The sequence below is a fragment of the Bacteroides sp. AF25-38AC genome (assembly GCF_003602995.1).
In the GTDB taxonomy this organism is placed as follows: Bacteria; Bacteroidota; Bacteroidia; order Bacteroidales; family Bacteroidaceae; genus Bacteroides; species Bacteroides uniformis.
The window spans coordinates 1-178,092 of record NZ_QTMD01000007.1 but is presented as its reverse complement, the minus strand read 5'-3'; the positions used below and the strand labels follow the sequence as shown (position 1 = coordinate 178,092).

The window sequence follows — 178,092 nt, the reverse complement described above, 5'->3', positions numbered from 1 at the left end:
ATATTGCATTGGCAATCAATTCGTTATAAAGTTTTATTCTTTTTACGACAGTCCCTATTCTAAAACCTTCAATGTGGACAGTGAGGACGTCAATCTTATTTTTGCTCCCTTTTCCGTTTTGATTGTGCCTCGGGCATCTGCTGTTCTGTGTTTATTTTATCAGAGGATAGAGTATCTTGTTTTATTTCTTGTTCCTTTCTCAGCCGGTTGAGTTTCCATCTGTTCCAGAAAAGGAGCTCACTCCATTTGTTGAAATCCTTTTTGAAGATAATGCCAATACCTTGTGTTGTCAGATTTGTCCGGGTGTAGTAGCGGTCGTTCGTTTCGTTGTACGCTTTCAGGCGGATGTCTCCGGAACGGTTGACGAGCCATTCTGCTTCAAAGTCTCCCACAAAATTGGTATTTGCCATCGGATTGTCACGATAGCCAAAATTACCATTGATAAGTAGTCGGTTATTCAATAATTGCCCCGAAAGCATGGTCTCGAACTCCATGTCTGTCCAGCCTCTTTCACCGGTACTGAAATTGGTGCCGAAGTTCCAGTTATTAACATCGAGAATGTTCGATAAAGCGTTATTCAACTGTCCGGAAAGGGTGGATGAAACAACACTGGACATCATATTCGAATTCTGGGTGGCTCCCAAGTTTTCCGGGGTATAGAACTTGCCGATAGCCAACAGATAGAGTATCTGCATGTTCATTTGCTCGTCAGTAGGAATATAGTTACGGACAATGGCCTGCACTTCATCGCGTTCGTTGGGCAGCTCGATGTCGAATTTTACATCGGGTGAAGTCAATTGTCCGGTAAGGTCCATCATACAGTTCACTTTTACATTTGTCTGGCTGATGTAGCCGGAGGTTGCCTCGTTGGGCATCAGGTCATTTAAGGATGCTGAGTTGACCGTATAGCCTGCTTTTATGTCCAGAGTGGCATCCAGCGGCGAACCGTTGAATGTAATGGTACTTCCATCCCTGATAATAAAGTCCTTTCGGATAACCTCTTGCAGACTGAATTTATAGACTCCCTGGTTTATCCGGTAACTGCCGAACATTTTTACATCTCCTTTATTGAAGAACTCAGTACGGATATTTCCGGTTCCCCGTCCACTGATATAGTCGCCTGCGATAGGGTCCATGATAATCTTCATGGTAGCGTCGGGGGTGGCGTCTACCAAGAGATTCAGCCGGATGTCAGTGTCGCTCTCTTTCTCTTCCTCGATTTCCTTTTGGGCAATCTCGTAGTCGGAAAGGCGAACAGAGTCTTGTACGGCACGGCGTGGCGTCTTGTCCACAAACTTGATGAACTGGTTGCTGACTGCTGTAGATACGTTATCCTTTATATAGGTAAAGGTGGTGTTACGATTGGTAGTCATTGCAACGTCAATGTTAACGCCATCTTGGGCATTACCGGCAATAGTGGCATTCCCCGTACCGTAGACGGTGCCGTAGAAGGGATAGTCCGGTGATTCTTTGGTATTCATCACCAGCATGTCGTTGACATTGAAATTGAAACGGTACTCCAGGTTCTTGAAATGCTGATATTGCAGATAGCCGCTCATGCTGCCTTGATGCCCTTGCGTGTCGAAAATGCGGTTGTTGCGGAAGGTCAACCCGCCGGGCTCGATGTAGATGCTGTCTTTGACGGAGAAAGTGGTGTTGAGCACGTCTACCTTCATGGAAGCATCGCCGAATACACGCCCTTCCATGGTGAGAGCCTTGAATTTGCCATAGAAATGTACATGGCCGGTGGCACGTCCGTTGAATTCGGGCGTGATGCTGCTCATATAATGATGTATAAACTTCAAGTTGGTACCGCCCGCTTCAATTTGGAGATCCAATGAACTGGTGGGCTTCAAGGGATAGACATAGCCATACACATGGCTTTTGGCGATATCTTTCTCCCGGATATGGGCATCCAGATAGATGCCCTTCACGTCGTGGTGCCATTCTCCGTGTATGTTGGCATCACCCAGCAAGCCTTCGTTCAATCCGAGATTGCGGATAAACAAGTCGGTGCTCATGACGGGGGTTTCCAGTACTCCGCTGGCGAAAGCCGGACCGGTGGCTTCTCCTTTGAAATTGACTCCGAGGTCTGCAATGTCGAACACATAACCGATGTTGATTTCCTTCAAATCCAGACGTACTGTATCTTCGGGTTGTGGTGAAACGATACCATTGATACGCAAGTGCCGGTCTTTATGGCTGAAGTAGAAATCATTGACATACACTTTGCCGGAGTCGAGTACCACTTGGGAGGGATGTATATCCCATAGCGTATCGTTCAGTATCACGTTGGTGGGCTGGACATCAATGACGGTTTTTAAGGGGGGAAGTTTCCTCTTGTTTTCATTCGCTTCTTTCTGTTCACGGATGAAGTGGGCGACGGCGGCGAGTTTCCCGCTGTAGGTTACAGTGCTGCTGTTACCCCAGTTCAGCGTGGTCTGTATGCTGTTGTTCTGGGCTTGCGCTTCTAAAGCTATATTGACAGCGCCGCTTGATTTGCGGTTGCTGAAGCGTAGGCGTGTATGGAACTGGTCACCGGGATTCTCGCAAAGGAACATTCCGGATTCGATGAATTTGTTTTCATAGCGGAGACGGGGAAAATAGCCTTCTACACGGAGTCGCTGTGCCTTGTCATTGAAGTATCCTTTAATGGTGGAATGGGTATATACTTTTACCGGAATCTGAAAGACGGTGGAGAGTAGTTCCGTATTGTAAATGTGCATGTCGAAATGGAAATTGTTCTCCGTCTCTATGGGTTTCTTGTCTGGCAGAATCAAGGCGGGGATATAACGACGCATGATATTCAGTACACTGGCAGGCAGGGTACGATAAGAATAATCGCCTTCTATGCGACCTTGGAGAAAGTTGGATTGGATGGTCAGCCGTTTCTGGTCTTCGCTTTCTCTGATGGCGGATATCTTCAGATTGTCCAGGAAGTATTGTGTTTCCGGAGCTGCGAACAGTAAGCTGTCAACGTTGATTTCACCGTTCATCTCGTCAATGGAACCGCCGGTGAAGTCAGCCTTGACTTTGACTGATATTTCCGTATCTTCATAGTTGGGTGTCAGATGTAGGGCATGAGGACGAAATTTGTCGATGCTTGCCTGAAAGTTGAAAGTCGGTACCCGACTGGCGGTATTGATGGTACCGTTCAAAATAACAGAACCATTGGTGTCATCCAAGGCGACTTTTCCCGTGAAGCCTCCCTGCTTGTATTCTCCATCCAGGGTGATATTTTCGTAATTGTAGTCGCTGTAATCAATGGAGGCAACCAGCCCTTTCAGCAGTACGGATGGGTATTGGTTTTCGTAATGGCTGCTGTTGACATCCAGATTGAAAGTTACTTTACCCAGTTTTTTGTTACCCAGCATCTTGCCCAGCTCAAACTCTTTGGTTTTCACTGCACCGGAATAGGCAAAATAACCTTTATCTTTGTTAGAACTTAGTTTTACGTCAGTTTGGATGGTTCCGATGTCAGTGCGTACTTGTCCGTAAGTTACGAGGTCTGTGAAGTAGCCCGATACTTCTCCACGGAAGGAAACCGTTCCTAAGTGTTGCAGGACGGGAGGTACTCCATTATAGTTCTTGCTGAAATTCCGGACAAAGAAGGCAATTCCTTCCGGGTCTGCGTACAAATTGGACAAATTGCCGAATATATAAGCATTTTCCGGATGGGAAAGGTCTTGTAGTGATACGTCTCCCCTCAGATAAAAATGATTTCCGACAGAGACGGAAAGGTGCGGGCAATTCAGTTGATTGACAGTGCCGTCCGTCTGTACCTCTACTTGCAATTTTTCCTTGAAAGAACCAAAAGCCGGAACAAAAGCCGATAAATCCTGCAAGGCGATTTGAGAGGGCAGCAAATGGAATGAGAAACGGACATCTTGGGCAAGATTGTCAAATGCCCCCAGACTGTCATAATCCATGTGTATAGTATCCATTGCCAAAGAGGTGTTGGGGAGGTCGATGGCGAAATTTTCGATTTTCATCCGTTGGTCATTGCCGATAACCTTTAGGCTTAGTTTCTTCAATTCAAATCCGGAATGTTCTTCTTCGATGCTCAGACGCTTGATGGCAGCATTGATAGAATCATTTTGCAATGCTTTTAGGGAGATGTTTGCAATAATGTTACGCAAGCGGAGATGCTGTGGATTGAACTTTCCCGGAGTCTCTTTCTCGGACAGCACATCATATGAAACCTTTCCGCGGCGTATCAGTAAGGAATTGATACGGAGATCCAGGTTGTTTTTCTTTTGAACCGTATCTTTGGATGCGAATGCGTCGAGTACAAACTGAAAATTAGGTTTATCCTTGGGAGTCTGCTTGTTCAGATTGATGTTAAAGCCGAACAATTGTATGTTACTGATGGATATTTTGCCGCTGAATAGGGGGAGAATATCGAATTTGGCAGAAAGACGGGTCACCTTCAGCATTTCCTTGCTAGACTGGTCGTCCAGGAGCAGGTCGTCGATGATGATGCGGTTCAGCAATCCTATGTTTATTCGCCCAATGGAAATCTTGCTGTCCAGTATGGAAGCCAGTTCATTGGCAACAAATACAGACATTTGTCGCTGAACGGATGGAATGTTCAGCAACAATATGGTACCGATATACAATCCCAATACAATACCGAGTACCCAGCGTACTGTTTTTTTTAGCTTTCTGATAGGCGGTTAATTTTTATAATCAGCCAACAAAAATATGAAATAATACGTTATGAATCGTACTTTTATCACTACTTTTGCAGCGTTTAAACGTAAATAAACATTATGAGTACAATAATCTTGGGAATAGAATCTTCTTGTGATGACACTTCTGCAGCTGTCATCAAAGATGGTTATCTGCTTTCGAATGTGGTGGCCAGCCAAGCTGTGCATGAAGCATACGGCGGGGTAGTGCCTGAACTGGCTTCCCGCGCGCACCAACAAAATATAGTTCCGGTAGTGCATGAGGCATTGAAACGCGCCGGAGTAACTAAAGAGGAATTGAGTGCTGTGGCTTTTACACGTGGACCGGGATTGATGGGGTCATTGTTGGTGGGGGTATCTTTCGCCAAAGGGTTCGCCCGTTCATTAGGCATTCCCATGATTGATGTTAATCATTTGACTGGCCATGTTTTAGCTCATTTCATTAAAGCAGAAGGTGAAGATAATGTGCAGCCGGAATTTCCTTTCCTCTGCTTGCTGGTTTCCGGTGGAAACTCACAGATTATCTTGGTGAAAGCCTATAACGATATGGAAATTTTGGGGCAGACCATTGATGATGCCGCCGGTGAAGCCATTGACAAATGCTCGAAGGTAATGGGATTGGGATATCCAGGTGGTCCGATTATTGACAAACTGGCTCGGCAAGGTAATCCTAAAGCCTTCTCGTTCAGCAAACCGCATATTCCAGGGTTGGATTATAGTTTCAGCGGACTTAAGACCTCGTTTCTTTACTCTCTGCGCGACTGGATGAAGGACGACCCCGATTTCATCGAACATCACAAGATGGATTTGGCGGCATCACTGGAAGCTACCGTTGTAGATATCTTGATGGATAAGTTGCGCAAAGCTGCCAAACAATATAAAATAAAGGAAGTGGCTGTTGCAGGAGGCGTTTCTGCCAATAATGGATTGCGTAATGCTTTCCGTGAGCATGCCGGGAAGTATGGTTGGAAAATATTTATTCCGAAGTTCAGCTACACAACGGATAACGCTGCCATGATTGCCATTACCGGATACTTCAAGTATATGGATAAGGATTTTTGTCCGATGGAAGCACCTGCTTATTCACGCGTAACTTTAGGATAATATATAATAAGGTATGAAGCTGGAAGAAAAGGTAGGAGAGCTGCTGAAAGCAAAGAAATTGTCCCTTTCCACCGCAGAAAGTTGTACGGGTGGAGGGATTGCCGCTCTGATAACTTCCGTTCCCGGCAGTTCGGAATACTTTAATGGTAGTATAGTGGCGTATTCCAATGAAATAAAGATGTCTTTGCTGCATGTATCTGCCGAAACTTTGGAAAAACATGGAGCAGTAAGCCGCGAAACTGTTACGGAAATGGTGAAAGGTGCGATGAAAACGCTGAAAACAGATTGTGCAGTGGCTACTTCCGGTATTGCAGGTCCTGGAGGTGGGACTCCGGAAAAACCGGTGGGTACGGTGTGGATAGCCGCTGCCTATAAAAATGAAATCGTTACCATGAAGCAGGAGGGAGACGAGGGAAGAAAGGGAAATGTGGAAAAAGCAATTCAAAATGCCCTTTTGTTGCTTTGTGAGAAGCTGAAATGAGGAAAAAATGCTATCATACAGTGAATTATTTTAAGAAAAACTTGTTTGGTAACGATAAAAGTGCTTACTTTGCGCTCTGTTTGAAATAGGCAAAAAAGAAAACTATAAAATTAAGATAGAAATGTCAAAGATTTGTCAAATTACCGGAAAGAAGGCCATGATTGGCAACAATGTTTCACACTCAAAGAGAAGAACAAAGAGAACCTTTGATTTGAACTTGTTTAACAAGAAGTTCTACTATGTAGAGCAGGATTGCTGGATCAGCCTTAGCATTTGCGCTAATGGTTTGCGCATTATTAATAAGAAAGGACTGGACGCTGCTTTGAAAGATGCGGTAGCTAAAGGTTATTGTGATTGGAAAAGCATTAAAGTTATTGGCTAAAGTAGAGGAGAATACTGATTATGGCAAAGAAAGCAAAAGGTAACAGAGTACAGGTGATTCTGGAATGCACAGAACACAAGGATAGCGGTATGCCGGGTACTTCTCGTTATATTACGACGAAGAACAGAAAGAATACCACAGAGAGATTGGAGTTGAAGAAATACAACCCGATTCTGAAGAGAGTGACAGTACATAAAGAAATTAAATAATAAATCTATAACTTATGGCAAAGAAAGCGGTAGCAACCTTGCACGAAGGAAGCAAAGAAGGACGTTCTTATACAAAGGTTATCAAAATGGTGAAGTCTCCTAAGACTGGTGCTTACATCTTTGATGAACAGATGGTCCGTAATGAAGATGTTCAGAACTTCTTTAAGAAATAAGATAAATACAGTGGCTGTAAAGCGCTGATGACTTATAAAGATCCCCTTGTCGGTATTTCCGGTAAGGGGATTTCTTTTTAAAAAGAGGACGAAGTTTTTAATATTCGTCAGTTTTGTTATATCTTTGCTGAAAATGCGAAGATAGGCTGCACCTCGGCATAAAAAATGAACGGGTTCATTTTATTCTGCATCCGGTTTGCACTATCTTTGCAGGGAATGCGAAAACAGGTTGCATAAAAATAATTAGTGTATGGGATTTTTTAGTTTTTTCTCCAAGGAAAAAAAGGAAACATTAGATAAAGGATTATCTAAGACCAAAGAAAGTGTGTTTGGCAAGATTGCGCGTGCCGTGGCAGGAAAGTCAAAAGTTGATGATGAAGTATTGGATAATCTGGAAGAGGTGTTGATAACTTCGGATGTGGGCGTGGAAACGACACTGAAAATTATTGAACGTATCGAAAAGCGTGCAGCAGCCGACAAATATATGAATGCCACTGAGCTGAATCATATTTTACGTGATGAAATCGCAGCGTTGCTTACAGAGAATAATTCGGAGGATGTGGATGACTTTGAAGCACCGATTGCGAAGAAACCATACGTCATTATGGTAGTGGGCGTCAATGGTGTAGGGAAGACTACTACGATTGGCAAACTGGCTTATCAATTCAAGAAAGCCGGAAAGTCTGTTTATCTGGGTGCTGCCGATACTTTCCGTGCTGCTGCTGTGGAGCAGTTGGTGATATGGGGTGAACGGGTAGGTGTACCTGTTGTAAAGCAGAAAATGGGTGCTGACCCGGCTTCTGTCGCTTTTGACACACTGAGTTCCGCAACTGCCAATAATGCCGATGTGGTAATTATAGATACAGCAGGACGCCTTCATAATAAAGTCGGTTTGATGAATGAACTGACGAAAATCAAGAATGTGATGAAGAAGGTTGTTCCTGATGCTCCGAATGAGGTGTTGCTTGTGTTGGATGGCTCAACCGGACAGAATGCATTCGAACAAGCCAAGCAGTTCACTCTGGCAACGGAGGTTACGGCAATGGCTGTTACAAAGTTGGACGGAACAGCCAAGGGTGGCGTAGTCATCGGCATTTCAGACCAGTTTAAAATTCCGGTTAAATATATTGGATTGGGTGAAGGAATGGAAGATTTGCAGGTGTTCCGTAAAAAGGAATTTGTTGATTCACTGTTCGGGGAGAATGCATGAAACGGAAGACTATAGATATCATCACTTTAGGATGTTCTAAAAACCTGGTGGATTCGGAACATTTGATGCGTCAGTTGGAGGAAGTGGGATTCCATGTGACACATGATGCGGAAAGACCGAAGGGACAGATTGCCGTAATCAATACTTGCGGTTTCATCGGTGACGCCAAGGAGGAATCCATTAATATGATTCTGGAATTTGCGCAGGCCAAGGAGGAAGGAAACTTGGAGAAGCTTTATGTAATGGGTTGCCTTTCGGAACGTTATCTGAAGGAATTGGCCGTTGAAATTCCCCAGGTGGATAAATTCTATGGTAAATTCAATTGGAGAGAGTTGTTGCAGGATTTGGGAAAGGCCTATCATGACGAGCTGCACATAGAGCGCACATTGACCACTCCCAAGCATTATGCCTATTTGAAGATATCCGAAGGATGTGACCGTAAATGTTCTTATTGCGCTATTCCCATCATTACGGGACGGCATGTGTCGCGCCCGATGGAGGAGATACTTGACGAGGTGAAGTATTTGGTTGCACGGGGTGTAAAGGAATTCCAGGTTATAGCCCAGGAGTTGACCTATTACGGAGTAGATTTATATAAGAAGCAAATGTTGCCCGAGCTTGTTGAGCGGATTTCGGATATTCCCGGAGTGGAGTGGATACGCTTGCATTATGCCTATCCGGCACATTTTCCGGCTGATTTATTCCGTGTGATGCGCGAGCGTGACAATGTATGCAAATATATGGATATTGCCCTGCAACATATCAGTGACAATATGCTGCAAAAGATGCGTCGCCATGTGACGAAGGATGAGACGTATAAGCTGATAGAACAATTCCGTGAGGAGGTTCCCGGTATTCATCTCCGTACTACACTGATGGTGGGGCATCCAGGAGAAACTGAAGCCGATTTTGAGGAGCTGAAAGAGTTTGTCCGTAAAGTGCGTTTCGATAGAATGGGGGCTTTTGCGTATTCGGAAGAAGAAGGGACGTATGCCGCTGCTGAATATGAGGATTCTATTCCCCAGGAAGTGAAACAAGCGCGCTTGGATGAGTTAATGTCTATTCAACAAGGCATTTCAGGGGAGTTGAGTGCGGAGAAAGTAGGCAGGCAGATGAAAGTAATCATTGACCGGCTGGAAGGCGAATATTATATTGGACGTACAGAATTTGATTCTCCCGAAGTGGATCCTGAGGTTTTGATTGAGCGTGGAGACAGGGCGTTGCATATAGGTAACTTTTACCACGTAGAGATAGTAAATTCCGATGATTTCGACCTTTTTGGACGAATAATTTAAAGATTTTTCCTTATCTTCTTGCATATGTGAAGAAGATTTGCTAATATAGCACCGTAGTTCAATTTAAAGGCTTACATTTTGAATAACAAAGAGTTTACTTCTGAATTGTCGCGGAGGTTAGGGTACACATTGAAAGATACTTCTGAGCTGGTTGCTTCATTGCTGGCAGATATGACACGGCAGTTGGAGGAGGGGAATATTATCTCTATACAAGGGTTCGGTACATTCGAAGTGAAAAAGAAGGCAGAGCGTATATCTGTGAATCCGACTACAAAGCAACGTATGCTGGTGCCTCCCAAATTGGTGTTGACCTATAAGCCGAGTACATTGTTAAAGGATAAGTTTAAGTAACCGGCTTTTAAAAAATCTCCCGTATTATGAACGAGAAACTGAACATACAAGACCTGATTGACACGCTGGCTGAAAGGCATGGCATGAGCAAGAAGAATGCGGATAGTTTTGTGAAAGAATTCTTCCAGCTGATTGAGGAGTCTTTGGAGAAGGACAAATATGTGAAGATACGAGGTTTGGGGACTTTCAAGCTGATAGATGTCGGGAGTCGTGAAAGCGTTAATGTGAATACGGGGGAAAGGTTTGAGATACAAGGGCATACAAAAGTGTCGTTTACACCGGAACCGGCTTTGAAAGATATTATCAATAGACCATTTTCGCATTTTGAAACTGTAGTTTTGAATGACGCTACGGTGCTTGAGGACACCCTGCAGGAAAATGACAGTGAAGATGATGAAGATACTGAAATCAAAACTCCGGAACAAGAGGTGGAGGAGAAGGTTGCCTTAGTGGAAGAAGCCACGATAGAAGAACCTTTGGTGGAAACTGTAGTCGAAGAGCCGTTAGTTGAGCCCGAACCGGAAGTTGAAGAGGAGAAACCGGAAAAAACTGAACCTGAAGCAATGCCTGAAAATATAGTTGCTGTTGAACCGGAACCGTCTGAGCCAGTGATAAAAGATACGGCAGATTCTTCGACTATGAAATATTTTATAGGCATCGTTGTATTTGTAGTGTTGTTGTGTGGTGGTGCCGTAGCTTTCATGTATTATCCGGACTTGCTTGACAAACTTACTGCAAAGCCTCTTGTAGAAGAGGTTGCAGACTCGGATGTGAAGGAATCTGTTACTGAAAAGGTGGATGTCCCTGCCGGTCAAGACAATATTGCCTTGACAGACAGCATTGTTTCAAAAGATGTTGTAGTTCCTGCCCGGACAGATACTGTGGCAGAAACTGTTGCTACAACAACTCCTGCGCTTACAACAACTCCAAAGGAAAATGTACAGGCACAGTCTCCCGCTCCTAAAAAAGAGCAGAAAAAGACAGTTGCACCGTTTGAGCCGGATTCTGTGGGGTATACGATTGTGGGAACAGAAACCACTTATACCATCAAGGAAGGGGAAACGCTGACTAGGGTAGCGCTTCGTTTTTATGGGACAAAAGCTCTTTGGCCTTATATCGTGAAGCATAATCCCGGCGTAATCAAGAATCCGGATAATGTACCTTATGGTACCACTATCAAGATACCGAAATTAGCCAAGAAGCAGTAAAAAATTACTGCTTCTTTTTTGTTAAATACTAAACTCTATGAAAGTAGTTTAATCTAAAAGGTTTCGCATAGTTTTTTAATAAAAATTAGTTGGTATGGTTAATTTATTCCCGTACTTTTGGGAGCGAAAAAAATAATTGCCGGTTCAAAACCGGATAAATGAAGAAATTAAACATTAAAAAATAGATTGATTTATGGCTGAAACAATTGACATCCGCGAACTGAATGAGCGGATTGAAAGACAAAGTGCTTTCGTTACCAATCTTACCACAGGTATGGACCAGGTCATTGTAGGACAAAAGCATCTGGTAGAGTCGTTGTTAATTGGTTTGTTGTCCGATGGACATGTGTTGTTGGAAGGTGTGCCCGGTTTGGCAAAGACTTTAGCTATCAAGACGCTTGCTTCGTTGATTGATGCGCAATACAGCCGCATTCAGTTTACGCCTGACTTGTTGCCTGCCGACGTAATAGGTACAATGGTTTACAGCCAGAAGGATGAAACGTTCCAAGTAAAAAAAGGTCCGGTCTTCGCAAACTTTGTTTTGGCTGATGAAATCAACCGTGCTCCGGCCAAAGTACAGAGTGCTTTGCTGGAAGCCATGCAGGAACGTCAAGTTACTATCGGCAATGAAACTTTCGGGTTGCCCAAACCATTCCTGGTGCTTGCCACACAGAATCCTATCGAGCAGGAAGGTACTTATCCGCTGCCCGAAGCGCAAGTGGACCGTTTCATGCTGAAAGTCGTAATAGACTATCCGAAGCTGGAAGAGGAGAAACTGATTATCCGTCAGAATATCAATGGTGATAAATTTGAAGTGAAGCCCATTTTGAAGGCAGACGAAATTATTGAAGCTCGTAAAGTGGTTCGCCAGGTGTATCTGGATGAGAAAATAGAAAAATATATTGTTGATATTGTATTTGCTACCCGTTATCCGGAAAAATATGATTTAAAAGAACTGAAAGACATGATTGGTTTCGGCGGTTCGCCCCGTGCTTCCATCAACTTGGCCTTGGCTGCCCGTAGCTACGCGTTCATCAAGCGTCGCGGTTATGTCATTCCGGAGGATGTGCGCGCTGTGGCACACGACGTACTTCGCCACCGTATCGGCTTGACTTACGAGGCGGAAGCCAGCAATATGACATCTGATGAAATCGTCAGCAAGATACTGAACAAGGTTGAAGTGCCCTAACGCATAATAGAGGTTTTCGTAAACTTGAGGTTTACAATCCTATACCTGAGGTTTAGCGTCGTAAACCTTAGGGTTGAGTACCGAAAACCTCACCCCTTTTCATAGGGAAGTTTCTGTTATAAACTAAATTGCGCTTGTGTGCTTAAATGAGATTATTAAAATAAATCAATGGAAACAACAGAACTTTTGAAGAAAGTCCGTCAGATTGAGATAAAGACGCGCGGATTGTCCAACAATATCTTTGCCGGGCAGTATCACTCTGCCTTCAAGGGTAGAGGTATGGCATTCTCCGAGGTGCGCGAGTATCAGTTTGGCGACGACATACGCGACATTGACTGGAATGTGACCGCCCGCTTCAACAAGCCTTACGTCAAGGTGTTTGAGGAGGAGCGCGAATTGACAGTGATGTTGTTGGTAGATGTTTCCGGTAGTTTGGAGTTCGGTACGGTAAAGCAGATGAAGAAGGATATGGTGACGGAAATTGCCGCTACACTGGCATTCTCTGCCATTCAGAATAATGACAAGATTGGTGTCATCTTCTTTTCGGACCGGATTGAGAAGTTTATTCCGCCCAAGAAGGGACGTAAGCATATACTTTACATCATCCGCGAACTGATAGATTTTCATGCGGAAAGCCGGAGGACGAACATCCGTTTGGGATTGGAATATCTGACGAATGTGATGAAACGCCGTTGCACGGCATTTGTCTTGTCCGACTTCATCGACCAGGAAAGTTTCAAGAACGCCATGACCATTGCCAATCGTAAGCATGACCTGGTTGCCGTTCAGGTGTACGACCGTCGTGTGGAAGAATTGCCACCCGTAGGACTGATGAAGATTAGGGATGCCGAGACGGGACATGAGCAGTGGATTGACACCTCCTCGCGTGCCGTGCGCCGTGCCCATCATGATTGGTGGGTGAACAAGCAGGCGGAATTGAATGAAACGTTTACCAAGAGTAATGTCGACAATGTGTCGGTACGTACCGACCAGGATTATGTCAAGGCATTGATGAATTTGTTTGCGAAACGAAATTAATCGGAAAATGAAAAGATATTTATTTCTGATAGCGTTATTGATAGCATGGTCGGGAAGGGTAGTAGCCCAGTCGGTAACGGTAGATGCTACGATTGACTCTTTGCAGATTCTTATTGGAGAGCAGGCAAAGATAAAGCTTCAAGTATCTCTGGATGCCGATAAGCGTGCCATATTCCCGGTATATACCGATACGCTGGTGAATGGGGTTGAAATTATTGATGTGGCCAAGCCGGATACGCAACTGCTGAATGATGGCCGGCGTGCATTGATAACTCAAGAGTATACAGTTACCTCTTTCGACTCGGCTCTTTATTATCTGCCGCCTATGGAAGTGACAGTGGATAATGAGAAGTATCGCTCCAAAGCGTTGGCCTTGAAAGTATATTCGGTGAATGTCCCGTTAGACCCGGAGAATCCGGAACAGTTCTTCGGTCCCAAAACAGTGATGCAAGCGCCTTTTGCCTGGGAAGACTGGTATGGTCTTATGGCTTGTGGTGCGCTGATTATCCCGATAGGGATATTACTTGTCTATCTGATAATGCGCTTCTTCGACAATAAGCCTATTATCCGTAAGGTGAAGGTAGAACCTAAGCTGCCTCCCCATCAGTTGGCTATGCAGGAGATAGAACGTATCAAGAATGAGAAGGTATGGCAGAAAGGGGAACCGAAGGAATATTATACGGAATTGACTGATGCTCTTCGTACATATATAAAAGACCGTTTTGGTTTCAATGCTTTGGAAATGACTTCTACGGAAATCATAGACAAGTTGCTGGAAATGAAAGATAAGGAAGCAATATCGGATTTGCGTGAATTGTTCCAGACTGCTGATTTGGTGAAATTTGCCAAGCATAATCCATTGATGAACGAAAATGACGCTAACCTGATTAATGCCATTGACTTTATTAATGAAACCAAGGAGAAAGAAGAGGAGAATGCCAAGCCGCAGCCTACGGAGATTACCATTATCGAGAAACGTTCTTTGCGTACCAAGGTTTTGCTGGGAACGGGTATTGTAGTGTTGGCTGTAGCCCTTGTCAGTTCATTGATATATATCGGATTGGAGTTGTATAATTATTTTGCTTAATACAGGAAAAGTGACTTCAATCGGATATACATGAGTGAAAAGTGAGGGATGTTTGGAGCGAAGCTGAATTGTAAATCGTTAAATCGTACATAAATATGGTTTTTGCCAATATTGAATATTTATTTTTGCTGCTGTTGCTTATACCTTATATAGTATGGTATATTATGAAGCGGAAGAATAGTGAAGCTACGCTTCAGATTTCGGATGCCCGTGTGTATGCCCATACCCCTAAAAGCTATAAGAACTATTTGTTGCATGTACCGTTTGTATTGCGGATAATTGCCTTGATACTGATTATTCTTGTTTTGGCACGTCCGCAAACCACCGATAGCTGGCAGAACAGTGAGATTGAGGGTATTGATATCATGCTTGCTATGGACGTTTCTACCAGTATGCTGGCCGAAGACCTGAAACCTAACCGGTTGGAAGCGGCGAAGGATGTGGCGGCAGAGTTTATTAACGGACGTCCGAATGACAATATAGGTATAACTTTGTTTGCTGGAGAAAGCTTTACGCAATGTCCGTTGACAGTAGACCATGCCGTATTGTTGAACTTGCTTAAAGATATGAAGTGCGGGCTGATTGAAGACGGAACGGCAATCGGTATGGGTATTGCCAATGCCGTTACCCGTTTGAAGGATAGCAAGGCAAAGTCGAAAGTCATTATTCTGCTGACGGACGGTGTCAATAATAAAGGTGATATTTCTCCTTTGACGGCTGCTGAAATAGCCAAGAGTTTTGGCATTCGCGTTTATACTATTGGGGTAGGAACCAATGGTATGGCTCCTTATCCTTATCCGGTAGGCGGAACAGTGCAATATGTCAATATGCCCGTCGAAATTGATGAAAAGACTTTGACACAGATTGCCGGAACAACGGAAGGTAACTATTTCCGTGCCACCAGCAACTCGAAGTTGAAGGAAGTGTACGAGGAGATAGACAAGCTGGAGAAAACAAAATTGAATGTAAAAGAATACAGCAAGCGCCAGGAAGAGTACCGCTGGTTTGCGTTGGCTGCTTTCTTGTGCGTATTACTGGAGGTACTGTTACGCAACTCTATATTGAAGAAGATACCGTAAAAACGGAGAATGTCTTTTAGTGTATCAGTCATTGCGTAGCCAAATTGTAAATTGTAAATTGCTAAATTGTAAATAAAAAGATGTTTCGATTTGAAGAACCTGCATATTTGTACTTGTTGCTGCTGCTGCCTTTATTGGCGGCCTTCTACTTGTACTCCAATTATCGGAGGAGGAAAGCCATTCGTAAATTTGGTGACCCTATACTGATGGCACAGCTAATGCCGGATGTTTCCAAATACCGTCCGGATGTGAAGTTTTGGTTGGTTTTTGCGGCTATCGGGTTGTTCACGGTACTGCTGGCACGTCCGCAGTTTGGTTCCAAACTGGAGACGGTAAAACGCCAGGGAGTGGAAGTGATGATTGCGTTGGATATATCCAATTCCATGCTGGCACAAGACGTACAGCCAAGCCGCTTGCAGAAGGCAAAACGGCTGGTGGCGCAGTTGGTAGATAAGATGCAGAATGACAAGGTCGGTATGATTGTTTTTGCAGGTGACGCATTTACCCAGTTGCCTATTACGAGTGATTATATTTCTGCCAAGATGTTTTTGGAGTCCATCGACCCTTCGCTGATTTCCAAGCAAGGTACGGCAATTGGAGCTGCAATAAATCTGGCTGCCCGGAGTTTTACACCTCAAGAAGGAGTGGGACGTACTGTTATTGTCATCACCGACGGTGAAAACCATGAAGGTGGTGCCGTAGAAGCAGCTAAGGCTGCTGCAGAGAAAGGTATCCAGGTCAATGTATTAGGGGTAGGTATGCCTGAGGGTGCCCCTATTCCAATAGAGGGTACTAATGATTATCGTCGTGACCGTGAAGGTAATGTAATCGTTACTCGCTTGAATGAGCAGATGTGTCAGGAAATTGCTCAGGCAGGAAATGGTATTTATGTGCGCGTAGACAATACCAACGGTGCACAGAAAGCGATTAGTCAGGAAATCAACAAGATGGCAAAGGCAGATGTGGAAACACAGGTGTACACGGAATTCAATGAACAGTTTCAGGCAGTGGCATGGATTATTCTGCTGTTGTTACTGGCTGAGATGTTGATATTGGAGCGCAAGAATCCTCTGTTCCGCAACATTCATTTATTCTCTAATAAGAAATGATGCGTATGTTACAGAAAAAATATATTGGAATAGTTTTGCTGCTGTTAGTGGCAGTTTCAGCTTCTGCACAGAAGGCGGAACGCGATTATATCCGTAAGGGAAACCGTTTTTTTAAGGATAGCGTATATGTGGATGCAGAAGTGAACTATCGGAAGGCTTTGGAGGTAAACCCGAAGTCAACGGTTTCCATGTTCAACCTGGGAAATACATTGACCCAGCAGAACAAGCTGCAGGAAGCGATGGAGCAATATGTGGGAGCTACCAAGATAGAAAAGGACAAATCGAACTTAGCACAGATTTATCATAATATGGGAGTCATCTTTCATTCTCAGAAGGATTATGCAAAGGCGGTAGAAGCCTATAAGGAGTCGTTACGCAATAATCCGAAAGATGATGAAACGCGCTATAACCTTGCTTTGGCACAGAAACAGTTGCAAGACCAGCAGCAGAACCAGGATCAGAATCAAGATCAGGATAAACAGGACCAACAGAAGGAGCAGGATAAACAGCAGGATCAGCAGAAAGACCAGCAACAGAATCAAGACCAGCAACAACAACCTTCTCAGCCGGAAAAAAAAGATAATGAGATGTCTAAGGAAAATGCAGAACAGCTATTGAACTCTGTCATGCAAGACGAGAAGGATGTGCAGGATAAAGTGAAAAAGCAGCAGGTACTTCAAGGAGGTCGTCTGGAAAAAGATTGGTAACAAACATAATAGGAAATAATATATGAGAAAAATAGTTTTCTTATGGATAGCACTGATTGCAGTCGGTATGAATGTCTTTGCCGATGGCAAGGTATCGTTTACTGCGTCTGCTCCTGACGCTGTGGCGGTAGGAGACCAGTTCAGACTGTCGTATACGGTGACTACACAAAAGGTAAGGGATTTTCGTGCTCCTTCTATGAAGGGATTTGATGTGTTGATGGGGCCCAGCCGCTCGCAACAGAGTAGCGTGCAGATGATTAATGGGCAGACGACTTCAACCAGCAGTATTACATTCACTTATATTTTAATGGCGACTGCAGAAGGTGATTTTACCATTCCAGGAGCCACTATCACTGCTGATGGTAACCAAATGGTTTCGAATTCTGTACAAGTAAGGGTTCTTCCGGCAGATCAGGCTGCTAATGGAGCTTCTGGAAATGGTGGCAAACAGAGTGAGGGCACTGCCAGCCGCGCTTCTTCCGGGACATCTGTATCGAATAGTGATTTGTTTATTACAGCTACTGCCAGTAAGATGACGGTGTATGAACAAGAGGCTTTTCTGCTGACATACAAGATATATACCTTGGTGGACTTACGTATGTTTGATAATGTGAAATTGCCTGACTTCAAAGGATTCCATTCTCAGGAAGTAGAATTGCCTAATGACAGAAGATGGGGATTGGAGCATTATAAAGGTAGAAATTATCAGTCTACAATCTATCGTCAGTTTGTGTTGTTCCCGCAACAAGCCGGTAAGCTGACAATTGATGCTGCACGCTTTGATGCTTCCATTGCAAAGGCTACACAAGTTGCTGATCCGTTCGAGGCATTTTTCAATGGAGGAAGCAATTACGTAGAAGTTAAAAAGACAATTTTGACTCCGCAACTGACAATTGACGTAAAGCCCTTGCCGGCAGGTAAGCCAGCCGATTTTTCGGGAGGAGTGGGAGAGTTCAATATAACTTCTTCTATCAATAGTACAAATGTCAAGACCAATGATGCTGTTACTGTCAAACTTGTCATTTCTGGTACCGGTAATCTGAAATTGCTTTCTAATCCGGAAGTTAAATTCCCCGAGGATTTTGAAGTATATGATCCGAAGGTGGACAATAAATTCCGTCTGACAAATTCGGGCCTCTCCGGTAGTAAGGTCATTGAGTATCTGGCAATTCCTCGTAATGCTGGAACTTATAAGATTCCTGCCGTAAAGTTCAGTTATTTTGATATTAATTCCCGTTCGTATAAGACGTTGACTACGGAGGAGTATGAATTGCATGTGGAAAAGGGAGTAGGTAATGCTGCTCAGACTATTGCAAACTTTACAAGCAAGGAAGAGTTGAAAGTATTGAACGAGGATATTCGTTTTATCAAGCAGAATAACGTAACTCTGTCTCCCAAAGGTGATTTCTTCTTCGGTTCGTTGACGTATTGGTTGCTTTATTTGATACCGGGTATTGCATTCATTACATTCTTTGTCATCTATCGTAAGCAAATAGCAGCCAATGCAAATGTAGCAAAGATGCGTACCAAGAAAGCCAATAAAGTGGCGGTGAAACGTATGAAACAAGCTGGTAAATTATTGGCTGAGAATAAGAAAGATGCGTTTTATGATGAGGTTTTGAAAGCTCTTTGGGGGTATATCAGTGATAAACTGAACATTCCGGTATCCCGTTTGTCTAAGGATAATATCGAAGAGGAACTTCGTAATTATGGTGTGAATGATGCGTTGATAAAGGAATTCCTCGATGCATTGAATAACTGTGAGTTTGCCCGCTTTGCTCCGGGTGATGATAACCAGGCTATGGATAAGGTATATTCAGCTTCTTTGGAAGTTATCAGTAAAATGGAAAACTCGATAAAACATTAATCAGGAGGAAATGGTAATGAATAAAATATTGTTTTTTACTCTTAGTCTAGTGATGGCAATTACTGCCTATGGGCAGAATTCTGCATCTGTAGATACATTACAGACTGCTAGTGACTCTACATCCGTCGGTTCACATGCGGAATTCTCTGCTGCAAGGCAAGAAAGCAATGTGACAAAGGCTGAAGGTGACAGCGCTTATATACGGAATGATTATGCTTCTGCCATTCAAATATATGAGAATCTGTTAAAGAAGGGAGAGGCTGCAGAGGTCTATTATAATCTTGGCAACAGTTATTATAAGGCAGATGATATAGCAAGAGCTATATTGAATTATGAGCGTGCCTTGTTGTTGGAACCTGGTAATGCTGATATTCGTGCAAATTTGGAGATAGCACGTTCTAAGACAATCGATAAGGTAATCCCAGTTCCTGAGGTTTTCTTTGTATCTTGGACTAAATCGTTGATTAATTGTCTTAGCGTAGACGCATGGGCTAAGTTGGGGATTGTGTTCTTTGTACTATTACTCGTTTCGTTCTATCTCTTTTTCTTTTCAAAACAGATTACGGGAAAGAAAGTGGGATTTATTGCAGGAATAGTATTCCTGGTTCTTGTTATATTGAGTAATGTGTTTGCTGCTCAGCAAAAAGGCGAACTGATGGAACGTAACGAAGCTATAGTGTTGGCACCTAGTGTCACAGTGCGTAGTACTCCCAGTGAAAGTGGTACAAGTCTGTTCATTCTTCATGAGGGACGTAAAGTTGAGATAAAAGACAACTCTATGCGTGAATGGAAAGAAATTCGTTTGGAAGATGGTAAAGTAGGGTGGGTTCCAGCTTCTGCCATAGAAGGTATTTAAATTTTCCCTGTATTCTAAAAACAGCTCGTATAAACCCGATAATTCTGCTTTATACGAGCTGTTTCTGTCTATTTTTAGGAGCTTTTTCTCTGTACTTATAATTCTGCATACTTGAAAATGATTATTTTTTGGAGAGGCAATATTCTTTTTGAAAAAAGATAAAGAAATAGTTTGTTTTATCCTTTTTTTTCCTTAAGTTTATAGCGTGATAATAAAAAGTACAGAGTATTAACCATTAAATTTATGAATATGAGAACAATAACATTTAATGAATTACGTAAGATTAAAGACTCATTGCCTAGTGGTAGTATGCATAGAATAGCCGATGAACTTGGACTGAATGTTGACACTGTAAGAAATTTTTTCGGTGGACACAATTTTAAGGAGGGGAAAAGTGTTGGGATTCACTTGGAACCTGGACCAGATGGTGGATTGGTTATGATTGATGATACTACTGTTTTAGAGCGAGCTTTAAAAATTTTAGATGAAATGGCAGGTAAGACTGAAGAAGCTGTTCGAGCTTAAGAAGAGAAAGTTAGATAGAATCCCAATTGCTGACAACAATTGGGATTTCTTGTTTGTTTTAATCTCAAAATCAATGATATATGGAAGATAAATTAGTTACTTTGGCAATCTTAACGTACGCGAAAGCTCAAATATTGAAAAATGTTCTTGAAAATGAAGGTATTGAGACTTATATTCACAATGTAAACCAGATACAACCGGTTGTTTCTTCTGGCGTACGTGTACGTATTAAGGAGAGTGACTTACCTCATGCTCTGAAAATTACTGAAAGCTCTGCGTGGTTATCTGAAGAGGTAGTGGGGGGGAAGTCACCTAAACTGGAGAAGGTTAGTAATAAAGTGCTGATTCCAGTGGATTTTTCCAATTATTCTTTGAAGGCTTGCGAGTTCGGTTTCAATTTCGCTCAGAATATAGGTGCAGAAGTTGTTTTGCTACATGTTTATTTTACTCCTATATATGCAACTTCTTTGCCATACGGAGACGTATTTAACTATCAGCTAAGTGATGAGGAGAATGTAAGGAGTATCTTACAAAAAGTTCATGCTGATTTGAATGCATTATCTGATAAAGTAAAAGAGAAGGTAGCTTCCGGCGAGTTTCCAGATATTAAATATACTTGTGTTTTGCGTGAAGGTATTCCTGAAGAAGAGGTACTCCGCTATACCAAGGAATATCGGCCACGCATTATCATAATGGGAACTCGTGGTAAAAGTCAGAAGGATATTGATTTGATCGGCAGTGTAACGGCTGAAGTGATTGAACGTAGCCGTGTACCGGTATTGGCCATTCCTGAAAATACTCCATTCAAGCAATTTTCTGAAGCTAAGCGTATTGCATTCATTACTAATTTTGATCAACGTGATTTAATAGCTTTTGATTCGCTAATAAATAATCTGAAATCATTTAAGTTTTCAGTGTCTCTGATACATCTTTCAGATGTTCAGAATACATGGAATGAAATAAAACTGGCTGGTATTAAGGAATATTTTCAAAAACAATATCCACAATTGGAAATATACTATGATGTGGTAAAGAACGATAATCTGCTTAGTAGTTTAGACAGTTATATCAAAAGTAATCATATTGATATTATAACATTAACTTCTTATAAAAGAAATATATTTTCGCGCTTATTTAACCCTGGCATTGCCAGAAAGATGATTTTCCATTCTGATACACCATTGTTGGTAATTTACGGAAGACCGAATTAGGTGTTGAATATAGGTATATATGGTTTCTATCCAATATCAGCATTATGTTTAATATGGCGCTGGAATAATTTAATCTAATTTTAATTTCTTCTCTCCCTCACTTAAGAAATAACATTCTTTACTTAATGATATAACAATAATAAAAGCCTAATTAATAATTTAATTAGGCTTTTATTATTATGAAAGTATTACATCAACTTTTCAATTTCTTCGAATTCAGGGCCCATTTGCAAATTATAATACACTCTATATAGACCATTTAACCACAAATCTTTTTGATCAGGTTTCAGTTCTCTTGCCTTTTCATAATAAGGTTTTGCCTTTTCATAGAAAGTCTTCAGAGTAGCCTGGTCTTCTTTATACTTCGGATCATTAATATCTGTAGTTGCTTTTTCTGAGAAATCTTGTGCTTGTAAGCAGTAAATCAAGCCTAAATTAGAGTATGCTTCTGCATAATTAGGATCTACTTCTATAGTTTTTTTATAGAATTCAATAGCTTTATCATAGTCCTTCATATTGTGATAAAGGTAGCCTTTTACATACAAATAGAATGTATTGTTAGGATCTTTAGCCAACATATCATCAGCAAACTGCATAGCTTCGTCATATTTGTTGTTATTGCTATAATAATCAATCAAGTGACCGAAGAAGAATGAATGTTCAGGATATTTCTGGATACCTTCTTTTAAAGAAGCAATCCATTTAACAGTATCACCTTCAGCTTTCAATGCAGTAGAGATAAATTCCATTGCGTATTTCCCAACTTCTTTATCATCTTGCGCATAAGGAGCATACTTCAAAATACTAGGATAATCTTCCATCTTAGCAGCTGCTAAACTTGCATAATATGCTATTTGGGGTAATACAGTATCTGTTTGTAATAGATTTTCCTTTTCAAACATCGGGTTGATAGCAATATCAATGTATGTTGCAAAGAAATCTAATGCTTTTTTATTGTCTTCATTGGCTGCATCGCCTTCTTTCTGTGAGGCCAAATTAAAGAATTGGATACCGCCATTGATCAGATTACCGCGTTCTGCTAAAATTGTAGCAGAATTAGATTTTCTATATTTATTCTTGATTTTGCCCTTTTCATTGGGAATTTGTGCCAATTCGTCACATTTGAAGTAGAATTTACACATGTTCAATGCGCTATTATATACCTGAAGAGTGTCATAAGGTTTTCTCAGATAGGCATTTTCCATTTCTTTCTCACTTCTTTTTCTTTGGATAAGACCTGCTACATCCCACGTTTCGGCATTGTCCTTTGTTTCGGGATTGGTTAAAGCCTGATTTATCAGTTCCTCTGCTTTGGCAAAGTCAGGATTTACTCCGTTAGCAATACTTTTAGCCTCTTTTACGTTCTTTTCTTGGGCGAAAGTAAAGCTTGCGACAAGTAGTAAAACCATTGAAAATAATACTCTTTTCATGATTGTAGAAAATTTAAATTAATATTATGTCTATTCTTCATTTTCATTGTTTACCTCGTTCTGAGGGCTTTCAAGGGTATTTTCTTCCCCCTCCTCTATAAGTTCCTCTTCATTTTCTGAAGTGACTTTACATACAGAGCCGATTTCGTCATTACGTTTCTCAAGGTTGATTAGACGCACACCTTGTGTAGCACGTCCCATGATACGAACATCGGCGACTTTCAGACGGATGGTAATACCGGATTTATTAATAATCATCAAGTCATTTTCATCTGTAACAGACTTGATAGTTACTAATTTACCCGTTTTATCGGTGATATTCATTGTTTTCACACCTTTACCTCCACGATTGGTCTTGCGATAATCTTCAATATCCGAACGTTTGCCATATCCTTGTTCCGATACAACCATAATTGTTTCCGCTTCAGGATCTTTGATGCATATCATACCTACTACTTCGTCTTGACCGTCTTCATCCAATGTCATACCACGTACACCGGTGGCAGTACGTCCCATAACGCGCACAGCACTTTCATGGAAACGAATGGCACGTCCGTTACGGTTGGCAATGATGATTTCATTGTCGCCGTTTGTCATACGCACTTCGATTACACGGTCGTCTTCACGGATAGTGATAGCATTTACACCATTTTGGCGAGGACGTGAATACTGCTCAAGCAATGTTTTCTTAATGACACCATTCTTAGTACAGAACAATACATAATGGCTGTTGATAAATTCTTGGTCGTTCAGGTTCTTCACGCGCAAATAGGCGTTTACAGCATCGTCAGAGTCGATATTCAACAAATTCTGGATGGCACGACCTTTCGAATTCTTAGTACCTTCGGGGATTTCGTATACCTTCAGCCAGTAACACTTACCTTTCTGTGTAAAGAACATCATGGTATTATGCATGGTTGCAGGATAAATATGCTCTACAAAGTCTGCATCGCGGGTTTCGGTACCTTTGGAGCCTACCCCACCACGGTTTTGCGCACGGAATTCGCTCAGCGGTGTGCGTTTGATGTATCCCATGTGCGAGATGGTGATAATCATTTCATCATCTGCATAGAAGTCTTCCGGATTGAATTCTTCTGATGAATAGACAATTTCCGAGCGACGTTCGTCACCATACTTCTCTTTTACTTCAATCAGTTCATCTTTAATGACTTTGCGGCAGAGTTCGTCATTGACAAGGATTTCTTCCAAATAAGCAATCTGCTTCTGAATTTCCTCATATTCGGCGTGCAGCTGGTCTTGCATCAATCCTGTGAGCTGACGCAAACGCATTTCAACAATGGCACGTGACTGAATTTCACTGAGTTGGAATCGCTCCATCAAACCTGATATAGCATCATTCGGGGTTTTAGCAGCACGGATAATCTTGATTACTTCGTCGATATTATCAGATGCAATGATTAATCCTTCCAGAATATGTGCACGTTCTTTGGCCTTGCGCAAATCATACTGAGTACGGCGGATGACTACGTCGTGTCTGTGCTCAACGAAGTGTTTTATCAAATCTTTCAGATTCAACAGACGTGGACGGCCATGTACCAATGCAACATTGTTCACACCAAAAGATGTCTGCAGCATTGTCATCTTGTAGAGCTTGTTGAGTACAATGCTGGCATTTGCATCACGTTTTACATCAATAACGATACGCATACCTTCACGGTCGGATTCGTCATTAGCATTGGCAATACCTTCAATTTTCTTTTCGTTGGCCAGATCGGCTATATTCTTAATCAATTCAGCTTTGTTGACACCATAGGGAATTTCTGTCACAACGATTTTATCGTGCGTCGAACCAGTCTCAATTTCGGCTCTAGCACGCATTATGACACGTCCGCGTCCCGTGAGATAGGCTTCGCGAACACCGCTCATACCGTATATATAGCCTCCGGTCGGGAAATCAGGAGCTTTGACATACGTCATCAGCTCTTCTATATCGATGTCATTGTTTTCAATGTATGCAATACAAGCGTCAATAACCTCAGATAGATTATGGGTCGGCATATTGGTAGCCATACCTACGGCAATACCAGATGCACCATTTACCAAAAGATTCGGAATACGGGCCGGCATGACGGTAGGCTCTTGCAAAGAGTCATCGAAATTGTTCTGCATGTCAACAGTCTCTTTCTCAAGGTCTGTCATCATGTCTTCACCAATTTTTCGCAAACGACACTCTGTATAACGCATGGCAGCAGCACTGTCACCGTCTACTGAACCGTAGTTACCTTGTCCATCTACCAACATGTAACGCATTGCCCAAGGCTGAGCCATACGTACAAGAGCTCCGTAAACGGACGAGTCGCCATGAGGGTGATATTTACCTAATACTTCACCTACAACTCTGGCTGATTTTTTATAAGGTTTGTCGGAGGTATTTCCTAATCCCATCATTCCGAAAAGAATTCTTCGGTGAACGGGTTTAAAACCATCTCTAACATCCGGAAGGGCACGTGAAACAATGACCGACATAGAGTAGTCAATGTACGATGACTTCATTTCCTCCTCGATGTTAATCTTTATAATTCTGTCTTGTTCAAGCATTTAAAAAGATTATTAATTATACATTTTCGGGTTCGTGAAAAACCACGCTAAAGTACTGCTTTTTTACGATATACAAAAGTTTTCCTCCATAAACTTTGTTGCCTGCAACATAAATATGGAAGTACTCCCTCCCTTCCTCACCAAATTGCTATTAATATATAAGGTATAAAGTGGAAAAACAGATTTGAAATTTATGGCACGGGATTTGTATACTATTAAATCAGTTAAATATGATACGCTGAATTAATAAATGCGTATCTTTGTCGTGGATAACCTTTTTAATTGAGGAGAATTATAAAATATGAACAATCAATTTTCACAAAGAGTTTCAGACATAATTACTTATAGCAAGGAAGAAGCCAATCGATTGAGAAATCGCTATATTGGTCCGGAACACCTTCTGCTCGGCATGCTGCGTGATGGCGGAGGAAAAGCTATTGAAATATTGTTGAAACTTGATATAGATTTAAAACGAGTAAAAAGTCGTCTGGAGGGTTTCCTAAAGGATGCCGAGGACGATACTCTCTTGCCGGACGCTGAAGTGCCCTTGTCCCCGATGACGGCTAAGATATTGAAGATGTGTATGCTTGAAGCGCGTTTGCTGAAAAGTGCAACTGCCGATACGGAACATGTATTGCTGGCTATCTTGAAAGATGGCGACAATCTTGCTGCAACTGTTTTGGAAGAACACCGGGTGGATTATCAGGCTGTATTTGAACAGCTTTCGATGAAATCGACCAATCCGAATGCGGGAATGGGATTCACCGAGGATGATGAAGAGGATGAAGAAGATATGAATATGTCCCGCTCCTCCCGTACTGGGGGAGCTGGTTCGGCTTCGGCTGCACAGGCTGCATCCAGAAAGCCGTCCAATGATACTCCTGTGCTGGACAATTTCGGCGTAGACATGACGCGGGCTGCCGAAGAAGGCAAGCTGGACCCGGTTGTGGGTCGCGAACGCGAGATTGAACGTCTGGCGCAAATCTTGAGCCGCCGTAAGAAGAACAATCCGGTGCTTATCGGTGAACCTGGAGTCGGAAAATCTGCCATCGTAGAGGGTTTGGCATTGCGTATTGTGCAAAAGAAAGTTTCGCGCATTTTGTTTGAAAAGCGCGTGGTGATGCTTGATATGGCCTCTGTGGTGGCGGGAACAAAATACCGTGGTCAGTTTGAGGAACGTATCCGCTCTATCATCAACGAGTTGCAGAAAAATCCGAATGTCATCCTTTTCATCGATGAAATCCATACGATTGTAGGTGCCGGTGCTGCTGCCGGTTCCATGGATGCTGCCAATATGCTGAAACCAGCTTTAGCGCGTGGTGAAATACAGTGTATTGGAGCTACCACTCTCGATGAATACAGAAAGAATATCGAGAAAGACGGTGCTTTGGAACGTCGTTTCCAAAAGGTGATTGTAGAGCCTACCACAGCTGAAGAAACGCTTCAGATATTGAAGAATATCAAGGAGAAGTATGAAGACCATCATAACGTGAGCTACACGGATGAAGCCTTGGAAGCATGTGTCAAGTTGTCAGCACGCTATATAACCGACCGCAACTTCCCGGATAAAGCTATTGATGCTTTGGACGAGGCGGGTTCGCGTGTGCATTTGACGAATATTAATGTTCCGAAAGAAATTGAGGAACAGGAAAAGCTGATTGAAGAGGCACGTAGCCTGAAGGCTGAAGCTGTAAAGTCACAGAATTTTGAGCTGGCTGCCAGCTACCGCGACCGTGAGAAGGAACTTTCTGTCCGCTTGGAGGAGATGAAGGTTGAGTGGGAAGCCCGTTTGAAGGATGACCGCCAAACGGTAGGTGAAGAGGAAATAGCCAATGTTATTTCAATGATGTCCGGTGTACCCGTACAGCGCATGGCGCAGGCAGAAGGACTTAAACTGGCCGGAATGAAGGAAGAACTACAGGCGAAGGTGATAGCTCAAGATGCTGCGATAGAGAAACTTACCAAAGCAATCTTGCGTAGCCGTGTAGGGTTGAAAGACCCGAACCATCCCATCGGAACTTTTATGTTCCTTGGCCCTACTGGTGTGGGTAAGACGCATTTGGCAAAGCAATTGGCAAAATATATGTTTGGCTCTGCCGATGCCTTGATACGTATCGATATGAGCGAGTATATGGAGAAATACACCGTATCTCGTATGATTGGTGCCGCTCCGGGATATGTGGGCTATGAGGAAGGCGGCCAGTTGACTGAAAAGGTGCGTCGCAAGCCGTATTCCATTGTCTTGCTGGATGAGATTGAGAAAGCCCATCCGGACGTGTTCAACATCTTGCTCCAGGTACTGGATGAAGGTCGTTTGACTGACAATTATGGCAGAACCATCGATTTCAAGAATACGGTTATCATTATGACCTCCAATATCGGTACGCGGCAGTTGAAGGAGTTTGGCCGTGGCGTAGGTTTTGCGGCGCAAAACCGCACGGATGACAATGAACATTCGCGCAGTGTGATACAAAAGGCTCTGAACAAGACTTTTGCTCCCGAATTTTTGAATCGTTTGGATGAAATCATTACTTTCGACCAGCTCTCCTTGGAGGCTATCACAAAGATTGTGGACATTGAGCTGAAAGGCTTGTACGAACGGGTTGAAGCAATTGGTTACAAGCTGGTTGTGGAGGATGATGCAAAGACATTCCTTGCTTCGAAAGGGTACGATGTACAGTTTGGTGCGCGCCCATTGAAGCGTGCCATTCAGAACCACTTGGAGGATGGACTTTCCGAGCTGATAGTGGCGGCAGAGTTACAGCCGGGTGATACGGTAAATGTATCAGTAGACAAAGAAAAAGATGAGCTGAGCATCAAGAAGGCATAAGCAGTTCTTTATAAAAACCGTCAAAATGTCAGTCCTTATGGGCTGGCATTTTTTTTGTGCTATATCTGCCGGAATAATTAAAAATATAAATCTAAAAAATATAAATGTAGTATGCAAAAAGGTAATATTGGGGTAACTACTGAGAATATCTTCCCCGTCATTAAAAAGTTCTTGTATAGTGATCATGAAATTTTTCTCCGTGAGTTGGTTTCTAACGCGGTTGATGCTACACAGAAGCTGAAAACACTCTCCTCTATCGGTGAGTTCAAGGGTGAAGTTGGCGATTTAACCGTACATGTCTCGCTGGGAAAAGATACCATTACGGTGTCCGACCATGGTATAGGTCTTACGGCTGAAGAAATAGACAAGTATATTAACCAGATAGCTTTCTCTGGCGCCAATGACTTCCTTGAGAAATATAAAAACGATGCCAACGCCATCATCGGCCATTTTGGATTGGGTTTCTATTCGGCTTTTATGGTTGCCAAGAAAGTCGAAATCATCACTAAATCCTATCGGGAAGGCGCCCAGGCTGTAAAGTGGACATGCGATGGCAGTCCGGAGTTTACGATTGAAGACACTGATAAGGCAGAACGTGGTACGGATATCGTTCTTTACATAGACGATGACTGCAAGGAATTCCTTGAAGAAGCGCGCATTTCCTCTTTGTTGAAGAAGTATTGCAGCTTCCTCCCTATCCCGGTTGCATTCGGCAAGAAGAAAGAATGGAAAGACGGCAAGCAGGTTGAAACTGCCGAGGATAATATCATCAATGATTCCAACCCGTTGTGGACGCTGAAACCCAGCGAATTGAAAGATGAAGATTATAAGAAGTTCTACCGTGACCTTTATCCTATGTCCGACGAACCTTTATTCTGGATTCATCTGAATGTGGATTATCCGTTCCACCTTACCGGTATTCTGTACTTCCCCAAAGTGAAGAGCAACATCGAGTTGAACAAGAATAAGATTCAGCTCTATTGCAACCAGGTATATGTGACGGATTCGGTGGAAGGTATTGTTCCCGACTTCTTGACCCTGCTGCATGGTGTGCTCGATTCACCGGACATTCCATTGAACGTTTCCCGTTCTTATTTGCAGAGCGATGCCAACGTGAAGAAGATTTCTACATATATCACGAAGAAGGTGTCAGACCGTTTGCAGTCTATCTTCAAGAATGACCGTAAACAGTTTGAGGAAAAGTGGAATGACTTGAAAATCTTCATCAACTACGGAATGCTTACGCAGGAAGATTTCTATGATAGAGCCAAGGATTTTGCCCTTTTCACCGATACAGACAGCAAATATTATACTTTCGAAGAGTATAAGACGTTGATTAAAGATAACCAGACGGATAAGGATGGAAATCTGATTTATCTGTATGCCAACAATAAAGATGAACAATACAGCTACATAGAGGCCGCTACGAATAAAGGATACAATGTGCTGTTGATGGATGGACAGCTGGACATTGCGGTGGTGAGCATGTTGGAACAGAAGTTCGAAAAGGTTCGCTTCACTCGTGTAGACAGCGATATTATTGATAATCTGATTGTCAAGGAAGACAAGAAGAACGAAGCGTTGGAAGCCGGCAAGCAGGAAGTTCTTTCTTCCATCTTCAAGAGCCAGTTGCCCAAGATGGATAAGACGGAGTTCAACATCACGGCGCAGGCTTTGGGCGAAAATGCCACTCCTATCATGATAACTCAGAGCGAGTACATGCGCCGTATGAAGGAAATGGCGAATATCCAGGCTGGAATGAGCTTCTATGGCGAAATGCCGGATATGTTTAACCTGGTATTGAATTCAGACCATAAGCTGGTAAAAGAAGTTCTGGCAGATGAAGATAAGGAATGTGCTGCTGCCGTTGCTCCGGTTCAGGCAGAGATGGATGAAGTGAACAAGCAGCGTACTGACCTGAAAAAGAAGCAGGAAGGCAAGAAAGATGAGGATATACCGACTGCCGAAAAGGATAAAGTGAATGAGCTGGATAAGAAGTGGGACGAACTGAAAACACAGAAAGAAGGCATCTTCGCCGATTATGCTGCCAAGAATAAGGTTGTCCGTCAACTGATAGATTTGGCACTGCTGCAGAATGGTATGTTGAAAGGTGAAGCTTTGAACAACTTTGTCAAGAGAAGCATTGACCTGATAAAATAAGCCCCTTTAAATTTGCATTTAATATATGCAAGGGTATTGTGATTCTTCGGAGTCGCAATACCCTTTTTTTATTCATTTTCACCAATTAGGGTGTGATTTTCTTCGTTGAATACGGCATTTTTAGAAACTATTGTTTATATTTGGGGCAATGAACATTTATCTTACTCGGAATAGCATAGTTATGAAAAGAGTTTTATTGTTTTTTTCGTTTCTTCTATGTGGCTTTATTTTACAAGCTCAGAAAGTGGGGCTTGTACTGAGTGGCGGTGGAGCAAAAGGCATGACTCATATAGGCATTATCCGGGCTTTGGAAGAGAATAATATCCCCATTGATTATATAACCGGAACCTCTATGGGAGCTATCATCGGTTCTCTGTATGCTATGGGGTATTCCCCGGACGATATGGAGGCGCTGTTGCGCTCTCCCGACTTTAAGCGTTGGTATTCGGGCAAAGTGGAGCCTAAATACGAGTATTATTTTAAGAAGAATCGTCCTTCACCGGAATTTTTTAATATCCGTTTTGCTTTTAGGGACTCGCTGCATATAAAGCCCCAGATACTTCCCACAAGCATGGTCAACCCCATACAGATGAACCTGGTATTTGTGGAATTGTTTGCACGTGCTACGGCTGCATGTGGCGGTAATTTCAACAAACTGTTTGTTCCTTTTCGCTGTATAGCATCCGATGTGTACAATAAAAAGCCATTGGTATTGAGTAAAGGGGATTTGGGAGATGCGGTACGTGCTTCCATGAGCTTTCCATTTGTCTTCAAACCGATAGAAATAGACAGTACGCTTGCTTATGATGGCGGCATTTACAATAATTTCCCTACGGATGTGATGCGGGAGGATTTTCATCCGGATGTCATCATTGGCAGTGTGGTGGCGGCAAATCCCGGTAAGCCGAAGGAGAATGACCTGATGAGCCAATTGGAGAATATGATTATGCAGAAGACCGATTATTCCATTCCGGACTCATTGGGCATAGTCATGACCTTCAAGTACGATGATGTCAACCTGCTGGATTTTGACCGTCTGCAGGAATTGCACGATATAGGCTACAACCGTACTCTTAATATGATGGATTCCATCAAAAGCCGTGTTCACCGTAGGGTGAATGCTGATAATGTGCGTTTGAGGCGCCTTGTCTTCCGGAGTAACCTGCCTCAATTCCGTTTTCGGGATATTATTATTGAAGGGGCGAATGCCCAACAGCAAGCCTACATCAAAAAAGAGTTCCATGATGAAGAGCATGAAGTCTTTACTTATGAAGACTTGAAGCGCGGGTATTTTCGTTTGCTGGCAGATAATATGATTTCGGAAATAGTTCCTCATGCTGTGTATGATTCGGAATCCGATTTGTATGAGCTGCATTTGAAGGTGAAGATGGAGGATAATTTTTCCGTGCGTCTGGGGGGCAGTGTCTCTACCACGAGCTCAAATCAAATCTATTTGGGAATAGGATATCAGAACTTGAATTATTATTCCAAGGAAATCACTTTTGACGGTCAGTTGGGTAAGATTTATAATAATGCCCAGTTGATGGGTAAGATTGATTTGCCTACCCACATATCTACGTCCTTTCGTTTTATTGCTTCAATCAGTACCTTCGATTACTACAAGAAGGACAAGCTGTTTTCCAGGAATGACAAACCTTCATTCAATTCAAAGGACGAACGTTTTGTGAAGTTGATGGTTGCCTTGCCGTTTTTGGCCAATAAGCGTGCGGAGTTCAGTCTGGGATATGGCCAACTGGAAGATAACTACTTTCAATCCAGCGTAATAGATTTCGATAAGGACCGTTCGGACAGAAGTACCTACAAACTTTTGGGAGGTTCCATCGGTTTCTATGGGAGTACCCTGAATACGCGGCAATACGCGACAAAAGGCTATCTGGAGAAACTGATAGCCCAGGTATTTACCGGGAGGGAAAGATTTGAACCGGGGAATCCGCAAGAAGGGTACAGTCCTTCTCCGCAAGAACGGCAATCATGGTTGCAAATTTCTTATATGAAAGAGGCATATCACACAATGGGGCCGAAGTTCACCCTGGGATGGATGGCAGAAGCACTGTATTCGTCGAAAAATTTCTCTGAGAATTATACGGCAACCATGATGCAGGCAGGAGAATTTGCACCGACTCCGCATAGTAAACTGATGTACAATGAAGCTTTTCGTGCCAACCAGTATGTGGCTGCCGGTATCAAACCCATATATGTTTTGAACGACATGTTCCAGTTCCGGACAGAATTTTATGGCTTTACACCGATTTTTCCGATAAAAAAGAATGCATTGAATAAAGCATATTATGGAAAAGCATTCTCCCGCTTTGAGTATATGGGAGAAGTTTCTGTTATTTGTCATTTGCCCTTCGGAGCCATCTCTGCTTATGTAAATCATTATAGCTCACCGAGAAGGGAGTGGAATGTGGGGATGACCATCGGCTGGCAGTTGTTTAATTATCGCTTTGTCGAATAAATTTCTTCAAAAAAAGTTTGTATATCGTTTGCTAATTCGGAAAAAGTACGTATCTTTGCACCCGTTAAACAAAGAGGCCGCGTAGCTCAACTGAATAGAGTAGCTGACTACGGATCAGCCGGTTACAGGTTTGAATCCTGTCGCGGTCACAAGTTTTCATAATTTTTTTAAGGGTCGCGTAGCTCAACTGAATAGAGTAGCTGACTACGGATCAGCCGGTTACAGGTTTGAATCCTGTCGCGATCACAAAGAACCTCCGCAAGAAAACTTGCGGAGGTTCTTTGTTTTTACAGCAATGGCATATAGTTGATGTTCTCCCCTTGTATGGCACTGGCGCGTGTTCTCTATAATGAAACAAACTGTTTCCCTTAACTAAACACTTTGTTTCATTATGGAGAACACTTTGTTTCCCTTGACAGAACACTTTGTTCCATCATATAAAAACAAAGTGTTTTTCTCTGCTGAAACAAAGTGTTCAGTGTTGTGAACTAATAGATTAGCTGAAATAATAGTCTTGTCTTGATTGAGCTAGAGATGTCTTTTTCTCGATTTAACTAGATGTCTTTTTGCTTTATAACGTAATCAGTAGACTGTTTTGGGATTATTGTACTGATAAATATAGTCACATAGGAAAAAAAGAAGGAGTTAATTCCGTGTTTCCACAAAATTAACTCCTTGCATATCTGATATTAATATGTTGTATACTGGAAATTAATATCCTATAGGGGCGGTATAAGACCTTAGCATTTGATGTTCAATTCATCCAGAATCTTGCGCATGGCTTCGAAAGTAGTGATTCTGGTCGGCACCAATGGCAGGCGGAGCTTGTTCTCAATCATTCCCATTACATTCAGCATGGCTTTTACTCCGGCAGGGTTGCCGTCTACAAACAGAAGCTTGAATAATTCGGCAAATTTGTGGTGAATGGTCAATGCATTGGCATAGTCCCCTTGCAGTGCCAGACGTACCATACGGCTGAACTCACGTGGGAACGCGTTTCCGATGACCGAGATAATGCCGACGGCCCCCAGGGTAATCAGAGGGAAGGTGATGCCGTCATCGCCCGAAATAACGTCGAAATTGGCCGGTTTGTTTTTGATGATGTCATCCATCTGCGTGATGTCGCCCGAAGCTTCTTTGACGGCTATCACATTCTTGAAATCACGTGCAATGCGCAGGGTTGTTTCTGCCTTCATGTTCACGCCGGTACGACCGGGGACATTATAAAGCACAATCGGCAAATCCGTTGCTTCAGAAATGGCCTTATAATGCTGATATATACCTTCTTGTGAGGGCTTGTTATAATATGGAACAACGGAGAGAATGGCATCTACTCCGGTGAAATCGTCATTTTTCAGTGTTTCCACTATGGCCCGGGTGTTGTTTCCGCCTACGCCCAGCAGGATAGGAATTCTTCCGTTCACCCGCTCGATGACCATTTTCTTGATTTTCTTTTTCTCTTCTTCAGTCAGAGTCGGAGTTTCTGCCGTGGTGCCGAGCACACATAAAAAGTCGGTATTGTTTTGAAGTTGATAGTCTACCAAACGCATCAACGCATCGTAATCAACGCTTTCATCCTCTTTAAATGGAGTAATCAGCGCTACCCCCATTCCTTTCAATCTTGTCTGTATCATGAGTATTATAAAGTAATCTCTAATTAAATGACTCGCAAAAGTACGAATTTTTTCGATTTACCCTACAAATATAAGCCATAAAAAAGCTTTTTGTGGAAATTTGTTAGGATAGCAATGCCAAAAACTCATCTTCGCTCATAATCTTTACTCCCAGTTTCTGCGCTTTCTCCAGTTTGGCAGGTCCCATATTTTCTCCGGCCAGGATAAAGCTGGTTTTGGAGGAGATACTGCCGACGTTTTTCCCACCGTTCTTTTCAATCATCTCTTTGTATTCGTCCCGTGAGTGGTGGGTGAATACGCCGCTGATGACAATGGACTGGCCCGCCAGTTTGTCGGTGTATCCGCTGAGGTCTTCTTCCGTCCGGTGGAGTTGCAGACCGTTCGATTTCAGCCGTTCCACCAGCTCTCTGTTGGCAGGATTGGAGAAGTAGGTTATAATGCTCTGCGCTATTTTTTCACCGATTTCATCGATGTTTTTCAGCTTTTCGAGGTCTGCGTTTTCCAGTTCTTCGATGTCCGTAAAGGACTTGGCTATCTTCTTGGCAACCGTTTCTCCCACGAAGCGTATGCCCAGTGCAAAGAGCACTCTTTCGAATGGCACTTCTTTACTTGCCGCAATACCGTTGACTATGTTTTCTGCCGATTTTTCGCCCATCCGTTCCAGGTTCTTGATGTCATCGGTTTTGAGCTGGTATAAATCTGCAGTATCCTTTATCAGCCCCAATCGGTAGAACATATCTACTGTTTCAGGTCCCAGTCCGTCTATATTCATGGCTTTGCGGCTGATGAAATGCTCTATTTTCCCTTTAATCTGCGGAGGACAAGCGGTTTCATTGGGGCAATAGTGGGCTGCTTCTCCTTCAAAACGTATCAGTTTGCTGCCGCATTCGGGACAATGGGTGATGAACTTCACTTTTTCACCGATAAGCATACTGCGGGCATCCTTATCGACACCGGTTATTTTGGGGATGATTTCACCGCCTTTTTCCACATACACCATGTCGCCTATATGCAGGTCCAGCCCCTCGATAATATCTGCATTGTGCAGGGAGGCACGTTTCACAATGGTGCCGGACAGTTGTACGGGGTCCAGATTGGCAACCGGAGTGACTGCGCCGGTACGTCCTACTTGGTAGGTAACCCTATTCAAGCGTGTCAGTGCACGTTCTGCCTGGAATTTGTATGCGATGGCCCACCGGGGGGACTTGGCTGTGAATCCCAAATTCTTTTGTTGTCTCAAGCTGTTGACTTTTAGTACAATACCATCAGTAGCTACCGGAAGGTTCTTACGCTCCGTGTCCCAATAATTGATGTATTCGAAGACTTCTTCCAGGCTGTGGGCTTTTCTGGTGTGCTCTGATGTTTTAAATCCCCAGCTGGCGGCGGCTTGCAGATTCTCGTAATGGCCGTCGCAGGGCAATTCCTCTCCCAATAGATAGTAGAGATAAGCATCCAGCTTTCTGGATGCTACGATGGCGGAATTCTGCAACTTCAAGGTACCGGAAGCAGCGTTGCGCGGATTGGCGAAAAGCGGTTCCTCACGTGCTTCCTTTTCCCGGTTCAGTTCTTCGAAAACCACCCAGGGCATCAGGATTTCCCCTCTGATTTCGAATGATTTAGGATAATTCCCATGGAGGACCAGTGGAATCGTTCGGATTGTCTTTACATTGTCCGTCACGTCATCGCCCTTTTCGCCATCGCCACGGGTGACGGCACGCACCAGTTTGCCATCCTCGTAAGTCAGCGAGATGGAAGTACCGTCATACTTCAGCTCGCAGCAGATTTCAAAATCCTCATTCAACGCTTTCTTTACCCGTTCGTAAAAGTCGGTCACTTCGTTTTCGGAATAGGTGTTTCCCAATGAAAGCATGGGATATTTGTGTGCCACTTGTGTGAAGTTCTTATTCAAATCACTCCCTACACGCATCGTGGGCGAATTATCATCTTGGTATTCAGGATGTTCTTTCTCTAAGTCTTGTAGCTCGCGCATCAGGTCGTCAAACTCCTTGTCGGATATTTCAGGAGCATTCAGCACATAATAATTGTAGTTGTGCTGGTGTAATTCCGCACGGAGCTGGTCTATTTTTTCTTTTACAGTCATAGGGTTTTCGGATTGTTTGAACGCAAAAATACGGGTTTCTCCCCGAATATTTGTACTTTTGCAGCTTGAAATAGCTAAAATAAAGTTATATGCGCATTGACATTATCACAGTTTTGCCAGAGATGATTGAGGGATTCTTTAACTGCTCCATCATGAAACGTGCTCAAAATAAAGGGCTTGCAGAGATACATATCCATAATCTTCGTGATTATACGGAAGATAAGTACCGTCGTGTAGACGATTATCCGTTTGGCGGCTTTGCCGGAATGGTCATGAAGATAGAGCCGATAGAGCGGTGTATCAACGCCTTGAAGGCCGAGCGGGATTATGACGAGGTTATCTTTACGACCCCCGATGGTGAGCAGTTCAATCAGCCGATGGCAAATACTCTTTCCCTTGCCCAGAATCTCATCATTCTCTGCGGGCATTTCAAAGGGATAGATTACCGGATTCGCGAGCATCTCATCACCAAGGAAATCAGTATCGGCGACTATGTGTTGACTGGCGGAGAACTGGCGGCGGCTGTCATGGCAGATGCCATCATCCGTATCATTCCGGGAGTGATTTCCGATGAGCAGTCTGCACTTTCAGATTCTTTTCAGGACAATCTGCTGGCCGCACCGGTCTATACACGTCCCGCTGATTACAATGGATGGAAGGTTCCGGATATTTTACTTTCCGGACATGAGGCCAAGATTAAGGAATGGGAGCTGCAACAGTCGTTGGAAAGGACCCGTAGATTGCGTCCGGATTTGTTGGGAGAGTAAGTTTACTGATGTAAATAAAAAGAAAAAGGACATTCGTCAATGAATGTCCTTTTTTATGAATATATATTGCGAATGGCGATCTCTAGTTATTCTTTATACCTCGAGTGCACCGATAATATCCTTTACAGACTGATAACCGTGTCTGTTAAGATAGTCATTTATTCCTTCTACCACTTTCACTGTAACCGCCGGATCAATGAAGTTTGCCGTACCAATCTGGATGGCAGAGGCACCTGCAAGCATGAATTCCACAGCATCTTTCCAGTTCATGATACCTCCCAAGCCTATGACGGGGATTTTTACCGCTTTGGCTACTTGCCATACCATACGTAAGGCAATGGGTTTCACGGCCGCACCGGACATGCCACCGGTTACAGTGGAGAGTATCGGACGCCTGCGTTCCGCGTCTATAGCCATTCCCAGCAGGGTATTGATGAGGGAAACACTGTCTGCACCGCCATTTTCGGCTGCGCGGGCTATTTCAGTGATGTCGGTAACGTTCGGGGAGAGCTTTACGATAAGTGTCTTTTTGTAAACTGAGCGCACGGCTTTCACCACTTCTTCGGCGCCCTTGGCGGTAACACCGAATGCCATTCCTCCTTGCTTCACGTTGGGGCAAGAGATGTTCAATTCTATGGCAGGAATTTTGTCAAGTTCATTAATGATTGCGGCTGTTTCGGCATAGTCTTCGATGGCAGAACCCGAAACATTCACAATCATGTTGGTCTGAATGTCCTTGATGCGGGGATAGATGTGTTCAACAAAGTAATGAACACCCTTATTTTGCAGTCCCACAGCGTTTAACATACCCGAAGGAGTCTCTGCCATGCGCGGATATGGATTGCCTTCACGTTTGTGAAGAGTGGTTCCCTTTACAATAATACCGCCTATTCGCGATAGTTCGATGAAATCGGCGAATTCTTCACCATATCCGAATGTTCCGGATGCAGTCATCACCGGATTATTCATTTGTAATTCACCAATATTTACACTTAAATCTGCCATAATAGTTTGTTTATATTAAAAACCGGACCTTCTTTACATACGCACAAATGACCTTCCGTGGTATTTTCTACACAGCATAGACAAGCGCCTATGCCGCACGCCATCATATTTTCCAAAGATACTTCGCAACTGATGCCTTTACTTTTGGCATACTTTGCTACTGCCATCATCATCGGTTTGGGGCCGCAAGTATATATCTGCTCAAAGCACACCTTATTTAATATGGAGTGTTGTGTTACGTATCCCTTCTCTCCGTGGCTGCCATCTTCGGTGGTGGTATACACCTCGCCATAGGCGGCAAATTGTTCCAATTGAAGCAAATCTTTGTCACTTCTGGCACCCAGCAGGAATGTTGGCTTGCAACCTTTCTTGGCGAGCTGTTCGCCTAAATATAACATAGGAGCTGTACCTACACCTCCACCTACCAATAAGAGCTTGTCTGAGGGCTTTTCAGGCATTGTGAAGCAGTTTCCCAACGGAAGCACTACATTGATTATATCGCCTGCTTTTGCTTCTCCTAATCGCTTGGTTCCGTCGCCTACAAGTTGGATTAAGAACCAGACCTCGTTCCGTTGTCTATCTACATAATTGATGGAGATGGGGCGGCGCAAAAAAGTGGTAGGCGAGCCGTCCACGCGAATCTCTGCAAATTGTCCCGGAAGCATTTCCGGAAGTGGGGATGGAGAAGTCAGCTTCAACAACACGTAGTTGGCATGCAAGCGGAGGTTCTCTGTCACTGTCAGATCTAAAATATACTTTTTCATATCTATAAAGAGGGATGTTTTTCTTTCGGGTGCAAAGATAGTGTAAACCGAGTGCAGAATAAAATGAACCCGTTTCTTTTTTATGCCGGGGCGTTAGTCTATTTCCATTCTCATTCCTTAATTTTCCGGTTTGAAAGTCTCGTAGGTATTGTCATCAAAGAAAATTCTTATTTCTGTGATTTTTCTGGGAGGTCTTTCTTTGTAGATAATCTCTTGTTTTACAATCTCTTTAGGCGATTTTAGGGCTGTCTCTAATGCAATTTCCTTGCGATTTTTAGATTCTTCCGGCCCGTTGGACAGATTTTCCGGATTCTCGGCGAATAAAGGATAGTCGAATCCATCGTTTTCGGGTGAATCCGGATTATTACTCATATTACCTTTTCCGGTAAGCAGCCACTCCAAGTTTATGTCGTTGTATCGTTGATGCAATCGGAGAATGACTTCCGTACTTGGATATTTGTTACGCGGACCCAAGATGTGAGAAATGGTGGCTTGGGCCACGCCGATACTCTCGGCAAAAGCTCCTGCTGTCAGTTTCTCCCGGTCCATAACCATTTTGAACCTGTCTTTTATACTCATGGTTTATGTGTTATTACAATTGTACATGTTATTTATTGGATTACAAAAGTAAAAAAACGACATCACAAAAGCAAATTAAAAATGTGATATTTTAAAGTTTACAGATGAAATGTTATTATTACAATATTCATCATTACAAATGCTATAATACAAATTACGAGTAAAATAGGTGTTTATCGTAAGTTTAATAAAATAATATATTTGTCTAATTATTAGCATATTATATAGTTATTTTTTGATGGTAAATGCTGTATTACATTTGTTTGTCGCTCATTTTATATAATATATAATTTAATGATTTGATTAATTATCGTATATAATTGATATATACATATTTATCGATTATAATTACATGGGTTAACCCCTACTCTATTATTTTTGTAAACCATCAGTTTGCGATATTAAATATTACTTATTACATTTGTGTTTTCAAATATAATATCACATATGTTATAGTACACCCGTCATATAGATATTTATGTAATGTATTAAATTCACAATAGTCAATTATCCTAGTTGTGTATTACAACTATTGTACTCTTGAAAAGTGTAACAGATTTCATATATGACGATTTAAAGCTGAATTGCTCCATCTCTTCTTTTTACTAAAGGAGAAAAGATGTGACATAAATAAGAAAATAAGATGCTTTATTTATTTTCTAGTCTTCAAGACTTAAATCCTTGCTTTATTTCTGTATAATTGGTCGATTCGTTATAAAAACACGATTCTCAGAGCTTATAAATGAACGTAATTTGCTGTAAATATGATTATTATCTCCTATTTTACTGTCTATGCTAAGGGCCGAAATAGAAAAAAGGGGGATAAATCCCCCTAAAAATGACATAATGATATCAAATCAGTCTGTTTTATGCTTTTCCCTTTTTATGGAAAAGTATGCTGTATGGAAGTTAATGTAGAATCTTAAAGACCAATTCCCGGAGGATATCTCCATCGCTTAGGGAGGAATTTCCTACTCCTTTGGATTTGGCATCTGCATATCGAATTTCTCCGATTATCTGCATGGTCTTTACTCCGCTGTAACGGCGCATGGCACTTAGGTATTCGCGCGACTGCCAGGGAGTCTTTAATCCTATGAAACTGGCAATACCCTGCTCCGTCTTTTCGGGTGCATAATAAGCCAACATCAAGTTGGAGAAGAAGCCGAAAAGTAAAGATAAAGTCATCTGGATAGGGTTTGTTTTCGGATTTTCTTCAAAATATTTTATTATTTTATTGGCCTTTAGTATGTCTTTTTCTACAATGGCACTGCGAAGTTCAAAGTTATTATAATCCTTACTGATTCCGATGTTACGTTCTATCTGTTCGGGGGTGACGCGTGTCTGACCTTTTGGAAGAGTTATAATCAGTTTTTCCAGTTCTCCTGTAAGGCGGCTGAGGTCCGTACCTACGAAATCGGCAAGCATGGAGGTGGCTTTAGGATCCAAGTCTACACCTTTGCGCTTCATGTATGAGGTGATGAATGCCGGTAACTGGGCATCCTTCACCTTCTTGGATTCGAATAGAACTCCCACCTTCTCTATTTCGGCCGCCAGCTTCTTTCTTCTGTCCAGCACCCCATGTTTGTGGCATAGAACAAGAATGGTGGAGTTCAACGGTTTTTGCAGGTAGTATGAAAGCTCCTCCATGTTGCGGATGGCCTGCGCTTCCTTTACGACTACGACCTGGCGTTCGGACATCATCGGATAGCGCTTGGCCGCATTGATGACAGTGGCTATATCGACATCTGCACCATAGACTACGGTCAGGTTGAATTCCTTTTCGGTGTCAGTGAGAACGTTGTCTACAATATAGTCGGAGATGAGGTCTATGTAATACGATTCCTCGCCCATGAGATAGTAGACGGGGCGGTATTGCTTGGCTCTCAACTCTTTTAGAATATCATCACAGGTTGTTTCTTGTTTTGCCATATAATAAAGTAAGTGCTATACGAGGGATGTCCCGTAACGGATTACCAGTCGAACTTCAAGTGTTTTACGGTTTTCTTTTCATCAATAATCATGCGCAAGGATGCGATGCCGATTTCAACATGCTCCTTTACATAATTCTGGGTCACCAGATTGTCGCTTTTATCGGTTTTTACACCTTCCGGAATCATCGGTTGGTCTGAAACCAGCAGAAGAGCTCCCGTGGGAATATGATTGGCAAAACCGCAGCTGAATAGGGTTGCCGTTTCCATATCGACAGCCATGGCACGGGTTTTCTTCAGATATTCTTTGAATTCCTCGTCATGTTCCCAAATGCGGCGGTTGGTGGTGTATACGGTACCGGTCCAGTAGTCACGGGCATAATCGCGGATGGCAGAAGAAACGGCACGTTGCAGCATAAATGCCGGGAGTGACGGGACTTCAGGTGGGAAGTAGTCGTTGGAGGTACCCTCGCCACGGATGGCGGCAATGGGAAGGATGAGGTCCCCTATTCTATTTTTCTTGTCTATACCGCCGCACTTACCCAGAAACAGACATGCCTTGGGCTTGATAGCACTCAGCAAGTCCATGATAATGGCGGCATTAGGACTTCCCATACCAAAATTAATGATGGTCATTCCTTCTGCACTGGCAGATATCATGTTGGCATCTTTACCGAGAATGGGAACATTGAACTTTTCTGCGAAAATCTCTACGTACTTGTTGAAGTTGGTCAACAGAATGTACTCTCCAAAATCCTCCAGGTTACGCTTTGTGTAACGGGGCAGCCAATTGGCTACGATTTCTTCTTTTGTTTTCATAAGATTTCATTAAATTTGTGTTCCCAAAAGACGGGAACCATTATTTAACTTACAAATGTAGTAAATGTTATCGTTAAACCTACCAGCATTCGATGCTAAAATTGCCGCAAGGAACGGAAAAAATGTTATTTTCGATGTAATCCGTCGTCGTTATGTCGCCTTGACCCCTGAAGAATGGGTGCGGCAGCACTTCGTCCACTTTCTTCTTGCTCACAAGGGGTATCCGCAGGCGCTTATGGCAAATGAGGTGCAGGTACAGCTGAACGGTACAAAGAAACGCTGTGATACAGTGCTCTATCGACGCGACCTTACCGCCCGGATGATTGTGGAATACAAGGCGCCTGAAATAGAAATCACCCAAAAGGTTTTCGACCAGATTACCCGCTACAACATGGTGCTGAAAGTGGATTATCTGATTGTCAGCAACGGGCTTCAGCATTATTGTTGCCGCATAGATTACGAGCACAACAGCTATACTTTTCTGCAGGATATACCCGAGTATCAAAACTTATAGGAGGAGCTACCAATAGCCCCCTTGCCTCTCTCATCTCATCGCATCATATACCATGCGTGATATGCGGGCGATGATGTTCGCATTGTCCTCATCCGTCTCGTATGAGTCCATGACGAAGGCGGCAATGTAGTATTTCCGGCCGTCGGGAAGGATAACGAGGCCGGCATCATTATCTGCAGTTTTCATACCGTCGGCATTGCGGTCGGAAGAGCCGGTCTTGTGTCCTACCACGGTTTTGGCTGGCAACATACCTTTCAGTTTGTTGGCACCGGTTTCAGTATCTATCATGGTCTGCCACAAGAAGTCTTTCAGCTCCTTGTTGGAGAACAACTCTTTTTCATCAGCCGTTCTCAGTAGTCGGACCATAGCGGAAGGAGTACTCCAGTTGCGGTATACAGCCTCGAAGCTGGAGTGCATGCCGTCTTCTGTTTCCGAGAGGTTGAAGGAGTCGATACTCAACCGGCAGATATAGTCATTGATATGTTTGATGCCTCCTGCATATTCTATCAAGATGTCGCAGGCATTGTTGTCGCTTTGGGAAATGCTGTATTGCATCAGTTCCCTAAGCGTAATCGTGAAATCCTGGTCGGGAAACTTCTTCCGCAGGGGGCTGTAGGTATTGGGCAGCATTTGGGATGCCTTTATGGAAACAATGCTGTCCAGGCTGATGCTTTGCTTATCCATCTTGTCCAGTACGGCCAGTGCCACATGGAATTTGAATACACTGAGCAAGGGGAAGTGTACATGGTCGTTATACCGGAGCATGTCTCCTTTGTCTGTCCATACGGCTATACCAACGGTGGCTTTCTTGCCATTGAGCAGACTGTCAATCCGGTTTTCAAGTTCAGACATTTGCTGCGCCCGGACGACGGTAGCTATACAAGTGAATAAGGTAAGTATGGCGATGAAATATGCTTTCATAACTTCAATTTCTTTAAGAGGCAATTCGCACGCAAAGATACAACTTTTAGCAGCAAGTTGCTAAAATGAGTTATGGATTATGGGCTATAAGTGTGATAGCTTATAACCCATAATCCATAACTTGTAGCTCATCCTCCCTATTGTTTCTTACTGAACTTCTCCTGCAACTTCTGCATCAATTCGTAGAAATTAGGAATATAGACCGTGGCAAGCAAGGTATTCAGTGCCATACCGAACACTACGGCGGCTCCCAGTGCAATACGGCTTCCCGCCCCTGCTCCGGTTGCAAAAAGCAGCGGCATAACCCCGAATACGAATGCAAGCGATGTCATCAGAATAGGTCGCAGGCGGATATGTCCGGCCTGGAATGCCGCATCGCGGATTGAATTGCCTTGTGCACGAAAGTCACGTGCAAACTCCACAATCAGAATACCGTTTTTGGCAGACAAGGCGACAAGCAGAATGATTCCAATTTGTGTGTAGATGCTGACCGGAGTCCCCATGACATAGCATCCCAGCATGGCACCGAGCAGTGCAACCGGAAGTCCCATTACGGCAGCTACCGGACTGGTCCAGCTTTCGTATTGTGCGGCGAGTACAAGGAAGGCAACCAGCAGTGCCATGACGAATACGACAGTCGTCGTGGTTCCCGCCTGCGTCTCCTGATAGGCTACCGAAGTCCATTCATAGCCGAACTCGTCTCCGAGATGCTCTTTGATTAGACTTTCCATTTGCCGGATACCCTCTCCCGAACTACTGCCCGGAGCCACATTGCAGGTCACGGCTGCTGTGGAGTACATGTTATATCTGTTTATCTGGTCCATGCCTAACTGCTCTTCCACCCGGGTGAAGGAAGAGAAAGGTACCATTTCTCCCGATGCATTGGGAACGCTCAATTTCAGAACATCGTCGATGACACGCTGGGCACGGTCGCCCGCCCCCAATTTCACTTGGTAGATGTGTCCGAACTGTACATAGTCGTTGACGTAGGCCTCCCCCATATAGTAACCCAAGGCGGTGAATACACTGTTCAGCGGGATACCCATCAACTGTACCTTGTCGCGGTCTATATTCAAAAAATATTGCGGTACATTGGCTTGGTACTGGCTGCTGACCGATGCCAGTGCCGGATAATTGCGGTAATGCTCCATCAAGGTCTCTACAGCACGCTGCATCTCGGTGGCGCCGAGGTTGTGGCGGTCTTCCAATTGGAGTTGCAGGCCTCCGGTAGCTCCCAGTCCGGGGATGGCAGGCGGGACCATGGCAAATATCTCTGCTTCCTGGATGCCATATACTTCCATATTGAAGCGCTGTACTACGGCTTCAGCCGTATGTTCCTTTCCCTTGCGTTCATTCCAGTTTTTCAGTACGATGAAGTAAGTGGCCGCATTGCTTTGCTCTCCACCTCCCATCACGGAGAAGCCGGATATGCCGATGTAGTCCTTTATTTCGGGGTAAGAATCGAGAATCTTATTTATCTGCTTTCCTACGGCTTGGGTGCGCTCCAGGCTCGATGCAGGGGGAAGTTGTACCACTGCGAGGAAATAGCCGTCATCTTCTTCCGGAACAAATGTGGACGGCCATTTGACAAACAGCAGGACAGCAATCAATGTGAAAACCGCATATGAAACGATGGAAGCGACAGGGCGTTGGAGCAGGTACTCCACTATCCGGTCGTAGACTCCTTGTGTCTTGTCGTACAGATGGTTGAACCCCCGATATAGGGGATTTTTGGAAGGCCGGGTAGGTTGCAGCATCAAGGCACAGAGTGCCGGAGTAAGGGTCAGTGAGTTGAATCCGCTAAGTACGGTGCTGGCTGCAATGGTCAAGGCAAACTGTTTATACAGTTGTCCTGATATGCCGCTGACGAGTGTTGTCGGGATAAATACGGCAAGCAGCACCAGCACTACCCCGACAATGGGTCCGGTAATCTCTCCCATCGCTTCGGTCACAGCCTGGCGGGAGGTGTAGCGCCCCGTGTCCAGCAGACGCGTGGAGTTCTCCACCACCACAATGGCATCATCCACCACGATGGCCACGGCAAGTATCAGTCCGAATAGTGTCAGCGTATTGATGGAGAAGCCGAACAAGGACATGACGGCCAGTGTGCCGATGAGTGATACCGGAATAGTGATGCAGGGAATGACGACCGCCCGCCAGTTCTGCAGGAACAGGAAGATGACGAGAACTACCAGCAGGGTTGTTTCAAGGAACGTCACCATCACTTCGTCTATGGAAGCATGAATGACATCCGTAGTGTCCAGGGTTACATTGTATTGTATGCCTGCAGGGAAATTTTGCGAGAGTTCCTGCATTTTTGCCTTTACTCCTTTGGAAACGTCCAGCGAGTTGCTGCCAGGTTGCTGATAGATAGCGATGGCAGCGGTGGGTTTCCCGTCCAGTTGGGATACTACGCTGTAAGAGGCCGAGCCCAGGTCGATATGCGCCACGTCGCGCAGACGGAGTATCTTCCCTCCGGTTTCGGTACGCAGGATAATGTTGCCGAACTCTTCGGGTGAGGTAAGGCGCCCTTTTACGGTCAGGCTGTATTGATAGGCATTTTTATTGTCTGTGCCGATGGGTTGCCCTACGTTACCTGCGCTGACCTCCACATTCTGTGATTGGATAGCTTGGTATACATCGGCCGGCGAAAGATAGCGGATGCGCATGGCGGCAGGGTCGAGCCAGATACGCATGGAGTAGTCCCCTGCTCCCATCACATTGACGGCGCCTACACCGGGCACGCGTGTTAACTGGTCTACGAGATTCAGCTTGGCATAGTTGCTGAGGTAAAGTCCGTCGTAGTCTTTGCTGTCCGACGTCATCGTGAGGAACATCACGATGTTCGATGACTGTTTCTGTACAGTGACGCCTTGCACCACAACGGGAGTAGGTAGTGACGACTGGGCCACGCTTACCCGGTTCTGGACCTGCACGGTAGCCATATCAATGTCTGTGCCTACGGCAAAAGTAATGGTAAGAGAGTAAGCGCCCGATGAGCTGGAGTTGGAGGACATGTAAAGCATTCCGTCCACTCCGTTGACTTGCTGCTCGATGGGGATGCCGACGGTTTGTGCCACCGTCTGCGCATTGGCTCCGGGATATACGGCACTGACCTGCACGGTGGGTGGTGTGATGTCCGGATATTGGGCAATGGGCAGGATGCCCAGTGTGACCAGTCCTGCTACGACGATGAGCAGCGCCAATACGGTAGCAAAGATAGGACGGTCTATGAAGAATTTTGAAAACATAGGCTTTGGTATTAATCAATTCATATTAGTTGTCAATGGGATGTACTTTCATTCCATCCCTTACCTTCATCAGTGCTTTGGTGACGTAGCGCTCCCGGGGAGTGATGCCTGCCCTTATCTGGCGCAGGCTGTCTCCTATCAGTTGTCCGGTTTCTATATGGCGGTAGCGCACTATATTCGAATCGTTGACTACGTATATGTATTTCCCCAACTGGTCGGTACCGATGGAGGCGTCTGGCAGCAGGATAGCCTGCTGTTGCTCTCCGTAGGGCAAGGTGATGCTGACGTAGAGGCCGCTTTTCAACAGTCCTTTAGGGTTGTCGAGACGGGCGCGGATGTTCAAAGTTCCGGTGTTCAAGTCTACGTTGGGCGAAAGATAGTCCAGCTGTGCGGGATAAGTGAGGAGTTCGTCTTTACCCAGGCTGACACTCACTTGCCGGGGGATACTGTCTCCCTGCTGCATCAGCATGGAGAGCCATTGGTTGTCTGCCACATTGAAGTAGGTGTACAAATGGTCGTCTTTGTAGATGGTTGCCAATGTGACGGGCTGCACGCTGCCGCCTACATAGCCTCCGGCATCCACCAGGTTACGGCTTACGGTGCCGTCGAAGGGAGCACGGACGGTGCAGTAGCTCAGATTGGTGCGTGCTGTGTTCAGGGCTGCTTCCGCATTGCTCACTGCAGCCTGCGAAGTTGCCACGTTGGATTGTGCTTGTAGCACTTGTATACGGCTTACAGCATCGCTTTTCACGGCTTCCTGCATACGTGTGTAGTTGTTTTGGGCGTATTCCAGGTTGGCGCGGGCAGTGTTGAGTTCTGCTTCTGCCTGCCGCACATTGTCTTGATAGACTGTCGGTTCGATGACAAAAAGTACTTGTCCCTGGCGTACCCGGCTGCCGGGAGCGTAAGCGATGGTCTGTAAGGTTCCGCTGACTCTGCCTACCAGGTCTACGGTCTTTTCAGAAGTCAGGTAGCCCGGATATTCTTTCGTCAGCGTAATGTTCTGCACTGTCGGACGGGCCACGCTTATCTCGGGAACGGGCATCGTTTGTGCCGTTTCTTTCCTTCCCCCGCATCCCGTTGCCAGCAATGGCAGGATGAGCAGGGTGATGTACATTTGATTTTTCATATACGGTTCGGTTTAGTTTATATTCTTATTTCTGATTCATTTCATATCCACCTCCCAATGCCTGGTATAAGGCTATCAGATGCAGCAAGGAGCTGCCTTGTGCCTGCACCAGCTGATTTTCGTATGTCAGGAGTGAGCGTAGTGCGTCCAGTACGTTCTGGAAGGGAGTAAGTCCTTGTTTGTACAAATCGAGGGAGAGTTTCAGAGTTTCTTCTCCCTGGTTGCATACTTCGCGCATGGCAACAATCTGTTGGATGGAGTTGCGATAGGAGTTCATGGCATTATCCGTTTCCTGCACGGCGGTAAGCACTGTCTGGTTGAACTGGTGAATGGATTCATCGAGCTGGGCACGTGCCAGACGGGTGGCATTCACCAGTTTGGTACCGCTGAATAAGGTCCAGCTGATGCTTGGAGCAATTTCAAACGTCATACTGTTCCGTTTAGTCAAGTCCTTCAAGTCATGGGAGGAATAGCCGATGGAACCTTTTAGGAACACTTGCGGCAGCCAGTCACTTTGAGATGCGCCGAGTGTTGCCGCCTGCGCGTTGACTTGGCGTTCGGCTTGCCGTATATCGGGGCGGCGGAGCAGCAGGTCGGCAGGAACACCGATGCCTATGGGTTCCATATAGTCGGGCAGTTTGCTGGGCTTCTCCAATATGGGGCGGATATGCTGGGGGTAAGTACCGAGTAAGATTGCGAGCGTCGTGATGTATTGGTTGATGCCTGCCTCCAGTTGTGGGATGGAGGCTTTGGTACTGTAATATACGGATTTGGCTTGTGAAACGTCCAGTTTGGACACCAGTCCGGTTTTGTAGCGTACTTCGGTAATGTTAAGTACGGCTGCCTGGGTATGGCAATTGTGGGTCACTACACTTAGCTCTTGCTGCAGTTCGCGGAGTCCGATGTAGGCAGAAGCTATCTGGGCACAGAGGGATACCATGACAGAGGTATATTCCTCCTTGCTTGCCATGAAGGTTTCCCGCTGTGCCTTTACCCGTTGGCGGATACTTCCGAATACGTCCAGCTCCCAACTGGCGTTGAGCGAGGCGCTGTATGCACCGGTAATGGATTGCGGAAGTGCGTTGACATTGCCGCTGCTTTGCTGCCGTGCCCATCCTCCGTCCAATGAGATGGAAGGGAAAAAGCTGCCGCGTTCTATCCGCAGATTGGATTTAGCCATATCCATACGGTCCATGGCAGAAAGTACGGAATAGTTTTGAGTGGAGGCTACCGTAATCAATGAATCCAGCATCGGGTCATCGAAGGCTTTCCACCACTTGTCGTCAATGGGTGGTATTTGTCCGCTGAACAGATTGTCATCTCCGGGAATGGCATGGGAGGCGTCCTTTCCCCAGCCTTGTGGGAGTGGTTTCTCAAGATAGCGGTTGGCTTTCTGTGCCATAGCCGCAGGACATAGGCATAATATGAGCAACGCAGTGCTCCAAACTTTTATATTCATAAATAAAGGTTTAGGTGGTTATCTTTTTATGGGATTGATAACAACCTAAACCTTTATTTGTTTATGAGTATTTACTCGGTATACCCGAGTATCTTAGAAGGCATACCCGAAACCCACATTCAAGTAGATGGGATACATGGCAAAGGTAATTGTATTGAAATCTTTCTTGAAAATATCATTCAATCCCCATGTAAGGTCGGCAAATACACTCAGATGTTTGAAGGCACGCCAGTCTACACCAGCTTGCACGCCCCAGGCAAACTTGCGCAAATCATCCGAAAAGTCGTAAGTGGCAATGGCACCGTCGGAGAAGTTGACTTTCTTTCCGGTAGGATTACCTTCACGCAGATAACCTTCATATACATATCCGGAGAATTCCTCATCCATCAGGTAGGATACATATGCACCTGCTTTGGCTCGCAATCGTGAGTTGACTTTATATGCTCCAAGTACGGGGACAGTAATGTAGGCATTGCGTACTTTGGTTTTTACTCCTCCCGTCCAGTTACCTTTCAAGCGGTTACCGTCATTTCCTATGATTTCCATGCCATAGTTCTTTACTGTCGCTTTGGTAATCATATTTTTGGTTTCCAGTCTTACCCCGGTTATTACTCCCCATTTTTTAGTTTTTCCTAACCACTTGATGGCATTTCCTTCCAGCATAAGAGCTAAAGTAGGATTGTAGGCATCGATACTCCGTATTTCTACGGGCAATGGAAGCGGGGAAGTACCACCGATGCTGACACCGGCCCTTATCTCATATTCCCATCCGTGCAGGGCAGCGTTTATAAGCGTACGATTCTGATTCTCTTGAGCGTATAGGGCGGTTTGCATGTAAACTGCCAATGCGATAAATGCTACTATTTTCTTTATCATGTTGTATTCCAATTCTACAGGGTTCTTATTCGAAAATCAGTTCCACATCATCCACTAAAAGGGTACTTCCGGGCGCACCCTCGAAAGTTGCACCGTTCTTGCTGGATGCAAAAATGATACTTAGTTTATATTTTCCTTTTGCCAGTTTGGTTTCATCTATTTCTTTTCCATATCTCTGATAGTCAAAAGGAATGTCGAAAGCTTCCCAATCATCGGTTTCGTGGGGATTGGATATTAGAGCTAAAGCTACCATACTGGGATGTTCATAGTTCTGGTTTGGCAGATTTCCATCCAATATTACTTCCGTAACTTCTCCTGCTTCGTTGTAACTTTCGCCTTCATAAAAGATTGCATAGATGTTCATCACATCTTTACGGTCGGTGTATCCACCGTTTTCATAAAAACGTTCACCGGCTTTGTACTTGTACCAACCTTTTAGACGTGAGGGCTTATAACAGAAAGGAGTGCCGAAATGTGTGGCTTTCAATGGGCTGGTGAGAGCATTCGTCATATCAAACTCACCGATAAACAAATTTCCAGCAGCTATCGGCATACCTACCATTGCTCCCAGAGAGCCGGTAAGCCGAGTTTCTAATTTGGCACACTTTCCGTTTTTACCATTGTCATATTGTGACGTAGGGTAATTTTCAGTAGCTGATGAACTGGCTGCCCAGTTGAATCCTTCATTTCCACTGGCCCATGTCAGTTCCAATCCGTCTTGTTCTTCATAGAACTCCTGATATTTGTATTTGGGGTTAATTCCATTGATAAGTCGTATGTCTTCAAAATGGAATTCATTTGGGATGTCTGATACCGATTGTTCGCGTACACCGATGGAATATACTCGCTGCCAAGCCTTGTTCTCGGAAGTTACGGTATACTTTACCCTTTTTCCGTCAGAGAAATCGTGTTCACTACCACTTTCCGGACTAATGGTAGCGCCCGGCGTCAACTCAAACAGGGGGGATAGTTTGTTTAAAGGAGTGCCCTCTTTTACTTTTACTAATATGGGGTAGGCCTGCAGATTATCATTGTAAGACGGATTTAAATTGAAACGAGCGCTTGCCAGTACATCTTCTTCAAAAGAGATGCCTGTTATATCAGCTTCAGCATTGGGTGCTTCATCTTTTATGCACGATGCCATCAATATTCCGAAAAGTGAATAGAGTATGAATAATTTGTTTAGTCTCATGCTTTTTAATTTAATTCTATTAATTTTTCAAGCAACAAAACTACTTCTTTTTTCTCTAATAGCAGGTTTTTATGAGCTTATTTAACAAAAAAACGGCAATAGGTGCTTTACTATTGCCGTTTTATATATAGAAAATGTTCTATTTTTAATTATCTGAGCCGATATGTACGATTTTTCTTTTGGCTCTTACTGGCTTTTCCTTTACAACTTCCACTTTCTGTTCGGGAGTTATACCTGCTAATTCCGGGTCAATCATGATACGGCCACAATATTCGCAAACGATAATTTTCTTGCGTGAGCGGATGTCCAATTGTCTCTGGGGCGGAATCTTGTTGAAGCAACCACCGCAAGCATCACGCTGTACGTATACAATACCCAGTCCATTGCGTGAATTCTTACGGATACGTTTGAAGGACTGAAGCAGACGGGGTTCAATCTTTGTTTCCAGTTCTTTGGCTTTGTCTCTCAGCTTCTCTTCCTCTTGTTTGGTCTCGGAGATGATTTCGTCCAGTTCGCTCTTCTTTACGTCGAGGTCCTTTTGTCTTTCTTCCAGAGCAGCAGTGCTTTCTGCTACTTCTTGAGATTTTTCTTCCTCTTGTGCGGCAAATTCCTTGATACGCTTTTCGCAGAGTTCGATTTCCAATGTCTGGAATTCGATTTCCTTGCTTAAGAAGTCATATTCGCGGTTGTTGCGTACGTTGTCCTGCTGGTCTTTATATTTAGCTACAGAAGCCTTTGCGGTTTCAATTTCAACTTTCTTTCCTGCAATGGAGGATTTCAACTCGGCAACTTCTGCCTTGATTCTGTCTATACGGGTACTCAGACCGGCTATTTCGTCTTCCAAGTCCTGTACTTCCAGTGGAAGTTCACCTCTCAACGTCTTGATTTCATCGATTTTGGACAGCATTGTCTGCAATTGGAACAAAGCTTTCAACTTCTGTTCTACGGTTAATTCCTGAGGATCTTTTTTTGCTTCTTTAGCCATTTTACTTACATGTATTTTATGGGGTTTGTATTCACTTTGGTCATCTGAACCTCAAAATGAGGAAACAAATCCCGGATTATTGTATAAAATATTTCTTTCGTATATTGCTCACTTTCATAATGCCCTATTTCAGCCAATAATATATCGGTATCATGTCCGAAATAGTCATGGTATTTTATCTCGCCGGTGATAAAGACATCTGCACGGTTGCGGATGGCAAGCGGCATTAGGAAAGCGCCGGCGCCGCCACATAATGCAACAGTCTGTATTTCCCGCCCGAGGAGTTTGTTATGTCTGAGACACCCTACTTCGAAGGTTTTCTTTATCCGTTTCAGGAATTCAAGTTCTGTCTCCGGTACTTCCAATTCGCCAATGACACCGGCTCCGGCTTGTGGCCATGAGTTTTGCAAGGGATAAATATCATAGACCGGTTCTTCATATGGATGTGCCGCAAGCAGTGCCTTGACAGTTGCCGCTTTTTTGTAGGCGGGTATGATTGTCTCAATACGTACTTCACGTTCGGTATGCAGCTCCCCTATTGCTCCACAGTATGGGGTGGCACCTTCCCGGGCTCGGAATGTCCCCTCGCCTTCCATGTTATAACTGCACAAATCATAGTTGCCGATATTGCCGCATCCAGCGTCGAACAAGGCTTTCCTCACGTCTTCCGCTTGGGCGGTCGGTACAAATGTGGTCAGCTTTACCAGCGCATTTTCCTTGGCTTCCAGGATACGGACATTCTTCAAACCGATTTTCTCGGCAATCTTGAAGTTCACTCCTCCCGGTGCATTATCCAGGTTAGTGTGCGCAGCATAAACAACGATGTCATTCTTGATGGCTTTCAAGATACAACGTTCCACATAATCCCTGCCCGTGATGGATTTATACCCTTTGAAAATGAGGGGGTGATGTGATATAACCACATTATATCCCAATGCAATGGCTTCATCCAGTACAGCTTCAGTAACGTCAAGACACAACAAAGCCCCTGTTGCTTCCGCATCTGTCAATCCGATTTGCAGGCCGGCATTATCAAATCCGTCTTGCAATGGCAGAGGCGCGAACCGTTCAAGGGCGCTTACTAATTCCTTAATTTTCATTGTGAACAGAAAATTTGGTTGCAAATATAGTAAAAAGCAATGGATTGAGAATGTTTTTTATTCTTTTTATAAAATATCAGTAACAAATTTGAGTAATAGACGGTTTTCTTCCAACAAAAACTCTTATCGAAAAATGTTTTATCACGAAAAAGACTATCTTTGCGAGCGATTATTATAAAACTAAATCTATGAAAACTAAAAAACTATTCGGAATTTTATCGCTCTTGATTATAATTGGTGTGACCTCTTGTAACAGTGATACTCCACAAGACAATGTAGAAAACATTAAAATGAAGGTCTCTTCCGAGATTGGCACTTACCAGCCTTGGGGAAGTGATCATTTCATTGATTGTATGTTGGTAAAGGAGGAAGGTAAAAATGAATATGAAGCGTTGGACTTTTTAGGAATTGCCGGGTTTGATTATAGCAAGGGGTATGAATACACCTTATTGGTGAAAAAAACAACTTTGCTCAACCCTCCCGCCGATGCCAGTAATATTGCATACGAACTGGTCGAGGTGTTATCAAAAGTCGGAGTAGAATATGAATATACAATAGAGGTTGATGGACCCAATCCTTTTATTCTTTCTCCTGATGGAGGAAAATATGAGATTCCTTTTGCATGCAAAAGAAAAAAATATGTAGCAGGCGAGTTTACTGAAGAAGAATATGCTCCTTTAAAAGGATTGAGATATAATATGGGGACCAATTATGGAACCTATACAAGCATTATAAAAGATGGTGATACAGTTGGATTATATAAGTTTGTAATCGAGGGTATTGAGCCTTATAATATGGAAGGAACTCCCTGGTGGTATTATGGTATTTATCCTGCTGATGCAGATTTTTTCTCTGAAACAGAGCCGGAACCTATCTACAAACAATTGTTTGAACAACCGCAAACGGAAGGTGAAGAACATTTTATATATCCGATAATATATGCTTCATCGGGTACGTTTGATTAGTTGGACACATTAATCTCCTTTATTATGAAAACATTACTTGTTTTGTTTCTTTTCCTTTTATCGTTATTGTCTTGTCAGGATACGAACCGTTCCGGTAAAGATGTATCTGAGGATATGGAGGAGCCGGTAGATACTACTCCCAAGGCTACGGCTATCTTTTGGGTAGACAAGGATAAAGATTATCAGGCTAAGAAAAAAGACGGTCCTCTTTCTCTACGCACCGTCAAGGCAAGGGTAGAGATTGATTCGCTGGGAAAAGTTAATCTGCTGGCATATACCAAGCCGCAAAGTCAACGCATCAAAAGTTACCTGCAGTATAGGCTTGAAGAATTCCGTGTAAAGAAAGTGATGTTGGACAGCGGCTTTGTGAAACCGGGCGTACAATATGTGCAGCTACGCTATCTCCCCGGAAAACTGGATGCCCACCACCGTTGAAGTTATTTATGCTCCTTTTTTCCCTTCTTCTCTACCATCACCGGCAGTAGCTTGCCGTAGGCATCGAACGACTTGCGGGAAGCCAGAGAGATTGTAATCATCAGTGACAGCATGGAGGCGGTAAAGGTGATGACCATAATCATCATCTGATATTTGATGGCCACATTCGGGCTGCTGCCACCCAATATCTGGCCAATCATGGTTCCCGGAAAAGCAACCAGCCCCATCACGGATATATTGGCAATCAGCGGACTGAAGGATTTGATGATGGCTTGGCGGATGAAAGGTGCCTGTGCTTCCGCTTTTGTAGCACCATTGCCGAGAAGATACCGGTAAAGCTGTTGTTCCCGTTTCAGTCCACTATAATAGGTGTTGAGGGCTATGACGTTACTGGATAGCATGTTGCCCATCAGTATGCCGAAAATAGGGATGAAATACCGGGCGCTGAATACGTTTTCCACTCTCAGTACTATTCCGATAAAGTACAAGCCTACACATACTACACTGCATAAGAAACCTGCGGATATGGGCAGGAGCAGAATCTTCCTCTTCAATTGTGTTCGTGCCAATGCCGTCTGCGATGCTACAAATATCATGACAATTACCCATAGAAAGTTTATCCACGGGTTATCCCATAAAAAGAGGTAGTTCAAGTATATGCCGATGAAGAACAACTGGACAATCATGCGTGCCGTACCTATCACAGTAGCGCGCAACAGTCCGGTCTTGAACTTCCAGATGTAAAACAGCGGTATTAATAATAGCAATAATCCGATGCCCAGGCTGAGGTATGATATATCTATGGTTCCCAATAGTGTGTATGTTATTTCATGATTATATGTCGGTCACATCCGTTGGCGAATCTTTTGTCATGGGATACGGTCAGTATGGCACTTCCATTTTCTGTCTGCCTGCGGAAGAAAGAGAGTACTTTTTCCGCGGAACCGGAGTCGAGAGCGGAAGTCGGTTCATCGACAATGGTCAGTGGTTTGCCAATCATTGAGGCTACGGCTATCATCATCCGTTGGCGTTGGCCTCCGGATATTTCGTTCACCCGTTTGTAATATAACTCTTGTTCCAGACCCAAATCCTCGAAACATGCAAATAAACGGGTTTCAGAAAAGGGTGTACCCCGGTTTGCCTTTAAACCGAAGGGCAATTGTACCATGTCCTTTACCCATTCCAGCGGCAATGCCAGTTCTTGTGGAATCCATGCAGTCTGCTTACGGACAACGTCGACGTTTCCTTTATCCAGCAGAATGCCGTTCAAGACGATGCGTCCTTCTTTTAACGGAGTAAATCCAAGTATGGCATTCAGCAGTGACGACTTTCCGCATCCCGAAGGGCCGGAGATACTGGCTATCTCTCCCCTTTCCAATTGCAGGTTGAAACCCGAGAAAAGTATATCGTTGCCGTAGGCGATACTGGCATTTTCTATTTGCAGCATGGTGTTCCTTTAATCTTTCTGTATCGCAAAGATAGTGCAAAAAAATATTTGTGCTATCTTTGACGCACTAATTAATTCAGGAAAGAAAGACTATGATACAGAATGAACGGGATTGCCGCCACGAACATGTGCTTGACGTGGCAAGGCAAATGCTGACTGCTGCGCGCACGGCACCGAAAGGAAAAGGTATTGATGTGATTGAAGCTGCGCTGGTTACGGGTGAAGACATTAAGAAGCTGTCTGAAAAGATGGTCGCTATGGTTGAAGAGCACGGTATGAAGTTCTTTCTCCGTGATGCGGACAACATTTTGCAGGCTGAATGTGTAATTATAATAGGTACGCGCGAGCAGACGCAAGGTTTGAATTGCGGACACTGCGGTTTTCCCACTTGTGCCGGTCGTCCGGAGGGAGTACCTTGTGCTTTGAATACGGTGGATGTAGGGATAGCTGTAGGTTCGGCTTGTGCCATGGCTGCCGATTTGAGGGTGGATACCCGTGTCATGTTTTCTGCCGGACTTGCCGCTCAGCGTTTGGATTGGCTGAAAGGATGCAAGACTGTCTTTGCCATTCCGGTGAGTGCATCCTCCAAGAATCCATTCTTCGACCGGAAACCGAAGGAAGATAAGTGATAATTGACGAGTAGAGGTTTACAATCATAGAGTAGAGGTTTAGAAGTCTGAAGTAGAGGTTTGGCAATTCTAAACCTAAGGTTTATTCTCCCTCTCTCTGCTAACTTAAAAAGTAACGAATTAGAAAAGATAAATAATATGGGATATTTTGTAGGACTGCCGCTGGGTGGTGCCGCAGAGAAGGACTGTCAGGTGCGTTTTGGCAAGAATATGACTTTTCAGGTAGAGACACGTGCTCCCCACTTGCCTGCCGAATGGGCTTTGCAAAGCGGCATACAGCTTACATGGCCCCATGCGGGTACAGACTGGACCTATATGTTGGACGAAGTGCAGGAATGTTTTGTAGCCATTGCCCACGAAATAGCCGCCCGGGAGACATTGCTGATTGTAACCCCAGAACCGGATGAGGTGAAGAAACAGATTCTCGGCAGGGTGAATATGGAAAATGTCCGTTTCCTGAAGTGTGAGACGAATGATACTTGGGCACGCGACCATGGAGCCATCACCCTACTGGATGCTGACGGTGTATCTCTGCTCGACTTTAAGTTCAACGGGTGGGGATTGAAGTTTGCATCCGATAAGGATAATTTGATTACGCGTCGTGCGGTGGAGTCGGAAGTGATGAAAGGAAAGTATGTAAATCGCTTGGGGTTTGTCCTTGAAGGCGGTTCCATCGAAAGTGACGGCATGGGTACGTTGCTCACCACCTCCGAATGCCTGCTTTCGCCTAACCGGAACGGACAGATGAACCGGGTGGAAATTGAGGAATATCTTCGTTCCGTTTTTCACCTGCAACGTGTTCTTTGGCTGGACCACGGTTATTTGGCAGGTGACGATACGGACAGTCATATAGACACGCTGGCCCGTTTCTGCCCTGCCGACACGATAGCCTATGTACAATGCAAGGATGCGGATGATGAGCATTACGAAGAACTGCATCGCATGGAGGAGCAACTGAAGACTTTCCGTACGTTGAAGGGGGAACCTTACCGTTTGCTGGCTTTGCCCATGGCCGATAAGATAGAAGAGGAAGGGGAACGGCTTCCTGCCACTTACGCTAATTTCTTGATTCTGAATGATGCAGTGCTTTACCCCACCTATCGCCAGCCGGAGAATGATGCCCGCGCGGGGGAAGTGTTGCGGGAGGCTTTTCCCGGTTATGAAATTATCGGGATAGATTGTCGTGCTTTGATTAAGCAACACGGCTCTTTGCATTGTGTTACCATGCAATATCCCGTAGGGGTGTTGAAGTAATGTCGATTATACATAGTAAAACAATAAACCATAGAATAAGATGACAAGAAAAATAAAAGTAGGTATTATCCAGCAGGCCAATACCAAGGACCTCAGGACTAATTTAATGAATTTGGCCAAAAGTATAGAGGCATGTGCGGCGCATGGGGCTCAATTGGTTGTTTTGCAGGAGCTGCATAACTCTCTGTATTTCTGTCAGACGGAAAACACGCAGTTGTTCGACTTGGCAGAACCGATTCCCGGTCCTTCTACGGGATTCTATTCAGAGTTGGCTGCTGCCAACGATATTGTGCTGGTCACTTCTCTGTTCGAGAAACGCGCTCCCGGATTGTATCATAACACAGCGGTTGTTTTTGAACGTGACGGCAGCATTGCCGGGAAATACCGGAAGATGCATATTCCTGATGACCCCGCCTATTATGAGAAATTCTATTTTACTCCCGGTGATATAGGCTTCGAACCTATTCAGACATCTTTGGGCAAATTGGGAGTTTTGGTGTGCTGGGACCAATGGTATCCGGAAGCAGCACGTCTGATGGCGCTGAAGGGAGCTGAAATACTAATATATCCTACGGCTATCGGTTGGGAAAGCAGTGATACGGATGATGAAAAGGCGCGTCAGCTCAATGCTTGGATTATCTCCCAGCGTGGACATGCTGTGGCCAACGGCTTGCCGGTGGTTTCAGTGAATCGCGTGGGACATGAGCCGGATCCTTCCATGCAGACCAATGGTATCTTGTTTTGGGGAAATAGTTTTGTGGCCGGACCGCAAGGCGAGTTCCTGGCCCAAGCAGGAAACGAACGGCCGGAAAATATCGTTGTAGAGGTGGACTTGGAACGTTCGGAAAATGTACGCCGTTGGTGGCCTTTCCTGCGCGACCGCAGAATTGATGCCTATGCCGGATTGACAAAACGATTTCTTGACTGATAACGACGGGGATCTCTGGGGGAGAACTAACGGAATGTCACCCGTTTGTTCATTAGGAAATTGACACTTCCGTAGATGAATAATCCCAGGAACTGGGCAAGGTATTCGTTGCAGTCCAGTCCCTCCACCAGCCCTATGAGGAAAAGGAATTGCGCTCCGTAAGCCATTCCGAAAGCTATAGAAAAGAGCAGCACTTGTCGCCAAGTGTTGCTCTTTTTTTCTGTAGGGAATATCCAGTACTTGCACCAGATGAAGTTGTGTATCTGTGCAAGTATATATGCGGTTACATTGGAGAGCATATAGTTGATGTCCAGTTCGTCCATCATTACCCAAACGGTAACAGCCATAATCAAGGCATTCAGCGTGCCGATTACCGCAAAACGAAAAATGCGTGCAGACTCTTTCACTCTCCTACTCCGTACCTGCTTTTACTCTTTCACTTCAACAATCAGATTCAGTTCATCCAGCTGCTTCTGGTCAATAGCCGAAGGTGCATCCAGCATTACATCGCGTCCACTGTTGTTCTTGGGGAATGCAATGCAGTCGCGGATACTGTCGAGACCTGCGAAGATGCTGACCCAACGGTCCAGACCGTATGCCAGACCACCGTGAGGAGGTGCACCGTATTTGAAGGCATTCATCAGGAAGCCGAACTGCTCCTGAGCCTTCTCCGGAGTGAATCCGAGAATCTCGAACATTTTTGCCTGCAACTGTGCATCGTGGATACGGATGGAACCTCCACCCACTTCAATACCGTTGCACACCATGTCGTATGCATCTGCACGGACAGCTGCCGGGTCTGTATCCAGCAAAGGAATATCTTCGTCTTTCGGATGGGTGAACGGGTGGTGCATAGCCATCAGGCGGCCTTCTTCATCGCTCCACTCAAACATCGGGAAGTCAACCACCCAAAGGCAGACGAACTTGTTCTTGTCGCGCAATCCCAGTTGGTTACCCATTTCAAGGCGCAACTCGTTCAGTTGCTTGCGGGTCTTCATGGCGTCGTCACCGCTCAGAATCAGAATCAGGTCACCCGGCTTGGCGTTGAAAGCAGCCTTCATTTCCTGCAATACTTCCTGCGCATAGAACTTGTCGACACTTGATTTTACGTTGCCGTCTGCCTCTACGCGCGCGTATACCATACCTTTGGCACCGATTTGCGGTCTTTTCACGAATTCGGTCAGTGCATCCAGCTGTTTGCGTGTATAGTGTGCGGCGCCTTCTGCGCAGATACCGCCGATGTAGGCGGCATTGTCGAATACCGGGAATCCGTGTCCCTTCATGATGTCCATCAGTTCCACGAACTTCATGCCGAAACGGAGGTCGGGCTTGTCGCTGCCGTAATATTTCATGGCGTCTGCCCATGGCATGCGCATGAACGGCTCGTTCATCTCTACGCCACGGATTTCCTTGAACAGATATTTGGCCATGCCTTCGAAGAGGTTGATGACGTCATCCTGCTCCACAAAAGACATTTCGCAGTCAATCTGTGTGAATTCCGGCTGGCGGTCAGCACGCAGGTCTTCGTCACGGAAGCATTTGGCTATCTGGAAGTAACGGTCGAAACCGGAAACCATCAACAACTGTTTCAGTGTCTGCGGGCTTTGAGGCAAGGCATAGAATTGTCCCGGGTTCATGCGTGAAGGAACGACGAAATCGCGTGCACCTTCGGGTGTGGAGCCTACCAGAATCGGAGTTTCCACTTCGATGAATCCCTGGCTGTCCAGGTATTTGCGTACTTCAATTGTCATTTTATGGCGAAGCTCCAGATTGCTGCGTACATTGGCACGGCGCAGGTCTAGATAACGGTACTTCATGCGGATATCGTCGCCACCGTCCGTATTTTCCTCGATGGTGAAGGGAGGGGTCAGCGATGAGTTCAGAACATCCAGTTCCGATACGATGATTTCAATGTCTCCCGTCGGGATATGCTGGTTTTTGCTGAAACGTTCGTTGACGGTACCCTTAACTTGGATTACGAATTCACGGCCCAAGCGGTTGGCACGCTCGCAAAGTTCGGCATTCACCTCTTCGTTGAACACTAATTGGGTAATTCCGTAACGGTCGCGGAGGTCAATGAAAGTCATGCCTCCCATCTTACGGCTGCGCTGTACCCAACCTGCCAGCGTCACTTGCTTGTTAACATCGGAGATACGGAGTTCTCCGCAGGTGTGTGATCTATACATCTTTTTATTTACTGTTTGACGATTTACTTATTTACTATTTTGAACATGCAAAAATACATAAAACATATTATATGGCGCATCAAAAGGGGAAAGTTATTTTCAGAAACTCCTTTAGTACCTTTTTTACAACATTACATTTTTGTCAGTTTCTTGAATTGCCTTTTGCTTTTATCCAGTATCATCTTGTTTTTATGGGCGATGTCTTCCACAAAAGCATCATTAATTTGTTTCAGTCCGTTGATATAGTCTTGTGCCCGCTGCAAGACATTCGAAGTGTCTTTTTCCGCATCCCGGGGAACAATGACCTGCAGTCCTTTCTTCATAATCTTTACATCTACATTCTCTCCCATCATCATCGGGTCGCCGTCAAAGTGGACTACCCCCGGTTTAGAACGGTGAATACGGAGTGTCTGGCAACGGAACGTCTTAATCCGGCTGTTCTGGTCAATGGTCTTGTTGAAGAGCTGGAAAGAGAGCGATGGTACATCGAGCACAGTGAACGGCTCGAGTATGGTGACGTCCAGCAGTCCGTCGTTCAAGGTGGCTTGTGGGGCAATATACGCATTGTTTCCATATTGCGATGCGTTTCCGCAGGCTATCAGGAACGCCTTGTATCGCAGGGTGCTGCCGTCCATTTCCAGTTCATAGGTTTCCGGACGGTACTTCAGGCTTTCGAGCAGAGTCTTTTCCAGATAAGTGAGTGGTCCTCTCCTTCCCGCCTTGGAGAATTGCAGGCTTACAAATGCGTCGAATCCCACGCCGCAGGTGCAGAAGAAAGGCACATCGTTGATTTTTCCGTAGTCAATGATGTCTATCAGTCCGTCATTGATGATGTCGATGGCCTTTTTCGGCTCCATCGGAATCTGCAGATGGCGGGCAAGTCCGTTGCCGGAACCGCAGGGAATGATGCCCAAAGCGGTTTTTGTATGTACCAGTGAGCGGGCTATCTCATTGATGGTGCCGTCTCCTCCTATGGCGATGACGGCATGTGCATCTTCTTGTGCCTTCTGTGCCGCTATCTCTACGGCATGGCCTGCCCGTTCGGTATAAATCACTTCTTGTGCATACCTTTCCTTATCCAGTTTTTCATCGAGCCACTTCAGTATCTGCTCCTTACTCTGAGTGCCGGATATGGGGTTTATGATGAATGCTATTTTCTTCTTGTTTTCGTTCATGCAAGGGTTGTTGCTATGCAGGTTTTCCAACTGGCAAAAGTAATATAAATATCTGAAAAATTAACCACATAATTCTTTTTAAAATAAGTATAAGTAGTTTTTTTAATGTAAATAGAACATATACCGACATATTTTGCTATCTTTGCCCCCTGTTTTTTAAGACTTGTATTTAATAGAATTAAATATTCATTATATAAAAGATATTTCATGGGTTTACTACAAGACAAATTTGCGAAATACGACCTGCCGCAGCAGTTTATGGCAAAAGGCGTATATCCTTATTTCCGCACAATTAACAGCCATCAGGATACAGAGGTAATGATGGATGGTAAAAAGGTTCTGATGTTCGGCTCTAATGCATATATGGGACTGACATATGACAAGCGTATCATTGATGCCTCGATAGCTGCCACAGAAAAATATGGCACCGGTTGTGCAGGTTCCCGCTTTCTGAACGGAACACTCGATATACATGTTGAACTGGAGAAGGAATTGGCTGAATTCGTAGGAAAAGATGAAGCACTCTGTTTTTCTACCGGATTTACTGTAAACGAAGGTATTATTCCTGCCGTTGTAGGCCGTGGGGATTATATTATTTGTGATGACCGTGACCACGCTTCCATTGTAGATGGCCGCCGTCTTGCATTTGCCACTCAGTTGAAGTACAAGCATAACGATATGGAGGCTTTGGAAAAAGAACTCCAGAAATGCGAACCGGATGCTGTAAAGCTGATTGTTGTGGATGGAGTATTTTCCATGGAAGGTGACTTGGCCAATCTGCCCGAAATTGTCCGCCTGAAGAAGAAATACAATGCCAGCATTTACGTGGACGAAGCTCACGGCTTGGGTGTATTCGGAAAACAAGGCCGTGGTGTGTGCGACCATTTCGGTGTTACCGAAGATGTAGACCTGATTATGGGTACATTCAGCAAGTCATTGGCTTCCATCGGTGGTTTTGTTGCTGGAGACAAGGCGGTAATCAATTGGCTGCGCCACAATGCCCGTTCCTATATATTCCAGGCAAGTAGCACACCTGCTGCTACGGCTGCAGCCCGCGAGGCGCTTCACATCATCAAGTCCGAACCTGAACGCATCCAACGTCTGTGGGACATCACTAACTATGCCTTGAAGAAGTTCCGCGATGCAGGCTTCGAAATCGGTGAGACAGAATCTCCTATCATTCCTCTCTATGTGCGTGATACAGAGAAGACATTTATAGTAACGAAGCTGGCTTTTGACGAAGGTATCTTCATCAACCCCGTTATTCCACCTGCATGTGCTCCACAAGATACACTGGTGCGTGTAGCGTTGATGGCTACCCATACGGTCGAACAAGTGGATTATGCTGTAGAAAAATTGACTAAATGTTTCAAGGAATTGGGTATCATCAAGTAAACTTGATTTAAACAGATATTCGGAAAACCGTTTAATAATGATTAGGCGGTTTTTTTTATAGACAAAGCGAAGTAGGATTAAAATTAAATCGTAAAGTACATGAAAAAGAACTTCTTCATCATTACTGCTGTAGTATGTGGAATGAGTTGTACCACCACTGCCTATGCGCAGTTCAAAATCGGTGGAAAGAAAATCAATGTGAACAAAGTTGTCCAAGCTGGTACAGATGCCGTCAAGGCCATTTCATTGTCCGATGCTGACATTGCAGCGATGAGCAAGGAATATATGGAATGGATGGATACGCACAATCCGCTGACAAAGCCCGATACGGATTACGGCAAGCGCCTGGAGAAGCTGACCGGAAATATCAAGGAAGTGGACGGCTTGAAGGTGAACTTCGGTGTTTATGAAGTAATAGATGTGAATGCCTTTGCGTGCGGTGATGGTAGTGTACGCATCTGTGCCGGACTGATGGACATCATGACGGATGATGAAGTGATGGCAGTTGTCGGCCACGAGATAGGTCACGTCATCCATACGGATTCCAAAGATGCGATGAAGAATGCTTACCTTCGTTCGGCTGTGAAGAATGCTGCCGGTGCGGCAAGTTCTACGGTATCCAAATTGAGTGATTCTGAACTGGGTGCCATGGCCGAGGCATTGGCAGGTGCTCAATACTCCCAGAAGCAGGAGACGGAAGCGGATGATTACGGCTTTGAATTCTGCATCAAGAATAATCTCGATCCGTATGCCATGTACAATGCTTTGAACAAATTGCTTGAACTTTCAGCGGAGGCACCGAAGGAATCCAAGTTCCAGAAGATGTTCTCTTCTCATCCGGATACAGCCAAGCGCGTGGCACGTGCCAAGGAGAAAGCGGATGAATATATGAAGGATAAGAAATAACTATCCGTTGCTTACTATGATGAAGTGGGATCAGAGGTTTCTCTGAATCCCACTTTTTTTGTGCCGAGACTATGATATGGGCTTCTGAGGAAGCTAATGGGATAGTTCGTTAGTTCACAGTGCTGAACACTTTGTTTTAGCTATAGAAAACAAAGTGTTTTCTTATAGGAAACAAACTGTTCTTTTAAGGGAAACGAAGTGTTCTCTTTAATGAAACACACTGTTCGGTTAAGGGAAACACTTTGTTCTGTTTGGTAAAACTTCTTTTATTTACTTATTTGCTTTTAAATTAGAATAATTTTAGTATGTTTGCCACATTATTTATGAAAAACATGACTTTTGTATGAAAAAACAAGACTTCCTCTTTATTTTTGTTCTGGTGATAATATTCCTGCCATTCTTTGTGAGTGAATCCATCTACAATTGGTATAAGTCTTTCAACGCTGCACATGGCATGGTAATGAGTTTCGTTAAATTCGGAATTCTTGCTACACTGGGTGAGATGCTGGGACTTCGTATCAGTGCCGGAGTCTATAACCGAAAAGGATTTGGCGTACTGCCGCGTGCCGTAGTGTGGGGACTGCTGGGAATGGGTATCAATGCGGCCATGATAATCTTCTCCAAAGGTGTGCCGCAATTTATGGAATATATGGGAATGGCAAATGCCGCCGCCATTATAAACGGAGAATTCTGCCTGGACAAATTATGGATAGCCCTCGCCATTTCAGTTGCTATGAATACCATTTTCGCTCCGGTATTCATGACATTCCATAAGATTACGGATACGCATATCCTGGATTGTGGCGGTTCGCCTCGCAGCCTCCTCACTCCTATCCCGATGACCCGCATCATTACGCATCTGAATTGGGATGCACAATGGAATTTTGTCTTCAAGAAAACAATTCCTTTCTTCTGGTATCCGGCACACACCATCACATTCCTCCTGCCGGGAGAAATGCGGGTGCTGTTTGCAGCGATATTGGGTGTGGTGCTCGGGGTATTGCTGGCTATTGCGGCTCGGATGAAATAATCCGGCCTATATATTCTCGAATGATTTCAAGCAAGTCTTGCGGATAAGGTATAAAGAACTTCTCTATCATTTTCGGATACTGAGGTACAAAGGGGTTGGGTATCATTGTGACAAGGGTATCCAATTCTGCCTTCCGTTGCTCTTCAGTCTCTGAGACGGCGTAGCGGATAGTCCACCAGAACAAGAAAGTCTGGTTAAGATACCCTTTGGGGGTGATGACTTGCAGTTGCTTGTAGCGCTCGGACTGTAACATGATTTTAATTCTTTTCTCCTGCTCTTTCTCACTGATGGAACATAGAATGTCATACCATTCATCAAACTCCTGACGCAAGCAGGCGACAAATGCCCATTCGGCAATTCTATATTTGGCAAATTCTGGAATCTTCTTTAGAAGTACGAAGATATGTCCTATATTCAATTCGCCTTTATATAAACCTTTGACTTTTGTATAGTCTTCAATGGAAGTGATTGTGTGTAAAAGGGAGTAATATATTTCCGGACTCATCGGCACATGGTGTTCATCGATGAATTTCAGAGTATTCTGAAGCACCAGTTTTTTGTTTGTTCTGTTGTTGGCCATGCGGCTGATGACATTGTTCCAGTAGATTTGTGTGCGTGCAATGGAAATATGTAAATCATCTTCCATCTCTTTTATACGGCTTTCGGCTTCTTCGAAGGTCATGCCGCGTTCCCGCATTTGATAGCATATGTCCTTCATAATTGGATAATGTTCGACAAATAGGTAGGGTTTGGGAATGACGGCTCCTAACTTTTTCAACATACAATATGAATCGTAATTGATAAAAACCTTTTTATTGATTGCTTGCTCTTGCAGCCGTTGGGCGTTTTCCTTATCATTCTGACGGAGCAATGCCTTCATGCAACAGAAGATAATTCCTCCATCATATACGCCCACGTCCAGCAGACAATACACATATTCCAGAATAGTGCTTTCTTTAATTTTCCACCCTTCCGATGTATAAATGGGAAAAGGCTGCGGAACGTTGTCTTGTGCTCTTCCGGCATAGTATCGCTGGATAAGCATTTGCTTCAATACATCCTTTGGCGCATCCAGGCTTTTCATTATTTCCTCATTTATAATCAGTTGTATTTCTTCCGGAGGAAGTGAATCTTGGGTGTGGTTGGTCAGGTGATAGAGTAAATGTTTATGTGTATAACTGTTCTGTTGTACGGTGTATTTTTCGGACATCCGCTTTATCATGTCCACTTTTTGTTCATAATAGGGATATATGAACCGGTTATTGATAATGATATTCAAGATATTGGCATCAGGATGATTGAGCAGTGACTTGTCCAGCCGGTTCTCGAAGAAATCCCTTGCGACTCCTCCTTCTTCCGGAGTCTTTACCTTATTGAACATTTCGGAGACAACGTAGGGCGAATGATTCAAAATCTGTTGTTCTTCCGGAGTAATACAATCGGGAGTTTCTCCGAACAGTGCCTGATACGCCTCTTCATAATTTGATATTTTCAGAATGAATTGTACGATTGTTCTTATATTTCGAGATTCATCGCCGTTTTGGGGACGATGTCTCTTCATATGTGCCTTGATTTCCTTTAGGGTCATGCGTTGGTATAGGATACCTTGTGTGTGCTGGCTCGGGTAATCCAGTAAAGACTGGTCTGCTTCCAGTAAATGGTATTTATGGAACAGTTCCTCGCATTCCTTAATCCCGCTATAAGTGGAGGTCGTATCCAATAAGTCGTTCAGGTAGATTTCACCCACTTTCAGTTTGGTCTTGTTTTCTTCTTCTTGCTGCTCCAGCCTTTCCATAAAAGTGTTGAAGATTCCTTTGGCCTGCTCAAAATTTTTAGCCTTTTGGAGCATAAAGTTCAATGAGTAGCCATCACAGTTATTCCCCATACGGTTCCATAAATCATAGGCATAAGAGGACGGTATGTTTTCGAGTGCTCCATTCAACACTTCGGTCTTGTTCAGGAACATACTGGTATCCTCTTTTTTGTCGACAGACAGTTCTGTCAGTTCGTTGAAGAATGCAACCAGCTCTTCCGGCTGGCTGAATCTTTTGAAAACTTCCAGCCAGGTGTAGGGAGCAATAAAGTTGAAGAAAAAGACTGCATCGTCGTGGGGAACTACCCCTTTATCATTCTTCTGCAAGAAGTTCTTGATGTCGTGTATGTCAGCCAGAGTCTGTGCTTTATGCATAAGCTGCCTGGCGAAATTACGTATTCTTTTCTCTTTCAGTTCTGTCAGATAAGTCTCATTGTTGCTTTCCTGTCCATGGGCGCTCTCTGCAGAATCGGAGAAGAAATCATCTATGTCGTCATCATCGGCACTTGGGGAAGCTTCGTATATAAAGGAAGCGTTGAGGTATATTTCTTTGGCTTCGTCCATGTCGAGGAACCGTACCAATTCTGTCTGAAATTCAATATACGAGTTTTCTATATACTTGTCTTGCATTTGCCCTTGTTCATTGAGCAAATCCTTGTGTACAATGTCCTTATCTTGTTGTGTCTGCAGTCTGGGTAAGAGCCACCGCAGCACATTCAGTTCTCTCCTATTATATTTTTTTGTTAATTTCCAAATATGGATGGCCTCTGCATTGGTAGGAGCAAAATTGGCTATATTGCCAATATAGGCGTCCACCCAATCAATGGAAACGCCTTCCGGGTTTGTTCCCAGTTCCTTACTTGTATATAGCGTTTGTTCGTTTTTATAAATGCGGCTTACAACATCATTGATGATATACTGTTGGAGTTCGGGGGCATTTACCGAACAGTTTTTCACCCGATGCAGGATCTTGGTTGTATTTTTGAAAAAGTTCGGTCTGTCTTTGTAGTAGATATAGCGGAATATGCCCTTTATGGCTTTCTTTTCAGTTGCCAGTAGGTCATCGGACGGTTCACTGCTATAGTACTGGAAAACCTGGGTTACTATGATGTCTTCAACTTCAAATGTGTCCTTTTCAATGTCCTGATAATAAATCAAATCATCTACTTTGCCTGCCAATTCACAGATGGTGCTTCTGTCGGCCTTTTCGTAACTGTTCTCATAGGTGAATTTGAGGAAATCGAGCAATAGGTCTATTTTATTGCGGCTTCTCTTTTTCCACATCCACAAACATTTTATGGCGTGGCAGAGTTGTCGAAGCATGGATTTCTGCAGGTTGCTTAAATTGCTGTTCTGGAACTGGTTGTTATATCTGGTCTTGATTCTGTCTATGTCGAAAAACAAGGAACCGATAGTCATGCCGGCTTCGGGTCGGAGTTTAAGATAGCCGTATGTCCTGAGCTCGCGGGCATATTCATTTATTTTTTTGAAGGATAAAGGTTTGATGCCCACTTCGACTATGGCCGGAGGAACCATTTCATTGAAAGTAAGCATGGATTTCACTTCCTTGAAGCTATAGCTTGTAGTGGCAATAACCTTGAAGTCCGGATTGCCGATGTGAAGGATTTCCGATAACTTGCGAAGTAATTCTCTGTCAATGGGTATCGGCTTTTCATTCTCTTCTTTCCAAAACAACAGCTGCAAATCGTCCAGTAGAAGAATTTTTTTGCCATGCTGGAATTGGGATACAGAAAGCCGTTCTAACTGTTCTTTGGTCGTATCGGCATTCAAAATGACCACATAATATTCCTGAGGGAGCTTTTTCAGCATTCGGCAAACGGCAATAGTCTTTCCCGAAGTGGATTGACCGGTGACGATGATTGTCTTGTTTGTGCTGTCAAACTCCTCTTTAAGTTTGTTGTCTACTTCCGGACGGATAAAATAGTAGTCCAGGTTGCCTCTGCGACGGTTGGCTTGGCTGTTGGGAATAATTTTATCATACTCCATCTTATGGCAAGAGATTGCGCAAAAGGGATTATTGAGAAAACTTTCACGATCCTTGACCAACGCGTCCCTTAGCTGCTCCAGCGTATTGCACTGCTTCTCATACCGCTCGATAACGGTATCGTCGTCCAGGTGCTTTTGCATGTATTCCGCATAGAAGTCTTTCCATAAAGTAGTGTTTGTCCAGTCTTCCTGGGTGTATTCCAATGTCGGATTCTGATAGAAATAGATATGTTTGTTGGATGCATTTTCGATGGCAACATTAAACTCTCCGATGGTCTTGGAGCGTATCCAGTTTCCGGCGAAGAAGATGATGACGTCACATTGCCTTATCTCTGAATTTATGATTTCCTGCGTATCGCCTTTAGCTAAATCGTTGTCTCCATTTTTTTCGTGCCGGTGCACTACAATATTGAGTTCGCTGTTGTTTCTTTCCGTCAGGACTTTTTCCATTAAATCCCTTTCTTTCTGAAAACTCAGCGAAGAGGCTATAAATACATGGTATGTTTTCATAATATAGTGTTGGTTACTTTCTATGTGTTGTTGTTTACGACTAGCGGAATGCCGGCTGTGATACATCTGTCATACGCTTTTGAGCTTTCCTTCAATTCATCATACGGACGTATATCGGGATGCACAAAGCGTTTCTTTTTGAAGATGTCTCCCATTTCCTTGCTGCCATAGATTAACTCTTCTTCTTCGGCGGTGGGTTTACGGAAGCCAAGCAGCAGCTTCTCCATGTTCCAACGGTTATGTTCGACTTCGGCAAGCAATGTTATCTGGTCGTTGTCCAGTTTCACGTAACCATCCGTAATGCCTATGGAGCGTAGCTTGGGACTAATGGAATATGCACTGTACAAATTGGACCACTGAAGGGATACGGACAGTTTGTTCCATGAGTCTTTCAGCTCATTGTCAGGTGGGCATGATTGAGGCACATTTCCATATTTATTCTTGAAATCGTATATATAATTGATGATTTGTCCCTCCCTCCGGCTTTTTTTGTCCAAGTCGTAACAGTTGTCCAGCATTCCAAAAGGAAAAACATGGGAATATTTATGAATCGCTTCATCTTTCTTTTTACTGTTAAGCATATTGAGCAGTGCACTGGAGGTTTCCTGACGGACAGAAACTGGGATATTTTCATCATATACATCGTCCGGCAGATATAATCCCATTGCCATGCTTTGAGGAGGATAATTGAGGCAGACGGCAATCGTCAATACTTGGCCTGAGTCATGTACCCATTCTTTAATTAGGTTCTGGATGGCAGGAGTTTCCGCACGGCCTTTGATAAATTCGAATTCCACATCCAGAAAGTCTGCATCTTTTCCTTTAAAACGGGTGGGAAGGACAAATCTCTCGTGCCTTTCGTCCTTGCTCATGTCGTAATAATGGGTAGACGATATCTCGAAATAATGGCGGTATCGTCCACAAAAGAAATTCATTTCCCGGTCGGCATTTTCATCAATGAAGGTAATGACACTTTTTATGTTCTTGTCCCGGCAGAAGTTTGGAAAATGCAACAGATGGGCAGCTTCCACTCCTATTGCCACTCCCATACGGCTCATACCGATGATAACAAGATGAACATGCTTTTCGCTTTCATAGGTTATTGCCTCACGGTCGAGAGGAGGATATTCAATACAGTTCTCCCCTTTTCCGTATTGCCGGCTTACCAATATCTTTTTGGCCCAGCCCTCGTAGAAGTTAAAGGGATGGAATTCTATATATTTTCTCCATTCGGCAGACAAATCGGTCAGTTGGAAAGCGGCAAAAGTAGTCTGATATTCGAAAAGAACGGTGAATGGTATGAGGGAACATTTATTGCATCGTTTATGAATGTCAACTATCTTTTTCAGGCAGTCTATGTTCAGTGAGTCATGGTCATGTTCGTTCCTCTCTCCGATAAGGAATACTTCGCGCGCTTTGGTAGTATAGAGTTTTTCCAACTCCTCGATAGAGTCGCGCCGGGCACGCAGCACCACAATTCTTTTTTCATTTTTGGCATCCAGTTCCGTATGGATTTTGCTACGGATTTCTTGTGCCGGTTGGGTACTCTGAATCAGAATATGGCAATTCCCATAATGTGTGTCATCGCAAATTTGCTGGATAAGAGTGGGGACCATGTTGTCAAAACCGATAATGACGATGTGGTTTTGCAAAGGGTAAACGATATCGCCTTCACGATATCGCTCAACTCTGCGTTCCAGCATATTGGAGATTACGGATATCAATAATCCGCAGAACAAAATTAATCCCAGCACTACGACCAATAGAGAGAACCAACGCAGATAAGGTGGTACTTCCACAATATTCCCCGGATCAATGAACAGACAAATCAACTGAAGCAAACGCCCCATAGGTACGTCTTTATCAATACCGGTCCATTCTTCAAGAGACGGCTCAGGAAAGATAAATGCAAAACTTACCAGATATATCAATAAGAAAACAGTTACTATGACTCCGAAAAGCCAAGCAAGCTGCCTCCATCCTTTTCCGGAAAAAGAGCGGTCAAAATGAAGGGCAAAAAGTCTTGTTAGCAGATTCATATTTGTTTTGTCATTAGGCAGTTTCCTTTTTTTCAGTTTCTTGTTTCAATTCTTTTCTGATATTCTCTTTCAGTTTATTGATTTCTTTCTCATCGTTATTGATAATCTCCCGTTTTTCTTTTTCCTGATACAAGGATGCAAGAATGTTTCTTTCTTGTTCCAGATTCAATGAGAATACATCTATTAATCTCTTGATACATAGAAAAAAACAGATGCATACGCTAAGGGAAATGATGGCATGGAGTGTCATCAGGTAGGTCATTCCACGCGATGGAAAGAATTGAATAAGGTTTTGGAATGTAGTGCATGTCACAATCAATGCTGCAACCAGAAAGAGAATGATAAAGGCAGGAATCACGAATTTCCACCAGTGCCGGATAGGATAATACTTGTTCTCACTCGTCCTCATAGTACTATAATAGATATTGGATTATTATTTCTTCTGTATGTCGAATCCCAGTTTCATAATCAGTTTCAGTGTCTGTATGGCTGTTTGCCGGTCGTATTCTCGTTCTGAGTCCGGTAACTCTTCGTATGGTACAAGTCCGGGATGTGTCTTTAATTCATCATTGCGTGTCTCTCCGTATTTCCATCCTTCTTTCACTCTTCCCAAAGCCCATACTTCATGCACATTGCGTGCCATGGCTTCTGTGAGTTCCGTCAAATTATCCGGTAAAGTGATATTTTCTGCGTTCAAAGGGGACGGTGTGTATGTTTTCATTTTCTGTTATTTAAAATGTGGAAGTAAAAAGTTTATTGGTAGCAATATTAGGCATTTCGGACGACAGAAACAAAAAAAAGGAAAGCTATTTCCAAAAAAACATGCAGATTACAATGGAAAAAACATTGCAACCTGCATATAAATCGGGAGAAGCGTGAATTATAAGTTAGCTTCCGTCACTACCTGCCCGTCAAACAGATTGATGATACGTCCGGCAAATCCGGCATCATGTTGTGAGTGTGTCACCATGACAATCGTAGTGCCTTCCTTATTCAGTTCATTCAGTAGTTCCATTACCTCTTTTCCGTTCTTTGAATCGAGGTTACCGGTAGGCTCATCGGCAAGTATCAGTTTAGGGTTTGATACGACTGCACGGGCGATTGCCACGCGTTGCTGTTGTCCGCCGGACAATTGTTGCGGGAAGTGCTTGCTGCGGTGCATGATTGCCATACGCTCCATAGCGGTTTCCACCCGGCGCTTGCGTTCGGTGGCAGGAATGCCCATGTAGAGTAGCGGCAGTTCGATGTTTTCGTATACATTCAGCTCATCAATCAGGTTGAAACTTTGGAATACAAAGCCGATGACTCCTTTACGCAAGTTGGTACGTTGGGCTTCTGTATATTTGGATACTTCCGTCCCATTCAAGTAATATTCTCCGGATGTAGGATTGTCCAACAGACCGAGGATATTCAGTAAAGTGGATTTTCCGCAGCCTGAAGGTCCCATGATAGCAACAAACTCCCCTTCTTTCACTTCAATGTTTACGTCGTTCAAAGCCAGAGTCTGTACTTCCTCGGTCTTGAAAATCTTCTGTAAGTTTACTGTCTTAATCATAATGCTTTGTTTTTATGGGTTATAAATATATTATTTCTTACTCGGATTTGATGCAGTCAATCGGATTTGTTTTGTTCAGCAAATAACTTTGCAGACACACTGTGACGGCAGATATTATCCAGACAATACATAGTGGCAATAGAAAGTCCATAACGGTGAAGGGGGCTTTATAGGCAAACTGTTCATGCCAATGGTGCATGAGCCAATAGACAATGGGGACAGCTAGAATATATGCAAGCAGAATTTGCAGGCAGAATGGTTTATTCAGCAACAGCACGATTTGTCGGGATGTTGCTCCATGAATCTTGCGAATGCTGATTTCGCGGATACGCTGGCGAGTGGCATACCATGAAATGCCGAATAAGCCGAAGCAGGTCAATATCAAGCCAATCAGAGAATAGGCGATAAGGAGTTTGGAGAGAGACAAGACTTTACCATTGCGTTTCATAAAGTCTTGGTGCATGTCTGTGTATTGAAATATCTCCCCTTCATTCATCTTTTCCCATATTTGGGCTATTTGATGTAGTGTTTCTTGTTTATTGCTTTCAATCAGCTTAATCTGCAGATAGTTGGCACCCGACATTCTCTCTGTAGGTGGAAGGTAAAGTATGACCGGGGTAATTTCATTTTCCAATGAACTGAACGGGAAGTCCTCTAATACACCGCCGATGATGTATAAAGAATCGGCAGACTGGTCAAATTCTTTCAAAGGTTTTCCAATGGCATTTATTCCTGCTGGAATCAGCATTCTGACATAGCTTTCGTTGACCAGTGCAGGATAGGCATATTGTTTTTGCAGTTGTTCGGGAGCGTTGCCGGACAAGAGTTTGAACCCCATCGTTTTTACCAGATTGGCATCACTATACAGCATTAATAGGTAGGAACTTTTTTCCGTACCGTCGGCTTGTTTGATGGATAGCTCACGTATCCATGAATTCAATATGGAGCCTTGTGACAGGGCGATGGACTCTATTCCTTGTACATGTTTCTCCAGCTCTTCTTTAAGTATTGTAGCCGGTGCGGCATTGAAATCTCCTATTTCAATCTGATTTTCGTAACAGTAGGCCCGTTCCTTGATGAGATTGATTTGTTCATTGGCAACGAGAGTAGCGAATATCAGCCCTATAGAAATGGAAAACTGAAGAATGACCAGCAAAGCTATGAAACGTTGTTTCTTTTTACCTCCGTAAAGTGTCTTGTATTCGCTGAATGAGAGTTGTGAAAGTCTATGGCTGATATACCAGGCAGGGACAATGGACATAACTAGTACAAAGAGTACTAACAAGGGTAGCATCTGTAGGCTGAAAAAGAAATGTACGTTTAAATGGGATGCAAATAATCCATTGAAAAAAGACAGACAGTCGTTGATGATGAGTAAAGATAATCCGAATGCCAGCAGCACAGTGAGGAATGCATCACCAAACAGTTGGATGCGGATATCCTTCAAGCTGCTTCCCATCAGTTTCTCCACATGTATCATTTTGAGCTGTTGCAATACACGGCTCAGGCTCATGTTGGTATAGTTGCAGCAGGCTATGATAAGTACCAACAAGGCGGCAGCAAGGCTGATATACAATAATTGCACATTACTTTGATTGATATACGGCAGAGGTTGTTGTGTATCGTAGTCCGGTGTAGTAAAGTAGATGTCGGACAGAGGGTCGACGTAATATTGTGTCTTTTCCGGAATCAAAGTGGGAATCTTGTCGTGGTTGATTTTTTCGGTAAACTGTTGGGCATCGGTATTTGGAATTAGTTTCAGAAACGTCATTCCACCCCAAAAGTCTTTGTTATTCCCGGTAATCATGTCGAATTGGAGCAATGATTGTGACCGTGACTTTAATATGGCTGCCACTTCATAACTTTGGGTATCAGTCATGGTTTTTATTTCCAGCAATTCTCCTAATGGATTTTTATCTCCAAACAGTTTATGTGCAAAAGCTTCACTGAGTGCTACTTTGCCCGGTTGTTCCAATACTTGCTTTAAACTACCGGCAATGGGATGATAGTGGAAGAAATGTTGCAAAGTAGTATCGGCAGATATAAAGGTTATATCGTGGTAAATCTCCCCTCCATATTTACAATATTGTGGAACCAGAGAATTGATACGCAGGTAGTCTTCCACTTCTGCATATTTTTCTTTCAGCATAGGGGGAATATTGGCATCAGCATAGGCCACCTTGCTTCCGTCCTGCATCGGATTATCCTGACGCAGACAGAAAATACGGTTCTTGTCCCGATTGCCACTCTCTATATTGTAATCATGTACATAATAGGTGAACAGCAAGTTTGTACATGCTAGCCCTATAGCCAGACTGACTATAGAAATGAAGAAGAAAACTTTGTTTCTCCACCAACTGCGGGTAATTATTTTTAGGATTGTAAGTATGGTCATAATCTTTAGGTAAATATATTTTCTTATTCGTTTTTAATGACTTCTGCCGGATTTGTCCTTGCTATTTTCAGAATACGGAAAATAATAGTCAGAGTAGTAATGACAGCTACGATTATGAAGATTGAAATCCAAAATAGCGGGCCGTCATTAAAGAATACGATATACATGTTTTTCCATAACTGCAGTATGGCATAACATAAAGGAAATGCCATTGTTGCCGAGAGTACAAGCTGATAAATATACGTACGGGCAAACAATATGATAATCTGTTTCAATCCTGCACCATTTACTTTACGGATTGCCACTTCCTTTTGTCTGCGTTCCGTATCCAGTGTGATTGCCGAATAGACGCCTAATAAAGTGATTATAAGGCTGACAAATGAGAAGAATAAGATTATCCCTTTCATGTTGTTCTCGATGGCTTGCGCTTGGTGAATGTCTTCCTGCAAGGTCGAAATGTGTAATTGTATACTCGGTGGAAGATTCTCTTCCAGCATTTTCTTAACGAAAGCCTCTACTTCTTCTGCTTTTCCGGGTACACACTTCAAATAGCAATGACCTACATAATATTTGAAATCACAAGGCAGAAAGACGAAGCCCTGGCTCTGATTGTAAGTGTCGGCTACAAAATCGGAACAAATGCCGCATACCGTGTAGCTATCTTGATAATTGTACAAGGTGGTTCCCAGTAAATCCTTCTTTATACGTTCTACCAATTTACGGTCTGCTACCATGTCACTATTTGTCTTCAGGACATGCCCGGAGAGAATGGGGATATTCATAAACTCGAAAAAGTTATTAGGAACATTCATTATATTGACTTCAAGGCTACTTTCCCGGTTATCTTTTTCTGTCTGCATGCTTGTTCCCGAAATACCTTTCAGATAATTAATATCTGTCAGCATTTTATCTTTTATATCCGGATGTTGACTGATGCGCTCTATGAGAGCAAGCTTTTCGTCATTTTTCATAAAACGGTAATCCATAGGAATACTGATGATTTCGGACTTTTCTTTTTCTGTCAGTGTGTTGAACAGTGTGGAACCGGTCTTGTTAGCCTGCAAATATAAAGCGACTGTAAAGACTATGAATAACCAACAGATGAAAAATTGGATACCCAAAAGACAATTTCGTATCTTCTGTTTGTGGCGTTTGGATTTGTTCTTGTAAATACTTGACTGGATGGAGGCATGCTTCATCCTCCATACGGTAAACAAGCAGAGTAATAAGCATAGTAAAATAACGCCTGCCATATATTCTATTGTCTGTATCAATAATAGGTCCCGTTCAATGACTAATGTGAAATCAAATAAAGAGAATGAAAGGTAAGGGGTAAATATTTCTATCAGACAGAAAGTCAATAAGAAGGCTATGAACGAAATGATAATGGCTTGGGTAAAAAGTAACCAAAATAGTTTGTTGCCATTACTTCCATTCACTTTACGAATGCCGAACTCGTGCGAACGGTTCAGATAACTCCCCGTCAAAAAATGAAAAAAGTTGAGTAGACCAGTCAGTAGAATCAAAAGGCCGACAATGAATGTGATTCCGGCAAAGTAAGGGGCAACGGATTTCTCCCGAAAAAGTTTTCCGAAATTCGAGGCTGATACGGTATTTTTCTCATTGAATATTGTGTGCTTCAAGTCCATTGCACGGAAACTGGCTTCAAGTTGCGCGGATGTTTTGCCCGGACGAAGAAGAGCAAAAGTAAGTCCACCGGTCATACTGTCTCGTCCATCGAATTGTATAAGTCCTTCGCTGTCGTTCAAGATTAACATATCAATCTTTTGGAGAAAGCTAAGGCTGGTATTCAATGGAATATCTTCTATTATCGCTTGTATGGTATAGATGGTACCTCCTGTTCGTGGTGTGGTATCAGGTGAAGAGAAAAGCCGTTGTGCTAAGGTCATTCGCTTTCCTATCGGATTCTCTCCGAGACCAAATATTTTGTGTGCCAGAGAGCGTGTCAGTATCACGGCATTGGGAGTTTGCGATGCTACAGCCCATGAACCTTGTAATACTTCCGGGGTGAACACGCTATGGTAGGCTGTATCTACTTCCATAGCATATAAATCTTCGTAAGGCAGTTCTTCCTTGTCGATAGTTTCCACATTGTAGCTACGTGGGCGGGGATAGGCAACAAAAGTAAATGCTTCTACTTCTTGGAATTGCAATTGGCGCAGACTCTCAAACAACGTAGCGGGAGTTCCGGAATAAGGTTCTTCTGCTGGAGTGTATAGGTTTATGTCTGCAATGCGTTCCCAGTGGGTAAAGCACTTGTCGGTAGAATTTATATAGCGGCTGCAATATAGGCAGATACTAAAACAAAGTATACCTACCGACAGTCCGATGATAGAGATGATATTCTGTGCCTTGTACTTTAATAGGTTTCTGAATGCTGTTTTAATATAATGTCTTATCATAATAGTATCATTATTGTATTATTCGCTTTTGATTACTTCCGCCGGATTCTGTCGTGCAGCCTTTTTTACTTGATAAACCAATGTTAATATGGAAATTAATGATATGATGATTGCTGCAATAATGAACAACCAGCTGCTGATGTTGGCTTTGTAGGCAAAATCTTTCAGATAAATGGTTATTCCCCAATAAGATATAGAAATGGCAATCAAAAATGACATTGCTAATATGATAATGTATTTTTTGAGTAATAACAATAAAATTTCCTTATGTGTAGCGCCATGTACTTTTCGTATAGCTATTTCCCGGTATCTTTGTTGTATGTCAAATAAGGACAATCCAAACAAAGCTATTGAGGATATTAGAATGGCCATAAAGGCGAAAAAGGAATAGGTGATGGTTATTTGCTTGTCTGACTTATAGAGATTCTCAACTTCCTGTTTTGCAAAAGTATAATTGAAGGCTCCATCAGCATTGTCGTTGTGTAGGTTTTCCAGGAAGGCAACGGCATCTTTTTGATGTCCTGGAGCAATTTTAGCTTGCAAAGGAATTTGTGAAAGATATGTTTCACCGTATATAAAAGCTATAGGAAGAACCGGTTGGGATAAATGTCCGCAATAAAAATCTTCGACGATACCTATAATCTGATAAGGGTTCAAATCCCTACGCGGCCATAAAGGTTGTTGGGGTTCCAGCCGGGCATTGATTGCGCTTTCGAGTCCGAAGAGTTGCATGGCTTTTTGATTGAGAATCAGTTTGGCTTCACCTTCATGGTCGATGTCGGCATCCCATAAACGTCCCTGGGATAAACGGAAGCCATGAAATCTTATTTCTTCTTCTGTAATGGGAATGCAATACAATTGTTTGAAATTGGTTTCTCCGAACTTGCGGAAAAGTACCGGAGATTCGGTGAAATATTCATAGGGGGATAAAGAGTAATTCCATGCCGTGAATAAAGGAGAGGCATTCATTGCAGTGGATATATTTTCTTTGGAGGCTTTGCGCAAGGAGGTCTGTTTCAGATATTCTGCTTCAGTGGTAGGCTGTTTGCGTTCATAGCGTTCAAAATGGACTTTAACGATAGAATCTGTGTCATAGCCTAAATCTATGTGAGTCATTTCATACAGTTGTTTGGCGAAGAACATGGAAACAACTATTAGAATGAATGCCACGATATACTGAATACTCAGATAGAGGTTTCTTACAACAGACGATTTTTCACCACTGCCTATTTTCCGTAATGAATGGATAGGCGTGTTGTATTTGAATTTAAAAAACGGATAGATTGAAGCTGTCAATGGCAGTAAAATCAGGATAGCTATGGTTATTCCTATGTCAAATATACCATTAGGCTGTTGAATGACATCAAAATATTTATTTAAGGGAAAGGCAGAAATCTCGACAAGGAACCAGGCTATAAACAATGATACAAGTGTCAGACATAAATTCTCGATATATAGTTGGGAGAATAGCTGTGCTGAATTGTTTCCAAAAACCTTCTTTAGTCCGAATTCTTTGCTTCGTTTCAATAATACAACCGTATAAAGACTCATAAAATTGAAGATGCCTACAATTAAAATTAGTACAGCAACAAGTGCCAATAGATGTAGCTGTGGTAAATTCCCCCTTTGCAGCATGTCCTGCCAAACATCAATGGCTGGATGAAAATACACTTCACGCATGGGAAGCAGTTGATACCTGAATTCAACATCCGCAGCACGTGGAGATTGCCGGAACGCTGCATGCCGTGCATTTATCTTCGTAAAGGAAGCCCCTTTATGAATTAATGCCATTTTCATCGGGAAACGGAACTCCCAATCCTTCTGCAATGTTTCAGGAACAAGCAAGTCGAAATGAAGCGAGCGTTTCCCTCTGTCTTTGCCGATAACTCCGGTCACCGTAAGAGGGTCACCGGTAGAGTATTCAATGGTTTTGCCGATAGAATTTATGTTCCCGAATAGTTTCTCACTCAGCTCTTCTGTGATAAAGGCGGTTTGTGGAGACGCCGCCCATGATTCGGCTTTTCCATATTTCATGGGAAAATCAGTCACTATTAGAAACAAGCTGTCTGCTACAATCGTTTCTACATCAATATGTTTTTCTTCCTTTATGATATAGTCTTTATTGAACCATACGAAAGTGGACATCGCTTCTATGTCTGCATCTTCGAGGGGACCTCCGATAACTGCCGTTTTATTGTTGTCATCTTTGTATTCCTGCACCATGATGCCTATCCGGTCTTTGTTGGGACTATAACAATCTACATCATTTTCCTGCTTCACGTAGCGGGAGATTATGATGACACATGCCAGACTTAAAGCCAATCCTAATATATTGATGGCTGTATATATCTTGAAACGATATAATGTCCTTATAGATAACTGTACCAACTTCATATCTTAATTTTATTTTATTCCGCTTTGATTACTTCTGCCGGATTTATCTTCGCAGCCTTGTGTATTTGCCAAAATAATGTTCCCAGTGAGATGAAAGCCACTATCAGTAACGATATAACATATATTCCTATACCCACGGATGCCTTCACTGCGAAATCTTGTGTATATAGGTATATGATATAGTAAGTCAGAGGAGCGGCTATAATAAATGCCACAGCTAATACAAGAATATATTTGCGGAACAATAATTGGTAGAGAGCACACATTCCGGCTCCATTAATCTTGCGAATACCTATTTCCCGATAACGCTGACGAATGTCAAAAAGTGAAATGCCAAATAGCCCTAAACAAGATATCAAGACAGCTATCAGTGCGAAACAAGAATAGATAACCGCTATCTGCCGGTCTTTTTGATATAGTTTATGCCATTCATCTTCCAATAAAGTATATTCGAAGTCTGTACAACCATAGATACGCAGCTCTGTGTCGCGCAAATAGTCAAGTACATCTTTAAGTCGTCCGGGGGTATAGGCTATCTGGCACATATCGTCACTGCGCTGTTTGCATACATTGTAGATAATGGGGCGATGTCCTGCACTCAAGTGGCGGTCATAGTAATCCTCAACAACGGCAACAATGGGATGCAGAGGAGCATTGGGACTTAACCGACGCTCGTTCTCTTCCTGTACCAAAGCTTCAGACAGGTTGTCGTAGTGCAAAGCTTTCATAGCTGCTCGGTTGGCTATCAAAACCTCTCCTCTGTTTCCTTCTCCTTCAAAACTGGGAATACTACCTTCTATTATTTTGATACCGTACAACTTAAAAAAGTTGGGGGTAGCATACCAAAACTTCATCTCTACTTTTTCCTCTCTATTGTTATAGTAGGTTACTTTAAAACCTTCGGAAAGTATATGTCGTTTTTCCATTTCAAAATGTTCTATAAAAGGACACTGTGCAAGTGCCTCCCATAGTTCATGTCTGCGTTGCCACATAGCTTCTCTGGCTTCCTGCCATTTTTCGCGTGGCATCGCTGATTCCGATTCATACCCTAACTTGGCTATCAGTACATTTTCTATGCGAAATCCTGGTTGCGTGTGTAATAAGAGCGAAAGCTGCTTGTTGAAATAAAGGGAAAGACTGATGAGCAGGAATGTGAAGATGTATTGTATAAAAAGAAAAAGAATGCGTGTGTGTACAGTACGTTTGCTTTGGGTGGCATCACGAATTGAGCTGACGGGTGATGCATAATTGTATTTTACAAACGGATAGATAGAGGTCAATATGGGTAATATTACCCAAATCCCGGCAGAAAGCCAAAAGTCGAAAGATGTATAAGTGAAAGGATATTCCAACAAACGGCTGACAGGGATTATCGTTATCTCTATCAGTAACCAAGCCAGTAATAAAGCACAACCAACTAAAAGTCCGTTTTCTGTTAATATCTGCAGGAAAAGTGTCGTTCCTTTTATACCGAACATTTTTTTAAGCCCGTACTCTTTTCCCCTCCGTTGTGTGCCTATCAAATAAAGATTGATGAAGTTTATAATGCCGGTAAGCAATAACAATAAGCATACACAAGATAAAATGTAAATATGAGAACGTTTTCCATAAGTGAGCATGGCAGGGCAACCGGCATCTTGCACATAAGCTGGTTCCCAATAAATATCTGCTATAGGCATGAACGAAAATGTATATTGTCGTGCATCTATATTTTTCCAATTCGGATTTACCCAACGTGCTTGTTTCCCAAGTTCGTTCATTTTCTTGATGCTTGTACCCGGCGTGAAACGAACAAATTCAATAGGCATACGTTCCCAAAATGAGGAAAGCGTATTTGATACCACAATGTCAAATTGTATCATTGTCTTGCAAGTCGGTTCGGCTATAATGCCACTTACGGTAATATCTTTCCCATTTGAATAATGTAACACTTTACCTATAGGATTGTCATGGCCAAAAATACGACGTGCACATACTTCCGTCAGTAGTGCAGATTCAGGAGATTTTATAGGAGTTCCTTGCACTATGCGGTAAGGAAAAAGCTGAAAATAACAACTGTCTGCTACGAGTGTCCGCACTGTGTAACGGGATGCTTCGTCGCTCACAAAATCCTGTTCCATCAGAATTAAAGAAGTGCGTTTCTCTATGTAACGGTGGTCAATGTATATACTGTCTTTATTCGTGTTTTCTATTGTTGCCATTCCTCTATTGCCATCCATGTCCTGAATGACTCCATAGACATGTTCCCGGTCTATGCAATGTGTATCTACCGTCAGTTCTCTATGTATATATCGCATCAGCATGATGCAGCAGGCAAGGCTGAAGGCGAGACCCAGCAAGTTTATAACCGTGTATGATTTTGAGCGTATCAGGAAACGCCAAGCGTATTTCAGTGTTTTCATTATATGTCAAATTTATAATTTTTATGTCTTTTATTCGTTTTTCATAATGCTTGCCGGATTGATGTTGGCAGCCTTGCTGATTTGCCCAATAATAGTCAACAAGGAGATGGCAGTTGTTATGGCTACTGCTACGGCAAACAAGTCGAATGTCAAAGGGGCTTTGTGGGCAAAATCCTGCAAATAGAGGGTAATGGCAATCCATGACAAGGGTATGGATAGCAAAGTGGCGACTCCCATGACCGAGAGATACTTTTTAATGAGTAAGGGATAAATATCCTTTGCTTGCGCACCGTTCACTTTGCGTAAACCTATCTCACGGTAACGTTGCCGAATATCGAACAAGGATATTGACAATAATCCCAATGAAGAGATGAAAATGGCTATTCCGGCAAAGAGCGTATAAATGTTCACCACTTGACGGTCTTCACGATACATCTTTTGGAGTTCATCTTCTATCAGCGTATATTCAAAGTCGGTTCTTCCCGTAGATTCTTCGTATAAGCGGCGCAGGAAATCAATGACTTTGGCTTTATTCTCGTGCTTATACGAGGCTGTAACAGTATAAATTCCGCCTATGCTTGCATCGTGATAATAGATGACAACCGGTTGGATGGATTGTGAAAGGTGCCGAACATTGAAATCCTTTATGACCCCTACTATCTCGCAAGGTGGATTGTAGAAATCCGGTAAGCTGCTTGAGGCGTAGTGTGGTTCTTCAGGTTGCAGCTTGTCTTTGGTGATGTCTTTTATTCCATAGACTCTTTTAGCGGTTTCGTTGATAATTACCTTGAAACTGTTTTTGGTGAACGCTTCATCTATGGAGTCGTTCCATAGGCGCCCCTCTACAAGTTGAAAATCGTATATTGCCATGGAGTGGGTCGTTAAATGTGCAGATAATGCCGGATGGAAACCGTTTTCGGCTCTGTTGAGCGCAAAACTGTCAAAACGGAAGTCGGTGAACAGCAAGTCGTTTCCTCTGCTCCAATGCTCAAACAGAGTGCTTTCACTCATTCGTTTATTGACCAAAGCATTACTTATATATTGTCTTTTTCCTTCATCCAATCCCTCCTCTTTAGTTGTTTTATATAAGCCCAATTTATCGACATACATCCGGCAAGTTATCACATCGTGCGAGCGGAAACCGAGGTCGGCGCAGAGCATATACTCCAACTGCCGTACAAAGAATAGAGAAACGGTTATTATAAAGATGGTTACGACATATTGAAAACACAGTAATATCATGCGTGACCGTGTGGAAAAGCGTGAAGATGCCAGCTCGCGTATGGAGTTGACGGGTCTGCTACATGTGTATTTCAAGAACGGATAAACAGTAGTCAGCAATGGCAATCCTAAAAGTACGATGGCAGAGACCTTCCGGTCAAAGCCGGAGTCTGTTGTGGTAGGTATATAAAGTTCATGGAAAAAGAAAAACCTGGTTATTTCTATTAAAGCCCAGCAAAGGAGTAATGCCAGTCCCGTCAATAAGATGTTCTCGGCATATATTTGCAGGAAAATGTCTGTCCTGCCTGCACCGAACACTTTTTTCACCCCAAACTCTCTTGACCGCTTGGACATGATGACAGTGTAGATGTTGATGAAGTTCAGCAGCCCTATGATACCTACCAGGAAGGCTACTACCATCAATACCCGGACATAGCTTTGGTTGCCATATTGATAGTTCTTGTTTTCTTTTCCGTGGTCTTTATCGTAATATAAATCTTTCAAAGGCAAATACTGATAGCGTACTGTCTCATAAGTGCTCCATTTGCTGCGGGGGTGTTCTTTTGAATACTTTTTATTCAGCAGTGCAATGTCTGTATCCGGTGCCATCAGCATGGCGTATATAGGGTCGAAAAAAAGGAATTCGTCCAGTTCATCCGACATAAATATATCCGGCATCCATGATGTCTTGGTATCGGGGTCGTCCACCACTCCTATAATAGTGAATTTATTCCCTTTTGTGTTTTTGAAAGTAGCGCCTATGGCATTCTTCCCTCCCAGCTTCTTCTTCCAAAAAGAACGGGTGATGACAACATCCCTCGGGCGGACTATTCTTCCGCTTCCGGCAATCACCCTATATGGAAAGATTTTGAAGAAGGTGCTGTCTACGGAAAAAGCGTTCGCTGCAATTTCCTGTTCACCGAACAGAACGGGCATATCCGATATTTGATAAATCACCGTAAATTGTTCTACGGCAGGATCCTTTTCCAATCCCGACCGGTAGCCTCCCAAGAAGTTTTCACCACTGCTGGTAGAGGTTTTTATCAGGCAAATGCGTTTATATTCGGGAAAGCATTGGTTCACTGTATTTTCTTGGTGGATATATCGGGCTACGGTGAGTACGCAAGCCAAACTGCACGCCAGTCCCAATACATTGATAAGGGTGTATGCTTTGAATTTCAGCAATGCATTGATGGCTAAGATTATTTGTCTCATAGTGCGTAGTTTTATTTCATTATCAATTCTTCCGCCTCGCCAAAGGTATCATATCCCGTTGTAATTACCCAATCTCCGGGCTGCAAACCTTCCGTAATCTCGTATTGTTGCGGATTTTGGCGACCGATGCCAAGCGGCACGCGCACGGCTTTTGTCTTTGCGGCGTTCAGTTTGTAAATCCATTGTCCTCCGGTACTCTGGTAGAAGTTGCCGCGCGGAATGACGAGCGCCTCCTCCGGCTGGCCGAGTTCTATCTGTACCCGGAAGCTTTTGCCTACACGTACGTTGTCGGGCATGTCACCGGTGAAGACGAGGTCTACGTCGAACGTGCGGTCTTTGACTTCGGGAACCACTTTCGTGATGCGCAACGGGTATTTTCTTCCCTGATAATTGATGGTGGCAGGCAATCCGGTGATAATGCGGTCGATGTAGTATTCGCTCAGGGAAGTATGCACTTTATATTGGTCCAGCACCTTGATTTCCGCAATGCTTTCACCGGAAGCGACCTGCTGTCCCGGAGTCACCTTGACAAAACTGAGCTGGCCGGCGACGGGAGCTTTCACCACCAGGTTGCCGAGCCGTTCGCAGGCGCGTTCATACTTCTTCCGTTCCCGTTCGCGGTCGTTCCTGATGAGGTCTTTGCGGATGACGGTGACGGCAGAGTCATGACGGAGGCTTTCCCTTTGAAGATGGGCATTTTTCACTTTATAGTTGTATTCGTCCTCGGAAACTTCGAGCTGCGCCTTGCTCTTGATGCCCATGCGGTACTCCTCCTTGTCAAGGGCAAAACTCTTGCGCAGGCGGTTGAGGTCATAATCGGTCTGCAGGGCTTGTTGTTGCAGGTTCAGGCTTTTCTGCTCCATTTCAATTTCTTTTTCGCGGTAGGTGATAAGCTGCTTTTCCCAGTCGTCGCGCTGGTCTTCGATACTGCGCAGCAGGTCGGGGTTTTCCATGACGAGGATGGTATCTCCTTGCCGGAGCAGGCTCCCCTCCTCTCCTATGATGCGTTCCACGCTTCCGGCTTCACGTGCATTGACCTTGATGGTAAGGATGGGCTGAATCACTCCCTCCACATCTACATATTCCATAAATTTGCCGTTCTTGACTTCGGCTATCTGTATGTTGTCCTGCTCGATACGCAGTTTGCTGGGACCCAGCGAAAGGGTGACTACATAAATCAGGAAGGCAAGGAAGGCAACGCCTCCCGCCAGATAGTAGCGGTAACGGATGTACCAGGGTTTCTTTTCAAGTTTTATATCCATAATGCAATATTTTATATACTCTTTTTTTACTTTTCAGATACCCCCTTCAGAAGTACTTCTGAATAAGGGTTCCGAGTTTTACTAAAACTTTACCGGAGATTTAGTAAATCGTCACCGGAGTTTTAGTAAATCTCCGGCCAGTTTTTACTAAAACTATTCCACGATTCTATTACTGTATAGATTCTTCATTAGTAACCCTTTCCAAGTCTTCTGCCAGTGGCCTCTCTTTTTCAAAGTCATATAGCGTGATGCTTCTCAGTGCATAGTACAAACTCCAATAGTTGTACAAAGCCGTTATATAGCTTCTCCGGGCCGTATCTTTTTCCGTGATGGATGCATTGAGGTCGAGTACCGAGGACTTGCCGAGCAGATAGAGTTTTCGGGCTACTTCGGCGCGTCGTTGGGCTGTATGGTCCGTGCGGGCGGCTATGTTTACCCGTTGCGCCTGCAGGTTGAATTGCTTTACGAGTTTCCGTACGTTCAAGTCGAAATCCGTCTTGTCTTGCTCTACCTGCGTGTAGACAAGGTCTCGGTTAGAACGGGCCACGCGTACTTGTCCCCTTCCGCGCCCCCAGTCCAGGATTGGGAGGGTAATGCCCAAGCTGACGTACTGCTGGTCCAGTGGATTCCGGTAGGCATCTTTCAGCTTGTCGGCAGTTTGTGTCAAGCCGAAGCGCAGGTAGATGTCTGCCTTCAGTCCGGCATTGGCCTTGGCGCGCGACACGGCACTCTCGCTTTCCACCTTGCGGCGTAGCATGTTCTGTATCTCCGGACTGTTTTCGTTGGCAAGCATCAGCGCGGCATCCAGGTCGATGTGCAGGTCGGGCACGCGGTTGTCTATTCTCACCTTTATAAGGAGGTCTTCTTGGATGCCGAGGTAGGAACGGAGTTCCTGCATGCAGTTTTCCACTTCGATGCGGGCATTCATGCAGTTGGTTTCTTCGGTCAGTTTGTTGAGTTCGAGCTGCAACATTTCGTTTTCGCTGATGGTGCCGATGTTATATCGTCCTTGCGCATATATATATAAGGTGTCGGCATTGGCGTAGTTGGCGTTGGCTATTTCGTAGTTGCTTTGTGCTTTGGCCAGGTTGAAGAACTTCTCTGTGGCATTGGCGGCAACAAGCTCAAGGGTTTCTACGTAGGTTTTCTTGGCTTCGCGATAACGGATAGGTTCGATGCGCCGGTCCCACTTCAGGCTGTTGTAGCCAAACAAGGACTGGCTGTATCCGATGTTGACGGGTGAAGTCTGCCAGGAATAGGTGTCACTGCTGAAAAGGTCGAGGCGCTGCGCAGCCGTTTCAATGAAAAAGGTTCCTCCGGTCCACGGCACGTTTTGTGTCAGGCTCAGTGTTAGGTCAGTGCTCAGCAGGTTCTGCTCTATGAACTTGACGTTGCCATCGCTTTGGGTCACTTTGTTGATAGCACGGTCCAGATAGGGATTGGAAGTAAGCTTGAGCGTCGGCAGGTAGTTGGCACAGTAGTATTTGTAGTTCCAATAAGCGGAACGGAAGCTATGGCGGGCATTTTGGGCGTCGGGCGACTGCTGGCGGGCCTGCTCGATGGTTTCTTCCAAAGTCAGCTCCAACGTGTGCTCTTGGGCAACGGCACTCGACGTCAGACTGAATGTAATAAGCAATAAAAATATATTCCGGTGCATAGTTGTTTTCTTTACTCTATAAAGTTCAAATTCTATGCCATAAGTATAAGTTGTTGTATTATAAGTGTTTGTTGTGGTTCGAAGCTTTCCAAACGTGTGCAGTTGCGCACAAAAATAGTGCGATAATGCACGCACAACACATGGATATTATACTTATCTTTGCCCGTACAAGAGATGTGGGATTGTGTAGGCCTTGCCTGCACGAAAAGAAAACAGATATGGAGCAGTTTGGTAAAATATTGATTGTAGATGATAACGAGGATGTGCTTTTTGCACTGAACCTTCTTCTCGAACCCTACGCCGAGAAGATAAAGGTGGCGGTGACCCCCGACCGCATCGAGCATTTTATGACCACTTTCCGTCCGGACATTATTCTGCTGGATATGAATTTCAGCCGTGATGCCATCAGTGGTCAGGAAGGTTTCGACAGCTTGAAGCAGATTCTGAGTATCGACCCGCAAGCAGTGGTCATCTTCATGACTGCCTACGCGGATACGGACAAGGCAGTGCGTGCCATCAAAGCGGGGGCTACGGATTTCATTCCCAAGCCGTGGGAGAAGGAAAAATTGTTGGCGACCCTTTCTTCGGGCATGAAGTTGCGCCGTTCGCGCACCGAGATAAATCTGCTGAAAGAGCAGGTGGAAGTACTGAGCAATGCCACAACGGGAGGCTCCGAAGAGATTATTATCGGTGATTCTCCCGTCATGCAGCAAGTTTTCTCTACTGTGGAGAAGTTGCGCGATGCGGATGCCAACATTCTTATATTAGGTGAGAATGGAACTGGAAAGGATGTGATTGCCCGTATGCTTTACCGCAATTCTCCCCGCTATGGAAAGCCGTTTGTCACGATAGACCTCGGCAGTATCCCCGAACAGTTGTTCGAAAGCGAGTTGTTCGGCTACGAGAAAGGCGCCTTCACCGATGCACGGAAAGCGAAAGCTGGACGTATGGAAGTGGCAACCGGCGGTACGCTTTTTCTGGACGAGATAGGTAACCTTTCCCTGCCCATGCAGGCCAAATTGCTGACTGCCATCGAAAAGCGTTGTATCAGTCGTTTGGGAAGTACGCAGGCTACGCCCATTGATGTGCGGCTCATCTGCGCCACCAATGCAGACATCCGTCGGCTGGTGGACGAAGGAGACTTCCGCCAAGACCTGCTGTATCGCATCAACACCATCGAGTTGCATATTCCACCTCTGCGGGAACGCGGAAACGACATCCTCCTGCTGGCAGAGTATTTCCTGCAACGGTATGCCCGCAAATATCAGAAAGAGATGCGCGGGCTGACCCGGGAGGCGAAAAACAAGTTGTTGAAATATGCCTGGCCGGGTAATGTACGTGAGTTGCAGCATACAGTGGAACGTGCTGTCATATTGGGAGACGGTTCTCTGCTTCGTCCGGAGAACTTTATGTTCCAAGCTTCTGTTTCCCGTCAGAAGAAGGAAGAAGAAGTCCTCAACTTGGAGCAATTGGAACGGCAGGCTGTGGAACGTGCCATGCGGCTCAGTGAAGGAAATGTGACCCGTGCCGCCGAATACTTGGGCATTACTCGCTTCGCCTTGTACCGGAAACTTGAAAAACTGGGCTTATGAAACGATATTCATTGATTGTGGCACTGCACATCATCGGCATAGCCTTCCTTTCGGTCGGCGTTTATCTGCTGGTGGATGCCGGACTGTGGTTCAGTGCACTGATGGCTTTTTTGATATTGCTGGCGATTGCCGTTCATCTGTACCGCCTGCAGATGATGCAGGTGCGCATGATGCGCCATCTGGCAGAGAGCCTGCGCTATGACGACATGATGCTGTCGTTCCGTTCTCCCTACAAGAACCGGTCTATGGAGGATATGGTGGACGAGCTTTCCGAAGCGATGAGGAATTTCCGTACCCGCGTGCTGGAACGCAATGAGATGGAAGCGTGGCAAAAGCTGATACGTGTGCTGACGCACGAAATAATGAATTCAATCACTCCCATCATCTCCCTCTCCGAAACCTTGAGCGAGCGGGAAATGTCGGAAAAGAACTATCCCGTCATGCGGCAGGGAATGCAGACTATCCACCGCCGTAGTAAGGGGTTGTTGGAGTTTGTGGAGAATTACCGGAAGCTGACAAGACTTCCCGCCCCCGTCCGTCGTCCGGTTGCCGTCCGCGAGCTGTTGCAGGATTTGCAGAAGCTGTTTTCGGAAGAGTATATCCGGATAGAGCTTCCGGAGACCGACCGCATACTCCAGATAGACCGGACACAGATAGAACAAGTACTGATTAATCTGATTAAAAATGCCAAAGAGGCATGTAGCAGGAAAGAGCATCCCCGGATAGAAGTGAAGATGCTACCCGCCCTCTCGTGGCAATGCCTAATCACTGTCAATGACAATGGTGAAGGCATTCTGCCGGAAGTGCAAGATAAGATTTTTGTACCGTTCTTCACCACCAAGCCTTCCGGTTCGGGCATCGGGCTCAGTTTATGTAAACAAGTGATGAACCGGCATGGAGGGAATATCACGGTGCAGTCTACTGTGGGAAAAGGGAGTTGCTTTACGCTGCTATTTGGATAAGTGGGAAAGAGGGTATATACAAAAATAAGCTACTGAAAAATCAGTAGCTTATTAATTTCTGTCGGGGTAGCGGGATTCGAACCCACGACCCCCTGCTCCCAAAGCAGGTGCGCTAACCGGACTGCGCTACACCCCGAATACTTTACTTCTGAAAAGCGAGTGCAAAGGTAAAAACAATTCTGATACCAACCAAACATTTAGGCAAGTTTTATGCAATTAAAATTACATTTTCAGATAGAAATCCTTCGTTAAAGCTACATATTCAGGGGTAAACTCATTGTGATTCACCTCAATACAGAGTTTCTCTTCTCTACACTCTTTTGCTTCAAAACCAAAGTTCAGCAATACCCGTCTGCACGGTTTTCCGGGCTTGGTGAAGACTTGCACACGATGCAATGGAAACAACTTATGGTTCCAAGCTGTATCCACAACCGTTTTTTCAGCTTCCGCTGGAATAATGATGCTTACGACTCCTTGCTCTTCAAGCAAAGATGCCGAACGATGAAACAGTAAATCGTAATTCAAATTGCCCGCATGCCGTGCTGTGCACCTTTGTTCGTCAGGACATTTCAACGCATCTATAAAATAGGGAGGATTGGAAACGATGAGGTCAAATCTGTTTTCCGGCTGATAATCTCGGAAATCATGACATATGACCTCTACTCTATCGGCCCATGGAGAGTGAGATACATTTTCTGTGGCTTGTCCGGCTGCAGCCGCATCTATCTCGATTGCAGTAATCCGGGCATGCGGATTCCTTTGCGCTAACTGTAAGGCTATTAATCCGGTACCGGTTCCAACGTCCAGTATACGCTTTGCTTTGTCTGCCGGGGCCCATGCCCCAAGTAGTACACCATCTGTGCCGACCTTCATGGCGCATTTATCATGAAATATGGTAAATTGTTTAAACTTAAAAGATGATTTTGGCATGTTTATCTTCTTTAATTGGGCTCAAAAATAATCAAAGCCTGCATATTTGTCATAAAATTGGCACTGTTTTTGTCTTTTTAAAGGGTGAAGAACGTTTATTTATGAAGAAATAGCTTAACTTTGCAGGCGCTTTATTGGCCTGCCAATATGACATAAACTAAAAAGAAAGAAATGAAGAAAAGAAATTACCTGAGTGATGTCGAAGATAGAAGCGGAAACGCTTTCTCTGTAATTGCTGATTTTGAGGGGAATGAAGAACAATTGATGGACATTGAGGTAGAAGAGGTTTTACCGATATTGCCTCTCCGAAATATGGTATTGTTCCCTGGGGTGTTTATGCCGGTATCTGTAGGAAGAAAATCTTCCCTCAAATTGGTGCGTGAAGCAGAAAAGAAAAATTCTTATATAGCTGTTGTATGCCAAAAGGTGGCTGAAACAGAGACACCTCTGTTTGAGGATTTACATACCATCGGTACAGTTGCCAAGATAGTACGTGTGCTTGAAATGCCAGACCAGACAACTACCGTCATTCTGCAAGGCTCCAAACGTATGGAACTGAAGGAGATTACGGATACGACTCCTTATCTGAAGGGACGGATAGCTACGCTGAATGAAGAACTTCCGGAGAAGAATGACAAGGAATTCCATGCATTGGTAGAGGCGTGTAAAGACTTGACAGTACGCTACATCAAGTCATCCGATATGTTTCCGCAGGATTCGGCATTTGCCATCAAGAACATTACCAATCCAATGTTTTTGGTAGACTTTATCTGTACGAACCTGCCACTCAAGAAAGACGAAAAGATAGAACTGCTCCGTATCGACTCTTTGCGGGCGCGTACCTACCGCCTGCTTGAGATTCTGAATCGTGAAGTGCAGCTTGCCGAAATCAAAGAGTCTATCCAGATGCGTGCACGTGAGGATATAGACCAGCAGCAGCGTGAGTATTTCCTGCAGCAGCAGATTAAAACCATTCAGGATGAGCTGGGTGGCGGCGGTCAAGAGCAGGAAATAGAGGAGATGCGTAAGAAGGCGGAGACCATCAAATGGAATGATGAGGTGAAGGTTACGTTCCTGAAAGAGGTGGATAAGTTGGAACGTACCCATCCCCAGTCTCCCGACTATAGCGTGCAGCTGAACTATCTGCAGACGATGCTTAGTTTGCCGTGGGGCATTTATACGACGGATAATCTGAGCCTTGTCAATGCAGAAAAGACACTGAACAAAGACCATTATGGTTTGGAGAAGGTGAAGGAACGCATTCTGGAACATCTTGCTGTATTAAAGCTGAAGGGCGATATGAAGTCCCCCATCATCTGTCTGTATGGCCCTCCAGGTGTGGGAAAAACCTCTTTGGGGCGTTCCATTGCTGCCGCTTTGAAGCGTAAGTATATCCGTATGTCGCTGGGAGGCGTGCATGATGAAGCTGAGATTCGCGGTCATCGTAAAACCTATATCGGTGCCATGCCGGGACGGATTATCAAGAATCTGATAAAGGCAGGCTCCTCCAATCCGGTATTTATTCTGGATGAAATAGACAAGGTGAGTGCCGACCGCCAGGGAGACCCCTCCTCTGCCCTCCTCGAAGTGCTCGACCCGGAACAGAATACTACATTCCATGATAACTTTCTGGATGTGGACTATGATTTGTCCAAAGTGATGTTCATCGCTACTGCCAATAATCTGAATACCATCCCCGGACCGTTGCTGGACCGTATGGAGCTGATTGAGGTAAGCGGCTATATCACGGAAGAAAAGATTGAGATTGCCCGCCGCCATCTGGTTCCGAAGGAATTGGAGGCAAACGGTATGAAAAAGAATGATATCAAGATTCCGAAGAACACACTGGAAGCCATTATAGAGAATTATACCCGTGAGAGCGGCGTGCGCGAACTGGAAAAGAAAATCGGAAAGATACTCCGTAAATCTGCACGCCAATATGCTACGGACGGTTATTTTGCGAAGACCGAAATAAAACCGGGAGACTTGTATGAATTCCTGGGTGCACCCGAATATACCCGGGACAAGTATCAGGGTAATGAGTATGCAGGGGTGGTGACCGGTCTGGCGTGGACTGCCGTAGGTGGTGAAATACTTTTCGTGGAAACCAGCCTGAGCCGTGGCAAGGGTGGACGTTTGACATTGACCGGCAATTTGGGTGATGTAATGAAAGAGTCGGCCATGCTGGCATTGGAATACATCAAGGCGCATGCCTCCCTGCTGAATCTTGACGAAGAGATTTTTGATAACTGGAACATCCATGTCCATGTGCCCGAAGGCGCCATTCCGAAAGACGGTCCGTCTGCCGGTATCACGATGGCTACCTCCCTCGCTTCTGCCCTCACCCAGAAAAAGGTGAAGGCCAATCTTGCCATGACGGGAGAGATAACACTTCGCGGTAAGGTACTTCCGGTAGGAGGCATCAAGGAGAAGATACTGGCTGCCAAGCGTGCCGGTATCAAGGAGATTATCTTGAGCGACGAGAACCGCAAGAATATAGAAGAGATACAGGATATATATCTGAAAGGACTGACTTTCCACTATGTGAAAGATATTAAGGAAGTGTTTGCCATTGCGCTGACTGATGAAAAAGTAGCCGATGCCATCGACTTGTCCGTAAAGAAAGAAAAGACCGAAAAGAAAGAGGAATGACATTCGAGTTACAATATACAGACAGCAAGACCAATGCACGTGCCGGACTGATTACTACTGACCACGGGCAGATTGAGACACCTATCTTTATGCCGGTAGGTACAGTGGGAACAGTGAAAGGCGTGCATCTGCCTGAGCTGAAAGAGGATATAAAGGCGCAGATTATATTGGGTAATACCTATCATCTTTATCTGCGTCCGGGACTGGAAGTGATAGAGAAAGCCGGTGGACTGCATAAGTTCAACGGCTTTGACCGTCCTATGCTGACAGACAGCGGCGGTTTCCAGGTATTCTCGTTGTCCGGTATCCGCAAGTTGCGCGAAGAAGGTGCGGAATTCCGTTCACACATCGACGGTAGCAAGCATATCTTTACACCGGAGAAGGTGATGGATATAGAACGGACTATCGGTGCAGACATCATGATGGCCTTTGATGAATGTCCTCCGGGGGATTCGGACTACGAATATGCCAAAAAATCACTGGGATTGACACATCGCTGGCTGGACCGCTGTATCAAGCGTTTCAATGAAACGGGACCTAAGTACGGCTACCAGCAATCCTTATTCCCTATTGTGCAGGGTTGTGTCTATCGCGACCTCCGTGAGCAGTCGGCAGAGTTTGTTGCCTCCAAAGGTGCTGACGGTAATGCCATTGGCGGTCTGGCTGTGGGCGAGCCCGTAGACAAGATGTACGAGATGATTGAGCTGGTGAACGGTATTCTTCCCAAAGACAAGCCTCGCTATCTGATGGGAGTCGGGACTCCGGTAAACATCCTGGAAGGCATTGAACGCGGTGTCGATATGTTCGACTGTGTGATGCCTACCCGAAACGGACGCAACGGGATGTTGTTTACCAAAGACGGCATCATGAACATGCGCAACAAGAAATGGGAGATGGATTTCTCTCCCATTGAAGCGGATGGCGCCTCCTACGTGGATACCATGTACAGCAAGGCGTATTTGCGCCATCTGTTCCATGCACAAGAGCTGCTTGCCATGCAGATAGCATCTATCCACAACTTGGCTTTCTATCTGTGGCTGGCAGGCGAGGCACGTAAGCATATCATTGCAGGCGACTTTGCTACCTGGAAACCGATGATGGTGAAACGCGTATCGACAAGATTATGAGAAAAATGAACTGGAGGATATGGAAGAATATAAAGCTGCCGAGAGGTAAATTCCTGAAGCGGCTGGACTGGTACATTATTAAGAAGTTCCTGGGTACATATGTCTTTGCCATCGCATTGATTATCTCCATTGCGGTGGTGTTCGACTTCAACGAGAAGATGGACCGCTTCATGTCTCATGAAGCGCCGTGGAATGCTATTGTCTTTGATTATTATCTGAACTTCATCCCCTACTTTGCCAATCTGTTCAGTCCGCTGTTTGTATTTATCGCCGTAATCTTCTTTACTTCCAAACTGGCGGAGAACTCGGAGATTATTGCCATGTTCTCTACGGGAATGAGTTTCAAGCGTATGTTGCGTCCTTATATGGTATCTGCGGCAATCATTGCGGTAGTGACGTTCTGCCTCGGGTCTTATGTCATTCCCAAAGGCAGTGTGACACGTATCAATTTTGAGGACAAGTACTACAAACCCCGTAAGGCGAATACGGCACGGAACATCCAGCTGGAAGTGGATTCGGGGGTAATTGCCTATATCGAACGTTTTGAAGACTACAGCAAGACCGGTTATCGCTTTTCTTTGGACAAGTTCAATGACAAGCAACTGGTCTCCCACCTTACAGCCCGTTCCATTACCTACGACACGACGGCCGTGCATAAGTGGAAAATCAAGGATTATATGATTCGCCAGATGGATGGCATGAAGGAGAGTATCACGAAGGGTGACCGCATAGACACTACCCTTTTTATGGAGCCTGCCGACTTCCTGATTATGAAGAACCAGCAGGAGATGTTGACCAGCCCTCAGCTAAGCGAGTACATCAACAGGCAGCGGCAACGCGGCTTTGCCAACATTAAGGAATTTGAGATAGAGTACCACAAACGCATTGCCATGTCGTTTGCCTCCTTTATCCTGACGCTGATTGGAGTGTCTTTGTCTTCCAAGAAAACGAAAGGTGGAATGGGATTGCATTTAGGTATCGGCTTGGCATTGAGTTTCTCTTATATTCTGTTTCAGACCATTGCTTCCACATTTGCCGTGAACGGCAACATGCCTCCGATCATCGCTGTGTGGATACCGAATATAATGTATGCCTTCATTGCATTCTATCTATATAGGAAAGCGCCGAAATAAGCATTCTAAACCTCTACTTCAGCTTGCTCAAGTTGAGGTTTGGCGTACTAAAGCAGAGGTTTAGGATGTTTGTCTCTGGAAGCCCATTAAAATAAGAAGCCCCTCCCACTTTTGCGTTGTACAAGTGCGGGAGGGGCTTTTTGTTGTATTCATTTTCCTCTTTTGTTCTGTTCCCTTTTTTGCCGGAAAGAGACGTCGGTTTCTAGGGAACACCCTCACTTTCGTCTTACAGGTTTTTTAAGTTGCTGTTGTATGCACCGGGCATCAGCAAGCTTAATTCAAGTAAGCGGAAAGTTCTGCAGCAGAGATGTTTTTGGCAATAATTACACCATTATCATCCAGTAAATAGTTAGTGAATCCGCGGCCTAAGCGATATTTCTTAAAGAGGCCGGAATATTCGCCTTTAGTTTCCACGAAACAAGTGGGCGTAACTATTTGGTCCTTACGGATGGTTTCTTCAAAGATTGACTGATACTCATCGAATGAAACTGAAACCATCTTCACATTGTTGCGGGCAGTAGAGCGAAGCGCATTGCTCAAACTTGCGTTTTGCATCCGGGACTGCGCGTCGTAACTTGCCCAAAAACTGAGCAATACATACTTTCCTTTCAAGTCTGAAAGTTCGGTTTGGGATTGCTCTGCCGACATGGTTTGGATTTTGAAATCCGGGGCCATGTCACCCACATTCAAACCTCCGGTAGGTTTGTCTTTTTCTACAAAAGAAGTCAAGGAACTTATTAGTAATACAACAAAAATCCATTTTGCATATTTCATGCGGCACGGTTTTGGTTAATACTATCCGGGACTGTCCTTCAACAGTGATTTCTTCCCGGAACATCGTCTTGTCAAAGCCTTGAATAGTGATAAAGATACTGATAATCAAAGCTTTTAATTCTGAAATCGGGTGCAAAGGTAAGTAATTCCTAAACAAACTTCCAAATAAACAAGCATTTTTCTTACTTTTTAAAGTCATATTTTTATGTTATTTAGCATAAATAGCGGGAATTTTCCTTACTTTTGTAGCCTATTATTCTATCAAAAAGATGACTTATGCAATCATTGAACACTGAACTCATCCTGATACGTATTACGGGTGAAGACCGTCCGGGACTGACAGCTTCCGTAACGGAAATTCTGGCTAAATACGATGCTACCATTCTGGATATTGGCCAGGCAGATATTCACAATACTCTTTCGTTGGGCATTTTGTGCAAGACGGAAGAACAACACTCGGGGTTCATTATGAAGGAACTGCTTTTCAAGGCTTCCTCCCTGGGAGTGACTGTCCGTTTCTACCCCATTACTACCAAAGAGTACGAGGATTGGGTGAATATGCAGGGAAAGAACCGCTATATTCTTACTTTATTGGGGCGTAAGTTGTCTGCCCGTCAAATATCTGCCGTTACCCGTATTCTTGCAGAGCAAGGCATGAATATCGATGCCATCAAGCGCCTTACAGGGCGTATCCCGCTGGACGAATGCGAATCGCGTACACGCGCCTGCATCGAATTTTCCGTTCGTGGCACTCCGAAAGACCGTATTGCCATGCAAGAGCAGTTGATGAAACTGGCAACCGAACTGGAAATGGATTTCTCTTTCCAGTTGGACAATATGTACCGCCGGATGCGCCGCCTCATTTGCTTCGATATGGACTCTACGCTGATTGAAACAGAAGTAATTGACGAATTGGCCATACGTGCAGGTGTGGGCGACCAGGTAAAGGCCATTACCGAACGTGCCATGCGTGGTGAGATAGATTTCATTGAGAGCTTTCGCGAACGAGTGGCTTTGCTGAAAGGATTGGATGAGTCCGTGATGCAGGAGATTGCAGAAAATCTTCCCATTACGGAAGGTGTGGATCGCCTGATGTATGTTTTGAAGAAATACGGTTACAAGATAGCTATTCTTTCGGGAGGGTTTACCTACTTCGGGCAGTACCTCCAGAAGAAGTACGGTATAGACTATGTGTATGCCAACGAGTTGGAAATAGAGGATGGCAAACTGACCGGCCGCTATCTCGGTGATGTAGTCGACGGTAAGCGTAAGGCAGAGTTGCTGCGTTTGATAGCTCAGGTGGAGAAAGTGGATATTGCGCAGACTATTGCTGTGGGCGACGGTGCCAACGACCTGCCCATGCTGGGAATTGCCGGCCTTGGAATCGCTTTCCATGCAAAGCCCAAAGTAGTTGCCAATGCCAAGCAATCCATCAACACCATTGGTTTGGACGGGGTACTTTACTTCTTAGGTTTCAAGGATTCATACATTGATATCCATTAATTCATTAGTACATTCAAAAAAAAGTCCTATCTTTGTGCTCAAATTTAAAAGAGATACATGAAGTTTTCAGAACTACATTTGAATGGCAATGTGCTGGAGGCACTGGATGCCATGCGCTTTGAAGAGTGCACCCCCATACAAGAACAATCAATTCCCGTTATACTTGAAGGCCGAGATTTAATAGCGGTGGCACAAACCGGAACGGGAAAAACAGCTGCATATTTGTTGCCTATATTGAACAAGCTTTCAGAAGGTGGACACCCTGCCGATGCTATCAATTGCATTGTCATGGCTCCTACCCGTGAGTTGGCACAACAGATAGACCAGCAGATGGAGGGCTTCTCCTACTTCATGCCGGTTTCCAGTGTGGCAGTGTATGGCGGTAATGACGGAGTTCTGTTCGAACAGCAGAAAAGAGGTTTGACATTGGGTGCAGATGTTGTCATTGCCACTCCGGGACGTCTGATAGCCCACCTCAGTCTTGGCTATGTAGACCTTTCGCGTGTCTCTTATTTTATTTTGGATGAAGCAGACCGGATGCTGGATATGGGATTCTATGATGACATTATGCAGATTGTCAAGTTTCTCCCTAAAGAGCGGCAGACCATTATGTTCTCTGCTACCATGCCTGCCAAGATACAACAGTTGGCTGGCAACATTCTGAACAATCCCGCCGAAGTGAAGTTGGCGGTTTCCAAACCAGCGGAAAAGATTGTGCAGGCAGCCTATGTCTGCTACGAGAATCAGAAGCTGGGCATCATCCGTAGCCTCTTTGCAGAGGAGACGCCGGAACGCGTCATCATCTTTGCTTCTTCCAAACTGAAAGTGAAGGAAGTGACCAAAGCCTTGAAGCAGATGAAACTGAACGTTGGTGAAATGCACTCCGATTTAGAGCAGGCACAGCGCGAAGAAGTGATGTACGAATTCAAGGCAGGACGTATCAATATCCTGGTAGCTACAGATATCGTTGCGAGAGGTATTGATATCGATGACATCCGTCTGGTGATAAACTATGACGTTCCCCACGACAGTGAAGATTATGTGCACCGCATCGGACGTACGGCGCGTGCCAATAATGACGGCGTAGCCATCACTTTCGTTTCCGAAAAGGAGCAGGGGAACTTTAAGAATATCGAAAAATTCCTGGATAGGGACATCTATAAAATACCGGTTCCCGAGGAGCTGGGCGAAGCCCCCGAATACAAGCCGAGAGCATTTGACGGAGGAAGACGGGGCGGCCGTGGAAACGGACGTAAGCCAGGAGAAAACAAGAACGGCCGTAACAACAGTAAAGGTGGAAAGCCCAGAGCCAAACGTCCACAGAATGGCGGCGAGAAGAAATAAACATTGTGGTGAAGAAAAGAAATAGAAAAAGCGGATTTATTCCGCTTTTTCTATGTTCATTGTATTGTCAAAACCAATAATCATATTTACCAAATTGTATACGGAACTTTCGGGTATGCCGAGGGTTGCCTGATAATGGTACCCCTTACTATCCACACCCATGAAATTCATATCGGCAAGAATGGCCTGGTCCAGCATTTCGGCAGGGAATATATCCGCAAACATCTTTTTAGTGATGTCCTGGCCATAAAGCATCTTCTTCCCTTCGTATACACAGATGTGGATTACATTATCATAATACACATTGTCCACACTGATTCCATTTTCAGAATAGGAAGTCTTGAAAACCTTCATCTTTGAAGGGTTGATATATACATATCCCCTATATCTTGTATTCTTGTATGTTACGATACTGTCTTTCTTTATCACTTCCGGAGTAGTAGAAATGACCTCCACTTCTCGACTGGTGAAAACCAAAGAATCTTCCGCATTCTCTGATTTATGCAGTTTAATTACTTCGTCGGCCAGCGAGTGGAACCAGAAGCTGTATTCCGTTTGACGGTCTATCTTATAGGCCACCGGTTCATTGCTGTATATGTAGATTGTATCGTGAACAACCTTGAAAGGTACGGGAGCGCTTTGCGGGTTGGCATAATATACCGTATCCCCTTCGATGCGCATCAACGGCATTTCTGTTTCATCGTTCACCCAGATGCCTTGTAACAGTTGTTTTGCAATGAGGTCTTCCTTTACGGAAACCTCTCCTGTTTGTCTGTTGCTGCATGAGGCCAATGAGACAACAAGTACAATGAGAATCGCACTTCCTTTTATTGTCATAACGTCCCTATTTATTTCTTTTCTTTTTTCTGCAACTTTATTTTCCGATGCAATGATATGTGAAACCTTGTTCTTCCATATCTTTCTTGTCATAAATGTTACGTCCGTCCAATACCAACGGCTGCTCCATAGTTTTCTTGATGACTGCCCATGAAGGCAGGCGGAATTCTTTCCATTCGGTCACCAGCATCAGTGCATCTGCATCCAGCGCAGCATCATACATATCTGTCGCATAATAAATACTTTCTCCTATGCGGCGTCGGCATTCGTTCATGGCAGCCGGGTCGTAGGCACGTACTTTACAACCGGCCTTCAGCAACTCGTCAATCAATACCAGAGCCGGGGCTTCACGCATGTCATCTGTTTCGGGTTTAAAGGCCAGCCCCCAAATGGCAATGGTCTTTCCCTCCAAATCATTATTGAAATGCTTCTGCAACTTTTCGAATAAGATACTCTTCTGTTTCTCGTTCACCTCCTCTACTGCATGGAGTACACGCATCTTGTAGCCGCTCAGTTCAGCCGTTTTAATCAGTGCCTTTACATCCTTAGGGAAGCATGAACCGCCGTAACCTATCCCCGGATAGAGGAACTTGCGTCCGATACGGGTATCCGAACCGATACCACTGCGCACCATGTTTACATCCGCTCCCACCAATTCGCACAAATTGGCAATGTCGTTCATGAAGCTGATGCGGGTGGCAAGCATGGAGTTAGCTGCATACTTTGTCATTTCTGCAGAAGGGATGTCCATAAAGATGACACGGAAGTTGTTCAGCAGGAATGGTTTGTAGAGCTTGCTCATTATCTTCTTGGCTCGTTCGGACTCTACTCCCACCACTACACGGTCGGGACTCATAAAATCGTTGATAGCATTACCTTCTTTCAGAAACTCGGGATTCGAAGCGACATCGAAGTCAATGTTCATCCCTCTCTTATCAAGTTCTTCTTGAATGGTAGCCCGCACTTTTCTGGCAGTACCTACGGGAACGGTACTTTTGGTTACCACCAACACATATTTCTGCATATTGCGTCCAATGGTGCGGGCAACTTCCAGCACATAGCTCAAGTCGGCACTTCCATCCTCATCGGGTGGTGTACCTACGGCACTGAATACCACTTCCACCTCATTCAGACAACTCTCCAGAGACGTGGTGAATTGTAGGCGTCCTGCTTTCACATTCCGGCTAACCATTTCTTCCAGTCCATTTTCATAGATAGGAATAACACCCTTTTTCAGTGACTCTATCTTTTCACTGTTCGTGTCTACGCAAATAACGTTGACACCGATTTCCGCAAAGCAGGTTCCGGTTACCAAACCGACGTATCCTGTACCGACAATGGCTATTTTCATATTTTATTCATAATAGACCGCATCCTTGAACGATACGGCATGTCCGTCTTTATCTGATAATAGAAGCTGTTCCGTAGCAACGGGCCATTCAATACCGATGGCTTCGTCGTCAAAACGGATGGATGCCTCGGATTGTGGTGCGTATACGTTGTCTACCTTGTATGTAAAGACAGCTTCATCGCTCAGCACCAGAAAACCGTGGGCAAAACCACGCGGAATGAAGAATTGTCTTTTGTTCTCCTCACTTAGCTCCACACTGACATACTTTCCGAAAGTGGGAGAAGATTTTCTTAAGTCGACAGCTACGTCCAGCACTTTTCCCTTAATGACACGTACCAGTTTGGCCTGGCTGCAATCACCCTTCTGGTAATGAAGACCACGTAATACACCGAAAGAGGATTTGGACTCATTGTCCTGGATGAAGTGAACGTTTCCGACATGTGCACGGAACTCTTCTTCCTTAAATGCTTCCATAAAGTATCCGCGGGCATCATGGAATACTTTCGGCTCAATCAGCCATACGCCGTCAATCTCTGTTTGTATGTAGTTCATTTTCTTAAAATGTTTTATGTACTTTCAGTTGGAATCCAAAATTGTCTCCATATATCTCTCCCATATCCAATGCAAGGGACGCGTTGAAGCACCAGCCCTTCCATTTACGGGGAATATAGTAAAACGATGCAAAAGTAGAAAAATTTTCTAATATATCGGGTATTGGACGATGAGGAGTTCCCCAAGTTCTGTTGTGGGACAATTTTGCCACATATCTCCACTCACTGCTGATGTCGCCGCTCCATCCCAGATGCAGGGCCTTAACGCGATTGTACTTGAAACTCATATCGCCATCCTTATTATAGATAGGCGATGCTATCAACGGATTGGCTATCGCCATACCCCAATGTGCCCATCCTGGGTAGTAACCGTTGTTGTAGTAGTTGTCGGCTCCTCCGGTCTTACCTACTACAGAATTTTGCAAACCGTGCAGTGGACCGCTCATATTGGTAGTCTGGAGATATTCGATAACGATTCCGTTGATGGCTTGTCTATGGTTGGATTTATATTCCACACCCCATAAGCCATCCCAACCGTTGAGTTTGGCCATGGCGGAGAAGTCATCAAAATGATTGTCCAGATAGGCGCTGATGGAGAAATCTTCCTTAGGACGATAAGTCATTTTGATATATTCGCTACCCAGAAAATTGCCTTGGAAAGCCAGATGTTCACCTACCGGTCCGTCCTCACGCCCGTGGCCGGGGAAGAATACGCGTACGTAATCCTTCCATCCGTTGCCCAAGTCTCCCGATTCGGAACCTCCAATCTTGTATCCTCCGAATTGGGTGTCGAGGGTCATTCCGAGTTCCAGTTGCCATTTTCCTTTGGGTATACCGATACGCAGGAACCCTTCTTTATGATGGTATTTGATACTCTTGGTGTACCAGTATTTTTCTCCGACTTGCTCCCGCTGGTATTTGTTATCTGTAAACCATCCGTACGAGATTTCTCCTTTCAGGCCTAAACGGGGTAGCAACTGTACATACTCGGGTATGCCTATCTGTACTTGTGGGATGGGACGCGCATTACCCGACCAGGTCATGCCGCCACTGCTCAGCTCTTGATTCAGCAATGGAGAATTCTGTTCCCGGCTTCCGGCAAAGAATCCAAACCACTTGTAACGGATGTCTACGTAAGCCTGCTGTACAATGAAGGAGGTCATGCTGAATCCGGCTGCTGCAACCAAATCCAGTGCTTCTTCAAACTTCCATTTTCCAAGTTGGTGTTTGTAGGATATTCCTCCACGTATGTAAGTATTGTTGTCGAGCGAAGTGAGTCCTTGCTGGTTGCTGACCTGCCAAAGAGGAGTATTGTCACCGGTATGCAGGGCTGCTCCATATTCTACGAATGAGGACAGCTGCTGTGCCAGCATCGTGTTCTTTCCTATGAACAAGAAAACCATCAGACAGAAAATAATACGCATAATAGTCTTTTGTTAAGTGTTTAGGTTTGTATACTCTTGCGAGGGCAATTGTCTTTCTATTCTTGACGAGTATAGTTAAACGGTACAAAAGTAGAAATTTTTCCGGTAAAAATTCCTTCTCTTGCCAAAAAACCTTTTTCAAATACATTTTCAATGTGCAATGTTCATAATTTGTTGATAAGAAAAATGCTCTGAAACTAGCGTATATCCGATATTTCCGCTACTTTTGTAGCATGATTGAATTAGCACAGCACATAGAAGTATTGTTATTGGAGAACGATTGTGTCATTGTTCCCGGTTTGGGAGGATTTGTAGCTCATTATACTCCGGCAATGAGAGTAGCGGAAGAGAATGTTTTTCTGCCCCCTACCCGTATTATCGGTTTCAATCCTCAACTGAAGATGAATGACGGCTTACTTGTACAATCCTATATGGCTGTCTATGATACTGATTTTTCTGATGCTACGCGGATTGTAGAAAAAGAAGTGGCGCATATATTCACTGCTCTCCATGAAGAAGGTAAGGTGGATTTGCCCAACATTGGCGAATTGCGTTACTCCATTCATGGTATTTATGACTTTGTTCCCTATGACCACAAGATAACCACTCCTTACTTATATGGGTTGGATAGTTTTGAAATGCAGGAACTGGCGGAACTGAAGAAACCGTACATGGAAAAGACCATCCGTTATTCTGTTCCAGTTGTGCCGGAAGACAAAAAGCGAAGGTTTGAGATTAAATTCAACCGTTCCTATTTGTCGAATGCGGTTGCCATGATTGCAGTGGTTGCCTTGTTTTTCTTTTTGTCTACACCGATAGAGAATACGGAAGTGGTTGAAGGAAATTATGCGCAATTACTTCCGAATGAACTTTTTGAGATGATAGAAAAGGAATCCCTTGCCATTAATCCGATTGTTGTTAGCCGGAAGGCCGACACTCCGAAAGCGTCGGCTCAAAAAAACACGGGGCAGAAGGCAAAGAAAAAGGTGGTTCCGGTTGCCGTAAGAGAGGTTAAGGTGGGCCAAGCTAACGCGCAGAATGCTCCGGTTGTTTCTCAGCCTAAGCAGCAGGCGGCAGAAGTGTCCTCTTCAACATCTGTAACAACAAAGAGTGAAATTCAAAAGACCACAGCAGGGACTGTCGCCCCGTCACTTGTCTCTACACAGAAATACCACGTCATCATTGCCAGTGTAGGTACTGAGAAGGATGCCGAAGCAATGGCAAAGCAACTGATTGAAAAAGGTTACCCTCATGCAAAAGCAATTGTTGGAGATGGTAAAATGCGTGTCAGCATTGAGTCTTGTGGTACAGAAACAAAAGCATATCAGGCATTGAACAGAGTTCGCCAGAATGAAACGTATAAGAACGCTTGGGTATTAAAGAAGTAGAAAGTAATCTACCCTTGCTTTATTTTTTAATTCTTTAATTTTTAACTATCATGAAGCGTATCCGTTGTCCCAAATGTGAGAATTACTTAACATTCGATGAAACCAAGTATACCGAAGGCCAATCACTGGTCTTTGTATGTGACCAGTGTAAGAAGCAGTTCAGTATCCGTTTAGGTAAATCAAAGATGAAAGCCCCTCAAAAGGAAGAACGTCCGGATGAAGCGGAGTTTAAAGAGGCTTTTGGCAGCATCACGGTCATTGAGAACGTGTTTGGTTTTAAGCAGGTACTTCCATTGCAAGAAGGTGACAATATCATAGGCCGGCGTTGCGTGGGGAATGTTATCGATGTGCCGATTGAGACTTCGGATATGAGTATGGACCGGCGTCACTGTATCATTAATGTAAAGCGTAATAAGCAGGGAGTGTTGATTTATACCTTACGCGATGCTCCCAGCCTGACGGGAACTTTCCTTAATAATGAAATTTTGGGTGACAAAGACCGTATTCGCATTGAGGATGGAGCCATTGTAACTATTGGTGCCACTACTTTTATATTGCGGGCAGCAGAGCAGGAAAGCCTTTAGACAAAAAAGAAAACTGTGACTTAATTATTTCCCATCAAATGTGGTATAAATAAAGCAGACCGTATAAAAACTCCTTTTGTACGGTCTGCTTGTTTAAAATCATAGGAATTAAAGAATACCTTTTACTGTTTCCTGCATGCCTTTTTCTTGGATGGATTTTAAGAAGCAGGTAATCATGTCTGTCAATCCTGGAACGGTATTCAAGTCTCCGTGTTCCCCCCAGATAAGGTCTTTGGCTGCCAATACGCCTTCTGCCACTTTGCGGGTGTCCCCCGTTGCCCAAAGGTCTTTCAATAACTGCATGATTTCGGGAGCATCATTCGGGATGATTTCTGTGCCGTCTGCGCGGGTACCTCCTTTGTAGTACGTGATGATGGCAGCCAGTCCCAATACCAGACCTTTCGGCAGTTCTCCTTTACGTTTCAAGTAGGTTTTCAGGCCAGGAAGGTCACGGGTTTGGTATTTAGGGAAAGAGTTCAGCATAATACTGGTTACGGCATGGTCAACAAACGGATTGTTGAAGCGCTCCAATACATCTTCTGCAAACTTTTTCAATTCGTTTTTCGGCAGGTTCAACGTTTCCATCAGCTCGTCAAACATCACTTTATGGATGTATTGTCCGATTATAGGATGCTGGCAGGCATCGCGTACAATATTTACCTCCGACAGATAGGCTACTGGAGACAATACGGTATGAGGTCCATTCAGCAAGGTTACTTTTCTTTCGTGGTAAGGTTTTTCGGAAGGAACAAACAATACATTCAGTCCGGCTTTGTCGGCAGGGAATTCTTCGGCGACTTCTTGCGGAGCCTCGATGACCCATAAATGGAAAATTTCAGCCTGCACTACCAGATTGTCATCGTACTGTATCTTTTCTTTTATAGCGGCAATGTCTTTGTGGGGGAATCCTGGAACGATACGGTCCACCAGTGTTGCATACACACCGCAGGCTTCCTCAAACCAAGCTCTGAACTCATCACCCAATTGCCATAATTCAATGTATTGATAGATTGTCTCCTTCAACTTGTGGCCATTCAGGAAGATGAGTTCGCAAGGGAAGATAATCAGTCCTTTGCTCTTGTCGCCGTTGAATGTCTTGAAGCGGTGATACAACAGCTGTGTCAGTTTGCCCGGATAAGAAGACGCCGGTGTATCTGTCAGCTTACAAGCAGGGTCAAAGGCTATACCTGCTTCCGTCGTGTTGGAAATGACAAAACGCATTTCCGGTTGTTCGGCCAATTTCATGAACTCATCGTTTTGAGTATAGGGGTTTAAGGCACGGCTGATTACATCTATCATAGTCAGACTGTTGATGGTTTCTCCTTTATCCAGACCTTGCAGATTTACATGATAAAGGTCATCCTGGGCATTCAGCATGTCAACCATACCTTTATCGATGGGTTGGACTACTACCACATTGCTGTTAAAATCGGTCTTTTGATTCATGTTATAAATAATCCAATCCACAAATGCGCGAAGGAAATTACCTTCGCCAAACTGGATAATGCGTTCCGGGCGTTGTGCTTTGGGAGCAGTTTCTTTGTTTAATGCTTTCATTTAAAAAATGATTTAAATGGTTGATATGTAATTTTTTGATTATTCAAACTCAAAGTAAAAGTCTATGTTTTCCTTCATCAATATGTCGATGGGCATGTATTTCACTGCAGTGACCGGTCTTTTAAATACCACGTGGTTGCATAAAGTCTTCACGCCACAATAGCCTTGCAGGCCTGGGCGTTGACCGATGAGAAAGGTTACTTCACCGGTTTTCAGGAACTCTGTATTTTTGTGTAAAAGGTCATATCCCACAAGTCCTGCCAGCTTCTGCCCCTTTTCGTGCAGATAATTTGCCACCTGATAAACACGGGAATTAAAAACAGCTCCCAGTACGGCTTGGGGATGTTCTTTAAAAAAAGCATCCAACATCCGTCTGTTGCCGTCAGTATCTTCCTTGTGCAACACAATGTCATGGATAATCAAATCCTTATGTTCCTCGGAAAGGTATTGCATGAACCCCTCGAGGCGGCGTTGCATCTGGATTTCTGCCGGATTGTTTTTCTGATTGTTCAGGAATAACACAAGCTCCTGCCCTTTTTCATAGCTACGCATCAGAATCTTGGCAGCGATGTATCCGCTGGTTTTGGAATCTTGTCCGATATAACACAAGGCATGCGTCTGTTCAATATTGAAGTCTATGAATGCATAGGGAATATCCGCTTCCTCCAAATAAGCAGTGAGTTTTATGGTCTCCTCTCGGAAATTCGGGGCAACAAGTACGGCGTCGGCATTTTCCTCCCGGAGCACAGCACATGCTTCTTTATAGGAGGATTTGTCCGCATGCCGATAGTACAGATAGCTAACTCCAACATTGAACGGCCGTAATTCTTGTGCGGCACGGTCAATTCCCGCTGCTACAGCATACCAATAATCATGTTCTATATAATAAGGTATAATGCAGACAATATGATAGTGCTTTTTAGCCGCCAGCCCGATGGCAAACATATTGGGATGATAATCTATCTCGTCGAGTACTTTCTGGACTTTTTCCCTACTGGAAACGGATACGTCTCCGCGGTTGTGCAGTACGCGGTCTACAGTGCCGGCAGAGACGCCGGACATGCGTGCTATGTCTTTAATGGTATAGTTCTTGTTTTCCATCTTGAGGTATGCTGCCTAAGGCAGTAAAGGTGAGACGTCTGAAGCTTAAATATTATAAATATTCGCCGCAAAGATACGAATTATTTTGTTTCTCCAAGTAAAATTTCTACTTTTGTGTTCGATAACGGTTAATAAAACTAAAAACAATTATACGACCTATTAGCTTTACAATCAATACTATATAGGTGTAATAAATAGAAAGTAATATTTTTAGATACTTAAAACACAAGAAGATGAAAAACTTTATGGACGGAAATTTTCTGTTGCAAACGGAAACATCACAGAAGTTGTACCACGAGCATGCGGCTAAAATGCCGATTATCGACTATCATTGTCACTTGATTCCTCAAATGGTGGCGGAAGACTATCAATTTAAGTCACTGACTGAGATTTGGTTGGGAGGTGACCACTACAAGTGGCGTGCCATGCGTACCAATGGTGTGGACGAACGTTTCTGTACCGGTAAGGATACTACAGATTGGGAAAAGTTTGAGAAGTGGGCCGAAACGGTACCTTATACTTTCCGTAATCCGTTGTATCACTGGACCCACCTTGAATTGAAGACCGCTTTTGGAATCGATAAAATTCTCAATCCTCATACGGCCCGTGAAATTTATGATGAATGTAATGAGAAGCTGAAACAGCCTGAATATTCCGCCCGTGGCATGATGCGCCGTTATCATGTGGAAGTGGTTTGTACTACAGATGATCCTATTGATTCCTTGGAATACCATATCAAGACACGTGAGAGCGGCTTTGAAATCAAGATGTTGCCTACTTGGCGTCCGGATAAGGCAATGGCGGTGGAAGTTCCTGCCGATTTTCGCGCATATGTAGAAAAGTTGGCCGAAGTGAGCGATGTGGCTATTTCCTGCTTTGACGATATGGTTGCTGCCTTGCGTAAGCGTCACGATTTTTTCGCGAAACAAGGATGTAAACTGTCTGACCACGGAATTGAAGAATTCTATGCCGAGGATTATACAGGAGCGGAAGTTAAGGCTATCTTTAACAAGGTATATGGCGGTACTGGATTGACGAAGGAGGAAATTCTGAAATTCAAGTCGGCCATGCTGGTTGTGTTCGGCGAAATGGATTGGGAGAAAGGTTGGACACAACAGTTCCATTATGGTGCTATTCGCAACAACAATAGTAAGATGTTCAAACTGTTAGGTCCTGATACCGGTTTTGATTCCATTGGCGAATTTACTACAGCAAAAGCTATGGCTAAATTTCTCGACCGCTTAAACTCCAATGGTAAGCTGACCAAGACTATTCTTTATAATTTGAATCCATGCGCCAACGAAGTCATTGCTACTATGCTGGGTAACTTCCAGGATGGTACGGTTGCCGGTAAGATTCAATTCGGTTCCGGTTGGTGGTTCCTTGACCAGAAGGATGGTATGGAAAAGCAGATGAATGCCCTTTCTGTACTGGGCTTATTGAGCCGATTTGTTGGTATGCTGACCGATTCCCGTTCCTTCCTCTCCTATCCGCGCCATGAATATTTCCGCCGTACATTGTGTAATCTTGTAGGCCGTGATGTAGAAAATGGTGAAATTCCTATTTCCGAGATGGAACGCGTAAACCAGATGATTGAAGATATCAGCTATTATAACGCTAAGAATTTCTTCCAATTCTAAAAAGCAATAGTAAGCTATAAGTTATGCAGTTTCACCCATAACTTATAGCTTATCTAATATTCCTTTGATACTATCCAATCGTATAAAATTGGGATGTCGTATTTCCCCTTCATGTTGCTCGTATGCCCAAGTCACGTGGTATGGTACATGGGCAGCGTATCCCCCAAGTTCCAATACCGGAAGTATGTCTGATTTTACAGAATTACCTATCATCAGGAGTTTTTCAGGCGGACAGCCCAATGTATCAATCAGCCTCTGGTAATCATCGATTTTCTTGTCACTCATAATTTCGATATGATGGAAATATTCTCGCAGTCCGGAAGCTTCTATTTTTCTTTTCTGGTCGAACAAGTCCCCCTTAGTGGCCAACACCAATTTATATTTCCCATGAAGTGACGATATGGTCTCCTTCACGCCTTCCAGTAGTGTAACCGGTTTCTGCAGAAGCTCTTGTCCCCATCCTATTACTTCTTCTATAAGATGCATATTCCCGTTTCCGTCTGTCACTTTGCAGATGGTTTCAGTCATACTGAGCATTATGCTCTTCAGCCCATAGCCATACATATGCAGATTCTTCATTTCTGTTTCAAAAAACCTTTGTGATATGGATGAAGCAGGCAGATATTGCCTTAAAAGGTTACAGAATTTGTGCTCGAACTCCTGAATATAAAGTTCGCTTTCCCACAGTGTGTCATCAGCGTCAAAAGCTATAAATTCGATTTTATCTTTCATGAATGGTCGTTTTATAAAAGCGTCCAAAGATACGGAGTATTCTATATAAATGAAAAGATAAATAGTGATAAATGGGAAGTTAATATCTTGTCTGCAACTTATTAATATTGTGTTTGCAGAAAATTAATATCTTGCAAACACGATATTAATTTCCTATTTTTGCATTTATTTTTTCATTTAATACATAAATTTTAATCGTACAAAAGGATGATGACATCACCCCAACCCGCTTCCAAAGGCTTCAGCAGAGCTTTTTGGGTAAGCAGTACAGTAGAACTGTTCGAACGCATGGCATATTATGCTGTATTTATTGTTCTTACCATTTATCTTTCCAATATTTTAGGTTTCAATGATTTTGAGTCAAGCATGATTTCCGGTCTGTTTTCGGGAGGGCTCTATTTGTTGCCTATCTTTACGGGCGCATATGCCGATAAGATAGGTTTCCGAAAGTCGATGATTATTGCTTTCTCACTGCTTTCCATCGGGTATTTGGGCTTGGGATTGCTTCCCACCCTACTGGAAACAGCCGGTCTGGTGGAGTATGGCGAGACAACCCGTTTTTCAGGATTGCCGGATAGTAATGACCGCTGGATGATTGTCCCCGTATTGTTTGTTATCATGGTAGGAGGTTCGTTCATCAAGTCTATCATATCGGGATCGGTGGCTAAGGAAACAACAGAGGCTACCCGTGCTCGCGGCTATTCCATCTTCTATATGATGGTGAATATAGGAGCTTTTACCGGAAAAACGGTGGTCGACCCTCTACGGAATGTTATCGGTGAGCAAGCTTATATTTATATCAATTACTTCTCGGCTGCCATGACGGTGCTGGCATTATTGGCTGTCATCTTATTGTATAAATCGGCACATACAGCAGGTGAAGGGAAAAGCATGCGTGAAATTGGGCAAGGTTTTCTGCGTATTATCACTAATTGGCGTTTGTTGATTCTTATCCTCATCGTAACCGGCTTTTGGATGGTGCAGCAACAGCTCTATGCAACTATGCCCAAATATGTCATCCGTATGGCGGGTGAAACAGCCAAACCGGGGTGGATAGCCAATGTAAACCCGTTTGTAGTGGTTTGCTGCGTAAGTTTTATCACCCGGTGGATGGCAAAGCGCACAGCTATTACTTCTATGAATATAGGCATGTTTCTTATTCCGGTATCGGCATTGCTGATGGCATGCGGTAATTTGCTGGGCAACGATATTATTTCCGGCATGAGCAATATTACTTTGATGATGGTGTTTGGTATTGTTGTGCAAGCTTTGGCAGAATGTTTTATCTCACCGCGTTATCTGGAATACTTCTCTTTGCAGGCCCCCAAGGGCGAAGAAGGTATGTACCTCGGTTTCAGTCATCTTCATTCATTCCTCTCTTCTATTTTCGGATTCGGTATTGCGGGGGTGCTTCTGACAAAATATTGTCCTGATCCAGTCTTGTTTGAAACCCGCGAAGCGTGGGAAGCAGCTAGTGTCAATGCACATTATATCTGGTATTATTTCGCTGTTATAGGATTGGTTGCGGCAATAGCATTATTCGTTTTTGCCAAAACTACCGAATTCATCGACAAAAAGAAGAAGGCATAAGGTTTATATATTGCATACTTTTTGTATATTTGCCGTCACTTTTTTTAAAAGCGACGGCTTTTTTGTAATTAAGGAGATTAGGATGAAAGTAAAATTTATAAGCCTTGCCAGTGGAAGCAGCGGCAACTGTTATTATATAGGCACAGAAAAATATGGAATACTCATCGACGCCGGCATTGCAGTACGGACGATAAAAAAAGGACTGAAAGAAGCAGGTATCAGCATGGAAATGATACGTGCGGTATTTGTTACGCATGATCATGCGGACCATATCAAAGCAGTAGGCGGATTGGGTGAAAAACTGAATATTCCTATTTATACAACCGCCCGGATTCATGAGGGCATCAACCGGAGCTATTGCATGACAGAAAAGTTATATTCGTCTGTCCGTTACCTGGAAAAGCAGCAACCCATGCAGTTGGAAGATTTTCATATCGAATCTTTCGAGGTACCTCATGATGGCACGGACAATGTGGGCTATTGCATTGAGATAGACGGAAAAGTGTTTGCTTTTCTTACAGACCTTGGTGAAATTACTCCTACGGCCGCAGAATATATCAGAAAGGCCAATTATCTGATATTGGAAGCCAACTACGATGAGGAAATGTTACGCATGGGTACCTACCCCCAATACCTGAAAGAACGGATTACCAGCCACACCGGACACATGAGTAATATTGCTACTGCTGAATTTCTTTCGGAAAATATGACGGAACATTTACAGTATATTTGGCTTTGTCATTTGAGCAAGGACAACAATCATCCTGAATTGGCATATAAAACAGTGGAATGGAAATTAAGGGAAAAAGGAATTATCGTAGGAAAGGATGTACAGTTGTGTGCTTTGAAGCGTACTACTCCTTCTGATTTATACGAGTTTGAATAAAAAATCCCATTCCATCGCAAAAAACACCCCGTTTTGTTTGCACGAATAAAATAAAAGGACTACTTTTGCACCCGCAAACAAGAAATAAGGAATGCACTCTTAGCTCAGTTGGTAGAGCAACTGACTCTTAATCAGTGGGTCCAGGGTTCGAATCCCTGAGGGTGTACTTAAAAAAGGAACAACGACTGTTGTTCCTTTTTTAATTTGTCTTAACAAGAACATGCTTTGATGGGTATAAGCTCCTCATACGGAATCACTAGTAAATATATATATGAGGATGATACATTATTTTTCGTTAGTCCGCATAATAAATTCTTCAGAAGTTTGTTTTTATGCCTTTGCCCTCACCCGCTTGCCGCCTCTTCCGTCACATTCGAAAATATATGTCAGAAAATGAAAGTAGGAAGAAAACTTTTATTTCCTCCTACTCGTATATCTATATTTTGTATATTTGTACACACATCAATGATTTTAAACTAAAAGAAAAACAATATGGATAAAGATTCAAAGCAAGTAGTGGTTCTTCTGACACATCCCAATATAAAAGAGTCGCGAGCTAACAAGGCATTGATGGATGCTATTAGTGACATGGGAGAGGTGGCCATATACAATTTATATGAGATGCGTGTGGAAGATGCTTTTAATGCAGAGATATGGAGCACTATCATATCGCATGCATCTGCGCTTGTATTTCAGTTTCCGTTCTATTGGATGTCGGCTCCTTCTTTATTGAAGAGATGGTTGGATGAAGTATTTACTTATCTGGCAAAAACTCCTGCTGTGGCTGGTAAGACATTGATGGTGGTCACTACTGCCGGCTCTGAACATGATGCTTATAGAAGCGGAGGAAGAAATCGTTTTACGGTGGATGAGTTGTTAAGACCTTATCAAGCAAGTGCTGTACATGCCGGAATGGTATGGCAAACTCCTCTTATAGTCTATGGAATGGGGACCTCGGAAGCTAGTAAAAATATAGCAGAAGGGATAAATTGCTATAAGCAAAGAATTGAAGCATTGGTGAAGAAAGACATTTCCAGTGATAATTGGTAATAGTAGGACCATATCGAAATGGAACATTCTTTTTCATTTTTTGAATGTTTGTTTTTCTCTTTATCTTTTTCTAAAATCCTGATTATAAGCAATAAATAAAATATTGTATGAGTTGGCATATTTCTTGTGTTAACTCATACATGAAATTTTATATTAGGCAGTTATATACCACCCGACCCTAAGCCGGGTGGGTATAACTTATGTTTATAATTAGACTATTATGTAAATCATATATTATACTTTTTTTCGTTGTAGTCAATGACTTTCTTCAAAACGCTTGTGACTTCTTCCATATAATCTTCAAACATGGTATGAATTTTAATATCTGGCTTATCAAATCCTCGCATTGTTATACGAATGGTATAACCGTCCACTTTTTCTATAGTATTCTTTTTTGCTGTAGTCGCTCCTGCTAATGCTCCTACACCGCCAAGAAGGACACCACCGACTATCCCACGACCGATTATACTACCAGTTGATGTACTGGATTTATAAGATTTTTTCTCATTGACAGAAAAGTCTATAATATCAGAAAATGCGTGTACACATTCATTGATTACTATCTTCTCCGAATTAGAGAAAACCAGTATGGTGTCTTTGGTGTTTGGACGCCATGTGTTACGTATTTCAAGCGAAGGAGAGCCATATTCACTTTCAAACTGTTTTTTAAATAACTCATGTTCATCTATTACATTTTGATTTTGACCCCATCCTTGAACGATACTTATAACAACTACAATTATTGTAATCATCACAATAAATACTAATGTGTTTTCCTCCATTCTCTTATTCTTATTGGTTAATACTCAACTTCATATCATTGGGCAATAACCTAACGTAAGAGTATGAAAAGCGCAGACTATTGCCATACGCCTTCTTGGTTCACCACAAACCACAATACATTATGGGGAAGTCTGCGCCTAAATAGGTACAACTCACCCAATATGTATTGGTTCATAGCTCGTTATATTCCGAGGTGGTGATTCAGAAGGCGATTGAGCTATAATTTCATAAGAAGCATTAACTACTTAATTAATGCAATACAAAATTACTCCTTTATTTGGAACTTTCCAAATATCTCATATCTTTATCATGCTCTTTTTTATCGTCTTTTTGAGGTACGCTCATTTTCATAAGGAGTGTATTAAACTCCTTCTCTGAGGCTGTGACTTCTGCCTCCTTAATTGTTTCCTTTTCTTTTTTCTTTTTAGCCATGATAGTTTATAAATGTTAGACAAAAGTAATTAAATCTCTCAATATCACTAATGTTTCGGGTATTAAATCTGAAAACATATTCGTCAATATATCGCTGGAGGTGCTTTTTACTAACTGAGTAATATGTTCCGATTATCATTCTTTTGAAGTGCGACCAAGCATTTTCAATGCCATTTGTACTTACTTGTATGACTTCTCCCTTATCTGTTGTGTAGGTAGAGCCATAGTAATGTTTCTCATGGTCTACTGACCTTTGAATGTAATCACTGGTTATTCCTCCATAGTCCCAGCCGTCAGTATATATAACGCTGCCAGATTTAACATATCCTTTTATCAGAGGGAGTAGTGTCCTTACTTTGGTATCGGGCACTACCTTTGCTACTAAATGACCGTTTCTTTCCAGCATTCCAAATACCGGAACTTTATCCTTGAAAGAACGACCTTGACATTTCTCAACTTTCTTATCCTTATGCCGATTCTTATTCTTGCCCCCAACAAAGGTTTCGTCAATCTCAACTTCTCCTTTCAATTTATGTTCATTTTCAACTCCCATTGTTTCCCTAATCTTTTGAAGCATTTTCCATGCTGATTTCTGAGTAATATCCAAATCTCTCGCTAACTGACAAGAAGAAACGCCACGTTTGTGCGATAGAAACAAGAACATTGCATAGAACCAATATCGTAGTGGTAACTTTGTGTTAGCAAATTTAGTTCCCGTTTTCACGTCAAAGTATCTACCAGTATTCTTGCATTTATACTTCCCATTGCGACACTTGTAAACTTTAGATGAAGGGTCAAACGGAGAAACCGGATTTCCACCCCATCTTTTGTCCTCATAGTATCTAATGCAACTCTCCTCGTCAGGAAATAACTTAGAGAATATTAATTGTTTATCTGTCTTTTTCATAGTCATACTATTAAATAAAGTACAATACAATCAATAAGTTCGTAACTATCCAAGAGAATGAAGCAATACTTATTAACATCTGCATTTCGCTTCATAAGACCAATCAATATGTAAAAGAACACTCATGCTTTTAAACATTATCTTTTAACAACTATATCATTTGGAGTTTAGAAGTTTTAATCATACTTTTGTAAAATCAAAACACATATAAACTATGATAACTCCCGAATTAAAAGATAAAGTATTGAACAATCTGCTTAGTCATAATGATGTAACTTATACTTTTAACATTATACAATTAGCCAATGAGCTAAATTGCTCCAGTGATACAATAAGAGCTATTTTAGACTATTTTAATCGTTTAAATCTTATAAGTGCTACAAATTATACTATTGGGGGAGATGTTATAATTTCTCTCAACGTAGAAGCAAGCGATATGGCTCTCCGAGGAGGGTTTGTAGCCCAAGAGGAGCTTATAAAAAAGAATTTTGAAAAGCTTTTGCTTGAACTTGATTCTTTGAAATCTAAGTTTCCTAAAAATATTGAAACTATTACCAGTATTATTGGGAATATCAGTAATGCTTTGCAGTTGACCCGTTGGTTTGGATAGTTCAATTTTTGCAATTATACTTTCTAATTGTTCTAAGATTGAATTGCTTCCTATTACTGATTCTTCTGATATAATTCTTTCTCCATCAATATAAAGAATTCTATATGATACTTCATTTTCTTTCATAATCGTTATTTTTATTAGTTATTACTTTTAGTTATCAGTTTTAGACAAGTGTCACTTTGTATATAAGTGCCTTATATTATATCAAACAGATTACCCGTTAAGGTTACCAAAGAGGATGAAACGTTCGTGTTTTCATGAAGTGAAGGTGGACTGGCTACCGGTTTGGACTCACTTCAGATTTCCTACGAAAAACATTGGATTGGATGGCCTGGAATATGCGTTGACAACGAAGAAAGTAAAAAGGAAATCACTTCTAGATTGGAAGGAATAAATTTTCACCCAGTATTCTTGTCCGAAACACAGATAAAGAATTATTATGAAGGCTATAGTAATAGTACTATTTGGCCATTATGTCACTACTTTTTTGTTTATACGCTATATCGGAACTCTTTCTGGCAATCGTATCAGGAAGTGAACCAGTTGTTCTGCGATGCCATTTGCCGCGTGATACATCCAGGTGACAAGGTGTGGATTCAAGACTATCAGCCAATGCTGCTTCCCGGAATGCTTCGGAAGGTTTACCCGAATTTGAATATCGGATATTTCCATCATATCCCTTTCCCTTCCTATGAACTTTTCCGGATATTACCGGAACGTGCAGAAATCCTGAAAGGATTATTGGATGCTGACTTTATAGCTTTCCATACTTATGACTATATGCGGCATTTTATCAGTGCTGTCAAACGGGTACTGCGTATTGACTTTAAACTGGACGAAGCACAACTCGGGAATAGAGTAGTTGAGACCGATGCTCTTCCTATGGGAATCAACTACGGACTGTATCACAATGCTTCTTCCAGACCGGAAGTACGGCGGGCGATAGACCGTACACGGAAATTTTTCGGAAATCATAAGTTGATTCTTTCTGTAGACCGCTTGGATTATAGTAAAGGCATTCTGCACCGTTTATTTCTTTCGTTTTTAATTCCATTGAATGATGATATCTTTCTTTTTTTCTTTATTTTTGCATAAAGAAAATTTCACTATTTCGGCAGTTGTTTTGTACTCATATCGCTGATATAGAATGTTTAGGAACTCAAAATAAAGGATTATCATGTTACGGAAGATTAGACTGACTTTTGCAATGATTTGTTTTGCACTCATCACCTTGCTGTTCCTTGATTTTACGGGAACGTTGCATGGGTGGTTCGGCTGGTTGACCAAAATCCAGTTTTTGCCGGCTGTATTGGCGCTAAATGTGGGAGTGATATTGTTTCTTGTAATTCTCACTTTGGTATGCGGGCGTATCTATTGTTCTGTGATTTGCCCCTTAGGGGTATTTCAGGATATACTGGCATGGCTGGGCCGGCAACCTAAAAAACGCAGGAAGCTTCCTTACTCTTATTCTCCGGCCTTATCTTGGCTGCGCTATGGCGTATTGGGTGTGTTTATCATTGCTTTGATTGCCGGAATTGGTTCATTGGCTGCTCTACTTGCACCCTATAGTGCATACGGACGTATTGCCAATAATCTTTTTCAACCTATATGGCAATGGGGCAACAATCTGCTTGCTTATCTGGCTGAACGGGCAGACAGTTATGCCTTTTATGAAACGGATGTATGGTTGAAGAGCCTGCCGACTTTTATTATTGCTGCCGCTACTTTGGCTGTGCTTGTTGTTCTGGCCGGACGCAACGGACGAACCTATTGTAATACGATTTGCCCGGTAGGAACGGTCTTGGGCTTCCTTTCACGTTATTCGCTTTTCCGCATCACAATAGATTCGGAAAAGTGCAACCAATGCAGTCTTTGTTCACGCAACTGCAAGGCAGCCTGCATCAACTTTAAGGAGCATCAGATTGATGCAAGCCGGTGTGTGGTTTGCATGAACTGCATTGAGAAGTGCAAGCATGGAGCCATTTCCTACAAGTATCATCCTTTCGGTAAACCTGCTGCGGGCAAGGCAGATTCGGAACAGATAAACGAAACCCGCCGCAGTTTTTTCACAGCAACGGCTCTGGTTGCAGCCACTTCTGTTTTAAAAGCGCAGGAAAAGAAAGTAGACGGAGGACTGGCAGCCATTGAAGATAAGAAGATTCCTGAGCGAAGCACTCCCCTCACTCCTCCCGGCTCATTGAGTGCCCGCAATATGGCGCAACACTGCACGGCCTGCCAGCTCTGTGTGTCGGCATGTCCCAATCAGGTTCTTCGTCCTTCTGCAGACTTAAGGAAATTGATGCAACCGGAAATGTCATACGAACGCGGCTATTGTAGACCGGAATGTACAAAATGTTCGGAGGTATGTCCTGCAGGGGCTATCCGTCCGATAACCAAAGCTGATAAATCATCCGTTCAGATAGGGCATGCCGTGTGGGTAAAGAAAAATTGCATACCACTGACGGATGGTGTGCAGTGTGGCAACTGTGCACGCCATTGTCCGACGGGAGCCATACAAATGGTGCCGAGTATACCTGAAGACAAGGATTCTCCAAAGATTCCGGTAATCAATGTGGAGCGTTGTATCGGCTGCGGGGCATGTGAGAATCTTTGTCCGGCCCGTCCGTTCAGTGCCATCTATGTGGAAGGACATGAAAGACATCGAATTATATAACAAAGTAGAATTTCTATAAGTATGGAAGAACATCATAAAAACAATATGAACCGTCGTGATTTCTTGAAGATAGTGGGAATTACAGCCGCCACATCTACTGCTGCCCTCTATGGATGTGGTTCTAAGGAAGGAAGCAGTGAAGGCAGTAAAGTATTGGGCCCCATTCCGACGGATAAAATGACCTATCGTAGTTTTCCTGGTTTGGGGAGTGACAAAGTTTCTATTTTAGGATATGGCTGTATGCGCTGGCCTACCGTTCCTGCTCCGGATGGAAAAGGGGAAATGATAGACCAGGATGCTGTAAACGAACTGGTGGATTATGCCATTGCCCATGGCGTGAATTATTTCGATACGTCTCCGATGTATGTACAAGGATGGAGTGAGAAGTCTACGGGAATAGCTCTGAAACGCCATCCACGCGAATCGTTCTATCTTGCCACCAAACTATCCAATTTTCATCCTGATACCTGGACTCGCGAGGGTTCCATCGCCATGTACCGTAAGTCGTTCGAGGATATGCAGGTGGACTATATAGACTACTATTTGCTACACATGATTGGTGGCGGTGGCATGGAGCAATTCCGCAAACGCTACATAGACAACGGTATGATTGATTTTCTTGTCAAGGAGCGTGAAGCAGGACGCATCCGCCGTTTGGGATGGTCGTTCCACGGAGATATCGAAGTCTATGACTATGCCTTGCAGATGCATGACCGTGGTGAAGTTCATTGGGACTTTGTACAAATACAGTTGAATTATGTGGACTGGAAACATGCTTCGGGCAGCAACTTCAAGGCAGAGTATCTGTATGACGAGCTGGCCAAGCGTAAGATTCCTGCTGTCATTATGGAGCCTCTGCTGGGTGGGCGGCTCTCCAATGTCCCCGACCATATTGTGGCACGGCTGAAGCAGCGCGAACCCGAACGCAGTGTGGCGTCTTGGGCATTCCGTTATGCCGGTTCTCCCCAGGATGTACTGACAGTGCTGAGCGGCATGACTTATATGGAACATTTGCAGGATAACATCCGTACTTACTCTCCATTGGTACCACTCACAGAAGAGGAAACTCAGTATCTGTATGATACGGCAGATTTGATGATGGAGTACCCCACCATACCTTGCAACGACTGCAAGTACTGCATGCCTTGCCCGTATGGAATTGACATTCCTGCCATCTTGATACATTACAATAAATGTGTCAATGAAGGAAATGTGCCGGAAAGCAGCCAGGATGAGAATTATCGGAAAGCACGCCGTGCTTTTCTCGTAGGATATGACCGAAGTGTACCCAAACTGAGGCAGGCCGACCATTGTACCGGGTGCAACCAGTGTTCTCCGCATTGCCCGCAAACGATTGATATTCCCAAAGAACTGCATCGTATTGACAAATTTGTAGAACAGTTGAAACAAGAGACTTTATAAAATGGAGAGTATCATTGACATACTGCACAAGGGAGGATACTCTTGTGTTATGAAGAACCGGGAGGAAGTCCGTACTTTCACCCAACGGGGAGTAGCGGATTTGTATGATTTGTACCAGGCAGATTCTGCATTTATGAAGGGGGCTGCCATTGCCGATAAGGTTATAGGGAAAGGTGCCGCTGCTTTGATGGTACTGGGAGGCTTTAAAACGGTCTATGCCGATATAATCAGCACTCCTGCGCTGGCATTGCTGTGCGAAGCAGGAATTGAAACGACTTTTGCCCAAGAGGTTCCCCATATCATTAACCGTGACAAGACCGGCTGGTGCCCGTTGGAGACGGCTTGCATGGAGCTGAATACGGTAGAGGAGATGTATCCGGTGATTCAGAATTTTATATCAAGAATCAGGGCAAAATAGCAACAGCCTGCTCTCTTTCCCTGATTACCTGATGCCTTTCTCTTCCAGCATCTTGAAGTCTTCCTTGAGCATACCGACATCATCCAGTGTGCGGGCTTCATTGTGGTCGTTCAGATAGACTCTGGGTCTTTCGATAAACAGAGCGCTGGTGACAGATAAAGAGTCATTCCGGTATGGGGTCTCCACTCCACCTATTTCCAGCATTGTCTGGAAGAATGAGGCACTGGAAGATACATTCTTCTGCCTATTGGCTTGTGCGGCCTCCAATAACGATGGGTATCTCTGCCGGTAGTTGTCGGACATCCAAATAAAGAATGGCACATGTATCTGATAATAGGAAGGTACCGGTGAGGCATGCAGAAAGAGATGCCGGTTGTCATCGAAAATATCTTCTCCATGGTCTGAAGTGTATATCAGGGCAGAATTGACATGTTGTTCTTGAAGCATATCTATCAGACGAACCAGAAAATTATCCGTGTAGCGGATAGAATTGTCATAGGCATTAATCAGGTTGTCTTTGTATTTCACTTCCGCATCAACGGGCATGTCCGGCAGGAAGAAAGCCTGCTCTGCCGGATAGCGCTCTTTATAATTGAAATGAGAACCGTAAGTGTGGAGAACTATAAATTGCCTGGAAACTCCTTTGCCCAGTTCTTTTGCTACCAGTTTCAACAGTTCGTTATCAGAGGGGTTGTAATTGGAATCCCCCACATCTTCTTTAATGAAATCATACGTGTCGGCTTCTTTGCCGAAGAAGTCTATAAATGAGTGGTTATAACGCTGGTTCGAGAAAAAGGCGGTCTGGTAACCGGCTTCCTTGAATGCTGTGATAATCCCTTTCTGATAATAGATGGAATCAAAACTGGAAGCACTGACCGGCGACAGCAACATCGGAACACTCTTGTGGGTAGTGTTTGATTCTGTCAGCACATGGCTGAAAGCTGTCAGTCCGCCAATGCCCGACAGTCCCGGGTTAGTCTCCCGTTCGTAGCCGTACAAAGCCCAGTTGCATGCCCGTGAGGTTTCTCCCACCACCATTACATATACTTCCCTTTCATCAGCCTGATGAGTACTTCTAGCATGAAAGGTAAAATCTTTAGAGGTCTTGTGATAATTCCGCGTCTGGGCCGTCCGTTGAAAAGCAAGTGCTATGTTGTAGCATACGTTGGCAGGATACAGTTCGGATTTCGGCTCATACCGGTTATCTGTCAAATAAGCAGTGCCTAAGGATAATATTCCGGCAGACAACACATACAGAGTGCGACGGCGAGCTTGCCGGATGAATGCTTCGGACAGTCTGCGTTTGTGTACAATGGATATGGTTGCCAGAATTAATGCAGGTATATAGAGCACTACCACAATAACGATGGCAGGTATCAGATTGTCCAGCAGTTCCAGCGCCTCGCTCGAATTGGTTGTCACCAGATTCAGAAACATATCCACTGCGATAATGGACTGACCGAAAAGATACAGCAATACAAGCTGGAAGGCTCCGAAGAAGATGAACGGAAATAGCAGCCAGAATGTCCTGCCACAGTTTCTCGACCAAGCCATTACAGCATAATATATAGAAAGGGGTAGCAGGATATTACATATCTTTGCCGTCCATGATATGGGTTCTGTAAAGCATAGCACTACATTGGGCACTATCAGAATGACCAGAAACAGATAGAACAAATGTTCCTGATTGTCGAACCATTTTTTTATGTCTCTAAAAAGCTTCATTGATATTGAATATAAATCCGGTCTGGTGTTTGCCAAAACCTAAATCCAAACGTACGTTTACTCTCTTTTTGAACTCCCAGCGGTAGCCGAAACCATAATTAGGAAGAATATGCCTGGCCTCCAATTCCGAGAAATTCGGGAATATGGTTCCCGCCCCTACCCATACGGCAACTCCATTTCGCTTCCATACATGTTGGCGTAGTTCCAGCTGGGCATCCATTGCACACTTGTCACGGTAGCGCCCCTCATAATAGCCACGCATAGAATAGGAACTTCCCAATGTTGCCATCAGTCCCCAGGGCGGATTTCCGTAGTTCAGCAGAGTATGGAACTGGCCTGCCAACACCCCACCCTTCCACACGGACTGGTAATAGCTGGTCGTCAGTTCCGTATTGCTGAATGCATATTTATTTCCCAAAAAGGCCGGACTGAAGCGCTGGTCTATCCGTAGGTAATATCCTTTATAGGCATTTGTCAGAAAATCGCGTGAATCATACAACAAGGAAAACCCCAAGCTCACGTTGGTGCTACGCGCTTTCATTCCTTTCCATAATTCCGGTTTTTCAAAGTCATGTCCATACACGTAATCAAATGCTGTCATCGGACCGATATAAAAGTTACGTGCCATCCGGAACATGAAGTCCACCTTAACCTGCGCCTGAAAGCGATCGTATTCACTCTCATTGTCATCATTGGCTCCATTGTCATATCCTTGTCCCCAGTAAAGGCTTGGGAAAGAATAGAAATACAGATTGTAGTTCAACCGGTATTTGTCTTGGGGAAACAGATGGTTTCCACGTACTCCCAGCAAATAGAATCCCACTGTGGAGACATCCCCATACAGAGAGACATTGGACGGAGGGAGAATACTATCGTTCCGGTCGGTACGGTAGAGTCCTGCCGCCACCAGTCCGATTCCAAATTTGGTGTCACTGGAATAATGAGGCCCGCCTATAATGCTGAAATCAAATTTCTTGTTTTTCTTTTCTTTGTTGGCATCGTTGAAGTAATTCAAAATTTTTCCGAAAAAACTGCGTTTCTTGGGAAGCGAGTCTATCGGATACGTAGAAATTGAGTCCACAGAGTTTTTTGCTTCTGCAAGGTGTGTTTGTGCATGAACAGCCGTTTCTGTAATCAGCATCAATATTGGTAATATCCATTTTGTCAATTTAGTGTCCATTTACTTGTAGAAAACTTCCGTGGCAAAGTTAGTTTTTATGTTCTTCATTACAACAATGTTACTGTTCTTTTTGTTTCCAATTTTTCTCTTTTAATGTTCATTTCTACATTGCATGTGGGGTTCACTCTTTTTAACTACATCATTTATAGAACTTTCCTCGATTTATACTGTTATTTTAATATTACAAAGAACAACATGATATTGAATTATGAAAACAGCAATGGACATTCCCGATAAAGAGGGACAGAAACGACTAGTAATCGTAGGCGGCGGCTTTGGCGGATTAAAGCTGGCACGAAAATTGAAAAGCAACAAGTTTCAGATAGTTTTACTGGATAAGAATAACCATCACATCTTCCAACCGTTACTCTATCAAGTGGCCACAGCAGGTATTGAACCGAGTGCCATATCATTCCCATACCGAAAAATCTTCAAAAAAAGAGAGCATTTCCATATACGTATTTGTGAAGCACAGCAAGTCTTCCCGGAACACAATCTGCTGGAGACTTCCATCGGCACGCTGGCATACGACTATTTGGTCATTGCCACCGGCTGCAACACAAATTATTTTGGAAACGACGGGCTGGAGAAACAGACCATGGCACTAAAGAATACTTCGGAAGCCTTGTTCAACCGAAACCAGATATTGGATAGTTTTGAACAAGCCCAGAACACCGGTAATAAAGAAGAGCGCAGGCGTCTGATGACCTTTGCCATTGTAGGCGGTGGAGCTACGGGAATAGAGTTGGCTGGTGCTTTGGCCGAGATGAGGAAGTTTGTCCTTCCTCAAGACTATCCGGACTTGAATATCAATGAGATGCGTATCATCTTGTTGGATGGCTCTTCCCGGCTCTTGTCTGCTTTTTCAGAAGAGTCTTCCAAAGAAGTGGCCGATTATCTGAAGAAGCGTGATGTGGAAATCAAATTGAACCAACGGGTGATGGGATACGAGAATTATCAATTGGCATTGAATGACGGGACTGCCATCGATACCAAAAATGTATTCTGGGTGGCCGGTGTCAAGGCAAACAGCCTTCAAGGATTGCCTGCCGATGCCTATGGACCGGGAAACCGCTTGAAGGTGGACACTTATAACCGTCTTTCTCAATATCCCAATATTTTCGCTATCGGGGATACGGCCCTTATGATTTCTGAGGAGTATCCCAAAGGACACCCGCAAGTGGTGCAACCAGCCATCCAGCAGGCCCGCAACTTGATAAGGAACTTGCAGCGTGCAGAAACAGGCCTGCCGTTGCAGCCGTTTATATATCAAAACAAAGGCTCCATGGCGACCATTGGCCGCAATCATGCCGTAGTCGAGCTTAGGAAACTGCGTTTTGGCGGTTTTCCGGCATGGGCTGTGTGGCTATTCATCCATTTGATGAGTATTGTGGGTGTAAAGAACCGTCTTTTCATCTTCGTAGACTGGATGTGGAGTTACTTTACCTATGACCCGTCTTTACGGATTATCATCAAACCCTTGAAGCGGGAGTAAACTTTTATTGAGTAATATTTGTTATAGTTCATATACGAACTTAAAAACGAATGAATATGTTAAAACGACTTTTATTTCCTGTCAAACCGGACGGAACGGCAACATCTGCTATACTATTGATTGCAAGAATTGTATTCGGTATATTATTAATGAACCACGGCATCCAGAAGTGGACTAACTTTCAAGAGCTGTCGGCTGTTTTCCCTGACCCGCTGGGTGTAGGCAGTCCGCTGTCTTTAGGACTGGCTATCTTTGGTGAATTGGCATGTTCCATGGCATTCATTATAGGTTTTCTCTATCGTTTGGCTATGATACCAATGGTGTTTACAATGGCTGTTGCCTTTTTTGTAATTCATGGCAATGACCCGTTTGCCACGAAAGAGTTGGCTTTTGTATATCTGGTAGTGTTCATATTGATGTATATCATAGGTCCGGGCAAGTTTGCCGTTGACCGCTGGATAAGAAAAGCTCTTTTCCAAAAGGCTCGTAAATAGACACTTCCGTTTTACTGAAAACAGATTTTAAGCTCAAATAGGATGTATTTTCGTAAAAAATCCTATATTTGCGGATGCTTAAAATAACTCGATGAGCTATAAAGCTAATTAAACACAGTAAAATAAAAAAGAGTGATTATGAAAAAGTTCAATTTGAAGATGGCTGCGACCGTAATGATTTGCGGCTCGTTTCTTTTCAGTTCTTGTATCGGTTCTTTTGGACTGCATAGTAAACTGGTCAGCTGGAATCAAGGTATTGGTACCAAGTTTGTAAACGAATTGGTTTATCTGGCATTCAATATTATCCCGGTATATGGCGTTTGCTATCTGGCCGATGCATTGGTCATCAACTCCATCGAATTCTGGAGTGGTTCAAACCCTATGGCCAGCATTGGTGATGTAAAGAAAGTGAAAGGCGAAAACGGTGACTACCTGGTAGAGACACTTGAAAACGGCTATTCTATCACCAAAGAAGGTGAGACTGCTTCTATGGAACTCATTTACAACAAAGAGTTGAATACTTGGAATGTTGTTGCCGATGGTGTCAGCACAGAATTGCTGCAAATGAACAATGACGGCACTGCACAAATGACCCTTCCGAACGGTGAGGAAATGACAGTGACGCTGGATGCCCAAGGTGTGGCAGCAGCACGTCAAGCGACGATGATTGACAACTATTACGCTTTTAATTAAAAGTTGAAAATGGAAAGGTGAAAGTTGAAAATGGCTGGGTGCATAGATGCCCAATAACCATTTTCACCTTTCCACTTCCCATTAGAACGGATATCCCACAGCAAAGTGGAAGGCAAAATCGCGGCTGAATTTAGGATGGATAATGGGATAACGGTCTTTTTTCTTCTCATACGCCGGATTGACGGCCTTCATACCCCCGTCGAAACGCAATACAAAGAAATCCAAGTCAAGACGCAATCCTAAACCATATGCCACGGCAATCTGTTTATAGAACTTGTCAAATTCAAACTGACCTCCCGGCTGGTCTTTATAATTCCGTATTGTCCAGATATTCCCGGCATCTACAAAGAGGGCTCCTCTGAATTTCCAGAACAACCGTGTGCGGTATTCAATGCTGGCATCCAGCTTGATGTCTCCCGACTGGTTCATGAAGTTATTATCGCCGGGGAAAGAACCGGGCCCCAAATCACGTACAGACCATCCGCGCACACTGTTGGCGCCGCCGGAGAAGTAGCGCTTCTCAAATGGAAGCATTGTTGCATTGCCGTATGGAATGGCAATACCGGCACCAAAATGAAATGCCAATGAATTGCGGTTGTCAATGACCAGATTCTTGGCAAAGTCAAAATCGCCTTTCAGGTATTGGGCAAAAGGAATGTTCAACAAAGTGTATTCCCCCGATGCATTCTTCTTCATTCCTCCGAGCTTTGCCACAGCATACAACAAGTTACCCGCCGATTCAAAATTGAGGCGGATGGTATAGGAATTTCCGATACCGGAGTTATTCATCAATGCTCTTCCGGCACTGTTGTAGATATAGCTATAGCCGGTGCGGACAATAAAGCGGTCTTCATAATTGTATTTGAGGATGTAGTTCTCGTCTTTCTCCAGATAATCCTCTTTGAATGTCTGGTCTATGCTGGGCATATACAGATAGTTGATGTCCAGCAAATCAATGCGATGCTGCGAACGCTGTTGTTGTACCCCCCATTTGTAGCTCCATCCGGCAGATGCTACAATGCGCGTGAATTCGGGTCTCATCTGGTAGTTATATTGCAATCCGAATTCTGTAGTAGCCCTTATCCTCCGCTTGAAATCGCTGGATACAAAGGGAAACATAAACCGTGGGAAGTTGATGGTTGCTTCCGCACCTAATTCTATGTAGTCTTGATTCAAGGAGCTCTGCAAACCGGACACAGCCTCGTATGCCCCACGTAGCTTGAACATGAATGTTTCGGAACCTTTGAACATGTTGCGGTGCTGAAAAGCCACCGAAGCGGCAGCTCCCAAATCGCCGGCAGAGTTTGTGCCTTCCACCTCAAAAGATACGGACTGATGCTTGCCTCTGGTCAGCATCACATAGGCGTTGAGCTTTGCACTGTCACTCTGTTGCACTTCAAAAAAACGGATATTGGTATATTTCAGGGCTTGCAGGCGTCCGTAGTTGGAGTAGGTACGCTGCACGTTCTGCTCGTTATAGAGAGTTCCCGGAGTGATGCGCAGATTGTTGGTCAGCACTTTGGGGCGCAGATAAAGCTTGTCTTTGTAGTAGATGGGAAAGCCTTTGTAATGCAATGAATCATTCACCTCGATGCTGTTCTGGGTGGATGCCTGCAACACATTATAATCGGTAATGAAACTCACTTTATTGATAGTGTATTGCCGGTGATTTTGCGGCGTATCCTCGTTATGCTGTCTGTATGGAGCCAAATGCAGTGTCAAATCTACCAGATAAGAATTACGGACAGTATCCGCAGTATAGGATATGTACTCTTTATTGAACTTGTAATATCCATTCTGAAGCAGTTTGTTTGTGATGCGCTGGCGTTCTGCATCCAGTACATTGACATCAAAATACATGCCTTCGGATAATAAGGTTACTGCGGAATCCTGCCGCATGTATTCCTTTATTTTACTGTCCTGGATATCATATTTCAAGGTACGAACTTTATAGGGCTTGCCGGTTGTCACTTTATAGACCAACTTCATCTTTTTCTTCTTGACTTGGCGTACCGGTTCCACCAGGGCGCCCATATAGCCCATATTCTGCACAGCCTTAGTGATTTCTTCCCTGGTCCGGTTGGTTTCCTCCTCACTGTATATGACCGGGGCATCACCTAATTTCCTCAATGTACGGTTTATCCAGCGTGTAGAGTCCCGTCCGGACCAGTTGTAGACATACAACTGGGTCTTTATCAGGCTGAACCACTTCGCATTGGGATTCTGGCGGATGTACATGGAGAGATTGGATGGTTTTACTTCCTTATTATCAGTATGTATGCGCACTTCATCCAGCAAATACGAGCCGTCCGGCACATATTTGGTAGAAGAACAGGAAGCCAACAAAAGTACGATAGTAGTAAGTATCGCGTAGCGGAAACCTTTATTCATACCGAGTCATTAATTGCGCATAAACAGCTACAAATATACTTGTATTTTTTTGTTCCCGAAATAAAAAACGCCGGAAGAGTGCAGAGTTTTTGATTATATTGAAATAATCACGTATTTTTGTCAAATGATAACATGTGTGTCCTATGGCATTAAGTAAAAATCGCATTAAATATATCCACTCGTTGGAGCAGAAAAAGAACCGGAAGGCCGACAAGGTATTTCTGGCAGAAGGACCTAAACTCGTAGGGGATTTGTTGGGACATTTTCCTTGTCAGTTCTTGCTGGCAACTTCAGAATGGCTTTCCCGGAACCGCCCTCTCTCCACCGTAGCGGATGCCACGGAAGTATCGGAGGAGGAACTTTCGCGTGCCAGCCTGCTGAAAACTCCCCAACAAGTGCTGGCTGTGTTCCGGCAGCCGGATGAGGAGACGGATATTTCCGTCATCAGTCACTCCCTCTGTCTGGCTTTGGATGATGTGCAAGACCCCGGTAACCTGGGAACGATTGTCCGCCTTGCTGATTGGTTTGGGATAGAGCATATTTTCTGTTCGCCCAACACGGTGGATATCTATAATCCCAAAACTGTGCAGGCCACGATGGGAGGTATCGCACGCGTCAGACTGCATTATACTCCCCTACCCGAGTTCATCCGCTCACTGAAGGATATTCCCGTTTACGGCACTTTCCTGGACGGAGAGAATATGTACGGACAACCGCTTTCGAAAAATGGGCTGATTGTGATGGGTAATGAAGGAAATGGCATCGGAAAAGAAGTGGAGGCACTCATCAACCGCAAACTATACATACCGAATTATCCCGCCAGCCGTGAGACCTCGGAGTCATTGAACGTGGCTATTGCCACAGCAGTAGTTTGCGCTGAGTTCCGGCGCCAGGCTGCATTGTAGTAAAATCAAAAGGAAAAAACAACCAGGGAATCAAATAAGGCAATTCTTCCTCGATAACCGGAGGGATTGCCGTCAGTATATTGCAGCACGTATCAAAATGAGGATAGTCTGTTTCCACCTCCGTAAGCAAAGCTATGACTCCCGGTAGCCATTCCGTATTCTCCACCTCTTCTGTCAATGGGAAGATACGTGATACACATTGTCCTTCACCTATCTCCACCACATATTGTTTCAGATAGCCATGCCCGGGAAGAAACAGAAAATGGGAAGCGTAGCGTTTCATGCTTTCGGACGGGGACGTATGGTTCTGGGAGTCGTGGTATTTTCCTGCTCCTGAATTTCCAGAGGTTTCAATTTCTCAGGTTTTCCGATACTGTCTTTGCGAAGGGAGTCTGTCGCCTGCTGAAGGCTGTCCTTTGGGGCAATGACCAAGCTGTCCGTGGCGTGATAGCGCATCAGTGAGATACGGTCTGCCAGCAAAGGCTGTGGAGTCTCCTGCTGCGGATAATAGATGAACCCGCGTATTTCCTTGATTTCTCCTAAAGTATCGGCAAACAAGGTGAGCGTTTCCACACCTGTGTCTTGTACTTTCCGAATGGCACTGATGACACTGTCATTCTTTTCGTAAAGAATCTGCATCGCCATCAACGGAGCATGTATGCTGTCCGGTGCACCGTTGTGGAAACGGAAGCGCACGCTCCAGCGCAGCGTGTCACGGTCGTGGAAATTGGTGTCTGATGGCAACGTAAACGTTATCTTGTTGTCCAGGGGCATACCCGTCAACTGATAGATATGCTGCCATATCCACACGTCGATACTGTCTCCGGGAAGTGATTCTTTCGGCTTGTTGTCACGCAGGGCAATCAAGTGGTTGATACCGTCTCTCTCGGCTTTCAACCGTACATTCACTTTCTCGTAGATTTTGGTAAGTACTTCCGGGTTACGGGCAAACCAGACCATAGAAGAGTCAAAATCGGCCTGAGTAATGCCATATTTCTTGAAAACCGATTCAATGTATAGCACCCGCTTATAACTTTCGTTATACGGCACTTCTTCACCCATAGCTTTGGCTATGTGATAATCATAAAGCACGTTTTCCATCTTGGCATCCGGAAGGACGGTTTCAGGTCTTTTCACCTTACAAGCCGTCAGACTGAACACCAGAAGGACTACGCTACACCATTGAATTCGATTTATTCCTTTCATGATTTCTTTATGGCAGCATGATAGGCATCATTGAAGTCCTTGCCGTAGAACAACAGCAAAGCAATGATACCGCAACTGATTGCTGCATCCGCAAAATTGAATATCGGGCTGAAGAAAATGAAATGTTCTCCACCGACAAACGGCATCCATGCGGGCCAGTTTGTATCAATGATGGGGAAATAGAACATATCCACCACCTTGCCATGGAACCACGGGGCATATCCCCCTCCTTCAGGCATGAAGGAGGCTATCTGCGAATGGGTGCTTTCGTTGAACAGCACGCCATAGAACACACTGTCGACAATGTTTCCCAAGGCTCCCGTCAAGACCAAAGACACACAGATGATAAATCCGGTCTTCATGCCTTGCTTCACGAACTTGTACAGAAACCAGCCAATGACCGTGACTGCAGCAATGCGGAACAAGGTCAGGAACAGTTTGGCGAATATTTCCATACCGAAAGCCATACCACTATTCTCGGTAAAGTATATATAGAACCAATCCGTAATCCGGATACTCTCATGCCAGTACATGTGGGTCTTTATCCAAATCTTGATAATTTGGTCTATAACCAATACCGAAAATATGATAAGGCAGGCTATCCGGCCCTTCGTAAAGAATTTACCCATTTTTATTTCTTGCCGTTGTTTTTAGCTTCGATGCTCAAAGTGGCATGGGGCACTGCACGAAGGCGCTCTGCCGGTATCAGTTTGCCGGTTTCGCGGCAAATGCCATATGTTTTGTTCTCAATGCGCACCAAAGCAGCCTGCAATCCTTGGATGAACTTCAACTGGCGTTGGGCCAGACGTGTGGTTTCTTCCTTGGATAAGGTGTTGGCACCTTCTTCCAGTACTTTGTACGTAGGAGATGTATCGTCGGTGTCATTACCGTCTGCACCCGTCAGGCTGGCCTTTAACAGTTCATAGTCACGTTGTGCCAACTCTAACTTCTCCATAATGATAGCGCGGAATTCTTCCAATTCAGCATCTGAGTATCTTGTCTTTTCTGCCATAACTTTTACGTGTTAATCAGGGTTAGTATTTAATTATTCTTTCACTACGCTCACGTACAGCGAGAAATCGTCGAAGTTCAGTTCTGTACCATTTTCTACGTTGTCTGCCAGCGTCAGTGAAGTTCCTAAAACTTGGTTGCGAATATAGTCATTATATTCATTTACCGCATCATCTGTTTGAGGATTTTTTGATAATGTAATCTTTATTTTATCTGTTATCTCAAAACCGCTCGACTTGCGGATATTCTGAATGCGGTTTACCAGCTCGCGTGCAATACCCTCACGGCGCAACTCTTCGGTAACGGTAACTTCCAGAGCCACGGTCAGTTTGCCCTCGTTGGCAACCAGCCATCCCGGAATATCCTCACTGAAGATTTCCACATCTGCCGTTTCAATCACGGCTTCTGCACCGTCCAGATTGAACGTATAAGAGCCTTTCTTCTCCAGCTCGGCAATGGCTTCCTGGGACATTTCCGCCACAGCAGCAGCCACGGCTTTCATCTGCTTACCGAATTTCGGTCCCAGCTTCTTGAAGTCGCATTTCACTTTCTTTACCAGTACACCGGCAGCACCGTCCACAAACTGGATTTCTTTTACATTCACCTCGTTCATGATAAGTGCTTTCACAGCCTCGATGTGTGCACGCTGTTCTTCATCCACTACCGGTATCATGATGCACTGAAGCGGTTGGCGGACTTTGATGTTCACCTTGCGGCGCAATGCCAATACCATGGAAGTGACGTCTTGTGCCATCTGCATGCGGACTTCCAATTCCTTGTCTATCATTTCCTCCTTATATTCGGGGAACTTGGCAAGGTGTACGGAAACCACATTGTCGCGTCCCGTAGCTGCAATCAGGTCGGAATAGAGCATATCAGCATAGAACGGAGCGATGGGTGCCATCAGCTTAGCCACGGTTTCGAGGCATGTATAGAGTGTCTGGAATGCAGAGAGCTTGTCCTGCGTCATACCACCGCCCCAGAAACGTTTGCGGTTCAGGCGGACATACCAGTTGGAGAGGTTGTCGTTCACGAATTCGGAAATGAGACGTCCTGCTTTCGTGGGCTCGTATTCATTGTAGCAGGTATCCACGTTCTTCACCAACGTATTCAGTACAGAGAGAATCCAACGGTCTATCTCAGGGCGTTCTGCCATGGGCACATCGGCTTCTTTGTAGTCAAATTCGTCTACATTGGCATAGAGGGCGAAGAATGAATAGGTGTTATAGAGTGTTCCGAAGAACTTGCGGCGCACCTCTTCCACTCCATCCACGTCGAACTTAAGATTGTCCCACGGAGAAGAGTTGGTGATCATGTACCAGCGCAACGGGTCGGACCCGTATTTCTCGATGGTCGAGAAGGGGTCTACGGCATTGCCCAGACGCTTGGACATCTTGTTACCATTTTTGTCGAGCACCAAGCCGTTGGAAATGACAGCCTTATAAGAAATACTGTCGAACACCATTGTAGCGATGGCGTGCAACGTGAAGAACCAACCGCGTGTCTGGTCCACCCCTTCGGCGATGAAATCGGCAGGATATACCTGGTGGCTATCCAGCAGTTCCTTATTCTCGAACGGATAGTGTATCTGTGCATAAGGCATGGCACCGGAATCGAACCAAACGTCAATCAAGTCCGTTTCGCGTTTCATCGGCTTGCCGTCTTTAGAAACAAGGATGACATCGTCCACGTAAGGACGGTGCAAGTCTATCTTGTCGTAATTCTCTTTGGTATATACACCCGGCTGGAAGCCCTTCTCCTTGTAAGGGTTGGACTGCATCAGGCCGGCAGCCACGGATTTCTCTATTTCGTTGTAGAGCTCTTCTACAGACTCGATACATTTTTCCTCGCTATTGTCCTCCGTGCGCCAGATGGGCAGCGGAGTACCCCAATAGCGCGAACGGCTGAGGTTCCAGTCATTCAGGTTTTCCAGCCACTTGCCAAAACGTCCCGTACCGGTGCTTTCCGGCTTCCAGTTGATGGTCTTGTTCAACTCTATCATACGTTCCTTGCAAGCGGTGCTGCGGATGAACCAGCTATCCAGCGGATAGTACAATACGGGTTTGTCCGTACGCCAGCAGTGCGGATAGTTGTGTACATGCTTTTCTATCTTGAATGCCTGGCGGGCGGCTTTCATCATCATGCAGATTTCAATATCCAGCGATTCGGCAGCTTGTGCGACTTGTTCGTCGTACTTGCCGTCTACAGTGAATTGGGGGTCGTAGGCATTCTTCACCCACTTGCCCTGATAGTCCTTATAGAGGTCTACGTTGACACATGCCTTTACGAAATCCTCGTCCAGTTCGTCAATCAAGAAGAACTTACCGGTGAGGTCTACCATCGGGCGGGTCTCACCCTTCTTGTTTATCATGAACAAGGACGGTATACCTGCAGCGCGTGCCACAAAAGCATCGTCCGCACCAAAGGTCGGGGCAATGTGTACGATACCCGTACCGTCTTCAGTCGTCACATAGTCACCAGAAATTACACGGAAACCTTTGTCGCTGGGAGTCCAGCTACCGTCTTCGGCAACGTCTATCGGTTTCACCCAAGGGATGAGCTGTTCGTACTCCATACCTACCAAATCGGGGCCTTTGTACTCACCTACTATCTTGAAAGGTATCAGCTTATCACCCGGCTTATAATCCTCTAATGCAATGCCTTCCGCTTTTTTGTTGAAGTGAGTGTAGAGCAGTGCTTTTGCCAAGACAACAGTCATCTTCTCACCGCTATATCCGTTGTAAGTCTGTACGGCCACGTAGTCTATCTTGGGACCGACGCAGAGCGCAGTGTTGCTGGGCAACGTCCACGGAGTAGTGGTCCATGCCAGGAAGTAAGGAGTTCCCCACTCTGCCATTTCCGGTTTCGGATGCTTCATCTTGAACTGTGCCACCATGGTCGTGTCTTTTACGTCACGGTAACATCCGGGCTGGTTCAACTCGTGCGAGCTGAGTCCGGTTCCGGCAGCAGGAGAATAAGGTTGTATGGTATACCCTTTATAAAGGAGTCCTTTCTTATAGAGCTGTTTCAGCAGCCACCACAAGGTTTCGATGTAGCGGTTGTCGTAGGTGATATACGGGTCCGTCATGTCCACCCAGTAGCCCATCTTGTGCGTCAGGTCTTCCCATTCCTTGGTGAACTTCATGACGTCCTTGCGGCAGGCAGCATTGTATTCTGCTACGGAAATAGTCTTGCCAATATCCTCTTTCGTAATGCCGAGTGCTTTTTCCACACCCAGTTCCACGGGCAGTCCATGAGTATCCCATCCGGCCTTACGCTTTACTTGGAACCCCTTCATCGTTTTGTAACGGCAGAAAATGTCCTTAATGGAGCGAGCCATTACGTGGTGAATGCCCGGCATACCATTGGCCGAGGGAGGTCCTTCGAAAAATACGAAAGAAGGACAACCTTCACGTTCTGTCATACTCTTGGCGAAAACCTGGTTTTCGTCCCATTTCTTCAACACTTTTCCGTTCACTTCGGAAAGGTCGAGCTTCGAATATTCGGCAAACTTCTTACCCATCTTGATATTTACTATTTGACAATTTACAATTTACGATTGAAGATACTCTTGATAGGCATTTGGTACGTCAAAAGCTACCTTCTCCATTTTAAGGGTGCAAATTTACAAAAAACTTAAATACAAGAGACTTTTTAGGTAGAAAAAGCTGGATAAGTGCAGTAAAATGTTTTATTTAAGGATGAAAAGAGGGATAATAAGAGTGATTAATATCCTTTTAGACATAGAATTCAAAAAATAAAAAGAAAGACTCCTAATATATTCGCACAACTTGAAGAGATTCACTATCTTTGCCATTAGAAGAATGATATTTAGACCAAATATGCAACATAGAATATATAGAACTGCAAAACCTTTTGTAAAATGGGTAGGTGGAAAGACGCAGCTTTTAGGAGATATAGAGCGTACCTTACCATCTGACTTCTCACAGAAAAAAAACGTTATTTATGTAGAACCTTTCGTTGGAGGTGGGGCTGTTTTATTTTGGATATTACAGCAATTTCCCAATATTCAAAAAGCTGTGATTAATGATATAAATCCCCATTTGATAACTACATATAAAGTTATTAAGGAACAACCATATAAATTGATTGAACAATTAAAAGAACTTCAAGAAAAGTATATCCCCTTGGGAGAAGAAGACAGAAAAGAGTATTATTTAAATAAGCGCGACATATATAACGCTTCATCCTTGTCTGAAATAGAGACCGCCGCTTTATTCATTTTTTTAAATAGGACATGCTTCAATGGGTTGTATAGAGTAAATTCTAAAGGAAAATTCAATGTTCCCCATGGAAAATATGCCAATCCTAGAATTTGTGATGAAGATACAATTCTTGCAGATTCTAAGATTTTGCAAAAGGTAGATATTTTGTGTGGGGATTTCGAGAAAACAATAGCTTACGCTTCTCCTGATGCTTTATTCTACTTTGATCCTCCATATAAACCTTTAAGCAAAACTTCTTCTTTCAACTCGTATGCCAAAGATGAGTTTGACGATAATGAACAAATACGGCTACGCGATTTTTGTCACAAGATAGTTCAATATAAAACTAATTTCATCTTAAGTAATTCGGATGTGAAAGGCAAAGACGAAAATGATAATTTCTTTGATGAGATTTATAACGAATACCATATTCAGCGAGTAATGGCTACGCGAATGGTTAATGCCAATCCTGAAAAAAGAGGGAAACTGTCCGAACTTATGATTTCTAATATTAGCATGAATTATAGATAAATTTGTATGGAAAGAGATTTTAAACAATGGCTTGCACTGTTTCGTACAAGTATTGCGAACTACCAATATTATACATACTTTGACAAAGTTTTCTCTAATGTTGATGCTATTAAAGTGGAATTGAATATTATGAATTCTCTTATTGGCAGCAAAAATATAGAAAACGATTTTGATAATTTATTATGTAAATACCCTAGTATTCTAAAGTGTATTCCTATTCTGATAGCAAAGCGTGAAATGGATATAGAAGCTATAGATGAAGAAGGCAGCTTCTGTTATAATTTCAAAAAAATGAACTATAGTGTAGAGCAATATAAAATATTTATGCGCAAAACTGGTATTTTCAACTTGATTGAGAATCGCATTATCGGAAGTCTTGTAGATTATGTTACAGGAATAGAAACTGGGCTTGATTCTAATGGAAGAAAAAATAGAGGTGGACACCTGATGGAGAACCTCGTCGAATCATATATACAGAAGGCTGGGTTTGTAAAAGGTATCACCTACTTCAAAGAAATGTATATTCATGCTATCGAAAAGAAATGGGGTATTGATTTATCTTCAATATCTAACCAAGGTAAGGCAGAGAAACGATTTGATTTTGTCGTAAAAACACCTACCATGGTATATGGTATAGAAACCAATTTTTATGGAAGTAGTGGCTCTAAGCTTAACGAAACAGCAAGAAGTTACAAAACGATAACCTTGGAAACCAAAGACCTAACAGATTTTACATTTGTCTGGTTTACGGATGGAAAAGGATGGAATAGTGCGCGTCGAAATTTGGAAGAAACTTTTGATGTACTTGAACATATATACAATATTAATGATATGGAGAACGGCATTATAAGTAAAATCATGAAATAAATAGAACGATGAAAAACATCTATCAACATAATATAGAACTAGAGCCTATTCGTATAAACAATGCGGATAAAGCTACTTTCTCACAAAAACTTATAGATTTACCATATCGAGGTTATGAAGTCGAAGAACTCTCTGATGGTAGGAAAATCGTTATCACGAAGCCTGGTGGTAAATCTGTATATGGAAGACCTAAAAAAGAAGATTTTTTAGTATTCATCTATAATCCCAATGATAATACACTATGGCAAATATCTCACAAACAAATCTTAGAAGATGTAATAAATAAAGTTCAGGAAAACAAAGATAAAGCAAAAGTATTTCTGACTTTAATGGAAAAAACATATAATGGAGAAGAACCTTCCGATTTTATAAATGAAATAAGAGCTTTAAATTTCGCTTCCGGTGAAACTCCTGAGGCTTTAATAAAAGTATATAAATGGATATGGGGGCAGGAAGATGTCAATTATCCCACTGGAGAAGGTCGGTTAATGTCCTGGAAGGAATATCAAGAGATTATTGCTAAATTATGATTCCTTATTTCAAATCCTCCGACCGTGCCTTTACCCTCCTGCATGGTGACTGCATCGAATTATTAAAGCAATTCAGTTTCAAGTTCGATATGATATTTGCCGATCCTCCTTACTTTCTCAGTAATGGAGGGATAAGTGTGCAAAGTGGGAAGATGGTATGCGTGGATAAAGGGGAATGGGATAAAGGAGGTACTCCTGAATACATAGATTCGTTCAATCGAGCATGGATAAGCGAATGCCAAAATAAACTGAAGGAAAATGGAACAATATGGATTAGCGGTACATATCATAATATTTTTTCAATAGCCAATATCCTGACTGAATTAGGATTTAAGATTTTGAATGTAGTGACATGGGCAAAGACCAATCCGCCACCTAATATTTCATGTCGTTATTTTACACACTCAACAGAGTTCATTATTTGGGCACGCAAGTCTGCTAAAATAACACACTACTATAATTATAGTATCATGAAGCAAATCAACAGCAACAAGCAGATGACGGACGTATGGCAATTACCGGCCATAGCTCGTTGGGAAAAATCATGTGGCAAACATCCTACTCAGAAACCCTTATCTGTATTGTCGCGTATTATTTTGGCATCAACTCGTGGTGGTGCGTGGATTCTCGACCCATTTACAGGCAGCAGCACTACAGGAATTGCAGCCAATCTTTTGGGACGCCGTTTTTTAGGAATTGATAGAGAAGAAGAATATCTAATCCTTAGTAAAAACCGTAAAAAAGAAATAGAACAAATTGCAAAATTTTCTCTATATCATAAAAAGATTAAAGATATTTCTCTTTTGAATAATGCAGAGAGAATGTCAGTACACGAAAAAGAAGTCTCCATTTATGATTTGCCGTTTTAGTTTGAGCGAATCACGTTTCTCAAAATAAGCCAAAATCCACGGGTTCCCTAAGCAAAAACGGCAAAAAACGTAAAATTAGCTCAAACAAGCGACCTGAAAACTACGTTGAAAACAACAAATGAGAGGGCTATTTTGCTGAGTTCAACAAATGGTATGTAGAATTCTGCGAATGCTATTGCCGCAATCAGCAATAAGCGTGCAGAGAACAGCATGGGAAAGAATAATAAAGTATTATATTAAAAGAAATAATAACAGCATCATCAGCGGATAGACTTCAACTGTTGCTGCTGTAACTATAATGCAAGGTGAAATAATTAAGGTAATGATTCACCACTCCGAAACAATCCGATGTCTCATCGAAAGAGAGAAAGTAATACATCAGGTTTTCGGGTTCTTTCTTTTGGGTCAGGATTTCGTCCACATAGGCAAGAAAGGCGTTTTTGATGCTGTTATCGTTGTAGTAGTCTGCCAACTTTGCCAGTTTACGTTCTATGGGTTTGTTATGCTGCAATTGCATGGCAGATTTCGAGCGTTCAGGCTTCACATCTCCGGTCAGTCCCCCATCATTATAGTATTGGCGGCGCTCGTCATAGACTTGGCTCAGCAGTTGATAGATTCGGGCGGCAGCCTCATGATTTATGGCGGAGGCAGGCTTCAGTTGTTCTTCCTTGCTCTTCTTCTGCATAGTGGCGTGGTAGGCAAAGTAGAGGATGAAGTCACGGAAGAGCGTGGTTTGGGGCATGATGATTTCTACCAGGACATCCACGTCGGCAAGTACACTGAAGTCCACGGAGTAATAGCGGACACGTCCACGGGTGACGGAATTGACCTTTATGTCGGTTTTCAAGAAGCCCAAGGCCGAGAATTGCTTAATGATGACTTCCTGCCGGGTACGGCGGATACGGGTTTCTTCCTCTACACGCGCCTGGGAGTAATGGAAAGGCTTGTATTTAAAAGAAATCTGTTTTACTGTAAGCCAGTCGAACAGAATCAGCTCGTCGGGAGCCAGACGGTAGTTAAGTAATCGCAACACATTGATGCAGAGAGGTATTTCGGGAGCAGAGAGAGCTTTCTTGGCCATTGTTTCTGTTTTTTAGAATAAAAGTTTTGTAAAGATACGGATAAACTATGGAATTACCATCCGAAATGCCATACTTCATCGTCCCGGATGCCACACTTCAGCAGCTGAAATGCCACACTCCGTTGTCCGAAACCTATGGCATTCCGGACGATGAAGTGTGGCATTTCGGAGAATAAGGTGTGGCATTGGAGGCAACCGAGTGTGGCATTCGGGAAAGTCATCTTTTCATCTTCACCTCGTACAAATCGCCTCTCCGGTCTTTCAGGTTGCGTACACTGCCGTAGGTATGCAGTTCATTCAGCAAGTCCAGATCCACATCCGACACAAGAATCATTTCGGTATTCGGAGTGGCTTCCGCACGCTTGCCGTCTGTGGGGAAAGCGAAGTCGCAGGGAGTGAACACGCCGGACTGGGCATACTGGATGTCCATGTTGTGCACGCGGGGAAGATTGCCTACACTGCCGGCTATCACTACAAAGCACTCGTTTTCGATGGCACGAGCATGGGCGCACACCTTTACGCGGCTGTAAGCATTCTGCGTATCGGTAAGGAAAGGAACAAAGAGTATCTGCATGCCTTGGTCCGCCATGATGCGGCTCAGTTCGGGGAACTCTACATCGTAGCATATCAGCACGCCTATCTTAGCACAGTCCGTATCGAAAGTTTGGATGGACTTGCCTCCGCTCAGTCCCCAGGACTTTATCTCGTCGGGAGTGACATGTATCTTTTCGTACATTTCATAACTTCCGTCACGTCGGCAGAGGAATCCTACGTTGTATAGCAGCCCGTCTTCCTTGATAAGCGGCATACTGCCCGTAATAATGTTGATGTTATAGCTGATGGCGAGCTTGACGAAACGCTCCTTGATTTCCTCGGTATAGGCCGCCAGCCCGCGGATAGCCTGCGACTCGCCCTCGTTGTTGAATTTTGCCATCAACGGTGCGTTGAAGTATTCGGGAAAAAGGACAAAGTCACTCTTGTAGTCGCTCACGGCATCCACAAAAAATTCCACTTGCTCAAAAAGGTCATCCAGTGTCTTGTAGGTACGCATCTGCCATTGTACCAAGCCTACGCGGACAGTGGTTTTGGGGTTTACATAGTCTTGTGTGGGAGCCTGATAGTAGATATTGTCCCATTGCAGCAGGCAGGCGTAGTGCTTGGACTCCTCATCATTGGGAAGGTAGTTGCGCATCACCTTGCGCACGTGGAAGTCGTTAGAGAGCTGAAAGGTCAGCACCGGGTCGAAGATTTCCTTTTGCTTCACCTTATCTATGTACTCCTTGGGGCGGATTTGATCGGCATATTTGTAGTAGTTGGGGATACGTCCGCCAAACATGATTGCCTTCAGGTTCAATGTCTCGCAAAGTTCCTTGCGGTATTCATACATACGGCGTGCCAGACGCAGGCCACGGTATTGGGGATGGATAAAGACTTCGATGCCATAAAGTATGTTGCCTTTCGGATTGTGGGTGTTGAAAGTCTCCTTGCCCGTAACCTGGGCGTAAGTGTGGTCGTTCTTCACATCATCGTAGTTCACTATGATGGAAAGCGCACAGCCCACGATTTTCTCGTCAACCACCGTCACAATCTGCCCCTCGGGGAAGATGCGTATCAGTTTTTCTATTTGTTTGTGCGTCCAGAACACATCGCTTCCGTCTGAATAAACGCGCGTAAACGATTGTGCCAACTGGTCATAATCTTCAATCTGCAGATTGCGTATCTGCACCTTATTGATTTTCATTGAATCCATAACTTTCTTGCTATTCCTGATTAAAAACAGTGCAAAGGTACGGTTTATCCTTACATGTTATCTTCCCCTCCGAAGATTTTTCTTTCCCATCTTGAACGGATAAGGGAAAAGATACGGAATTGATAACAAAAAGAGGAGGCATTCATCAGGCCTCCTCTTTCCCGCCTTATATGGACAGTTTCAATGACGGTCTTATCTATTGTTTCTTCTATTCTTCCACAGCTTGGTCATGTCTTCCAGTGTCTTGCCTTTCGTTTCGGGAACAAGCTTCCAGACAAACAGAGCAGCCACCACACAGATGATTCCGTATAAGCCATAAGCAAACATGTGCCCGAACTTGTCTCCCATATCTCCCAAACTCATATTGTACATAGGTACGAAGGTGGAAGATACAATGAAATTGAATATCCATTGGAAGGCTACGGCAATGGCTACTGCAGCGCCACGGATGGTATTCGGGAAGATTTCAGCAATCAGTACCCAGCAGATGGGGCCCCAGCTGAACATGAACGAAGCACTGTAGACCATGATGCTGACAACAGCCAACATGGGAGGAAGCCCTGCCACAACGTTGCAAAGAGCTACTCCGAAAGCACCTATAGCCATGCCGATAGACCCCGAGATGAGCAGCGGTTTACGTCCCCATTTCTCGACTGTAAAGACAGCCAGCAACGTGAACAGAATATTGATGATGCCCATGATGACAGTCTGCACCATCGGGTTACCCATTCCCATCGTTTCGAAGATACGCGGTGCGAAATAGAGTACGGCGTTGATACCTACCGCTTGCTGGAATACACTCAGCATGATACCGATAAAGATAACCATCCAGCCATAAGTGAAAAGCTTTTCCGTCTTTTCCTCTGCCGTGGCTTTGATTTGAGACAGAATAACCTTTGCCTGAGCCAAGCCGTTGATACGGCTTAACACCTGGAGTGCCTTATCATCCTTGCCACTCATGGCAAGATAGCGTGGCGTTTCGGGAACAAACAGTACGAGCAACGCAAAGACTCCTGCAGGAACAGCCTCACTGACAAACATCAGACGCCATCCTATCTCTGTGGTCCATGCTGCCGCTTCGGGATTCAGAATCTGGTTGACTCCTTCAATGGCCTTTATCACCGGATTTGAATTCTCGCCCAGAATAAGGAAATTCACGAAGTAAACCACCAACTGGCCGAAGATAATGGCAAACTGATTCCATGATACCAGAGTCCCGCGAATGTTGCTCGGCGCAATTTCCGCAATATACATCGGGCAGATGGCCGATGCCAAACCTACGCCGATTCCTCCCAATACACGGTAGAAATTGAATGCCACGAGCAAGGAATAGGAAGGAACACCATAGTCGAAGAAAAGGAATTCCGGGTAGTAGGAGCCCAATGCCGACAGAAAGAACAAGACGCCGGCTATGAAAAGAGAATTCTTACGTCCCAGATTGGATGCGAAGAATCCCGAAAGAGCACTACCGATGATACATCCGATAAGTGCACTGGAAGAGGTAATGCCGTGAATCGTATCTGTGTAGACAAAATCGGAGGCACCCATAAAAAATGCCTGAAGCCCTTTATCGGCACCGGATATGACTGCTGTATCGTAGCCGAAAAGCAAGCCCCCGATGACGGCTACCAGCACAATAGAGAAGAGGTAGAGTTTACTGCCTTTTTCTGTATAATTCATGATATTAATGATTAATGGTTAATGATTAGCGATTAATGATTAGCGATTAATGATTAATATTGAAACACCTCATGCGCAACTTATTAACCACTAATCACTAAACATTGATCATTATTAGCAGTACATATTCACGATTGCCTCATACAATTCCTGCTTGCCGCTGGTCTGTTTCGGCTCACCGTTGGCTTTTGCGTAAGCTACCAAATCCTCTAGCGTCAGTTTGCCATCTTCAAATTCCTTGCCTTTACCACTGTCGAAGGAAGCATAGCGGTCGGCCAGCATCTTCTTGTAAGGAGACTCTTCAAGCAGTTTGGCTGCACTTTCCAGTGCACGTGCCATCACGTCCATACCGGCGATGTGGGCAATGAAAATGTCTTCCAGGTCGGTGGAGTTGCGACGGGTCTTGGCATCGAAGTTTGTACCGCCATTGCCAAAGCCTCCGTTACGGATGATTTGCATCATTGCCTGGGTCAGTTCGAAGTTGTCAATGGGGAACTGGTCTGTATCCCAGCCGTTCTGGTAGTCACCACGGTTGGCGTCGATGGAGCCGAGCATACCGTTGTCTACGGCTACTGCGAGTTCGTGCTCGAAGGTGTGGCCCGCCAAAGTAGCGTGGTTCACTTCGATGTTCACCTTGAAATCTTTGTCCAGATTGTGAGCCTTCAAGAAGCCGATAACGGTTTCGGTGTCTACATCATACTGGTGTTTTGTAGGTTCCATCGGTTTCGGTTCAATCAAGAAGGTACCTTTGAAGCCGCGGGCACGTGCATAGTCGCGGGCGATGGTCAACATCTGTGCGAGGTGCTCTTTCTCACGCTTCTGGTCTGTATTCAGCAATGACATGTAGCCTTCGCGACCGCCCCAGAATACATAGTTTGAACCTCCCAGTTCGATAGTAGCGTCGATGGCGTTTTTGATTTGGATGGCGGCACGTGCCACAACATCGAAATCGGGATTGGTGGCTGCACCATTCATGTAGCGGGCATGGCCGAATACGTTGGCAGTACCCCACAACAGTTTGATGCCGGTTTCTGCTTGTTTCTGCTTGGCATACGCTACGATTTCCTTCAAGTTGGCTTCGTATTCTTCAATGGTCTCGGCTTCTTCGCAGAGGTCTACATCGTGGAAGCAGTAGTATTCGATACCCATTTTCTGCATGAATTCAAAGCCGGCGTCCATTTTGTTCTTGGCAGCCTGAACCTTGTCAGCCTCACCGTTCCAGGGGAATTTCTTTGTTCCGCCACCGAATTGGTCACCACCTTCTGCGCAAAGAGTGTGCCACCATGCCATGGCGAACTTCAGCCATTCGCTCATTTTCTTACCCATGATTACTTTATCGGCATCGTAATAACGGAATGCCATCGGGTTCTTGCTCTCTTTACCTTCGAATTTAATCTTTCCTATTCCGGGAAAATACTCTTTTGTTGCCATAAGAATTTAATGTTTTAATGTGAGAATGTGCCAATGACAGACACATTCATCACGGGGTTAATTATTAATTTATTGTTTTAACGTGCTAACGTTTTAATGTGCACATTAGCACATTACCCAGTGTTTCCAGCGCGCATATGCGTCGGCATAAGCCTGGCGGTCTGCCACTTTCGGCTCTATCACCTCGAGCTTCTCAAGCGTGGCAAATGCTTCGTTGTTGTCCTTGTATATGCCCACACCGATTCCGGCGCCTTTGGCGGCACCTACAGAGCCGTCGGTATCATACAGTTCGATGACAGCTCCCGTCACACCGGCCAATGTCTCGCGGAACAGCGGGCTGAGGAACATATTAGCCTTGCCTGCATGAATTTTCTGCACGGGAATGCCCATTTGTTCCATGATGTCGATTCCATATTTAAAGGAAAAAACGATACCTTCCTGCGCTGCACGGATGATATGCTGTTTGCCGTGCTGGTTGAAGTTGATGCCATGAATGGAGCAGCCTATTTCCTTGTTCTCCAGCATACGCTCCGCACCGTTTCCAAAGGGCAGGATACTGATACCGGCACTGCCGATGGGAGCTTGCGCCGCCAGCAGATTCATATCGCTGTAGGAGATGCCTTCGGGAGCAACGGTGCGTTTTACCCATGAATTGAGAATGCCCGTACCATTGATGCACAGCAGAACACCCAGACGGGTTTGCCCGGCAGCATGGTTGACGTGTGCAAAGGTGTTGACACGTGACTTGGGGTCGTAGTTCACCTCACCGTTCACGCCGTATACCACGCCGGACGTTCCGGCGGTAGAAGCAATTTCACCCGGATTGAATACATTCAGGGAAAGGGCATTGTTGGGCTGGTCGCCGGCACGGTAAGTGATAGGCGTACCTTCTTTCAGACCCAGCTCTGCGGCTGCAGCAGCATTGACACGTCCCTGCTCGGAGAAAGTCGGTTTGATGTCGGCAATCAGAGAGGAGTCGAATCCATAATAGTCCATCAGAAAGTCGGCAACCCGGTTGTTCTTGAAATCCCAGAACATCCCTTCGGACAAACCGGACACCGTGGTACAGATGGTACCGCTCAACTTCATGGCGATATAGTCGCCCGGCAGCATTATCTTATGAATCTTTTCGTAAACGGAAGGCTCATTCTCCTTAATCCAAGCCAGTTTGGAGGCCGTGAAGTTGCCCGGAGAATTCAGCAGATGTGAAAGGCAAGTCTCCTCTCCCAATGTTTCGAAAGCCTTTTGTCCGTAGGGCACGGCTCTGGAGTCGCACCAGATAATGGCAGGACGCAACACCTGCTGGTTTTTATCTACACATACCAAGCCATGCATCTGATAAGAGATACCGATCGCCTTGATGTCTTCTGCGTTTACTCCGGATTCTGCCAATACCGCTTGTGTGGCCAGTTTCAAGTTTTCCCACCAGTTTCCGGGGTCTTGCTCTGCCCAGCCGGGCTTCACTGCGATAATTTCCGCTTCAGTCTTGGGGAAGAAGGCAGACGATACACACTTGCCGCTTTCCGCATTTACCAGACTCGCTTTTACAGACGAGCTGCCGATGTCATAACCTAATAAATACATTTCTATCAATATTAAAATGAAAGTGATATGAAGAATTTACAATCCGGCTACCGTCGGATTTTATTGTATATCTTTTTGTCGAAACGGTAGTAGCGTGCCGCCCGGTGGGCCACGCCCTGCTGTTTTTCTTCCAGGGGGACGACATACTCCATCAAGGCAATTTTTTTATGGAAATTGCGTACGTCGTACTGCTTGTCATACACCAGTTCGTACAAAGTGCGAAGCTGGGATGCGGTGAACTTACGCGGCAACAAGTCGAACAGTGAAGACGGGTTGAACTCGACGTACTGACGGACATAGGTAATGGCTTCCTTGATAATCAGGTTGTGGTCGAATGCCAGAGCCTTTATATCCGGCATGGCTACCCAACTAGCTTGATAATTGTCCAAATCACGGTTCAATGCGCGGTCTATCTTCACCAGGGAAAGATAGGCTATGGTGACAATACGCTCTACCTTGGACTGCATGGCACGTTCCAGCCAATGTACATCTCTGGGGTCCTTCGTACGGTTTTTTGAGCCGAATGCCTTGAATTGCATCAGATTGACGTTCTTCAGCCCCGTCAATTCATTCAACACCCGTTTGGCAGCTTCATCCAAATCCTCATCCATGTAAATCAAACTTCCGGGAAGCTTCATATCATGAAAGATTTCTCCTTCTTCCTCTCCTGCACGCTTAATCAGCAGAACCTTTAGCTGTTCTCCGTCAAAACCAATCACTACACAGTCCACAGAGATATGATTGTTTGCCAACGGCGTTTTTTGTTCTATGTTTTGCATAATATATCTCGTTAAGCGCTGCAAATATAAATAGGTTTTTCTAATTTGCAATAAAGGAAAAGATTATTTTTATAATGTTATAAAGCATTATTTTTCAACTGAATACATATCTTACTTTATACAATATCATTTTCAGTTGTTATCGTATGGAATACAATATGTAATTTACAAGAATATACAAGAGGTCTAATTGTAGGAAGTACAATAAGGAGAAAGTGTTTCATTTATAAGTATTTCAGCCTCCGGATACCACAGAAGGCCCAAGCATACATATTGTATTTTAGCTTCCCTCCTTAAAGTAAGGGCATTGCACAAAAAACATCCGTTTGTGCGGTGAATATCAGAAAAACCTCTACCTTTGCAGCACTTTTTATTTAAACACTAAAAAACGAGTAAATATGAAAGCATTTGTATTTCCGGGTCAAGGTGCCCAATTCGTTGGCATGGGAAAGGACCTGTACGAAAATTCGGCATTAGCCAAGGAACTTTTTGAGAAAGCAAATGATATCCTCGGGTATCGTATTACTGATATTATGTTCAACGGAACAGATGAAGACCTGCGCCAGACTAAAGTTACCCAACCTGCCGTATTCCTTCATTCCGTTATTTCCGCCCTCTGCATGGGCGATGACTTTAAGCCGGAGATGACCGCCGGTCACTCATTGGGCGAGTTCTCTGCCTTGGTTGCTGCCGGTGCACTGAGCTTTGAAGATGGTCTGAAACTGGTGTATGCCCGTGCCATGGCTATGCAAAAGGCTTGCGAGGCACAGCCCTCCACTATGGCAGCCATTATTGCCCTGCCGGATGAAAAGGTTGAGGAAATCTGCGCTCAAGTAAGTGCTGAAGGTGAAGTTTGCGTGGCAGCCAACTATAACTGCCCGGGACAGATTGTAATTTCCGGTTCCATAGAAGGTATCAACAAGGCTTGCGAACTGATGAAGGCTGCAGGTGCAAAGCGTGCTCTGCCGTTGAAGGTAGGCGGTGCGTTCCACTCTCCGCTGATGAACCCTGCCAAAGTTGAACTGGAAGCAGCCATCAATGCAACAGAAATCCATGCTCCGAAGTGCCCCGTATATCAGAATGTAGACGCTATGCCTCATACTGACCCGGTAGAAATCAAGAAGAACCTGGTGGCTCAGCTGACAGCATCGGTACGTTGGACGCAAACAGTGAAGAACATGGTTGCCGATGGTGCTACGGACTTCACAGAGTGCGGTCCTGGTGCAGTGCTGCAAGGTCTTATCAAGAAGATTGCACCGGAAGCTACGGCTCACGGGATTGCATAATTCCTTAAATAGAATATTTTCAAGGCTGTCTTTCTTCAAATAGACAGCCTTTCTTGTTTTAGTAGGCCATTTTATTCAACGGGAGTCAGAACCACTGTTCGGAATACGCTGAAAAAGATACGTGCCACAAAGGGGCGCGAGTAAACAAAAAGTAATCACTGAAATAAAAAGTACGTTCTTTTGTTTTTTATTTCCGATTTTCCCTTACCTTTGTTGCCGTAAAGACAAAGGGGTGCCCCGACGGGCTGAGATTATACCCTCGAACCTGATGCAGTTAGTACTGCCGTAGGAATTGGATATTTCTTTCTTCACTGAACTTGCCGTAAAGACGCTTCTTTGTATTTACTTCCATTTGTTTTATTTCTTAATGAACAGAAAAATGAAAGTATTGGTCAACAACAAGGAAGTGAAAACCGGCGCCACTACCCTTTCACAACTTATCGAGGAACTTGCCCTACCGATGCAAGGCATTGCCGTGGCCGTAGACAACCGTATTGTACTTCGCACGGAATGGACAAAATGCATCCTGAGGGAATACATGCCCATCATCATTATCAAAGCAGCTTGCGGAGGGTGAGGAAGATGAAGGACGAGAGACTGAAAAACGGAGGAATGCAGTTCATCACGCACTATACGGAACGATATTCGTATCTGGATGCTGCACGCATGGCTCTTGAGGGCGGTTGCCGCTGGGTGCAACTGCGCATGAAAGACACCCCGGTGGAAACGATAGAACCCGTAGCTTTGGAAGTGCAGGCCCTTTGCCGGCAATACGGTGCCACCTTCATCATTGACGACCATGTGGAACTGGCAAAGAAGCTGCATGCCGACGGCGTACATCTTGGAAAGAAAGACATGCCCATAGCCGACGCACGCCGGATTCTGGGCGCGGAGTACATTATAGGCGGCACGGCAAATACCTTTGAGGATGTACTGCAACACTACAAAGCCGGTGCCGACTACATAGGCTGCGGCCCCTTCCGCTACACCACTACCAAGAAGAATCTGAGTCCGATATTGGGACTGGAAGGATATACAGCTATCATCCACCGGATGCAGGAGAAGGATATACACCTTCCGATAGTAGCCATCGGTGGAATAACCATAGCGGATATTCCAGCCGTTATGCAGACGGGGGTAAGCGGGATTGCCCTTTCGGGCACGGTACTGCATGCCGATAGTCCGGCAGATGAAATGAAAAGAATCATTTCTTTAATGGAGAATGAAAAATAAAGAATTAATATATGACGACTGATATGGAAAAATTAGTGATTGCGGAACGTGAGTTCAACTCCCGTCTGTTTTTAGGAACCGGAAAGTTCAATTCCGATGAAGTGATGGAGCAGTCTATCCTGGCATCCGGCACAGAAATGGTGACGGTAGCCATGAAACGCATTGAACTGGACAACAAGGAAGACAATATGCTGGTACACATACAGCATCCCGGTATCCAGCTTCTGCCCAACACCTCCGGCGTGCGCAATGCCGAAGAAGCTGTTTTTGCTGCACAGATGGCGCGTGAAGCTTTCGGCACGAACTGGCTGAAACTGGAGATACACCCCGACCCCCGCTATCTGTTGCCCGATTCTATGGAGACGCTGAAAGCCACAGAAGAACTGGTCAAGTTAGGATTTGTGGTACTGCCCTATTGCCAGGCCGACCCCACACTGTGCAAGAGGCTGGAAGAAGCCGGTGCCGCCACCGTCATGCCGCTGGGTGCTCCTATCGGTACAAACAAAGGACTGCAGACAAGGGATTTCCTGAGAATAATCATCGAGCAAGCCAATATCCCCGTAGTGGTGGATGCCGGTATCGGTGCCCCGAGCCATGCGGCAGAGGCTATGGAAATGGGCGCTTCGGCTTGCCTGGTGAATACAGCCATTGCAGTGGCGGGCGACCCCGTGACCATGGCGGTAGCGTTCAAGCAGGCTGTAGAGGCAGGACGCATGGCATACGAAGCAGGTCTGGGCATACAGGCAGATAATTTTGTTGCGGAAGCCAGCTCACCGCTGACGGCTTTTTTGAACCTATAAAACTGACAATGCAATGAACCAGAAGATAAAATTCCCCCGTTCCGAGAAAGTATATTTGCCGGGCACCTTGTTTCCCGAATTGCGCGTAGCTATGCGCAAGGTGGAGCAAGTGCCCAGTACGAACTTCGTAGATGGAGAAAAGGTGATTACTCCGAATCCGGAAGTGTATGTGTATGATACCAGCGGACCGTTCAGCGACCCTGCCATTGAAGTGGATTTGAAGAAAGGGCTGCCCCGCCTGCGCGAACCATGGATACTGAAACGCGGCGATGTGGAGCAGCTTCCCGAAATAACGTCGGAGTACGGGCGCATGCGCCGCGACGACCGGTCGCTCGACTCTCTGCGCTTTGAGCATATCACCCTGCCCTACCGCGCCCTTCAAGGAAAATGCTGCACGCAGATGTACTATGCCAAACAAGGTATCATCACGCCTGAAATGGAGTATGTGGCGATTCGCGAGAACATGAACTGCGCGGAGCTGGGAATAGAGACGCACATCACACCGGAATTTGTACGCCAGGAGATTGCTGCCGGACGCGCCCTGCTTCCTGCCAACATCAACCATCCCGAAGCAGAGCCGATGATTATAGGCCGTAACTTCCTGGTGAAGATAAATACCAATATCGGAAACTCCGCCACCACCTCGGGCATCGAAGAAGAGGTAGAGAAAGCATTGTGGAGCTGCAAATGGGGCGGCGACACGCTGATGGACCTCTCCACGGGCGAGAACATACACGAAACGCGCGAATGGATTATCCGCAACTGTCCCGTTCCCGTGGGCACTGTCCCCATCTACCAGGCATTGGAGAAAGTGAACGGCAAGGTGGAAGACCTCACCTGGGAAATCTACCGCGATACCTTGATTGAACAATGCGAGCAGGGAGTGGACTACTTCACCATCCATGCCGGCATACGCCGCCACAATGTGCATCTGGCCGAGAAAAGGTTGTGCGGCATCGTGAGCCGTGGCGGCAGCATCATGAGCAAATGGTGCCTGGTGCACGACCGCGAGAGTTTCCTTTACGAACACTTTGATGACATTTGCGACATTCTGGCACAGTATGACGTTGCCATCTCTTTGGGAGACGGGCTGCGTCCGGGGTCTACGCACGATGCCAACGATGAAGCGCAGTTTGCAGAACTCGACACGATGGGCGAGCTTGTGCTGCGTGCCTGGGACAAGAATGTGCAGGCTTTCATCGAAGGTCCCGGCCACGTGCCCATGCACAAGATTAAGGAGAATATGGAGCGCCAGATAGAAAAATGCCACGATGCGCCTTTCTATACGCTCGGCCCCATCGTGACGGACATCGCACCGGGATACGACCATATCACGTCCGCCATCGGTGCGGCGCAGATAGGCTGGCTGGGTACGGCGATGCTCTGCTATGTCACTCCCAAAGAGCATCTGGCACTGCCCGATAAGGAGGATGTGCGTGTAGGTGTCATCACCTATAAGATAGCCGCCCATGCCGCCGACCTGGCAAAAGGGCATCCCGGAGCACAAGTGCGTGACAATGCACTGAGCAAAGCACGTTATGAATTCCGCTGGAAAGACCAGTTTGACTTGTCGCTCGACCCGGAACGTGCGTTCAGCTATTTTCATGCAGGGAAGCATGTGGATGGGGAGTATTGCACGATGTGCGGACCGAACTTCTGTGCGATGCGGTTGTCGAGAGAATTAAAAAAGAAATAAATGGGAATTGATAGAGCACTATGTTTTCAGACGAATTAGAACATATATCCTGGGAGGAAACCACGGCACGCATCCATGCCAAGACAGATGCGGATGTACGCCGTGCCCTCTCCAAAGAACATTGTAATGTAGAGGACTTCATGGCCCTCATCTCACCCGCCGCTGCCCCCTATCTGGAGACGATGGCACGATTGAGCAAGAAATACACCGAGGCACGATTCGGGAAAACCATCTCCATGTTCGTGCCTCTTTACATCACGAATTCCTGCACCAACTCTTGCGTGTATTGCGGTTTCCATATCAGCAACCCCATGCCGCGTACCATACTGACGGAAGAAGAAATCGTGAACGAATACAAGGCCATCAAGAAGCTGGCACCTTTCGAGAATTTGCTGTTGGTAACGGGAGAAAATCCGGCCAAAGCAGGCGTGCCCTACATAGCCCGTGCACTGGACCTGGCAAAACCCTACTTCAGCAATCTGAAAATAGAAGTGATGCCCTTAAAAACGGAAGAGTATGCAACGCTGAAAGAACACGGCATGAATGGCGTGATTTGTTTTCAAGAAACCTACCACAAGTCGAATTACAACATCTACCACCCCCGTGGCATGAAGTCCAAATTCGAATGGCGTGTCAATGGTTTCGACCGCATGGGGCAGGCAGGCGTCCATTCCATCGGCATGGGAGTGCTCATCGGTCTGGAGAAAGAATGGCGGACAGACATCACCATGATGGCTTATCACCTGCGCTATCTCCAGAAACATTATTGGCAAACGAAATACAGCGTCAACTTCCCCCGTATGCGTCCTTCGGAGAACGGCGGCTTCCAGCCCAATGTCATCATGAGCGACCGCGAACTGGCACAAGTCACTTTCGCCATGCGCATCTTCGACCATGATGTAGACATCTCCTACTCCACCCGCGAGCCTGCCGATATACGCGACCATATGGCAACACTCGGTGTGACAACCATGAGCGCCGAAAGCAAGACCGAACCGGGAGGATATTACAGCTATCCGCAAACACTGGAACAGTTTCATGTCAGCGACGAGCGCAAGGCTGTGGAAGTGGACAAAGCATTGAAACGCCTGGGGCGCGAACCAGTGTGGAAAGATTGGGATGCGAGTTTTGATTTGAAGGCTTTCAAGAGATGAGTGGCCGAATACAGAACCTTAATAATAATGAACAAATGAACCGATATGCCAGACAAACGTCCCTCCCTGAAATAGGCGAAGCCGGACAAGAGAAACTGCGTAATGCCAAGGTGTTGATAGTCGGTGTGGGAGGATTGGGTTCTCCCATTGCCCTCTATCTGGCGGGAGCAGGAGTCGGAACGCTGGGATTGGTGGACGATGACCAGGTCAGCATCAGTAATCTTCAACGTCAGGTTCTGTATGCTGAAGCTGACCTTGGGCAGCCTAAACCTCTATGTGGCGCCCGTAGAGTGCAGGGTTTGAACAGCGATGTAAACGTGGAAGTATACCCCTTCCGTCTGGACAAGAAGAATGCCGGAGAACTGATAAGGAACTACGATATAGTGGTAGACGGGTGCGACAACTTCGCTACCCGCTACTTGCTGAATGACGTATGCAACGCTTGGGGCAAGCCCTACGTTTATGGTGCCATTCAAGGCTTTGAAGGCCAAGTGTCCGTCTTCTGCTACGGTGAGAGTGCTAAAAACTATCGTGACCTCTATCCGGATGAAGAAGGGACACTGCTCATGCCATCTCCGGACAAATCGGTTATCGGCGTAACCCCTGCCATTGTGGGTAGCGTAGAAGCCAATGAAGTGTTGAAACTGATTTGCGGCTACGGTGAACCCTTGGCTGGAAAGCTATGGACGATTGATTTAAGGACCATGCAGTCGTATATTCTCTCACTATAGGCAAACATCCATAAAGATATGAAACTGATAGTCATTACCACGCCGCAATTCTTTGAAGGAGAAGCAGAGGCAGTTACCTCCTTATTCCAAAACGGTTTGGAAATGCTCCACCTGCGCAAGCCGGGAGCTTCGGCAGAGGAGATGGGGAATTTTCTTCAACAGCTACCGATGGAATATATGCCACGCATTGTCACGCATGAGCAATTCCAGCTGGCATCCGTTTTCGGTCTGAAAGGAATTCATCTGAACGGGCGCAATCCGCAGATACCGTCCGGATATAAGGGACATGTCAGTCGCTCTTGTCACTCTCTTGAAGAAGTGTTGAAACATAAATCAGATTGTAACTATGTGTTCCTCAGCCCCATTTATGACAGTATATCCAAAGAAGGCTATTCTTCCGCTTACTCCTGCGATACCTTGCAGAAGGCGCAGCAAGCTGGTATTATCGACTCAAAGGTGATGGCATTGGGTGGCATCACCTTGGAACATCTTCCGGAAATAGCCGCTTTAGGTTTCGGAGGTGCCGTACTGCTGGGAGATGTCTGGCAGCAAGCGAAGGAAGCTTTCATCCCCCACTTCCTCCACCTGAAACAGCTTTCCTCTCACCCCTTTAATTTTTAATTTCTAATTTTTAATTATTTCATGCTTCCCCCTATTATCCTTTCCATTGCCGGTTCCGACTGTTCGGGCGGTGCAGGCATACAAGCAGACATAAAGACCATTTCCGCTTTGGGAGGTTATGCCGCTTCCGTCATCACGGCTGTTACTGCACAAAACACACTGGGAGTACAATCGGTTTATCCGATACCTGTGGATATGGTTAAGGCACAAATCACCTCTGTTATGGATGATTTAAGGCCGGATGCCGTCAAGATAGGTATGGTATATGATGCCGGTATTGTGACCACCATTGTCGATTGTCTTCAGACATATACTCCGGAGTGTATAGTCTATGACCCCGTCATGATATCGACCAGCGGACGGCGGCTGATGACCGAAGAAACCATACAAGTCATTAAGACGGAACTGTTTCCGCTATGCACCCTCATTACTCCCAACCTGAATGAAGCAAGCCTGCTTTGGGGGCGAACCATTGCCGGCACTGTGGAGATGCAGCAAGCGGCACAGGAATTATCCTGCAGATACAATACCGCTGTTCTCGTCAAAGGCGGACATCTGGAGGGCAATGACATGTGCGACGTGCTTTATTGCCGGCAACCTTCTGCCGGGGCTGACGTCCTGCCATCCGGATGCATCCTCTATTCCAATCCCAAAATAGAGAGCCGTAACCTGCACGGCACGGGGTGTACCCTTTCCTCTGCCATAGCTACATTTCTTGCCGGTAGCAGCAAACTCGATGAAGCGGTCTGCAAGGCTAAAGAGTATATCGGTACTGCGATAAACCGGGGGAAAAACATGGATATAGGGCACGGGAACGGTCCGTTATGGCACTTTCCTTTATCGGAATAAGAGCTCGTCGAAACGCATTATCTGTTTACCTTAAACGCATTATCTGTCAGCCTCCGATACATCATGTGTTTGGCACCAACGGACAATGCGTTTCGACATGCCTGCTTCTTAATAGCGTATGCCCAGAATTTTCTTGGCATCGTCTTTCTTGAACAGTGAATCAATGACGTCTAAAATCGCTTCGTAGTTTTCCGGATCTACGATATTGGGAGCGAATATGTTGAGGACTTTCATCTTGTCGTCATCAAAAGTATATAGTGCCATCAAACTGGCACATTGCACACAGTTCAGACTGTTGTTTCGGGCAACAGTTCTCATCATTTCGATTTGATCATCCTTGAAAGGGCGGGACTTCACTTTTTCATAAAAATGCCGGAAGTCTTCGGGGTGCATCCCCCTGACATAAACCGGAGCTGGAGAATCTATCACTACTTCACTGGGAACAACCGGCAACGTACGTGGCTCTCCGGAGAATGAGTCCATTGCAACGACTCTCCCACCTTCAAAAGTCACGACAATCTGAGTTCGGCTGATATTACTTTTACCGGACAGCACTCTGGAATATTCCCATTCTTCTATATCCCGGTCGAAGCGGCGATACTCTGGAGTTCCCAATATCTTGGTGACCTCCTGCCTGCTCATCCCCTTCTGGATACTGTTCAACACATCTACCTTAGCATCATAAAACAAACTGGAACAACTGCTGAATCCCATCGTCATTACCAGTCCCGCAATAATTAGTCTGATTGTTTTCATCTTATCGAGTTTTTAGTTGCCACAAAGGTAGGCAGAAACATGGATAGACCTCTTATTATCCCCCTATTTGTCAAAAGGGATTTCCCTACTTTTTTTAGCCATATACCTATTAATATGGAAATAATCCGTTATTTTTGCAGATACTATCACTATAAATAGGTAAAAACACATGGAAAAAGCAAAAGTATACTACTCTGATTTGCGTACCTCCCCTACATCCAATCTTTTGGATAAAATGGAACGCTTGCTGAAAAGGGCAGGCATCGAGCAACTTCCTTTGAAAGATAGCTTTGCTGCCATTAAAATCCATTTCGGCGAACCCGGAAACCTGGCATACTTGCGTCCCAATTATGCAGCTCGAATGGCAACCCTGCTCCGCAGCCTGGGAGCCAAACCTTTCTTGACGGACTGCAACACGCTGTATTCCGGTCGTCGTGCCAATGCTGTAGACCACTTGCAAAGTGCGATGGAGAATGGCTTTAACCCTATCTCGGCCCAGTGCCAGGTCATTATCGGTGACGGACTGAAGGGAACGGACTACCGCGAAATCCCTCTGAACGGGGAATATTGTCCGGCACCCAAAATCGGCACAGCGATAGCCGATGCCGATATTGTAATCAGTATGAACCACTTCAAGGGGCACGAACAAGCCGGTTTTGGCGGCGCCTTGAAGAATCTGGGCATGGGATGTGCCAGCGTAGGCGGAAAGCTGGAACTGCATTGCGCCTCGCAACCCAAGATTGATGAAGCAAGCTGCATCGGCTGCAACATCTGCGTGAAGCATTGCGCACACGACGCTGTGCACCTCAATGCCAGCCGCAAGGCAGAAATAGACTACGCCAAATGCGTAGGTTGCGGACAGTGCGTAGCCCTCTGCCAGCACGACGGTGCCGTGATGGGAGCCGAAGATACTTCCGAGCGCCTGAACTACAAGATTGCGGAATATGCCCTCGCTGTCGTTATGGGCAAGCCCCATTTCCACATCAGCTTCATCATGAACGTATCTCCCGAATGCGACTGCTGGAACCACAACGATGCCGCCATCGTGCCCGACCTCGGCATTCTGGCTTCGGCAGACCCGGTTGCACTGGACAAGGCATGTGCAGATATGGTCATCCAAGCCCCGATACTGCACGGTAACAATTGCCTTGCCACGGCACACGAGCACGACGACTTGTGTGGATGCGACAAGTTCCACTTGATGCACCCCGACACGGACTGGCTTGCCGGATTGCGCCATGCCGAGAAAATAGGATTGGGAACCATGGAATATGAATTGGTGAAGATTTGATTAAACCTTTTCAGTTTTAAACAGTCATAATAAAAATAGATTTATCAACTAATGCATAATATTATACAAATGGAAACATCTGCAAAACTTTATTCTTTGCCTTTCGGCAACGTAAAGACCTATCTATTCGCCCTGCTGTTCGTGGCAGGAAACATCGCCTTGCCGCAACTCTGCCATCTGGTCCCAGCAGGCGGTCCGACGTTGCTTCCCATCTATTTCTTTACACTGATAGCTGCTTATAAATATGGTTTCAAGGTAGGTCTGCTGACGGCTCTCTTGTCTCCGGTCATCAATCATCTGCTTTTTGCCATGCCTGCAGCAGCCGTGTTGCCGGCCATACTTATAAAGTCCGGTCTGCTGGCCGGAACCGCCGCTCTTGCTGCACGCTATGCCAAGAATATCTCTTTATTGGCATTGCTGGGTGTAATCCTCTCCTATCAAATTATCGGTACGACCTTTGAATGGGCACTGTGCGGTAATTTCTTTTTGGCAGTGCAAGATTTCCGTATGGGCATTCCGGGCATGCTGATTCAGTGGTTTGGAGGATATGCACTGCTGAAAGCAATCGCAAAGAAATAAACGTATATTCTCAAACAGTATCCCTTAATCCTAAAACTTTGTTCGCACACTGCGGATACATATCCCCAGTTTGCGGATGTCTATCCCAAGGCTTGGGATAGACATCCGCAAACCATAAACAAAGTTTTTTCTTAACTGATAAAAACTTTTTCCCTAACTAAGAAAAACTTTCTCCTTAATAGAGAAGACTTTTCTCTTAATACTTTGAACTTTTTTCCGCTATTTTCCTTTCTCCCTACAATAAAATCATTAATTTCGTGCCGAACAATATATCATATTTTCAACATGGAAGTAGTAACGAACAACTGGTTCACTAAAAAATATCCAATAGGTTTTGCCTTAAGCGGCGGTTTCATCAAAGGCTTTGCCCATTTGGGTGCCATGCAATCCTTATTGGAACATGACATAAAGCCCAATATACTTTCCGGAGTCAGCGCCGGAGCCTTGGCCGGGGTATTCTACGCCGACGGCAATGAACCGCATAAAGTTCTTGACTACTTTGCCGGGCACAAGTTTCAGGACCTGACCAAACTGGTGATTCCCAAAGTCGGATTGTTTGAATTGGGAGAATTCATCGATTTCCTGAAAAGCAATCTGAAATCCAAGAAACTGGAAGAACTGCAAATCCCTCTGATTATTACAGCTACTGACCTGGACCACGGACGTCTGGTACATTTCCATAAAGGGGACATCGCCGAACGCGTAGCAGCTTCGTGTTGCATGCCGGTATTGTTTGCCCCGGTCAATATAGACGGCACCCATTACGTGGACGGAGGCCTGCTGATGAACCTGCCTGTCTCTACCCTCCGCCGTATATGCGAAAAAGTGATTGCCGTGAATGTCAGCCCTCTGATGGCGACCAAGTATAAAATGAACATTGTGAGCATTGCCTTACGTTCCTATAATTTTATGTTCCGCTCCAACTCTTTTCCTGAACGCGAGAAGGCTGATTTGCTGATAGAACCTTATAACTTGGAAGGATACAGCAATACAGAGCTGGAAAAGGCGGAGGAGATATTCATGCAGGGATATAATACGACCAATGATATATTGGAACGCCTGCTCATTGACAAAGGCAGCATTTGGAAAGAATAAAATAACCATTCTATAACATAGAAAACAAAGAAATGAACGACGAAAACAAATTGATTATTTATCAAGTGTTCACCCGACTATTCGGAAACAACAATAACCACTGCATCAATAATGGCAGCATCACTGAAAATGGATGCGGCAAGATGGCCGACTTTACAGCCAAGGCGTTGGGAGAAATCAAGAAGCTTGGCGCTACACATATCTGGTACACGGGCATCATCGAGCATGCTACGCAAACTGACTACCGCCGTCACAATATCCAACCCGACCATCCGGCCATAGTGAAAGGTAAAGCCGGATCTCCCTATGCCATCAAGGACTACTATGATGTCGACCCGGATCTCGCCAAGGACGTACCGGAGCGTATGAAAGAGTTTGAGAATCTGGTGCAGCGCACTCACCGTAGCGGTCTGAAGGTTATCATAGATTTTGTTCCCAACCACGTAGCCCGTCAATATCACTCGGATGCCCAGCCGGATGGCACTTCACAACTGGGGTCAAACGATGATACCAATTATGCGTTCAGCCCATATAATAACTTCTATTATATCCCGAAATCGGAACTGCATGGCCAATTTGACATGAAAGGTGCAGCCGCCGAACCTTATAGGGAGTTTCCGGCAAAAGCTACCGGAAACAACCGTTTTGATGCTTATCCAAACATCACCGATTGGTACGAAACTATAAAGTTGAATTATGGAGTGGATTACCAGAACGGCGGGACTTGCCATTTCGACCCCATTCCCGACACATGGACCAAGATGCTGGATATCATGCTGTTCTGGGCGGGAAAGAACATAGACGGTTTCCGTTGCGATATGGCCGAGATGGTTCCCGTAGAGTTCTGGGAATGGGCAATTCCGCAGGTCAAGGAACAATATCCCTCCCTGCTGTTTATAGCCGAAGTCTACAACCCGGGAGAATACAAGAATTACTTGTTCCGTGGCAAGTTTGATTATTTATACGACAAAGTAGGACTTTATGATACCTTGCGGGCTGTTACTTGCGGGTATGAATCGGCAACTGCCATCACCCGTTCCTGGCAAAGTCTGGGAGGTATAGAAAAACGCATGCTGAACTTTCTGGAAAACCATGACGAGCAACGTATCGCTTCCGACTTTTTTGCCAGTAACCCACGCAAGGCGATTCCGGCACTCATTGTGTCAGCTTGCATGAACACCAATCCGATGATGATTTATTTCGGTCAGGAGTTTGGTGAGCTGGGCATGGATAGTGAAGGTTTCAGCGGCCGGGACGGACGTACAACCATCTTTGACTATTGGAGTGTAGATACTATCCGCCGTTGGCGCAATGGCGGCAAGTTCGACGGCAAGATGCTGACGGAGGACCAGAAACACCTATACAGCATTTATAAACGGCTACTGACTCTTTGCAATGAAGAAAAGGCCATCTCTCAGGGGGCTTTCTTCGATTTGATGTATGCCAATGTCAACGGATGGCGCTTTAATGAACATAAGCAATATACATTCCTGCGCAAATTTGAGAGAGACCTGCTGCTGTTCGTCGTGAACTTCGACCATATCTCGGCAGACCTTGCCATAAATATTCCTTCTCATGCTTTTGACTTCCTGCAAATACCGCAGATGGACCAGTACAAAGCTACGGAGCTGCTCAGCGGAAAAGAAGAAAACATAAGTCTGCTTCCCTATAAGGCTACTAATGTGGCCGTCGAAGGATATGGAGGAAAGATACTTAAGATAAAGCTATAACGGAATCACAACTCTGGTGATTTATTAGATTTGGCACTGATTATGCAGAACAACACGGATTTCTTAATCGCTTCGTGGTTTTCCGCATAATCAGTGCCAAGTCTTTATTTGTTCTCTTCCATATATTCCTTCAGCCGATATAGCCGCGTGATGGCAGGATTATAAAAATCATCAGGATAATGTGCATCTATGTCACTCAGGTTAGCTTGCACAAAACGTTTCACATCCACTATGTTCTCAGCATCAGACAATGTTACACTTTGAGGGAAAGATGTGCTCTTTGCCCAAGCTATCAGCGCTTTAACGCTATCTTCATCAAATTTATATTCGGCCATATTCTACATATTTTCTTGCAAAGATAGTGCAAACCGGATGCAGAATAAAATGACCCACCCATTTTTTTATGCTAAAGTTATCCTCATCTGCATGAACAAAATTCCAATTTGTTGTGTTATATAAATGTGTTTTTCATAGTATTAGATATAAGATTAATTAAAAGAGACGTACCCGCTTGTGATAAGTAAGTACATCAAAAACAGAAGCGTCTGTTTGATTGATAAATGTGTAAGGAGCATCGGTTTACCAGAGCCGATGCTTTTTTTTACCCTTCTTTGTAGCATGTTAGAAATATTATCCGTAAATTTGGCAGATAATAAGGAAAGAATATGATATGAATATCCCTGTTATATTTCAATTTTTGAAAGAACTGTCTGCAAACAACAATCGTGAATGGTTCAATTCTCACCGGGAACAGTATGAAGTCGCCCGCAGCGAGTTTGAAAACTTGCTTACAGTAATTATCTCCCGTATCTCTTTATTTGATGAAAGCATCCGTGGTATAGAAGCAAAGGACTGTACATACCGTATTTATCGTGATACACGCTTTTCCGAAGATAAAACTCCCTACAAGACACATCTGGGAGGATATATCAATGCGAAAGGAAAGAAATCCGACCATTGTGGCTATTACGTGCATCTGGAACCGGGAAACTGCTTGTTGGCCGGTGGAAGTTATTGTCCTCCCCCGCCCTTGTTAAGAGCTCTGCGACAAGCGGTACACGACAATATAGATGAATTTCGCAGTATAGTGGAAGATCCTGCTTTCAAGCAATACTTTCCCGTCATCGGAGAGAATTTTCTAAAAACAGCTCCAAAAGGATTTCCAAAGGACTATCCCTATCTGAAATACCTTCAGTGTAAAGAGTATACGGTTGCCTGCTGCCAGCCGGACAGCTTCTTTCTTGCTCCAGACTTTTTGGATCGTACAGACGACATCTTCAAGCAGATGAAGCGTTTTTCTGATTTTGTGAATTACACCATAGACGACTTTGAATAATTTACCTATATAACTAACTTAAAACATTTGAATTATGGTTATAGACAGACTTGAAAACATAGAAAAATATACTTTGCTGCATCCTCTGTTTGAGCAGGCCATTGATTTTTTAAAATCACATGACTTGCACTCTTTGGAAATCGGCAAGACCGAACTGAAAGGAAAGGACTTGCTGGTCAACGTGGCGCAGACAAACCCAAAAGAAAAAGAAAATGCCAAACTGGAAACCCATAAAGACTATATTGACATTCAAATACCCTTGTCCGGTACGGAGATAATGGGTTATACCGCCGCCCAAGACTGCCTTCCGGTTGATGCTCCTTACAATGCGGAAAAAGACATCACTTTTTTTGAAGGACTGGCGGAGGACTATATTGCAGTGAAGCCCGGAATGTTTGCTATCTTTTTCCCTCAGGACGGGCATGCTCCGGGTATTACCCCTGACGGTGTAAAAAAAATAATTGTGAAAGTTAAAGCGTAAATTTATCAAATATCCAAAACTCATCCTCTTTATGGAAACATTGAATTTAATCAAGAATGACCCATGGCTGGAACCTTTTGCCGATGCCATCAACGGACGTCATCAACATGCCATAGACAAAGAATCGGAATTGACCAACAAAGGAAAACTAACCTTGTCTGATTTTGCATCCGGATACCTCTATTTCGGCCTGCATCGTACTGACGATGGTTGGGTTTTCCGTGAATGGGCGCCTAACGCAACCCAAATCTTTATGGTCGGAACTTTTAACGATTGGAAAGAAGAAAAAAAATATAGCTTGAAGCGTAAAGCAAACGGTAATTGGGAAATCAAGCTTCCTGCTGATGCCGTGAAACACGGTGACTTGTACAAGCTGATGGTACATTGGGACGGTGGTTGCGGTGAACGCATTCCTGCATGGGCTACACGTGTCGTACAAGACGAACAGACTAAAATATTCAGTGCCCAGGTTTGGGCTCCGGAGAAACCCTATAAAATGAAAAAGCGGGTTTTCAAGCCATCTACAGATCCTTTATTGATATATGAATGCCATATCGGTATGTCTCAGCAGGAGGAAAAGGTCGGTAGCTATAAGGAATTTCAGGAAAAGATTCTTCCACGTATCGCCCAAGAAGGCTACAACTGCATACAGATTATGGCTATCCAGGAACATCCCTATTATGGTAGCTTCGGATACCATGTTTCCAGTTTCTTTGCCGCTTCTTCCCGTTTTGGTACTCCGGAAGAACTGAAGGAGTTGATTGATACAGCCCATAGTATGGGGATTGCCGTTATCATGGATATTGTCCATTCACACGCTGTGAAGAATGAAGTGGAAGGCTTGGGTAACTTTGCCGGTGATCCTAATCAATATTTCTATCCCGGTGGACGTCGGGAACATCCAGCTTGGGATTCACTTTGCTTTGATTACGGCAAGAACGAAGTTATTCACTTCCTGCTGTCTAACTGTAAATTCTGGCTGGAAGAATATCATTTCGACGGCTTCCGCTTTGACGGAGTAACCTCCATGTTATATTATAGTCATGGTTTGGGAGAAGCATTCTGTAATTATGGAGATTACTTCAACGGACATCAAGACGACAATGCCATTTGTTATCTGACACTTGCCAACCGGCTTATCCATCAGGTCAATGCCAAAGCCATCACCATTGCCGAAGAAGTATCGGGAATGCCCGGACTGGCGGCAAAATATGAAGATGGCGGCTACGGATTTGATTACCGTATGGCCATGAATATTCCCGATTATTGGATTAAGACAATCAAGGAGAAAATAGATGAAGACTGGAAGCCATCCAGCATGTTCTGGGAAGTGACCAACCGCCGCAAAGATGAAAAGACCATCTCCTATGCGGAAAGCCATGACCAAGCTTTGGTGGGCGATAAAACCATCATTTTCCGCTTGATTGATGCGGATATGTACTGGCACATGCAGAAAGGAGACGAGAACTATACCGTAAATCGAGGCATTTCTCTCCATAAAATGATACGTTTACTGACTGCGACTACTATCAATGGCGGTTATCTTAACTTTATGGGCAATGAATTCGGACATCCGGAATGGATTGATTTCCCCCGTGAAGGTAACGGTTGGTCTTGTAAATATGCCCGCCGTCAATGGGATTTGGTGGACAACAAGAATCTGGCATATCATTATATGGGTGACTTTGATGCTGCCATGTTGGGAGTTGTAAAAAGCATAAAGAACTTCCAGGCTACTCCGGTCCAAGAAATATGGCATAATGACGGTGACCAGGTATTGGCCTATATGCGCAAGGACTTGATTTTTGTATTCAACTTCAACCCTAAGCAGTCTTTTACTGATTACGGTTTCTTGGTTCCTGCCGGAACTTATGAAGTTATTTTGAATACAGATAATCCAGATTATGGCGGTAATGGTTTGACGGATGATACCATCAAACATTTTACCATTCACGATCCGCTTTATAAAAAAGACAAGAAGGAGTGGCTGAAGCTTTACATACCGGCACGTACAGCTGTTGTACTGAAAAGAACTAAATAATCATTTCATAACATTAAAAAAGAGGCAGATATCAATTCAGATATCTGCCTCTTTTTTATATAGGAGAGTCTTTTATTTCAATTGACTGTCGATGAAGTTCAACATCGTTTTTGCATTATCCATCATCTTCTTTTGAGCTGGTTTGTCTGCAGAGAGCAATGGAATAAGTTTATCCAAATATTCTTTGGCTTCCTTGAATTCAACTTTTGCTTTTTCTACATCTGTTTTCATGGTATTGGCACCCTTACTATAATACAAAGAACCCAGACTGTTAAGTGCATTTACATTATCTGCTTGGATAGCTATGGCTTGTTTAAATGCTTCTTCGGCTGCATCCATCTTTTTGGCTTTCTGCGCCATGATACCTTGATTTACGTAATAAGTGGCATACAATTTAGTCAATGTCTTATTACCGGGATTTGCTTCCAGCCCTTCCTTTAAAGTGGCAACATACTCATCATTTTTCTTCAAATCTTTCAAAGCACCGGCTTTACCTATATAAGCATTTGCCAGGTTATACTTTTTCTGTACAGCAATATCAAAATACTTCAAAGCTTCGGCAGGTTTCTTTATCTTATCGGCACAAACGCCACAGTTATATGCAATTACGGAATCTTGGTTGTTTGTTTGTGTCAGATAAGTACTAAATTTTGTGTAAGCTTCCTGGTAATTTTTAGCTTCAAGAGCAGCCTTACCATCGTTGACCAACTGGGCAGGGTCAGCATTCTGCGCAAAGAAATTCGTAGCTGCACAACATAGTGCAATAGATAAGATTAATTTTTTCATATGCTTTAATTCATTTAAAAGTTGATTCTCAAAGTTAGTTTACAATGGTATAGAAGCAAAACCTTTTTACTTTTTTTGAGGTTTTTAGCATAGTCGTAACAAGTGTTATTTTACGTAAAAGCAAATATCCGGATATGTGTGTTGGGCTTTGTCACATATGTTACACTTATACTTAGAATATCATATTATCTTTGCCACAAAAAAAGATTATGGAACAATTACATGCACATGAAGTCCTTCACATGATGGAAGGTAATAGTTATACTGAGTTATCATTGAGAGAAGCCATTATCCAAAAATTCGGCGAGCAGCAGCGTTTTTTCACCTGCTCTGCCAACAATATGGATGTAGATACCCTGATAGAATTTCTTAAAAGAAAAGGAAAATTTATACCCGCCAATGGTGGATTTACAGTGGACATGACTAAAGTTTGCAATCACTGATGAGGAATATTAATTCCTTCTTCTGTTAAATTGAATATTATTTATGTTAATAGTTAACGGAAATAATATTCTACTAAACCATGTTATAATATCCGCTGATTACCCGCTAAAATTTGGATATCTCCTGCAAGTACGTATCTTTGTACTGTGTTTTTCATAGTATTAGATTTAAGGTTAATAAAAAAGATTGGCTGTCTGGGATAGATAGCCTTTTTTTATGTCTAAATGTCATCTTTCCCCTTTTTAGTTATAGTTTTATTCTATCTTTGTAGGTCAGATAATCCACGCAGCATTAATAGAATAAACTGAATATGGGAAAACGCTTTATTTTTATCTTGATGGCATGCTCATTATTGAGTATAGCTACTGTTGTGCATGCACAGCATATTGACAAGCAAACATATATTTTTGCCATCAAAAAGGTTGATACTCTGAAACTGGACAAGTATGTAATGATTGATCAAATACAAGGGACACAATCAAAGCCCGTCATTCTTTTTGCATTTGGGGGAGGTTTCAAAGGCGGGAGAAGAGATAATCCCGATTACATTTCTTATTTTCATTTTTTGGCACGAGCCGGCTATGTGGTAGTATCAACAGATTACCGTACCCAATTAAAGGATATAGATAAATCGGAGTATTCGGACTTGCAAGGATTCTCTTCTGCCCTGCAACAAGCAATCACTTGTGCTGTAGAAGATTTTGGTGATGCTACAAATTATATAATTGAGCATAGTGTAGAATGGCAAATAAATCCTGCACAAATTATAGCTTGCGGTTCAAGTGCAGGTGCGATAACTGCCCTTCAAGCAGAGTATGAGATTTGCAATCAAACGGCTTTTGCGGACAGATTACCTGCCAATTTCAATTATGCAGGGGTCATTTCCTTTTCTGGAGCAATCTGTGCCAATGGTATTCCAAAATGGATAATGTCCCCTTGTCCTCTTATGTTGTTCCATGGTGATGCCGACAGCACGGTTCCTTTTACTAAGGCAGTAGTAGAAGAGGAAATGGGGCTATGGGGCTCAAACTTTATCTGTATGCAACTGAAAGAAAAAGAGACAGCATACTATTTCTATATAGCGGAAGGTATAGGACATTCCCTATCCTATTCTCCTATGAAGGATAATCGTCATGACATCCTGAGCTTCCTAAACCGGTTGGTACTTGGTAAAGAAAAACGTTGCATTACGACTGTAGAGAAGAATCCGGAAATATCTAGATATAAGAGTGATTTTACAATAGAAGATTATATCCGTGAAAATATGCGTTAATTCCTATCTTTATATCCTTTCCAGAGTTTTTGTTTCTCCACCAATCAATTATCTTTGCACATTATTATTCTATAAAAACAAATCTTTAATTCTATAAATTATGTTGGTACGTATTATCAGTATGGTCATAGCCGGAGTTATTATAGTATATCTAGTCCGTTGGATTGATAATTTTTTCTCCAGGTATCGCAAATAAATCTTGCCTGCAATGTAAACCAAATACTCCAATTTGTTTCCCATTACAACCTATGCTGACAAAATGCGGACATTTTCTAATTCTAAAACAAGAAAACCGCAAAAGCTTTTTATTAGCCATTTGCGGTTTTTTCCTTGTGATTCCGTTGCGATTCGGAATATAAAATACTATAAAACCAATACATATAACATAATATTAAAAATCAGAGTAATATAAAAATATTATATTGCATACCATTGCATTATGTTGTGCAATATTTGAACTGAGTTGTGCAATTTATGTATATTTGCACAACCGATATAACAGAGAATATATGACTACAGTAAAAGCATTTATAAGAACTGGGAAGAAGGATAAAGAGGTAAATGTCAGATTTCGATTATCTGATGGACGCAATGTACAGTTATTCCACAAATCAGATATTATGGTCTCTCCTACTCTTTGGGATGCCAAGACTGAAAAATATAAGGCTAAAAGTATTATAAAGTTAGACATAAGAACATCATTTAACACATCTATTGAAGAACGGAAGAATCTAATTTTATCCATTTATGGGAGCAACAAAGAATTAACCAGTGAAAAACTGGAAATCTTAATAGACCAGCACTTACATCCTGAAAAATATAACATCAGCAGTGAAGAGGAATCCATGTGTAGTATGTTCCAACGCTATGTTGACGGATGGCTAAATGCAGGTGTAATAGGTCCCGGCAGAAAGAAACATTACGATGTAGTGATAAGGGAACTGACTCGATTCCTCATTATCAATGGCATTGACGGGTTGCCGGTCAATGAATTCAATAAGGAACATATTCTAAATTTTCGTGATTTTCTACGCAAAGAATACACTCTGGTTGAAAAATTTCCAGAACTGTACGCAGAAATGAATAAGCGGAATATACCATCAAAGGAAAGAAGCCAGAATACAATTGCTGAGAAACTATTATTATTACAAGCATTTATGGTGGAGCTTGAAAGTAATGATGTTATTCCCGTATCTCCTTTCCGCAAGATAGGAAAAGAAAAAGAGTCCATTATGAAGCAACAATATGACGAGCCTTTCTTTCTCACCAAAACAGAATTCAATGAAGTTGTCCACAAAGAATGTCCCGAAACATTGCAGCGAGTAAAAGATGTATTCGTTGTTCAATGTTGTTTCGGTTGCCGTATAGGTGATTTCAGACGATTCACTTTTGATAATATCAGCATTGAAGAAGGAATACCTTACATTCATTATTTACCTCAAAAAACACACAAGGATGGACTTATACGCACTGAGATAAAAACTCCCATCATTCGTATTGCTTATGATATTATTATGAAGTATAAAGGTAGGCTACCAAGCAATGCTTTGTTACCCTATTATCCTGATGGCAATGGTGAAACCGGGTACAATTATCAAATAAAAAAACTACTTGAATACTGTGAGATTAGCCGGAAAGTGGCAATGTTTAGTGCGGCATTGGGAACAAATGAATACAAATCCATATATGAGATTGCAAGCAGTAAACTTGCCCGTAAAACTCATGTAGATTTAATGAATAAAGTTCAGATAGATAAATACGCAGCAGGACTTCATGCAAAAGGCAGTGGAGCCGTAGACAGATATACTGGATTAGGTATAAAAGAACGTTTTATTTTAATGTGTGCGGCTTTTGGCTGTAACCAGTATGAAGTTGACAATGATTTATCTGTAATGGAATAGGCTCACTTAGTATCTCATATTGATACTCTGTTATTTGACACCATCCCCGTAGTTGAGCAGCTACGGGGATTTTTTACTGAAAAAGAAGCGATTCATTCAACTGTCCTTTCCACAATCTCCATCACTACATGGCTTGACTCCAACCAGAGCCAATACCACAGCCAAAGCATAATCCCACCCAACCAAACAAAAGCCACATCAATATAGTACAAATTTAATATCCTGCTAACCAATACACATAAGAGTTCTCCGCAAAGCACATAGGCAGCAACCATAGTAACAAGCTGGTCATTGGCAACAGTTATCAAAACCAGAATGCCTATAACGGGAAGAAGGGAAATACAATCAATTAGAAGTTGTTGTTTGTCATTCATAATACAATAGGGATTAGAATACAAATATAAACATTATTTTGTATAAAACAACCCTCTATAATAGGAATTTCTGACAAAAAAGAAACGAACTATTATTACAATATAAACAAAAAGAGCGACTATTCAGCCGCCCCTTTCGCATTAACGAGATAGACATAAAAGTATCTCAAATCATCTCTGTAGATGGATGCCGAACCACTACAGAGTTTCCATTCATTCTACAGTTTCTCCTTTTTCATTCAGAAGTACCGTCACTTCTTCAGTGGATTGATTTTCCTTGGTGATGGTCAACACAACCTTATAAATCTTACCGGTTTCTTTCTCGGAAATGAAAGCCTCCTTTATTACAGCCCCCTCATAGTCCTTAGCCAAGACATTCATAACTGCCTGAGGCAAGTCTTTTACTTCCACTTTTGTGAACTCATCCTGAGGATTTTGCTGAGTTTGCTCTACAGACTGTGTTCCAGAAACCACGTAAGCAAATGCTACTGAACTGCCTAATCCCATAACCATTGCTAATGCTACCAATACTTTTTTCATAATCGTAAGTTTTAAGTAAATAAATATAGTTTTTGTATTAACTATAGGACAAACGATATGCCATGATGTACATCAGTACATAATACATTATACATCAGCATATTATAAAAACAAGAAGGAATAATTATGTGTGGAAATATGTGGAACTGAGTACCACACATGGGGAATAATTACACAATATGGATTACTTAATTCCTGGGAAATGGAACAAGGCAGCTGAATAAGCTGCCCCTTCTATAAAACAGTCAACAAACAGACATTCACTAATCAAATGACATAAACATAAGCATAAATAACCCGGCTAAAGCCATAGCAAATGCAATTACCATATAAATTACTTTTTTCATAACTAATAATTTGGTTAAACACATATTTCCATCGCACGTTCAACAACGTACTCTTATCTCCGACAAAACCTCAGCCGCATAAAAGCTGAGGTCCAGCATGTTCCTTTCAATATCTACAATCAATTAGAGCACACAATGTTGGAACATTCTGTAAATCCAGTATAAAGAAACTGCAATGGCTGAAAGAAGGACTATACTAACACTATACACCGGATTCTACTATAAAGACAAATGTGTTTCTGAAATTCCCTACGTGATTTGAGGGAATTTTTATAAAAGAAAAGGCACGCAAACGAAAAAGCCCCGACATGTCATATACAAGGTATGAATTGTTACTGAAATATGAACAAAGGAAAAGGCAACTTATTGGGCTACCTTTCCTTTTATATAATCTATTCCCTCATTCCCCATACCTTTTTTCCAGATATTATATGTAATATATGATAAATAATCACAGTTTTCATTTATAATATTTTTATCAATACTGAACTCATTACATCTTAAAGCCTCACTGGATTTGCAATGCCTTTCAATACCTTTTTTCTTATACAAACAACATATCCTCTCGCTCGTATAATAATTCGTTTTATAATATTTACATAAGAAACAATTTCTCACATTTTCATAATTTTTATAGGCAATTACCCAACCAAAAGTCAAAGGATCTATAGTACGATTAGTATAATAATCGAATGTAATCTCAAATATAGCAGATGAATATCGATGGGTATATTCATTACAACTAATACGCTTATATAAACCTTTCATTGATTCTAATAATACGAATTTATTGAGTTGCATCCCACATGTTCTAGTAATCCCATCTTTACGCCTAAAATTATAAAACATTGTTGTTTCATCTTCTGAAATTATTCCATTTCTTATAATATCGTCTAATTCATATTCGGAGCTTAGAGCAACTTCAATAATACGCATCCCAGATTCTATCTTCTCCTTCTCACATTGATGTGAAACTAAAATCTCAATAAAAATAGGCTCATGTCTATTTTCAGAATCAGAAAGAAGTAAATCAGCCCGGAAACCTTTATATGTTTTTTCTCGAGTGATTACATTGTAATAATTCTTTAAGTTAAAAGATCGGCTCGATTTTTTCTCACAATAAGAAGTATAGTCATCATGATTCCATAGACAATGTTCAAAATTAGAGCATCTATCTTTTGTTCTAAAAGAGATATTTAATGCACTATCTGAATTAAACCACTCTTCAATTCTTTTCTTGGCAAGAGCATGAAGATAAGTTTCGTAGCTACAGTTTTGCGGTCTTATCTTATGAGCATAATGCTTTACTTTAATAGAACCTTCTTTTACAACCATTTCTCCTTTGCAATGAGGACATCGATATTCTATTCCTTTCTGAGCATTTCCAATACCAATGCAATTTTCATTCTTATCAAGAGCATACGTATATTTGAGTTCTGCCATATTAAAGAATCATGCTTTATTCAACAAAAGTCATATTCATTTTTATCTTTGAAAAATGGAATTATCAGTCGTCTGCACGTTGGCTAATAAGAATTCTTCTAAAGCGGCACATTCAAAAGCCGAATCAAATGGAACCGCAATAGCTGCAATATATTTAGGTGACGTGCTCCAATAAGGGCTTCTAACCCGGCATTTCCCTTCACCATCATAACAAAAATAACTTCCAAGCCTTCTGCCAATGGCAACGGATGATTTACCTATATATAGCACATTGTCCTTATCGTCCATAATCAAATAGACTCCAGGCCTATCGGCATATGGGTAGCATTGGGGCCAGCAGTTTTCCATATTCTCTTTCCCAGGAAACAAATCATACTTGTTACTAACTGAAAAACGTGTAAGACTTGGGTGACGATACTTCTCTTCGTATAATCTCACTAATTTTAAAACCTCATCTAATTTTGCCATTCTTGGTTACTCTGTTTTTTAAATCATCGAATCCCTTTTGCCAAAAACACATATCTACAACTTTCATTGATGGATAGTGGTAGTGAAGTTTTTCAGAAATATATCTTTGGCATTGCTGTATTGTATCTTTATTGCTCTGAGAACAATCAATTATCCGCTTTAATAATTCTTCGTCAAACTGCTTGCCTTGACAATGAAATGCCCGCTTAAACAAGTCATCCAATGCAGGAACACAGCCAATGGTTCCCAACATGATTTTAGTAATCAGAGTATCTGTCGCAGCAAGGTTTAAGGATGAAGTCTTATTTTCCGGTTTATAATATGTGATTTTACTGTAGTAATCTTTGAGCGCATTGTACAACTTCATTATTTGAGAAACATCATCCATTGTAAACCATTCTTTTCGTAGGGAATGAAATTTCCTTATTATGTTTACGGCATCCATATGAATCGTATAATCTTTCCAAAGTATTCCACAACTACCTCTATACATTCCCCAACTCGCTAAATAAAAAGCAAGGTGAAGAGATAAATAGTCTACTGAATCTAAATTACCGAATGCCGTATAGCAATATTCCCATGATTTAAAGCGATGATTTGAGTCTTGAACCATATTACTCAAATATTTTTCAACGCTACTTTTTTCTATGTCTAAAATAGGAAATGTCATTTCTATATAGTTAATTGTTTGACTCAATAAATTCCTTCAACCGATACAATCTATCAATGGCCGGATTGTAGAAAGCATCCGGATAGTGCTGCTTAATATCGCAGATATTCGCATTAACATACATAGAGGTGTCAAAAATATGTTCTGCCTCACTTAGCATCACCTCCTTGGGTAACTGGGTTGTTTGTGCCCATTCGATTATTGCCTTGACGGATTCCTCGTCATAGGAATATTTACTTTCTTCTGCCATAATTGCTATTTATGTTTTTATGAATTAGCCTGCACAAATATAGATAATTGAAGCCAATTACAAATGATATAGAAGCCGAAGTTATAGGAAATATTGAGGCTTTGCATTAATTTTGTCACTACTTATAATTTTTTACACCATATGAGCCCAAAGAATGTATATGAATTAATCCAGGAAAGACTGGAAGTGATTTTTAAAGAGTTCGACAATATATACATTTCCTTTTCAGGTGGAAAGGATAGCGGAGTGTTGCTGAACCTATGTCTGGACTATATGCGTAGGAACCGGCTGAAGCGCAGGATTGGAGTGTTCCACATGGACTATGAGATACAGTACAGTATGACCATTGACTATGTGGACCGGGTATTGGAGGCAAACAAGGACATGCTGGACGTGTACCGTGTCTGCGTGCCTTTCCGTGTAACGACCTGTACCTCCATGTACCAGAACTACTGGCGTCCCTGGGACGAAGCAAAAAAGGAAGCATGGGTCAGAGAAATGCCGGAGGGCGCAATGACTGTAGACGATTTCCCTTTCTATAACCGCAGGATGTGGGACTATGAATTTCAGACAGAGTTTTCCCGTTGGCTCCATCAACGGAAAGCTGCACGGCGTACCTGCTGTCTGGTGGGCATACGTACCCAAGAAAGCTACAACCGTTGGCGCACAATCTATCGAGGTGTGAAAGAGCAATATAAGGATTACCAATGGAGCACGAAAATCGGTGAGGGTGTGTATAACCTATACCCACTGTTCGACTGGAAAACGGAGGATATATGGATTGCCAACGGCAAATTCCGATGGGATTACAATAAACTATACGACCTCTACTACCAAGCCGGGGTAAGCCTTGACCGGCAACGGGTGGCAAGTCCATTCATCAGTGAGGCCATTGAGAGCCTTGCCTTGTATAAAGTCATTGACCCCAATACTTGGGGACGGATGATAGGACGTGTAAACGGAGTCGGCTTTGCCGGACTTTACGGCAATACCCGTGCGGCAGGAAGGAGAGCGATACGTCTGCCGGATGGATATACCTGGAAGTCATTCATGGAATTCCTGCTTTCGACCCTGCCGGAACATACCAGGAGAAGATACCAGGCCAAGCTGGAAACCAGTATCAAATTTTGGAAGGAAAAGGGTGGAGTTCTCAGTGATGAAGTCATACAGAAGCTGAAAGACCGCAATATCCCCATCCAGGTAGGTGACAGCACCAACTATAGGACAGACAAGAAACCAGTACGAATGGACTACCTGGATGACATTGACATAGAAGAGTTCCGAGAAATTCCCACCTATAAGCGTATGTGTATATGTATCCTGCGTAACGACCATACCTGCAAGTATATGGGGTTCGCCCTAACCAAGGAGGAGAATGAAATGAAGAGCAATGCCTTGAAAAAATACAAGGATATTTTATAAATACTGCATTGTACAGTAAACATATAAAACTGCCCCGACTTTCGCAAGCCAGAGCAGTCCAATTTATAAATTTAAAGTCTTATGATGAAGATTGTCTGTTGCGCCAATGTTTTACTATCAGCATAACGACAATCAAAACGGTTACACAAACACAAGCAAAACCAATTTGTTTAAGCAAGGTGGATTCTTTTTTTTCTTTTATAGTTTCTGACCGTTTTTCCTCACGGGTATTGGAAATGGTTCTTTTATCAGCCTTGACACTCGTAGTATCGGCTACTACCGTCTGTCTATCCTCCTTCTTATTGAAATCACCTTCTACATGACCGTCAGCCAATAACGGAGATTTCCCGGTCAGGCTGTCGGGCGGTTTTCTTGTATCATAGATACGGAAATCAATCACATAGTTACCATTAGCGGTAATGAGTTCGCTCAAAGAGGTACTTGCCCCATGTACGATATCGACCGATTCACTCGTGCTGTCCTTTCTGATTACTTCTGCATCGGACTTGACAGTTTTATGAGAGCTGCCACATGATAACAATAGGAACAGACACATGTGGAAAATCCAGTGTAAGCTGCCCCCTAAAACCAAGCGATTCTGCCCCCTTGTGCT

Annotated in this window: 149 protein-coding genes, 4 tRNA genes, 1 pseudogene and 1 riboswitch; of the genes and pseudogenes, 82 read left to right on the top strand and 72 right to left on the bottom strand. The window is 43.9% G+C overall.

Translation table 11 applies throughout. From position 1 onward, the window contains the following. Positions 1–95: 95 nt before the first annotated feature. Complete coding sequence (locus tag DWY55_RS07115) at positions 96–4,568, bottom strand: translocation/assembly module TamB domain-containing protein (protein ID WP_117878625.1); 4,473 nt, start codon at positions 4,566–4,568, stop codon at positions 96–98. A gap of 204 nt (positions 4,569–4,772) precedes the next feature. Between DWY55_RS07115 and tsaD the strand changes: the two genes are divergently transcribed. From tsaD to DWY55_RS07020, 19 genes are all read left to right on the top strand, one after another. Further along, the gene (gene tsaD / locus DWY55_RS07110) at positions 4,773–5,795 is read left to right on the top strand and encodes a tRNA (adenosine(37)-N6)-threonylcarbamoyltransferase complex transferase subunit TsaD (protein WP_034532866.1); all 1,023 of its coding nucleotides are present in this window, start codon (positions 4,773–4,775) and stop codon (positions 5,793–5,795) included. A 13-nt stretch (positions 5,796–5,808) separates the two neighbouring features. Beyond that, positions 5,809–6,276, top strand: coding sequence for a CinA family protein (locus tag DWY55_RS07105; protein WP_008664496.1), 468 nt, complete (start codon positions 5,809–5,811; stop codon positions 6,274–6,276). Positions 6,277–6,397: 121 nt separating this feature from the next. Continuing rightward, positions 6,398–6,658 carry a 50S ribosomal protein L28 gene (gene rpmB, locus DWY55_RS07100; protein ID WP_004291052.1) on the top strand — a complete coding sequence of 87 codons (261 nt, stop codon included), beginning with the start codon at positions 6,398–6,400 and terminating at the stop codon, positions 6,656–6,658. Positions 6,659–6,678: 20 nt separating this feature from the next. Further along, the gene (gene rpmG, locus DWY55_RS07095; protein WP_002560155.1) at positions 6,679–6,867 is read left to right on the top strand and encodes a 50S ribosomal protein L33; all 189 of its coding nucleotides are present in this window, start codon (positions 6,679–6,681) and stop codon (positions 6,865–6,867) included. Positions 6,868–6,881: 14 nt separating this feature from the next. Beyond that, positions 6,882–7,040: a DUF4295 domain-containing protein gene (locus DWY55_RS07090; RefSeq protein WP_005827735.1), complete on the top strand. Its 159-nt coding sequence runs from the start codon at positions 6,882–6,884 to the stop codon at positions 7,038–7,040. Between the two features lie 250 nt (positions 7,041–7,290). Beyond that, the gene (ftsY, locus tag DWY55_RS07085) at positions 7,291–8,250 is read left to right on the top strand and encodes a signal recognition particle-docking protein FtsY (RefSeq protein ID WP_005827738.1); all 960 of its coding nucleotides are present in this window, start codon (positions 7,291–7,293) and stop codon (positions 8,248–8,250) included. Further along, positions 8,247–9,545 (top strand): 30S ribosomal protein S12 methylthiotransferase RimO, encoded by a 1,299-nt coding sequence (gene rimO / locus DWY55_RS07080; RefSeq protein WP_005837204.1) that lies wholly within the window; start codon positions 8,247–8,249, stop codon positions 9,543–9,545. The genes ftsY and rimO overlap by 4 nt, the downstream gene beginning before the upstream one ends. A gap of 78 nt (positions 9,546–9,623) precedes the next feature. Next, complete coding sequence (locus tag DWY55_RS07075; RefSeq protein WP_005827742.1) at positions 9,624–9,896, top strand: HU family DNA-binding protein; 273 nt, start codon at positions 9,624–9,626, stop codon at positions 9,894–9,896. Between the two features lie 26 nt (positions 9,897–9,922). Beyond that, positions 9,923–11,104, top strand: coding sequence for an HU family DNA-binding protein (locus DWY55_RS07070; RefSeq protein WP_005837202.1), 1,182 nt, complete (start codon positions 9,923–9,925; stop codon positions 11,102–11,104). Positions 11,105–11,297: 193 nt separating this feature from the next. Next, complete coding sequence (locus DWY55_RS07065) at positions 11,298–12,293, top strand: AAA family ATPase (RefSeq protein ID WP_005827745.1); 996 nt, start codon at positions 11,298–11,300, stop codon at positions 12,291–12,293. Positions 12,294–12,461: 168 nt separating this feature from the next. Then, positions 12,462–13,331, top strand: coding sequence for a DUF58 domain-containing protein (locus DWY55_RS07060; protein WP_005827747.1), 870 nt, complete (start codon positions 12,462–12,464; stop codon positions 13,329–13,331). 7 nt (positions 13,332–13,338) lie between these two features. Further along, positions 13,339–14,418: a hypothetical protein gene (locus DWY55_RS07055; protein WP_005827749.1), complete on the top strand. Its 1,080-nt coding sequence runs from the start codon at positions 13,339–13,341 to the stop codon at positions 14,416–14,418. 95 nt (positions 14,419–14,513) lie between these two features. After that, complete coding sequence (locus DWY55_RS07050) at positions 14,514–15,497, top strand: vWA domain-containing protein (RefSeq protein ID WP_005827750.1); 984 nt, start codon at positions 14,514–14,516, stop codon at positions 15,495–15,497. Positions 15,498–15,577: 80 nt separating this feature from the next. Further along, on the top strand, positions 15,578–16,606 hold the full coding sequence (locus DWY55_RS07045; protein ID WP_005827751.1) for a VWA domain-containing protein: 1,029 nt from the start codon (positions 15,578–15,580) through the stop codon (positions 16,604–16,606). After that, entirely contained in the window at positions 16,603–17,313 is a 711-nt protein-coding gene (locus DWY55_RS07040; protein WP_008664501.1) for a tetratricopeptide repeat protein, read from the top strand. Before DWY55_RS07045 ends, DWY55_RS07040 begins: the two co-directional genes overlap by 4 nt. Before the next feature lie 22 nt (positions 17,314–17,335). Continuing rightward, positions 17,336–19,180: a BatD family protein gene (locus DWY55_RS07035; protein ID WP_005827753.1), complete on the top strand. Its 1,845-nt coding sequence runs from the start codon at positions 17,336–17,338 to the stop codon at positions 19,178–19,180. Between the two features lie 10 nt (positions 19,181–19,190). After that, complete coding sequence (locus DWY55_RS07030) at positions 19,191–20,036, top strand: tetratricopeptide repeat protein (protein ID WP_005827754.1); 846 nt, start codon at positions 19,191–19,193, stop codon at positions 20,034–20,036. 249 nt (positions 20,037–20,285) lie between these two features. Further along, positions 20,286–20,561 carry a DNA-binding protein gene (locus DWY55_RS07025; RefSeq protein WP_085929906.1) on the top strand — a complete coding sequence of 92 codons (276 nt, stop codon included), beginning with the start codon at positions 20,286–20,288 and terminating at the stop codon, positions 20,559–20,561. Positions 20,562–20,641: 80 nt separating this feature from the next. After that, the gene (locus tag DWY55_RS07020) at positions 20,642–21,772 is read left to right on the top strand and encodes a universal stress protein (RefSeq protein ID WP_005827758.1); all 1,131 of its coding nucleotides are present in this window, start codon (positions 20,642–20,644) and stop codon (positions 21,770–21,772) included. Positions 21,773–21,960: 188 nt separating this feature from the next. Here DWY55_RS07020 and DWY55_RS07015 read toward each other — a convergent pair whose 3' ends face one another. Next, entirely contained in the window at positions 21,961–23,202 is a 1,242-nt protein-coding gene (locus DWY55_RS07015; protein WP_005837195.1) for a tetratricopeptide repeat protein, read from the bottom strand. Between the two features lie 30 nt (positions 23,203–23,232). Next, positions 23,233–25,761 (bottom strand): DNA gyrase subunit A, encoded by a 2,529-nt coding sequence (gene gyrA, locus DWY55_RS07010; protein WP_005827761.1) that lies wholly within the window; start codon positions 25,759–25,761, stop codon positions 23,233–23,235. 301 nt (positions 25,762–26,062) lie between these two features. Here gyrA and DWY55_RS07005 point away from each other — a divergent pair, with 301 nt between their 5' ends. The 5 genes from DWY55_RS07005 (at position 26,063) to DWY55_RS06985 (ending at position 33,476) form a co-directional block, all read left to right on the top strand. Beyond that, complete coding sequence (locus DWY55_RS07005; protein ID WP_005827762.1) at positions 26,063–28,591, top strand: ATP-dependent Clp protease ATP-binding subunit; 2,529 nt, start codon at positions 26,063–26,065, stop codon at positions 28,589–28,591. A 111-nt stretch (positions 28,592–28,702) separates the two neighbouring features. After that, on the top strand, positions 28,703–30,751 hold the full coding sequence (htpG, locus tag DWY55_RS07000) for a molecular chaperone HtpG (RefSeq protein WP_005837191.1): 2,049 nt from the start codon (positions 28,703–28,705) through the stop codon (positions 30,749–30,751). A gap of 181 nt (positions 30,752–30,932) precedes the next feature. Continuing rightward, on the top strand, positions 30,933–33,230 hold the full coding sequence (locus tag DWY55_RS06995) for a patatin-like phospholipase family protein (protein WP_008664510.1): 2,298 nt from the start codon (positions 30,933–30,935) through the stop codon (positions 33,228–33,230). 75 nt (positions 33,231–33,305) lie between these two features. Then, a tRNA-Arg gene (locus DWY55_RS06990) sits at positions 33,306–33,379 on the top strand. Positions 33,380–33,402: 23 nt separating this feature from the next. Further along, positions 33,403–33,476, top strand: a tRNA-Arg gene (locus DWY55_RS06985). A 494-nt stretch (positions 33,477–33,970) separates the two neighbouring features. Here the strand turns inward: DWY55_RS06985 and dapA are convergent. Beyond that, positions 33,971–34,864 carry a 4-hydroxy-tetrahydrodipicolinate synthase gene (gene dapA / locus DWY55_RS06980; protein WP_005827769.1) on the bottom strand — a complete coding sequence of 298 codons (894 nt, stop codon included), beginning with the start codon at positions 34,862–34,864 and terminating at the stop codon, positions 33,971–33,973. A gap of 103 nt (positions 34,865–34,967) precedes the next feature. Next, complete coding sequence (gene ligA / locus DWY55_RS06975; protein WP_005827771.1) at positions 34,968–36,965, bottom strand: NAD-dependent DNA ligase LigA; 1,998 nt, start codon at positions 36,963–36,965, stop codon at positions 34,968–34,970. An 89-nt stretch (positions 36,966–37,054) separates the two neighbouring features. On the opposite strand from ligA, the gene trmD reads away from it, so the two are divergent. Next, a complete protein-coding gene (gene trmD, locus DWY55_RS06970) occupies positions 37,055–37,732 on the top strand; it encodes a tRNA (guanosine(37)-N1)-methyltransferase TrmD (protein ID WP_005827773.1) in 678 nt (225 codons plus the stop codon). A gap of 93 nt (positions 37,733–37,825) precedes the next feature. Here trmD and DWY55_RS06965 read toward each other — a convergent pair whose 3' ends face one another. The 5 genes from DWY55_RS06965 to DWY55_RS06945 all read right to left on the bottom strand — a co-directional run bounded on the left by DWY55_RS06965 (position 37,826) and on the right by DWY55_RS06945 (position 42,827). Further along, positions 37,826–38,737, bottom strand: a complete 912-nt coding sequence (locus tag DWY55_RS06965; protein WP_005827775.1) for a dihydroorotate dehydrogenase — start codon at positions 38,735–38,737, stop codon at positions 37,826–37,828. Next, complete coding sequence (locus DWY55_RS06960; protein WP_005827777.1) at positions 38,725–39,501, bottom strand: dihydroorotate dehydrogenase electron transfer subunit; 777 nt, start codon at positions 39,499–39,501, stop codon at positions 38,725–38,727. The genes DWY55_RS06965 and DWY55_RS06960 overlap by 13 nt, the downstream gene beginning before the upstream one ends. 117 nt (positions 39,502–39,618) lie before the next feature. After that, positions 39,619–40,080: a helix-turn-helix domain-containing protein gene (locus DWY55_RS06955; protein WP_005827779.1), complete on the bottom strand. Its 462-nt coding sequence runs from the start codon at positions 40,078–40,080 to the stop codon at positions 39,619–39,621. Positions 40,081–40,989: 909 nt separating this feature from the next. Next, the gene (gene holA / locus DWY55_RS06950) at positions 40,990–42,009 is read right to left on the bottom strand and encodes a DNA polymerase III subunit delta (protein WP_005837183.1); all 1,020 of its coding nucleotides are present in this window, start codon (positions 42,007–42,009) and stop codon (positions 40,990–40,992) included. A 41-nt stretch (positions 42,010–42,050) separates the two neighbouring features. Then, positions 42,051–42,827, bottom strand: coding sequence for an AMP nucleosidase (locus DWY55_RS06945; protein ID WP_005827785.1), 777 nt, complete (start codon positions 42,825–42,827; stop codon positions 42,051–42,053). A 64-nt stretch (positions 42,828–42,891) separates the two neighbouring features. Here DWY55_RS06945 and DWY55_RS06940 point away from each other — a divergent pair, with 64 nt between their 5' ends. After that, positions 42,892–43,341, top strand: a complete 450-nt coding sequence (locus DWY55_RS06940) for a type I restriction enzyme HsdR N-terminal domain-containing protein (protein ID WP_005827787.1) — start codon at positions 42,892–42,894, stop codon at positions 43,339–43,341. Between the two features lie 30 nt (positions 43,342–43,371). Here the strand turns inward: DWY55_RS06940 and DWY55_RS06935 are convergent, their stop codons facing one another. The 8 genes from DWY55_RS06935 to DWY55_RS06900 all read right to left on the bottom strand — a co-directional run bounded on the left by DWY55_RS06935 (position 43,372) and on the right by DWY55_RS06900 (position 54,254). Further along, complete coding sequence (locus DWY55_RS06935) at positions 43,372–44,262, bottom strand: CblA family class A beta-lactamase (RefSeq protein ID WP_117713680.1); 891 nt, start codon at positions 44,260–44,262, stop codon at positions 43,372–43,374. A 137-nt stretch (positions 44,263–44,399) separates the two neighbouring features. After that, on the bottom strand, positions 44,400–47,513 hold the full coding sequence (locus DWY55_RS06930; protein ID WP_005827794.1) for an efflux RND transporter permease subunit: 3,114 nt from the start codon (positions 47,511–47,513) through the stop codon (positions 44,400–44,402). A gap of 25 nt (positions 47,514–47,538) precedes the next feature. Continuing rightward, complete coding sequence (locus DWY55_RS06925) at positions 47,539–48,642, bottom strand: efflux RND transporter periplasmic adaptor subunit (protein WP_005837177.1); 1,104 nt, start codon at positions 48,640–48,642, stop codon at positions 47,539–47,541. A 25-nt stretch (positions 48,643–48,667) separates the two neighbouring features. Continuing rightward, positions 48,668–50,101, bottom strand: coding sequence for an efflux transporter outer membrane subunit (locus tag DWY55_RS06920; RefSeq protein ID WP_035448557.1), 1,434 nt, complete (start codon positions 50,099–50,101; stop codon positions 48,668–48,670). A gap of 93 nt (positions 50,102–50,194) precedes the next feature. Then, on the bottom strand, positions 50,195–50,977 hold the full coding sequence (locus tag DWY55_RS06915; RefSeq protein ID WP_035449279.1) for a porin family protein: 783 nt from the start codon (positions 50,975–50,977) through the stop codon (positions 50,195–50,197). Positions 50,978–51,002: 25 nt separating this feature from the next. Next, a complete protein-coding gene (locus DWY55_RS06910; protein WP_005827802.1) occupies positions 51,003–52,169 on the bottom strand; it encodes a PCMD domain-containing protein in 1,167 nt (388 codons plus the stop codon). Positions 52,170–52,314: 145 nt separating this feature from the next. Beyond that, positions 52,315–53,154, bottom strand: a complete 840-nt coding sequence (locus DWY55_RS06905) for a zinc ribbon domain-containing protein (RefSeq protein ID WP_005827804.1) — start codon at positions 53,152–53,154, stop codon at positions 52,315–52,317. A gap of 5 nt (positions 53,155–53,159) precedes the next feature. Beyond that, on the bottom strand, positions 53,160–54,254 hold the full coding sequence (locus DWY55_RS06900; RefSeq protein WP_005827806.1) for a Nif3-like dinuclear metal center hexameric protein: 1,095 nt from the start codon (positions 54,252–54,254) through the stop codon (positions 53,160–53,162). Positions 54,255–54,442: 188 nt separating this feature from the next. Here DWY55_RS06900 and DWY55_RS06895 point away from each other — a divergent pair, with 188 nt between their 5' ends. Beyond that, positions 54,443–55,219: a DUF4377 domain-containing protein gene (locus tag DWY55_RS06895; RefSeq protein WP_005827810.1), complete on the top strand. Its 777-nt coding sequence runs from the start codon at positions 54,443–54,445 to the stop codon at positions 55,217–55,219. A 24-nt stretch (positions 55,220–55,243) separates the two neighbouring features. Next, a complete protein-coding gene (locus tag DWY55_RS06890) occupies positions 55,244–55,654 on the top strand; it encodes a DUF4891 domain-containing protein (RefSeq protein WP_009038384.1) in 411 nt (136 codons plus the stop codon). 2 nt (positions 55,655–55,656) lie between these two features. Here DWY55_RS06890 and DWY55_RS06885 read toward each other — a convergent pair whose 3' ends face one another. Both DWY55_RS06885 and DWY55_RS06880 read right to left on the bottom strand, forming a co-directional pair. Beyond that, positions 55,657–56,466 (bottom strand): ABC transporter permease, encoded by an 810-nt coding sequence (locus DWY55_RS06885; RefSeq protein ID WP_005827813.1) that lies wholly within the window; start codon positions 56,464–56,466, stop codon positions 55,657–55,659. A gap of 11 nt (positions 56,467–56,477) precedes the next feature. Further along, positions 56,478–57,101: an ATP-binding cassette domain-containing protein gene (locus DWY55_RS06880; RefSeq protein ID WP_005827815.1), complete on the bottom strand. Its 624-nt coding sequence runs from the start codon at positions 57,099–57,101 to the stop codon at positions 56,478–56,480. A 92-nt stretch (positions 57,102–57,193) separates the two neighbouring features. Here DWY55_RS06880 and DWY55_RS06875 point away from each other — a divergent pair, with 92 nt between their 5' ends. The 3 genes from DWY55_RS06875 to DWY55_RS06865 all read left to right on the top strand — a co-directional run bounded on the left by DWY55_RS06875 (position 57,194) and on the right by DWY55_RS06865 (position 59,912). Continuing rightward, the gene (locus DWY55_RS06875) at positions 57,194–57,730 is read left to right on the top strand and encodes a ferredoxin domain-containing protein (protein ID WP_005827817.1); all 537 of its coding nucleotides are present in this window, start codon (positions 57,194–57,196) and stop codon (positions 57,728–57,730) included. 138 nt (positions 57,731–57,868) lie between these two features. Continuing rightward, entirely contained in the window at positions 57,869–58,984 is a 1,116-nt protein-coding gene (locus DWY55_RS06870) for an agmatine deiminase family protein (protein WP_005837171.1), read from the top strand. Positions 58,985–59,024: 40 nt separating this feature from the next. After that, a complete protein-coding gene (locus tag DWY55_RS06865; RefSeq protein WP_005827821.1) occupies positions 59,025–59,912 on the top strand; it encodes a carbon-nitrogen hydrolase in 888 nt (295 codons plus the stop codon). A 26-nt stretch (positions 59,913–59,938) separates the two neighbouring features. Here the strand turns inward: DWY55_RS06865 and DWY55_RS06860 are convergent, their stop codons facing one another. The 3 genes from DWY55_RS06860 to DWY55_RS06850 all read right to left on the bottom strand — a co-directional run bounded on the left by DWY55_RS06860 (position 59,939) and on the right by DWY55_RS06850 (position 63,273). Then, entirely contained in the window at positions 59,939–60,319 is a 381-nt protein-coding gene (locus DWY55_RS06860) for a GtrA family protein (protein ID WP_005827823.1), read from the bottom strand. Positions 60,320–60,340: 21 nt separating this feature from the next. Then, on the bottom strand, positions 60,341–62,098 hold the full coding sequence (gene aspS / locus DWY55_RS06855) for an aspartate--tRNA ligase (RefSeq protein WP_005837170.1): 1,758 nt from the start codon (positions 62,096–62,098) through the stop codon (positions 60,341–60,343). Between the two features lie 131 nt (positions 62,099–62,229). After that, on the bottom strand, positions 62,230–63,273 hold the full coding sequence (locus DWY55_RS06850) for a diacylglycerol/lipid kinase family protein (RefSeq protein WP_117681151.1): 1,044 nt from the start codon (positions 63,271–63,273) through the stop codon (positions 62,230–62,232). Positions 63,274–63,480: 207 nt separating this feature from the next. Between DWY55_RS06850 and spt the strand changes: the two genes are divergently transcribed. From spt to DWY55_RS06830, 3 genes are all read left to right on the top strand, one after another. Then, complete coding sequence (gene spt, locus DWY55_RS06840; protein ID WP_005837169.1) at positions 63,481–64,668, top strand: serine palmitoyltransferase; 1,188 nt, start codon at positions 63,481–63,483, stop codon at positions 64,666–64,668. Positions 64,669–64,767: 99 nt separating this feature from the next. Then, a complete protein-coding gene (locus DWY55_RS06835; protein ID WP_005827832.1) occupies positions 64,768–65,574 on the top strand; it encodes a M48 family metallopeptidase in 807 nt (268 codons plus the stop codon). 343 nt (positions 65,575–65,917) lie between these two features. Then, positions 65,918–66,604: a hypothetical protein gene (locus DWY55_RS06830; protein ID WP_005827835.1), complete on the top strand. Its 687-nt coding sequence runs from the start codon at positions 65,918–65,920 to the stop codon at positions 66,602–66,604. On the opposite strand, the gene DWY55_RS06825 is transcribed toward DWY55_RS06830, so the two are convergent. From DWY55_RS06825 to DWY55_RS06770, 12 genes are all read right to left on the bottom strand, one after another. After that, on the bottom strand, positions 66,582–70,934 hold the full coding sequence (locus DWY55_RS06825) for a hypothetical protein (protein ID WP_008664538.1): 4,353 nt from the start codon (positions 70,932–70,934) through the stop codon (positions 66,582–66,584). The genes DWY55_RS06830 and DWY55_RS06825 overlap by 23 nt on opposite strands. A 20-nt stretch (positions 70,935–70,954) precedes the next feature. Beyond that, positions 70,955–72,973: a hypothetical protein gene (locus DWY55_RS06820; RefSeq protein WP_117878579.1), complete on the bottom strand. Its 2,019-nt coding sequence runs from the start codon at positions 72,971–72,973 to the stop codon at positions 70,955–70,957. A 13-nt stretch (positions 72,974–72,986) separates the two neighbouring features. Then, complete coding sequence (locus DWY55_RS06815) at positions 72,987–73,382, bottom strand: hypothetical protein (RefSeq protein WP_022402415.1); 396 nt, start codon at positions 73,380–73,382, stop codon at positions 72,987–72,989. Positions 73,383–73,406: 24 nt separating this feature from the next. After that, positions 73,407–73,694, bottom strand: coding sequence for a RyR domain-containing protein (locus tag DWY55_RS06810; protein WP_005837162.1), 288 nt, complete (start codon positions 73,692–73,694; stop codon positions 73,407–73,409). Positions 73,695–73,853: 159 nt separating this feature from the next. Further along, entirely contained in the window at positions 73,854–74,528 is a 675-nt protein-coding gene (locus DWY55_RS06805; protein ID WP_005837161.1) for an ABC transporter ATP-binding protein, read from the bottom strand. 37 nt (positions 74,529–74,565) lie between these two features. After that, positions 74,566–76,923: an ABC transporter permease gene (locus DWY55_RS06800; protein WP_117878577.1), complete on the bottom strand. Its 2,358-nt coding sequence runs from the start codon at positions 76,921–76,923 to the stop codon at positions 74,566–74,568. A gap of 23 nt (positions 76,924–76,946) precedes the next feature. Next, positions 76,947–79,346 carry an ABC transporter permease gene (locus DWY55_RS06795; RefSeq protein ID WP_008664546.1) on the bottom strand — a complete coding sequence of 800 codons (2,400 nt, stop codon included), beginning with the start codon at positions 79,344–79,346 and terminating at the stop codon, positions 76,947–76,949. An 18-nt stretch (positions 79,347–79,364) separates the two neighbouring features. After that, complete coding sequence (locus tag DWY55_RS06790) at positions 79,365–81,740, bottom strand: ABC transporter permease (protein WP_117713676.1); 2,376 nt, start codon at positions 81,738–81,740, stop codon at positions 79,365–79,367. A gap of 14 nt (positions 81,741–81,754) precedes the next feature. Then, positions 81,755–84,142, bottom strand: coding sequence for an ABC transporter permease (locus tag DWY55_RS06785; RefSeq protein WP_117713675.1), 2,388 nt, complete (start codon positions 84,140–84,142; stop codon positions 81,755–81,757). A 30-nt stretch (positions 84,143–84,172) separates the two neighbouring features. After that, positions 84,173–86,578 carry an ABC transporter permease gene (locus tag DWY55_RS06780; RefSeq protein ID WP_120178044.1) on the bottom strand — a complete coding sequence of 802 codons (2,406 nt, stop codon included), beginning with the start codon at positions 86,576–86,578 and terminating at the stop codon, positions 84,173–84,175. Between the two features lie 11 nt (positions 86,579–86,589). Beyond that, on the bottom strand, positions 86,590–87,840 hold the full coding sequence (locus tag DWY55_RS06775) for an efflux RND transporter periplasmic adaptor subunit (protein WP_005837154.1): 1,251 nt from the start codon (positions 87,838–87,840) through the stop codon (positions 86,590–86,592). A 169-nt stretch (positions 87,841–88,009) separates the two neighbouring features. Further along, positions 88,010–89,497: a TolC family protein gene (locus DWY55_RS06770; protein WP_008664553.1), complete on the bottom strand. Its 1,488-nt coding sequence runs from the start codon at positions 89,495–89,497 to the stop codon at positions 88,010–88,012. A 218-nt stretch (positions 89,498–89,715) separates the two neighbouring features. Between DWY55_RS06770 and DWY55_RS06765 the strand changes: the two genes are divergently transcribed. Together DWY55_RS06765 and DWY55_RS06760 are read left to right on the top strand one after the other, a co-directional pair. After that, positions 89,716–91,089: a sigma-54-dependent transcriptional regulator gene (locus tag DWY55_RS06765; protein WP_034532868.1), complete on the top strand. Its 1,374-nt coding sequence runs from the start codon at positions 89,716–89,718 to the stop codon at positions 91,087–91,089. Beyond that, entirely contained in the window at positions 91,086–92,051 is a 966-nt protein-coding gene (locus DWY55_RS06760; RefSeq protein WP_008664557.1) for a sensor histidine kinase, read from the top strand. Before DWY55_RS06765 ends, DWY55_RS06760 begins: the two co-directional genes overlap by 4 nt. Positions 92,052–92,112: 61 nt before the next feature. Here DWY55_RS06760 and DWY55_RS06755 read toward each other — a convergent pair. Both DWY55_RS06755 and DWY55_RS06750 read right to left on the bottom strand, forming a co-directional pair. After that, a tRNA-Pro gene (locus DWY55_RS06755) sits at positions 92,113–92,187 on the bottom strand. Positions 92,188–92,273: 86 nt separating this feature from the next. After that, a complete protein-coding gene (locus DWY55_RS06750) occupies positions 92,274–92,981 on the bottom strand; it encodes a tRNA1(Val) (adenine(37)-N6)-methyltransferase (RefSeq protein ID WP_005825467.1) in 708 nt (235 codons plus the stop codon). A gap of 171 nt (positions 92,982–93,152) precedes the next feature. Between DWY55_RS06750 and lon the strand changes: the two genes are divergently transcribed. The 3 genes from lon to DWY55_RS06735 are packed head-to-tail and all read left to right on the top strand — an operon-like array spanning position 93,153 to position 97,893. Continuing rightward, positions 93,153–95,633: an endopeptidase La gene (gene lon / locus DWY55_RS06745; RefSeq protein WP_057097906.1), complete on the top strand. Its 2,481-nt coding sequence runs from the start codon at positions 93,153–93,155 to the stop codon at positions 95,631–95,633. Then, the gene (gene tgt / locus DWY55_RS06740) at positions 95,630–96,760 is read left to right on the top strand and encodes a tRNA guanosine(34) transglycosylase Tgt (protein WP_117878072.1); all 1,131 of its coding nucleotides are present in this window, start codon (positions 95,630–95,632) and stop codon (positions 96,758–96,760) included. Before lon ends, tgt begins: the two co-directional genes overlap by 4 nt. After that, positions 96,757–97,893 carry an LptF/LptG family permease gene (locus DWY55_RS06735; protein WP_117878074.1) on the top strand — a complete coding sequence of 379 codons (1,137 nt, stop codon included), beginning with the start codon at positions 96,757–96,759 and terminating at the stop codon, positions 97,891–97,893. Before tgt ends, DWY55_RS06735 begins: the two co-directional genes overlap by 4 nt. A gap of 273 nt (positions 97,894–98,166) precedes the next feature. Here DWY55_RS06735 and DWY55_RS06730 read toward each other — a convergent pair whose 3' ends face one another. Next, positions 98,167–98,667 (bottom strand): thioredoxin-like domain-containing protein, encoded by a 501-nt coding sequence (locus tag DWY55_RS06730; protein WP_005825473.1) that lies wholly within the window; start codon positions 98,665–98,667, stop codon positions 98,167–98,169. A 276-nt stretch (positions 98,668–98,943) separates the two neighbouring features. Here DWY55_RS06730 and serB point away from each other — a divergent pair, with 276 nt between their 5' ends. Both serB and DWY55_RS06715 read left to right on the top strand, forming a co-directional pair. After that, the gene (serB, locus tag DWY55_RS06720) at positions 98,944–100,170 is read left to right on the top strand and encodes a phosphoserine phosphatase SerB (protein ID WP_098032623.1); all 1,227 of its coding nucleotides are present in this window, start codon (positions 98,944–98,946) and stop codon (positions 100,168–100,170) included. 57 nt (positions 100,171–100,227) lie between these two features. Beyond that, positions 100,228–101,514 carry a DEAD/DEAH box helicase gene (locus DWY55_RS06715; protein ID WP_005825475.1) on the top strand — a complete coding sequence of 429 codons (1,287 nt, stop codon included), beginning with the start codon at positions 100,228–100,230 and terminating at the stop codon, positions 101,512–101,514. 36 nt (positions 101,515–101,550) lie between these two features. Here the strand turns inward: DWY55_RS06715 and DWY55_RS06710 are convergent, their stop codons facing one another. Genes DWY55_RS06710 through DWY55_RS06695 form a run of 4 tightly spaced genes read right to left on the bottom strand, consistent with a single transcriptional unit; the run spans position 101,551 to position 105,677 of the window. After that, a complete protein-coding gene (locus DWY55_RS06710) occupies positions 101,551–102,351 on the bottom strand; it encodes a DUF4738 domain-containing protein (RefSeq protein WP_005837141.1) in 801 nt (266 codons plus the stop codon). A gap of 37 nt (positions 102,352–102,388) precedes the next feature. Continuing rightward, positions 102,389–103,702: a UDP-glucose dehydrogenase family protein gene (locus DWY55_RS06705; RefSeq protein ID WP_005825480.1), complete on the bottom strand. Its 1,314-nt coding sequence runs from the start codon at positions 103,700–103,702 to the stop codon at positions 102,389–102,391. Between the two features lie 3 nt (positions 103,703–103,705). Beyond that, positions 103,706–104,254 (bottom strand): dTDP-4-dehydrorhamnose 3,5-epimerase, encoded by a 549-nt coding sequence (gene rfbC, locus DWY55_RS06700; RefSeq protein ID WP_008664570.1) that lies wholly within the window; start codon positions 104,252–104,254, stop codon positions 103,706–103,708. Positions 104,255–104,258: 4 nt separating this feature from the next. Further along, on the bottom strand, positions 104,259–105,677 hold the full coding sequence (locus DWY55_RS06695; RefSeq protein ID WP_008664572.1) for a capsule assembly Wzi family protein: 1,419 nt from the start codon (positions 105,675–105,677) through the stop codon (positions 104,259–104,261). Positions 105,678–105,910: 233 nt separating this feature from the next. Between DWY55_RS06695 and DWY55_RS06690 the strand changes: the two genes are divergently transcribed. After that, positions 105,911–107,065, top strand: a complete 1,155-nt coding sequence (locus tag DWY55_RS06690) for an SPOR domain-containing protein (protein WP_008664574.1) — start codon at positions 105,911–105,913, stop codon at positions 107,063–107,065. Positions 107,066–107,115: 50 nt separating this feature from the next. Continuing rightward, a complete protein-coding gene (locus DWY55_RS06685; RefSeq protein WP_005825486.1) occupies positions 107,116–107,649 on the top strand; it encodes an FHA domain-containing protein in 534 nt (177 codons plus the stop codon). A 108-nt stretch (positions 107,650–107,757) separates the two neighbouring features. Here the strand turns inward: DWY55_RS06685 and DWY55_RS06680 are convergent, their stop codons facing one another. Both DWY55_RS06680 and DWY55_RS06675 read right to left on the bottom strand, forming a co-directional pair. Then, positions 107,758–109,206, bottom strand: coding sequence for a tagaturonate reductase (locus tag DWY55_RS06680; protein ID WP_008664577.1), 1,449 nt, complete (start codon positions 109,204–109,206; stop codon positions 107,758–107,760). A gap of 39 nt (positions 109,207–109,245) precedes the next feature. Beyond that, entirely contained in the window at positions 109,246–110,307 is a 1,062-nt protein-coding gene (locus DWY55_RS06675) for a substrate-binding domain-containing protein (protein ID WP_035448524.1), read from the bottom strand. Between the two features lie 233 nt (positions 110,308–110,540). On the opposite strand from DWY55_RS06675, the gene uxaC reads away from it, so the two are divergent. Beyond that, a complete protein-coding gene (gene uxaC, locus DWY55_RS06670; RefSeq protein ID WP_008664581.1) occupies positions 110,541–111,947 on the top strand; it encodes a glucuronate isomerase in 1,407 nt (468 codons plus the stop codon). 42 nt (positions 111,948–111,989) lie between these two features. On the opposite strand, the gene DWY55_RS06665 is transcribed toward uxaC, so the two are convergent. Beyond that, on the bottom strand, positions 111,990–112,679 hold the full coding sequence (locus DWY55_RS06665) for an HAD family hydrolase (RefSeq protein ID WP_005825494.1): 690 nt from the start codon (positions 112,677–112,679) through the stop codon (positions 111,990–111,992). Positions 112,680–112,886: 207 nt separating this feature from the next. Here DWY55_RS06665 and DWY55_RS06660 point away from each other — a divergent pair, with 207 nt between their 5' ends. The 4 genes from DWY55_RS06660 to DWY55_RS06645 all read left to right on the top strand — a co-directional run bounded on the left by DWY55_RS06660 (position 112,887) and on the right by DWY55_RS06645 (position 116,205). Beyond that, positions 112,887–114,269, top strand: a complete 1,383-nt coding sequence (locus DWY55_RS06660; protein ID WP_005837133.1) for an MFS transporter — start codon at positions 112,887–112,889, stop codon at positions 114,267–114,269. A gap of 82 nt (positions 114,270–114,351) precedes the next feature. Continuing rightward, on the top strand, positions 114,352–115,155 hold the full coding sequence (locus DWY55_RS06655) for an MBL fold metallo-hydrolase (RefSeq protein ID WP_008664586.1): 804 nt from the start codon (positions 114,352–114,354) through the stop codon (positions 115,153–115,155). Between the two features lie 93 nt (positions 115,156–115,248). After that, positions 115,249–115,321: transfer RNA gene (locus DWY55_RS06650), tRNA-Lys, on the top strand. Between the two features lie 326 nt (positions 115,322–115,647). Further along, complete coding sequence (locus DWY55_RS06645) at positions 115,648–116,205, top strand: NAD(P)H-dependent oxidoreductase (RefSeq protein ID WP_057258613.1); 558 nt, start codon at positions 115,648–115,650, stop codon at positions 116,203–116,205. A gap of 227 nt (positions 116,206–116,432) precedes the next feature. Here the strand turns inward: DWY55_RS06645 and DWY55_RS06640 are convergent, their stop codons facing one another. The 3 genes from DWY55_RS06640 to DWY55_RS06635 form a co-directional block, all read right to left on the bottom strand. After that, the gene (locus tag DWY55_RS06640; protein ID WP_117969056.1) at positions 116,433–116,987 is read right to left on the bottom strand and encodes a hypothetical protein; all 555 of its coding nucleotides are present in this window, start codon (positions 116,985–116,987) and stop codon (positions 116,433–116,435) included. Positions 116,988–117,261: 274 nt separating this feature from the next. Beyond that, positions 117,262–117,420, bottom strand: a complete 159-nt coding sequence (locus DWY55_RS21975; RefSeq protein WP_165852979.1) for a hypothetical protein — start codon at positions 117,418–117,420, stop codon at positions 117,262–117,264. After that, on the bottom strand, positions 117,413–118,327 hold the full coding sequence (locus DWY55_RS06635; protein WP_117713590.1) for an IS1595 family transposase: 915 nt from the start codon (positions 118,325–118,327) through the stop codon (positions 117,413–117,415). Before DWY55_RS06635 ends, DWY55_RS21975 begins: the two co-directional genes overlap by 8 nt. 214 nt (positions 118,328–118,541) lie before the next feature. Between DWY55_RS06635 and DWY55_RS06630 the strand changes: the two genes are divergently transcribed. From DWY55_RS06630 to DWY55_RS06610, 5 genes and pseudogenes are all read left to right on the top strand, one after another. Continuing rightward, positions 118,542–118,937, top strand: coding sequence for a hypothetical protein (locus DWY55_RS06630; protein WP_117713543.1), 396 nt, complete (start codon positions 118,542–118,544; stop codon positions 118,935–118,937). A 192-nt stretch (positions 118,938–119,129) separates the two neighbouring features. Further along, a pseudogene (locus DWY55_RS06625) lies at positions 119,130–119,987 on the top strand (trehalose-6-phosphate synthase); the annotation flags it as partial. Positions 119,988–120,117: 130 nt separating this feature from the next. Then, entirely contained in the window at positions 120,118–121,614 is a 1,497-nt protein-coding gene (locus tag DWY55_RS06620) for a 4Fe-4S binding protein (protein WP_120178043.1), read from the top strand. Between the two features lie 21 nt (positions 121,615–121,635). Next, the gene (locus DWY55_RS06615) at positions 121,636–123,036 is read left to right on the top strand and encodes an aldo/keto reductase (RefSeq protein WP_005825512.1); all 1,401 of its coding nucleotides are present in this window, start codon (positions 121,636–121,638) and stop codon (positions 123,034–123,036) included. Position 123,037: 1 nt separating this feature from the next. After that, the gene (locus tag DWY55_RS06610; RefSeq protein ID WP_005825513.1) at positions 123,038–123,454 is read left to right on the top strand and encodes a DUF1893 domain-containing protein; all 417 of its coding nucleotides are present in this window, start codon (positions 123,038–123,040) and stop codon (positions 123,452–123,454) included. Positions 123,455–123,478: 24 nt separating this feature from the next. Here DWY55_RS06610 and DWY55_RS06605 read toward each other — a convergent pair whose 3' ends face one another. Further along, positions 123,479–125,179, bottom strand: coding sequence for a lipid A phosphoethanolamine transferase (locus tag DWY55_RS06605; RefSeq protein WP_005837124.1), 1,701 nt, complete (start codon positions 125,177–125,179; stop codon positions 123,479–123,481). After that, complete coding sequence (locus DWY55_RS06600) at positions 125,166–126,359, bottom strand: BamA/TamA family outer membrane protein (RefSeq protein ID WP_008664589.1); 1,194 nt, start codon at positions 126,357–126,359, stop codon at positions 125,166–125,168. The genes DWY55_RS06605 and DWY55_RS06600 overlap by 14 nt, the downstream gene beginning before the upstream one ends. 208 nt (positions 126,360–126,567) lie before the next feature. Between DWY55_RS06600 and DWY55_RS06595 the strand changes: the two genes are divergently transcribed. From DWY55_RS06595 to DWY55_RS06585, 3 genes are all read left to right on the top strand, one after another. Then, entirely contained in the window at positions 126,568–127,854 is a 1,287-nt protein-coding gene (locus DWY55_RS06595) for an NAD(P)/FAD-dependent oxidoreductase (protein WP_035448517.1), read from the top strand. 56 nt (positions 127,855–127,910) lie between these two features. Further along, a complete protein-coding gene (locus DWY55_RS06590; RefSeq protein ID WP_008664591.1) occupies positions 127,911–128,348 on the top strand; it encodes a DoxX family protein in 438 nt (145 codons plus the stop codon). Positions 128,349–128,486: 138 nt separating this feature from the next. Next, positions 128,487–129,041 (top strand): DUF3332 domain-containing protein, encoded by a 555-nt coding sequence (locus DWY55_RS06585; RefSeq protein WP_117878078.1) that lies wholly within the window; start codon positions 128,487–128,489, stop codon positions 129,039–129,041. An 81-nt stretch (positions 129,042–129,122) separates the two neighbouring features. Here DWY55_RS06585 and DWY55_RS06580 read toward each other — a convergent pair whose 3' ends face one another. Beyond that, complete coding sequence (locus DWY55_RS06580; RefSeq protein WP_005825520.1) at positions 129,123–131,432, bottom strand: BamA/TamA family outer membrane protein; 2,310 nt, start codon at positions 131,430–131,432, stop codon at positions 129,123–129,125. A 143-nt stretch (positions 131,433–131,575) separates the two neighbouring features. Between DWY55_RS06580 and DWY55_RS06575 the strand changes: the two genes are divergently transcribed. Continuing rightward, a complete protein-coding gene (locus tag DWY55_RS06575; protein ID WP_005825522.1) occupies positions 131,576–132,337 on the top strand; it encodes a TrmH family RNA methyltransferase in 762 nt (253 codons plus the stop codon). On the opposite strand, the gene DWY55_RS06570 is transcribed toward DWY55_RS06575, so the two are convergent. Genes DWY55_RS06570 through ileS form a run of 5 tightly spaced genes read right to left on the bottom strand, consistent with a single transcriptional unit; the run spans position 132,285 to position 138,077 of the window. Continuing rightward, a complete protein-coding gene (locus DWY55_RS06570; RefSeq protein ID WP_005837115.1) occupies positions 132,285–132,620 on the bottom strand; it encodes a hypothetical protein in 336 nt (111 codons plus the stop codon). The two genes, DWY55_RS06575 and DWY55_RS06570, sit on opposite strands and share 53 nt — an antisense overlap. Continuing rightward, positions 132,617–133,543: a DUF4296 domain-containing protein gene (locus DWY55_RS06565; RefSeq protein WP_005825524.1), complete on the bottom strand. Its 927-nt coding sequence runs from the start codon at positions 133,541–133,543 to the stop codon at positions 132,617–132,619. The genes DWY55_RS06570 and DWY55_RS06565 overlap by 4 nt, the downstream gene beginning before the upstream one ends. Beyond that, positions 133,540–134,172, bottom strand: a complete 633-nt coding sequence (locus tag DWY55_RS06560) for a lipoprotein signal peptidase (protein ID WP_005825525.1) — start codon at positions 134,170–134,172, stop codon at positions 133,540–133,542. Before DWY55_RS06560 ends, DWY55_RS06565 begins: the two co-directional genes overlap by 4 nt. 2 nt (positions 134,173–134,174) lie before the next feature. Next, entirely contained in the window at positions 134,175–134,555 is a 381-nt protein-coding gene (locus DWY55_RS06555) for a TraR/DksA family transcriptional regulator (RefSeq protein WP_004290962.1), read from the bottom strand. A gap of 33 nt (positions 134,556–134,588) precedes the next feature. Continuing rightward, positions 134,589–138,077 (bottom strand): isoleucine--tRNA ligase, encoded by a 3,489-nt coding sequence (ileS, locus tag DWY55_RS06550; RefSeq protein ID WP_005825526.1) that lies wholly within the window; start codon positions 138,075–138,077, stop codon positions 134,589–134,591. A gap of 319 nt (positions 138,078–138,396) precedes the next feature. Between ileS and DWY55_RS06545 the strand changes: the two genes are divergently transcribed. Genes DWY55_RS06545 through DWY55_RS06530 form a run of 4 tightly spaced genes read left to right on the top strand, consistent with a single transcriptional unit; the run spans position 138,397 to position 141,577 of the window. Continuing rightward, positions 138,397–139,311 carry a DNA adenine methylase gene (locus DWY55_RS06545; protein WP_008664601.1) on the top strand — a complete coding sequence of 305 codons (915 nt, stop codon included), beginning with the start codon at positions 138,397–138,399 and terminating at the stop codon, positions 139,309–139,311. A 6-nt stretch (positions 139,312–139,317) separates the two neighbouring features. Then, positions 139,318–140,178 carry a type II restriction endonuclease gene (locus DWY55_RS06540; protein WP_005825528.1) on the top strand — a complete coding sequence of 287 codons (861 nt, stop codon included), beginning with the start codon at positions 139,318–139,320 and terminating at the stop codon, positions 140,176–140,178. Between the two features lie 8 nt (positions 140,179–140,186). Further along, a complete protein-coding gene (locus DWY55_RS06535; protein WP_005825529.1) occupies positions 140,187–140,708 on the top strand; it encodes a hypothetical protein in 522 nt (173 codons plus the stop codon). Continuing rightward, positions 140,705–141,577 carry a DNA-methyltransferase gene (locus DWY55_RS06530; RefSeq protein WP_005825531.1) on the top strand — a complete coding sequence of 291 codons (873 nt, stop codon included), beginning with the start codon at positions 140,705–140,707 and terminating at the stop codon, positions 141,575–141,577. The genes DWY55_RS06535 and DWY55_RS06530 overlap by 4 nt, the downstream gene beginning before the upstream one ends. Before the next feature lie 274 nt (positions 141,578–141,851). Here DWY55_RS06530 and DWY55_RS06525 read toward each other — a convergent pair whose 3' ends face one another. Continuing rightward, positions 141,852–142,658 (bottom strand): hypothetical protein, encoded by an 807-nt coding sequence (locus DWY55_RS06525; protein WP_005825533.1) that lies wholly within the window; start codon positions 142,656–142,658, stop codon positions 141,852–141,854. Positions 142,659–142,705: 47 nt separating this feature from the next. Here DWY55_RS06525 and DWY55_RS22505 point away from each other — a divergent pair, with 47 nt between their 5' ends. Next, positions 142,706–142,834 carry a hypothetical protein gene (locus tag DWY55_RS22505; protein WP_005837113.1) on the top strand — a complete coding sequence of 43 codons (129 nt, stop codon included), beginning with the start codon at positions 142,706–142,708 and terminating at the stop codon, positions 142,832–142,834. A 41-nt stretch (positions 142,835–142,875) separates the two neighbouring features. Here DWY55_RS22505 and DWY55_RS06520 read toward each other — a convergent pair whose 3' ends face one another. From DWY55_RS06520 to DWY55_RS06500, 5 genes are all read right to left on the bottom strand, one after another. Next, positions 142,876–144,408, bottom strand: a complete 1,533-nt coding sequence (locus DWY55_RS06520; protein WP_005825535.1) for a carbon-nitrogen hydrolase family protein — start codon at positions 144,406–144,408, stop codon at positions 142,876–142,878. Positions 144,409–144,600: 192 nt separating this feature from the next. Beyond that, positions 144,601–146,088 carry a D-xylose transporter XylE gene (xylE, locus tag DWY55_RS06515; protein ID WP_005825537.1) on the bottom strand — a complete coding sequence of 496 codons (1,488 nt, stop codon included), beginning with the start codon at positions 146,086–146,088 and terminating at the stop codon, positions 144,601–144,603. A 114-nt stretch (positions 146,089–146,202) separates the two neighbouring features. After that, a complete protein-coding gene (xylA, locus tag DWY55_RS06510) occupies positions 146,203–147,519 on the bottom strand; it encodes a xylose isomerase (protein ID WP_005825539.1) in 1,317 nt (438 codons plus the stop codon). 105 nt (positions 147,520–147,624) lie between these two features. Continuing rightward, positions 147,625–149,103: a xylulokinase gene (locus tag DWY55_RS06505; RefSeq protein ID WP_005825540.1), complete on the bottom strand. Its 1,479-nt coding sequence runs from the start codon at positions 149,101–149,103 to the stop codon at positions 147,625–147,627. 47 nt (positions 149,104–149,150) lie between these two features. Continuing rightward, entirely contained in the window at positions 149,151–149,882 is a 732-nt protein-coding gene (locus DWY55_RS06500) for an NUDIX hydrolase (protein WP_005825541.1), read from the bottom strand. Positions 149,883–150,280: 398 nt separating this feature from the next. Between DWY55_RS06500 and fabD the strand changes: the two genes are divergently transcribed. The 9 genes from fabD to thiD all read left to right on the top strand — a co-directional run bounded on the left by fabD (position 150,281) and on the right by thiD (position 158,252). Continuing rightward, positions 150,281–151,168, top strand: coding sequence for an ACP S-malonyltransferase (gene fabD / locus DWY55_RS06490; protein ID WP_005825542.1), 888 nt, complete (start codon positions 150,281–150,283; stop codon positions 151,166–151,168). A gap of 218 nt (positions 151,169–151,386) precedes the next feature. After that, a riboswitch (TPP riboswitch) is annotated at positions 151,387–151,477 on the top strand. Between the two features lie 70 nt (positions 151,478–151,547). After that, positions 151,548–151,745 (top strand): sulfur carrier protein ThiS, encoded by a 198-nt coding sequence (gene thiS / locus DWY55_RS06485; protein WP_005837106.1) that lies wholly within the window; start codon positions 151,548–151,550, stop codon positions 151,743–151,745. A gap of 5 nt (positions 151,746–151,750) precedes the next feature. Next, positions 151,751–152,401 carry a thiamine phosphate synthase gene (locus DWY55_RS06480; RefSeq protein WP_022402453.1) on the top strand — a complete coding sequence of 217 codons (651 nt, stop codon included), beginning with the start codon at positions 151,751–151,753 and terminating at the stop codon, positions 152,399–152,401. A 23-nt stretch (positions 152,402–152,424) separates the two neighbouring features. Beyond that, positions 152,425–153,201, top strand: a complete 777-nt coding sequence (locus DWY55_RS06475) for a thiazole synthase (protein WP_034532877.1) — start codon at positions 152,425–152,427, stop codon at positions 153,199–153,201. A gap of 13 nt (positions 153,202–153,214) precedes the next feature. Beyond that, positions 153,215–154,897 (top strand): phosphomethylpyrimidine synthase ThiC, encoded by a 1,683-nt coding sequence (gene thiC / locus DWY55_RS06470; protein WP_117588841.1) that lies wholly within the window; start codon positions 153,215–153,217, stop codon positions 154,895–154,897. Positions 154,898–154,917: 20 nt separating this feature from the next. Beyond that, the gene (thiH, locus tag DWY55_RS06465) at positions 154,918–156,051 is read left to right on the top strand and encodes a 2-iminoacetate synthase ThiH (protein WP_008664609.1); all 1,134 of its coding nucleotides are present in this window, start codon (positions 154,918–154,920) and stop codon (positions 156,049–156,051) included. A 35-nt stretch (positions 156,052–156,086) separates the two neighbouring features. Continuing rightward, complete coding sequence (locus DWY55_RS06460) at positions 156,087–156,782, top strand: HesA/MoeB/ThiF family protein (protein ID WP_009038438.1); 696 nt, start codon at positions 156,087–156,089, stop codon at positions 156,780–156,782. An 18-nt stretch (positions 156,783–156,800) separates the two neighbouring features. Then, positions 156,801–157,403, top strand: coding sequence for a thiamine phosphate synthase (locus tag DWY55_RS06455; RefSeq protein WP_009038439.1), 603 nt, complete (start codon positions 156,801–156,803; stop codon positions 157,401–157,403). Between the two features lie 21 nt (positions 157,404–157,424). Continuing rightward, positions 157,425–158,252, top strand: coding sequence for a bifunctional hydroxymethylpyrimidine kinase/phosphomethylpyrimidine kinase (gene thiD, locus DWY55_RS06450; RefSeq protein ID WP_022402457.1), 828 nt, complete (start codon positions 157,425–157,427; stop codon positions 158,250–158,252). A 108-nt stretch (positions 158,253–158,360) separates the two neighbouring features. Here thiD and DWY55_RS06445 read toward each other — a convergent pair whose 3' ends face one another. After that, positions 158,361–159,008, bottom strand: coding sequence for a DUF4476 domain-containing protein (locus tag DWY55_RS06445; RefSeq protein WP_005825555.1), 648 nt, complete (start codon positions 159,006–159,008; stop codon positions 158,361–158,363). A gap of 169 nt (positions 159,009–159,177) precedes the next feature. On the opposite strand from DWY55_RS06445, the gene DWY55_RS06440 reads away from it, so the two are divergent. The 4 genes from DWY55_RS06440 (at position 159,178) to DWY55_RS06425 (ending at position 163,703) form a co-directional block, all read left to right on the top strand. Next, positions 159,178–160,299, top strand: a complete 1,122-nt coding sequence (locus DWY55_RS06440; protein WP_009038441.1) for a DUF362 domain-containing protein — start codon at positions 159,178–159,180, stop codon at positions 160,297–160,299. 69 nt (positions 160,300–160,368) lie between these two features. Continuing rightward, complete coding sequence (locus tag DWY55_RS06435) at positions 160,369–160,878, top strand: ECF transporter S component (protein WP_165859511.1); 510 nt, start codon at positions 160,369–160,371, stop codon at positions 160,876–160,878. A 285-nt stretch (positions 160,879–161,163) separates the two neighbouring features. After that, a complete protein-coding gene (locus DWY55_RS06430; RefSeq protein ID WP_005825568.1) occupies positions 161,164–161,973 on the top strand; it encodes a patatin-like phospholipase family protein in 810 nt (269 codons plus the stop codon). Between the two features lie 32 nt (positions 161,974–162,005). Continuing rightward, positions 162,006–163,703 (top strand): alpha-amylase family protein, encoded by a 1,698-nt coding sequence (locus DWY55_RS06425; protein ID WP_008664621.1) that lies wholly within the window; start codon positions 162,006–162,008, stop codon positions 163,701–163,703. 104 nt (positions 163,704–163,807) lie between these two features. Here DWY55_RS06425 and DWY55_RS06420 read toward each other — a convergent pair whose 3' ends face one another. Continuing rightward, entirely contained in the window at positions 163,808–164,038 is a 231-nt protein-coding gene (locus DWY55_RS06420; RefSeq protein ID WP_009038443.1) for a DUF6965 family protein, read from the bottom strand. 335 nt (positions 164,039–164,373) lie between these two features. Here DWY55_RS06420 and DWY55_RS06415 point away from each other — a divergent pair, with 335 nt between their 5' ends. The 3 genes from DWY55_RS06415 to DWY55_RS06405 are packed head-to-tail and all read left to right on the top strand — an operon-like array spanning position 164,374 to position 167,561. After that, the gene (locus tag DWY55_RS06415) at positions 164,374–165,039 is read left to right on the top strand and encodes a DUF2461 domain-containing protein (protein WP_008664625.1); all 666 of its coding nucleotides are present in this window, start codon (positions 164,374–164,376) and stop codon (positions 165,037–165,039) included. Between the two features lie 34 nt (positions 165,040–165,073). Beyond that, positions 165,074–165,520, top strand: coding sequence for a YhcH/YjgK/YiaL family protein (locus DWY55_RS06410; protein ID WP_005825575.1), 447 nt, complete (start codon positions 165,074–165,076; stop codon positions 165,518–165,520). 31 nt (positions 165,521–165,551) lie between these two features. Further along, positions 165,552–167,561 carry an alpha amylase C-terminal domain-containing protein gene (locus DWY55_RS06405; protein WP_035448488.1) on the top strand — a complete coding sequence of 670 codons (2,010 nt, stop codon included), beginning with the start codon at positions 165,552–165,554 and terminating at the stop codon, positions 167,559–167,561. Positions 167,562–167,633: 72 nt separating this feature from the next. Here DWY55_RS06405 and DWY55_RS06400 read toward each other — a convergent pair whose 3' ends face one another. Beyond that, positions 167,634–168,347, bottom strand: coding sequence for a hypothetical protein (locus DWY55_RS06400; protein WP_008664631.1), 714 nt, complete (start codon positions 168,345–168,347; stop codon positions 167,634–167,636). 209 nt (positions 168,348–168,556) lie between these two features. Here DWY55_RS06400 and DWY55_RS06395 point away from each other — a divergent pair, with 209 nt between their 5' ends. The 3 genes from DWY55_RS06395 (at position 168,557) to DWY55_RS06385 (ending at position 171,965) form a co-directional block, all read left to right on the top strand. After that, positions 168,557–168,790 carry a YecH family metal-binding protein gene (locus DWY55_RS06395; RefSeq protein ID WP_005825578.1) on the top strand — a complete coding sequence of 78 codons (234 nt, stop codon included), beginning with the start codon at positions 168,557–168,559 and terminating at the stop codon, positions 168,788–168,790. A 311-nt stretch (positions 168,791–169,101) separates the two neighbouring features. Continuing rightward, on the top strand, positions 169,102–170,064 hold the full coding sequence (locus tag DWY55_RS06390; protein WP_008664634.1) for an alpha/beta hydrolase family protein: 963 nt from the start codon (positions 169,102–169,104) through the stop codon (positions 170,062–170,064). A gap of 509 nt (positions 170,065–170,573) precedes the next feature. Continuing rightward, positions 170,574–171,965 carry an integrase gene (locus tag DWY55_RS06385; RefSeq protein WP_120178042.1) on the top strand — a complete coding sequence of 464 codons (1,392 nt, stop codon included), beginning with the start codon at positions 170,574–170,576 and terminating at the stop codon, positions 171,963–171,965. 92 nt (positions 171,966–172,057) lie between these two features. Here the strand turns inward: DWY55_RS06385 and DWY55_RS06380 are convergent, their stop codons facing one another. From DWY55_RS06380 to DWY55_RS06355, 6 genes are all read right to left on the bottom strand, one after another. After that, complete coding sequence (locus DWY55_RS06380; protein WP_005837084.1) at positions 172,058–172,339, bottom strand: hypothetical protein; 282 nt, start codon at positions 172,337–172,339, stop codon at positions 172,058–172,060. Between the two features lie 213 nt (positions 172,340–172,552). Continuing rightward, a complete protein-coding gene (locus DWY55_RS06375) occupies positions 172,553–172,879 on the bottom strand; it encodes a hypothetical protein (protein WP_008664637.1) in 327 nt (108 codons plus the stop codon). A 710-nt stretch (positions 172,880–173,589) separates the two neighbouring features. Continuing rightward, complete coding sequence (locus DWY55_RS06370) at positions 173,590–174,669, bottom strand: competence protein CoiA family protein (RefSeq protein WP_117720826.1); 1,080 nt, start codon at positions 174,667–174,669, stop codon at positions 173,590–173,592. Between the two features lie 42 nt (positions 174,670–174,711). Then, complete coding sequence (locus DWY55_RS06365) at positions 174,712–175,137, bottom strand: GIY-YIG nuclease family protein (RefSeq protein WP_117720827.1); 426 nt, start codon at positions 175,135–175,137, stop codon at positions 174,712–174,714. Further along, complete coding sequence (locus DWY55_RS06360) at positions 175,121–175,807, bottom strand: hypothetical protein (protein ID WP_117720828.1); 687 nt, start codon at positions 175,805–175,807, stop codon at positions 175,121–175,123. The genes DWY55_RS06365 and DWY55_RS06360 overlap by 17 nt, the downstream gene beginning before the upstream one ends. A 10-nt stretch (positions 175,808–175,817) precedes the next feature. Further along, the gene (locus tag DWY55_RS06355) at positions 175,818–176,057 is read right to left on the bottom strand and encodes a DUF6965 family protein (protein WP_117958694.1); all 240 of its coding nucleotides are present in this window, start codon (positions 176,055–176,057) and stop codon (positions 175,818–175,820) included. A 141-nt stretch (positions 176,058–176,198) separates the two neighbouring features. On the opposite strand from DWY55_RS06355, the gene DWY55_RS06350 reads away from it, so the two are divergent. Then, positions 176,199–177,479 carry a DUF3440 domain-containing protein gene (locus DWY55_RS06350; protein ID WP_117958695.1) on the top strand — a complete coding sequence of 427 codons (1,281 nt, stop codon included), beginning with the start codon at positions 176,199–176,201 and terminating at the stop codon, positions 177,477–177,479. A 79-nt stretch (positions 177,480–177,558) separates the two neighbouring features. Here the strand turns inward: DWY55_RS06350 and DWY55_RS22180 are convergent, their stop codons facing one another. After that, positions 177,559–178,035 (bottom strand): hypothetical protein, encoded by a 477-nt coding sequence (locus DWY55_RS22180; protein WP_120178045.1) that lies wholly within the window; start codon positions 178,033–178,035, stop codon positions 177,559–177,561. Positions 178,036–178,092: the final 57 nt, after the last annotated feature.

What these genes read in the sequence shown, in the direction of transcription:
- tgt (WP_117878072.1), top strand. Translation starts at nt 95,630, where the DNA reads ATGACATTCGAGTTACAATATACAGACAGCAAGACCAATGCACGTGCC.
- DWY55_RS06935 (WP_117713680.1), bottom strand. Translation starts at nt 44,262, where the DNA reads ATGAAAGCATATTTCATCGCCATACTTACCTTATTCACTTGTATAGCT.
- uxaC (WP_008664581.1), top strand. Translation starts at nt 110,541, where the DNA reads ATGAAAAACTTTATGGACGGAAATTTTCTGTTGCAAACGGAAACATCA.
- DWY55_RS06410 (WP_005825575.1), top strand. Translation starts at nt 165,074, where the DNA reads ATGGTTATAGACAGACTTGAAAACATAGAAAAATATACTTTGCTGCAT.
- DWY55_RS06400 (WP_008664631.1), bottom strand. Translation starts at nt 168,347, where the DNA reads ATGAAAAAATTAATCTTATCTATTGCACTATGTTGTGCAGCTACGAAT.
- DWY55_RS06435 (WP_165859511.1), top strand. Translation starts at nt 160,369, where the DNA reads ATGGAAACATCTGCAAAACTTTATTCTTTGCCTTTCGGCAACGTAAAG.
- DWY55_RS06390 (WP_008664634.1), top strand. Translation starts at nt 169,102, where the DNA reads ATGGGAAAACGCTTTATTTTTATCTTGATGGCATGCTCATTATTGAGT.
- DWY55_RS06910 (WP_005827802.1), bottom strand. Translation starts at nt 52,169, where the DNA reads ATGAGACTAAACAAATTATTCATACTCTATTCACTTTTCGGAATATTG.
- DWY55_RS06585 (WP_117878078.1), top strand. Translation starts at nt 128,487, where the DNA reads ATGAAAAAGTTCAATTTGAAGATGGCTGCGACCGTAATGATTTGCGGC.
- DWY55_RS06730 (WP_005825473.1), bottom strand. Translation starts at nt 98,667, where the DNA reads ATGAAATATGCAAAATGGATTTTTGTTGTATTACTAATAAGTTCCTTG.
- tsaD (WP_034532866.1), top strand. Translation starts at nt 4,773, where the DNA reads ATGAGTACAATAATCTTGGGAATAGAATCTTCTTGTGATGACACTTCT.
- DWY55_RS06930 (WP_005827794.1), bottom strand. Translation starts at nt 47,513, where the DNA reads ATGTTTTCAAAATTCTTCATAGACCGTCCTATCTTTGCTACCGTATTG.
- DWY55_RS07060 (WP_005827747.1), top strand. Translation starts at nt 12,462, where the DNA reads ATGGAAACAACAGAACTTTTGAAGAAAGTCCGTCAGATTGAGATAAAG.
- DWY55_RS07045 (WP_005827751.1), top strand. Translation starts at nt 15,578, where the DNA reads ATGTTTCGATTTGAAGAACCTGCATATTTGTACTTGTTGCTGCTGCTG.
- DWY55_RS06620 (WP_120178043.1), top strand. Translation starts at nt 120,118, where the DNA reads ATGTTACGGAAGATTAGACTGACTTTTGCAATGATTTGTTTTGCACTC.
- DWY55_RS06780 (WP_120178044.1), bottom strand. Translation starts at nt 86,578, where the DNA reads ATGAGACAAATAATCTTAGCCATCAATGCATTGCTGAAATTCAAAGCA.
- DWY55_RS06795 (WP_008664546.1), bottom strand. Translation starts at nt 79,346, where the DNA reads ATGATAAGACATTATATTAAAACAGCATTCAGAAACCTATTAAAGTAC.
- DWY55_RS06460 (WP_009038438.1), top strand. Translation starts at nt 156,087, where the DNA reads ATGAACCGATATGCCAGACAAACGTCCCTCCCTGAAATAGGCGAAGCC.
- DWY55_RS06895 (WP_005827810.1), top strand. Translation starts at nt 54,443, where the DNA reads ATGAAAACTAAAAAACTATTCGGAATTTTATCGCTCTTGATTATAATT.
- DWY55_RS06735 (WP_117878074.1), top strand. Translation starts at nt 96,757, where the DNA reads ATGAGAAAAATGAACTGGAGGATATGGAAGAATATAAAGCTGCCGAGA.
- DWY55_RS06420 (WP_009038443.1), bottom strand. Translation starts at nt 164,038, where the DNA reads ATGGCCGAATATAAATTTGATGAAGATAGCGTTAAAGCGCTGATAGCT.
- DWY55_RS06595 (WP_035448517.1), top strand. Translation starts at nt 126,568, where the DNA reads ATGAAAACAGCAATGGACATTCCCGATAAAGAGGGACAGAAACGACTA.
- DWY55_RS06430 (WP_005825568.1), top strand. Translation starts at nt 161,164, where the DNA reads ATGGAAGTAGTAACGAACAACTGGTTCACTAAAAAATATCCAATAGGT.
- xylE (WP_005825537.1), bottom strand. Translation starts at nt 146,088, where the DNA reads ATGAATTATACAGAAAAAGGCAGTAAACTCTACCTCTTCTCTATTGTG.
- DWY55_RS06765 (WP_034532868.1), top strand. Translation starts at nt 89,716, where the DNA reads ATGGAGCAGTTTGGTAAAATATTGATTGTAGATGATAACGAGGATGTG.
- DWY55_RS06545 (WP_008664601.1), top strand. Translation starts at nt 138,397, where the DNA reads ATGCAACATAGAATATATAGAACTGCAAAACCTTTTGTAAAATGGGTA.
- DWY55_RS06945 (WP_005827785.1), bottom strand. Translation starts at nt 42,827, where the DNA reads ATGAAAACAAAAGAAGAAATCGTAGCCAATTGGCTGCCCCGTTACACA.
- DWY55_RS06575 (WP_005825522.1), top strand. Translation starts at nt 131,576, where the DNA reads ATGGCATTAAGTAAAAATCGCATTAAATATATCCACTCGTTGGAGCAG.
- thiC (WP_117588841.1), top strand. Translation starts at nt 153,215, where the DNA reads ATGAACCAGAAGATAAAATTCCCCCGTTCCGAGAAAGTATATTTGCCG.
- DWY55_RS07035 (WP_005827753.1), top strand. Translation starts at nt 17,336, where the DNA reads ATGAGAAAAATAGTTTTCTTATGGATAGCACTGATTGCAGTCGGTATG.
- DWY55_RS06865 (WP_005827821.1), top strand. Translation starts at nt 59,025, where the DNA reads ATGACAAGAAAAATAAAAGTAGGTATTATCCAGCAGGCCAATACCAAG.
- DWY55_RS06580 (WP_005825520.1), bottom strand. Translation starts at nt 131,432, where the DNA reads ATGAATAAAGGTTTCCGCTACGCGATACTTACTACTATCGTACTTTTG.
- DWY55_RS06415 (WP_008664625.1), top strand. Translation starts at nt 164,374, where the DNA reads ATGAATATCCCTGTTATATTTCAATTTTTGAAAGAACTGTCTGCAAAC.
- DWY55_RS07005 (WP_005827762.1), top strand. Translation starts at nt 26,063, where the DNA reads ATGAACAATCAATTTTCACAAAGAGTTTCAGACATAATTACTTATAGC.
- DWY55_RS06660 (WP_005837133.1), top strand. Translation starts at nt 112,887, where the DNA reads ATGATGACATCACCCCAACCCGCTTCCAAAGGCTTCAGCAGAGCTTTT.
- DWY55_RS06820 (WP_117878579.1), bottom strand. Translation starts at nt 72,973, where the DNA reads ATGAATCTGCTAACAAGACTTTTTGCCCTTCATTTTGACCGCTCTTTT.
- DWY55_RS06925 (WP_005837177.1), bottom strand. Translation starts at nt 48,642, where the DNA reads ATGAAAAATCAAATGTACATCACCCTGCTCATCCTGCCATTGCTGGCA.
- DWY55_RS06915 (WP_035449279.1), bottom strand. Translation starts at nt 50,977, where the DNA reads ATGATAAAGAAAATAGTAGCATTTATCGCATTGGCAGTTTACATGCAA.
- DWY55_RS06605 (WP_005837124.1), bottom strand. Translation starts at nt 125,179, where the DNA reads ATGAAGCTTTTTAGAGACATAAAAAAATGGTTCGACAATCAGGAACAT.
- DWY55_RS06590 (WP_008664591.1), top strand. Translation starts at nt 127,911, where the DNA reads ATGTTAAAACGACTTTTATTTCCTGTCAAACCGGACGGAACGGCAACA.
- ligA (WP_005827771.1), bottom strand. Translation starts at nt 36,965, where the DNA reads ATGACTGTAAAAGAAAAAATAGACCAGCTCCGTGCGGAATTACACCAG.
- rimO (WP_005837204.1), top strand. Translation starts at nt 8,247, where the DNA reads ATGAAACGGAAGACTATAGATATCATCACTTTAGGATGTTCTAAAAAC.
- htpG (WP_005837191.1), top strand. Translation starts at nt 28,703, where the DNA reads ATGCAAAAAGGTAATATTGGGGTAACTACTGAGAATATCTTCCCCGTC.
- DWY55_RS06520 (WP_005825535.1), bottom strand. Translation starts at nt 144,408, where the DNA reads ATGGATTCAATGAAAATCAATAAGGTGCAGATACGCAATCTGCAGATT.
- rpmB (WP_004291052.1), top strand. Translation starts at nt 6,398, where the DNA reads ATGTCAAAGATTTGTCAAATTACCGGAAAGAAGGCCATGATTGGCAAC.
- DWY55_RS07050 (WP_005827750.1), top strand. Translation starts at nt 14,514, where the DNA reads ATGGTTTTTGCCAATATTGAATATTTATTTTTGCTGCTGTTGCTTATA.
- gyrA (WP_005827761.1), bottom strand. Translation starts at nt 25,761, where the DNA reads ATGCTTGAACAAGACAGAATTATAAAGATTAACATCGAGGAGGAAATG.
- DWY55_RS06505 (WP_005825540.1), bottom strand. Translation starts at nt 149,103, where the DNA reads ATGTATTTATTAGGTTATGACATCGGCAGCTCGTCTGTAAAAGCGAGT.
- DWY55_RS06675 (WP_035448524.1), bottom strand. Translation starts at nt 110,307, where the DNA reads ATGGAAAACAAGAACTATACCATTAAAGACATAGCACGCATGTCCGGC.
- ftsY (WP_005827738.1), top strand. Translation starts at nt 7,291, where the DNA reads ATGGGATTTTTTAGTTTTTTCTCCAAGGAAAAAAAGGAAACATTAGAT.
- DWY55_RS06785 (WP_117713675.1), bottom strand. Translation starts at nt 84,142, where the DNA reads ATGAAAACACTGAAATACGCTTGGCGTTTCCTGATACGCTCAAAATCA.
- DWY55_RS06630 (WP_117713543.1), top strand. Translation starts at nt 118,542, where the DNA reads ATGATAACTCCCGAATTAAAAGATAAAGTATTGAACAATCTGCTTAGT.
- DWY55_RS06440 (WP_009038441.1), top strand. Translation starts at nt 159,178, where the DNA reads ATGGAAAAAGCAAAAGTATACTACTCTGATTTGCGTACCTCCCCTACA.
- DWY55_RS07020 (WP_005827758.1), top strand. Translation starts at nt 20,642, where the DNA reads ATGGAAGATAAATTAGTTACTTTGGCAATCTTAACGTACGCGAAAGCT.
- thiH (WP_008664609.1), top strand. Translation starts at nt 154,918, where the DNA reads ATGTTTTCAGACGAATTAGAACATATATCCTGGGAGGAAACCACGGCA.
- DWY55_RS06800 (WP_117878577.1), bottom strand. Translation starts at nt 76,923, where the DNA reads ATGACCATACTTACAATCCTAAAAATAATTACCCGCAGTTGGTGGAGA.
- DWY55_RS06890 (WP_009038384.1), top strand. Translation starts at nt 55,244, where the DNA reads ATGAAAACATTACTTGTTTTGTTTCTTTTCCTTTTATCGTTATTGTCT.
- DWY55_RS06680 (WP_008664577.1), bottom strand. Translation starts at nt 109,206, where the DNA reads ATGAAAGCATTAAACAAAGAAACTGCTCCCAAAGCACAACGCCCGGAA.
- DWY55_RS06615 (WP_005825512.1), top strand. Translation starts at nt 121,636, where the DNA reads ATGGAAGAACATCATAAAAACAATATGAACCGTCGTGATTTCTTGAAG.
- DWY55_RS06905 (WP_005827804.1), bottom strand. Translation starts at nt 53,154, where the DNA reads ATGGCTAAAGAAGCAAAAAAAGATCCTCAGGAATTAACCGTAGAACAG.
- DWY55_RS06640 (WP_117969056.1), bottom strand. Translation starts at nt 116,987, where the DNA reads ATGGAGGAAAACACATTAGTATTTATTGTGATGATTACAATAATTGTA.
- DWY55_RS06805 (WP_005837161.1), bottom strand. Translation starts at nt 74,528, where the DNA reads ATGATTAAGACAGTAAACTTACAGAAGATTTTCAAGACCGAGGAAGTA.
- DWY55_RS06870 (WP_005837171.1), top strand. Translation starts at nt 57,869, where the DNA reads ATGGGATATTTTGTAGGACTGCCGCTGGGTGGTGCCGCAGAGAAGGAC.
- DWY55_RS06810 (WP_005837162.1), bottom strand. Translation starts at nt 73,694, where the DNA reads ATGAAAACATACACACCGTCCCCTTTGAACGCAGAAAATATCACTTTA.
- DWY55_RS07040 (WP_008664501.1), top strand. Translation starts at nt 16,603, where the DNA reads ATGATGCGTATGTTACAGAAAAAATATATTGGAATAGTTTTGCTGCTG.
- trmD (WP_005827773.1), top strand. Translation starts at nt 37,055, where the DNA reads ATGCGCATTGACATTATCACAGTTTTGCCAGAGATGATTGAGGGATTC.
- serB (WP_098032623.1), top strand. Translation starts at nt 98,944, where the DNA reads ATGCAATCATTGAACACTGAACTCATCCTGATACGTATTACGGGTGAA.
- DWY55_RS06445 (WP_005825555.1), bottom strand. Translation starts at nt 159,008, where the DNA reads ATGAAAACAATCAGACTAATTATTGCGGGACTGGTAATGACGATGGGA.
- DWY55_RS22180 (WP_120178045.1), bottom strand. Translation starts at nt 178,035, where the DNA reads ATGTGTCTGTTCCTATTGTTATCATGTGGCAGCTCTCATAAAACTGTC.
- DWY55_RS06570 (WP_005837115.1), bottom strand. Translation starts at nt 132,620, where the DNA reads ATGAAACGCTACGCTTCCCATTTTCTGTTTCTTCCCGGGCATGGCTAT.
- DWY55_RS07090 (WP_005827735.1), top strand. Translation starts at nt 6,882, where the DNA reads ATGGCAAAGAAAGCGGTAGCAACCTTGCACGAAGGAAGCAAAGAAGGA.
- DWY55_RS06480 (WP_022402453.1), top strand. Translation starts at nt 151,751, where the DNA reads ATGAAGGACGAGAGACTGAAAAACGGAGGAATGCAGTTCATCACGCAC.
- DWY55_RS06455 (WP_009038439.1), top strand. Translation starts at nt 156,801, where the DNA reads ATGAAACTGATAGTCATTACCACGCCGCAATTCTTTGAAGGAGAAGCA.
- DWY55_RS06365 (WP_117720827.1), bottom strand. Translation starts at nt 175,137, where the DNA reads ATGGCAAAATTAGATGAGGTTTTAAAATTAGTGAGATTATACGAAGAG.
- DWY55_RS06900 (WP_005827806.1), bottom strand. Translation starts at nt 54,254, where the DNA reads ATGAAAATTAAGGAATTAGTAAGCGCCCTTGAACGGTTCGCGCCTCTG.
- aspS (WP_005837170.1), bottom strand. Translation starts at nt 62,098, where the DNA reads ATGTATAGATCACACACCTGCGGAGAACTCCGTATCTCCGATGTTAAC.
- dapA (WP_005827769.1), bottom strand. Translation starts at nt 34,864, where the DNA reads ATGATACAGACAAGATTGAAAGGAATGGGGGTAGCGCTGATTACTCCA.
- ileS (WP_005825526.1), bottom strand. Translation starts at nt 138,077, where the DNA reads ATGGGTAAGAAGTTTGCCGAATATTCGAAGCTCGACCTTTCCGAAGTG.
- thiD (WP_022402457.1), top strand. Translation starts at nt 157,425, where the DNA reads ATGCTTCCCCCTATTATCCTTTCCATTGCCGGTTCCGACTGTTCGGGC.
- DWY55_RS06955 (WP_005827779.1), bottom strand. Translation starts at nt 40,080, where the DNA reads ATGAGTATAAAAGACAGGTTCAAAATGGTTATGGACCGGGAGAAACTG.
- DWY55_RS06790 (WP_117713676.1), bottom strand. Translation starts at nt 81,740, where the DNA reads ATGAAGTTGGTACAGTTATCTATAAGGACATTATATCGTTTCAAGATA.
- DWY55_RS21975 (WP_165852979.1), bottom strand. Translation starts at nt 117,420, where the DNA reads ATGGCTAAAAAGAAAAAAGAAAAGGAAACAATTAAGGAGGCAGAAGTC.
- DWY55_RS06635 (WP_117713590.1), bottom strand. Translation starts at nt 118,327, where the DNA reads ATGAAAAAGACAGATAAACAATTAATATTCTCTAAGTTATTTCCTGAC.
- lon (WP_057097906.1), top strand. Translation starts at nt 93,153, where the DNA reads ATGAAGAAAAGAAATTACCTGAGTGATGTCGAAGATAGAAGCGGAAAC.
- DWY55_RS06535 (WP_005825529.1), top strand. Translation starts at nt 140,187, where the DNA reads ATGAAAAACATCTATCAACATAATATAGAACTAGAGCCTATTCGTATA.
- DWY55_RS06940 (WP_005827787.1), top strand. Translation starts at nt 42,892, where the DNA reads ATGTTATCGTTAAACCTACCAGCATTCGATGCTAAAATTGCCGCAAGG.
- DWY55_RS06360 (WP_117720828.1), bottom strand. Translation starts at nt 175,807, where the DNA reads ATGACATTTCCTATTTTAGACATAGAAAAAAGTAGCGTTGAAAAATAT.
- DWY55_RS06965 (WP_005827775.1), bottom strand. Translation starts at nt 38,737, where the DNA reads ATGGCAGATTTAAGTGTAAATATTGGTGAATTACAAATGAATAATCCG.
- DWY55_RS06750 (WP_005825467.1), bottom strand. Translation starts at nt 92,981, where the DNA reads ATGCCAAAATCATCTTTTAAGTTTAAACAATTTACCATATTTCATGAT.
- DWY55_RS06385 (WP_120178042.1), top strand. Translation starts at nt 170,574, where the DNA reads ATGACTACAGTAAAAGCATTTATAAGAACTGGGAAGAAGGATAAAGAG.
- DWY55_RS06835 (WP_005827832.1), top strand. Translation starts at nt 64,768, where the DNA reads ATGAAAAAGAACTTCTTCATCATTACTGCTGTAGTATGTGGAATGAGT.
- DWY55_RS06830 (WP_005827835.1), top strand. Translation starts at nt 65,918, where the DNA reads ATGAAAAAACAAGACTTCCTCTTTATTTTTGTTCTGGTGATAATATTC.
- DWY55_RS07025 (WP_085929906.1), top strand. Translation starts at nt 20,286, where the DNA reads ATGAGAACAATAACATTTAATGAATTACGTAAGATTAAAGACTCATTG.
- DWY55_RS06600 (WP_008664589.1), bottom strand. Translation starts at nt 126,359, where the DNA reads ATGGACACTAAATTGACAAAATGGATATTACCAATATTGATGCTGATT.
- DWY55_RS06645 (WP_057258613.1), top strand. Translation starts at nt 115,648, where the DNA reads ATGGATAAAGATTCAAAGCAAGTAGTGGTTCTTCTGACACATCCCAAT.
- rfbC (WP_008664570.1), bottom strand. Translation starts at nt 104,254, where the DNA reads ATGAACTACATACAAACAGAGATTGACGGCGTATGGCTGATTGAGCCG.
- DWY55_RS06710 (WP_005837141.1), bottom strand. Translation starts at nt 102,351, where the DNA reads ATGACAATAAAAGGAAGTGCGATTCTCATTGTACTTGTTGTCTCATTG.
- DWY55_RS07065 (WP_005827745.1), top strand. Translation starts at nt 11,298, where the DNA reads ATGGCTGAAACAATTGACATCCGCGAACTGAATGAGCGGATTGAAAGA.
- DWY55_RS06825 (WP_008664538.1), bottom strand. Translation starts at nt 70,934, where the DNA reads ATGAAAACATACCATGTATTTATAGCCTCTTCGCTGAGTTTTCAGAAA.
- DWY55_RS06880 (WP_005827815.1), bottom strand. Translation starts at nt 57,101, where the DNA reads ATGCTGCAAATAGAAAATGCCAGTATCGCCTACGGCAACGATATACTT.
- holA (WP_005837183.1), bottom strand. Translation starts at nt 42,009, where the DNA reads ATGGCAAAACAAGAAACAACCTGTGATGATATTCTAAAAGAGTTGAGA.
- DWY55_RS06395 (WP_005825578.1), top strand. Translation starts at nt 168,557, where the DNA reads ATGGAACAATTACATGCACATGAAGTCCTTCACATGATGGAAGGTAAT.
- DWY55_RS07055 (WP_005827749.1), top strand. Translation starts at nt 13,339, where the DNA reads ATGAAAAGATATTTATTTCTGATAGCGTTATTGATAGCATGGTCGGGA.
- spt (WP_005837169.1), top strand. Translation starts at nt 63,481, where the DNA reads ATGGGTTTACTACAAGACAAATTTGCGAAATACGACCTGCCGCAGCAG.
- DWY55_RS06525 (WP_005825533.1), bottom strand. Translation starts at nt 142,658, where the DNA reads ATGGCCAAGAAAGCTCTCTCTGCTCCCGAAATACCTCTCTGCATCAAT.
- DWY55_RS06705 (WP_005825480.1), bottom strand. Translation starts at nt 103,702, where the DNA reads ATGAAAATAGCCATTGTCGGTACAGGATACGTCGGTTTGGTAACCGGA.
- DWY55_RS06405 (WP_035448488.1), top strand. Translation starts at nt 165,552, where the DNA reads ATGGAAACATTGAATTTAATCAAGAATGACCCATGGCTGGAACCTTTT.
- DWY55_RS06695 (WP_008664572.1), bottom strand. Translation starts at nt 105,677, where the DNA reads ATGCGTATTATTTTCTGTCTGATGGTTTTCTTGTTCATAGGAAAGAAC.
- DWY55_RS07030 (WP_005827754.1), top strand. Translation starts at nt 19,191, where the DNA reads ATGGTAATGAATAAAATATTGTTTTTTACTCTTAGTCTAGTGATGGCA.
- DWY55_RS06775 (WP_005837154.1), bottom strand. Translation starts at nt 87,840, where the DNA reads ATGGATATAAAACTTGAAAAGAAACCCTGGTACATCCGTTACCGCTAC.
- DWY55_RS06760 (WP_008664557.1), top strand. Translation starts at nt 91,086, where the DNA reads ATGAAACGATATTCATTGATTGTGGCACTGCACATCATCGGCATAGCC.
- DWY55_RS22505 (WP_005837113.1), top strand. Translation starts at nt 142,706, where the DNA reads ATGGAATTACCATCCGAAATGCCATACTTCATCGTCCCGGATGCCACA.
- fabD (WP_005825542.1), top strand. Translation starts at nt 150,281, where the DNA reads ATGAAAGCATTTGTATTTCCGGGTCAAGGTGCCCAATTCGTTGGCATG.
- DWY55_RS07115 (WP_117878625.1), bottom strand. Translation starts at nt 4,568, where the DNA reads ATGTCTGTATTTGTTGCCAATGAACTGGCTTCCATACTGGACAGCAAG.
- DWY55_RS06770 (WP_008664553.1), bottom strand. Translation starts at nt 89,497, where the DNA reads ATGCACCGGAATATATTTTTATTGCTTATTACATTCAGTCTGACGTCG.
- DWY55_RS06375 (WP_008664637.1), bottom strand. Translation starts at nt 172,879, where the DNA reads ATGAAAAAAGTATTGGTAGCATTAGCAATGGTTATGGGATTAGGCAGT.
- DWY55_RS07070 (WP_005837202.1), top strand. Translation starts at nt 9,923, where the DNA reads ATGAACGAGAAACTGAACATACAAGACCTGATTGACACGCTGGCTGAA.
- DWY55_RS06350 (WP_117958695.1), top strand. Translation starts at nt 176,199, where the DNA reads ATGAGCCCAAAGAATGTATATGAATTAATCCAGGAAAGACTGGAAGTG.
- DWY55_RS06850 (WP_117681151.1), bottom strand. Translation starts at nt 63,273, where the DNA reads ATGAACGAAAACAAGAAGAAAATAGCATTCATCATAAACCCCATATCC.
- rpmG (WP_002560155.1), top strand. Translation starts at nt 6,679, where the DNA reads ATGGCAAAGAAAGCAAAAGGTAACAGAGTACAGGTGATTCTGGAATGC.
- DWY55_RS07015 (WP_005837195.1), bottom strand. Translation starts at nt 23,202, where the DNA reads ATGAAAAGAGTATTATTTTCAATGGTTTTACTACTTGTCGCAAGCTTT.
- xylA (WP_005825539.1), bottom strand. Translation starts at nt 147,519, where the DNA reads ATGGCAACAAAAGAGTATTTTCCCGGAATAGGAAAGATTAAATTCGAA.
- DWY55_RS06665 (WP_005825494.1), bottom strand. Translation starts at nt 112,679, where the DNA reads ATGAAAGATAAAATCGAATTTATAGCTTTTGACGCTGATGACACACTG.
- DWY55_RS06555 (WP_004290962.1), bottom strand. Translation starts at nt 134,555, where the DNA reads ATGGCAGAAAAGACAAGATACTCAGATGCTGAATTGGAAGAATTCCGC.
- DWY55_RS06815 (WP_022402415.1), bottom strand. Translation starts at nt 73,382, where the DNA reads ATGAGGACGAGTGAGAACAAGTATTATCCTATCCGGCACTGGTGGAAA.
- DWY55_RS06565 (WP_005825524.1), bottom strand. Translation starts at nt 133,543, where the DNA reads ATGAAAGGAATAAATCGAATTCAATGGTGTAGCGTAGTCCTTCTGGTG.
- DWY55_RS06610 (WP_005825513.1), top strand. Translation starts at nt 123,038, where the DNA reads ATGGAGAGTATCATTGACATACTGCACAAGGGAGGATACTCTTGTGTT.
- DWY55_RS06995 (WP_008664510.1), top strand. Translation starts at nt 30,933, where the DNA reads ATGAAAAGAGTTTTATTGTTTTTTTCGTTTCTTCTATGTGGCTTTATT.
- DWY55_RS06920 (WP_035448557.1), bottom strand. Translation starts at nt 50,101, where the DNA reads ATGAATATAAAAGTTTGGAGCACTGCGTTGCTCATATTATGCCTATGT.
- DWY55_RS06355 (WP_117958694.1), bottom strand. Translation starts at nt 176,057, where the DNA reads ATGGCAGAAGAAAGTAAATATTCCTATGACGAGGAATCCGTCAAGGCA.
- DWY55_RS06475 (WP_034532877.1), top strand. Translation starts at nt 152,425, where the DNA reads ATGGAAAAATTAGTGATTGCGGAACGTGAGTTCAACTCCCGTCTGTTT.
- DWY55_RS06425 (WP_008664621.1), top strand. Translation starts at nt 162,006, where the DNA reads ATGAACGACGAAAACAAATTGATTATTTATCAAGTGTTCACCCGACTA.
- DWY55_RS06560 (WP_005825525.1), bottom strand. Translation starts at nt 134,172, where the DNA reads ATGGGTAAATTCTTTACGAAGGGCCGGATAGCCTGCCTTATCATATTT.
- DWY55_RS06540 (WP_005825528.1), top strand. Translation starts at nt 139,318, where the DNA reads ATGGAAAGAGATTTTAAACAATGGCTTGCACTGTTTCGTACAAGTATT.
- thiS (WP_005837106.1), top strand. Translation starts at nt 151,548, where the DNA reads ATGAAAGTATTGGTCAACAACAAGGAAGTGAAAACCGGCGCCACTACC.
- DWY55_RS06690 (WP_008664574.1), top strand. Translation starts at nt 105,911, where the DNA reads ATGATTGAATTAGCACAGCACATAGAAGTATTGTTATTGGAGAACGAT.
- DWY55_RS06370 (WP_117720826.1), bottom strand. Translation starts at nt 174,669, where the DNA reads ATGGCAGAACTCAAATATACGTATGCTCTTGATAAGAATGAAAATTGC.
- DWY55_RS06685 (WP_005825486.1), top strand. Translation starts at nt 107,116, where the DNA reads ATGAAGCGTATCCGTTGTCCCAAATGTGAGAATTACTTAACATTCGAT.
- DWY55_RS06875 (WP_005827817.1), top strand. Translation starts at nt 57,194, where the DNA reads ATGATACAGAATGAACGGGATTGCCGCCACGAACATGTGCTTGACGTG.
- DWY55_RS06715 (WP_005825475.1), top strand. Translation starts at nt 100,228, where the DNA reads ATGAAGTTTTCAGAACTACATTTGAATGGCAATGTGCTGGAGGCACTG.
- DWY55_RS06960 (WP_005827777.1), bottom strand. Translation starts at nt 39,501, where the DNA reads ATGAAAAAGTATATTTTAGATCTGACAGTGACAGAGAACCTCCGCTTG.
- DWY55_RS06500 (WP_005825541.1), bottom strand. Translation starts at nt 149,882, where the DNA reads ATGCAAAACATAGAACAAAAAACGCCGTTGGCAAACAATCATATCTCT.
- DWY55_RS06530 (WP_005825531.1), top strand. Translation starts at nt 140,705, where the DNA reads ATGATTCCTTATTTCAAATCCTCCGACCGTGCCTTTACCCTCCTGCAT.
- DWY55_RS06655 (WP_008664586.1), top strand. Translation starts at nt 114,352, where the DNA reads ATGAAAGTAAAATTTATAAGCCTTGCCAGTGGAAGCAGCGGCAACTGT.
- DWY55_RS06380 (WP_005837084.1), bottom strand. Translation starts at nt 172,339, where the DNA reads ATGAATGACAAACAACAACTTCTAATTGATTGTATTTCCCTTCTTCCC.
- DWY55_RS07105 (WP_008664496.1), top strand. Translation starts at nt 5,809, where the DNA reads ATGAAGCTGGAAGAAAAGGTAGGAGAGCTGCTGAAAGCAAAGAAATTG.